The organism is Brucella pseudintermedia, from assembly GCF_008932435.1.
Taxonomy (GTDB): domain Bacteria; phylum Pseudomonadota; class Alphaproteobacteria; order Rhizobiales; family Rhizobiaceae; genus Brucella; species Brucella pseudintermedia.
In genome coordinates this window covers 1-228,507 of record NZ_WBWE01000003.1, presented here as the reverse complement: position 1 = coordinate 228,507, position 228,507 = coordinate 1, and the positions used below count along the sequence as shown (strand labels likewise).

Here is a 228,507-nt window from a genome sequence, read left to right as displayed (position 1 = left end):
CGTCCGACGGCGCTTTGGCATAATAGCGTGCCAAAACTCCGATACTGACTCGCTGTTCTCCGAACTTGAAGACTTTTGATATGCCCGCGTTAATCGGCACGGTCCACTGCTCCGAGGTCCAGTCATAGGATGATTCCGACAATAGGTTCAGCGCTGTCGTGTCGGGGAACGTGTAGGAGATAAACGGCTGGACGAAGCTCTGGCTCACGGCCTCGCGGTCGCTGTGTCCGGCATAGGACCATATGTGGTTGGCGAGTGCGCCGTAGGTCCAGCCGCCATGCTGCTTGAGGATGACGCCTGTCGGACCCGCTCCCCATTTTCCCGTGCCAAGCTCGCTATTGGTAGCAGTGGGCCAGAGAAACACGGGACCAACGCCCCAGGTTAAGCCATCTACCGATTGCGCCGGTGAGAGGAAGAAACTTTGCTCCGTGTCACTCAAACCGAAACGGCTGTCGAAACCGGCCGCTGGAGCCTCCTGATAGATGACTGGCACAATGGTGCGGACGATAAGGTTCCAGTCCTCATTCAGCGAAAACGGGATGACCGGCTGAAGGTTGAGTGAATACCGGTAGGCATCCTTGGGGCCGAAGCAGCAGTCGTAATTGTGCTGAAAAGGAACACTAATGAGGTTGGAAATTGGTTTTGCGAGCTTTTTGGCAAGTTCCTGTTCCGCATCGGCGTGAGCAATATTGACGCTGGCGATAGACGCTGCCCAAAAGGCCAATAGTTTTAAAATTGAACTGCGCATCTGAACCCCACTGCAGTCAAGAAATGTGAAAACGTAAATGGCCGTGAATAATTGTCACGCTATCATCAGGATTTTATATTTCCATTTTTTAGTTTTGCGGATCGGAAATTATAAACAATATTATATTCGTCTATTTTATTGATAACAGAAATGAATATTCCCACGTGGCGCTTGCGGGGCAAACTGGATCGGCGTAGGAGGACGGGCAGGGCCTGGTCCGCGATTGCGGACTTCGGCCTTCAAATGTTCCAACGAGATTTGCGCAGTTGTTGCGCTGTCTTCACACAGGCGCCGGCGAAAGACGGAAAGGCAGAAATCAATGGCTAAGAACGATGCCCCGGCTTTTGATCAGGATGCGCTTGCAGAAGCCTATAACCGGGCGCTCGCTCTGGAAAAGGCTGGTGATTTCGATGCTGCTGCCAAAGCATATGAAGATGTGCTGCGCATTGATCCCGAGGACCATGGCGGCGCTGCCGTGCGTCTTGCGAGCATGGGACGCGGCGCTGTGCCGCTAAAGGCACCGGACGCTTATGTTGCAACGCTTTTCGATCAACACGCCGAAATGTTCGATACGATCCTTGTCGACCAGCTCGGCTATGACGTTCCACTGCAACTGCGTGAAATGCTTCTTGAAGTGAACGAAGAGTTTTTCGCCGAACGCATGCTTGACCTCGGCTGTGGCACCGGTCTGTCCGCCGACGCGCTCGACGACATGGCCGGACATAAGACCGGTGTCGACATATCTGAAAACATGATCGAAGTCGCTTACGAGAAAGGCGACTATCAGGCGCTGTTTGTCGGCGAAGCCGTGCGCTTTCTCGAAACGACCACCGAACCCAAATGGGATTTGATCGTCGCTACCGATGTCTTGCCTTACATGGGGGAACTCGACAAATTCTTCGCGGGCGTTGCCGCGCATCTGTCGCCGGGCGGACATTTCGGTTTTTCCAGCGAGACGCTGGACGATGCGCGGCTTGCCGGCCGTGCATTCATGGTCGGAGATTATCAGCGTTTCGCACATGCACAATCCTATGTGCGGGCGATGCTCGACAACCACGAAATGGATTGTGTGCGTTGCGAAGATATTATCGTTCGCAGTGAACAAGGAGCGCCAGTGCCAGGGCATCTCTATATCGCGCGGCGCCGTTGATATTCATGTGGTGGAATATGCATCAAGCAAGTTCGGCCCTGACAACCGCAGCGTTTTCCAGGCCGACTTTATAACAACCTCCATACACGAAAGTTCCATAATCTATCTTATGCGATCAATGTATATAACAGGGGTGGGTTCTAGTTTGAAGTGCGACTTGCAAGCGATAACAATGAGTTATCCTAAGCAAGGAACCCGTCATGGAACGCACCTACGCGCATATTGATCTGGATGAACGCCGCAAGATCGCCCGCTGGCGCGCTGCAAACCTCTCCGTTGATATTATTGCCGAGAAACTTGGACGACATCGCTCAACCATTTTTCGCGAGTTGAAACGCAATCGATTTGTCGACGATCAGATCACGGACCTGACTGGCTATTACTGCACGGTTGCCGATCAGAAAGCACGTGAACGTCGCTCGAAACGACGCAAGCTCATCCGGTTTGATCATTTGCGTCAATCAGTGATCAAGCACATCAGCGATGGATGGTCGCCGCAGCAAATTGCCGGGAGAATGCAACTGGAGCGCCACCCCATCTCTGTCAGTCATGAAACGATCTATCAGTTTGTTTATTCCGACGACGGTCGAAAAGAAGGGCTTTGGAAATATCTGCCTGAACGTCGTGCCAGACGACGTCCACGTCATGCCCGGCGCCGTCATGGACGTCGATTTCCACCGGAACTGAGCATCTTACATCGCCCGGACATGGTCGCCAGGCGCAAGCAGTTTGGACATTGGGAATGCGACACGATCCAGTTTCGCAAGACGTTCGGCAAAGCCAATGTGACGTCTCTGGTCGAGCGGGTAAGCCGTTTCACAGTTTTGTTGCGCAACAATGATCGTCGGTCACGTGCGGTGATGGATGGTGTGATTAGGGTACTGCAACCCCTGCCCCAAATGGCGCGGCGCTCGATCACCTTTGATCGCGGCACTGAATTCACGGAATGGGCTTACCTGCAGGCCGGGATCGGATCACAAGCGTGGTTCTGTGATCCGCAGTCCCCCTGGCAAAAGGGAACGGTCGAAAACACCAACAGGCGAACAAGACGATGGCTCCCCAGAGACCTTGATCCACTAACGTTGAGTGACCGAGATCTCGTATTCATCTGTCATCGCCTCAACAATACGCCGCGCAAATGTTTGGGGTACAAAACGCCAGCAGAAGTCTTCCGACAAAAACTCATCGCAAACAGACATCGTTCTACGTAAACTCAAACTGTAAAAGTCGCGCTTCGGCATGAACTCACACAGCAATATACAGATGCGACGCTTGGACAAATTAGAACTGCGACATTTTTAGATCGCTGCCCTATTGCCTCCCGTTCCTTTTTAGATGCCAGGATTCTTGTGATGATCGACTGTGCACGCGGCCACGCTGTGTCGTTGATTTGGATCATTCCGTAGAAGCGCGAGCCGTGGAAAGAACGGTTTGAGTCGTAGCCATCTGTTTTGCATCTAAGACCAAAGCATGCGTGTACTGCCCCTCCATATGCGCTAATACGCGGACGGTGCCGTGACCCGCTAATGGAACGGTGGCAGTATCCGGCTCTGGACGCAGCGAGCACCATTTCCGGTTCGAGCCTGGATGGTAAGGAAGGTAGATTTACGATGTTGGAAGCACGCATTCGCAACACTTCGCTTCGGGACAAGATCATTACCGCGGAGCAGGCCGCGAGCCTGATTCAGGACGGCATGATCGTGGGTATGAGCGGTTTCACCCGCGCTGGCGACGCCAAGGCTGTGCCGGTCGCCATGGCGGCGCGTGCTGCGACAGATCCTTTCAAGATCACGCTGATTACCGGCGCATCGCTCGGCCATGACGTCGACAAGCTGCTTACAGAAGCTCATGTACTTTCCCGGCGCATGCCGTTTCAGGTCGACAAAACTCTGCGTGCCGCCATCAATCGCGGCGAGGTGATGTTCATCGACCAGCATCTTTCCGAAACCGTCGAGCAATTGCGCTCGAACCAGATCGGCGCCATTGACTATGCGGTCGTTGAAGCACTTGCCATAACCGAGAGCGGCGGGATCATTCCCACAACATCGATCGGCAATTCGGCGAGCTTTGCCATTCTGGCCGACAAGGTCATCGTGGAAGTGAACCTCAATCAGCCTATGGCGCTTGAAGGTCTGCATGACGTCTATATCCCGACGAAGCGCCCTTCCCGTGACCCTATACCGGTCATGGCGTGCGATAGCCGCGTCGGCCTGCCCTATATTCCGATCCCGCCGGAAAAGATTGCGGGAATCGTCATCACGAAAGAGAATGACAGCGCGTCGACCGTGGAACCGGCCGACAATGAAACCATTGCCATCGCCGGCCATCTCATCGAGTTTCTAATGCAGGAAGTGGCTGCCGGGCGTCTGGACCTCACACTTAATCCGCTTCAGGCCGGTATAGGCACTATTGCCAATGCTGTATTGAATGGTTTTGCCGACAGCCCGTTCCATAATCTGCGTATGTATAGCGAAGTGCTGCAGGACAGCACCTTTGATCTCTTCGACGCCGGAAAGCTGGACTTTGCATCCGGATCGTCCATCACGCTCAGCCCTGCTTGCGGAGAGCGCGTCTTCAACAATATCGATCGTTACCGCGACAAACTCATTCTGCGTCCGCAAGAAATCAGCAATCACCCGGAAGTCATCCGGCGTCTTGGCATCATCGGCATCAATACCGCGCTAGAATTCGACATATACGGCAATGTGAACTCCACACATGTCGACGGCACCCATATGATGAATGGCATCGGCGGTTCGGGCGACTTTGCCCGCAACGCCTTTATTTCGATCTTCGTGACCAAATCCGAAGCCAAGAATGGCGCCATATCATCTGTCGTACCAATGGTAACCCATGTCGATCATACCGAACATGACGTGGACATTCTCGTGACGGAACAGGGCCTTGCCGACCTGCGCGGCCTTGCTCCCCGCGAACGGGCGCGGACGATCATAGACAATTGCGCGCATCCCGACTATCGCGATCAGCTCAATGATTATTTCAGCCGGGCCTGTGCGCGTGGCGGGCATACCCCTCACCTGATCGAAGAAGCTTTCAGCTGGCATCAGCGCCGTCGCGAAACGGGCAGCATGCGCAAATGACGATCGGGAAGTTCCAGAACTGAACAGCACGCCATGTTTTAAGTTCTTGCTTATAAAGCGGAACCTTCTTTTTCTTGGAACGTTAACCGGCACATTGTTTTTGGATTGGAAACGATGTGCCGGCAGCAGGGCCCCTGCTCTTCCTGCCGACTCGAACGGGCTCAACCGGATGGCTCGAAGGAACGGTCGTCCGGTGAGCGACGCAACCCCAAGTTCCGGGAAGGATCAGGCCGCCTATGTCCATCCTTATCAGTCTCCTGATAACAATTCTCGTTATCTTTCTCATACTTTATCTCATCAACATGCTGCCGTTGGATGCTAAGGTCAAACAGATCGCTCAAGTTATCGTGATCATTATCGGCATCATTTCTCTTCTGAAATATCTGGCGGTCTTCTGATCGAAAGCCTTCAGCAGCTTCAATCCCGGAGTTTCCGGCCTCGCGGCTGCTCCGGGATTTTTCAGAATACCTTGCTGGCAATGTCTCATACTTATATTAGCTACTTGCGATTTATGTCCTGACGGGATCGTTCTTTTAAACATAGTTGTGCTTATTCACATTTCTTCGTAATATATAACCATCATGCTACCTGTGATTGTGTCATTAATGGCACTCTTAACCGGAAAATTGTAGGGCGTGCATGATGATACCTTTCCCCTATCCGGCGTTCCTTTTATAAGGCCCGCAAATATAGCCCGTTCATTTCGGGTTAAGGCGGGGTCGTTGATCATCCTCACTCAGGGTTGGGAGTGCGAGGGAATGAAGAAGACTGCTCTTGTGAAAGCAGCACTGATAACGCTGTCTGTCGTTGCGTTCTCCCTGGCGGTGACATCGATAGTGGCCTTTTCTGCCGGCGCCACTCCAGGCATCATCGCGCTCAGCCTCAGCGCGGGCATCCCCGCTGCAACGGCCTTCCCTTCCCTCGCCTATATTTTCCACCAGCACGGCAAACTCAAAGATGCCTATCTGCAGCTGGAAAAAGCTCATGTAGAACTGCAGGCACGGTCGCGGATCGACCACATGACCGGTCTTCTCAACCGTGAGGCGCTGTTCGAGGCCATGAAGATCAGCCGCTCGCGTATCGAAACCGGCACCTTGCTGGTTATTGATGCCGACCACTTCAAGGCGATCAATGATACATTCGGCCACGGCGTGGGCGACCGCGCTTTGAAGCTGATCGCCTTCGCGCTTCAGAATGTCACGCGGAAGGGTGATCTGGTTGGACGGATCGGCGGAGAGGAGTTTTGTGTGTTTTTGCCGGGGGCGAGCGGCGAAACCGGCATGCGCGTTGCGCAGCGCATACGCGCAGAAGTGGAAAACACCCCGTTTCACACGACCGAATATCAGGTTTATCCGCTGACGATCAGTATCGGCGTTGCCTCTGCGCCGAAAAACGAAACCAACTCGCAGGTGTTAAGCCGCGCGGACCGCTGCCTCTATCTTGCAAAGCAACGCGGACGTAATTGTGTGGTCTTCGATGAGGAAAGCGGGCGTTTGGCCAGCGCGTCTGTTGTTTCCATCGCGAGTGTTCGCGAAGTGGCGCGCGGGTAGCGTCTTATTCCCAAGGTTCCACGACCTCTTCGGACCACCCGACCGGAACGAATCCCATCTTCTGATAAAGTTGCAATGCGCGCGGGCTGTCGAGCGTATTGGTGTGGATCGTCACCTTTTCCGGTCCATGCGCCCAAGCGGCTGAAATAGCCTCGCTTAGAAAGAACTTGCCCAGTCCCCGCCCCTGAAAATCGTCAATGAGACCGAAATAGAGGATTTCCGCGTTGGCGGGCAACGCCGACAGGTCCAATTCGACGAAACCCGCCGGGCACCCTTCCGCGTAAAGGACGTGAATCTCGGTTGTTTCGGCGTGAATTGCAGCCGCAACCTCTGCGTCTGTCTGGATACGACGCATCATCCAGTGATGCTTTCGTCCCACCCGTTCGTAGAGATAGCGATAATAATGAACAGGCATGTTGCCCGCGCGCATGATTGCCAGCCGGATACCGGAAGGTACAGGCACCGGGACAGCCTGACGGGCAGACATTTCCAGATGAGTGATGCGGGCAACCAGTTTTTCTGACATGCTTATTCGGCTTCACCGGTCACGACAGGCGTATCCTGCCTGCCGCCCCATTCGCTCCAGGAGCCATCGTAAAGACGGTTATCCGTATGACCGAGCGACGTCAGGGCCAGCGTAATGACCGCAGCCGTCACGCCTGATCCACAACTCGTCACAACCGGCCTGGAAAGATCGATCCCGGCCTCATCGAAAATCTTGCGCAGGCTGTCGAGATCCTTCAGCGCACCGTTTTCAGATAGAGTACCGACGGGAACGTTGCGTGCGCCCGGCATATGACCTGATCGCATACCGGCGCGGGGTTCCGCATCGCGGCCCGTGAAACGCCCGGCAGCACGCGCATCGGCGATCTGTGCACGACGTTCGCTCACAATGTCGCGCATTTCGGTGAAATCGACCACGGCTGCTTCGTTGAAAGATGGTGTGAAAAGCGTCGATGCAATCTTGGTGACTTCACCGGTAACCGGATAACCAGCCTTTTTCCAGCCATCAAAGCCGCCATCGAGCACGAATACATTCTTCACGCCCATGACACGGAACATCCACCAGACCCGCGGCGCAGAAAACATGCCCGGCCCGTCGTAGACCACGACTGTCTCGTCAGCCGTGATTCCCATGGCACCGACATGCTGCGCGAAAAGCTCAGGTGACGGCAGCGTGTGCGGCAAACCGGATTCCTTGTCGGCAATCTTATCCTGATCGAAGAAAACCGCGCCCGGAATATGAGCAGCGTTGTATTCGCCCTCACCATTGCGCCCAGCCGCGGGAAGATACCAGGATGCATCGACAATCGCGATGCCCGGCTTATCGAGCCGTTCTTTCAACCAGTCGCGCGAAACGACGAAAGCGCTTTTCTCAGCCATGACAATCACTCCAGTACGGCTCAAGATTCCGGCAAAGCGCCGAAACGAATGCGGAAACGGCGGTTTTCCTTGCCCTTCTTTTCGATCTTGCCGATGTGAATTTCACCCACTTCCTGCGTTTCGGAAACGTGCGTGCCGCCGCAAGGTTGCGAATCCACCGCACCATTTTCTCCGATGAGAACAAGGCGTATACGACCGAGCCCTATCGGGGGACGCACATTCTTTGATTTCACAATATCAGGATTTGCAAGGAACTCCTCATCGCTGATCCAGCGGATGGAGACAGCATCATTTGCGTTCACCCGCTCCATGAGCTTTTCCGTTACAAATTCCTTGGTGTAGGTCGGATCGGGAAGATCGAAATCCACGCGGCTTTCATCCTCGCCGACAGCAGCGCCGGTAATCGGGAAAGGGCAGACGACGGACAAGAGGTGGCAGGCTGTATGCATGCGCATCAACTTGTAGCGGCGCGGCCAGTCAACATGCAGAACCAGTTTTTCGCCAATTGCGGGCGACGTCTGTCCTTCTGCGGGAACGTGAATGATTTCGTTCTTGTTTTCGCCGGTAACGGTCGCCGCGATCTCTATACGGGTGCCGTCAGCGCGTTCAAAGAAGCCGATATCCCCCGGCTGGCCGCCGGAGGTCGCATAGAAATTGGTCTGGTCGAGAATAATCCCGCCGCTCTCGGTAATGGCGAGCACCGTGCCCTCCGCCGTTGAAAGATAGGAATCTTCGCGGAAAAGCGCTTCGGTCTCGTATGCCATGATTATCCCTCGAACGGTATGTCTATCTCGGTTTTCTTCTCCAGCCATCCGGGCACAGGCAAGTTCTTGCCGCGCAGGAAAGCAGGATTGAACAGCTTGGACTGATAGCGATTACCATAGTCGCAAAGCACCGTCACAATTGTGTGGCCCGGCCCGAAATCTTTTGCAAGCCGGATTGCGCCCGCAATGTTGATGCCCGACGATCCACCGAGGCAAAGCCCCTCGTTTTCCACGAGGTCGAATACGATATCGAGCGCCTCCGCATCGGAAAGGCGGTAGGAGAAGTCAGGGGTAAAACCCTCAAGATTGGCAGTAATACGTCCCTGCCCGATGCCTTCGGTAATCGAGTCGCCTTCCGCTTTCAGCTCTCCCGTTGTATAGAAGGAATGGAGCGCGGCTCCATACGGATCGGCAAGCGCGATCTTGATATCGGCATTACGATCCTTCAGGCCGAATGCTGTACCAACAAGCGTTCCACCCGACCCGACCGCGGCGACAAAACCATCAACCTTGCCATTGGTATCGCGCCAGATTTCCTGCGCGGTGGTTTCGATATGGGCTTGCCGATTGATCGGATTATCGAACTGGTTGGCCCAGACAGCACCATTCGGCTCGCTTTTGGCGAGTTGTTCGGCCAGCCGTCCAGAGAGGCGCACATAATTGTTCGGATTGCGATAGGGCGCCGCCGGAACTTCGATCAGTTCAGCGCCAAGCAGACGCAAGGCATCCTTCTTTTCCTGGCTCTGCGTTTCGGGAATAACGATGACGGTGCGATAGCCAAGCGCTTTCGCAACCATGGTGAGACCAATGCCGGTATTGCCAGCCGTGCCTTCAACGATGACGCCGCCGGGCTTCAGGAGACCGCGCTTTTCCGCATCGCGAATAATATAGAGCGCCGCCCGATCCTTCACCGACTGACCGGGATTGAGAAACTCGGCCTTGCCGTAAATGGCGCAGCCGGTCAGTTCGGAAGCCTTCTTCAAATGGATCAATGGCGTATTGCCGATTGCGTCGAGCACCGATTGGAACATGGCATCCGTCCTTCCTGTTTCGCTGAGGAAACTATGAGGAACAGCCCTGCCCTTCAAGCAAGCGTGGAATATTTTTCCAGCCCAACGCGCAAAGCAAAACCTGTATCATTGATATAAATAGAAAAGCCGCCCGGAATGAGCGGCTTTATGGAAAAATGTTTGAGGACCGAAGTTAAGCCGCGCGCTGACCGCCATTGCCATTGGCATTGCGGCGCTTTCGGCGGAACGGGCGCTTCGCTTTAGGCGCGGCGTCCGCCGTTGCGTGGGCGGCTCCGCGATGATCGCCAGCTTTCGGGGCTGCGCGACGCGGCTTCTGCGGTGTCGTGCCTTTGCGATGGGTCTTCTGCGGGCGTTCGCCCGGAGTTGCCGCGCGGGGTGCCGGAGCTGGTGCAAGTTCCACAGGCGCATCCTTGATCGGAAGCTTGCTGCGCGTCACACGTTCAACCGCCCTCAGCTTGGATTCCTCCGCCGCCGGATCGTAGAGCGTGATCGATGCGCCGCTGGCGCCGTTGCGGCCAGTACGGCCGATGCGGTGCACATAGGTTTCCGGTTCATCCGGCAGATCGTAGTTCACGACGTGGCTGATACCCGGAACGTCGATGCCGCGCGCGGCAATGTCGGTTGCGATCAAAATCCGCAGCGATCCGTCGCGGAAACCATTCAGCGCACGCTGGCGCGCGTTCTGCGACTTGTTGCCGTGTATGGCGGCGACTTCGTAGCCGTCGCGCTCCAGATGCCGGACAACCGCATCGGCACCGTGCTTCGTACGGGTGAAGACGATGACCGAGCGCATGGCCTTGTCGCCGAGCAGCGCCGACAGAAGGCGACGCTTCTCCTTGGTGTGCACGGGGTGCACAACCTGCGTGATTTCAGCAGCCGTCGTTCCCTGCGGAGCAACTTCAACGCGAACCGGGTCACGCAGCAGACTTCCCGCAAGCGCAGCGATTTCCTTCGGCATGGTTGCCGAAAACAGCGCGGTCTGACGGTCAGTATGGGTTGCCTTCGCGATGCGCTTCACATCGTTGATAAACCCCATATCCAGCATGCGGTCCGCTTCGTCGAGAACCAGCCAGCGCGTCTGCGAAAGGTCCACCAGACCCTCACGCATCAGATCGGTCAGGCGACCCGGCGTGGCGATCAAAACGTCGATGCCCGGTGCGATACGCTTGATCTGCGAAAGCTTGGAAACGCCGCCAAGAACAAGCGCCGTCGAGATATGCGCGTGTTTGGAAACATTGCGGATCGTCTGCTCGATCTGCACAGCGAGCTCGCGCGTCGGTGCCAGGATCAGTGCCCGCGCGGTCTTCGGACGGCGCTTGTCGCCGAGGCCGATGATCTTCTGCAGAATAGGCAGGCTGAAAGCTGCGGTCTTGCCGGAGCCCGTCTGCGCAATGCCCAGAATATCACGGCCTTCAAGCTGTTGCGGGATCGCCTGCAACTGGATCGGCTTCGGCTCGGTCATGCCAGCGGCTTCAACGCCCTTGAGCAGAACGCCGGTAACGCCAAGAGCAGCAAAGCCGCCCGTAATTTCTTTTGTCAATTCAATCTCTCTCGGTGGCACCATGTTGTCATGGTCCACATCCAATGCCGGTCAAGCGCAACTTGCCGAACTCTAACTGTTCAATGATAACGACGGGACGCCGGAACTTTTAACTCCTGGCGACTTGCGCTGCCGTGCCCGAACATTTCTCGGGTCTCCCCGCCTTCGGACCATTCCGAAAGACAGAGGCGAGACGCAACAAGTCCAATGCCGGGAAAACTGACGAAACACGTCGGCCCATGCGCCTGATGCGGCATATGGGGTGTTTTCGCCGAAAAAGCAACCGATTTTGCTTAAACCAACAAAATCAGATGATGAAGTCAGCAAGCACCTGATTGTCCGTGATGTCCTGATAGGCCCAGCCCGCTTCTGCGAACTTCTTCTCCAGAATCTTGAAATTCGACGCATCTTTCGTTTCGATGCCGATCAGCACCGAGCCAAAATTGCGCGCCGATTTCTTCAGATATTCGAAACGCGCAATATCGTCCTCGGGCCCCAGAAGATCGAGGAAGGAACGAAGCGCACCGGGTCTCTGCGGGAAGCGGAAGATGAAATACTTCTTCAAGCCTTCAAATCGAAGTGCACGCTCGCGCACATCCGGCAGGCGTTCGAAATCGAAATTGCCGCCTGAAACGACGATGACGATCCGCTTGCCCTTGAGTTCGCTTTTCTTGAAATCCTTCAACGCATCAATGCCAAGCGCGCCAGCCGGTTCAAGCACAACGCCCTCTATGTTGAGCATTTCGATGATCGTCGCACAAAGCCGGTTTTCCGGAACTGTTATGACAGTTTTTGGATCAAACCCTTTGAGAAGCTTGAAGTTTTCCTTGCCGATTTCGGCGACAGCCGCCCCATCGACGAAATTGTCGACATGGGTAAGTTTGATACGCTTGCCTGCCTCAAGGCTTCCTTTCAGGCTGGCCGCGCCCTGCGGCTCGACAAAACGGAAACTGGTCTTCCAGCCTTGGTCGGAAACATACTGTGTAACGCCGCCGGAAAGTCCTCCGCCTCCGACAGGCAACAGGATAAAGTCGGGCTTGTTTTCGTCGGGCAATTGCCGTTCGATCTCCAGCGCGACAGTGGCCTGCCCTTCCACGATGCCGGCATGATCGAAAGGCGGCACCATCACGCCCTTATTGCTTGCTGCAAATTCTTGCGAAGCGGCATAGCAAACGTCGAAAATATCACCCACCAGCTTGATTTCGATGAATTCGCCGCCAAAAGCACGCGTCTTGTCGATCTTCTGCTGCGGTGTCGTAACCGGCATAAACACAACGCCCTTGCGGCCAAAATGGCGGCAGACAAAGGCAAAGCCCTGCGCATGATTGCCAGCGGAAGCGCATACAAACACCGCATTCTTGTCGGTAGTTTCGACAGCCTTGGAAATAAAATTGAAGGCCCCGCGAATCTTGTAGGAACGGACGGGCGTCAGGTCCTCGCGCTTGAGCCAAATCTCCGCGCCGTACTTCCGCGACAGGTAATCGTTAAGCTGCAGCGGCGTTTCAGGAAACAGCGCGCGCATGGCCTTTTCGGCCTCGGATACGGACTTGACGAAGGCGGACATTATTCGACTTTCTGTATTTCCAACGGAATTTCGCCCATCGCTACATGGCTTTGACATCGCAGACAAGGTTGAAGCCTGACGGATGCCAAATCAACGATCTGGACCAGGCATATATTCGGCAGTTCTAACTGTTGATGTTAACAGGCTTTGTGGCTTGAAATCGTGATACAAATCATGACATAGACAATGGCAATTGCTGCGGTCGTGGCGAAATTGGTATACGCAACGGACTTAAAATCCGTCGCCTTTTAGGCTTGCGGGTTCAAGTCCCGCCGACCGCACCACCCTTCCTTTTCCCCTGTTCATGAAAAAGCCGCAGGCTTGAACTGCGGCTTTTCAAATATTCCTCACAAGCTTAGCCGTGCAGCTTGGCGGTGATTTCAGCAACGCGCTTCCCCTGGAAGCGGGCTCCGTCCAGTTCCTGTTCCGAAGGCTGGCGTGAACCGTCACCATCAGCAGTCGTCGTCATCCCGTAGGGAGCACCGCCACGCACCACATCGTTGCCCATCTGCCCCTGATAGGCATAGGAAAGCGGGACGATGATCATGCCGTGATGCTGCATCTGCCACTGAGTGGAAATCAGCGCCAGTTCCGCACCGCCATGTTGCGTGGCTGTGGAAACCATCACGGACCCGACCTTATTGACGAGAGCGCCCTTCGCCCAAAGCCCACCGGTCTGATCGAGAAAATTTTTCATCTGCGCGGCCATCATGCCGTAGCGGGTGGCGGTGGCGATGATGATGGCGTCGTACTCTGCGAGTTCCGCAGGCGTAGCAATCGGCGCGTCCTGGTCGACTTTGTAGTGCGAGGCTTTCGCCACATCGGGCGGCACCAGTTCAGGCACCCGCTTGAGAGTGACCTCCGCACCACCTTCCCGCGCCCCTTCGGCAGCAGCCTTGGCCATTTTCTCCGTATGACCATAGGCCGAATAATACAACACCAGCACTTTCACCATGTCACTCTCCCTATCCCGATTTGCGAGGGCCAACCTCGACAGCTTCAATTAGGGGAGCGACCTTGTTTGGAAAGACGCAACTTCCCCAAAGGAATGAAATGCTGAAACAAAGCAGTTGCAGCCTCGCCCCGCTGACGCTTAACTGAAGTCAGAAATGGAGTCTTGGATATGACCGAAAATCCGCAGCAAGCCGTCAAAGCCGCAATGCTGGCAATTGGCGACGAGCTTCTCTCTGGCCGCACCAAGGACAAGAATATCGGACATCTTGCCGATGTGCTGACAGCGGCTGGCATCGACTTGAAGGAAGTGCGGATTGTTCCGGACGAGGAAGCTGCCATTGTAGCCGCTCTCAATGCACTGCGACCGCATTTTGATTATGTATTCACATCCGGCGGGATAGGTCCGACCCATGACGACATCACCGCGGATGCTGTTTCCACGGCTTTCGGCGTGCCTTGCATTTATGACGAGAAAGCCATGAAGTTGCTCGGCGACAATTATGCGAAACGCGGGCTGGAGTTCACCGAGTCGCGCAAACGCATGGCGCGCATGCCACAAGGGTCGGAGCATATCGAAAACCCGATTTCGGCGGCGCCCGGCTTTCATATCGGAAATGTCTATGTGATGGCTGGCGTGCCATCCGTGTTTCAGGCGATGCTCGACAATGTGCTGCCGACGCTGAAGACCGGACGGAAGCTTCTATCCAGATCGGTGTTTTGTCCCTTCGGCGAAGGGGTGATCGGCGCGCCGCTCACGGAAATCCAGAAAGAAAACCCGGATACGATCATCGGTTCCTACCCGAAATTCGAGAATGGGCGCTTCAGCACCGAGCTTGTCGTGCGGGGCAGCGATCCTGTGAAAGTTGATGTGGCGATCGGTGCGATCGAGAAAATGATCTCGTCACTCGAGAAGATGGGCGCTGCTTGAACTCTGCAACCTTTTGCCCACGCAACTCGTTGCATTATATGCTAAAATAGAAACACAGCCGGAAGGAGTTCTGTCATGTCCTACAAGACGGTGGTTGCCTATTCTCGCAGTGAATCCGAGTTGAAGCGGGTTTTGTCCGCCGTTGGACTTTTGAAGCAGAAGTTCCCCGATATTCACGTCATCGGGCTGTACTCCATCCCTTCCCCCATCGTCTATGCCGACCCAAACGGCTTTATCGACCCCGGAATGTTCGAACTGCATGACAAGCAGCACAAGGAGCTTTCCGAACGATTGAAACATGTCTTCGAAGAGGAAATGCGCCGCCAGGGAGCCAATTATGAGTATCGCATCACGCGTTCGGAGACGGGCACAGCCGCGGACGGCGTGCTGACCGCTTGCCTTGGCGCAGAATTGCTGATTGCCGGGCAGCCGGACCCGGACGATCCGGCGGCCAACGACGAGACTGCCGATACGATCGTTTTCAATTCCAGTTGCCCTGTTCTGCTGGTTCCCTACGCGCCGGTATTGCCGATGGTTTCGCTGGATCGCATCGTTGTCGCCTTCAACGGCAAGCGGGAAGCCGCCCGCGCTGCGTTCGACGCCCTGCCCTTGATGAAACATGCGGACAAAACCGAAATCGTTTGGGTCGATCCGCCGGAAATTGAGGGGGAGGATCGGGCATTGGCCAGCCACGATATTGCAGAATCAATATCGCGCCACGGTATCGAAGTAACCCCAACGGCAATCGCCTCCAACGGGCGCTACGCTCAGGATGCTTTGCGGGAGCACATCATCGCGCAACGGTCCGATCTTCTGGTGATGGGCGCCTACAGTCACTCGCGGTTGCGGGAACTGGTCTTCGGCGGCGTGACGCGTTCCATGTTGAACGAGTTGCCAATCCTCACGCTTTTCTCACGCTAGGACCCGGTTTCCCTCAACAACCGGCGCGTAATCGCACGACACGCTTGCAAGAACGACATTTTTGCGGTTATCAGCATCACCCGGCGCTGACTGTGCCGGGCGGAGAGCCTTTTCCTTCCCCGCTGCCTGCCGGAATGGGCGCGGGTGGAAAAGCCGCAGATCCTGACAGTTACAGCGCTTGGCAATCCGTCACAGCGCATTTTTGGTTTTAAAAGGTCCGGAGCATGAACTCCGGATCGTTCCATGGAGCGTTTCGATGTCCTTGCCAGATAAAGCCTTTCCCGTTTCCTGGGATCAGTTCCACCGCGATGCCCGCGCCCTCGCCTGGCGTATTGCCGGCATGAACCGCGATTGGCATGCAATTGTCGCCATCACACGCGGCGGTCTGGTTCCTGCTGCCATCGTTTGCCGCGAACTTGGCATTCGCCTTATCGAAACCGTCTGCATCGCCTCCTATCATGACTACACGTCGCAAGGGGACATGCAGATTCTCAAGGGTGTAAGCGAAACGCTTCTGGAAAATGGCGGCGAAGGCGTCATTGTCGTCGATGATCTGACCGACACCGGCAAGACCGCAGCCATCGTTCGCGAAATGATGCCGAAAGCCCATTTTGCGACCGTTTATGCCAAGCCGAAGGGCCGCCCGCTGATCGATACTTTTGTGACCGAAGTATCGCAGGACACCTGGATCTACTTCCCTTGGGATATGGGCTTCACCTATCAGGAGCCGATTGCTGGCGGAAAGCGCGGCTAGAGTATTTTTAGCAAATGTGTGAAACGCCTGCGCGGGAGATCCGTCCACAGGACTGTTTTTTGTCTCGGTTCAATACGTGGACAATGTGGCAAACATAATTGATTAGAAAGCGGTTCCGACGTTTCCGCCGAAGCAGGAACCGCTCCAAAACCCGCACGAACCGACTTTAAATCCTCTGGATCGGAACGCTACAAAACGAAAATAAACGAACGTGATTGCGGTGATATTTTCGCCGCAATCGCACCTTATGGAAAGCGCATCAAGATAACGCCGCTCAAGGCCGCAGTACCTTTCCAGACTGCTAAACCTGTCCTGCGATTTCAGTAATACCTTTAAAATAAAAGATTTTTTGGAACATTTTCGAAGGTTCGCAGTCTAACTAAACAGTTGTTATTTTGACGAATCGGACCATGCTGTAAAGAAAGAGGGGATTTTCGCGGTGAAGTCGCAGGCAAGCCAACTTATTGCAACCGAAAAGCGTATTCTTACGCCTTCGGGTCGTTTGCAACAGGTGGCCGCGCTTGTTCATCGGCGCGACATGGGTGCACTCAAGGTTCTCGTCATCACGAGCCGTGGCACGGGACGCTGGATCATTCCCAAGGGCTGGCCGCAAGTGGGTCGTACCCTTGCCGAAACCGCTCTTTGTGAAGCCTACGAAGAAGCCGGTATTCGGGGTGAAGTCTCCCCGACACCGATCGGCACCTTCTGCTACTGCAAGACGGATTTGCCGCCAGAGCGTATAAACCAGTTCATAGCGGCAGTATTCACGGTGCAATTCACACGCCAGGAAAAAGACTGGCCTGAACGGGCCCAGCGCATCTGCGAGTGGGTATCGCCGCAGGAAGCAGCATGCCGGGTCGAAGAAACTGAACTGAAGCAGATACTGAACCAGTTTGGTGATTCGGGAATCGCAGCGGCCGCCGAGTAGGCGGCACAGCGTCCTTCCTTCCCGGCAAGTTCTGCCGGGATGCGATCCATTCACAGGGATTTTCGCTGTCAATGGAGAACGTTACCGAAATTGTTCCTTTAGCTGCTCCTCAAAAGGGGCATTATTGGCTCCCAAAATCTTGAAGCCGGCTTTATTCGCATAAGTATCGCTTCTCCCCGTTATCCACATTTGCCCCAAGGGGTTACGCACAATATCTAGATGCTGGAGCATTGCGCCAAACCATTGCTTGACGCTCGTAGCCGAGTCGTTTTTTATGGGGCTATCGTTGCGTAAGTAGCGTGGTCGGGCGTTGTAAATCCGTCGATCTTTTTTCGGTCAAGTTGAGTATCGAACGAGCGTCGCGCTTTGGAAGTGCGTTTTTCGCTCGGTGCTTTCTTGCGCTCTTATTCGGGCATTCCGGGCTCTGGAGAAGCAGATGCAGCATCAGAAAGAAACAGCGTTAACACTAGATTTAGTATTTGCGCTCATGCTTCTTACAAGATAAGGTATTTCTCGTTCCGCTGATTTTTGATCGCGATAGCGTCAGCAAGGTTGCAATTATGCTCCCCTGAGGCGTTTTTTCGCGGGCTTTGATGAGACGGAAGCGGGTTTCCGGGAGTTTTCTCCCCAACAAGACGCTCCTCCCTGCAGAAGAGCTGTTTTGACAGAGACGCGATACAGACAGGCCGTGGCTGAAAACCGTCACTAAAGCTACTATATATAGAACGTTTGGATGGGACAGATGAAGATCGAACGCCGTTTCACGAAAGAGAATCAGTCGGCCTATGCGGACATCGCGTTCCGGACTGCGACCAGCGAGATCAAGAATCCCGATGGGTCAATCGTATTCCGTCTCGAGAACATCAATGTGCCCGCGCAGTTCAGCCAGGTGGCCGCTGACATTCTCGCCCAGAAATATTTTCGCAAGGCTGGCGTCCCCGCGCAACTGAAGAAGGTCGAGGAGAATGATGTTCCCTCTTGGCTGTGGCGTTCGGTTGCCGACGAGGAAGCGCTCGCCAAGCTGCCGGAAAACGAACGCTACGGCTCCGAGATGGATGCCTGCCAGGTTTTCGACCGTCTCGCAGGCACCTGGACTTATTGGGGCTGGAAGGGCGGTTATTTCGATTCGGAGGAAGACGCCCTCGCCTTCCGTGACGAGCTTGCTTATATGCTTGCAACGCAGCGCGTGGCGCCGAACAGCCCGCAATGGTTCAACACCGGCCTGCATTGGGCCTATGGCATCGATGGTCCCGGCCAGGGCCATTTCTACGTCGACTGGCAGACCGGCAAGCTGACCAAGTCCAAGTCGGCCTACGAACATCCGCAGCCGCATGCCTGCTTCATCCAGTCCGTGGGCGACGACCTCGTCAATGAAGGTGGTATCATGGACCTGTGGGTCCGTGAGGCGCGCCTGTTCAAATATGGTTCGGGCACCGGTTCCAACTTCTCCTATCTGCGCGGCGAAGGTGAAAAGCTTTCCGGCGGCGGCAAGTCGTCCGGGCTCATGAGCTTCTTGAAGATCGGCGACCGCGCTGCGGGCGCCATCAAGTCCGGCGGCACGACCCGCCGTGCCGCCAAGATGGTCGTTGTCGATATCGATCACCCGGATATCGAGGAATATATCGACTGGAAGGTCAAGGAAGAGCAGAAGGTTGCCTCGCTCGTCACCGGCTCCAAGATCGTCAAGCAGCATCTGACGGCCATCATGAAGGCGTGCGTCAACTGCGAAGCCGGCTCCGAAGCCACTCGGGACGATTGCTTCGATCCGGCGAAGAACCCTGCCCTGAAGCGCGAAATCAAGGCCGCGAAGAAGAATCAGGTCCCGGAAAACTACGTCAAGCGCGTGATCCAGTTCGCGCGTCAGGGCTATACCGACATCCAGTTCAAGACCTACGATACGGATTGGGATTCGGAAGCTTATCTCACCGTTTCCGGCCAGAATTCCAATAACTCCGTCTCGCTAAAGGACGAATTCCTGCGTGCCGTCGAAAATGATGGCGACTGGAACCTGACGGCGCGTCGCGACGGTCGTGTCATGAAGACGCTGAAGGCGCGCGATCTGTGGGAAAAGATCGGCTATGCCGCATGGGCTTCCGCCGATCCGGGCCTGCATTACAACACGACCATGAACGATTGGCACACCTGCCCGACGGCTGGTCCGATCCGCGCCTCGAATCCGTGCTCGGAATATATGTTCCTTGACGATACGGCCTGCAATCTGGCGTCGATCAACCTGCTCACCTACCGCAACAAGGATGGGTCATTCGATATCGCGGCTTACGAGCACACGGCGCGCCTGTGGACCATCGTTCTCGAAATCTCGGTGATGATGGCGCAGTTCCCGTCGAAGGAAATCGCCCGCCTCTCCTATGAATACCGCACGCTCGGCCTCGGCTATGCCAATATTGGCGGCCTGCTGATGACTTCCGGCATTCCTTATGACTCCGACGAAGGTCGCGCTATTTGCGGCGCGCTGACGGCGATCATGACCGGCGTGGCCTATGCCACCTCCGCCGAAATGGCGAAGGAACTCGGCACCTTCCCGAGCTACGAGCCGAACGCCCAGCACATGCTGCGCGTTATCCGCAACCATCGCCGCGCCGCACATGGTGAAACGCAGGGTTATGAAGGCCTTGCCGTCAACCCGGTCGCGCTGATTGCTGAGGACTGCCCGGATCAGGACCTGATCACCCATGCCCGCGCGGCTTGGGACAAGGCGCTGGAACTGGGTGAAAAGCACGGCTATCGCAATGCACAAGCAACCGTTATCGCGCCGACCGGCACGATCGGCCTTGTCATGGACTGCGACACGACCGGCATCGAACCGGACTTCGCTCTGGTAAAGTTCAAGAAGCTCGCCGGTGGCGGCTACTTCAAGATCATCAACCGCGCCGTGCCGGAAGCGCTCCGTACGCTCGGTTATTCGGAAAGCCAGATCGCCGAAATCGAGGCTTATGCTGTCGGTCACGGCAACATCAATCAGGCTCCGAGCATCAATCCGTCCTCCCTGAAGTCCAAGGGCTTCACCGATGAGAAGATCGAGGCCCTGAATGCCGCTCTCAAGAGCGCGTTCGACATCAAGTTCGCTTTCAACAAGTGGACGCTGGGCGAAGATTTCTGCAAGGATGTGCTGAAGCTCACCGACGAGCAACTCAACGATTTCTCGTTCGAGATGCTGCCTGCTCTCGGGTTCACCCGCAAGGAAATCGAAGCTGCCAACATCCATGTGTGCGGCGCGATGACCCTCGAAGGTGCTCCGTTCCTGAAAGAAGAGCATTACGCCGTGTTCGATTGCGCCAATCCTTGCGGCAAGATCGGCAAGCGCTACCTGTCGGTGGAGAGCCATATCCGCATGATGGCTGCCGCGCAGCCATTCATTTCGGGCGCGATTTCCAAGACGATCAACATGCCAAACGACGCAACCGTCGAGGACTGCAAGGACGCATACATGCTGTCCTGGAAGCTGGCGCTCAAGGCCAACGCGCTCTACCGGGACGGTTCCAAGCTTTCGCAGCCGCTCAACGCTTCGCTGATTGCAGACGACGAGGATGAAGACGACGCAATCGAGGCACTGATCGAAGCACCGGCGGCGGCCCGCGCCGTTCAGGTGACCGAGCGGATCGTCGAGAAGGTTGTCGAAAAGATCGTCCATGAACGTGAAAAGCTTCCGAACCGCCGTCAGGGTTATACCCAGAAGGCAGTCGTTGGCGGACACAAGGTCTATCTGCGCACTGGTGAATTCGGCGACGGACGCCTCGGCGAGATCTTCATCGACATGCACAAGGAAGGCGCCGCTTTCCGTGCGATGATGAATAACTTTGCCATCGCCGTGTCGCTCGGCCTGCAATATGGCGTGCCGCTTGAAGAATATGTGGAGGCTTTCACCTTCACGAAGTTCGAGCCGGCCGGCATGGTCATCGGCAACGATGCCATCAAGACCGCGACGTCGATCATCGATTATGTCTTCCGGGAATTGGCTGTGTCCTATCTGGGTCGCAACGACCTCGCCCATGTCGATACCAGCGATTTCGGCAATACGGCGCTCGGCAAGGGCATCAAGGAAGGCAAGACCAATCTGGTTTCCACCGGGTGGACGCGCGGTTACAAGCCCACTTTGGTGACGAACACCGGTAACGAAGCCAAGGGATCTACGAGTTCTACGCCGCAGGCCTCCAATGTCACGACCTTGAAGTCAACCGCTCCGACAGGCAATCGCCCGGCAACAATCGGTCTGGTGACGGATGGTGCCACGGCATTCAAGCGCGATTTCGAGGAACAGCCTGCACCGGCGCAACAGCAAGAGAGCGCATCTGCGACCGAACTGTTCTCGGACAAGGCCGCCGCAGACGCAGCCTCGGCTCGCGCGGAAAGCGCAAGTGCCGCCAAGAAGCTGGAGGCCGATCGCCGCATCAAGTCGATGATGCAGGGCTATACGGGCGATAGCTGCACCGAGTGCCAGAACTTCACCATGGTTCGCAATGGCACCTGTCTGAAATGTGACACTTGTGGTGCAACAAGCGGCTGTAGCTAAAGCCAGGCTTGGCATCGAAATAGCAAGCACGAAAGCCCGCCTTGCGCGGGCTTTCTTATCTCCAACAATGTCTAAAGGACACCTGTCTCGAGCCGTCCATGACCGCAGGGATTTGAATGAATTTTGGAACGAAGTGACTATTTCCGCGTTCGGTTCACATAACCGGAACGCATCAAGGAGATAGTTATGTTCAAAACTACACTTGTGACGACGACCTGTGCGTTGCTGATCGGTGGATCGGCTTTGGCTCAAACAGCGCCTTCTTCGTCTACTCCAGCGCAAGCGCCGGTAGAGACGCAGGACATGCCGGTTTCATCCAAGGATATGTTTGGCAAGCCCCTGACTGGAGAGGCTGGCAAGGTCGGCTTCGTGGAACCCAAGGAAGGCCAACTCCTTGTCTCCTCTTTCATCGGGCAAAGCGTTTATGAAAGCGATGCACCCGACGCCCAATCGGTCGGCAAGCTGAACGACCTGATCGCCAGCCCAGATGGGCAGATCGAAGCAGCCGTCATCGGCGTGGGCGGTTTCCTCGGCGTCGGTGAGAAAGACGTGGCGGTCAGCCCCGACCAGCTTCAGCTCGCCACGCGCAGTGACGGAAAAACATGGCTGGTCATCAAGGCCAACAAGCAGCAATTGAATGACGCACCGGCCTTTGACCGCTCGAAATTCTTTGCTGATGGAGTGGCCAACCCGTCTGCTGCAACCGAGACGAACGCTCCTGCTACGGATGCGCCTGCAAATGGCACAACGCCCGCGCCAGCATCACCACCGCCTGCACAGTAGTAAGAAGCTGCAAATTCTGCCGCAACAGGCGCAAACCAGAATCCCCCGGCACTCCAGCCGGGGTTTTCGCATGAGCAAAAACGCACCCCTGCGGTTGAATTAAACGCACAACCACGCTACGCAGCAATAAGTCTGCATCGAAAACATTTAACGGGAAAGAATATTGTCAGAATTCCTGATCGCATATCCTTGGGCAGAAACGCTCGCTGCTCTTGGTGGATTATTCCTTTCAGCATTTATTGCAAACTTTCTCATCAAAGCGATCTTGTTGAAACTTCTGGATCGCGTTGTTCAGAAAACATCTTTCGGACAGGACGAAGAGCTCAAGAGGCATGGCGTCATCAGCCGCCTTGCCAATATTGTTCCCGCCTTGATCATTTCATCCGGAATCTTGGCTGTGCCAGGATTGCCGGAAGGTGCAATCACCGTCATTCGAAATGTCGCGATAGCATTCATCATCTTGACATTGGCGCTGGCGATTAATTCGGTGTTCGGGCTTGTCGATACGCTCTATCACCGTCGCCCGGAGGCGCGATACCGCCCCATGAAAGGCTATATTCAGGTCGCCAAGTTGGCGGTCTATATAGTCGCGACGGTACTCATCATTGCGACATTGCTGGACAAATCGCCGGTTATCCTTCTTTCGGGCGTCGGCGCCATGGCGGCGGTGCTGATCCTCGTTTTTCAAGATACGTTGCTATCGCTCGTCGCCAGCATGCAGATCGCTTCCTCCAACATGGTCCGTGTCGGTGACTGGATCGAGATGAAAAACCTCGATGCAAATGGAGATGTCACGGAGATTGCGCTCTATACCGTCAAGGTGCAGAATTTCGACAAAACAATCACCACTATTCCTATCCGCAAGCTTATCACCGAACCGATGAAGAACTATCGCGGAATGCAGGAATCCGGTGGGCGGCGGATCAAGAGAGCGCTCTATATCGACCAGAACACGATCCGCTTTCTATCGAACGAGGAACAGACGAAACTCGCCTCGGTCGATTGGCTCGCCGATTACCTGCCCAAGAAGGCAAAGGAAATCGCAGAATGGAACCAGAAGCTCGGTGACCGCGCAAACAATCCGGTCAACCGGCGTCAGTTCACGAATATCGGCACGTTCCGCGCCTATGTGGACAATTATCTGCGTAACCATTCTGGCGTGCACAAGGGTATGACACTGCTCGTGCGTCAGATGGACCCTACGCCCGAAGGTTTGCCGCTCGAAATCTATTGTTTCGCCAACACAACGGTTTGGGCATCCTTCGAACAGATCCAGTCTGACATTTTCGATCACCTCTATGCCGTATTGCCCGAATTTGGCTTGAGGGCTTTCCAAAATCCCAGTGGTAATGATTTTCGCAAACTGACGGTCAGTGCCCTCTCCGGATAGCTTCGATGATTCTGGCGTTCAGCAATTGAACGTTGTAGCCCGTTCGAGATGGCGTCAAGCCGAGACGAACCACGGCAAGATGCATTGACGGAACGACCATGACGCTTTGCCCGTCATGTCCCGACATCCAAAATGTATCTTCCGGAATGCCGTCCTCACCCGCTTTCACGCCGCCGAGTTGCAGCCAGACCTGCGCAGAACCATAACGCCCTTCCGATTCTGGCGTGGGCTTACGCATGAACGAAATATAGTCGGCTGGCAGAACCTGCCTTCCGTAAAGCTTTCCGCCATCCGCCAGAAACGCACCAAGACGCGCCCAATCGCGCGCCGTCGCGTACATGTAGGACGAACCGGCAAAGACGCCTGAAGCGTCCGTCTCCAGAATGGTCCTGTTCATGCCAAGCGGGCCGAACAGCGCAAGCCGGGGATAGGCCAATGCCTCCTCACGGCTGTTGAAACTGTCCATGAACAGTTTCGACAGAATGTTAGCCGTTCCACTTGAATAGTTGAACTTCGTGCCGGGCGCTGTCTCCAGCGGCAACGATGCGGCGAATCCGGCCATGTCCGGCTCCAGAAAAAGCATACGCGTGACATCAGTCACGGTGCCGTAATCTTCATCAAAGCGCAGACCACTATTCATCGCCAGAAGGTTTGCGAGGGAAATCTTCGACCGATCGTCATTTCTCCATTCAGACAAAAGCTCCGTGCGTTCCGTCGCCATGCGTCCTTCGGCAATGCGCATGCCGATCAGAGTTGCGATGACGGATTTGGTCATCGACCAACCGAGCAAAGGCGTATCGGTGCCAAAGCCTGGAGCATAAGTCTCCGCGATCAGTTTGCCGTCACGGATAACGGCAATCGCCCGCATGCCGGGTCCAGCCAGTGCTTCATTTTCGATCACAGCCTGTATCGCCGGATCGCTCTCGATTCGGATCGGCTCGGCCGGTACCTGCGGCCCGGTCGGCAAATCGAGCCGCAAATCACTTTCATGGATATTCGCGCAACCAAGCGCGGGGCGGTAAGTGGCCGTACTTGATGCGAAAAAGCCGAAAATGCGCACCGTCACGCTGCCGCCGTTCCTGTCGACGGACGCATTGAGAAATCGGAGCAACGGATTTCCCGGTGCCTGAACATCGTCCGCGAGGACCCTGTCGGCATCACGTCCGGCAATGAAGACGTTCGAACAGATAACCTTGGCGGCATAGCCGGTGCCGACACGCAAAAGTTCGGGCGGTTTGACAGCCAGCCAGACGATGGCTCCAAGCAAGATGGCAAGCAGAACACCACCTGCAAACTTCAGAATTCGCCGCATACTGCCCCCTCGCAAATTTGGTTGCATCCGATCATATCAGGCCAGGTCGGAACCGCTGCAATGCACACCAGACGTATTGCCCGCATTGATCCAGGCATCGATCCCACTGGCTGCCGCACGGCCCATCGCGAAACAGGCTGTCAAAAGATAACCGCCGGTTGGCGCTTCCCAATCGATCATTTCCCCGGCAACGAAAACACCGGGAAGCTTCCGCAGCATGTAGTTTCCATCCACTTCATGCCACCGAATACCGCCAGCCGAAGAAATCGCTTCGTCCAGCGGGCGCGGGCGAATAAGTGGAATGGAGAGCGCCTTGATCGCGGTCGCGAGCGCTTTCGGGTTTCTGTCACGTGTAAACTCGGTCACGAGCGCGGCTTTTACACCCGTAAGTCCTGCTGCCTTGCGCAGCAGGTTTCCAAAGCTCAGCTTTGCGTCCTGCCTGGCAATATCGCTTTCCAACCGCTCGAGAGTTCGTCCCGGAACAAGATCAAGCATCAAGAACGTTTTCGCGTTTGTTTGCAGACTGTCGCGCAAGGCTGCGGCATGCGCATAAATGAGGCTTCCCTCCACACCGTCGCGTGTTATCACAAACTCGCCTTGTATCGTGCCAGCATCAGAAGTTGCCGTAACAGACTTGACCGGCGCACCGGCGAAACGCTGGACAAAGAAATCACTCCAGGCAACATCGAAACCACAATTGGCGGGACGGAACGGCGCGATGTCGATCGATTTGCACCGAAATGCATCCATCCAACGTCCATTCGAACCGAGCTTCGGCCAGCTTCCGCCGCCAAAGGCAAACAGCGCAGCGTCGGAGGTTATCACTTCAACCCCGTTCGGGTTTTCAATGCGCAGGCTGTTCCCCTCGAAACCAAGCCAGCGATGCCGGGTAAGAATCCGAACGCCCTGACCTTCCAGACGTTTTACCCAAGCGCGTAAAAGCGGCGACGCCTTCATCGCTTTTGGAAACACACGGCCCGATGAGCCGACAAATGTTTCGGCACCCAATTCATCTGCCCACTTGCGCAACTCAGCCGGCTTGAAGGCCGTCAAAGCTGGCAAAACATGGTCGCTGCTGGCACCGAAGCGTTTCGAGAAGGCGGCGAAATCTTCCGAATGCGTAATGTTCAAACCGGACTTTCCGGCAAGCAGGAACTTGCGGCCAATTGTGGGCATCTGCTCGTAAACCGTCACGCGGTGTCCGAGAGCCGACAGTCTTTCCGCAGCCATCAAACCGGATGGACCGCCTCCGAGAATGGCGATATCGCCCTTCATGTTCTGAGCCAACGGAGCATCAATCCTGCTTCTCCAGCATTTCCTTAACTGTCGTCGCCAATTGTTTGAGCGAGAACGGTTTTGGCAAGAAACCGAACTTGGCATCGGCTGGAAGATTGCGCGCAAAGGCGTCCTCTGCATAACCCGAGACGAAGATGAACTTTATGTCCGGATGCGTCTTGCGCAGTTCACGCAGCAGTGTCGGGCCATCCATTTCAGGCATGACCACATCCGATACGACAATATCGACCTCGCCGCCAAGCTCTTCCATGATTTCGAGCGCTTCGACACCGGACGCCGCTTCATGCACCGTATAGCCGCGCGACTGAAGCGCACGCACACCACCCATGCGGACTGCATCCTCGTCCTCGACCAGAAGAACCGTCGCTGATCCGGAAAGATCGGTGGCTTTCTCCACCTTCTTTTCCTTCACGACGACAGGCGCGTCGTCCGCACGTTTTTCCTCAATGTGACGCGGCAGGAAGATTTTGAACGTGGTGCCCTTTCCGACTTCGGAATCACAATAGATGAAGCCTCCGGTCTGCTTGATGATGCCATAGACCATCGACAGACCGAGGCCGGTGCCCTTACCCACTTCCTTCGTGGTAAAGAACGGTTCAAAAATCTTTTCAAGCACATCCGTCGGTATGCCTGTCCCGGTGTCTTCGACCTCGAAGACCACATAATCGGCCTCCGGCAAGTCGCGATATTGAAGCTTCGCGGCTTCCTGCATCGGCACGTTGCGGGTACGCAGCGTGATCTCGCCGCCTTCAGGCATGGCATCGCGTGCATTTACCGCCAGATTGACCGCGACCTGCTCGAACTGCCCGAGATCGGCCTTGACTGGCCATAGATCGCGACCATGATCGATTTTCAGTTCGATGTCCTTGCCGACAAGGCGGGCCAGAAGCATGCGCAAGTCCGCCAGAACGTCGGTCAGGTCTAGGACTTCGGGACGGAGTGTCTGACGGCGTGAGAACGCCAGCAATTGGCGCACAAGCGAAGCAGCCCGATTGGCGTTCTGCTTGATGTTCATGATGTCCGGGAAAGATGGATCGGACGCGCGATGATTGGTCAGCAGCAAATCCGACGACATGATGATTGCTGTCAGAACGTTATTGAAGTCGTGCGCGATACCGCCTGCAAGCTGGCCGACAGCCTGCATCTTCTGGCTTTGCGCCATCTGGTTTTCAAGGGCCTTCTGCTCGGTCGTCTCGACGGCGGAAATAATCGCGGCTTCTTCGGCGCGCTCGCCACCCAAGTCTGTGACAGGGCTCATATAGAAACGAATGTGCCGCTCCTCGTTGCCCGGAAGCACCGTGTCGACGGGAGAAATGCTCGCCTGTCCAGCGAAAGCAGCGGCAAGCGCCCTGTTGAAAGTCTCGCGGTCGCGCTCATGCACGACGATCTCAAGCTTCGCATTTCCGTCAATCGCATCGCGATCAACCACGGGAGCAAAAATATCCAGGAAACGCGCATTGGTGCGCAATATATGCCCGCCGGAATCAACCGCCGCGATAGCCATCGGAGCCGAATTGAAGAACCGCGTGAAGCGCACTTCGGCAGAGCGCAGCGCCATTGAGGAATCTTCACCCTCCGCACGATCCAGAACGATGGTGCGGCTCGTGCCGCGCGTGCCGTCACGCGCAGCCTGAACCCGGTGGTAGAACCGGACGGCAAGGCTCTGCCCGTTGCGCTTGATGAGATCCAGATCAATGACGGTGTTACGGCTTGTACCGGGTTCGGCTTTCACCGCCTTGATGAGCGCCATTCCACTGCCAGCCACAATATCATTGAGCGTCAACGATCCGGGCGTGAATTGGGTCAGGTCGACGCCGAGCCATTCGGCAAGCGTCGCATTGAGATAGATGATCCGGCCTGAAGGATCAGCCGAGAAGAAGCCGGCCGGAGCATGGTCAAGGTGGTTGATAGCCTCCTGCAGTTCCTGAAAGAAACGCTCCTGCTCGGCACGCTCATCGGAAATATCGGCAATCTGCCACGCGACGAGCGGACTTTTGAATTCCTGCCCCGCTTCGATAGGGCGCGCCTTGATACGATACCAGACTGGCGCCAGCGAACCATGCCCCTCGCGGGAAAGGCCGCCCGAGAGACGCACTTCCTCCTGCGCCGACAGGCCATCGCGCACGGCATTCGTCAGACGGTAAATAGCATCGGATGCAGCTGGTTCCGCCGTCAGCACATTATCGAGCGAGCGAACGCCTTCTGCATTCGCAACGCCGGTCATCATGGCATAAGCCTGATTGGCATAGACGATCTGACCGCGCGCATCTGAAATGACTGTCCCTTCCGGTTGCGAATCCATGAAGGAATGGGCGAGGTCCTGCTCGCCGTTCTTCTGACTGAATTGAATGAGGCCGGTCGCCGCTCCGAAAAGATAGAACACGCCGACCATCGACAGAATGCCCATGAGAACAAGGGCAAATCCATCTCCCAACTGGTCCCGAAACACAAAATAGACGATGGCTGCGACCGTCAGCAATATGCCGACAATCAGCAGGCGAAGGGCGCCGCTGCGATTGCGCTTGGGCATGACGAGCGGTTTCGGGTAGGCGTTGTCCGTCTGTCGCGACATCAAGCCAGTTGCCCTTTCATCTTGCATGGCTGAACCTCAACGGGCATCAAGGTGCCGTGCATCTTTTCGATCAGCCAAGACGTCATTTCAATCATCTGCATATCCGATTTTCTCGAATGCACTTTTCCGCGCGGTTCGGCTATTGCGTGAGATCGCGCAGCCAATGTGTCAGGGTATACCCGATTCGCAGAATGCTTTAATCGGCGAGCAGTACAAGCATTGCTGCACTGAAACGGTGCAAATTGGACTTTTTTGCACTGTTTTGCCTGAGGATCATATATTTCTCGCATTCCCGAGAAACATTCCCAAGGCTTGGAAATTCAACTACTGTATGAACAACGCGATGACGTGGAGCGTCCGGGGAAGCGTAGTCTCCAGTCATCGCAGGTTTTCGCTTATTGTATAAGAGGGTATCCGCATGAAGGAATGGCTGAGCGGCATCGTTGGAGAGAACGCGGCTAATATTGTCGGCTTCGTCCTAATATTTGCGATCATTCTTTGCGGAATTTTCGTTGTTCTCAGTATTATCCGCCGTATCAGCGGCGGTACTTACGTCTCCAACGGGCGTACACGACAACCACGTCTCTCCGTGATGGACGCGGCGGCGGTCGACAGCCGGCGCAAGCTGGTTCTCATTCGCCGCGACGATGTGGAACACCTGCTACTCATCGGCGGACCGACCGACGTGGTGGTGGAGCAGAATATCGTCATGGAAACGCGAGCTCATGCGCGCGTGCAGCCTTCACGGATAGAACCTGAGCACATCGAACGCTTCAAACAGCACGAGGTGCTGGCCAACGAAAAGGCCGAGCGCCCTGCTCTTTCGCTGCAGACACCATCGGCGGACGAAAAGGACGAAGCGATTCAGATCAGTTCCGCAATCGAAGCACCGACTTACCGCAAGCCAGAGCCGGCACGGGAAGAACCGGCCCCACAGGTCGCTACCGCTGTTCGTGTTCCGCCGCAGGCCCCGGCGGTTGCGCCGAACCCGCCGCAACCGCCTGTCGAACCTAAATCTGCTCAACCAGTACCGGCTCGACCGCAACCACGTCCAGCGCCGAATTATCCACCGCAGCCGCGTACGGTGTTGCCGCCCCGCTCCGCGCAGGCACAGCCACAATCGACACGCGCCCACCCAGCCTATCCATTGAGCCAGGTTTCACGCGGCGTGGTGAGCTCAACGTCTTCCGGCGGAGTCGCCGCTGCCGGCGTTGCTGCCACCACGTCCGTTACCTCGGCAAATCTCGGCAGTATCGTTCCCCAGCGTGAAACGACGGTTGCGGATAAATCTCCATCGCTCGACGTAACGGGACCCACGGTGTCCACAACGGCCGCACCGGCGTTCTCCACATCGTCTGAACCGAAGCGTATCGAACCTGAAATTCCGGTAACGGTTTCAAATCCGACGGCGTTAGAAACAATTTCGCCAGAAACGCCCGTGGATGATCTGGCCGACCTCGGCACAGCGTTGCAGGACGCGATCACTGCAGACATCAATTCGCAGAGCTCCCCCCGCGAGGAGAGCAAAGAAGCAGCGCCATTTGATACCGAGTTCTTCGAAAATGAGCTTTTGAGTTCGCTCGATATTTCGGCAACGCACGATACGCCTGAAGACAAGGCAAAGAACGATATCGAGGATGAAATGGAAAAGCTCCTCGGTGAATTGACCAAAGATGGCATTCACAGAAATTGATTTCTGCCGAAGTTGCCGTGATACAAAGAAAATAGGCTGCGGAAACCGCAGCCTATAATTTTCAAACCATTTCAGATCTGGAGCATGTCGAGCAGATCGAATTGGCGCGACGCTCTGTTTTCCAGATGCGCCTTAGTCGTCGCGATAAACTTTCTCTCGACGCTCATGACGCTCTTGCGCTTCGATTGAAAGCGTAGCGATCGGACGCGCATCAAGCCGCTTCAAGCTGATAGGTTCTCCCGTTTCTTCGCAGAAACCGTACGTTCCTTCATCAATACGGCTCAAGGCCGCGTCGATTTTTGAGATCAGTTTGCGCTGTCTGTCGCGAGCTCGCAACTCGATTGCCCGATCCGTTTCGGAGGATGCCCTGTCCGCCAGGTCGGGATGGTTGGCATTTTCCTGCTGCAGCGCCTCAAGCGTTTCGCGCGCTTCTCGCAGAATATCGTTCTTCCACGCGATCAGTTTCGCTCGGAAGTAAGACTTCTGCCGCTCATTCATGAACGGCTCGTCTTCAGTGGGCCTATAGTCAAGGTCAATCAATTCACTCATTCTGAATTACCCCACATCTAGGAGACGCGAGCGGTTATATAGTTCCATAGCAACAAGGACACAACATCAAACAAGCGTACTTCACTACTTTTTAGCGCATCAATTTTGTATGATTATGCATAAAAATAATGCAATACAAACCTCGCCGCGAAAAATTGCTCTTGTCACTTTCAGAATAACTTCAATCCATTGTGGAAAATATCGGTATATTTTCAGTCAAAACCCGTCTCCCCTCGGAAGGGGTTGCCGGAGCTCAAAAATTAGGCAAATGACACCTGTAAATATTGCTGACAGGCCTCAAAAAATCGGGAGAATAGGCAACCAGAGCGTTCATTCCCGCGCAAATTATGGCGAAAAATGGAGGAGAAACAGAGTTTGGAACGTTACAAATGAGTCGGCTACTTCTCCTAAGACACGCAAAAGCTGTGTGGGCCAGACCTGGAATGAAGGACTTCGATCGTCCTCTTGATCCGGAAGGCAAAGCTGAACTCGATCGTCTTTCAAGGATCATGAAGCCAATGGGGCTTTCTCCCGATCTCGTGGTGCTTTCTGGTTCGCGCAGAACGAGAGAAACTGCGCTCGGCATTATCGATCGTCTGGATATCGAGGTCGATACCATTGTCGATGACGCGATCTACAGCGGTGGGCCGGCCGACTATATGCAAGCCATACGCAAACATGGCGATACAGCGACACTGATGCTTGTGGGGCACAATCCCAGCATTGAAGACCTGGCGCTCGCTTTATGTGGCGATGGCAACAAGGATAGCCTCCTGAAACTACGTGCAGGTTTTCCAACCGCCGCAATAGCCAATATCACCTGTCCGGCCCCACTCAGCGAGCTTGAGCGTGGCTCTGCTTATCTGGAAAGCTTCATACTGCCCCGGTAGATTTTCTGCGAAGGCCCCCTCATTCCTTGCCAAGGCCGCTGGGACCACCCTATCTATACGGCTGACAGATCAGTGAAAGCGGCGAGGATTAATTGGCTAAGCTGACAAGTATTGGCGACGAAGCGAAGATCGCACTGGATACGTTAGCAGATCGTGCGACCGGGCTTTTGTCTCCCTCGTTGCGGCTCGGCGTGACCGGTCTGTCGCGAGCCGGAAAGACGGTCTTCATTACGGCTTTCGTCCACAACATGCTGCATGGCGGCAGGCTCCCGATGTTCCAGGCCTATAAGTCGGGCCGTATTTCACGAGCGCTGCTCGAACCGCAGCCGGACGATGCTGTTCCCCGCTTTCAATATGAAGAACATCTGTCGGCATTGATCGATGAGCGTATCTGGCCTGACTCCACCCGCGCTATCTCGCAATTGCGCCTGACTATCGAATATGAATCCGCATCTGCCTGGGGTCGCTGGCTCTCTCCGGGCAAGCTCTCGGTCGACATTGTCGATTATCCGGGCGAATGGCTGCTCGATTTGCCTCTGCTTGGTAAATCCTATGCGCAATTTAGCGCGGACTCCTTTGCTCTGGCTCATGAGCCCACGCACAAGGATCTGGCTCAGGAGTGGATCGCGGAAGCTTCCCTCGCGAAAGCTTCTGAAAAGGCAGATGAACTGACCGCGCAGCGCCTCGCCAGAAGTTTCACCGCCTATTTGCGTGCAGGCAAAGCCGATGAGCGCGCATTATCCACCCTCCCGCCCGGGCGTTTCCTGATGCCAGGGGACCTTGAGGGGTCGCCAGCGCTGACATTCGCGCCGCTTCCCAAACTCAAACCGGACGATCTGAAGACAGGTTCTCTGGGCGCCATGATGGAACGGCGCTATGAAGCTTATAAAACCTACGTAATCAAGCCCTTCTTTCGCGAACATATTGCGCGGCTCGACCGGCAGATCGTGCTTATCGACGCCATGCAGGCGATGAACGCAGGCGGTGCCGTCGTTGCCGATCTGGAACGTGCGCTTACCGACATTCTGTCCTGCTTCCGTCCGGGACGGACAAACCTGCTGACCGGCCTGATCCAGCGCCGTATCGGGCGTATCCTTGTTGCAGCAACCAAGGCCGATCATCTGCACCATGAAAGTCATGACCGTCTGCAAGCCATTGTGCGGCGTCTTGTGGAGCGGGCCATGGAGCGGGCTGATTTTTCCGGCGCGGATATTGATGTTCTCGCAATGGCCGCGGTTCGCGCAACACGGGAGGCGACGGTAGCCCAGGGCAAGGAAACACTTCCAGTCATCGTCGGTACGCCTCTAAAGGGCGAGAAGATCGACGGGGAAGTGTTCGACGGGAAAACAGAAACCGCTATATTTCCCGGAGACTTGCCGAAGAATCCCAATGCGATCTTTGACGAAACTTTTGTGCAGGATGACCCCGCTATCCGGTTCGTCCGTTTTCGTCCGCCTCGACTTGAGCGCACCGCCGAGGGCCTGACGCTTTCTCTGCCTCACATACGGCTGGATCGCGCCTTGCAGTTTTTGATTGGGGATCGTCTCACATGATCGAGAAGACACCGCGTAAACCGGCTTCATTCACTGTGGGCCAACCTGCAAGTCACTCCGAAACAGTCGATGAGGCGCCTCGTCGTCCGCGCGCGGTCCGTAATCTCGAAACAGTTGTCGCACAGCCCGACATTTTCGCTTTGAGCGATGAAGAAGCAGCCGAGCTTGAAATCCTCGACCCGTTATTTGAAGCTCCCGAACGCAAGGGCTGGTCGCTCAGCAAAATATTGTTCGGTGCGCTCGGCATACTTGTTTCATTCGCCGTCGGCATCTGGACCGAAGACCTCATTCGGGCACTCTTTTCACGCGCTGACTGGCTGGGCTGGACCGCCTTGGGCGTCGCAACAATCGCCCTCGCCGCCTTCATTGCCATCGTCGTTCGTGAACTGATTGCATTGCGTCGTCTCGCATCCGTGCAGCATCTCCGCAAGGACGCGGCTGATGCGGCGGAACGTGACGATATGGCGGCAGCCAGAAAAGCTGTCGACGCGCTGCGCTCGATTGCGGCGAGCCTGCCGGAAACTGCGCGGGGACGACAGCTTCTGGACGGTCTGACTGACGATATTATAGACGGGCGGAACCTGATCCAGCTTACTGAAACGGAAATTCTCCGCCCTCTCGACCGCGAGGCGCGCGCACTCATTTTGAATGCGTCCAAACGCGTTTCGATTGTCACAGCCATCAGCCCGCGCGCGCTGGTCGATATTGGATATGTCATTTTTGAATCCGCCCGCCTGATACGCCGGCTTTCACAACTCTACGGCGGTCGTCCCGGGACATTGGGCTTCCTGAAACTCGCCCGGAGGGTCATCGCCCATCTTGCAGTAACAGGAACGCTGGCCATGGGGGACAGCGTGATCCAGCAACTTGTCGGTCATGGCTTAGCCTCCCGCCTGTCGGCCAAGCTCGGCGAAGGAGTGGTCAACGGGCTCATGACGGCGCGCATTGGAATTGCAGCTATGGATGTGGTGCGTCCCTTCCCGTTCAATGCGGAAAAACGGCCCGGTATCGGCGATTTTATTGGCGATCTTGCGAGGATCAGCGGCGATCGGACCAATAAGAAGCAATCTGAAAAATAGCAGTTTATTTCCGAAGCATTAACCATTCGCGGTGATTATGACGGAAAGAAATCTGCGCCAGAATCGAGCGATCCGGTGTATCGGCACACTCCCCTTCAAACTGTGCCCATTCCATCAATCGGCTTTTGGCGGACCTCGGAATATCCGAAGGTTTGCGGGTGCGACCAGTTTGGTCGTGACATGCTGGAAAACAACGATTAGGAATGACGTCCAATCAAGGCCGTGAATCCGGGACAGAGCTGAATATGAAGAATTGCATCGCCGCCTGCCTGACGCTGCTGCCCGTGTCATTTTCTGCCGCGCCGGTTCTGGCCGCTGACAAAGACAAGCAGTTCTTTCAATCAATCGAAGGCCAATGGTCAGGCCCGGGCGAAATCGTCGCTGGAAAATACAAAGGCACGAAATTTGTCTGTAACCTCGCTGGTTCCACACCGGACGAAAACGTTGGAATGACGCTGGACGGCACATGCCGCGTCGGCGTCTTCTCGCAGCCGATGAAGGCTACCGTCACACGTGTTGGCTCAGCTTATTCCGGCAAGTTCAATGACGGCGCCGAAGGCAAGGGACTCGACGTTACATCGGGTTCGGTCAGCGGGAATAAAGTCGTCTTCGGACTGAACCGCAAACAGCTCAATGGCGCAATGCTGGCGCGCATCTCCGATCCGAACACGATGAACGTCACGGTTTCTGTTCGCGTTGACAAGGAGCTGGTTCCGGTCATCGGCATGAATCTGAAGCGCGTCGATAATATCGCTGTCGGCAGCATCGCCAAGAACTGAGCTGAACCTATTCGCGCCACCAGCCCGCATCCGTGCGGGCTTTTTCAATTCCGGATTGTTCGATCCCGGCATTCCAGTCCGCAACCGTCTTGCCTGCGATTTCAAGGGACGGCGCGATATCGTTCAGCGGCACGAGAACGAAAGCCCGCTCGTGCATACGTGGATGCGGCAGCTCCAAAGCAGCATCCGACATAATGACAGCGCGTCCCGCCTCATCCTGCATGGTCAATATATCGATATCGATAATGCGCGGTCCCCACCTCTCCAGCCTGACGCGTTTTAACGAGCGTTCAACATCGAGACAGACTGCGATCAACTCCAAAGGCTGCAATGAAGTTTCAACTTCAGCGCAGGCATTGTGAAACCATGCCTGGTCCGTCTTGCCCCATGGCGGCGTGCGATAAACCGCAGAAACGGCGATGACATGCGTGTCGGCCCGTTCGTCCAGTGTGCGCAAAGCTTTGCCCATCGAAGCGACTGGATCGTCGATATTTCCACCAAGCCCCAGCCAGGCGCGATAAGATTCGTCCGTGTTCACTCCGGGTAAACCACAGTCACTTCAACATGGTCCAGCACGCCCGGTACAGGCGCGTTCGGCTTGCGTACCGTGATTTCCGCACGCTTGACCTGGGGAAACCTGGCGGCCAGTGCTTTTGCAACGTCGAGAGCAAGTGTTTCGATCAGATAACGCTGCCGTCCCGTGATAATGTCCTGAATGACGGCGAATGCGATGCCGTAATGCACCGTGCCGTCGATATCGTCGTTCTCCAGCGCCGTGCCCGGATCGACATCAAGAATGGCATCGACATAAAATCGCTGGCCGAGCTTGTGCTCTTCATCGAAAACGCCGTGGTGCGCGAAAAACGCGCAATTCATCATTCGGATCGTATACACGGCTTCACTTTCTATTTTCGCTGCGTCTCGATTGCAGGATATCATCTGCAACGGCAAGTGCGTCTCTATTAAAAGCGACATTGTGAACACGGAAGATGTCGGCACCTGCCAAACGCAGTGCAACCGACGTTGCCGCAGTTCCTATATCCCGGTCAAGCGGATTATCCCTTCCCGTCATACCGCCAATAAAACGTTTGCGCGATGTGCCGACCAGCAACGGAAACCCAAGTTTCTGCAGTTCATCCGCTCTGGCCAACAGCGCGATATCCTCATCCTTGTTCTTGCCGAAGCCAAACCCTGGATCGAGCACGATGCGGGATTCTTCAATGCCTGCGTCTTTCGCTATACCCAGAGAGACATTTAGAAACGAGAACTGATCTTCGATGACATCGGGAAGAACGGATCGATCCCTGCTGGTGTGCATGATGACCAAACCTGCGCCGCTCTTTTTGGCGACATGAGCAATTTCCGGTTCGCGCTGGAGTCCCCATACGTCATTGACGATATGTGCTCCGGTATCGACTGCGGCCTGCGCCGTCGCCGCACGGTACGTATCGACGGAGATGATGCAATCGTATTTCTTCACCAGCGCCTCGATCACAGGAACCACGCGTGCAATTTCCGTTTCGGCATCGACGGCAGCGGCTCCGGGACGGGTTGATTCTCCTCCTACATCGATGATGGTCGCTCCATCAGCGAGCATCTGACCTGCCACCTCGACGGCCCTTTCCAACGCGTCGTGTCGGCCGCCATCGGAAAAAGAGTCAGGCGTAACATTCAGTATGCCCATGATAACGGCCTCCTTCCCCACACGGACGCTTCTTCCATGAGCAAGGTGCCATTCTTTCGTCATAGCGAAATGTTCCTGTACCATTCTCCATGCCACTTTTCATTGCAGCGAGGTTGCAACCAACCTCGCCTGAAGTCATTTTGTGAGGGGCGTTATAGTTCTCTTGACGATTGCGTGCCATGCTTGTGGCAGCAAAAAGCGAATTTCTTACTGGTTTTAGAAAGAGGTGCCAGGACATGAATTTGAGAAAGAAGGTTCTGGCTCTCAGCGCAGTTCTTGCCATGGTCGCCCCTCAGGCTGAAGCCGCGTCGATCTTTCGCGAATTCAGCTATTATACCGTAAGCGGCAAAACGGCAGCGGATCTCGATAAGGCTCTTTCTCGCAGTGGCCCTTTCCTCAAGAAAACGGGTCGGCATCACCCGGGCGCCGCTGAAATCCGTTTCGATGCCAAAGTGCGCTACGGACGTGCGCCCGGAAAGGACTGCAAGGTGCAGGATGTCTATGTGAATGTTCACGCGAAAGTCTCCCTGCCCCGCTGGAAGCAACGCCGCAAGGCTACGCCGGAACTCGCGCTAATCTGGGATACGCTGGTGCAGGATATTCGCCGCCATGAAGAAAGCCACATTGTGATCGCCCGAAGCTTTGCCAGCCGCATGGAGCGGGAGATACGCGGCCTGCGCAGCCGTGCTGATTGTGTTGTGCTTCGCGCGGACATAGACAAGGTAACAGCACGTCTCATGGAAGCACATGACAAGGAGCAGCAGCGGTTCGACCGGGTTGAAACCATCAATTTCGAGGATCGTTTCGCGCGCTTGCTGACCTACCGCATGGAGCGCGCCCAGCAGGCTTCCAAATAGCGAACCGAAACTAGCCCAATTCGCGCCGTATGGCTTGCGTCATCAAGGCGGCTTCATGAAATCCTGACAGGATCAGTTTCAGTTTGCCCGGATAATGACAGGCATCCCCGATAGCGTAGACCTTCGGACTTGAAGTTCTGAACGTCTCGGGACTTACAACCAGCATGTTGCCTGTTCTCGATAGCGAGAGCTTTGCAAGCGGGTCAGGACGGATAACTTGCCCATCGCCGGTAAACGCGCCGAGACCCGACGCAATCACCGTGGCACGACCATTGTACTTGTTACCATCACCGGTGGCGACAACCACGCCATTGTCGCCGACCGAGATGCTCTTCGCAGTCTTCTTGAAGTGAAAAACCGGACTGAATGGCTCAATCTGCCTGAGAAGCCGTTCGACAAGCTCCGCGCCCATGATTTCGGGAAAGCCCGGTACATCGTAAATCGGCTTGTCCGCATAAAGCGCCGCGCACTGACCGCCGGGCCGATCACAGGCTTCTATGAGATGGCACTTGAAACCGAAAAGCCCAAGCTGAAAGACGGAAAAGAGTGCGACGGGTCCGCTGCCGATAATGACAATATCATTTTGCGGCTCGCCTCCCATCGCATCCCCATTTCTTTAAAAGCCTAGTTCTGGCGTTCGGGCACCTGCACGACTAGCCCCTCAAGGTCGTCCGACACACGGATCTGACAGGAGAGGCGGGAGGTCGGGCGAACTTCATAGGCGAAGTCCAGCATATCTTCCTCCATCGCGTCCGGCCCGCCAACGGTATCCGCCCAGTCCTCATCAACATAGACATGACAGGTCGCGCAGGCGCAAGCGCCGCCACATTCCGCATCGATGCCGGGAATGCCATTGCGAATGGCAGCCTCCATCACGCTGGACCCGTTGTCCGCCTCGACTTCTGTACGGGTCGCGCCGTCAGCAGATACGAATACGATCTTCGTCATTTTAATTCCTTGAAACGCGTAAATTCGACGCGATCTTTGTCTTTGGCGTTCCCCGCCATTCCGGCATAAAACGCAAATAACCCGAAATCGCAGATACGGCGTTCTGCAAACAGTTTCAACCTTGGTCGCACACTTGTCCGCAACTGCGCCAATATGCCGTGCGCCGATCGAAGATTCTTGCCTGACAAACCTGACAGTCGAGTTCACGAGCGCAAAACTCTCCTTGCCGTCAGCTCAAAGTGCATCATATGATAAAATGCAATAGTGGAGAGGAACAACGGATAGAATCCCGCGTGGACACCACTCAATCACAAGGCGCACTGCGAAAAACCCTACTCGCAAAGCGGGTAATTTTGTTAATAATTTTGCAGTGCTTCTTCGGACAGTCCCAACGGCCCGGATCGATTTCCACAACTTGCTGGTAAATGCCAGAAGCCCGGAAATGTCGAATTTTCACGAATTGAGCCGGTTTCCGTTAACCTTGTATTTAAAGTTTTAGGGATCGGCAAAAGACGCCTATTTCCTTAACAGGCACGAGCCGATACGATGCAAAATGGCGGAGAAAGTTTTGTAACGGCTCTTTCGTGGTCCGGCCGTCACAGTAATGAGTACGAGGTAGGCAAACAATGGCTTCCAAATCCAAGGCACAGAAGCTCGACCTTGAGGTTGAAAAGGCACTGGAACAGGCACTCGATATCGATTTCGGTGACGACCTTGATATCGACATGGAGTTGAGTGCATTCGATGAAGGCTTCTCGGTCGATGATCTGGAGGAGCAGATCTCGCGCGCTGCTGAAGAACTGGTTGCCGAACAGAAGACCAAAACGGCTGAACCGGCGGCTGTGTCCCCGGTGGAAACGGCTGCGAAAGCCGCCACCATCACGACAGCCTCAGTGATCGCAACGCCTGCCGCGCCGCCGGTTCCACCGGTCGTAAAAGCTGCAGGACCAGTTGCGCAAACTGTGGCCAATGCCCAGCCCAAGCCCGCCAACACCTCGAAGACGGCAGAGCCGACGCCCGAACCGGTCAGCAAGCCAGTTTCCGCTGCGACTGTCGCGACCGCCGCCAACGTCGCCTCCTCTACCTTCACGCCGGCAAACGACGATTCCCGCACTGAAAAAGCAATAATCGCAGCTCCGCGCCGCGCGACCGAAAACTCGTCAAAGCTGTTCTGGACCACCACGGCGATCAGTGTGCTTTGGGCTGCTGGCGGCGTCGCGCTGAGCAAGGCCATCAATCCTGATGTCTTCTCGAATATGCAGGCCACCAAGGACTTCTTCACCTCGCCCGCCGGTCTCGGCGTCGTTGCGGGTGTCGCCTTGCCGGTAGCCATGTTCTGGGGATTTGCGCAGCTCGTGAAGCGTGCGCAGGAAATGCATCTGGCTGCACGCAGCATGTCGGAAGCTGCCATGCGGTTGCTCCAGCCGGAAGCGGTTTCCGGCGACCGCGTTTCGACCCTTGGACAGGCTGTGCGTCGCGAAGTCGCCGCCATGAATGAAGGCATCGAGCGCACCCTGGCGCGGGCCGTCGAACTGGAAACGCTTGTTCAGTCGGAAGTCAACCAGCTGGAACGCGCCTATAGCGACAATGAAGTTCGCATTCGTTCGTTGGTGAGCGATCTTGGCAATGAGCGTGAAGCTGTTGTCAGTCATGCCGAGCGCGTGCGTTCTTCGATCTCCGGTGCGCACGAACAGCTCAAGGAAGAACTATCGAGCGCTTCCAACATCATCCGCGACAACGTTCTTTCCGCCTCGCAACAGCTAAGCACCCTGCTCACCGAATCCGGCGAACGCCTGATCGGCAGCATCAATGAAAGCGGCGGCGCCATTGCCGAAGCCATTGAAACCCGGACGGGTGACATTGGCACACGCATCACGACTTCCGGTGAAGCTTTTGCCAACCTGCTCGACACGCGTATCGCGACGCTTGATGAGCAATCCCGCACAGTATCGGACCGTCTGGCCGAAGCGCTGGACGAACGGACGACCGGTATCGCCAATCTGCTCGGCGGCGCAACGCAGTCCATGGTCAGCGAATTCGACACTCGCCTTGCCAACCTCGAAAGCACGCTTTCCGAGCGCGGCCGGTCGCTTCTGTCCGAATTTGAAGCCCGCGCGCACGCCCTTGACAGCAGCACTGAAAAACTCAATGCGGCGCTTGAAACCCGTTCTCGCCAGATTAACGAAAATCTCATCGCACGCACCCGCGAAATCGCAGAGACCTTCTCCAGCGGTCGCGCTTCGCTGAGCACGATGATCGACGAAACCAAGACCAAGATCGGCGAAGATCTGACATCTATCGGCGATAGCGTCGGCAACATTCTTAGCGAAAAGGCTGACGCCTTTGCGGGCAAGCTTGCTGAAAGCCGCGATGTTCTCGCTGCGTCGCTGGAAGGTGAAACTGAACGCGTTTCAGCCGTTATCCGCGGTCACGCGGACACGCTTGCGGCACGTACGAGTGACATCGAAAACGCCGTCAACGCCAGTGCCTCGGCGCTCAATTCTGTTGCCGACAATCACGCCGCAATTCTGGATGAGAGAACCCGCGCGCTACGCCAGTCGATGGAAAGTCACTCTGCGCTGCTCGATGCGAGCTTTGCAGATCACAGCCGCTCGCTCGAAGAACGCGCCACCGCGCTCCATGGCATTATCGCGGGCAACCAGGCAATGCTTGCTCAATTGATGGACGAGCGCGCAGCCGCAATGCGGGATAACTTCAATGAAAATCGCGAAGTTCTCGCCCGTACCTTCGACGAACGCGTAAACTCGCTTCAGGCACTTATCGCAGACAATCAGGACACGCTCGCGCGTATGCTTGATGAGCGTGCCAGCAGCATGAACGCGTCCATTGGCGCCAGCCGCGACACGTTCGTCGCTGCATTGGGCGAGCATATCCGCCTGGTCGAAGAACGCACCAGCGGCCTGCATACCGTCCTGAATGATCACAACAATGCCCTGTCCGGCATTCTTGACGGTCATGAGCGCACGATTGAAACCCGTGCCGCCGAAATCCGCTCGACGCTGAGCGAAAGCACCGCCTCCCTAAGCCAGACCCTTCAGGATCACAGCGATATTCTGGAACAGCGCACGGCCAATCTGCACAATGCAATTGCCGACAGCAGCTCCGCTATCAGCCGCGCTTTTGAAGGCCAGACCGGCATTATCGAAGAACGTACCCAGACGATGGAAAAGGCGCTCACGATCGGCGTCGACAATGTCCGTCGGGCACTGGAACAAAGCGCGGGCATCGTTGCAGGCACACTGCGTGAGAAGATCGGTGAAGCGGCAAGCACGCTTTCGGCGGAAGCCGCCAAGGCCGGTGAAGCTCTGGATGGCTTCGGCGAAGCATTCAGCGCTCGCCTGATCGACAACCTGTCCGGCACGGAAGCCCGTCTCGGTGACCGCGCCGACGCGATTGCCGGTCGTCTTGGAGAGATCGAAAGCCGTCTGACCGGTGAGCTTGGCTCTATCGAGGCCCGCATTGCCAACACGGCCAGCAGAACAAGCGAAACGCTTGCCGGCCATAGCGAAGCCTTTGCCGCCAGCGTCGCCGACAATCTGGCCGGGACGGAGAGCCGTCTGAACGAACGCGCTAATGCTATCGCGAGCGGTCTTGAAGCGATCGAAAACCGCCTCACCAGCGAGCTCGGCGCGATTGAGGCCCGTATCGCAGACACGGCGTCCAAAACAAGCGAAACGCTCGCAGGTCACAGCGAATCCTTCTCGGCCAGCGTCGCCGATAATCTCGCCGGCACCGAAACCCGTCTTGCGGAACGCGCCGATGCAATCGCTACCCGTCTGGGTGACATCGGCTCGCGTATCACGATGGAACTCGGCTCCGTCGAGGCACGAATCGCACAGGTGACCGATACAACTGCGGTTACGCTGGAGGAACGCACACGCGAGCTCAATGCCGTTCTTGCTGCCCGTTCGCAGGAAATCACTAAAATCCTCAACGATACAGCAGAGCCGCTTGTACAGCGACTGGCCGATAGCGGTCGCGGGCTGGCGCAACAGCTTGAAGAAGCTACCCATGCCGCAACCGACAGACTTCGTTCGGAAAATGCCGCTCTGGTCAATGCACTTGCAAGCCGGACTGCGGAAACGATTGCGGCTGTCCAGCAAGCCAAAACCGGGCTTTCCGATAATGTCAGCGAGCTGATCGACCGTCTTGCCGCATCGAACGGCGAATTGGGCAAACTGATCGACGCGGCAACGCGCAATCTTACCGACATCGATGGTCGCCTTGTCGACACAACATCGAGCTTTGTTGAGAACACCAACCGCGCCGCGCAGATGTTCCAGGCTTCCACGGGCCTGATCGACGGCAATATCGGTACTTTGCGGGCAATATCCGACAGTACATTGTCGCAGATTGCAGACATCGCCGACCGCTTCGAAGAGCATGGAAAAGTTCTCTCCTCAGCTTCCGAAATGATCAGTTCGGCTCAGAACGGTCTCGTCAGCACGCTTGAAGATCGCCATCAGGCACTCGACAAGCTGGCATCCGGCCTGGTCGAGAAGTCAGAAGGCGTGGAAAAGCTCATGCACTCCTTTGAAGAGCTGGTGACCTCTGCATTCCAGCGCGCCGAGGGCCAGACCCGCTCTTCTGCCGAAAAGATGCGCGAAAGCGTTTCGGAAATTGTCGAACAGGCTGCACAGAAATTCTCCGCAGCAACCGACGATATCCGTCGCACCGCAAGCGAAATCCGCAGCGAGCTCAACATGACCCGTGGCGAACTGAAGCGTGGTGTTCTGGACATGCCTGCTGAGGCAAAGGAAACAACGACAGCAATGCGCAAGGCCGTGAGCGAGCAGATCAATGCGCTCAAGGAACTGGCCGAAATCGTCAACAAGTCCGGTCGCCTGGTAGATGTCGGTGAAAGCCGCGCGGACCGTCCGGTCGTGCGCCCTGCTCCGTCCGCAACTCGTCCGGCTCCCGTTCAGGCGCCGGTGGCTCAGGCTGACATTGCTGTCCGCCAACGCGTCGCCGACGCGCCAAAGGCACAGCCCGCATCACCGGTAGCTGCGCAACCAGAAAAGCCGCGTGGCTGGGTATCCGATCTTCTTGCTCGCGCATCCCGTGAGGAAGAAGAAGCCGCGCAGCCCAAGGCACAGCCCACCGCAACGCCTCGTTCGCCAAGTCATGTCGTTGAATCACTGAACTCGCTGTCGGTGGACATTGCCCGCGCTATCGACCATGAAGCTTCTGTGGAACTGTGGGACCGCTACCGCCGCGGCGAACGGAACGTCTTCACCCGTCGCCTTTATACGCTGAAAGGTCAGCAGACCTTTGACGATATCAAGCGCAAATACCAGACGGACGGCGAATTCCGTCGCGCTGTGGATCGCTATATGGACGACTTCCAGCGTCTTCTCGAAGATGTCGCCCGCAACGACCGTGACAATATGGTAACGCGGACCTATCTCACATCGGATACCGGCAAGGTCTACACCATGCTTGCCCATGCTAGCGGACGCCTCCGCTAAAACAGCAATCAGGAAAACGCGGCTTTCGGGCCGCGTTTTTGTTTGTGTGCCATAAACCGATAAGCAGGCTACGCCAATTAATAGAAGAGAGCCGGCGCTTGCCGCCGGCCCTCCTATGAAACAAATTTCTTGGCTTCAGAGCGTCGTTACCGTCCAGGTCACGATTTCGCTGGCGATCCGTTCGAAGGCCGCATCAAGCGCCTTCACATAGGCCGCATTCGTCGCCCCGCCGACGGGAATGACCGTACGGAAAACACGGGTTGCACGAACTTCACCGTTCTTATCGTTCATCAGCCTCACGGCCAGCTCGACAACTGCTAGCTTCGGCGAGGCATAGGCCTGAATGCCGAACATTCGAAGGTCAGTCAGTATCTGATAGTTGATCGCCAGCCCGTCTCCTGGACGGCCAATTCCGCCGAACGCGCCCGTATTCTCATAGGCTTGCACCAGCCGGGACTGCACGATGTTTGTCAGCCTGTCTCCCCATTGTGCTCCCTTCAGATACTCTATGGAACCCGGTGCAGAACTGACAACGATATTCTCGCTATCAAGTGCCTTGAGCGCTGTTGGGGTCGGAACCAGCAATTGGATGTTCTTGCGGCTCGGCGAAGTCACATTGGGTTGGGGTGCCGACAGATTGAACGTGTCGAGCGGCGTTGTCGTTCCGCAGCCGGAAAGCAGCAAACCGAAAAGGATAGACACTGAAGCTGTACGACGAAGAGCACGACGTGATTTCATATCAATAAGACCGGCTTTGGAAATCAATGACGCGTCCTCCCGTCATACCGAGGTACATTTCCCTGACCGCCAAAGATAAGACGCTGAGGATTGCGCTCAAGATCGGTGATGGCTTGTTCTATGCGCTGAATGGAACGGCGGCTGTCCACGACGACCGATTGCACGTCACGCAGTCCCTGTCCGGAAAAACGTTGAAGGTTGTCCGCGATAGGTCCCAGCCGTTTGTCCAGATTGTCCGAGGTCTGTCGGATGGATTCCAGCGTTGCCTTCGCTTGTGCGACGACACCATCCTTGTCGTCGCTCGACAAAAGCTTGTCAGTCTTGGCCAGAATGGCGTCGACGCGCACAGACGCAGCGTTCAAGCGAGCCATCATGTCCTTGGCGTCTGTAACGATCTGACTGATATTTCCCGTATTCTCACCAAGCTCCTGAATGATATCCGCATTCTTCGCCAGAGCGTCGGTGAATGTCTTCGTGTTGTTGATCGTATCCGTAAGCGGCCCGCGGGCATCCTTCACAAAACCTTCCAACTGTCCCAACACGGAATTCGCTCTTGCCGCGATGTCCTGTGCCGTGGCGAGAAGATTATTGATCGAGGATGGATCGGCGTCGATACGGGCAACCGTCTCGCCCTTCTCGGCTTCTGTCAGCAGATTGGGTTCATCGAGACGACCGCCCTTCAACTCGATATAAGCCAGTCCCGTCAGCCCCTGGAACCCAAGGGTAGCCGTAGTCGAGCGGGTAATCGGCGTTGTCGCGTTGACCCGCGTTTTAACAATCACCATTTCGGGATTGGTGGGATCGAGATGCAGTGCCCGAACATCACCAACCTTGATACCGTTGAACAGGACCTGACTTCCAATTGAAAGGCCGGTAACGGAGCCCGGAATACGAACATCGAGTTCCAGAGAATCGCGTGCTTCTCCGAAACGGGCAATCCAGAACACGAAAGCGAAAGCCAATAGGCTGACCATAAGCGTGAACACACCCACCAGTACGTAATTGGCTTTAGTTTCCATATTTTATCCAGTCTGCAAGCGGCTGCCAGGCCGCCGTCTCGTTGGCGCCGACGGATCGATCTGGCGCGCGCGCTTGCCCCGAAAATAGGATTTAACCCACGGATCGTCCACCGTCAGCATGTCTTCAATGGTGCCACTGACGAGCACTTTCTTGCCCCCAAGAACAGCAATCCGGTCGCAAATCGCAAAAAGGCTGTCGAGATCATGGGTGACCATATAAACGGTCAGCCCCATCGTATCCCGCAGATTGGCAATCAGGTCATCGAAATCGGCCGCTCCAATGGGATCGAGTCCGGAGGTCGGTTCATCAAGAAAGAGAATGTCGGGGTCCAAGGCCAGCGCACGTGCCAGCGCAGCGCGTTTGATCATGCCGCCGGAAAGTTCGGACGGAAACTTTTCTGCCGTGTCCGGCTTCAGGCCAACCAAGTCGATCTTCAATCGCGCCAGCTCGTCCATCAGCTTCGGAGAAAGATCGAGATATTCGCGCATCGGAACCTGAATATTTTCAAGAACATTCAATGCGGAAAACAACGCCCCATGCTGAAATAGAACGCCCATACGCATATCAATGGACATCTTTTCCAGCTCGTTCAACTGATCGATATTGCGACCCAATATCTCGATCTCGCCGGATTGCTTTTTATTGAGACCAAGAATGGTTCGCATCAGAACGGACTTACCCGAACCGGAAGGACCGATAAAACCGAGAACCTCCCCCCTGTAAATCTCAAGGGATAATTTATCGAGCACCGTTTGACGTCCGAACGAAACCGTCACGTCGCGCACCGAGATCATCGGCACGGTCGTCTGGCGAATATCTTCATCCTGCGGTTGCGACCCGTGGTCGATGCCGTTCTCCATAATCATCCTTTAGCTGAGCTTGGCTTCAGACAGAACCTTTGAACACGATCGAGGGGTCAATTTTCTGTGCAACTGTGTCCCAAAGAGCCCATTAAAAACAAAGAACAATAAGCTGCATCTAAAAATTAATGGCTGCATAAAACATCGCGAACAAACCATCCACGACAATAACCACGAAAATTGCCTTCACGACCGACGCCGTAACACGACGACCAAGCGATTCCGCACTGCCTCCGACCTTCATTCCTTCTACCGAAGCGAGAATCCCGATAATCATGGCCATGAACGGCGCCTTGATAAGGCCTGCAAAATAAGTGTTCAGCGCGACCGCATCGTGCAACCGGCTGATAAAAGCATCAGGTGAAATATTGGAATAGAACCAGGCGACGCCGCCAGCGCCGATCAGCGCAGCGAGATCGGAAATAATGGTAAGCAATGGCAGGACCAGGACCAACGCCACCAACCGTGGAAAGACCAGAACACCCACCGGATTGAGACCGATAACCGTCAGGGCGTCGGTCTCTTCACGCATCTTCATGGAGCCGATTTCGGCTGTGATGGCGCTTCCTGAGCGCCCCGCAATCATAATCGCCGTCAGAAGCACGCCAAGTTCACGCAATACCAGAATACCGACCAGATCGACGACAAAAATCTCTGCGCCGAAGTACCGCAACTGAAACGCACCCTGCTGGGCAATGATTGCACCAACAATCGTCGACATCAGGATGATGATGGGAATCGCACCGACGCCCATGCGGTCCATCTGCGTGACAATTGCTGCGAAGGGAATGCCGCTGCCGCGCCCATATTTCAACTGGGCTCCCCGGATGGTGGCCCCAAGAATGTGCATCGCCATCTTAAAGTCACTGCCAACGGAAACCACGCCGCCGCCAAGCGCGGCCAGAAATGAAACGAGGAAGAACGGTTTTTTCTGACGAGGAATGTCCAGGGTGCGCTCGACGGCCTGACCTACTTCCTCCATCAAGGGAAGCCAGGATTGTCGCACGCCTTCCAGTTGCACATCCACTTTCTGTGCGACTAGGCGCTGCCGCAGGCGTTCTATCAGCCAAGCACCTGCCGTATCGAGACTGGAAACGGCAGAAATATCAATAATCGTTGTTTCTTTCTGATCCGCCTTCTCAAGGCCACGCATCTTGTCATCGACAAGATTGACGCTTTGCGAAACCCAGCGACCATTCATCTGGATATGGCGCACGCCGTCGCGCTCCACCAGATCAATCTTCGGCGCAGAGTTGTCGGCAGCTCTTGCTTTGTCGGCAGTGTCGGTCAACATGGCCTACCTCATATACGAGTCGCTGAACGACCGAAATACTGCGTCCCAGAGGGCATCTCTATGCACAATACCTTGAATATCACTGTAGAACGCTATCCCATCGCCGGAAAATTCACAATCTCCCGAGGCTCAAAGACGGAGGCCGCGGTTGTTGTGTGTGCGATCAGCAACGGTTCTCATCAAGGACGTGGCGAATGCGTACCTTATGCACGCTACGGCGAAAGCATCGAAAGCGTGAGCGCACAAATCGAGGCCGCCCGCTCCGCAATCGAGAACGGCGCAACGCGCCAGGATATTCAAATACTGATTCCCGCAGGCGCTGCCCGCAATGCAGTCGATTGCGCCCTATGGGATCTCGAAGCAAAGCAATCGGGCAAAAGCGTTGCCGATATGCTCGGCATACCGCCTCGCCCGCTTGAAACGGCAATCACCGTTTCGCTCGGCACGCCTTCCGAAATGGCGGAATCGGCTGCGAAGGTCGCACATTATCCTCTTATCAAAGTGAAAATGGGCGGCGAAAACGATATCGAAAAAATCCGCGCCGTCACAAATGCAGCGCCCAACAGCCGCATTATCATCGACGCGAACGAGGGATGGACAGCAGATAACATTGTCGAGAACATGCGCGCCGCAGCTGACGCGGGCGTCGTTCTCATTGAGCAACCCCTGCCAGCCGATAATGATCACATCCTCAGTCAAATCGATCGCCCCGTCATTATCTGCGCCGATGAGAGCGTTCACACCTCGGTTGGTCTTGAGGAACTGGCCAAGCGCTATGACGCCGTGAATATCAAGCTCGATAAAGCGGGCGGATTGACCGAAGGCCTCATCATGCGGGACAAGGCGATTAACCTCGGGCTTCAGGTCATGGTCGGCTGCATGGTCGGCACGTCGCTCGGCATGGCGCCCGCTGTCCTGCTTGCCCAAAAAGCCAATGTGGTTGATCTCGACGGACCATTGCTTCTGGCCCAGGATCGCAATCCCGGCTTGCGCTATGAAGGCGCTCTGGTCTATCCGCCGGACGCTGCCGTCTGGGGCTGACCTGCGCGTTGATAGCTCTCGCTCCCTGTTCCATTGACCGGAGCGAGCGCACCTTCAAAGATATCGGCGCAGGCATCCCAGGTGAATTGTTTGAGCACTTGTGCAGGTTCAAACGGCTTCATTTCCAGGGCAGCCAGACATGCCTTTCCGAGGTCTTCGGAAAGAACGCCTGCGCCGGTGACGCCGACAACATCTCGTGATCCGGGAACCGGATAGGCTGCGACTGGCAGGCCGGAAGCAATCGCCTCCAGCAAAACGAGGCCGAATGTATCTGTTCGGCTAGGAAAGACAAACACGTCGGCTGCGGCATAAGTCTTGGCCAGCGCTTCACCTTCTCGTTTCCCCACGAACACCGCTTCCGGAAACTGCGCCTTTAGATCATCAAGGGACGGGCCATCTCCGACAATCAGCTTTGTGCCGGGCAGGTCGAGCTCCAGAAACGCAGGCAGGTTCTTTTCGGTGGCGACCCGTCCCACACAGATAAACACCGGCCGCGGCAACTCCTTCGGCACTTCGGATCGAGGGTAGAACAATGTTCGATCGACGCCGCGCGTCCAGAGTTCCAGCTTCGTAAAACCACGGGCCTTGAGGTCATCAAGTATGGATTGGGTGGGCACCAGCGTATTCGCTGCCGCGTTGTGGAAACGCCGAAGAAATGCGTAGGTCCAGCGCGGAGGGACAGGAAAGCGCTCCTGCAGATATTCAGGAAATCGTGTGTGAAAACTGGTCGTGAAGGACCATCCCATCTTCATACAGGCACGCCGCGCCATAAATCCAAGTGGGCCTTCCGTTGCAATATGCACGAAATCTGGCCGCATGGCTTTTAGGCGCTTTTTGAGCGCGCCCGGCGTCGTCATGGCCAGCCGGATTTCGGGGTATGTCGGACAGGGCACGGACCTGTAGTCCAGCGGGGAAATAACTGCAACGTTATATCCCCGCTCGCTCATCAGATCGCGGCACTTGGTCAACGTGCGCACGACGCCGTTGACTTGAGGGTGCCAGGCGTCGGTGACGATGACGATTTTCTTCATCGGCGGAGGTTCGCCAATCCGCGAGCGGGGCGCGGCAGTGGAATGACCCTGCCCTCATCACGCTCTTCGCTGTCGAAATGGACGCGTCCTGTTGTCGGACGGCGGTCACGGCGTTCGGTCCATTCGATGAGTTCCATCCGACCGTCGAAATGTTCGATCACGGCCGTGCAGCTTTCCACCCAGTCGCCGGTATTGATGTATTCGACGCCATTCATGCTTTCGATTGTCGCATGATGAATATGACCGCAGATCACCCCGTCAACACCAATTCGCTGCGCTTCTTCAGAAACCACATTCTCGAACTGGCCGATAAAGTTAACCGCCTTTTTGACCCGGAATTTCGCCCAGGCCGAAAATGACCAGTAGCGTAAGCCGAAAAGCGAGCGGATACGGCTCATGACCGTGTTTATCCAGATCGCGGTGTCGTATGCCCAATCGCCCAAATAAGCGATGAAGCGAGCATTGCGAACAACAACATCGAACTGGTCACCATGGATAACCAGAAACTTGCGACCATCCGCCGTCTCGTGAATGGCGCGGTTCATCACTTCGATGCCGCCGAAATGCGTTCCTTGGAAATTTCGTAGAAATTCGTCGTGATTGCCTGCGATATAGATGATATTCGCACCCTTGCGGCTCTTGCGGAGCAGCTTCTGGACCACATCATTATGTTCCTGCGGCCAATGCCAATTGCGCCGCAGACGCCAACCATCGACGATATCGCCCACAAGGTAGATCGTCTCTGCTTCGTGGTAACGGAGGAAATCCAGAAGCAGTTCGGCCTGTGCGGCTTTTGAACCGAGATGCACATCCGAAATGAAAAGCGTTCGGAGTTTTCTGGGCTGCGGAACATCAGCGCTCATTTGGTTGTCCCCTTCAATGGCAACCTGATCTGAGCGCAGAAAACTCGATTCCTGTCACAGCGATATGACAGTGATGTTTATAGTGCGAAGGACAACTCTTCACACATATTCGAATGCCTGGAGCGCCGATCGATGAAGCATATCCGCGCGCTCCAGACGTTTCATTTTGATCCTTCTGGATTGGTGTTAAGCCACCAGTTCTACCTTCGGACCTATGTACCGCGATTGCGGGCGAATGAGCTTGCTTGTCGCGAGCTGTTCCCGGCAATGAGCGATCCACCCCATGGTTCTGCCCATTGCAAAGACACAAGTGAAAGCCTCACGCGGGAAACCCAGTTGCTCAAGCAAAAGAGCAGTATAGAACTCGACATTGGTTTCGAGAGGCCGATCCGGCTTGTGGCGCTTGAGAACCGCTATGGCTGCCTTCTCTACTGCCTCGGCCAATTCCACCCGATGCTTTCCGCGTGAATGCCCCAGGGCTTCGATGCTCTTTAACGCGGATTTCAGAGCGTCTGCACGCGGATCGCGCACGCGATAAACCCGATGGCCGAACCCCATCAACCTATCTCCATCGGCAATTGCCGATTCAAGCCACCATTCTGCGTTCTCGGGCTTGCCAATAGCATCGAGCATATCGAGTACCGGACCGGGAGCACCACCGTGCAAGGGCCCTTTCAACGCGCTGATTGCAGCGAGCAAAGAAGAGGTCAAACCAGCTCGTGTCGAGGCCACGACGCGTGCGGCGAATGTCGAGGCATTCAATCCATGGTCGCAGACCGTCATGAGATAAGTATCCAGTCCGGCAACTTCCACTTCATCAGGCATTGCCGCATTCATCATGCGAAGTATATCCGCACTATGCGGAAGTGTGGGATCAGGACGGACGGGACTCCGCCCCTTGCGCTCCCGTAAAATGGCAGTCGTGAAAACCGCCGGCGCGGCCATCAGATGCAGCGCGGCGGTGAGATCGTCCAGGTCCGGGATGCGCGCCATCAATGCGCGCAGTGCTTCCAGCGGCGGCAACTCCATCAATGCATCATCAAGAGCATCTGTATGATGAAATACCTGCAAGCGGGCTTCGCCGAGAGCCTTCTGAAGCTCTTTTCCTTTGGGAAGATCTTCGAAAAACCCGTCCCAAAGAAGCTCTATTCCGTCTTCGACGCTGCTATGCGGAACCAGATCGTCCAGCGATCGACCGCGAATAATCAGTCTGCCTGCAAGCCCATCAACGTCAGACAATACCGTTTCGGCAGCAACCACATCCTCAAGACCGCTATTCATGACAATTCTCCTTGTTTGCCTTTCGACTTTCTATCCAAGTATAATTGACGTCAATCTTGACGAAATCGATCAATGTTGGGACCAATAATGAACTGGCTAACAGCGGAAGAAGCACTCGCCATTCTTCAAACGAAGCCGCAAACTCTTTACGCCAATGTCAGCCGTGGCCGCATCCGTTCCAAGCCGCTGCCCGACGACCCAAGACGCAGCCTCTATAGATCCGAGGACGTTCAACGACTGGCAGAACGGCGTCCCGGGCGTAAAAGGGATAGCGTTGTTGCCGCCGACACCATTCGGTGGGGGCTTCCTATTATGCGTTCGGGCATCTCGACCATCGTCGATGGACGCCTGCTCTATCGCGGTTGCGATGCGGCTGAGCTGTCGGAAACTGCAACGTTGGAAGAAGTAGCCGCCCTGCTTTGGCAGATGAATTTCGACTATAGCGGCAGCACCCTTGCAGAGACGCGGCCAGCCAGACCTCAGCCATGTCCCGCACCGTTGGAACGGTTGTTTACTACCTTTGCCATTCGAGCGGCGAACGATCTGCCCAGTTCCGGACGTTCCACAGCAATTCTGCGGCAAGAGGCTTTCGGTCTCCTGCAATTGTTCCACAACACCGTTCTTGACGTTTCTTCATCCAATGTACCGATGCATCAACGCATTGCGTCGGCTTGGCAAAAACCGCAGGCAAGCGATGTGATCCGACGTGTATTGGTGCTTCTGGCCGATCATGAACTCAACGCGTCGGCATTCGGCACTCGCGTTGCCGCATCGACCGGGGCGCCGCTTTCCGCGGCAATTCTCGCCGGGTTATCAACCTTGATCGGCCCGCGGCATGGACGCGCCGCAACTGTCGCAACTGCAATCATCGCGCAAGCGCGGCAGATAGGCGCGGAGGCGACGATCAAGGACCTGCTCATGCAAGGCACGCAGTTTCATTTGTTCGGCCATCCGCTATACCGCGAAACGGGTGACGTCCGCGCTTCCGCCCTCCTGAAACATCTGGACCTGCCCGCGCCTTATCGCGATCTGGAACAAAGCGCTGCAGACATTCTCGGTGAGAAACCGAATGTCGATTTCGCACTCGCCGCAGTGACGGAAATCTATGGCCTGCCGCCAGATGCGCCGCTGTTTCTGTTTGCGCTCGGGCGTATCGCGGGCTGGCTCGCTCATGCGCTCGAACAGGTGGAGAGTGGATCTCTCATACGGCCAAGAGCAGAGTTTACACCTCCGCTGGAATAGCGAAACTCACCAAGTTTTGTTCTCTAGAAATGCAATTTCTCCCCTAAAAGGTGGACACATGATCCGATGAACCAGAATCCGGTTGATCAGACTGCTTGCTTGGTGGCATGACTTGAAAACTGAATGAAATGCGAGGGTGAAGCCGTGGACTTGGGCCTGAAAGGTCGAAAAGCAATTGTGTGCGCTTCTAGCAAGGGGCTCGGACGAGCCTGTGCAGAAGCACTCGCCGAAGCCGGGTGTGATCTGGTTATCAACGGGCGGAATGAACAAATCCTCGCAGAAACCGCGAAAGCAATCCGGCAAGCGTTTGACGTGAGAGTTGATGCCGTTGCCGCCGATGTATCCACCGCTGAAGGGCAGGCTGAACTGCTTTCCGCCTGCCCTGCGCCAGATATTCTCGTAAACAATAATGGCGGACCGGCCTTCAAGGATTTCCGCCTTCTCGACCGCGATGCGATCCTTCAAGGCGTTACCCAGAATATGGTCACCCCTCTGGAGCTGATCAAAGCCGTGATCGACGGAATGGTCGAGCGCCGGTTCGGCCGCATCGTCAACATAACATCGACATCTGTATACGCGCCTATCCCTGGCCTCGATCTCTCATCGGGAGCTCGCGCCGGGCTGACCGCGTTTCTTGCTGGCGTCGCCCGGACGGTCGCGGCCTCCAACGTCACGATCAACAATATTCTCCCGGGCGCATTCGACACGGATCGGCTTCGCAGCGGCTTCGCGTTTTCCGCCCAGAAGAATGGCACGACACCCGATGCGGAAGCCGCGAAACGAGCGTCGGCGATTCCTGCCGGGCGAATTGGCCAGCCGAAGGAATTTGGACAGGCATGCGCGTTCCTTTGCTCGGAACATTCCGGATTCATTTCCGGGCAGAATCTCGTTATCGACGGCGGCGCTTATCAGAGTGCGTTTTAACAGCACCAAACGATAGAGCTGCAAATTTGGAAAAACTCATTCTCGAAAACGGGCCTACTGAGATTTGAGCCGATAGACTAAGAACAATAATGGCCCAGTGTGCGGAAGTTATGAGCGAAAGCTGCGTGCAGAAGCGGGATGTCACCGTTTCCTGCACGTGCGAACAGGCTTTTGCCCTGCACAAAAGATTTTGGAAAGCGATGCGACCATGACCAAGAAAACCCCTTCCACTTCCCGTTCGGATTTCGATGAAGCAGCTTTGTTCTTTCACCGTTATCCGAAGCCCGGAAAGCTGGAAATTCAGGCGACAAAGCCCCTTGGCAACCAGCGAGATCTGGCGCTCGCCTATTCGCCAGGTGTAGCTGCTCCTTGCCTCGCGATCCATGAAGACCCCGCGACAGCTGCCGAATACACCGCCCGGGGAAATCTCGTCGCGGTCGTATCGAACGGTACTGCAGTTCTCGGCCTCGGCAATATCGGCGCGCTTGCTTCCAAACCGGTCATGGAAGGCAAGGCCGTCCTTTTCAAAAAGTTTGCCGATATCGACGTGTTCGATATCGAAATTGATGCGCATGAAATCGATCGCATTGTCGATGTGGTCGCTGCCTTGGAACCAACTTTTGGCGGTATCAATCTTGAGGATATCAAGGCGCCTGAGTGCTTCGAAGTTGAAGAACAGCTTCGTGAAAAAATGAACATACCCGTCTTCCATGACGACCAGCACGGCACGGCAATTATCGTTGCCTCCGCAGTGCTGAACGGCTTGGAACTGGCCGGCAAGAAAATCAGCGACGCCAAGATCGTTACATCCGGCGCAGGCGCTGCGGCGCTTGCCTGCCTCAATCTTCTGGTCAATCTGGGCGCGAAACGCGAAAACATCTGGGTTTGCGATCTCGAAGGCGTTGTCTACGAAGGCCGCAACACGCTAATGGATCGCTGGAAGGAAGTTTACGCCCAAAAGACCGACGCGCGTATTCTGGCCGATGTTATTGGCGGAGCAGACGTTTTCCTCGGCCTTTCGGCCGCTGGCGTGCTGAAGCCCGAACTGCTGCAGCAGATGGCTGAAAAGCCGCTCATCATGGCACTCGCCAACCCGAAGCCGGAAATCATGCCGGAAGAGGCCCGCGCGGCCCGCGCCGATGCCATGATCTGCACCGGACGTTCGGATTACCCCAACCAGGTCAACAACGTTCTCTGCTTCCCCTATATCTTCCGAGGCGCGCTTGATGTCGGCGCCACTGCAATCAATGAAGAAATGAAGCTTGCTGCGGTTCGCGCAATTGCCGCGCTCGCCCGCGAAGAACCTTCTGATGTCGCTGCGCGCGCCTATTCTGGCGATACGCCCACTTTCGGGCCTGACTATATCATTCCGTCGCCATTCGATCAGCGCCTGATTCTCCGCATCGCTCCCGCGGTGGCCAAGGCCGCGATGGAAACGGGCGTGGCGACGCGCCCAATTGAAGACATGGAGGCCTATCTCGACCGTCTCAATCGCTTCGTCTTCCGGTCTGGCCTCATCATGAAGCCGGTCTTTGCCGCGGCCCGCGCACAGGAAAAACCGAAGCGCGTTATTTATGCCGACGGTGAAGATGAACGCGTGTTGCGCGCAGCTCAGGTCGTAATTGAGGAGCGTATTGCCGCCCCGATTCTGGTCGGACGCCCGCAGGTTATCGAAACGCGTCTGCGTCGCTATGGTTTGAAAATCCGGCCGGGAACGGATTTCGAACTCATCAACCCCGAAGACGACCCGCGCTATCGCGACTATGTCGACCTTTACTTATCCTATACCGGCAGACAGGGCGTGACGCCCGAAGCCGCGCGTACCATCGTGCGCACCAACTCAACCGCGATTGCCGCCCTGGCCGTTATGCGTGACGAAGCGGACGCCATGATCTGTGGTCTTGAAGGTCGCTTCGAACGCCATCTTCGTGTGGTGCGCCAGATTATTGGCAAGGTTCCCGGCATCCGTGACTACTCGGCTTTGAGCCTGCTGATCTCGCAGCGTGGCGCCCTCTTCCTCACGGACACTTATGTCAACGTGGAACCGAGCGCAAATGAAGTCGCCGAAATGGCAATTCTTGCAGCAAAGGAAATCAGCCGCTTCGGTATCGAACCGAAAGCGGCGCTGGTGTCGCATTCGAATTTCGGGTCGAAAGAATCAGCCAGTGCGGAGAAAATGCGAGAAGCAGCGGCAATTCTCGCCGAAAAAGCGCCGGAACTGGAATCCGACGGTGAAATGCATGGTGATTCCGCGCTCTCCCAGGCGCTTCGCGACCGTGTGTTCCCGAATTCTCGCCTGAAAGGTGAAGCCAATCTTCTTGTCTTCCCTAACCTCGACGCCGCGAACATTACGCTGAATGTAGTCAAGATGGTTACAGACGCACTGCATGTGGGGCCAATTCTACTCGGAGCGGCGCGACCAGCCCACATTTTGACGCCTTCCGTCACCTCGCGTGGTGTCGTCAACATGACTGCGCTGGCAGTGGTTGAATCATTGCAGAAATCGGGCGAAACTCTCCGCAAAAAGAAGATAGGTAACAGAAACTAAATTAGTGATTTTTAATATAACAACAATATACGGCGAGTATATCTTCATATACTCGCCGTTAATTTTTATTTTACTGCGTTCTTGATACATGATTACATCGCTGACATATACGAGAAAATCATGTCTATTATTTCAACATACTCTAATAGAATTTTGTTTTACTCACTATTTTCGATAGTTTCAGGATCATTGGCTGGCTGTACGACCGTGCCGCCCGCAGAATTGTGTTCCCCCGCCGAACAGAAGCAGCTTAGAAAGCACCTTCTTGCTACCGAGTCTCTTCTTGATCGAAAAGAAGCTGACCTTGCTGTTTTACGAAAGAAAGCGATTCAGGATCGTTGTTCCGGAGGTTTGTTTACCCCCGTTGCCAAATCAGCCCAGTGTACCAAACTGCAGACCAAGACGGATCGACTGACAGCGGAAACACAAACCTTACGGGAGCGCGTTCACGAACTGAACATGACCCTCGCCGGGCGTCCATCAGCGTCTAAACATATCAAATCATGCAAGGCATCATGGGTTGTCATTCCCAAGAAAATCCAGTCGAAACCTATCCGCATTCCGGCGAAAAAGACCGAAACCACAGCCGGACCGAGCACCGAAATGGTCGCCACGGGTGCGTTACCTGTCTATACGACACCCGCTCCTGTCGCCGCCGATGAGGTGAACGATAAGCCCACTTCGACAGTGCTGACTCCAAATGGCTCGACTTATGTTGCACCCGTCACAACCACGCCGCCTGCGGAGCGCACCTATACTCCAAACACAAAAGTCAGGGTCGTCGGCTCAGAGTTCTTTCCAGACCAATCAGGACTAACAAGTCAGCCAACTCCGGCCCATGCGCCTGCCCCGTAAGCGCCAGACGCATGGGCATGAAAAGATTCTTGCCCTTGCGTCCTGTTGCTGCCTTCACGGCCTCTGTCCAGATTTTCCATGTTTGATGATCCCAAGGGGCCGGCGGCAGAAGGCTGAAAGCCTCCCTCAGGAAAGCGCGATCCTCATCGGAAAAAGCTGGCGTTTCGGGCAATTCGCCATCGACGATAGACCACCAGTGAGCAGAATCCTTGAAGCGGTCGAGATTTCCTCGTACCGCTAGCCAGAAGGGTTCCGCCTTGTCGCCGGAAATACCCAGCGCCGCCAAGCGTGGCTCAGCTTCTGGAAATGGCATCTCATGCAACAGGACGCGATTGAGCGTATCCAGTTCCGCGGGATCAAATTTCGCCGATGACTTCGATATCGAAGCCAGATCGAACCGCTCCGCCAGACTTTCCATATTGGGGGCAGCCGAGACACTTTCCGATGTACCGATCAGAACGGCCAGCGACGCTACTGCCATGGGCTCGAAGCCGCCTTCACGCAACGATCCGACAGAGAGAGCGCCAGTTCTCTTTGAAAGCCCCTCACCTGAAATTGTGGTCAGCAGATTGTGGTGGCCAAAAACCGGCGCTTTGGCACCCAGAGCTTCAAAAATCGCGATTTGCACACCCGTATTGGTCACGTGATCGTCCCCACGAATAATGTGCGTGATGCCGAGATCAATATCATCGACCACAGACGGCAGAGTGTAGAGATAGGTGCCATCCTCGCGTACCAGCACCGGATCGGACATTGAGGCCAGATCCACCGTCTGCGGGCCACGGACCAGATCGTCCCAATGTACATCGGTACGTCTGGTATTAAATGGATCAGTATCGAAATTTGGCAGCAGGAAACGCCAATGCGGCTTGCGCCCCTCGGCTTCGAAAGCTGCTTTATCTTCGTCGGTAAGTTTCAGTCCTTCACGGCCATATACGGGCGGCAAGCGACGGGCGAGGCGCAGCTTGCGGCGACGCTCCAGCTCATCCGCCGTTTCATAGCAGGCATAAAGCAGCCCAGCCTGCTTGAGCTTTTCGACTGCCTTGCCGTAAACATCGAAACGTTTTGACTGATATTCCACACGATCGGGTGTGATCCCCAGCCAATCGAGATCGACCGCAATTGCCTGCGCATACTCCTCTTTGGAACGTTCGACATCGGTGTCGTCGTAGCGCAGAATGAACTTGCCGCCATTCTTCTGTGCGAACAGCCAGTTTGAAAGCGCGGTGCGCGTGTTGCCAATATGAATATAGCCCGTCGGTGACGGAGCAAAACGAACGGTCACAGTCATCTTATTGTCTTTCAGCGGTCGCGGAAGCGGTTCGTTATAGGGTAGCGGCGATCGCGTCCGAAATTCTTCTTGGTAATTTTAACACCCGGCGCCGATTGGCGGCGCTTATATTCAGCCAGATAGAGCAAATGTTCGATCCGTTGGACGGTTTCAAGCGGATGCCCCCGTGCAGCAATCTCCGCGTTGCTCATTTCGTTTTCGACAAGACACTCAAGGATATCGTCCAGAACCGGATAAGGCGGCAAACTGTCCTGATCGGTCTGGTTTTCGCGCAGTTCGGCAGAGGGGGCCTTGGAAATGATATTCTGCGGAATCACTTCTCCTGACGGCCCAAGCGCGCCATGCGGCACATGGCTGTTACGCCATTCCGACATCGCATAGACCTGCATCTTGTACACGTCCTTGATCGGGTTGAACCCGCCGTTCATGTCGCCATAAAGTGTGGCATAGCCCACCGACATCTCAGACTTATTGCCTGTGGTGACGACCATTGAACCGAACTTGTTCGAAACCGCCATCAGAATGGTCCCGCGCGCGCGGCTTTGCAGGTTTTCTTCGGTGACACCGCTCTCGGTTCCTGAGAACAGCGGATGCAGCGCTTCAAGGAAGCCTTCGACCGGCGCAGCGATCGGCACGACATCGTATCGAACACCGAGCGCCTTTGCACAGTCGGCAGCGTCCTTCAGCGATTCGTCGGATGTGTAACGGTAAGGCAGCATGATGCAGCGCACGCGGTCCTTGCCCAAGGCGTCTACGCCCAGTGCCGCGCAGATTGCCGAGTCGATACCGCCCGAAAGCCCCAGCACGACGTCCTTGAAACCGTTCTTGTTCACATAATCCCGAAGACCCAGCATGCAGGCGGAATAGTCAGCCTCAAGTCCTTCTGGAAGAACCGCCTTCTCGCCCTCTTCGCAGCGCCAGCCATCATTTTCCCTGTGCCATACGGTGAGTGCGATCTGCTCCGCAAATTGCGGCATTTGCAAACAGAGCGACCGGTCGGCATTGAACGCAAACGATCCACCGTCGAAAACCAGCTCATCCTGTCCACCGACTTGATTGGCATAGACCATCGGTAGCTCTGTTTCTATCACTTGCTTCAGAACGACCTGATGACGTCGGTCCATCTTGGCTCGATGATACGGCGAGCCATTGGGAACGAGCAGAATTTCTGCACCACTCTCAGCCAGCGTTTCGGCAACACCGAGTTCGCCCCAAATATCTTCACAGATTGGTATTCCGATGCGAACACCGCGGAAATTGACCGGGCCGGGCATGGGGCCAGACTGAAATACGCGCTTCTCATCGAACTCGCCATAATTCGGCAGATCGACCTTGAACCGCTCGGCTAGGATCTCACCACCATCCAGCACAGCGATGGAATTGTGAAGGCCGCTCGCACGGCTGAGCGGCGTGCCAATAATGACGCCCGGCCCTCCGTCAGCGGTGTCATTCGCCAAATCACGGACAGCCTTTTCACACGCAGCAAGAAAGGATGGCTTCAGAACGAGATCTTCCGGCGGATATCCGGAGATAAATAATTCCGTAAACAGAATGAGATCGGCTTTCATTCTGGCCGCCTCGGCGCGAGCGGCGCGAGCCTTGGCCAGGTTTCCGGCGATATCGCCCATGACGGGATTGAGTTGCGCAACGGCAATACGAAGCATGGCGAGATTCTCGTGAGAGGCTAACATGTCCAAGCTTTAGCGCGCTTGGGCAAGCAAATGCAACGGATGCAATCAATCGGCGCGTTCTTTGTCAGGCGAGATACGTAGTGGCTAGAATATAACCCCAGACAACAACGACGAACAAAATGGAAATCAGGACAGCGAGCGACCCGCAGTCCTTTGCAATCTGAATTTCCTTATGAAAATCCCGGGAAACGGCATCACACGTCGCCTCGATGCCGGTGTTCAGCACTTCCACAAGGATAAGGAACAGGATCGAGCCGGTCATGAAAAGGAAAGCAAGCCAGGTCGGCGCAAGAAGGTACGCCACTGGCAGAGATAGAAGAAACAGCACCAGTTCCTGTTGGACGGCCTTTTCATGTCCGGCGAGATATTTCAGCGCCCGCATGGAATTAAGAAAAGCCAGAAAAATGCGCTGCATCGTTGCCCCTCAATCAAATTGGCTACAGTATCCGCCGGAGAACCGGAAACGACCATCAGAAAGCACACAAGCGCCCCGTGTGCGTTTTCGAATATACGGCGCTTGGCGGCAATCAATATGTAAGTTTTCCTGAAATGCAACAGGGCGGAGATTTGGAAATCTCCGCCCTTGCAGACTTTAGGACATACGAAACAGATCAGGCGCTCGCGACCTGCTTGTCAACGCCAGCATCGCGCTCCTTCTTGAGCAATTCAGCCAACAGGAACGCCAGTTCCAGAGCCTGATCGGCATTGAGACGCGGATCGCAATGCGTGTGGTAGCGATCGTGCAAGTCCTCAGCCGAAATCGCACGCGCGCCGCCAGTGCATTCCGTCACATTCTTGCCTGTCATTTCGACATGAATGCCGCCCGGATGCGTGCCTTCAGCACGATGGATCGCGAAGAAGGATTCCACTTCCTTAAGGATACGGTCGAACGGACGTGTCTTGTAGCCGCCGGCTGTGATCGTGTTGCCATGCATCGGATCGCAGGACCACACCACCTTGCGGCCTTCTTTCTCGACAGCACGAATAAGCTGAGGCAGATGATCGCCAACCTTATCGTAGCCGAAGCGTGCAATCAGCGTCAGACGACCAGCTTCATTATCCGGGTTCAGAAGATCAATCAGGCGAATGAGATCATCCGGCTGCAAAGACGGACCGCATTTGAGACCGAGCGGATTCTTGATGCCGCGGCAGTATTCGATATGCGCATGATCGGCCTGCCGGGTACGATCGCCGATCCAGATCATATGGCCAGACGTGCCGTACCAATCGCCAGAGGTGGAGTCTATACGGGTCAGCGCTTCTTCGTATCCAAGAAGCAGCGCTTCATGGCTGGTATAGAAATCGGTTTCGCGCAGCGAATGATTGCTGTCAGCCGTAATCCCGATTGCGCGCATGAAGTTCATGGTCTCGGAAATACGCTGGGCCAAAGCCGCATAGCGCTCCGCCTGTGGGCTTTTGCCGACAAACCCGAGCATCCACTGGTGAACGTTTTCCAGATTTGCGTAGCCGCCTTGAGCGAAAGCACGCAGCAGATTAAGCGTCGCCGCCGATTGACGATATGCCATGTCCTGACGCTGGGGATCGGGCGTGCGTGAGGCTGCATCAAATTCTATGCCGTTGATAATGTCACCACGATAGGACGGCAGCTCCACACCATTGAGCGTTTCCATGTCGGAGGAGCGCGGCTTGGCGAATTGACCGGCGATACGGCCAACTTTCACGACAGGCTTCGATGCGCCGAAAGTAAGCACGACGGCCATCTGGAGGAACACGCGGAAAAAGTCACGGATATTGTCTGCACCGTGTTCCGCAAAACTCTCGGCGCAATCGCCGCCCTGAAGCAGAAAGGCCTTACCTTCCGCGACCTCGGCCAGCTGCTGCTTAAGCTTGCGTGCTTCACCTGCAAAAACCAGCGGCGGATAGGTGCGAAGACGGGCCTCGACATCGTTCAGAGCCTTTGCGTCCGGATAAAACGGCACTTGCTTGATCGGTTTGCTTCTCCAGGAATGCGGGGTCCAGTTCTTCGTCATTTGAGCACCTGCTTGCTTCTATCCGCTCGATTTCTCTCGGATTGTATCCTCCTTACACGAAAGCCGGTATCCCTTAACGAACAGCCACATCTGATAAAGATGACAGCATGTCCCGGAAAACCGGCGCGCGTGGTCGCGCTGATATAATGCAGGCTGAGATTTTATGCCAGCAATATTCGTTAACCGAAGAAAGCGGTTGCGAAAGATTTATCCGTCGACTTTCTCACCATTCACAACACGATAGGTCGGCTTGTACATGGTGACCAGCTCCTCAGCCGCTGTCGGGTGAACCGCCATCGTGCGGTCGAAGTCGTCCTTGGTCGCTCCAGCCTTGAGCGAAATGCCCAGAAGCTGGGCCATTTCACCGGCGTCTGGCCCCATGATATGGGCGCCGATCACGCGGCGGCTTGCCGCATCCACAATGAGCTTCATCAGCATTTTCTCATTGCGACCGGACAGCGTGTTCTTCATCGGACGGAACAGTGCTCTGTAAACCTCAAGTTCCAGATACTTCTTCGCAGCTTCGTCTTCCGGCAAGCCAACAGTGCCGATTTCAGGTTGCGAGAATACGGCCGTCGCGATCAGCTCATGGTCCGGTTTCGTCGGATTATCCTTGAAGGCGGTCTCAAGGAAACACATCGCTTCATGGATTGCCACCGGCGTCAATTGGACACGGTTCGTGACGTCACCCACTGCCCAGATATTCGCGACATTGGTGCGTGAGTAATCGTCCACAAGAATGGCGCCAAGCTCATCCGTCTTCACACCGGCTCTCTCCAGACCAAGACCGGTCGTGTTGGCCTTGCGCCCGATAGCCATCATTGCCTGATCGACTTCCAGCGTGTCACCATTGTTCAGCGATATTTTCAGCTTGCCATCGGACTGTTTCTCGATTTTCTCGAAAACCGCTTCGCAAATGATCCGGATGCCCTTTGCTTCCATGGTTTCGTGCAAGAGATGGCGCAGATCGGGATCGAAACGGGAGAGAATTTCCTTGCCGCGGTAGACCAGCGTGGTCTCGACGCCAAGACCGTGGAATATGTTCGCGAACTCAACAGCGATATATCCGCCGCCTGCTATGGCGATCGCTTTCGGCAGTTCAGCAAGATGGAACGCTTCGTTGGAGCTGATGCAATATTCACGTCCCGGCATGGATTCCGGCATCGTCGGATGACCGCCCGTAGCGATCAATATTTGATCGGCTGTAATGCGGCGGCCATCGACCTTCAGTTCGATGGTGTGATCATCGATCAGTTCGGCACGGCTGGCAAAAATTTCAACGTCAGAATTCTGGAGACCCTTGGTGTAAAGTCCCTCCAGCCGTGCAATCTCCTTATCCTTTGCTGCGACCAACTTAGTCCAGTCGAAGTTCGATGCACCCACGTCCCAACCGTAGCCAGCAGCATCCTCAAAATGTTCTGGAAACTGCGAAGCATAGACGAAGAGCTTCTTCGGGACACAACCACGGATAACGCAGGTTCCACCCATGCGATATTCTTCAGCAAGAGCAACTTTCTTCCCCATCGCTCCGGCAAGACGTGCCGCCCGGACCCCGCCGGACCCGCCACCGATAACAAAAAGATCATAATCGAAGCCGGACATGGGATTCTCCAAAAAACATTAGGTTGGCCGATATGTAGGCAAAAGAAAAAGCCCGGCCAAGTGACCGGGCTTTCAAATCACACGTTACCGCTGGAAATTACTGCTGTGCTGGCTGTGCCGGAGCGGCAGCAGCCCCAGCCTGAGCAGCCAGAACTTCCGCCACACTGGTAGCCAGATCGCGGGCAATTCCGTTCTGCCAGATATTTGCAGCCTTGACGACTTCACGTGTCACGATTGGGCCTTCCGACAAGAGCTTCTTGCCTGCAGGCGACGTATAGAATGCTGCGATAGCCTTTAGTTCGTCTTCCGAAAAAGCCTTCGCGTAAGCACGGGCAGATTCGGTCTCGAGATCTGCGCGACGGGAAGCAAGAGCGAGAGCCTTGTCATCGACCGTCTTGGTGATGAGGGCTTCAAGATTCGGATCTTTCTGGATCAGTTCGCCCTTCAGGGAGCGCGCCGCATTCGGAAGAATTTCGTCGAACTGCTCGGTAGCATTAATTGCAGAAATAGCAGCGCGGGCAGCTTCCAAGTGAGCTTCAGAGATTTCCTGTGCCGATGCTGCGTGAATGCCCGACATCAGTACGAGCGCGGAAAACGGTGCAATCAGACGGCGAAAGCCAGTTGCCGGGATCATAAGTCAGTACTCCGTTCAATCAGTTCAAGACCGGTTCATGGTGCGGATGCCGTCGTTACCGGCAATCACTGCCGCACGCGCGAGTCCGATGAAAAGTCCGTGCTCGACAACGCCTGGAATTGCGAAGAGAGCGTCAGATAGCGTCTTTGGATCGGGAATGCGGCCAAAAGATGCATCCACGATATAATGCCCACCGTCTGTTACGAAGGGTGAGCCATCTTTTAAACGCAGTGCCAGCGGGCCTGCAAGACCACACTTTGCAGCTGCTTCCTCAATAGCGCGAATGGTCGCGCCAAGACCGAAACGATTGACTTCCACTGGCAGAGGAAAACGTCCAAGCGTTTCGACCACCTTGGAACTGTCAGCAATGACAATCATTGCATCAGAAGCGGCAGCAACGATCTTTTCCCGAAGAAGCGCACCGCCACCGCCCTTGATGAGCGAGAGATTGGTATCGACTTCATCTGCACCGTCAATCGTGAGATCGAGATGGGGTGTTTCTTCAAGCGTTGTAAGCGGAACTCCGAGTTCCTCGCAAAGCTTCGCGGTACGCTCGGAAGTGGGCACGCCAATGATGTTGAAACCGCTGTTTACCTTTTCAGCAAGCAATCGCACGAATTCCTCGGCAGTTGAACCGGTACCGATTCCCAGACGCATTCCGTCCCTGACGTGTGTAAGTGCTTCTGCGGCTGCTGCAATTTTCAGTTTGCGAGCTTCATCCATACCCAAGTTCCCCGAAATCCCGGTGGATTCTCATTATCATCCGGTTCGCCTCTAGCATGCGGGCGCGGCGCAACAAAGCTTCTATTCGAACTATGACGCAGAATTTCGGATTTTAGGCAAATCTGATCATGAGGTTGAGCCGGCGACGACAATCAGATAGGAGTTTTCTATTCCTCTTTTTCACACACGAGAAGCTAATGTCTGCTGCTAATCTCAAGCCCATCATCGTTTTCGATCTCGACGGAACCCTTGTCGATACAGCGCCTGATCTTCTCGATAGCCTTAATCACTGCCTGGCAATATCTGGACTGAAAACGGCAGATCGTGAATCACTGCGGAAATTTGTGGGGCAAGGCGGGCGCGTCATGATCGAACGCGCGTTCGCTGCGCAACAGAAACAGGCAGATGAGGCACAGCTCGATAATCTCGTAGAAGAGTTCCGCGAGCATTACGCGAATAATATGCCAGGGCATTCTACCTTCTTTCCAGGCGTACTAGAAGCAATGGACCGCTTCTCCGCAAGTGGTTATGAACTGGCGGTCTGCACGAACAAGTTCGAGGCCCTGTCGGTAAAACTCCTGACTTCCATGGGCGAAGCCGCACGATTTGCTGCGATCTGCGGGGCCGATACGTTTGCTTATCGCAAACCCGATCCACGTCATCTTATCGACACCATCACACGGGCCGGCGGCAATCGCGAACGGGCCATCATGGTAGGGGATAGCCGAACCGACATTGACACTGCGAAGGCGGCTGGAATTCCCGTTGTTGCGGTCGATTTCGGATATACCGATCTGCCCGTGCAGCATTATGGTCCGAGCCGCGTCATCTCGCATTTCGATGAGTTTACGCTCGAAATGGCAGACGAACTTATCGCTGCCGTAACCGATCCGGTGTAGGGAAACGGTAATGTCTGCACAGCATTGTCTCGTATTGGGCACGATTTTCCTGGCCGCAATATCACCGGCCACCGCGAATGACGGATCACCGGGCTTGCCGGGCGTACAAGCTCCAAAACCCATCGTGTCCGCTCCGCCCCCCGCCCCAGAACCGGATCAGGCGCCAACCGGCAACTGGAAGAATTTCCGTGTCGGCAACACCGATGTATCGATCTCGGGCAGCATAACCGTTGATGTCGGCACCGGGAACAGCCGCACATCCCGCCGCTAATTTCGGGAGACACGGGCCAGCGTGGATAAGACGGCGGGCAATTGGGCTTGCAAATCTTCAGCGATAAGTCCGTGACCGAAACGCCGGGCGGCATCCGCATGCATCCACACGGACGCACAGGCGGCCGCGAATGCGGGCATGCCCTGCGCAAGCAAGCCGCAAACAATTCCGGTCAGAACATCGCCTGATCCTGCCGTTGCCAGCAAAGGAGTTCCATTGGCGTTGACCACGGCCAGCCCTCCCGGTTCCGCAATCACGCTATCAGGCCCCTTATATATAATGACCGCATTGGCGCGCTTTGCAGCCTCGCGGGCCTTTTCAATCTTCGAGACCGTCGCCTTTGCAATATCCGGAAAAAGCCGTCGAAACTCGCCTTCATGCGGCGTCAGCACGAGTGCAGACCGTGCGTCCCGTCGACAATCGAAAAGCTCGTCTGGATTGTGTTCAAAAGCAGTAATCCCATCGGCATCGAGAACGAGACCGTGAAATCCCTCAAGTCCGCTATTAGCAAGAAATAGCGCATGTTCACGAGCGAATGCGGGATTTCCGTAGCCCGGACCGAGCACCGCTGCACCAACCTTGCGCTCAGCGAAAAACTGCCGAACATCCTTCAGGCAACGGGTTTCGCGAACCATGATGCTGGTCAGGTTAGCAGCATTAATCGCCATCGCATCGGGCGGAGACAGAAGCGTAACGGCCCCTGCCCCAACGCGAGCCGTGGCGAGAGCCGAAAGACGCGCGGCTCCGGTCGAATGAGCGCCGCCTGAAAACACCGCGGCATGGCCGCGACTATACTTATAGGCTTCCACTCCGAGCACAGGTAGGGCACCTTCCCAAAGCTCGGGAGCATTTTCAAACGTCTTGGGTTCGATGGCTGCAAGTATGTGGTCGGGAATACCGATATCTGCGACATGAAGAACGCCGCAATGGGCCCTTCCCGGCTGTAGCAGATGGCCGGGTTTCTTGCGAAAAAACGTGACTGTGGCGCGCGCTCGGATCGCGGTGCCCAGAACGTCCCCTCCCTCGCCGGAAATGCCGCTTGGCAGATCAACCGCCACCACCGGCACGCCCGAGCTGTTCACCGTGTCGATCGCAACGGCTTCGGCTCCATGAATATCGCGGACGAGCCCCGCACCGAATAAAGCATCAATCACGCCCCCGAAACTAACGACCGAAAACTCACTCAGATTCGAGACCGGTCCCTTGTAAAAAAGCGATGCGCGCATGGCATCCGAACCCTTTCGCGGGGGAGCTGATGCGAAACATACGACCTCCAGACCGGCTTCCAGCAAATACTGCGCCGCGACATAGCCATCGCCACCGTTATTGCCAGGTCCACACAAAACCGCGACCGGCGAATTGCCGGGGAACATACCCTGCGCGACATCCGCAACGGCACGCCCTGCCGCCAGCATCAAGGAAAAGCCATCCTTGATACCGGTCTTGATCGTCCGGCGGTCCGCTTCTGCCATTTCCTGCGGGGTCAGCAACTCGTACATCGCGTACCTTTTAAACACGGGTGGCGTGGCTGGAGTGATTAAATACGCGGCACCGGGCTTTATGCAAGTTTGCCTGTATTTAAGGCACGACGCCTAGTTTTTAACCAGAAAGCCATATTGATGGAATCCCTTTCTTGCTTGTCGCCGGAGTAGCGCTTGCACAAGCATCACGATTAGTGCCAATCTCCCTCAGGATGAGGAACGTGGAAGAAAATTTTCGCCCCGCATTCAAACTGGCACAGTTCATGCTTCTCTATTGGTGAAGCGGGCACAATGCTCATTTCCGAAGAAGAGCGGAGACCATTCTCTGATGAAAAAGATCGAAGCCATCATAAAGCCCTTCAAGCTGGATGAAGTGAAGGAAGCCCTTCAGGAAGTCGGTTTGCAGGGGATTACTGTCATCGAAGCCAAGGGCTTTGGACGACAGAAAGGTCATACCGAGCTTTACCGCGGCGCCGAATATGTCGTCGACTTTCTTCCCAAAGTGAAAGTTGAAGTCATCGTCGCAGACGAAACCGTGGACAGCGCTATTGAAGCCATCCGCAAGGCTGCCCAGACGGGACGCATCGGCGATGGCAAGATTTTCGTCTCCAACATCGAAGAAGTTATCCGTATCCGTACCGGTGAATCCGGCGTGGATGCCATCTAACAATACCTGCATACAATCCATCGTCGTGCAAACAGGGAATTAATATGACGACTGCCAACGATATTCTCAAACAAATCAAAGACAACGACATCAAGTTTGTCGACCTTCGCTTCACCGATCCGAAGGGTAAGCTGCAGCACGTCACGATGGATATCGGCCTCGTCGACGAAGACATGTTTGTCGACGGCGTGATGTTCGACGGCTCTTCCATCGCCGGCTGGAAGGCAATCAACGAATCCGACATGGTTCTGATGCCGGATCCGACGACCGCCCATATCGATCCGTTCTTCGCTCAGTCCACGCTCGTCATCCTTTGCGATATTCTGGATCCCATTTCGGGCGAAGCCTATGGCCGCGATCCGCGCACGACAGCAAAGAAGGCCGAAGCCTACATGAAATCGCTCGGTATCGGCGATACCGTCTATGTTGGCCCGGAGGCTGAATTCTTTGTCTTCGATGACGTGAAGTACAAGGCCGACCCATACAATACTGGTTTCAAGCTTGATTCGACCGAACTTCCGTCGAATGACGACACCGACTATGAAACAGGCAACCTTGGCCACCGCCCGCGCGTGAAGGGCGGTTATTTCCCGGTTCCGCCGATCGACAGCGCGCAGGACATGCGCTCGGAAATGCTCACCGTGCTCACCGAAATGGGTGTCACCGTCGAAAAGCACCACCACGAAGTGGCATCCGCCCAGCACGAACTCGGCGTCAAATTCGACACGCTGGTCCGCAACGCGGACAAGATGCAGATCTACAAGTATGTCGTGCATCAGGTAGCCAACGCTTATGGCAAGACCGCAACCTTCATGCCGAAGCCGATCTTCGGCGACAACGGCTCGGGCATGCACGTCCACTTCTCGATCTGGAAAGAAGGCAAACCGACTTTCGCTGGCAATGAATATGCCGGACTGTCGGAAAACTGCCTGTATTTCATCGGCGGCGTCATCAAGCACGCAAAGGCCGTGAATGCCTTCACCAATCCGTCGACGAACTCCTACAAGCGCCTGGTTCCTGGTTACGAAGCTCCGGTTCTGCTTGCCTATTCGGCGCGCAATCGTTCCGCTTCCTGCCGCATTCCGTTCGGTAATTCGCCGAAGTCCAAGCGTCTGGAAGTTCGCTTCCCTGACCCGGCGGCCAACCCCTATCTGTGCTTTGCTGCCCTGCTGATGGCTGGTCTTGACGGCATCAAAAACAAGATTCACCCGGGACAGGCCATGGATAAGGATCTTTACGATCTGCCTGCCAAGGAACTGAAGAAGATTCCAACCGTCTGCGGTTCGCTGCGCGAAGCCCTGCAGTCGCTCGACAAGGATCGTGAATTCCTCAAGGCCGGCGGTGTGTTCGACGACGATCAGATCGACAGCTTCATCGAACTCAAGATGGCCGAAGTGATGCGCTATGAAACGACGCCGCACCCGGTCGAGTACGACATGTATTACTCGGTTTAAAAAAGTACGCGGACGCCGTTTACGCTATCCGCGCGTTTTTTACTTTTCCACCGAGGGGAACGACGTGCAACATTTGATGATTGCACGCAAAAAGAAACCCCGGCATTGCCGGGGTTTCTTTATCAGATCAATATAATAGACCTCTTATTTAAAGTGCTGCGAGCATGCGGGCAGCCATCATCATTTCGATTTCCCGATTCCTGCGGCGCTCTACTGCTTCCGCATCGGTTCCCCAATGCTCCACGGTCCAATCCTCATCGATGTGGGCCAGCTGCCAGCCATGTTCTGCGGACACTTCGCCTTTGGCGATAGCCAGTGCAATAATCGCCGACCCCGTCAGCGTCGTCATCGTGTGCAGAGATGCCAGCGCGATCGGATCTTTAAAAGCAGATAGATGGACGCCAAAGGCCGCTATGGCTTCACGTGGCTGCTCTATATGCATCACACCTTCGGCGAGCGAAAACCGCGCCCCAAGCCCTTCCATCCAGTCGATCAACGGGTCCCATTGCTGGGTCTGACGAGAAACGAGTTCTTGCGGACTGTCGGCGCGATAGCAAAGCATATCCGTGCCTGCGAACCGTAGAATATCCTCGAAAACCGCTTGAGGGTCCTGCGTAATCCCATCGATTGCCGTGTTGACCAAACGCGTTGCAGGCATTTTGCCGGGATCGATGACCTTTTCCTGAGCGGCAAACTCGTCCGCCACGATCTGAGCAGCCGTTTTGGTCGGTAACAGCAGCAGGCTGCGCGCTGGCGTCTTTACCGGACGGCCGTCCAGATGGACAGCAAAACCGCCTTCAACTTCCGCTACTTGCGCTTTTTCATAAAAGCGTTTGGGCAGCTGTGCCAGCATCTGCTTTTGCGCACGCACGATAGGGTTCTCGTCGGAAAGCTGCTTTCCTGCTTCAAGATCGCTCAAAATATTACGCATAGATTTGTCCAGTTCTGTGTCGCTAACTCGGTGCAAGGCTCGACAACTAGACGACCTGTGCGTCCATAGTCCGCAGCAATGCATAGAGTTCGGATGGCGCTTCCAGAATGTGATGGGCGCCAGCTTCTATCAGTCCCTGCCTATTATGATAACCCCAGGAGACACCTGCCGCCATAGCGCCTGCCGAACGGGCCATCTGCATATCATAAACGGCATCGCCGATAACGATTGTTCGATTGGGTTCTATTCCCATTTCCGCGCAGGATTCAAGCACCATGGCCGGATGCGGCTTTGACGGGCAATCGTCAGCGGTACGTGTCACCACGAAATGATGGCCGATGCCATGACGTTCGAAAACAGAGCGGACACCGCGCTGGGATTTTCCCGTTACGATGCCCAGCAGGAGATCGTTCCTCGCCCCGAGTTCGGTCAGAAGAGGCAGGATTCCATCATAGAGGGGCTCTACGAAGTCCGGAGCCTGACGCAGTTTCACAAAGTTTTCCTTGTAGCGTTGCGTCAGCCAGTGGACCTGCTCGTCCGGTTCGCGGTTCAACAGCTTCGCAATAGCCAAATGCAACGACAGGCCAATGATCGAATGCGTTTCCTCAATTGCGGGAGGTTCCAGACCAGCGTCGGAAAAACTGGTCGCCATACATCTGTGAATGAAATCACCGCTATCGACCAGCGTTCCGTCGCAATCGAAGAGTACAAGTTTCATCGGGCGTTGGATACCTTTGCCGGCTTGTTGATAATCATCAGTCCGCAACCGATCAGCGCAAGAGCTGCAAAGATTTTCCAGCTCAAAGGCTCGCTCAGAATGAGGCCGCTCAATAACACGCCAAAAGCGGGCGTGAGGAAGGCAAAATTAGAAAGTTTCGACGCGGGGTATCGACGTACCATCCAGAACCAGAGCGGATAGGTAAATGCCACCACGAATACGGCCTGAAACAGGAAGGCTGATGTGGACAGGGCATCCGGGTTACGAAGCAGAGGACCGCTCAACGAAATGAATGGCAGCGGCACCAGCGTTGCGATCACCAACTGGTAAAGAAGCGTCTTTTCCGGCGCTGTGTAGGCAAGTCGGGTCCGCTTGATGACCAGCGTGGTCAAGCCCCACAACACACCCGATACCAGCGCTAGCATATCGCCGTAGACAGCGTGGGGTCCCGGACGACTGACATGATCGGAAAAGACCAGAAACACGCCCAGAAAGGCTATACACATGCCGATAAAAGCACGAACCGACATTCGTTCGCCCAAAAGAAAATGACTGCCGATAGCGACCCAGAACGGCATGACATTCATCATGAGCGTTACACGTCCCACGCTCGTCAGCTCCATCGCCAGAAAAATCAGGACGAACTCGGTACCGAACAGCAATCCGGCAGCTATCCCGGCGGCGAGCGTACCATCACGCTTGAAAAGCGGGATGCGACGCCAACGGCACCAGAGAAAGACGCACATGCCGCCCAGCGCGGAGCGCCCTGCTGCCATGAGCATGGGATTGAATCCTTGATTGCCGATCTTGATGGCAACCTGATTCAGCCCCCAACTGAACATAATGAACATGACCAGCATGATGGCCAGCCCATCGAACGAAACTCGTCCTTCGGACGATCCCCCCGCTTCGCCTGACATTTTTTAATCTTCCGCGCTTTCCTCATCGAAGCCGAGCAGATTCCATGATTGCACCATGTGTGGCGGCAATGGCGCCGTCACATCGATAATGCCGCCCGACGGGTTCGGGATGCGAATACGGCGCGCATGAAGATGCAGCCGTTTTTGTATCCCGCCCGGAAACTCCCAATTCTGGTCCGCTTCAAAATATTTGGGGTCACCGATAATTGGATGACCGATATAGGCCGCATGAACACGCAACTGATGAGTCCTGCCCGTATATGGTTCCATCTCAAGCCAGGTCAGGTTGTTGCCTGCCTTCTCGATGATGCGATAATATGAGACCGCATGGTCGGAATCCGGCTCGCCATGCTGGCAGACACGCATCTTGTCACCGTCCGGTGTCTGATCCTTGACCAGCCACGTGGAAATCTTGTCCTCACGCCTGCGTGGAACACCTTTTACCAAGGCCCAATAGGTTTTCTTGGTGTCGCGCTCGCGAAAAGCGGCGGTTAGTGCCTGTGCCGCGCCGCGTGTACGCGCCACAACGAGCACGCCCGACGTATCACGGTCGATACGGTGCACTAGGCGCGGCTTTTCGCCCTTCTTGTTGCGCCATGCCTCCAGCATACCGTCGATATGCCGCGAGACGCCGGACCCGCCCTGCACAGCGAGCCCTGCTGGCTTGTTGAAAACGAACACTTTCGGGTCTTCGTAAAGAAGCATCTGCGAAAGCACGTCACCGTCCTGCTGGCTACGGATTGTTCGCGCCGTAACCGGTCCGGTGGATTTGTCATCGACGCCCAGGGGCGGAATGCGAACAGTCTGCCCGGCTTGAACACGTGTGTCGGCCTTCGCGCGGGAACCGTCGACACGGATCTGCCCCGACCGCAGAAGTTTTTGCAGGTGGCCGAAACCAAGTCCCGGATAGTGGACCTTGAACCAGCGATCCAGCCGCATACCCGCCTCGCCTGCATCCACAATTTTCTGTTCAACGACTGCCATGGAGAAACCCGATCAACTCTTGCTGACGCAGCGCGTACGCGGTCGCCGCTCATTTAGTCATCTCAATAGACGCGAGTTTCGCGGATTGCTAGGCTGAATTCCCCAAAACCGAAATTTGGCTGCTCGCAACGAAAACAGCAGCGTTCTTTCTCCAAAGAATTCGATTTTTACCGGCTATTCTTCACACTCGGTTACATGCGTTTTTAATTTATGGTCGATCTTGACACCCAATCGCCACTTCTTGCCGCCATCTGATATTGATAGAACAAGTGGGCTATACCATTTAGCCCCGTGAATAGACGAGCGGGAGTCCGAAAGTGTCATTGCTCAAAATCTACTGGCGAGCCATGGAGTATCTTGCGGTCGAGAAGGCTGCAACGATAACCATGTGCGTAGCCAGCGTCCTGGTTGCCCTGGTCACGCTTGCTGAACCAATTCTGTTCGGTCGGGTCATACAGGCTATCTCCGACAGGGGCGACATTTTCTCGCCTCTGGCCATGTGGGCTGCACTTGGCGGCTTCAACATTGTTGCAGCGGTCTTTGTCGCCCGCGGAGCTGACCGTCTCGCGCACCGCCGCCGTCTGGGCGTGATGATCGATTCCTATGAGCGCCTCATCACGATGCCGCTTTCGTGGCACCAGAAGCGCGGCACATCGAACGCGCTTCATACGCTGATCCGCGCAACCGACTCGCTCTTCACTCTCTGGCTCGAATTCATGCGCCAGCATCTGACGACAATCGTTGCCCTGGCAACGCTCATTCCTGTCGCAATGAACATGGACATGCGCATGTCGCTGGTGCTCATCGTGCTCGGCGTCATCTATGTGATGATCGGCCAGCTTGTGATGCGCAAGACAAAGGACGGCCAGACGGCTGTCGAAAAGCACCACCACAAGCTGTTCGAGCATGTCAGCGATACGATCAGCAACGTCTCGGTCGTGCAGAGCTACAACCGTATCGCGTCGGAAACGCAGTCTCTGCGGGATTACGCCAAAAATCTGGAGAAGGCACAGTTTCCAGTTCTCAATTGGTGGGCGCTCGCCAGCGGCCTGAATCGAATGGCCTCCACCTTCTCAATGGTGGTTGTTCTGGTTCTCGGCGCCTATTTCGTCACTAAGGGCCAGATGCGCGTCGGCGATGTGATTGCCTTTATCGGTTTTGCGCAGCTGATGATCGGCCGTCTCGATCAGATTAGCGCATTCATCAATCAGACTGTCACCGCACGCGCCAAGCTGGAAGAATTCTTCCAGATGGAAGATGCTACTGCTGACCGTCAGGAACCGCAGGACGTTTCGGATCTCACCGACGTTAAAGGCGACATCGTTTTCGACAATGTCACCTTTGAGTTCCCGAACTCTGGCCAAGGCGTCTATGACGTGTCCTTCGAGATCAAGCCGGGGCAGACAGTGGCTATTGTCGGTCCGACCGGGGCGGGCAAGACCACGCTCATCAATCTGCTGCAACGGGTATTCGATCCCGCAGCTGGCCGCATCACTATCGACGGGACCGATACGCGTACCGTCAGCCGCCGCTCCTTGCGTCATGCTATCGCAACTGTCTTTCAGGATGCCGGGCTATTCAATCGCTCTGTGGAAGAGAATATTCGTGTTGGCCGCGAAGACGCCACATCTGAAGAAGTGCACGCCGCTGCTCGCGCTGCAGCCGCCCACGACTTCATTCTAGCCAAAAGCGACGGCTACGATACTGTTGTCGGCGAACGCGGCTCGCAGCTTTCCGGTGGTGAACGCCAGCGCCTTGCAATCGCGCGTGCGATTTTGAAGGATTCGCCCATCCTCGTTCTTGACGAAGCCACAAGTGCGCTCGACGTTGAAACAGAAGAGAAGGTGAAGCAGGCTGTTGACGATCTGAGCCACAACCGCACCACCTTCATCATTGCGCACCGTCTTTCGACGGTTCGCTCGGCCGATCTGGTTCTGTTCATGGATAAGGGACATCTGGTCGAAAGCGGCAGCTTCGACGAGCTTGCCGCACGCGGCGGGCGTTTTACAGACCTTCTGCGCGCCGGTGGCCTCAAACTGGAAGATAAGGCAACCAAAGCCGTAGAGGGCAGTAATGTCATGCCCTTCCCGACCAAAGGCGCGGTTGGCTAAATCATAGACCATTGTAACCGAAAAGCCCGCGGTGACTCATCGCGGGCTTTTCATTTTAAACTCGAAACTTAAAGCGGCATCTCGAAGCGGAGCCCGTCATATCCGGGTTCAACATTGTCGGGCGTTTCACGCATGACAGTCTCATAATCAAGCGGGACATGCATATGCGTGAGAATGGCGCGTTTGGGCGCCAGTTTTTCTATCCATTCAAGCGCCTCACCGAGCGAGAAATGGCTGGGATGCGGGCAATATTGCAACGCATCGATGATAAGCACATCGGCACCGCCCAAATATTTGAGACTTTGCTCAGGAAAAGCGCTCACGTCCGTGCAGTACACGACGGAACCAATGCGAAAGCCCAACGACTCAATGTCGCCATGCACCTGACTGAATGGCTCGAAACGGATTTCTCCTCCTGCTCCCGATATGGAAAACGGCGTTTCGGGAGCAATGTCGTGCATGCTGAGGATCGGCGGATAGCTCGATCCAGCTGGCGTTTCAAAACAATAGCCGAATGCCTCGAAGAGGCGGTTACGCGTTAGTCGATTGGCGTAAACATCCATCAGACGACGGTTTTCGACAACATAGGTTCGAAGATCGTCAATTCCATGAATATGGTCCGCGTGCGGATGGGTGTAGACGGCTGCATCAAGGCTGCGCGCGCCAGCGTCAATCATCTGGGCGCGGAAATCCGGTCCCGTATCAATCACAACCGATGTGCTATTACCGTCTGGGTCAAATCGCTCAACCAGAAGCGAGGCACGACGACGCCGATTCTTCGGATTCTCGGGATCGCAACTCCCCCAATCGCCATTGATGCGCGGCACGCCGGGCGACGAACCGCAGCCCAAAATCGTGAAACGCAGGCAATTTCGGGGGGATATCACGCGCTGGCACTTTCTGACGGACGCGGCATTTTGGAAAACAGCCTGAACACGTTATCGCTCGTGATACGTGCGACTTCATCATTGCTCACGCCGATCGTTTCAGCCAACATGGCCGCCGTATGCTGCACAAAAGACGGCTCGTTGCGCTTGCCGCGATGCGGAAGCGGCGCGAGAAATGGCGCATCCGTTTCCACCAACAGACGATCACGCGGAACAATGCCCGCTATTTCTCGAATTTCCGGTGAGTTCTTGAAGGTCAGAATGCCCGAAAAGGAAATATAACCACCCAGTTCAATGCCCTTTTCCGCCAATGCTCGTCCAGAAGAAAAGCAGTGGAGGATAAATGGGAATGCACCCTTCTCGGTCTCACGTTCGAGAATATCGGCCATATCGTCGTCTGCACTGCGCGCATGGATGACCAGCGGCAGTTGGGTCCGACGCGCGGCTTCGATGTGAATGAGAAAACCCTGACGCTGCGCTTCCGGCGGAGCGTAGTCGTAGTGATAATCGAGACCCGCTTCGCCTATGGCCACAACTTTCGGGTGCTCGGCCAGACGCACGAGATCGTCGGCAGTCACATCGAGTTCTTCATGCGCGTTGTTCGGATGAGTTCCAACCGAACAATAAACGCAATCATAGGCTTCAGCGAGCGCCCGGATCGTATCGAATTTTCTGACCCGCGTGGAAATCGTCACCATGCGCTTCACTCCGGCATCCAGAGCCCGCTGCACAACAGCATCGCGCTCCGGTTCGAAGTCAGAAAAATCAAGATGACAATGACTGTCGACAAGCATAATCGAACTCAATTCTGCTCTTCTGTTTCCACATAGCGCGGGAATACCGGCTGCGGGGCTGGCAAGTCGGCGCCTCCGACCAGATGGCTTGCCGTAACGTCAGAGAACTGACGCTTGTCGGCAGGAATTGCCAATATGTCGAGAAGCTTTTCCGCCGACTGCGGAATGAAAGGCTGCACCATGATACCGACACGGCGAATGACCTCAGCCGTCACATAAAGAACGGTGCCCATGCGTGCAGGATCGGTCTTGCGCAACGCCCAAGGCTCCTGACCCGCAAAATAACGGTTGGCTTCGGCAACAACAGCAAAAATCGCTCCCAGCGCAAGATGCAGCGCCTGATCGTCCATTGCCTTGCGCGCAGTATCAAGCGCCGCATCGGCCTGATCGAGAATAGCCTTGTCCGCGTCCGAAAACTCGCCCGGAACCGGGACCTTGCCTTCGCAATTCTTGGCGATCATCGACAATGAGCGCTGGGCAAGATTGCCGAGATCGTTCGCCAGATCGGCGTTGGTGCGGTTGACGATAGCGTCATGGCTATAGCTGCCATCCTGACCGAATGGCACTTCGCGCATCAGGAAGTAGCGCAACTGATCGAGTCCATAGCGCTCAACGAGACCGAACGGATCAATCACGTTGCCAAGCGATTTCGACATTTTCTCGCCGCGGTTGAACAGAAAGCCGTGTGCGAAAACCCGCTTCGGCAGCGGAATACCAGCCGACATCAGAAATGCGGGCCAGTAGACAGCGTGGAAGCGCGAGATATCCTTGCCGATGATATGCGCATCGGCGGGCCAATAGCTCCATTTCTCATCCGAAGTGTCGGGATAGCCGAGAGCGGTAATGTAGTTGGTCAGGGCGTCGACCCAGACATACATGACATGCTTTTCGTCACCGGGCACCGGAATGCCCCAGTCGAAGGTCGTGCGCGAAATCGACAGGTCCTTCAGACCGGACTTGACGAAGCTCACGATCTCGTTGCGGCGTTCCGCGGGCATGATGAAGCCCGGATTTTTCTCGTAAAGATCGAGCAGCTTGTCCTGATAGGCCGAGAGACGGAAGAAATAGCTTTCCTCCTCGACCCATTCGACAGGCGTACCCTGCGGGCCGTAGCGGACGCCGTCCTCGCGGACTTCCGTTTCCTCTTCACCGTAATAGGCTTCGTCGCGCACGGAGTACCAACCAGCATATCCACCCTTGTAGATATCGCCGTTGTCAGCCATCGCTTTCCAGATAGCCTGGCTCGCCTTGTAGTGGCGCTCTTCCGAGGTGCGAATATAGTCGTCGTTGGAGCTGTTCAGCACATCGGCCATCTGCCGGAACGCGGCCGTATTGCGGTCCGCAAGCTCGCGCGGCGTAATGCCTTCCTTGCGCGCGCTCTGCAACATCTTGATGCCGTGTTCGTCCGTACCGGTCAGAAAGAAAACATCCTTGCCGTTCAGTCGCTGAAAACGTGCCATCGCATCGGTCGCGATCAGTTCATACGCATGACCGATGTGCGGCTTTCCGTTCGGATAAGCAATCGCGGTGGTGATGTAATATTTTTCGCGGCTCATTAGGGACCCGGTCTTTCGAAGTTTGAAAGCGCGCCTGAATGACTAGCAGACACACGAGGAGAAAATTATCAGCGGTGACATAACGCATGTCAGCGGCCATGTCACGCAAGCGGAGGCTGACCGGACCGAAAAGCGCGATGCGTTTTTTCCAAAAGGATTATCACAGCTTGCCGACGGTCGAGATTGTAGGTTTCGGCATCCACGGTTTCGCGTGAAAGATCGCTCCAGAAACGCGACCAGCGGTCGGCATCGTGCAGTTGGCCGGCCTCGGCTCGACGTCGAGCTTCCGTTGCAACCCGCCCCAGCAGATGATCGCGGAACAGCTCATACTGAATCTCCGACTCACGCCCGTTCAATATGCCGCCGAGCGCCTGTGCCTTCGGCAAATCGAAATTTTGTCCTTCGAGAAGGGAATCTACCGTGTCGGAAATTTCGATGCCGCCATTCGCCACCAGCAGAAGCGCCTTGCGCACACTGCCTTCCGAACGTTTGAGCAGCGCTTCCGTTATCGCATCGGTTCCCATTCCGATACGAGCGCCGACATGAGACAAGGCGTCCGTAAGTGCTCGATCGTCAAGCGGCTTGAATCCGATGCTCTGGCAGCGAGACCGAATTGTCGGGAGCAAGCGTCCCGACGAGTGGGAAATAAGGATAAATAGCGCCCGGACTGGAGGCTCTTCCAGCGTTTTCAACAATGCATTGGCAGCGTTGCGGTTCATGTCGTCGGCAGGGTCGACAATAACGATGCGCCAGGCATGATCCGATGCGGTTCGGGTCAGAAAATGCGTAACACGCCGGATTTCCTCCACGGGAATGCCCGTCTTGAACTTGCCGGTCTTCTGATCGAACGGGCGATTGATATGCAGGACAGCTGGATGCATGCCGCCCGCAATCTGTCGCCAGAGCGATTTCGCGAAATCCGGAGCGGCAATATGTTCCGGCGCTTCACCGTTGTTGCCATGCGCCAGCATATGGCCAGCTAAATGAAAGGCGAGTGTTGCCTTGCCGATTCCCTGCGCACCTTCAAAAAGCAACGCATGATGCATGCGTCCCTCGCGATAGGCTTGCGCCAGAAAATTACTGATCTCCCGGTGTCCGGCGATATAATCGCTTGCCGATGGTTCTGGCACACCTTCAATGGAATCGTGTGCCTTGGGGACGTCGAGTTCTTCAATCACAACAGCCCCCTTTTCATCAGGACACTATTGATCTCTTTTGCGATATCACTTGCAATCATGTCTTGCGGGCGGTCGGCATCGATCACCTTGCAGCGCCGGGTCTCTGTCTCGGCGATCGCGAGAAAGGCCTGACGTCGTGCCTCATGCACCGCAATATCTTCTTTCTCGAACCGGTCCGCAGTTCCGCTGCCGCGCCGTTTTCCTGCACGTGACAACCCCTTTTCTGCCGAAATATCGAGAATGATCGTCAAATCAGGCATGATACCATCGATAGCAATGCGCTCGACCGCCGACATATAGGCACTGTCGAGATTGCCGGTAACGCCCTGATAAGCCCGGCTGGAGTCGATAAAACGGTCACATAGAACCACACGCCCCTCTTCTAGCGCAGGCCGGATAAGCTGGTCTACATGGTCTGCCCTTGCAGCGGCAAACAATAGGGCTTCCATCGCCGGCCCATAGGTCTCCGCATTGCCGCTCAATATGACGTGGCGAACTGCCTCCGCGCCAGGTGAACCGCCGGGTTCTCGCGTGATCACCGGGTCGAAGCCGATTCCTCTCAGATGCTTGGCCAGCAACGCAATTTGCGTTGATTTGCCCGCTCCCTCGCCGCCTTCAAATGTGATGAACAATCCCGACAAACCAACTTCCAAATGTTTGAATCTATGTCCGAATGGACTTCTGTGAAAGTTATTATCGGTCTTTGGCTATCAGGTCGAGCCTGCATTACGCGTCGCGCAAAATCTAAAGATACTTCCTCAGCCAGCCGGTGGAAAGCTCCATCGCAGCACCCAGGGCACGCTTTGAAAGACTTCCCTCATCAACAGATTGGGCTGTGAAAACAGGGACATCGCGAAGAATACTGCCATTAAGCTCTAACTGAAGAACACCGACCTTTTGGTTGTCGACGACAGGGGCATCAAGCGGTCCATTATAGATAATGCGAGCTTTCAGCTTGTCGCGACCGTCCTTTGGCAGCAACAACTCGACACGGTCCTTGACCTTCAACGGTACATGCGTGAGCGCACCGCCGAAAACTTGCGCCTCACCCACGATTTCGTCTGCGGGATAAAGCTGCACATCGTCGAACGTCGTCATCCCCCATTGCAGAAGACGCTTTGCTTCCTCTTCGCGCTCCTTGATACTGGCAAGGCCACTCATAGCCAGATAAAGCCTGCGGCCATTCTGTTCGGCCGATCCGACCAGGGCAAAACCGGATGCCTCCGTAAATCCGGTTCCCATGCCGTCAGCTCCCACATCAAGCCGCAGCAACGGATTGCGGTTGCGTTGCATGATATTGTTCCAGGTGAAGGCTGGCTGAGCATAATACTTATAGTATTCAGGATGGGCGGTTCGGATATGTTGCGCCAGTTTCACCAGATCCTGTAAAGAAACCCTCTGTCCTTCAGCGGGTAACCCTGTGGAGTTGGCGAATCTGGAGGCCGCTAAGCCTAGCTCCCGCGCTCGGTCATTCATGCGCTCTGCAAAAGCCTGTTCGCTACCCGCCAGCCCCTCCGCCAGCACGATCGCTCCATCATTCGCGGATTGAACGATCATCCCCTGCAAGAGATCAGCGACCGTCGGCGACGATTTGATGCGCGCGAACATCGTAGACGTTCCCGATGGAGCGCCACCTGTGCGCCAGGCATTCTCGCTGACCAGATAAGCGGTATCGAGGCTGATAAGCCCCTTTTCAAGGGCTTCAAACACCACTTCGGCCGTCATCAGCTTCGCGAGAGAAGCAGGAGGAATCGGAAGATCGGCGTTCTTGGAGAGGAGCACTGTTCCGCTCCGGTCGTCCACAAGCAAAACCTGAGGAGCTTTGGTAACGAATACTGCCTCGACAGGTGCCGCCAAACAAATAACGGGCATAAAAACTGCCACCGAAATGCCGAGGGCAGCGGCGCGCACGAGTACCAGTGTTTTTGATAACAGCCCCATAGATACCCCGTTACGTGAGCGATGTCTTTTAGCTTACGCAACGAATTTGACCAAAATCAATATGGTAACTCTTATCACCGTATCGTGAGTTCAATCGAGACGAACAACAAACGCATTTACTGCACCTGCTTTCCAGGCCTCGCGCAACAAGGCATCGTTTCCTCCCTTCGTCGCCACAGCCGTCAACTCGTAGGTTGCGCCCGTTTCGGTCGGAAGCGTGGTCAGCGTAAATCGGGTCGAGCGAGGCAGCGATGCCTGAATCCGTTTTGCCTCTTCCAGTGTGCCAAACGAACCAAGCTCGACATATTCGCCATGTTCCTCGACCTGGCGGCGTTTCCACGCGCTGGAGATCGCATCCCTGGACAGGATGCTGCCATAGGCACGCTCCTCGGCATATGCCGTGGCAGCAAGCCGATCGGTAGCGTAACCGGCAAGGCCGCTCACACCGGCGGCATTCGCCACCCCGAAGCTGGCTCCAGGACGATGTGAAGGTACGGGAACATTTGCCGGCAGCAACGGGGCTGCTCCACCAGGCGATTCACCATAGGAAGGATCGACGGCAAAAGGTGAATTTTCGGGCATGGGCGCAGAAACCGGAACAGCGTCCATCACAGGCATTGGAACACGAGACTTCGGCGAGGTCGGTGTCGGTCCGTTCATCGCCATCATGACACCGGTTGCTGGCTGGCCGATCGCATCACCGCCACCCGGACGGTAAGACGCCATCAGGAATGCGTCGTCATTGCCATCGAGAGGAGCCCTTCCAATATACTCGACCTTCACATTCGCTGTGCCGTGGTGCTGGTAATCGAGCATTTCGGCAGCTTTCTGTGAAAGATCGATGACGCGGTCGAATTCATACGGCCCACGATCATTCACGCGCACGATGACCGAGCTGCCATTCGCAAGATTGGTGACGCGAGCATAACTTGGCAAAGGCATGGTCGGATGCGCAGCCGTCAGATGCGCCATGTCATAGACTTCGCCGTTGGCAGTCAAACGTCCGTGGAAGGCTTCGCCATACCAAGAGGCATGGCCTACCTTGACGTAATTCTTATCTTCCTTGGGATAATACCAGCGTCCCTTTACCTTGTAAGGCTGTCCGGTCTGATCTCGCCCGCCGCCACGCGGCAAGGGTTTCCCTTTGGAAAAAGCCACACGAGGACTAGCCTTCACGCCATACTTGGATTCAGCGAAATATTCCTTGGATCGCTTGCTCTTCGATTTCGGCTGCGGTGCGGACGCGCAACCCGCCAAGGCAACGGCAATAGCCATGAAAGACAGTACGGCGACTGAACCGCGCTTGTCTCGCAGCTTAGCCGCCTTTCCGTTGACCGAATATTTCAGCCCTCGTTTCGAATCCATACGCCACACGCCCGTTACACACCAAACACAACCGGAAACGCTGGTTGCGCCTTTTAGAATTCAGTGATGTCACCGATTCATTGACGGATCATTAAAGCTTTTGGAATTCCGCGCATTTGAGTCGCATTGGACACGTGCTGCTCTACGTTGGCCGATTGCGATCGCGCTTAACTGTGGAACAATCGTTGGCTAGAGACGTTGGATTTTCAACAGGAAGGAGAAAGCAATGTTGAGAGCAATGATCCTTTGGCTGATGGGTGTTCCGCTCATTGTCGTGTTGCTTATCTGGTATTTTTTCTTTTGACCGGGAACGTTCGGTCCTTTCAGCCGTTATTTATACGGCTCAAATGACCTCCGAGCCAGTCACCTAACGTCATGGAATTAGGCCCGCCCAGAAGGCGGGCCGTTTTTTTGCCCCCATCATGGCCTTGTCGCCGGGTCGGGCATATAGACTTTTATTGCGTTTCGTAGCAGGCGGAAATGGGCCGGCGTCCAGGTTGACAACTCGCCATCGGTATTGACGGCGCGGGGTTTCTTCGTGCGAACGATCACCTCTGTGGTCGGGAAAGCCCGCACGTCATCCCATTTCGAATGAGTGCCGCGGCGGAGACTTGGCAGCAGACGCAAAAGTTTCCACCAGTGATCAACCTCCAGACTGTAGAAATCCAGTTTCCCGTCATCTACGGTCGCATCCTTCTCGACCGCCATGCCGCCGCCGTAGAATTTCCCATTCCCCACAGAGACCTGCAACGTGCGGATTTTTTCCGTCATGCCGTCATGTTCCAGATAGGCCGTGAAAAGCTCCGAACGCATCAGAATGCGCGCCGCGACAATCGCATAGCCAAGCTTTCCCCACTTCTTCTTCGCGGCAGAACTCAGTTGCTGCGCCAGTTCGGCACTGAAACCGATGCTCGCGACATTGAAGTAAAGATGACCATTGACCTCGCCAAGATCGATGGCGCGCGCCTCATAGGAGGCAATTCGTCGTGCCGCCTCAACGGGATCGGCAGGAATGCCGACGGTTCGCGCAAAATCGTTTGCGGTTCCAAGCGGAAGAATTGCAAGCGGCAATCCCGTTTCCATCAATCCTTTGGCCGCCGCATTCAACGATCCGTCACCACCGCCGACAATGACAAGATCGCAATCCCTTTCACGAAGGATCACATCTGAGATAGTCTCGCCGTCTTGCGGATTTCGCTCAATGAGTTGAAGTCCGCCGCGCTCCAATGCAGACCGAATATCCGCGCTGTATCCCCTGCCATTCCGGGCATGTGGATTTACAATAAGCAGTGCCCGGCGCTTTGTGGTCTTGCCCATGGATTTCCTGTCATCTGCAACAGCCTGCAAATCGGCTGCATTCGTTGGAGCGTCATCTGCAGATGGCCTCTCAAACTCAGATATCAATGGAACGGATCATGAAAAATTTGTCACGATGCTTTAGCGTTTCGTGAGGCAACTAGACCAACGGAACGGTACGCGGAGCCCGTGAACAAACAGTTTGACGAGCGCGAAAAGAGAACATAGTTTGACAAAAGTGATTGGAATATTTCTAAAGCGATCTCATCTAACTTCTCGCTAACCTATTGAAATATATACATTCGCGGGTATGATGTAATGGTAGCCTGTCAGCTTCCCAAGCTGAACGAGCGGGTTCGATTCCCGCTACCCGCTCCAGCAGGCCTTCACTCAAGAACCTGATCTATCGAACATTCTGTCCGGTCTTCGGATCGACTTTAACCTCGACTTTCGCGCCAGACTTGGTGAAATACTCGATTTCATAATAGCCGCGATCATTCCAGTCGACCTCATCGATAAAAGCCGTATCCGCTTTCTGTTCGATTTTCGCGATAATGTCCGAAAGCTTCGCGCCTTCCGGTGGTGCGGCAAAAGCGGCAACGGTGGATAAACCAAGAAACAAGGTCGTAGCAACAAGACGCATGATTATCTCCTTTATCTATATTGATAGATAAGGGTCCGGCTACCGTCTTCAAGCCCAACGGACAATTACTTGATGATAGGGCTGATCGAACCCGTAAAGGTCTGATCAATCATCGCCGAGAGTTTTGGCTCTGCTCCAGACAAGACAACAACGATTGCAAGCATCAATATCAATGGCGCGGCAAGAATGCCGCTCCTTACTGCCGGTTCGAGAATGCGCCGGGTCTTGTTGTTTCGCGTTGATTGCCGATTTTTCATGCAACCAACAGTAGACGGATAGACTTAATCGCCCGTTAAATAATGTAGTTAATGCTTTTTTGTAATTGATAGCCGCTAGACGGCTCCTGTTTTAACGGGATCGTTGAAACCGCTCTGTCTATTGGCTTCTTCGCATGGAACGTAAAACCGTTTCACACTTTTGCTGGGAATGCTCTAATTTCCCTTGTTTCCGCGATATATATTGACGCCGAGTTCGCGAATTTTCTTGCGCAGCGTATTTCGGTTTAGCCCCAGAAGATCGGCAGCCTTGATCTGATTTCCACGTGTTGCCGTAAGACATGCGAGGATAAGGGGATATTCCAGTTCAGCCAGCACCCGATGGTAAAGCCCGGGCGGCGGCAAGTCGGAACCGAAAGAGGCAAAATAACGCTGCATGTTCTGCTCAACGGCCTGCGAAATGGAGATGTTTTCCATATCGCCACCGCCAGCGGGAACAATCTCCGGCTTGGTGAGCTCTGCTCGCAACTCCGTTTCGATAATTTCCGGCGAAATCTCTTCTTGCGGGTAAAGCGCCGCGAGCCTTCGCACGAGATTTTCCAGTTCGCGCACATTGCCTGGCCATGGATACCGGCGCATCATTTCCAGGCCAGCGGTGCTGATACGCTTCTCCGGCAGTCCCTCTTCGGCGGCTCGTTTGAAAAAATGGCGCACAAGATCAGCAACGTCCTCGCTGCGCTCGCGTAGCGGCGGCAGACGCAAAGGCACGACATTGAGCCGGTAATAAAGATCCTCGCGGAAGAGGCCCTGCGCTATCAGTTGCCGCAAATCCTTGTTGGTCGCTGCAACGATACGCACGTCGGTCTTGATCGGCGTGCGTCCGCCGACTGTCATATATTCGCCTTGCTGTAACACGCGCAGAAGGCGGGTTTGTGCTTCCATGGGCATATCGCCGATCTCATCGAGAAACAGCGTACCGCCATTTGCCTGCTCGAAGCGCCCGCTAGAGCGGTTTTGCGCGCCGGTAAAAGCGCCCTTTTCATGCCCGAACAGTTCAGACTCGATCAGATCGCGCGGGATTGCCGCCATATTGATCGCAACAAACGGTCCTTTTCGGCGGCGCCCATATTCGTGCAGGGCGCGCGCAACCAGTTCCTTGCCTGTACCGGATTCACCCGTAACCATGACGGTCAAATCCGTCTGCATCATACGCGCCAGCAAACGGTAGATTTCCTGCATCGCAGGCGAGCGGCCAACCAGCGGCATATTTTCTGCCTGCTCATCGGAAAGAGCCGCGATCGGTTTATTCTTGGGTTCTGACAGCGCTCGACCGACTATGTTGATCAATTCCGTCAGATCGAATGGCTTCGGCAGATATTCGTAGGCTCCAGCCTCTGACGCCCGGATTGCCGTCATGAATGTGTTCTGCGCGCTCATCACCACAATCGGAAGGTCCGGGCGCATCTTCTTGATACGCGGCAGAAGATCAAAGGCGTTCTCATCCGGCATATTGACGTCAGTAATAACGAGGTCGCCGTCGCCTGCCGCCACCCACCGCCAGAGCGAGGCAGCATTGGAAGTCACGCGCACATCATAGCCCGCCCGCGATAGGGCCTGGTTCAACACTGTCCGAATGGCTGCATCGTCATCCGCCACCAATATGGTTCCAGTCGGACGTCCTGCGATCATGCGTTATCTCCAGTATTTCCAGCCATATTTTTCCAGGCCGGCATTAGAACGCGAAAAGTCGTGCGGGAAGGATGGCTGTCGCATTCAATGATGCCGCCGTGATCGCCAATGATCTTCGCAACCAGCGCCAAACCGAGTCCGGAACCGTTGGTCTTCGTCGTCACGAAGGGATCGAACAGATGCGGGAGCATATCCTGTGGCACGCCGGGTCCGTTATCATGCACGCAGAACTCGAGAGGCAGGGCCACCCTGTCCCGCGCGCCCGGCACCTGCAGACGGATGCCCGGACGATAAGCCGTGGACAGGACAATCTCGCCGCCCTCACGATCACCTATGGCTTCCGAGGCATTCTTCAGCAGATTGAGGAAAACCTGCACAAGCTGGTCCCGATTGGCGAAAACCGGCGGGAGAGAAGGATCATAATCTTCAACGAAACGAATCTTCCGCGCAAACCCGTTCTTCGCAATCGCCTTCACATGATCCAGAACCGCATGAATATTGACCGCAGATCGCTCAATGGGGCGTTCGTCTGAAAAAACCTCCATGCGGTCAACCAGTGAAACGATCCGATCTGTTTCATCGGTAATAAGCCGTGCCAGCGCACGATCCTCGTCGCCGACAACCTGCTCGAGCAATTGCGCAGCACCGCGGATACCAGATAGAGGGTTCTTGATTTCGTGGGCCAGCATCGATGCAAGCCCTGTCACTGATCGCGCCGCGCCACGGTGCGTCATCTGCCGGTCGATCTTTTCGGCCATCGTCTTTTCCTTGAAGAGGATGACCACAGCGCCGGGCAACTCTGCGACGGGCGCCACGTAAATATCAACGATACGTTCCGCTCCCAGACGAGGCGATGAAACATCGACGCGATATTCATTTACCGGCATCTGGCTGGTGCGCACCTGATCGACCAGCGCTAGCAGCGGACTGCCGAAAGGCAGAAAGGATTCCAGCCGGTTGCGCGCCAGAATAGACGAGCCGGAACGAAAGAACTGTTCCGCGTCCAGATTGGCATAGGCGATATAGTTTTCAGCGCTGACCATGATAACCGGCTGGCTGATGGCGTCGAGCACGACAGAGGGAATGCCGTTCGTATCTGTTCTTTCGCGCATCAGGCAACCTCTTTGAGCGCGACTTCGCGAATTTCTCGCGTGAAGATGCGACCCAAAGCGTCGATAACGGCTCGCCGGTCGGTTTGGGTCATAACTTCCGCTTTCTCGGCAGGCATACATGCCTCACCCGCATGACGATCAAGATACCAGCCAAGGTGTTTACGGGAATGACGAATGCCCGTTGTGCTTCCATAGTGGTCGAGCATATCTTCGTAATGCTTTATAATATAATCGAGAATTTCACTTCGCGACTTTGGGACAAAGTCGCTTCCTGCGATTAGGCCGGCCAACCAAGGCTGGCCGTAAGAGGCACGTCCGACCATCACCGCATCAGCTCCGGAACGGCGCAGAATTTCCTCGGCATCGCCACGACACACCACATCTCCGTTGGCGACCAGAGGAATCCTGATTACGTCGCGAACCGCGCGAATTGCATCCCAGTCGGCCTTGCCTTCATAAAACTGGCACCGAGTACGTCCGTGGACAGTCACCATGGCGACACCGACGCTTTCGGCACGTCTAGCCAGTTCGGGCGCATTGATGCTTTTCTCGTCCCATCCCAGCCGCATCTTGAGCGTAACCGGAACATTGACTGCATTGACGGTAGCCTCAATGAGGGTCATTGCATGATCGAGATCGCGCATCAAAGCAGATCCTGAATAACCGCCTGTCACCTTCTTGGCTGGACAGCCCATATTGATATCGATGATATCGGCACCTTCTCCTTCGGCGATCTTGGCCGCCTCGCCCATCCAATGCGCTTCGCGTCCCGCGAGTTGCACGACATGCGTTCCAAGCCCTTCACCCGAAAGGCGCAGAAGGCTCTCCCTGTGACGATTGCAGAGTTCGGCGCTGGCGACCATTTCAGACACGACCATACCCGCGCCAGCTTCTGCTGCCCGCCTGCGAAAAGGAAGATCCGAAACGCCCGACATCGGCGCGAGAAAGACACGGTTGGCAAGCGCCACACCGCCAATGCTCAAAGGTTGATCGAGAAAACTCACCAATAATGCCTATTTGATGTGCACAGCGCGATTAGCACATACATTAATCAGCTTCCCTTTTCAACGCAAGGAAAAGCGCTCGGGTAATTACGATAAATCAATTGTCGTCTGGCATTTATCCGCGCAAGGCATTATTCGGCTTGGGAACACAACCTTTGACCGAGGCAACAACCATTTCAAAAATAGCAGCAGTCATTGTGGCAGCCGGTCGCGGTGAGCGAGCCGGGCAGAGCGTCGAAGGGCCGAAACAATATCGGCGCATCGGCGGCGAAGCCGTGCTTGCCCGTACGTTGCGCGCCTTTATTGACTGCTCGCTGATTGATAGCATCGTTGTCGTCATTCATCCTGACGATCACACGCTTTTCGAACGCGCCATTCCAGAAAACTGCTGCAATATTCTGGTTGTGAACGGCGGCCCTACCCGGCAAGAATCAACGCGTCTTGGTCTCGTTGCATTGCAAGACTTTGCGCCGCAATATGTGATGATCCATGACGGTGTGAGACCATTCATCAGTCAGGACCTACTGAAGCGCATCGTTGAAAACCTGGTGCCGGAGGAAGGTGTTCTGCCCGCTTTGGCTGTCTCAGACACGCTCAAGCAGTCCGCCGCGGATGGCACGGTTAGAACGACCGTACCCCGCGCGGGCCTTTTCGCCGCACAGACGCCGCAGGCATTTCCCTATGCACCTATCCTCAATGCGCATGAAAAGGCCTTCGCGATCAATCGCTCTGATTTCACAGACGATGCCGCCATTGCCGAATGGCAAGGCATCGCTGTACGGATTATCGAAGGATCGGCGGACAATACAAAGCTTACCTGGGCAAAGGATATTGAAATGGCAGACAGACGCCTGCGGCAAGATCATGTTTCGTTTCCCGATATTCGCACCGGCAATGGCTACGATGTCCATTCTTTTGAGCCCGGCGATCATGTCACCCTGTGCGGTGTGAAAATCCCTCATGAAGCAAAACTCAACGGCCATTCAGACGCCGACGTCGGGCTTCATGCGCTAACCGACGCCCTGCTTGCGACACGGGGAGCAGGTGATATTGGCACGCATTTCCCGCCTTCCGATCCACAGTGGAAAGGGGCGGCCTCCCGCATTTTTATCGAACGTGCGGTCAGTATCGTTCGTGAAGCAGGCGGTCGCATCGCCAATGTCGACGTTACCTTTATCAGCGAAGCGCCGAAAATCGGCCCGCATCGCACGGCCATGACAGAAGCGCTTTGCGACATGCTGGGCATCGCAGCGGACCGCGTCTCTGTCAAAGCGACGACCAATGAGAAACTCGGCTTTGTCGGTCGCCGTGAAGGTATCGCGGCAATCGCGACGGCAACCGTCATCTATCCCGGCGAAGTTCCGGAATGAGCGCGTTCATCGCAGAAGAAAAGGCCATTGCCGTACTGGCAGCCTGCCGGAAGGCCGGTGTAATGATCGCCACAGCAGAATCCTGCACGGGTGGATTGATAGCCGGAGCGCTGACTGACATTGCCGGATCGTCCGATGTCGTGGATCGCGGTTTTGTCACCTATTCCAATGAAGCAAAAAGCGAAATGATCGGCGTTCCGATGGAACTGATTGATCGCTTCGGCGCGGTCTCAAAGGAAGTAGCGCTATCCATGGCTGAAGGCGCACTTGCACGTTCCCGCACCGGAGTAACTATAGCCGTTACAGGTGTTGCCGGACCGGGCGGCGGTTCCGATGCAAAACCTGTCGGTCTTGTCCACATCGCCTCGGCGCGAAGGGATCACCCGACCCTCCATCGCGAATATCGTTTCGGTCCAAAAACCAGAGCTGAAATCCGCCACGAAACGGTTCTCGCCGCATTGGACCTCGTTCTGGAGAATCTTCGAGAGCCTTGAGGCGTACACTTTTATCTGCCGTGCCCTACCTTTTTTCTTGCATAGGAAAAGGAGAACATGGCGATGCGTTTTGATGGCAAGGTGGCAATCGTTACAGGTGGGGCAAGCGGCATCGGTGAAGCGACCGTTCGTGCTTTCATTCGCGAGGGAGCGAATGTTGTTATCGCCGATTATTCCGAGCACGGCCAGCAACTGGTCAACGAGCTTGCAGGCGGCAGCGAGCGGGCATTATTCGTCAAAACCGATGTAACCGACACCAAGGCCGTGCAGGCATTGATTGCGAAAACCGTCGAAACCTATGGCCGTCTCGACATCATGTTTGCCAATGCAGGCATCGCCGCAGACGGCCCGATAGACGAGCTGGACGAGGCTGCTTGGCAGAAAACTATCGATATCAACCTGACCGGCGTCTATCTTTGCGATAAATACGCCATCGATCAGATGCGCTCGCAGGGCGGCGGCGTGATTGTGAATTGCGGCTCAATCCACAGTCATGTCGGAAAATCAGGTGTCACCGCCTATGCCGCAGCCAAAGGTGGCGTGAAACTCCTGACGCAAACGCTTGCAATTGACTATGGAGCGCAAAACATTCGGGTGAATGCGGTCTGCCCGGGATATATCGACACGCCGCTGCTCAAGGATATACCTGAAGATCAGAAAGAAGCTCTGGTAGCCTTGCATCCCATTGGCCGGCTCGGCCGCGCCGAAGAAGTCGCCAGCGTCGTGCTTTTCCTGGCGAGCGACGAAGCTTCATTCGTCACCGGCGCGTCCATATTGGTCGATGGCGGTTATACAGCGCAATAAAAAGAGAGCCCGAAAATCGGGGACTAATTCAGGCCGTTCCGTAAATCTGATCGGCCCGTTTCTCGAAAGCTTCGGAAAATTTTTTGAAAGCAAGATCGAACATGGTTCCCATGAGAAGGCCGAGTGTCCGGCTCTTGAACTCATAATCGATGAAGAACTCGACATCGCATTCGCTCCCGTCTCCCACGGGTTTAAAGGTCCAGCGATTGTCGAGATAGCGAAACGGCCCGTCGAGATATTTCACATCGATGATATTCTCCGCGGGCTTCAGCAGCACCTGGCTGGTGAACGTCTCGCGTATAAGCTTGTAACCAACCGTCATGTCGGCAATGAGAAGAGCCTTGCCGTCACGCTCCTTGCGAGAGCGAACCGACAAAGCCTCACACATCGGCAGAAAATCCGGGTATTTCTCAACATCCGCGACAAGGCCAAACATTTGCTCTGCCCGGTGATGCACCCGCCTGACGGTGGTAAACTGCGGCATGTCTGATCTCAGGCCTTTGCCGCGATCTGCGCCTCGCGCGCTGCCCTCAGCTTGGCAAAATCATCGCCAGCATGATGCGACGAACGGGTCAGCGGGCTGGATGCGACTAGCAGGAAGCCCTTGGTCCGGCCAATCGTTTCGAACGACTTGAACTCGTCCGGCGTCACGAAGCGAATGACAGGATGGTGCTTGCGCGTCGGCTGTAGATATTGGCCGATGGTCATGAAATCCACATCCGCCGAACGCAGATCGTCCATCAACTGAAGGATTTCATTCCGCTCTTCGCCAAGACCAACCATGATGCCGGACTTGGTGAAAATGGTCGGATCCAGTTCCTTGACGCGCTGCAGCAGGCGGATGGAATGGAAGTAACGGGCGCCGGGACGAACCTTGAGATACTTCGAGGGAACGGTTTCCAGATTGTGATTGAACACATCCGGGCGTGCCCTAACGACGACTTCAAGAGCACCTTCCTTGCGCAGGAAATCCGGTGTGAGGATTTCAATCGTGGTCGCGGGGGCGGCTTCACGAATGGCCTGAATGACCTCGGCAAAATGCTGCGCACCACCATCGGCAAGATCGTCGCGATCAACCGATGTAATGACCACATGCGTCAGGCCCATCTGCTTGACAGCCTTGGCGACATTCTCGGGTTCATTTGGATCAAGCGCGGTCGGGATACCGGTCGAGACATTGCAGAACGCGCAGGCACGCGTGCATATCTCGCCCATAATCATGAAAGTCGCGTGCTTCTTTTCCCAGCACTCGCCAATGTTCGGGCAGCCCGCTTCCTCGCAAACCGTAACCAGCTTGTTGGAACGAACGATATCGCGCGTTTCACTATAGCCACGCGAGACAGGAGCCTTGACGCGAATCCAGTCGGGCTTCTTCAGGACAGCATTGTCCGGACGATGCGCCTTTTCGGGATGCCGTTCGCGCTTGCCTTGGTTCACCAGATCAAGAACTGTAACCATGCTTTTCCCTGCCTATCCGGGCCATTTTCAAGAATGGACCTGAAATGCTTTCAAAATCGGGTTTGGTCCTAATCCCTGCCCTCTACCCTGTCAACTTGAGCGATTTGCTACTCATCGCCGCGTCGCCAGGCCGAGAGCACGAAAGACCAGCGCCCATATGAGGCCAAACACCAGACCCGCAGCCCCCAGCGCCAAGGCGAGCACCCACACGCCGTACCAGCCAGCCATGGCCATCCCGTTGACCGATATGGTGTTGCCGCCGAGAACACTCAAGGTGCCGGCTGCAAACCCCAGCACCAGACCTCCCACGGTACACCATTTGATGATGGGCCAGGCGGCACGCCGCCAAGGCCCTCCGTTCTCGATCAGCGGAATGAGCGTCTCTCCGTCTTATGCGTTTAGTGCGCGGCCATACGCATCCAGAACGCTTTCCTTCATCATTTCCGAAAGGGTTGGATGCGGGAAGACCGAATGCATCAGTTCTTCCTCGGTCGTTTCGAGGTTCATGGCAACCACGAACCCCTGGATGAGTTCGGTCACTTCTGCACCGACCATATGGGCGCCAAGCAGCTGTCCCGTCTTCTTGTTGAAGATGGTCTTGACCAGTCCCTGATCTTCACCGAGCGCAATCGCCTTGCCGTTTGCGGCAAACGAATAGCGGCCGACCCGGATGTCGTAACCGTTTTCCTTAGCCTTCGCTTCAGTCAGCCCAACGGAAGCGACCTGCGGATTGCAATAGGTGCAGCCCGGAATCATGTTCTTTTCGAGCGGATGCACGTTCGGGAGACCGGCGATTTTCTCAATGCAGATAACGCCTTCGTGCTCGGCCTTGTGCGCCAGCATGGGCGGACCTGCAACGTCGCCGATAGCATAGATGCCTGCAACATTGGTCTTGCCATAACTGTCGATAACAACGCATCCCCGGTCGGTTTTCACGCCGAGAGCTTCGAGGCCGAGATTTTCGATATTACCCTGAACGCCAACCGCCGAAATCATGCGGTCAACCGTTAACGGCTGTGTCTTGCCGTCCTTGGTCTCGATATGGGCGGTCACATTGTTTGTGCCCTTCTCGACCTTCGTAACCTTGGCATCGGTGATGATTTTCAGGCCGCGCTTTTCGAGTTGCTTGCGCGCAAGCGCAGAAATTTCTGCGTCCTCAACCGGCATGATCTGCGGCATAAGTTCCACGACCGTCACGTCGACGCCCATGTCGTTGTAGAAAGAAGCGAACTCGATACCGATTGCGCCCGACCCCATGACAAGCATGGATTTCGGCAGTTCTTGCGGAACCATTGCTTCAAAATAGGTCCAGATCAGCTTGCTATCCGGCTCGATGCCCGGCAGCGAGCGCGGACGTGCGCCGGTGGCGACAATGACGTGCTTCGCCTTGTAGGTGCCCTCGCCCAGAACGCCCTTGGGAACAGGGTTTTGCGGCTGCATCGGCTGCTTTGAGGACTTGCCGACCGAAATTTCTACCGGATTAGAACCAGAAGCGGCTTTGGTGAGCTTCGCTTCCCCCCAGATCACGTCGATCTTGTTCTTCTTCATCAGGAAGCCGACGCCGCCGTTAAGACGTGCCGACACACCGCGCGAGCGCTGCACCACAGCCTTCACATCAGGCGTAATTGTGCCTTCCAGCTTGAGGCCGTAATCCTTGGCATGCTCACCGAAATGCAGGATTTCAGCCGAGCGCAACAGCGCCTTGGTTGGTATGCAACCCCAGTTGAGGCAAATGCCGCCCAGATGTTCACGCTCAACGATAGCCGTCTTGAGGCCAAGCTGCGCAGCGCGGATTGCGGTGACATAACCACCCGGGCCCGAGCCGATAACAATAACGTCGTAAATGTCGGCCATATTGTCCTGCCTTTGCTCAGTTCACTTCTCGGGTGAGCAGCACCCAGTCGTGTCTTTTGTCCTGCCCAATGCGTTCGATCGCTTCGAGCCGCTCAATTTCCTTGAAACCATGGGCGCCGTAAAGGGAGAGCGCCACATCGTTGTGGCTTTCAGTTATGAGGCTGATCGCCGGATTACCGTTTCGCCGCGCTGTCTCTATCTCCTTCGCGACGAGCGCGCGGCCAATACCCTTGCCGCGAAACTCCCGATAAACGCCAACGCTGTCTATGAAACGGTTGCCTATCACCTTGCGCTGCAGATCGATCAATTGATCGAGAACCGGATGCTGCGAGGGTGTTTCGTTCAAACTGTCATCGAGTGTGAAGCCGATGGAGAGTCCAGCAATGTCGCCAGCCCATTCGGCAATCGTCGTGCTCTGCCAGCCTTCGGAACCGTCGGCGCGCATATACTGCCGGCCACGTTCCATGGCCGTTTCGGTTCGTCCGTCAAGAACCGCACCATACCAGAGCCATGATGCAAAGCCATGCGAAGAGATATCGACCAGAATCGCTATCTCTGCGGCTTCACGGCGTTCAGCCGGGCGTAGATTCAGTTGTCCAGCCATCCAAAAACCTCAGGCGTCGCGCTTGAAAAAACGCGACGCCCCTGAAGTTGATCAATCAGACCAGCATACCCATCGGGTTTTCGATGTGGCGTTTGAAGGCCTGTGCAAGTTCAGCAGCCAATGCGCCATCGACCGCACGGTGATCGGTTGAAAGGGTCACGGACATAACGGTCGCGACCTTGATTTCACCGTTCTTGACCACTGCACGCTGTTCACCTGCACCGATTGCGAAAATGGTCGCATGCGGCGGATTGATGATCGCGGCAAAGTCCTTCACGCCGAACATGCCAAGGTTGGACACGGAGGTCGAACCGCCCTGATATTCTTCAGGCTTCAACTTGCGATCACGCGCACGCTTGGCAAGATCCTTCATCTCGTTGGAAATCGTAGACAATGTCTTCGAGTCCGACTGACGAACGATAGGCGTAATCAAACCGCCCGGAATGGAGACTGCAACCCCCACATCGGCGCGCTTGTGCTTGACCATGCCGCCTTCGGTCCACGACACGTTGGCGTCCGGAACATCGCGCAGCGCCAGAGCCGTTGCCTTGATGACCATATCGTTGACCGAAAGCTTGTAGGCCGGAACCTCTCCCTTTTCGGTCTTGATCATCGGCGATGCGGCATTGATCTGCGACCGCAGGGCGAGAAGCGCATCCAATTCGCAATCGATCGTCAGATAGAAATGCGGAACAGTCTGCTTCGATTCCACCAGACGACGAGCAATCGTCTTGCGCATGCCATCGTGTGGAACGATCTCGTAACTGCCTTCTTCAAAGAGCTTGAGAACGGCATCGTCCGACATCGGCTTCGGCGCGACGGCAGAGGCAGCTTCCGCCTTCGGCTGAGCAGCCTTCGCGCCGCCGGAAGCCAGAGCGGCTTCCACATCGCGCTGAACGACGCGACCATGCGGGCCGGTGCCCTTCACAGCAGCAATATCGACACCGGATTCCTTGGCGATGCGACGCGCGAGCGGTGAGGCGAACACGCGGTCGCCCTTCTGGGTGGCTGCACTCGCAGCAGCAGGCTGCTCTGCCTTGGCCGGTGCAGGTGCAGTGGCCGGCTTCGGCTCTTCCTTCGGAGTTTCAGCTTTTGCCTCGGCTTTCGGAGCAGACGCTGCGCCCTTGGCCGCAGCCGCCACATCCTCGCCTTCTTCGGCGAGGATAGCGATCAGCGCATTGACCTTGACGCCTTCGGAACCGGCGGGAACCACGATCTTGGCAATCGTGCCTTCATCCACAGCTTCAACTTCCATCGTGGCCTTGTCGGTCTCGATTTCAGCGATGACATCGCCAGGAGCGATCTTGTCGCCTTCCTTGACCAGCCATTTCGACAGGTTGCCTTCTTCCATCGTCGGAGAAAGCGCTGGCATGGTGATATTGATCGGCATGTCCAGACCCTTTCTGTTTAAGCGGTATAGGTAACGGCTTTCACCGCTTCGACCACTTCGGCGACAGTCGGCAGCGCCAGCTTTTCCAGATTTGCCGCATAAGGCATCGGAACATCCTTGCCAGCAATGGTCAGGATCGGCGCATCGAGATAGTCAAAAGCCTGCTGCATGACGCGGGTAGCAATTTCCGTACCCACCGACGACTGCGGGAAACCTTCTTCCACGGTCACCAGTCGACCGGTCTTCTTGACCGATTCGACGACGGTCGGAATATCCATCGGGCGGATGGTGCGCAGATCGATGATTTCAACATCGATGCCCTGCTCGGCCAGCTCTTCCGCCGCCTTGACGGCGTAGGTCATGCCGATGCCGAACGAAACGATGGTTGCATCCTTGCCCTGCTTGTGGATACGGGCCTTGCCGATCGGCAGAACGAAATCATCAAGCTTCGGCACATCGAAATGATGACCATAAAGAATTTCGTTTTCGAGGAAGATCACCGGATTCGGATCGCGGATAGCTGCCTTCAGCAAGCCCTTGGCGTCGGCTGCCGTGTACGGCATGACGACTTTCAGACCCGGAATATGACTGTACCAGGCGGCGTAGCACTGCGAATGCTGGGCAGCAACGCGCGCAGCCGCACCGGACGGACCGCGGAAGACCATAGGAGCGCCCATCTGTCCACCGGACATATAAAGCGTCTTGGCAGCAGAGTTCACGATCTGGTCAATTGCCTGCATGGCAAAATTGAAGGTCATGAATTCAACGATTGGGCGCAAGCCTGCGAAAGCAGCGCCAACGCCGACACCGGCAAAACCGTGTTCGGTAATCGGTGTGTCGACAACGCGCTTCGGGCCGAACTCGTCAAGAAGCCCCTGCGTTACCTTGTAAGCACCCTGATATTCGGCAACTTCTTCGCCCATCACGAAAACGTTCGGGTCGCGGCGCATTTCTTCGGCCATCGCATCGCGAAGCGCTTCACGAACGGCCGTGGAAACCATTTCAGTGCCAGCCGGAATGTCCGGATCAGATGCAACTTCGAGGGCTGGAGCCTTGGGGGCAGCCGGAACAGCGTCAGCCTTCTTTTCTTCCGCCTTGGGTTCTTCCTGGGCTTCGGTCTTCGGTGCTTCAGCCTTTGCAGCCGGAGCAGCGCCAATATCGGAAGCACTTTCACCGTCACCAAGAAGCACGGCAATCGGCGTATTGACCTTTACGCCTTCGGTGCCTTCGTCGACAAGAATCTTGCCGATTGTACCTTCATCGACAGCTTCGACTTCCATCGTCGCCTTGTCGGTTTCAATTTCGGCAATCACATCGCCGGACGTAACCTTGTCGCCTTCTTTCTTCAGCCATTTAGAGAGTTTACCCTCTTCCATGGTTGGGGAAAGTGCGGGCATGAGAATTTCTACGGGCATGACAACACCTTCCTGGAATTAGAGCAGAATATCCGTGTAGAGCTCGGATGCATCCGGCTCTGGATCGTTTTGAGCGAAATCAGCAGAATCAGCGACAATATCGCGGACTTCCTTGTCGATTTCCTTCAGCTCTTCCTCGGTTGCCCAACCCTTTTCGATCAAGCGCTGCTTGACCTGCTCAATCGGATCATGCTCGGAGCGCATCTTCTGCACTTCTTCCTTCGAGCGGTACTTCGCCGGGTCCGACATGGAGTGACCGCGGTAGCGATAGGTCTGCATGTCGAGAATAATCGGCCCCTTGCCGGAACGCGTCCATTCCACAGCGAGATCGCCAGCCGCCTTGACTGCACGAACGTCCATGCCGTCCACCTGGATGCCAGGAATATTGAAAGAAAGACCACGCTTCGAGAAATCCGTTTCCGCCGACGAGCGCGAAACGGACGTACCCATCGCATAACGATTGTTCTCGATGATGTAGACCACGGGCAGCTTCCACAGCGATGCCATGTTGAAGCTTTCGTAGACCTGCCCCTGATTGGAGGCGCCATCACCGAAATACGTCAGCGTTACGTTATCATTATCGCGATAGCGATTCGCGAACGCCAGACCTGTGCCGAGCGAAACCTGCGCACCGACGATACCGTGACCGCCATAAAAGTTCTTCTCTTTGGAGAACATGTGCATGGAGCCGCCCTTGCCTTTGGAAAGGCCGCTGCGACGTCCGGTCAGTTCAGCCATGACGCCGCGCGCGCTCATGCCCGCCGCAAGCATATGGCCGTGGTCACGATAGGCGGTGATGACCTGATCACCTTCCTTCAGCGCCATCTGCATGCCAACCACCACGGCCTCCTGGCCGATGTAAAGGTGGCAGAAACCGCCAATGAAGCCCATGCCATAAAGCTGGCCGGCCTTTTCTTCGAAACGCCGGATCAACAGCATTTCCCGATAAGCGTCCAGCTCCTGCTTCTTGTCGAAGTTTGCAGGCGCGGGTGCCTTGGGTGCATTTACAGAAGACGCCTGCGTTTTGCTTGCAGGCGTCTTTTTAGCCCTCGGTGCCATATCTCGCTCCCTAAATTGTCGTTCTATTGTGACGTTATACAGGCATATCACAAGATACAATATGCGCCCAGAGCATAGCTGCTATGTCGCCAAGCTCTTAAAAACATATCACAAAAAGACAATTAACCGGATTTCAGTTAATTCGATCGATCTTCCCGTGATGTGATTATCGTCACTTCATCGGGATGGGAGAGATTAAGCGCCCTGCGCGCCTGCTCGTCAAGCATATCCTTCTCGATGGAACCGTCACGTAAAAGTGTGACTCGTTTTTCCAGCGCGTTGCGATCAGCAGTCACCTGTTCGAGCTGTTTGGCCAGCAGGCTTTTCTGCTCTTCCAGTTGGATACGCGAATAGAGACCATATTCGCCGTGATAGGCGTGGAAGCCGAAATAGCTGAGAAACGCAGCCGTCAGAATGGGCAATACAAAACGCCCACGGATCGATTTACGTTTCTGCTTGGTCCACATTTCGACTCCCTTCCCGGACATCCGGAGCCGCTACGAATCCTGCGGGCGGCATCGTTCCGAATTCCACCATCAAGCATTATTTTGCTTAACAGAGATTTACCAAGATCACGTGTCGAAAGTCGTCGGGCAGCGTTTTTGCTGAAATGTTGAAGGGACGCACCCTGGAGCGAGCGATCTAAACCCAGTCAAGAATCGAGAACGGCTTGCCACTCCAGCAAGCCGCCCCCCCCTGCCACCAAAACGGTTGATCGGATCAGACATCTATAATGGTGGAGAAGCCGCCGAAGATCATGCGCTTGCCGTCAAATGGCATCTGATCGCCCATTGTCTTCATGCGCGGATCGCTCATCATCTTGCTATTTGCAGCATCTCGCGTTGCCTTGTCAGGATATTCGAACCAGGAAAACACCACCTCCTCGTCCGCCTCTGCTTTGACCGCGCGGCGAAAATCTGTGATCTTGCCTTCTGGCACATCATCTCCCCACGCTTCGACCATCCGCGTAACGCCAAACTCTTTGAATAACACCGCCGCCTCTGCAGCATGTTTGCGATAGAGTTCTTTGTTCGCCCTTGGTACGGCGACAACAAATCCTTCGATATAAGCCATTTCTCTCTCCCGATTGACATCTCCGCCCAAAGTTTCGAGCACTCCTGCTAATGCAAGTACCAAGCTCGCATGCGGTGTATTTATATTGATATCAATACAAATACGGTTCGTCAAATCCTCCGTCCAATCGAAATGCGATACTTTCAACTGCAGAGCTCGTCCCTCAACTGGACCGAGCCAGACCGACTGCATCTAAACAATGAGAGTAGTTTAAAAATTCCCCTCGAACGACAGTCACATATTAGAATAAATACAAATAAAAAATAACATAACTGTCAAAAAAAATTAAACTAAATATTCCATACTCGATCCTTAGTGCTATAATTGAATTATATTTTTAGCGAATATCAATTTTAAATTTAAAGGACAATGAAATGGATGAAATAATAATAAAGCGTTTTCCATGCATTATCATGTCATTATTTCCCGCTCTCTGGGGTATATTCAGCCTTCTTAATAATACAGCTGATTTTTCAGGAACTGCCGAAAATGCAATCCGGCCACTTTTAGCTATGTCCGACACTTATGGTATTCCTGGTCAGACATGGCGTGCGATTACCGCAAGTTGGGTCCCCTATGCAGGTCTTGCTGTGATCACAGCCATGGAAACGTTAGCGGGCGTGCTCGCCACTATCGGATTTGTAAAAATGGTCGTCAATCTTCGTGGCAGCTACGCGAAATTTTCGTCGGGCAAAAACTGGACAATTCTTGGTGCATGCTGCGCTGTTGCCGTGTGGGGCATTGGCTTCATGGTTATCGCTGGGGATTGGTTCATGGCATGGGAAACAAAAGAAAACTCCCTCAACACACAGTTGGGCGCCCTCCTTTATGCGCTTCCATCGATGATGTGCATCGTTATCATGTTCTCCCACAGAGAAAGCGACGCCTGAAGTAAATGGAACGATACGCTCCATAAACTGGAAACGGCAGCCATCAGGCTGCCGTTTCCTCATCCTCTTGCGATAGAAATTAAAGGAATTTCAGTGCGCTGCGGCCTGCATAGCGAGCCTGCTTGCCAAGTTCTTCTTCGATACGGATGAGCTGGTTGTACTTCGCCGTACGGTCAGATCGGGCCAGCGAGCCGGTCTTGATCTGGCCGCAGTTGGTAGCAACGGCGAGATCGGCAATCGTCGAATCCTCGGTTTCACCCGAACGATGCGACATGACAGCCGTGTAGCCGGCCTTGTGCGCTGTTTCGACAGCATCGAGCGTTTCCGAGAGCGATCCGATCTGGTTAACCTTGACGAGAATCGAATTGGCAACGCCCATGCGGATACCATCGCGCAAGCGGGCCGAGTTGGTAACAAACAGATCGTCGCCGACAAGCTGGCATTTGTTGCCGATAAGATCGGTCAGATATTTCCAGCCTTCCCAATCGTCTTCAGCCATGCCGTCTTCGATCGTGACGATAGGATAATCGCTGGCGAGCTTGGCAAGATACTTGGCCTGCGCCTTTGGATCGCGCGTCTTGCGTTCACCTTCATAAACGTAGTTTCCGTCCTTGAAGAACTCGGTTGCAGCGCAATCGAGGCCAAGAGCGATATCTTCACCCGGCTTGAAGCCAGCCTTCTCGATCGATTCCATGATGAAATCGAGCGCGGCCTGGGCGTTCTTCAGGTTCGGGGCAAAACCACCTTCATCACCCACATTGGTGTTATGACCGGCATCCTTCAGACGCTTCTTGAGCGTGTGGAAAACTTCCGAACCGTAACGAACAGCCTCACGAACGGATGAAGCGCCAACCGGAAGAATCATGAATTCCTGGAAGTCGATCGGATTGTCGGCATGTGCGCCACCATTGATGATGTTCATCATGGGAACCGGCAGAACATGAGCGTTTGCGCCACCGACGTAGCGGTAAAGCGGAAGGCCGGCCGCCTGAGCTGCAGCCTTGGCAACGGCAAGCGACACGCCCAGAATTGCGTTGGCGCCGAGATTGCCCTTGTTGGCTGAACCGTCGAGCTCGATCATCGTCTGGTCGATAAGCAGCTGGCTTTCTGCATCCAATCCGGCAATAGCATTGAAAATCTTGCCGTTGACGGCTTCAACAGCCTTTTCCACGCCTTTGCCAAGATAGCGGCCGCCGCCGTCGCGCAACTCCACGGCCTCATGTGCGCCAGTCGATGCGCCGGACGGAACGGCAGCGCGTCCGAAAGAGCCATCTTCAAGTACGACGTCTACTTCGACGGTCGGGTTGCCGCGGCTGTCGAGAATTTCGCGGCCGACGATGTCGATGATTGCAGTCATAGGAACCAGTCCTTCCCTATAGATTGCCCCGCCATATCCGCGAGGCGCTTAACAAATCCGATGCGGCCATTTCTTAGCGCATAATCCTGAAGCTTTGCAGAAAAGATTATGCACCGAGCCAGTTTTTAAGCCTTAGCGAAACAAAAGGCGGAGGAAAATCCCCCGCCTTTTTAAATTCTCCGAGAACTGTTTAAAGCCCCTTGGCGATACGATCGAAAGCCATGAGCTTTTCAAGAAGTGCAGGCATCTTATCTACCGGCACCATATTTGGGCCATCGGACGGGGCGTTATCCGGATCCTGATGCGTTTCGATGAAGAGCCCCGCAACACCGACAGCCACAGCTGCCCGAGCCAGCGTTTCTACAAACTCGCGCTGCCCGCCTGACGAACCGCCCTGCCCGCCCGGTTGTTGTACGGAATGGGTCGCATCAAACACAACCGGCGCGCCAAGACCAGCCATGATCGGCAGCGAGCGCATATCTGAAACGAGCGTATTATAGCCGAAAGATACGCCACGTTCGGTCGCCAGAACATTCGGATTGCCGCTTTCCGTGATTTTGGAAAGGACATTCTTCATGTCCCATGGCGCCAGAAACTGACCCTTCTTGACGTTCACAGCACGCCCGGTCTTGGCGGCAGCGATCAGCAGATCGGTCTGACGGCAGAGGAATGCGGGGATTTGCAGGACATCGACCACAGGAGCAACTTCGGCGCACTGCTCTTCCGTATGAATATCCGTCAGCACGGGAAAACCGAACTCTTTCTTGAGGTCGGCAAACACTTCCATCGCCTTTTCGAGGCCGATACCGCGCTGCGCCTTCAACGAGGTGCGATTGGCCTTGTCGAAGCTGGACTTGTAGACCAGGCCAATGCCGAGCTTGTCGGTCATTTCCTTGAGGCGACCTGCCATGTCGAAAGCGTGTTCGCGTGTTTCCATCTGGCACGGGCCCGCAATCAGGGCAAATGGCGCACTGTTTGAAAAGGTAACGTTTCCGATTTTTACGGATGAATTGGCAGCCGCCATGACATGAACCTCGATACTGAATGCCTTTCAGGCACCTTATCTGGCGTAAAGGCGGGTCGAAAACAAGACCGTATCCTGAAAGCCGAAATGAAAACGCGCCCCGAGAGGCGCGTTCAGATTTTAGACCAGACGACTCTGCTCTATCGCCGCTTCAATAAATGAAGCGAAGAGCGGATGCGGTTCGAACGGACGGGATTTCAGTTCCGGATGGTACTGAACGCCTATAAACCAGGGATGGTCAGGATATTCGACGGTTTCCGGCAAAACACCATCCGGTGACATGCCTGCAAAGTTCAGTCCGGCTGTTTCCAGACGTTCCTTGTAGTCGATATTGACTTCGTAGCGGTGACGATGGCGCTCGGAAATGTCCGTCGAACCATAGATTTCCGCGATCTTCGACCCCGGTTTCAGCGCCGCTTCATATGCGCCGAGACGCATCGTGCCGCCAAGGTCGCCTGCTGCAGCACGCTTTTCGAGCATATTGCCCTTCAGCCACTCGGTCATCAGGCCGACAACTGGCTCTTTGGTCGGACCGAACTCGGTTGAAGACGCATTCTGGATCCCGACCAGATTACGCGCTGCCTCGATGCATGCCATCTGCATGCCGAAGCAGATACCGAAATACGGAACCTTGCGTTCACGGGCGAATTTCGCGGCAAGGATCTTGCCTTCCGCACCACGCTCACCGAAACCGCCCGGCACCAGAATGCCGTGTACCTTTTCCAAATAGGGAGCCGGATCTTCGCTTTCAAAGACTTCTGCTTCAATCCAATCGAGATTGACCTTCACCTTATTGGCAAGGCCGCCGTGATAAAGCGCTTCGATCAGAGACTTATAGGCGTCCTTGAGGCCGGTATATTTGCCGACAATGGCAATGGTCACTTCGCCTTCTGGGTTGTGGAGACGGTGGGAAACTTCTTCCCAGCGATCCATTCGCGGCTTTGGAGCCGGATCAATACCGAACGCCGACAGGACTTCCGAATCGAGTCCTTCCTTATGGTAGGCAATCGGAACATCGTAGATCGTGGCCACGTCGAGCGCCTGAATGACCGCGCTTTCGCGGACGTTACAGAACAAGGAAAGCTTGCGCCGCTCCGATTCCGGAATCTCGCGGTCGGCGCGAACCAGAAGGATATCTGGAGCAATGCCGATAGAGCGCAGCTCCTTCACCGAATGCTGGGTAGGCTTCGTCTTCAATTCGCCCGCCGCCGGGATATACGGCATCAGGGTCAGATGGATGTAAACCGCCGTACCGCGCGGCAGTTCATTGCCAAGCTGTCGAATGGCTTCGAGGAACGGCATGGCTTCGATATCGCCAACCGTGCCGCCGATTTCGCAAAGCACGAAATCGTAATCTTCGTTGCCTTCCAGGACGAAATTCTTGATCTCGTCGGTCACGTGCGGAATGACCTGAACCGTCGCACCGAGATAATCGCCGCGGCGTTCCTTTTCGATGATGTTGCGGTAGATGCGACCGGTGGTAATGTTGTCCTGCTGGTTGGCGGGACGACCGGTGAACCGCTCGTAATGGCCCAAATCAAGGTCAGTTTCAGCACCATCGTCAGTGACGAACACCTCACCATGCTGGTAAGGCGACATCGTGCCGGGATCGACATTCAGATAGGGGTCGAGTTTACGGATACGCACGCGGTAACCACGTGCCTGAAGGAGTGCAGCCAGTGCTGCGGCAGCTATGCCTTTTCCAAGGGAAGAAACCACGCCGCCAGTGATGAATACATATCGCGCCATGGGCTTATCTCGTTAGACTTTCTTGATTGATTCCGCCACAAGAAAATGCATCCCGGCGGTCGTTTTCCACCGGAGCCAGGCGGTAATCGTCATTGCACAAAGAAAAACCGGAGCCAAAACCCCGGAGCGAATACTCTGTTCTCTAGCGCTCCTGTTCGCATAAAGCCATGCCGAAGCTCGAAATCCACAGCTTCCCAAAGGCTCGTGAGCGCAAAAGAAAAGGCCGGACCCGAAGCCCGGCCACATTCACTTAGTCATTTGCAGATCACAGAACAACCACTTCAGTGCCAAGACCGACGCGATCGTAAAGATCCATCACATCCTCATTGATCATGCGGAAGCAGCCGTTGGAAGCCGAGCTACCGATGGTCCAAGGCTGGACGGTACCATGAATGCGGATGTAGGTATCCTTGTTCCCCTGGAACAGATAGAGGGCGCGAGAACCAAGCGGGTTGCCCGGACCGCCATCCATACCGTTCTTGAAGCGTCCATAATGAGCGGGATCGCGCTCGATCATTTCCTTGGTCGGAATCCAGCGCGGCCACTCGCGCTTCGCATTGATTGTTCCGGTGCCCTTGAACTCCAACCCCTGCTTGCCGACAGCAATGCCATAGCGGCGAGCAGTCGACGATGTTTCTACGAGGTAGAGGAAACGCTGTTTCGGGTCGATCACGATCGTGCCAGGCTTATAGCCGCTAAACGCTACCTCCTGCGCCCGGAATTTCGGATCGATATTGTACTTGCTGGCTTTTACCGCATTGCCGCCCTTGGAAGCCTTTTTCTTCTTCGGCTTTTCCGGGTTGGCCTTGGTATCGCTTGAAAGAGCGACCTGCTGAACGGATGCGGCAGCTTCGTTGAGCTGCGCTTCGGCGCTTACCGGCGAAGCTGCAAATGCCGGAGCAGTCGCCCCAATGCAGAGACTTGCAATACCTGCCATCAGAATACGGCGTGAAAACATGTTCGGTTCCCGAAAAATCAAGCACAAGGGAGAAACGCCTGCCGCATTGATTGCGACCAGACTTTCGCCCTGCTTACTGCAAAGCGATCCGGTTCTCAATTCAGCGCCGCTGTTCTGCAATGCGATTCGGCGACGCCTATTGCCTACCTGCAACACTTTGCAGCCCGATAGTTAACAAAAAGAAAACCGGCCACAAGGACCGGTTTTCGCATTGGTTTCATACTGCGCTTTTTTACTGCGAGCTTGGAACCGGATTGGCCGGGGTTTCCGGTACAGCCGGCGCCTGTGGCTGCGCAGCATCCGGCTGCGTTGTCGGGGTGCCTGCGCCTGGAGCGGCAGGTGCTGACTGATTTGCGTCTGGACGCGAAGACTCGCCACCCAACTGGTTAAGAATACCACCGCCGTTTCCACCAGCCGGGGCTGTCTGGCTCCCGGTTGCCGCCGGGATACGGTTGAGGATGTCGGTCGGCTTTTCGCCGTAGCGCGCCATGATGCCAAGGATAAGCGATGTCGCAAAGAAGCCGATCGCAAGAATGGCCGTCGTGCGGGTCAGCGCATTCGCAGCACCGCGAGCCGTCATGAACCCCGAGCCACCGCCAATGCCAAGGCCGCCGCCTTCCGAACGCTGGATAAGCACAACGCCGACAAGCGCCAGCACGATCAACAAGTGAATGACAATGAGTACGGTCTGCATGGGTTACGGTCTTTACATCCCTAAAACTAGAGCGGCTCTTTACACGCTATTGTCCGATAATCCAAGCCCCGAGACCAAGATAGACAGACGTGAAGCGCCGGTTACAAATTACGATAGGTTTCGCATATGGCGAGAAAATCATTCGCCTTCAAGCTCGCACCGCCGACAAGCGCACCGTCCACATCCGCGACGCCAAGCAATTCCAATGCGTTAGCGGGCTTGACCGAACCGCCATAGAGCAGCCGAAGGTGCGCACCTTTCGTGCCGAAACGTTCAATCAATTGCTCACGCATGAAGGCATGTGCGGCGCGCACATCCTGCACCGTCGGCGTCAAACCCGTACCGATCGCCCAAACCGGCTCATAAGCGATGATCGTATTCTCCGCATCTACACCATCGGGCAAGGAACCGGCGATCTGCGAGCCGATAACGTCCAGCGTGCGCTCCGCCTTGCGCTCATCGGCTGTCTCGCCGACGCAAACGATTGCGATCAAACCTGCGGCCCAGGCGGCTTCGGTCTTGGCGCGAACAATCTCATTGCTTTCATGATGATCGGTGCGGCGCTCGGAATGTCCGACAATAACATGCGTCGCGCCTGCTTCCTTGAGCATCTCGGCAGAGACATCGCCTGTATGCGCGCCAGATACTTTATGGTGAGCGTCCTGCCCACCGAGACCGACGGTCTCGCCTTCCAGCGTTTCCGCCGCACGAGAAAGGAGCGTGGCAGGAACGCAGATGACTGCATCCAGCTTGCGGCCGAGATCGGAACTCAAGCCCGCAGCAATCGCACGCAGTTCGGTCAGGGATTCTCCCGTTCCATTCATCTTCCAGTTGCCAGCAACCAGCGGACGGATTCCCGGAGTCATTTCACTCTCCTCGCCTGTTCGAAACAGCAGGCGTGACCACACATTGAAAGCGGGCCAACGCCAAAATTTGCCACTGACTAAGCGTATTCGTGCCGCAATGCAAATGTTCTTAGGTTCCCACATGCAATGAGACCTTGCATAGAGGGCTGGCTTAAGGTTATCCCCTGACTGGCTCTATCTATAAAAGCCGAGCTTCGTTTTGTTCTTGAAGGGTTTCCAATGCTCGACAGCCTGCGTTCCGCCGCTCAATCCTGGGTCGCCAAACTTCTGCTTGGCCTGCTTGTACTGAGCTTTGCGATCTGGGGCATCTCCGATGTCTTTCGCGGGGGGCTGTCAGGCAATGCCGCTTTGACGGCTGGCGGGTCAGAAGTCAGCGCCTCTGATTATCGTTTCGCTTACGAACAACAGATGATGCGCCTGTCGCAGCAGTTTCGCCAGCGTTTGACGCGAGAACAGGCAAAAACGCTCGGCGTCGAAAATCAGGTACTTGCCCAGCTTGCGGCCGGCGTTGTTCTGGATGAAGGCGCGCGCAACATGCAGCTTGGTCTTTCCAAGGACGGAATTGCGCGGCTGACGGGCGAAGATCCGTCATTCCATGATGCAAGCGGTAACTTCAGCCGCGCCCAGTTCGATGCGGTCCTTCGTCAATCCGGCATTCGTGCGCAGGACTATCTCGACAATCGCGCCAAAGTCGCCCGCCGCCAGCAGATCGTGGAAGCCGCAACGGATGGCATCAAGCTTCCGGACGCAGCGTTGAAGGCATTGGCTCTCTATCAGGGTGAAACCCGCAGCGTCGACTATGTAACCATTCAGGCTGAAAAGGCCGATGTCATCCCCGCTCCATCCGAAGATGCGCTCAAGACCTATTTCGAAGCGCACAAGGACGAGTACAAGGCGCCGGAATACCGGAAGATCAGCTACGTGAAGCTGGAACCGGCTGACATTGCCGATCCGTCTGCTGTCACGCAGGACGAAATCAACGAATATTACGAAAAGAACAAGGACCGCTTCAGCACGGTCGAAAAGCGTGCCATCGAGCAGTTGAACTTTGCCGATGACGCTGCAGCTGAAGCAGCTCAACAGAAAATCGCCGCTGGAACGAGCTTCGCCGATATCGGCAAGGAACAGGGCAAAACCGAAGACGACCTGAAGCTCGGTACGTTTGAGAAGTCCGCTATACCCGACCAGGCGGTTGCAGATGCAGCTTTTGCTTTGGCGGAGAATGGTGTCAGCCCGGTCGTAAAGGGCAGCTTCGGTCCGGTCATTCTGCGCGTGACGCAGATCGAACCGGCTCATGTGAAGCCGCTCACCGAAGTTGAAGGCGAAATTCGTACCACCCTAGCGAATAATATCGCAGCAAGCAGCATCAGCGGCATTCATGATTCCTATGAACAGGAACGCTCTGACGGCGCATCCATGGCCGATGTCGCAAAGAAGCTGAGCCTGAAATCTGTTACCGTGGAAGCAGTCGATGCCGAAGGAAACGATCCTGCCGGTAATCCTGTCGAGCTACCGAACTCGGAAGCACTTCTTGCCGCTGCTTTCCAGGCCGACCAGGGTTTTGACAACGACGCCCTGACGATGGGTAATGTCGGTTATCTCTGGTATCAGGTTGACGGCATCACCCCGGCACGTGACCGCACGCTCGATGAAGTCAAGGATAAGGCTGTGGCTGCGTGGAAGGGCGAAGAGGCTGTCAAGCGCCTCAACCAGCGTGTGGACGAACTGAAGAAGCGGCTGGATGGCGGCGCGACACTCGACACAATTGCCGCGGAGCTGGGTGTCGAAAAGCAGACCAAGCGCGGCATCATCCGTACGACCAACGATGCTGATATCGGAACGGCTGCTGCGGCCCAGATTTTCCGCGGGACGAACGGTTTTACCGGCAGCGCCGCTGCCCCTTCTGATGATGCACAGATTCTGTTCAAGGTTGTTGAAGTAACCGAACCTGCCGCCGCCGGACCGGAAGCCATTCCGGAACAGCAGCAGAAATATCTGGCAACTTCGCTGTCGGACGACGTCCTTGAACAGCTCGTGGGTGAATTGCAGAAGCAGTACCCTGTTAGGATAAACCAGACCGTCATCAACAACGCTCTGGCGTTTTAAGGACGGTGGGCATCCAAATGGCTGATCTAAAACCCTATATTGCGAAAGCCGCTGCCGGAGAGCCGCTTTCGCTGGAAGATTCCAAAGCCGCTTTCGACATCATGATGTCTGGCCAGGCAACCCCATCGCAGATAGGTGGATTGCTGATGGCGTTGCGTGTACGCGGTGAAACCGTACCGGAAATCGCCGGTGCCGTTGCCTCCATGCGCTCGCGCATGCTGGAGGTTTCCGCTCCCGACAACGCAATCGATATAGTCGGAACCGGCGGCGACCAGTCCGGCTCCTACAATGTTTCAAGCTGCTCCGCATTTGTTGTAGCCGGGGCCGGCGTGCCCGTCGCCAAGCATGGCAACCGCGCGCTTTCCTCTCGCTCAGGTGCGGCGGACGCGCTTGCCGCGCTCGGCATCAATATCGAAGCTGATGCAAACACGATTGGCCGCAGCATTAAGGAAGCCGGTCTTGGCTTCATGTTCGCGCCGATGCACCATTCCGCCATGCGCCATGTCGGCCCATCTCGCGTCGAACTGGGCACACGCACCATCTTCAATCTGCTTGGTCCCCTTTCCAATCCGGCTAGCGTCAAGCGTCAGCTCGTTGGAGTATTTGCGCCCCAATGGCTGGTACCATTGGCCGAAGTGCTCAAAGAGCTGGGCTCCGAAGCGGCTTGGGTTGTCTATGGGGATGGTCTCGATGAAATGACCACCGCAGGCACAACGCAGGTTGCGGCCCTCGAAAACGGTCAAATCCGCACGTTTGAAATAGCGCCGGAAGATGTCGGGCTTCGTCGTTGCGATCCGGTGGAACTGAAAGGCGGCGAAGCTTCTGCCAACGCCAAGGCTCTGCTGGGCGTGCTCGAAGGCGACAAAAACGCCTATCGAGACATCGTGTTGCTCAATTCAGGCGCCGCACTCGTCATCGCCGGCAAGGCGAAAGACCTGAAAGAAGGCATCGAGCAAGCGTCACATTCCATCGATAGCGGAGCAGCACTTGCTGTTTTGCAGAAGGTGATTGCCGTGTCGAACGACAACACCGCCTGACGGAAGGATCAAACTATGTCCACCGATATTTTGCGCAAGATCGAGGCCTATAAGCGCGACGAAATCGCCGCTGCCAAGGCCGAGCGCAGTGTGGCCGATCTGAAAGCGCGTGCCAAGGATCAGGAAGCACCGCGCGGTTTTCTCAAGGCACTGGAGGCGAAACGCGCTGCCGGTGAATTCGCGTTGATCGCCGAAATCAAGAAGGCAAGCCCGTCGAAAGGCCTTATCCGTCCTGATTTCGATCCGCCTGTACTTGCGCAAGCTTACGAGACGGGTGGTGCGGCATGTCTCTCCGTGCTGACCGACGCGCCATCTTTTCAAGGAGCGCCAGAATTTCTGACCGCGTCCCGCAACGCATGTGGTCTCCCGGCACTTCGCAAAGACTTTTTGTTCGATACCTATCAGGTGCATGAAGCGCGCAGTTGGGGAGCCGACTGCATTCTGATCATTCTCGCAAGCGTCGACGATGATCTTGCAAAAGCGCTGGAAGAAACCGCTTTTGAACTCGGTATGGACGCTCTCATCGAAGTACACGATGAGACCGAGATGGAACGCGCATTAAAGCTTTCCTCGCGTCTGCTGGGTGTCAACAACCGCAATTTGCGTACCTTTGAGGTTGATCTCGCAGTTTCCGAACGTTTGTCGAAAATGGCTCCGCCCGACCGTTTGCTGGTAGGGGAAAGTGGCATTTTCACCCACGAAGATTGCCTGCGTCTGGAAAAGTCGGGAATTGGGACGTTCCTCATCGGAGAGAGCCTGATGCGAAAGGCAGATGTGGCAGCGGCGACCCGTGAACTCCTGACCGGCAGGGCTTGACTGATGGTCTCCAAACTCACTCATATCGACCAGAGCGGCGCTGCCAATATGGTGGATGTTGGAGCGAAGAACGAAACCGAACGTCAGGCTGTGGCCGTGGGAACGGTCACAATGAAGCCGGAAACGCTGGCGCTCATTGTGGAAGGCAACGCCGCAAAAGGTGACGTTATAGGTACAGCGCGTCTAGCCGGCATCATGGCAGCAAAAAAGACCGCCGATCTGATTCCTCTCTGCCACCCGTTGATGCTGACCAAGGTTTCGGTCGAAATCGAGCCCGATCATACTCTGCCAGGCCTGCGCGTTCGTGCCCTCGCCAAGCTCACAGGGCGCACCGGTGTGGAAATGGAAGCGCTCACCGCCGTTTCAGTAACCTGCCTCACTATCTACGATATGGCCAAAGCGGTCGATAAGCATATGGAGATCGGCGGCATTCGCGTTATCGAAAAGAGCGGCGGCAAATCAGGTGACTGGACCGCATAAACTGCTTTTGGAGATTGCTGCAGACTTTGCTTTGGATCAATTGTTCCGGCCGGTTTTTATGGTTTAGACAGTCAGCAAACCAGTTTGAGAGGAAACGCCATGTCCCTTCTCCCGGTCGATGAAGCACTGGCCCGCATTCTGAAGTCGGCGGAGCCGCGTGGCATTGAGGAAGTTGAATTGTCCAATGCGGGTGGGCGTGTCGTTGCAACGCCCGTGCTGGCGCATCTTCTACAACCACCTTTTGACGGTTCGGCGATGGATGGATATGCCCTGATCGCACCCGACAACATCTCCTATCCTGTTCAGTTTGATATCATTGGTGAATCGGCAGCGGGCAACCGCTTCGAGGGCGAATTAGGAATCGGACAGGCAGTCCGCATTTTCACAGGTGCGCCGTTGCCCAAGGGCACGGATGCAATCGTCATTCAGGAGCACACCGAGCGTTCGAGCAACCGGTTGACTGTCCACGAAGGTATAGAGCCGGGGCGGCATATACGCCGCGCGGGTCTCGATTTTTCGCCGGGCGACATTGTAATTCCAACAGGGCGCGAACTGGATGCTGCCGCCTTATCGCTGGCAGCCGCCAGCGGTAATGCGAAAATCGATGTATTCAAAAAGCCCAAAGTGGCAATTATTGCCACCGGGGATGAACTAGTGCTTCCGGGCGAAATACCCGGAAAGGATCAGATCGTTGCGTCGAACAGCGTTGGAATTGCCGAAATCGTGAGGCGAGCCGGCGGGACTCCGCAAGATAAGGGGATCATTCCCGATGATCCCGCGAAAATCGAGCAAGCAATAGAAGACAGCCTGCAAAGCGATATCGACATTCTGGTTACAATTGGCGGTGCTTCCGTCGGCGACCGGGACTTCGTGCATGGCGCGCTGCGAAAACTTGGAGTCGAGCTCGATTTCTGGAAGATCGCCATGCGGCCAGGCAAGCCGCTGATGTACGGACGCGTCGAGGTAAACGGCAAGATCGTCCATGTCATCGGACTTCCGGGCAATCCTGTTTCGAGCCTGGTGTGCAGCCTTGTGTTTCTCAGGCCGCTTGTCGCCAGACTTGCCGGAACCAACTCTGAGGCCGACATCCGTCCGGCCAAGCTGGGCATCGCCCTGCCCGCTAACGATCATCGTCGCGATTATATCCGGGCGACAGTCGAATCACGTACCGACGGAACATTGGTCGCATCGCCTTTCCCCGTGCAGGATTCGTCCATGCTGTCGGCGCTTGTCCGCTCAAGAGCGCTTCTCATCAGGGAGGAGAATGCTCCCGCAGCCGCTATCGGCGATGACTGCCGAATCCTCATGTTATAATGCGACCTTCTTCATCTGAACATGAGGAAACCATCCTAAACCGTAGTGCGGTATATATTATTCAGAACGTCGCCTGACCTGTTTGGTGGCAACAGCCTGGCGTCAGAACATGCTGTCTTTCCTCTTATTCAACGTTAACGGTTTTAAAACCATTGCAGAACAAGACTGGAACATATAGTGTTCGTTCTGGTTTTGTTTTTCTCGATTCTTGGCCGGGAGGGTGTCGCGCATGTTGACCCGTAAGCAGCACGAGCTTCTGCTGTTCATTCACGAACGTCTGAAAGAAACGGGCATCCCACCATCTTTCGATGAGATGAAAGAAGCGCTCGATCTGGCTTCAAAATCGGGTATCCATCGCCTGATCACAGCCTTGGAAGAGCGTGGTTTTATCCGTCGCCTGCCAAACAGAGCGCGCGCGCTTGAGGTGTTGCGCCTGCCTGATTCCATCGCTCCTGGGCTCAATGCGCAAAAGAAGTTTGCTCCAAGCGTTATAGAAGGCAGTCTGGGCAAAGCGCCACCCCCTCCGCCAGCCCGCCCTGCCCCCATAGCGACCAATGACGACACATCATCCGCCACTGTCTCCGTACCGGTCATGGGGCGAATAGCTGCGGGTGTACCAATCTCCGCCATCCAGAATCAGACCCATTCCCTCAGCCTTCCGCCGGAAATGATCGGCGCGGGAGAGCATTACGCGCTTGAGGTGAAAGGAGATTCGATGATCGATGCCGGAATTTTCGACGGGGACACAGTGATTATCAAACGCGGAGATTCCGCCAACCCCGGTGAAATCGTAGTGGCATTGGTCGATGACGAGGAGGCAACCCTGAAGCGCTTTCGCCGCAAAGGTGCCTCCATCGCTCTCGAAGCGGCTAATCCCGCTTATGAAACGAGGATATTTGGTCCTGATCGTGTGCGCGTGCAGGGCAAGCTTGTCGGTCTGATCCGCCGTTACTAGAGCATTTCCAGCAAAAATGCGAAGCGGCTTTGATGAAGATGAGACATGACAGGATTGAACGGTGGGATTGAAACGCGAACCTAATACCGCTCACAATCAATCGCAGCGTGTTGGGTTATCGCCCGTGTCTGACGCACAGTCCGCTACGTTTTGAATGGAAGCGGATTTGGGTTTGTACTCTCTTTCGGGCAAGCCGCGTGCTGCGCGCGAATGGATGCGGTGCAAATGCCAGGGACGGCTTGGCGCCTCAACGGCATAGGTAATTCGGTCTTCCGGCCGGAAGTCAGGCCCCGGCTGGCTTGTTTTGGGCTTTCCAGCTTCGGGTGTTTTCTCCGTCGTCGTCAGAGAGCGATTTTCATCGCGTTGTTGTCCGAGCCTGATTTCCACGGCGCCTTTGAGCGCAAGATCGCGTTTACTAATGCTGGTAATCGTTGAACGATGACATGCCGCATCCTTACCTGGAACAGCGAGAATAACCACATTTCCGATATTGCAGGCGATCTCCTGCATTGTGGTTTCTCCGGTATAGGCAAGGGTGCGACCATCACGCAAATTGATCGTGCACACTCCCTCATCACACTCGAAACCATGGGACGCGGACTGCTTTTCCTTTTTTACCGCAACCGGGGGAATTATTTCGTCGATCAAATAAGCGGTTTTCCAATTATTGATTGTGAATTGTGATGGTCGATTTCGATTAACCGCGAGCCTTCCATCCGCCAATCGTACACCCACTAGTTTGGCATCTTCGGATATGACGATATCTGGAAAAGGCTCTTTCATAAAAACACCCAATCCTAAAACGATAAATGGGAGTGCCAACAACTTTAGCCTGGTGGAAAGCACCACAGCCAGAACCAGCGCAATGGTCCAATATACGAGCGTGAGCGAGGGCATCGGTCCGGGATTCCCGTCTGGCGACCATGCCGCAACGAATGCAGCAATGTGCCTGACCGCGAAAATCCCCCAACCCATTATCTGCAAAGGCACCCAGTCCAGCTGCAAAGGCATCAGCAGAAGCCCGAAAACAGCAAAGGGCATGACAAGGAGCGCGATTACGGGTTCAGCGAGGACATTTCCCACCAGCCCCAAAGGCGCTGTATTGTTAAAATGATAAGCGGCAAAAATTCCACTCGCCAGCCCGGCAATGAGCGAGGTGCCTGCCGCTGCCGTGACCGGCTTCAATATCCGTCGGGCGACGCCATACGTGGCCTTGCCACGCTTCTCCGCACCAATATGCCTGTTCGCATTGCGTTCGCTCCACCAAGCATAACCGGCGATCAACGCGGCAGTGGCAGAAAATGACATTTGAAAACTCGGCCCCAAGATTTCATGCGGTGAAAGCGCTATCATGGCAAGCGCCGCGACGGCCAGATTGCGCATGCTGATGGCAGCGCGATCAATCAGCAGTGCCCCAAGCATAACCGCGATCATCACGTAGCTTCGTTGCGCAGCGACGTCCGCACCGGACATGGCAAGATAGAAGGTACAGCTTAACAGGGAGAGAAACGCCGCATATTTCTTCACCGGATGTCGTACGCTGAAAGCGGGGAATAGCGCGAAGGCGGATCGTAGTGTCAACATGACAACGCCAGCAGCGAGCGCCATATGCAAACCCGAAATCGACAGAATATGCGCCAGCCCTGCCTTGCGCAGATCCTCATTGGTTTGCTCGCTGATCCCCGCACGGGTGCCTGCCACAAGCGCCGAAGCGACGCTACCGTCCTCTCCTCCGATCACCTCCTCAATGCGCTCGGAAACCCGGACCCGCAGCATGGCAATCCACTGGGACATTTCCGCCGTCAATTCGTCTGGTGGAGGAACAGCCGTTTCTTTGGGCGTTCCGAGAAAGAACCCGTTGGCGCCAATGCCGTTGAAATAAGCGTGAAAAGAGAAATCGTAGTTTCCGGGCCGGACAGGGCCCGACGGAATACGCAGTCGGGCGAAACCAGACAGTCCGCTGCCAATCGCAGTTGTCGCCGGTATGTCTCTGGCATTGATGCGAACGCGCTTCGGCGGAAATCGAAGTTTCGGGCGTTCTGTCTGGAGTAGCTCAAGCGTTATCCGCCAGCTGTCATTATCCTGATATTCAAGTGCAACAACCCGGCCTGTCACACGCGTCGCCACGTCGGAGCCCAACATCGGTGTGGCCCGACGTTCCGTCTCCCATTTGCCCACAACAAGCCCCGCGACCAGAGCGACGGCCAAGGTCCCGCCTTGGGCCACCGCGAAATGCCTGCGCGTCGCAATTCGCAAGATGATGCCAATCGCCAGCATGGACAGAATTGGCGTCCATGCAGGTTCGAACGAAAGCGTGAAATAGATTATCGCGCCAATACCGGCAAAAACCGGAAGCAAAAGAAAGGTTATGCCTCGTCCGGCTTCCGTTTCGGCTGCGGCTTTGACCTGCCTGCCCGTGAGCGACGGTATAGACAGAATCCGTTCACGGAAACTCGGCGCGGGAAGCTTGACGGGCGTTGTGTTTACTTCGGGTTCACTTAGAGGCCATGCTTCCGGAAATAAGGTGCGCATCGAACCATCAGGCAAACTTCTGACAAGCGCCCGTTCGTCTATATCGCTCGCTTCCCTAATGCCTGTCATGCCCCCGCCTGACCGCAAAAGTTCGCCCACGCCGTCAAGCTAGCCCGAAAGAACGACGGCACATCAGTGCGAAAGGGGTGTGAAGCCCTTGCGCACATTGCTGCCTATGCTACATGAACCGCAGCCAAAATCGAGTGAGTTCGTTTAACGAACCGCGATTACCTGCCGGGTTGTCTCGTGCAGGCATTAGAATTCAAGTTCGCGCCTGTCTCTCCGGCATTTGCCGCTGCTTTGGAATGGCGCACGACATAGTGGAGCTATCATGTCGAAACCGGTCGTTACCCGTTTTGCCCCTTCGCCCACGGGCTATCTGCACATTGGCGGCGCGCGCACCGCTTTGTTCAACTGGCTATATGCCAAGCACAATGGCGGCAAGATGCTGCTGCGTATCGAAGACACGGACCGGGAACGTTCCACTGACGCCGCGACGGCTGCCATTCTCGATGGGCTCACATGGCTGGGTCTGGATTGGGACGGCGAAGCCATCTCGCAATTCGAGCGCGCGCCTCGCCATCGCGAAGTGGCAGAAGAACTCGTTGCTCTCGGCAAGGCGTATTACTGCTATGCAACGCCGGAAGAACTGGAAGAAATGCGCGAAAAAGCGCGGGCCGAAGGTCGTCCGCCACGCTATGACGGGCGCTGGCGTGATCGCGATCCGTCGGAAGCACCTACTGGCGTGAAGCCGGTCATCCGCATCAAGGCACCGCAGCAAGGTGAAACACTCGTGCAGGATGCGGTACAGGGTGACGTACGCTTCCCTAACAAAGATCTCGATGATTTCATCATCCTGCGTTCCGATGGAACGCCCACCTACATGCACGCAGTTGTTGTCGATGATCACGATATGGGTGTGACTCATATCATTCGTGGCGACGATCATCTGACCAATGCCGCACGGCAGACCGTCATCTACAACGCGATGGGCTGGGATGTACCGCAAATGTCGCATATCCCGCTTATTCATGGAGCAGACGGTGCAAAACTCTCCAAGCGCCATGGCGCTTTGGGTGTCGATGCCTACCGTGCGATGGGCTATCTGCCTGCGGCCCTGCGCAACTATCTCGTGCGCCTCGGTTGGAGCCACGGCGACGACGAAATCATGTCGACCGAACAGATGATCGAATGGTTCGATGTGAAGGACATCAATAAGGGTGCGGCCCGCTTCGATTTTCAGAAACTGGAAGCGATCAATGGCGTCTATATGCGAGCCAGCGATGACCGGGCGCTTTATGATGCGCTTATAGCTGTTCTTCCCGAAATCGAAGGCGGCAAGGAAATCGCGGGCGCATTGGACGAGAAGCGACGCGCACAACTGCTCGCCGCCATGCCGGGCCTGAAGGATCGCGCCAAAACTCTCGTGGAGCTGGCCGATGGATCGAAGTTTATCTTCGCTGCTCGTCCCCTTGATCTTGACGAGAAGGCAGCCTCCCTCCTGAATGAAGAGGGCCGCGCCGTACTCAAGTCTGTTCTGCCTGATCTGGAAGCTACGGCGGAATGGACTGTCGAGTCTCTCGACGCCGCTGTGCGGACTCACGCAGAAAAAACCGGGATGAAACTCGGCAAGATTGCGCAACCATTACGAGCAGCGCTCACAGGCCGCGCCACCTCTCCGGGCGTGTTCGATGTGCTTTTCGTCCTTGGTCGTGAAGAGTCGCTGGGACGCATTCGCGATCAAATCGGTTAAGGTGGGAACATTCACGCTGACGTGACAAAACCGGCGTAAATAGTTCAAATTACGCATTGCATCGCGAACTGTTTGGGATAGTTTGACGGGCAAAATCGTTAGGATAATGCGTGAATGGTTCCCGCGGGGGCGAGACCATTCCAAGACATAAAAGACAAATCATAACGACGATTTCAATTCTGCCGTCGTGCGGGCGGCAAAGTGGACATGAAAGGAAACACGATGTCAGATAGGACAGCCAGCTTTACACTAGAAGGCAAAACATTCGACCTGCCTGTGCGACAAGGCACTGTCGGACCAGACGTCGTCGATATCGGTCCACTCTACAAGAACTCCCAGATGTTCACCTACGATCCTGGCTTCACGTCCACGGCATCGTGCGAATCCAAAATCACCTACATCGATGGTGATGAAGGCACCCTGCTCTATCGCGGCTACCCGATCGATCAGCTTGCCGAACACGGTGATTTTCTGGAAACCTGCTACCTGCTTCTTTACGGTGAACTGCCCACGGCAACCCAGAAGGCTGACTTCGATTATCGTGTGACGCGCCACACGATGATCCACGAGCAGATGACAAAGTTCTTCACGGGCTTCCGCCGTGATGCCCATCCTATGGCAGTGATGGTCGGTTGCGTGGGCGCGATGTCAGCATTCTATCACGATTCCACGGATATCACTGACCCGCATCAACGTATGGTTGCCTCCATTCGCCTGATCGCCAAGGTCCCAACGCTCGCTGCCATGGCCTACAAATACCATATCGGCCAGCCGTTCATGTATCCGAAGAACGATCTCGATTTCGCATCGAACTTCCTGCACATGTGCTTCGGAGTTCCTTGCGAGGATTATAAGGTCAATCCGGTTCTGGCGCGTGCGATGGACCGCATCTTCATTCTCCACGCAGATCATGAGCAGAACGCCTCGACCTCGACCGTGCGCCTTGCCGGTTCGTCGGGCGCCAATCCCTTTGCATGTATTGCTGCCGGTGTTGCCTGCCTCTGGGGTCCTGCCCATGGCGGCGCAAATGAAGCCGCGCTTAACATGCTGGCTGAAATCGGTTCTGTCGACCGTATTCCTGAATATATCGCGCGTGCAAAAGACAAGAACGATCCGTTCCGTCTGATGGGCTTCGGCCACCGCGTTTATAAGAACTACGATCCGCGTGCCAAAATCATGCAGAAAACCTGCCATGAAGTTCTGGGCGAACTCGGCATCAAGGACGATCCGCTGCTCGACGTTGCAATGGAGCTGGAAAAGATCGCCCTGACGGATGAATACTTCATCGAGAAGAAGCTTTATCCGAACATCGACTTCTATTCCGGCATCACGCTGAAGGCCCTCGGCTTCCCGACCGAAATGTTCACGGTTCTTTTTGCACTCGCTCGCACCGTCGGCTGGGTTGCACAGTGGAAGGAAATGATCGAAGACCCGCAGCAGAAGATCGGTCGTCCGCGCCAGCTCTACACGGGTGCTGCCGAACGCGATTACGTGCCGCTCGCAAAGCGTAAATAAGCATCAGCCCGCAAAAACCCGGTTGTCTAACAACCGGGTTTTTTTTATGCCTGCTCGCAAGCAGTCAACTCTTGGGCTTAAGCATTTCCGGCAAAAGTACGGTCCTGCACTCAGTGCGTAAAACAAAGAGACCGTACACTCTCCAGCGATTCAACTGAAACTGGGAGCACTATTGCCTGCCAGTTCGAGAACGACCCGCGCCCCGATCTCACCAGACGGCTGCTCCGTCTCCATAATCGAAGCGACCTTATCGAATCCGTCTAGCTGCGCCTGCCGCGCCGATCCGGGCCGCATCAGGCGCTCAAGATTACGTGCAAGCATTCCGGGGCGAACGAACTCATTGAAATACTCAGGAACAACCGGCTCATCGGCGATGATATTGGGCAGCGCCGCGCTCCAGATCGTGATTTTAGGCATCAGAAACTTGCGAGCAAACCAGTCCGCCTTATAGGAAAGCACGCTTGGAATGCGTGACAGGGCGAGCTCCAGCGAAACCGTTCCGGAAGCGGCGAGCGCCGCGTCAGCCTTGGAAAACGCTTTCCACTTTTCTTCATCCCCGAGCACAATGAGCGGCTTGACGGCCCAATTCTTTGAAAGATCCCGCACCATTTCCTCAATGCGCGGCAATGTCGGCAAAACGACATCGAGCTTTTCGATTCTGGCAGCAAGTTCGCCCACAGCCTGGCCAAACGGTTCCATCAACAACTGGATTTCAGTACGACGAGATCCGGGGAGAACAAGCAGCGTTTTCCGGGTTTCATCAGTCCGTTGCAATTCCAGTATTTTTTGTTCAGCCCTTGCCTTCAATATTGGCTCATAGCTGGAAAGACGGTGCCCCACATAGGTGGCGCTCGGTCCGCTCAACTGCTGCATGACCTCTACCTCGAATGGGAGAATGGTCAGCACATGGTCAAAATAGGCTTTCATCGCCCGGGCACGCTGCGGCCGCCATGCCCACACACTCGGCGCTATATATTTCACAATGGGAATTGTAGGTTTCGCGGCTCTTATCTTTTGAGCGACACGGTGAGTGAACTCGGGACTGTCGATGAGAAGAACGCAATCCGGTTTTTCCGCAATTATGCGCTGCGCGGTCTGTCCAATGCGCCGCATCAACCCCGGCAAATTCTTCAGAATTGCGCCCAGCCCCATGAGGGCGATCTCGTGCGGATCGAAGAAAGACTTCATGCCCCGCGCCGCGAGGTGATCGCCTCCGACGCCGACTATATCGACAAGCCGGTCTGTCTGGCTCCGCAGCGCATCGATCAGATCGGCACCAAGAAGATCACCGGATTCTTCACCGGCCACGATTGCTATTTTCAGAGGCCGGCTTTGGGTGCTCACTTCCTGGCGTCCTTTCTCACGCGACTGACTGTCTCTATGAAGAGACCCCTGTCGTTTGCTGCAGCGATGGTTTCACCGAAACCTAGAATGAATGTCCTGCCAGCCTCAACCGCTATTCCCGATAATCCCGCTTTCGCAGAATTCTCAACTGTCGAAATCCCGATGGTCGGAAGGTCGGCTCTTTCATCCTGCTGTGGCTTTGCCATCTTGACGAGAACACCGCCCCGACGAGGTATGCGGCCAGCTGCACGCAATTCGCGCACACGTTCAATCATTTGATCTGTGCCTTCCGCCCCCTCGAGGGCCACGACACGTCCGCCGACCGCCACCGCGCCCTGCCCGACATCGAGATCACCCAAGCGAAGCGCTGACTCCATCGCAAGTTCAAGATTATGGCGTTCTTGGACGTCCGGCGCCGATCGTGTCAGAATTTGAGCCGGTGATGGGGAAAGCAGATTCGGGACAACTTCGTGCGCCCCGACAACCTTGAAACCAAAAGATTCGAGCAGACTTATGAATGCGCGCAATAGCGCATCGTCACCTTGTCCCAGTGCCCGCAGAACGTAAGGCACCGCCCGCAGCGTCGGCCAGTCAAGCTTCAGATCGCTGACATGGGGGCGGCTTGTCACGCCTCCGGCAAGGACAACGCGGTCCACGCCCGCAGCTTTCATAGAGCGCACAAGCTTTGCAAACTCTACGATCGAAATTTCTTGATGCTCATACGTATAGAGCAGCGGATCGGCTTCCCCGCGCAGCGGCACGAGGAAGGGAACGTTTCCCGCTGCCACAAGAGCCTCTGCAACATTGATCGGCAGCAGGCCGTTCCCTGCGACAATGGCAACGCGTCCCGCATGGTCTGCGAGACGCTGCGTTGTCTCAATCTTCGCCGCTGTCATGTCCGGCCCCGCCATGCACCGCATCCAGCGGAGGTGTACAGTAGGCACGCTTGGTGTCGACTTTGATGAAGTCGATCATATCAACAACAGCCGGTGAATCCGGTATCGCAATCAGTACGTCCTTTGCACGGTCCCGGATCGGTTTTGTGCGGTCGAACAACATCCGAACGGCATGACGAAGATTATGGATTTCTTTGCGTTCCATGCCGGAGCGCTTCATACCGATGATATTCAAGCCACCGAGATGCGCATGCACGCCGATTGCCATGCCATATGGAATGAGATCGCTCACGACCGCAGCCATGCCGCCCACGAAGGCATGATGGCCGATGCGCACAAACTGATGTATCGCAGCGCCACCGCCGAGAATGGCGTGATGACCAATAGTCGTATGACCGCCAATCATCACATTATTGGAGAAGGTAACATAATCGCCAATATCGCAATCGTGCGCCACGTGAGCGTACGCCAGAAACGAACAATTGTCGCCGATCGAAGTGTAACCGCGCGCGTTGTCTGACCCTTTGTGCATGGTCACGCCTTCGCGGATAATGCAGTTTACACCGATATTAAGCCTCGTAGGACCGCCCTTATGCTTATTGTTCTGCGGATCGCACCCCAGAACAGCATGTGGGTAGACCTTGCCACCCGCACCAAGTGTGGTAGCTCCGGTTACGACTACGTGGCTCATCAACTCCGAATTGTCGCCAATGACGGCGCCAGACTGAATGTGACAAAAGGGGCCGACAGACACACCCTGGCCCAGTTCCACGCCCTGCTCTACGAGAGCGGTGGGGTGAATGATTGTTTCTTTCATTGATATGCTCACTGGTTTTCTTCAGCTGTGCTGATCATGGCAGCGACTTCAGCTTCCGCAACCTTTACACCATCAACTTCCGCAACGCATTCATATTTGGAGATATTTGCACGTTGTTTGATTTTCTTAACATGAAGTAAAAGCCTGTCTCCCGGTATGACGGGACGACGAAACTTCGCATTGTCGATGGTCATGAAATAGACCACACCCGGACGCCCGGTCTTGCGCTGAAGCAAGGAAATAGCGCCCGCCGTTTGCGCCATGGCCTCGACAATCAGAACGCCCGGCATGATCGGCTTTTCAGGAAAATGACCTGTGAAATGCGGCTCGTTGATCGTCACATTCTTGATGCCGGTCGCAGAGACGTCACCATCAATATCGACGATCCGGTCAATCAGCAAAAACGGATAGCGATGCGGCAGCACTGCCAGAAGGTCCTGGATATCTGCTGCTTCCAGCTTGGTCTGATTTGCATCACTCATCAGAGGATTGCTCCTTTCTCGATTGCCCGATGCTGCGAATGTTCGCAATATCGCGGAACCACTGCTTGATAGGCCGCGCGGGAATACCACCCCAGCGCTCCCCATCGGGTATGTCATTCATAACGCCGCTTGCCGCAGCAACCTGTACGCGTGAGCCTATGATCAAATGATCGGCAAGTCCCACACGTCCGCCCAGCATTGTCTGGTCACCAATAACGCAACTGCCAGAGATGCCGCAATGCGCGGCAATGATACAAAAACGGCCGATCCGCACGTTGTGCGCAATCTGGACAAGATTATCGACCTTGGTACCTTCACCGATAACGGTGTCATTCAAAGAACCGCGATCCACCGTTGTATTGGCGCCAATCTCGACATTGTCCTGAATAATGACCCTGCCGAGTTGGGGAACTTTTTCCAGACCCGCCGGGCCTGGAACGTAGCCGAACCCATCTTGCCCAATCCGAACGCCTGGATGGAGCGCAACCTGGTTGCCGATGAAGGCACACTGCACGGTAACGCCCGGCGCGATATAGCTGTTGCGGCCGATCTGGCAACCTTCGCCGACGACAGCAGTCGAAGCGATCAAAGTGCCGCTACCGACGGTAACGCCCCTGCCGATCACGGCTCCCGCTTCGATGGTCGCCCCATCCTCAATATGTGCTGTCGGGTGAATGATCGCCGCTGCAGAGATACCTGTTTCACCAAACCAGCTGACCGGTCTGACCGATGCAGGAAACAGCATCCGGCCCACGGATGCAAAGTCTCGCTGGGGATTGCGGGTAACGAGTGCTGCTATGTGCGACGGTACGCTGTCCGCGACGGTTTCCGTACACAGAACCCCGGCCGCACTGATTGAAGAAAGTCCGTCAGCGTTCTTTTTGCCCTCAACGAAGACGAGAGAACCTTCAGTCGCATCTTTAAGGGAAGAGAGGCGCGCAACAGAACGCGGCGCAAGCTTCGGGTCGCGAAGTCTTGCACCGGTAAAATCTGCTATATCGCCAATCGTGAGTTCACGCGAAGGCGCGAAAAAAACAGGATCTGCCATCAAAACACTTTCTTTCCCGGGGTTGTTATACCCCGGGAAAAGGCAAATCTATTAGAACTTGGTCGAAACACCGAAGTTGAAGTTCTGAACCTTGTCGGTATCAGCCTTCGCGATCGGGAACGCATAGTCAAAGCGTAGCGGACCGAATGGAGAAGCCCACATCAAGCTGACACCTGCCGAAGCGCGAAGCTTCTTGTCATCGCCATAGATCGGCGAGCCGCCCTGCGAGGATTCGTTGCCATAAAGCGTCGCGGCATCAGCAAATACGGCACCACGGATACCCAAGCTCTCAGGAACCAGTGGCATCGGGAACTGAACTTCAGCCGTACCGTTGATATAGGTCGTGCCACCCATCCAGTAACGCTTGCCGTTCGCAGCATCCTGATAAGGACCGATACCATTGAACTTGAAGCCACGAATGATGTCCGAATTGTTTTTGAACAAGTCGAAGATACGGACGCCATCATTACCAAATTCATGGATGTAACCACCACCGACGCTCAGCAAACCGACGATATCGGCTTCCTGAGATAGCGTCTTGTAGTAGTCAGCCTTGGCAGTCGTCTTGATATACTTCGCATCGCCACCGAGACCCGCAAATTCCTGCGTGAATTTGGCATAAATACCGTCATGCGGATTCTTCATGTCATCGATGGAGTTATAGGTCAGCGAGTAACTGATCGACGAACGGAGCCAAGGGCTGTAGTCGGCAGCCTCAAGCAAGGCTGGAGCATAGTAACTTTCCGCATCGGGGCGGAAGAGGTCGTACTTTTCTTGAACCAGATTGTACGCGATACCTGCCGAGAAGTTATCCGTGATCGGCAGGCCGAAACGGATCGTACCACCGGTCTGCTCGACGTCGTAATCGTCATTTACGCGGTACGTACGACGGAAGACGTCAAAGCCAGCCGACAAACGGTAGCCGAGGAAATAGGGCTCGGTAAACGATAGGCCGTAATTGCGCATATCGTCCTGACCGGCACCTGCACTAATGCGGATATACTGGCCACGTCCGAGGAAGTTACGCTCGGTGATAGCGGCTTCAACCTGCGCACCCGGTGATTCACCACCAGTCGTATAACCACCACCGATCGAGAATTCGCCCGTCGACTTTTCAACGACATCGACAACCAGAATGACCTGATCCGGCTCGGAGCCAGGTGCTGTCGAGATATTGACCGTCTGGAAGAAATCAAGCGCTTCAAGGCGACGCTTCGCACGCTGCACCATGACCTGATTGAAGGCATCACCTTCATTCAGATCAAATTCGCGACGAATCACGAAATCACGGGTCTTATCATTGCCGCGAATTTCAATACGCTGAATGTAAGCACGCGGACCTTCGTCGACGCTGTAGACAACCGAGATTGTGTGGTTTTCGAAATCACGATCACCACGTGGCTCGACCTTCGCAAAAGCGTAACCGCTTCCAGCCACATTTTCGGTAACTGCGAGAACAGAATCCTCGATTTCCTTGGCGCTGTAAGGCTTACCCGAACGCGTTTTGACCAGATGATCCAGAGCATGCCCGTCAACACCAGCGACGTTGCTCTCGACGCTCACATTGCCAAACGTATAGCGCTGACCTTCATCGACCGTGATGGTGATCGTGTATTCGTTCGTCGAAGGATCGAGAACAGCATTAGACGAAATCACGCGGAAATCCGCATAGCCGCGATTATAATAGAAACGGCGGAGCGTTTCCTCGTCAGCCTGAAGACGCCCCTCGTCATAGACGTCGTTACGCGTCAACCACGATAGCGGATTCGAACGCTTGGTCGAAATCACATCACGCAGACGACGGGAACTGAAAGCCTGATTGCCAACAAAATCCACATTCGCAATCTTCGTGCGCGAGCCTTCGTTGATTTCATAGACAACGTTTACACGACCCTGGCCGAGATCAACGGTACGCGCATTCACGGTCGCATCGCTGCGCCCGATATGTGCATAGGCCCCCTTGATTGCCTCGACATCGGCCTCCATCGTCGCAGCATCGTAAGGCGAACGAGCCTTGAGCTGCACGGCGCGAGCAAGGTCAGGGTCCTTGATCTTCTTATTGCCCTGGAAAAGGACGTTATTGACCACCGAACGTTCGGTAACATTCACGACGAGCGTGCTGCCGGACTGATTGATGCGAACATCCGAGAACAACCCCATCGCGAACAGACGCTTCACCGCAGCATCAATATCGGCGCTGGTGAAGGCTTTGCCCGGACGAATATCAATATTGTCACGGATGGACTGCGCGTCGACGCGTGTATTACCGCGCACCTCGATACGGCTAACGACAGCAGCCTCGGCAACATTGACCGAAGCCAGCGAGAGTGCAGCAGTACCCGAAGCCACAAGAGCCACTGACATGGCGAGCGCAGAAGCGGCGCCAAAGAATTTAGAACTTGCCGTCATAGGCTTTCCGAACCTTCGTTTCTTTCTGTCCCCGGGGCGATTAACCCAGAAAAGCACGTACAGATACAACCGTCATACCCGGTTTTTCCATACAAGCAAGCGTCACGGTTAAATTCTGTTTACTTAAGCAACCAGCGTGACATCCGCGCCACGCGATTTAGGTGTTATGGTAAACAAATCGCTTAGCTTTTCCAGCAGTCACTCCCAATTTTCATTTCTGTTTAACACCTCCTCCGGTCCTCGCCGGAGAAGAAACGCATCGTAGCGGTTTGCTGACCGGAACCTCCAGCCTGCACCGATCCCCAAGATCACCACCTGAGCCAGCCGTAGAGTCATCTAGCAGGCAAACAGGTCGTTGAAAAGTACGAACCCCATGAATCCCATAACAAGTAGAAAACCGACACGATAGAAAATATCCTGCGCAGCGGCAGACACCGGACTGCCCTTTATGGCCTCCACCGCATAGAAAACCAGATGACCGCCATCCAGCGGAGGCAGCGGAAACAGGTTCAGAAGTCCTATGCCGACCGATAACATCGCCATCAATTGGATAAGCCAGTCAAATCCCTGGCTTGCCGCCTTACCAGCCATATTGGCAATCTTGACCGGACCACCAAGCTGGCATTTATCCTCACGACCGACCGCAAAGCGCTGAAAAAACTCTCCCGTGCGACCGATAATATAGCCCGTTTCCATGACAGCTTGTGCCACTGATTCGAGGGGGCCATATTCAATCCGCCGAAAATTACCTACAGCTTCAGTGGTTTCCACACCGATAGCACCAAGCTTGATCTTGTTTCCAAGCGGATCGGTGCGCTCGACAGTTGCCGGAACGGCTTGAAGATCAACCATCTTGCCATCACGCTCGACAGTGAAATTCAGCTTGTCCCCGGCTCGTCCGGATACGATGCGCTGTACGTCGGAAAAAGTGGTTATCTTTTCGCCGTCAACGCTGACAAAGCGATCTCCGGCCTCGAAACCAGCCTCAGCAGCCGGACTGCTCGGCTGAACACCTGCAATAAGCGGATCGGAAATCTGGCGTCCATAAAGCGCGAAGAAAACGCTGAAGATGACGACCGTCAGAATGATATTGAAAGCAGGCCCGGCAAAAACCGTTGCCGCGCGCTTCCACACCGGCTGGGTATGAAACGCCCTTCGCTGCTCATCCGCGCTCAAATCTGCATTATTAACGTCCACAGGAGAACTCGTGGCGCTCTCGTCACCGATGAATTTGACATAGCCGCCAAGCGGAATGGCCGAAATCTTCCATCTTGTTCCATGCTTATCCGTGAATCCGATCAACTCCGGCCCAAAGCCGATGGAAAAAGCCTGTGAACCGATGCCGCACCAACGCGCAACCAGATAGTGGCCCATTTCATGAACAAAGACCACAACGGTCAAAACAAAGAGAAATGGAATGATGGTCCCGACAAGCAGGCTTTCGCCACTGAGAAAAAAGGCCAACGCCTCCTGCAAATCACTGCTCCTTACAAAACACTAGCGGGCTGTCGAAAAACCAAATGAATCGAACAATTCCCTTGCGCCTTAGAAACTGAAGAAAATCGCAGACGGCACGTCTGGCTCAGCGAAAATTGCACCGAACAGGTACAAAAGTGCGGCAGCCGCTACAAGCCCGTCGACACGGTCCAGAACCCCGCCATGTCCCGGTAGCAGACGCCCCGAATCCTTTGCGCCGAACTGACGCTTCACCCATGATTCTGCAAGATCGCCGATCTGCGAAACGATAGACAGTAGCAATGCGAGCAGCGGCACCAGCCAACCGCCTGGCGCCGCCACCAAAGATGCAACCAGAATGCCGCCCGCCACCGCAGCAGCAGCACCGCCAATAGCGCCGGACCATGTTTTGTTTGGCGAAAAGCGCGGTGCGAGTTTCGGTCCGCCCAATGCCCGGCCGTTAAAGTAGGCAGCAATATCGGTGGACCATACGACTGCGAAAAGAAAAACAATGGCCGTAAAGCCGAAAGGTTCGTCACCGCGCAGGAGCGAAAGCGAAACGGCGGAGAAACCCGCATAAAATAGCCCCGCCGCGGGCCAGCCCCGCCCTGTCCGCCATTGGGTAAGAAAAAGTGTGAGAGTGCCCGCTATCAGGACGCCAATCGTCAAGAACGCGCTTTTGTCCATAACGAGCAGAATACTGGTAAGCACCAGCCATCCCCAGCCGAACATCCGCGAAAACAGCGTCTGCTTGGGTGCGGTCAAGCTGGCCCATTCGTGGAACATGGCCAATCCGATCGCGATTGAAAACAGCGTGAAACCCAAACCGCCTATCCAGGTCAGCCACAAAGCAGCTGCACCGAGAACAATAGCAGTAATAATACGGGTTTGAAGATTGGACATTGAGACCTTTCGACGGACCGGCTTGCGCCAAATTAGAGCATTTTCAGTGGTTCCGATTCTCGGGAACCACTTTAGACTGCCGCCCCCTTGGTCGAAGGGCATGCGATTTCATTTTCCAGTTCCTCGATTCCTGCGCGCACTTCAACACCGCCGAATCGACGCTCGCGTTGTTGAAACGCCTCATAAGCGGCATCAAGGTCTGATGCGCGGAAATCCGGCCAATGAATGGGCAGAAACAGAAACTCTGAATATGCCGCCTGCCAGAGCAGAAAATTCGACAACCGCATTTCCCCGCTCGTGCGGATGATAAGATCCGGGTCGGGTATCCCTGCCGTATCAAGATTTGCAGAAATCAGCTCAGCGGAAATAGACGCCGGATCAAGCAGGCCAGCCGCGACATCGCGCGCCAGGCTGCGCACGGCACGAACGATCTCGTCGCGGGAGCCGTAATTGAACGCTATGATCAGATTGAGGCCGGAATTTCGATGAGTCAGCGTTTCCGCTTCGGCCAACAGTGTTCGGATATCGGCGGCAAGCTTTTCGCGCTCACCGATAATGCTGACCCGCACATTATTGCGATGCAGCTCCGCGAGATCGCGACGGATAAAAATCTTCAGCAACCCCAGGAGATCATTCACCTCTCCGCTCGGGCGCGACCAGTTTTCTGAAGAGAATGCAAACAAGGTAAGGTAGCCGAGGCCACGATCCCCGGCTGCCCGTACAGTCTCGCGAAGAGCTTCGACACCTGCCCGATGTCCCGCGCTGCGGGGCAAGTTGCGTGCCTTCGCCCAACGGCCATTGCCATCCATGATAATGGCGATGTGGCGCGGTTCGGACATGGCGAAGCTCTCCTTCAACGGAAACCATACAGGTCCTAGACCTGCATGATCTCCCCTTCTTTCACTGCAACGATCTTATCCATCTCTGCAATGGTTTCGTCCGTCAGCTTCTGCACTTTTTCCGACAGAACACGGCCATCATCCTGACTGATGAGGCTGTCTTTCTCCATCTTTTTCAGCGTGTCCATACCATCGCGGCGGACATGGCGAGCAGCGATGCGGCCCTGCTCGGCATATTGATGTGCAATCTTGACCAGTTCCTTGCGGCGCTGTTCGTTCAACTCCGGAAGCGGAATGCGCAGCGTCGTACCGTCGGTGATGGGATTGAGACCGAGACCTGAATCGCGAATTGCGCGTTCCACGGCCCCCACCATGCTCTTGTCCCAGACGGACACCGAAAGCATGCGCGATTCGGGAACGGTAATGTTTGCGACCTGATTGATTGGCATAGTCGAGCCATAGGCCTCAATGACAATCGGTTCCAGCAAACTTGCGGAAGCACGGCCTGTACGCAGGCCTCCAAGATCGTGCTTCAAAGAATTGATAGCGCCTTCCATGCGGCGTTTCAGGTCGTTGATGTCAAAAGCATCACTCATGCATTTTCTCCTTCGATACGCAGCAAGGGTCGATCAATTATCGGAAACGATCGTGCAGCGCCCCTTGCCTTGCAGAATTTCGGCCAAGCCGCCGTTTTCATGGATGGAATAGACTATTATCGGAATGTTGTTCTCACGCGCAAGGGCAACGGCGGCTGTATCCATGACCGCAAGCCCGCGATCGAGAACTTCTTTGTGCGTCAAACGATCGAAACGCGTTGCGTTCGGATCTTTTTTCGGATCAGCGGAATAAATTCCGTCAACCTGCGTACCTTTCAAAAGTGCATCCGCCTCGATTTCGGCAGCGCGAAGAGCCGCTGCCGAATCCGTCGTAAAGAAAGGATTTCCCGTGCCACCAGCAAAGATCACCACCTTGCCCTCATCCATGTAGGCCGTAGCCTGTCTCTGCGAGAAGCTCTCACAGATTTCAGGCATGGCGATGGCCGAGAGCACAACGGAATCCACACCGATCTTGTGCAGGGACGTACGAAGCGCCAGCGAGTTGATGACAGTGGCCAGCATTCCCATGTGATCGCCGGTTACGCGGTCGCCACCTTTGGAGGCCACGGCCACGCCACGGAAAATATTACCGCCGCCAATGACGACGCCGACTTCCACGCCCAGCGATCGTGCCTGTTTGATATCGCTCGCAATACGGTCTGCTACGGAAACATCGATGCCAAAGCCCTGGCTGCCCATCAATGCCTCACCTGAGGCTTTCAAAAGGACGCGTTTGTAGGCGGGTTGACCTGGCATTGGATGCTCTCCGCAGATGGTGATCAAGTGGATGTGTTCGGGTTCCGATACACGAAGGGCACCGCGTTGTCACGCGATGCCCTTCGTAATCAAAAGCCTTTTCATGCAATCAGCGCATCCCGAAAAAGGGAAAACCTATTTTCGGAGATGATGCGCTGAAAAACAGACCGGCTTAGCCCTTGGCTGCAGCCGCTACTTCAGCAGCGAAGTCGGTTTCTTCCTTTTCGATGCCTTCACCGAGAGCGATACGGACAAAGCCGGTGATCTTGGCTGGCGCACCGATGGTCTTTTCAGCTTCCTTGAGGGCAGCTGCAACCGTCAGGTCAGGATTGATAACGAAAGCCTGCGAGAGAAGAACGACTTCTTCGTAGAACTTGCGCATGCGGCCTTCAATCATCTTTTCGATGATATTGTCCGGCTTGCCGGATTCGCGAGCCTGCTCGATGAAGATCGCCTTTTCGCGCTCGGCAGCGGCCGGATCGACGTCTTCGGCGGTCAGAGCCAGCGGATTGATTGCAGCGACGTGCATGGCAACCTGACGGCCGAATGCGTTTGCAGCTTCTGCATCGCCAGCGGTTTCGATTGCAACGAGAACGCCGAGCTTGCCGAGGCCATCAGCAACACCGTTGTGGATGTAGGTCGCGACAACGCCCTGCGGGACGGTCAGCGCAGCCGAACGACGGAAGCCGATGTTTTCACCGATGGTGGCAACAGCGTCCTTTGCCGTTTCGGTAACGGTCTTCCCGTCAACCTTGGCGTCGGCAACAGCTTCGGTCGAACCATCGGTCGACAGGGCAGCCTGGGCGATCTTGCGGACCAGATCCTGGAAAGCATCGTTGCGGGCAACGAAGTCGGTTTCGGAGTTGACTTCAACGACAACAGCCTTGTTGCCGGAAGCTGCAACGCCGACCAGACCTTCGGCAGCCGTACGGCCAGCCTTCTTGTCAGCCTTTGCAATACCCTTGGCGCGCAGCCAGTCAACGGCAGCGTCGATGTCGCCATTGGTTTCGGCAAGTGCTGCCTTGCAGTCCATCATGCCGGCGCCGGTGAGGTCGCGGAGTTCTTTGACGAGAGATGCGGAAATGCTCATGATGTCGCCTTTCATGAAAGCGAAGGCACACCGGATGGGTGTGCCAACTTTTAACCGGCGCTTGGTTTCTGGATCGCGACCTGACCTGAGCGTTGCACTTCAGGAATCACAATCTCGCACCGGGATGAAACGAGATTATCCACCCGCCCTATCACAGATATGACGGATGGATGAAATCATACGCTGATTAAGCGCCTTCAGCCGGAGCTTCGAGGGCTGGCTCTACCGGAGCTTCAGCCTGCGCACCGATGTCGATGCCCATCGCGCCCTGCTGACGCGCAATGCCGTCGAGAGCAGCGCGGGCAATCAGATCGCAATAGAGAGCGATAGCGCGCGCGGCATCATCGTTACCCGGGATCGGGTAATCGATCTGGTCCGGATCGCAATTCGAATCGATCACGGCTACGACCGGAATACCAAGACGCTTGGCTTCCTGAATAGCGATCGCTTCCTTGTTGGTGTCGATGATGAACATCAGGTCTGGAACCGAGCCCATGTCCTTGATACCGCCAAGTGCGCGGTCGAGCTTTTCACGCTCGCGCTCGAGGTTGAGGCGTTCCTTCTTGGTGAAGCCCTGAGCTTCGCCAGCCAGCAGTTCATCGAGCTTGCGCAGACGCTGGATCGAGTTGGAGATCGTCTTCCAGTTGGTCATCATGCCGCCGAGCCAGCGTGCATTGACGTAATACTGTGCCGAACGGTTGGCAGCATCGGCAATGATGTCCGAAGCCTGACGCTTCGTGCCGACGAACAGAACGCGACCGCCGCGAGCAACCGTGTCCGAAACGATCTTCAGCGCGTTGTGCAGCAGAGGAACGGTCTGGGACAGATCGAGAATGTGGATATTGTTGCGATCACCATAGATGTATGGTGCCATTTTCGGGTTCCAGCGGTGGGTCTGGTGGCCGAAGTGAACACCAGCTTCCAGAAGCTGGCGCATGCTGAAATCAGGCAATGCCATCTTTATTTTCCTTTTCCGGTTTAACCTCCACGGGCTGAGGCGATTTCTCGCCACCGGAGGTTTTTGCCGGATTTTTCCCGACAAAAGCCCAATCCCGTGTGTGGAATAGGCGCGCTGTTAACTGATCGCGCCGCAAAATGCAAGCCATCCGCACAATATAGCATCGAACATGCGAACAAACACGCCGTTCAGCGCCTATTTGCAGGTTTCGGCCTGCTTTGCCATATCATAGACATCGAGTTTCACCAGCTTCCCGCGCATGGAGAAATCTCCATAATCCATCGTCAGGTCGCGGGTAATCCCGTTGCGATAAAGCTTGAAATTGATGCGGTAGATAGGCAGGCCGTCCTGCTTTTCCTTATCGTCGAAATAGGCAATCGTTACCGGCCAGACCTGTTCCTTGGAAAACTTGCCCATGACCTTGGTCTCATCGTCCGGCAAAGCCTGCTGCTTGCCGACAACGACGGTGGTAGCGACTACGCGGTCAGCATCTTCGGAAGCATCGAAAAGCGACGTCTGGTAGAATTTCTGCCCCGCTTCCGCTTTGCCGATCAGTTCTTCCATATGGCCCGTGGGAAATTGCGTTCCCTTGAGGTCAAGCTTGTATTCCTTCGGCTTGCTCAGCTCGACGACCGTCTTGCCGCCCTCAAGCTTCGCGTCGCCGCGCACTTCCTTGACCAGCTCCTTGTCCACAAAGGTCTTGTTGACGAAGCGGAAGTTCTTTCCGTCCGCGCCTTCGAATGTCGTCGTCTGCTGGTCGGTCACGCGCTGCGGCTGCTCCTCCATATCAATTCGGGTCACAAAACGGAAATTGGTGGTGTAGCCTTCACATGCCGATCCGTTAAATTCATAGACCATGCGGCCTGTCAAACCGCTGATCCCCGATTTTTCATCGGCACGGTCAAGCGTCAGGTCGTAAACGGCGCGGTGCGGCACCAGCGTTACTGTCGAAGCCGCATGGGCCACGCTCGCAAGTCCAGCCCACACACAGGCAGCGGTTCCGCTTGCAGCTACAGCCACCTTAAAACCCGGCTTCAAAAAACGCATACATGAATCTCCCGATGAGTTGACGAGCATGATAAAAAAACTCGTGGCGGAAGCGAGGCAAAAAAAGCACCCTTCCCCAAAGCTTCACCGATTCTGCTTATAGGTAGATCGCGAAGTACCTTTGCAAGCAAGGATTAATATAATGACCGACACGATCGACAGCCGCCTTAAAAATCTGGGTATATCCATCCCGGAAGCCGCGGCACCTGCCGCAAACTACGTTCCTTTTGCCCAGAGCGGTTCTTTGCTCCTGACCTCTGGCCAGCTTCCGCTAGAAGGTGGCAAGCTGGTGCACACTGGCCAGATTGGAGACGAACTGACAGTTGCGCACGGACAAGCGGCAGCACGCGCCTGCGCTATCAACATACTTGCCCAGGCAAAGGCAGCACTTGGCGACCTCGGCCGCATCAAGCGGGTTGTGAAAATCACCACATTCGTGGCCTCCACCCCCGACTTTGTGGAACAGCATCTGGTTGCCAACGGCGCATCGGATCTCCTCGTGGCAGTTCTCGGCGACGCCGGCAAACATGCCCGCTCGGCTGTCGGCGTTGCCAGCCTGCCCCTGAACGCACCTGTCGAAATAGAAGCAATCATCGAGGTTGCCTGACATGACGTCCATCGACTGGATCAAGAAGCGCCCTGTCGCCCATCGTGGATTGCACGACCTTAACAAGGAACGCTGGGAAAACACCCTTTCAGCGTTTGAGGCAGCAGCCAAAGCGGGCTTTGCCATCGAATGCGATGTTCACCTCACCCGTGATGGCGGCGTGGTGGTCTTTCATGACGACGAGTTGAAGCGTCTCTCCGGTCGCGAAGGATACATTAGCGATTTGACACTCGCCGAAGCGACCGCCCTCAAGATCGGCGGCACTGCCGATCACGTGCCGACGCTTCGCCAGATGCTTGAACTGGTCGATGGCCGCGTTCCCCTCGTTATCGAGCTGAAGGGCATCGAGGGCAAGGATGACGGCCTGGTTGCCGCTGTCGCCAGAGAACTGTCGTCCTATAAGGGCCAAGCCGCGATCATGTCTTTCGACCATCACCTGATCCGCCGCTTCGCGGCAGATGCGCCGGGAATACCAGGAGGACTTACTGCCGAAGGCACGCGTACGGAAGATTTTGAACGACATTTCTCCATGCTCGCGCACGGCATTTCCTTTGTGTCCTATAATGTGCATCATCTGCCTAACCCGTTCATCACCTTCGTTCGGGAGAAGCTGCAAATGCCGGTGATCAGCTGGACGGTCCGGGATCGCGAAATGCAGAAACATAGCGATCTCAATGTCGATCAGATCACGTTCGAAGGCTTTGATCCGCGCGCCCTCGTGGCTTGACGAGAACGCGCCGAGCGCCGCAAAATATAAGCGGTAACGGCAAAGGAATAGCGGTGAACGACGAAGATCCGCAGAATGAGCAAAGCTTCGTTCTCCGTGTCGTTGAAAATATCAGCGAATTCACGGCAGACGAATGGAACAGTCTTGTCGGGGCCTCCCGGCAGGACCCGCATTACAATCCCTTCATCAGTCGCAACTTCCTGCTGGCCCTGGAAGAATCGGGATCGGTTGCACGGGAAGCGGGCTGGCTTCCGCGTCATTTGCGCCTTGAAGACGATCAGGGCCGTCTCATCGGAGCCGTACCGAACTATCTCAAAGGACACAGTCAGGGAGAATATGTCTTCGACCATGGTTGGGCCGACGCTTTCGAGCGCGCTGGAGGACAATATTACCCGAAATTTCAGGCTGCGGTGCCTTTCACCCCGGTCGCCGGCCCACGCCTGCTCAATCACATCGCCTATGAAAGCGAAGCGGTTCGACTGGCGCTGGCTGGCGGACTGCGTGAACTGGCAGATCAGACCGGCGTTTCGTCAGCGCATGTTACATTTACGCTGCCGGATGAGATCGCGGCATTGGAACGCGCAGGTTTTCTCCATCGCACCGATCAGCAATTTCACTTTAAAAACAATAACTTTAAAAGTTACGATCACTTCTTGAGCGAACTGGTATCCCGAAAACGCAAGGCGTTAAAAAAAGAACGGCGTGAGGCTGTGTCGGATGGCATCCAAATCGACTGGCTGACCGGCAGTGACCTTACGGAATCTGTGTGGGACGATTTCTTTGCATTTTATATGGATACGGGCAGCCGCAAATGGGGACGCCCCTATCTGAACAGGCAGTTCTTTTCGCTCATCGGCGAAAGCATGCCCGATGACATCCTGCTCGTTATGGCCAAACGCAACGGGCACTATATCGCTGGTGCGATCAATTTCATCGGCGGGGACACTCTCTTCGGCCGCCACTGGGGCTGCATCGAAGATCATCCCTACCTGCATTTCGAGGTTTGCTATCATCAGGCAATCGATTTTGCCATTGAGCGCAAGCTCAGCGTCGTCGAAGCTGGCGCACAGGGCGAGCATAAGATTGCACGCGGCTACGTTCCGGTCACAACCCATTCGGCGCATTATATTGTCCATGAAGGTTTTCGGAATGCAGTGCGCGACTATCTCGATCATGAACGCCGTGAAGTCGAACAAATTCAAAGCGCCCTGGAAGAACACACGCCGTTCAGGGATGCATAAGCCTATCCACCTTGCCTAACGCGACTTGATACGGTCTGATCCTGCCAAACATTTCGCATTGGAGAATCGCATGTCCGCCACCTATGATAACAACAATATCTTCGCCAAAATCCTGCGCGGCGAAATCCCTTCGACCCGCGTCTATGAAACGGATGATGTCGTTGCATTCATGGATGTGATGCCGCAAGGCATGGGCCACACACTGGTTGTGCCAAAGGCACCGTCCCGCAATCTGCTCGACGCCCAGCCGGAAACACTCGCCAACCTTATTCAAGCTGTGCAGAAGATCGCGCAGGCCGTAAAGAAGGCTTTCAATGCCGATGGCGTAACCGTCATGCAGTTCAACGAACCGGCCTCGGGACAGACCGTCTATCATCTGCACTTCCACGTAATCCCGCGCTTTGAGGGCGTGGCGCTCAAGCCTCATACTGGACAAATGGAAGACGCCGCGGTTCTTTCAGCAAATGCTGAAAAGATTCGTGCAGCACTCTGATATGACTCACACTTTCAAAGAGTAAACAGGCCGATCACCAGCAGGATTTCCGCAACCAGAACACCGACGAGCAATCGCTTGCCGGTCATGAGGAAAGCGGCGAATCCTGCCACGGCGGAACCAGCCCGCAACCAAAGAGGCGAATTGGCCAGTTCCCCATTGGGATAAAGAATAAGCTGCGCGATAACGCCTGCAACCAACGCGGTTGCGATACACCTCACGAGGACAAGAACCTCCGAATCTTCTTGTACGCGTCCGCCAATCAGCACTCCCATCACACGGAACAGATAAGTTGGAAGCGCCCCCGCCAGCAGGATAAACAGGAACGGCCACCACCAGTTTGAAAAACTGTCCCAGTTCATTCACCTGCTCCTGTCGCCGTGTGGCGCATCCTATGAAAAGCGAAGGCGATCAACCCGCCGAGAATGCCGGTGATCAATAGGTCGTAGCCGGGAGCCAGATGATGGAATATTGGAAACAGAACGATCCCGGAAATCATCGCAACCTGCCCTGCCCGCTCCCTGGCTGAGCGCCAGAGCGAGGTCAGGAAATACATGGGCGTCAGCATGAAAAGTGCAGCAAAAACAATGGGCGGAAAAGACGTCGATAACGAATAGACGATAGCGACGATAACCGCATTGGTTCCCACCAGAACCATCCCTATTCCCGCAAAATAACTGGTTCGCATCTCCCGGGGAATCTTGCGCAGTTCTTCCATCGCCATGACCCACGCGGTGACGGCGACGAAATGACATAGCACCGCGAGCGTGAGCTTTCGCGTTTTCGGGCCCTGCAATTCGGGAAGTAGCGCAACCACCATCGGCATCAAGCGCACCGACGACAACCCAACAGCGAGAGCTGCAGCAGGCAAAGCCACGCCCGCGCTGATTGCGCCGATCAGAACAACCTTCGCCGGAAGCGCCCATATGGTCAGTGTCATGAAAACGGCCTGAACAACGGTAATCCCGCTTTCGATTGCCAGCCCCGCAAAACCGATGAACGAACTCATCAATAGTAGAGCTGGAATGCTGCAAATGCGCATGCAACCACGCAAAAACCATCGTATGTGGCGATGATCTTCTGGACTATGTTCAGGATGATCGAAGTGAATCGGTGACATGGAGCCAAGTTAGAGCAACGTCACAGCAAGTTGCACCCGGTATCTTCCCCCTGATTGGGAAAACCTCAGTTTTCGTCCACGTTAGGCGCATATCCAGAAAAAACGGCCCTCGAGGGGCCGTTTCGATGTCCGACTATTTCTTGCGTGGCACCTTCGGCACCGAGGATTTAACCGCTGGCGACTTCGAGGACGATTTTGGAGCCGCTTCGTCCTTGCCTGCCAGCACTTTTTCTTTTTCTGTTTTCTTCGGAGCAGCCTTCTTGCGTTGCAGCTGCTTCTTTTCAGCCGGAATGTCTTTTTTCGGGCTGATCGGCTTGTCGGCGACGCTCTCCAACGACAGCTCGGTTTTCCCGTCCGGTTTGGTTACGACATCAACACGGACAGTGCCGCCGTGCTTGAGTTTTCCGAACAGGACCTCATCGGCCAACGGCTTCTTGATGTGCTCCTGGATGACCCGGCCAAGCGGACGCGCACCCATGCGCTCGTCGTAACCCTTGTCAGCCAGCCAGGCGATTGCTCCCTCGGTCAGCTCGAAAGTCACGCCGCGTTCAGCAAGCTGTGCTTCAAGCTGAAGCACGAACTTTTGCACGACCTGATGGATGACCGGAACCGGCAGCGGGCCGAACGGAATGATCGCATCCAGTCGGTTACGGAATTCCGGCGTAAACAGGCGGTTGATCGCTTCCATGTCATCGCCTTCGCGACGCGTGGAGCCGAAGCCGATAGCTGCCTTGGCCATATCCGATGCACCGGCATTGGTGGTCATGATCAGGATCACGTTGCGGAAGTCGATCTTCTTGCCGTTGTGATCGGTCAGCGAGCCATGATCCATCACCTGCAACAGGATATTGAACAGGTCCGGATGCGCCTTCTCGATTTCATCGAGCAGCAGCACGCAATGCGGATGCTGATCTACGCCATCCGTCAGAAGACCGCCTTGATCGAAGCCGACATAGCCGGGAGGTGCACCGATAAGCCGCGATACGGTGTGACGCTCCATATATTCCGACATATCGAAACGCAGGAGTTCGACACCAAGCGAACTTGCCAGTTGCTTGGCGACTTCCGTCTTGCCGACGCCCGTAGGGCCGGAGAACAGATAGGAGCCGATCGGCTTGTCCGGTTCGCGCAACCCCGCACGGGCAAGCTTGATCGAGGCCGACAGCGCTTCGATTGCCAGATCCTGGCCATAGACGACCCGCTTCAGCTCGGCATCCAGATGCGACAGAACCTGTTCGTCATCTTTCGACACAGACTTCGGCGGGATACGGGCCATCGTGGCGATTGTCGCTTCGATTTCCTTCACGCCGATGGTCTTCTTGCGCTTGTTCTCGGGCAAGAGCATCTGGCTCGCGCCTGTTTCATCAATCACATCGATTGCCTTGTCGGGCAATTTGCGATCCGAAATATAACGCGCAGACAATTCCACAGCCGTTTTGATGGCATCGACCGTGTATTTGACCTTGTGGAAATCCTCGAAGTAAGGCTTCAGCCCCTTCATGATCTCGATCGCATCCGGGATCGACGGCTCATTGACATCGATCTTCTGGAAACGACGCACCAAGGCCCGGTCTTTCTCGAAGAACTGACGATACTCCTTATAGGTTGTCGATCCGATGCAGCGGATAGCGCCCGATGAAAGCGCAGGCTTCAACAGGTTAGACGCGTCCATTGCGCCTCCCGAAGTAGCGCCAGCGCCAATGACCGTATGAATCTCATCGATGAACAGGACCGCACCCGGATATTCTTCGAGCTCCTTCACGACCTGCTTCAGGCGCTCTTCAAAGTCACCACGATAGCGGGTGCCAGCCAGAAGCGTGCCCATGTCGAGCGAGAAGATCGTCGCGTCGGCAAGCGCTTCCGGTACCTGCCCTTCCACGATCCGCTTGGCGAGACCCTCCGCGATCGCGGTTTTGCCTACACCCGGATCACCCACATAAAGCGGGTTGTTCTTCGAACGGCGGCAAAGGACCTGAATGGTGCGGCTGATTTCGCTGTCGCGCCCAATCAACGGATCGATGCGTCCAGCCTTGGCTTTTTCATTCAGATTGATGCAATAGGCCGACAGTGCGTCCTGCTTCTTCTTGGCGCTTTCTTCCTGCTCGGTGCTCGTCCGTTCTTCGCTCGGGCTCTCGGCGCCGCGCGGCGGACGGGTTTCGCTGCTCTGCGGACGCTTCGAAATGCCGTGCGAAATATAGTTCACCGCATCGTAACGGGTCATCTGCTGTTCCTGGAGGAAATAGGCAGCATGGCTTTCCCGTTCCGCAAAGATGGCAACCAGCACATTGGCGCCAGTTACTTCCTCGCGGTTCGACGACTGCACATGAATGACCGCACGCTGAATAACACGCTGAAACGCAGCGGTTGGTTTGGAATCTTCATCATAACCTGTGACGAGATTATCAAGTTCGCGATCAATATAATCGGTAACGATACGCTTGAGATGCTCAAGGTCGACGCTGCAGGCACGCATCACTGCGCCCGCATCCTGATCGTCGATCAAGGCAAGCAAAAGGTGTTCGAGCGTCGCATATTCGTGATGCCGCTCGTTTGCTATTGTGAGGGCTTGATGCAGGGCCCTTTCAAGGCTGGGGGAGAACGATGGCATATGACCTCACTTTTTCTCCATCACGCATTGCAGCGGATGCTGGTTTTGGCGGGCGAAATCCATGACCTGGCTGACCTTGGTTTCGGCGACTTCGTATGTAAATACGCCGCACTCGCCGACCCCGTGATTGTGAACATGCAGCATAATGCGCGTTGCATCATCCCGGTTCTTCTGGAAAAACCGCTGCAGGACATGAACGACGAACTCCATGGGGGTGTAGTCGTCGTTGAGGAGCAGGACACGATAAAGGCTGGGTTTCTTGGTTTTCGGTTGCGTGCGCGTGACCACAACGGTGCCGTTTTCCGGACCATTTCCGCCGTCGGTCTTGCTTTGCATAACTGTATCGAGATGCCTCATGAAACCTATTACCCGAATGCCCATCTGTCTGACCCAACTTGCCCTATTATGTAGGTCGTCATGTGGTGATTTTAAGCCCTTCAGTGGCACTTGCAACCGGGACTTATTGCAATAACGCGGCTTGACACAATTATATGGCATCTCGAATTGGAGAGCATTCGCTTCGCATTCTCAATAGAATAATGGATCAGATGCAACGTTCATAAATCAGCCACCACGCCAGCTGATCGCAAAAACTGCCGCTAAAGAAAGCGATACACAAAATATCCAGCCCCAGCCGTGGAAAAAAATACTAATTCGAAGGAACTGCCGAAACGCAAATAGTTGCCTGTTACATAAAATTAGAAAGCGGCTGCTTAAAACGCATATATTCAACCCGCCCCTTCCTGATCGATAAGGGCAACAGCCGAAATTAAATTTGTGAAGGCAAGTTTTCTGGTGCAGTCGGACCTTATCCGCAAAGACGCTCATCGTCATCCAATGACACATCTGCGTGAATGCAGAAACGGGCCTTATTGATAGCCATAACTGGCCCGATCGCTGCCCCCACATTTTTCCAAAAATTATGAATAATGCGGTTACCATAAACGGATTGGTAACGCTGATGACAGTAGGATCGCGGAATTAGACGCTGTGTGCCTTTTGTGCCGCAGTTTAAAAAATCCGGGATACAGGTAGGTCATCATCGTGCGTACCGCATTTAGTAAAGTCGCATATGCCTTGAAAAGAGCGGCACAAGCCACCCTTCTTCTTGCAGTTGTAACGGGATGTTCGACAGCTTCGACAACAATACCGGCAATAGCGGCGGGCGACCGATACGCAGCTATCGTGATTGATGCTAACACTGGCAAAACCCTGTTCGCCTCGAATGCGGATGCAAAGCGCTATCCTGCATCTCTCACCAAGATGATGACCCTCTACATGCTGTTCGAGGCCATGCAGGCAGGTCGCATGAGCAAGGATACGCGCATCCCGGTTTCCGCTTATGCGGCAGCGCGTCCGCCTACGAAAATCGGTTTCCGCCCAGGACAGACTATCCGTGCCGAAGATGCAGCACTGGCCATGATTACGAAATCAGCCAACGACGTGGCGACAGCCGTCGGCGAATATCTTGGGGGCTCGGAAGAACGCTTTGCCCAGATGATGACTGCAAAGGCACGTCGCCTTGGCATGCGCAGCACGACTTTCCGCAACGCATCGGGCCTGCCGAACATGGCGCAGCATACAACCGCACGCGACATGGCAATCCTCAGCATTGCGCTTCGCCAGCATTTCCCGAATGAATTTTCCTATTTCTCGCGCCGTAGCTTCGTTTTCCGCGGCCAAACCATTAATGGCCACAACCGTTTGCTCGGTCGCGTTGAAGGCGTGGACGGCATCAAGACCGGCTATACCAATGCATCCGGCTACAATCTCGCTTCTTCAGTGAGCCTCGATGGCCGCCGGCTCGTGGCCGTCGTGATGGGTGGCAATACCGGAGCAAGCCGCGACGCACATATGGCGCAGCTCATTCGCAAGTATCTTCCGATGGCAACACGTAGCCGTAACGCTGCGCCGCTCGTCGCCATGCGTAACGATGCTCCGCAGGTCGTCGCTTCGATTGATCTTCCAAAGGCGAAAAACGCGCCTGTTCCGGTGACCCGCGAAGCCGTCGCTGTGGAGGATGTCATCAACAATGAAAGCGGTGAAGGCGACAGCGATCAGCCGCAGGTTCTCGCGCTCGCAGCTCCGACGGCACGTCCGGCGGCGCTCGCTGCACAAGCTGCAATTCGCCCCACCCCGAAGGCAGCCGTTCGATCAGCACAGGCTCAGGATGTCGATCCGGTAACAACCGCATCTGCACCCGCTTCTGGTGGCTGGGCCATCCAGATCGGCTCGCTGCCGAGCGAAGGCCAGGCACGCGATATGTTGGCCAAGGCTTCTGCTACGGCAGGCGGCACACTGCGTGCGGCATCTCCCTATACCGAGACGTTCAACAAGGGTAGCGCAACTTTCTACCGCGCTCGCTTTGTCGGTTTTCCTTCCAAGCAGGCCGCATGGGACGCATGTGCTTCGCTCAAGAAGAAGAATTTCGGCTGCTATGCGGTCGCAAACTAATCGATTGCGAGGAGGGATGCCTCCTCGTTGCCAGCTTCAAACCCGAATTTGTAGTGCGTAGAGGGTTTCGAGATGTCAAATATGAGAGAAACTTTCGGTCAGCCTCCCTTCAAAACGGTCGACTGGGCACCGGATGAAGGCAAGACATCAGCGTTCGGCGCGCTGTTTTCTGTGCAGGGCCTTAAGCAGGCCGCATTGCGAATCGCGGATGTGAGGCGCGGCACCGGTTTTCAGACCCGCGATCTGGTCGGTCTGCTCGTCTGCCATGCAGCACGCAACAAGCGCCTGGTTCAACCGCGGGCGTCCATGCGCATGACCTTGCCGGTGAATTTCGATAGGGTCTCAGTTCGCCTGACGATAGAAAACTGAACATCACAGATAAACGAAAAGGCACTGCCGATCACTTGAGCGGGCCTTTTTCGCCAATACGTCGTTCTCTTTATTTTTACGCATTATCCTGCGCAAAACCGCTTCGTACTTTCGCTGGAAATGCTCTAAAGCAACCCCAGCGCCGCCAGCTCTTGCCGCAATTCCGCTGGCAAGGCAGCCCTGCCCGCTTTACCGGCAGCTTCATCACGCGGGACTTCATTTTCGTTAAGATAGCGCCACCCCTGAAACGCGCGACGGGGCTGCCACTCGGTCGGAATGACCTTCGGCTCCAGAACGAGATGACAACGATTGACGCCCTGTTCATCTGTAAACGGGCGCACGTCCAGCAAGCGCTGACGGCACTGGACATTACCTTTGATAACCCAGTAGAGCGAACCGCCTTCCAGTAGTTCATCGATCCGTTTCGGCACCATTCTCGTTGTATGGAACTGTTCCGGCACCAGTCCGGCAGCACGCTGTTCCGCGAGGCGGAAATCGATCCAGGCCGCGAGGTCTTCTATACTGTCGCAACCGACGCAAAGTTTGACGAGATTGAGAGCCATGCCGCTGGTTTAGCCAAGACGAATACGAGCTTCAAGCATGATGCGTAGCATTATGTGCAGAATTGTCTGTCAGCAGGCGACCACATTCACCGCGAGACCACCCTGGCTGGTCTCCTTGTAACGCTCACTCATATCGTGCCCGGTTTGGCGCATTGTCTCGATACAAGCGTCAAGCGGCACAAAATGCTTGCCGTCGCCTTTTACGGCGAGCGAAGCCGCAGTAACGGCCTTTACAGCGCCGAGCGCGTTGCGCTCAATACACGGCACCTGGACAAGCCCGGCGACCGGGTCGCAGGTCATGCCCAAATGGTGTTCCAAAGCGATTTCAGCGGCGTTTTCAATCTGCTCGGGCGACCCGCCAAGCACGGCTGCAAGCCCTGCCGCAGCCATCGCCGATGCGGAACCCACCTCGCCCTGGCAGCCGACTTCCGCGCCGGAAATCGACGCATTGTGCTTGATAACCCCGCCAATCGCGGCAGAGGTAAGGAGGAAGTCCCTTATGCCTTTCTGATCGGCATCGTCGTGAAAATGCAGGTAATAGCGCAGAACTGCGGGCACGACGCCAGCGGCACCGTTGGTCGGCGCGGTCACCACCCGACCGCCCGATGCGTTTTCCTCATTGACGGCCATGGCATAAACGGAAAGCCAGTCATTGGCCAGAAGCGGATTGCTGCGGTTATTGCGCCAGTCGTCCTGTAGCTTGTCGTGAAGTTGGCGTGCACGACGGCGAACATTCAAGCCACCTGGCATGACGCCATCGCGGCTCAATCCACGCTCGATACAGCCGCGCATGGCGCTCCAAATACGATCAAGACCGTCATCCAGATCGCCGCGCGCCATATGCTTTTCTTCGTTGGCCCGCTTCATTTCAGCAATCGACAGCCCGCTATCATGAGCCATCTCGAGCATTTCGGCGGCGCTGCGGAATGGAAATGGCACGTCGGCCTTGTCGTCCTGCTTCGCCCCGCTGCGCTGGACGCGGCTCAACTCTTCTTCCGTGACGACAAAGCCGCCGCCAATGGAAAAATATGCGCGACGCAGCAAGAGATTGTCATCGGCATCGAATGCGGAAAAGGCCATGCCGTTGGCATGCCCCGGCAACGGCGTCTTCCGATCCAGCACCAGATCGACTTTCGGATCGAAGTGGTAAGCCGGATGCCCTTCTGGGTTCACCTTTTTCTGGGCAAAGACCTTTTCGACTTCGACATCCATGACGTCAGGGTCGATCGTATCGGGCAGATGACCACACAGCCCTAGAATAACAGCGCGGTCTGTTGCATGTCCGACGCCCGTATAAGCAAGAGAGCCGTGCAGGCTTGCTTTCAGACGGTGGATTTTGGAATGCGCCGGCCTAGGCCAGTTTCCCCCGACTATCTCGTTGAGAAACATGTGCGCAGCCGTCATCGGGCCCATCGTATGCGAACTGGAAGGCCCAATGCCAATCTTGTAAAGATCGAAAACCGACAGAAACATTCCACACCTTCTGCAGCCGTCACAAGGCTGATTGATTCCTGATCGCAGCACCACCGCGATTTGCCTGATCGTCCATATTAGACAAAAACGGGCAAAAAGTCGCTAACGCGCAATCCGCGCATTCCTATCAGATAGTTGTAGGAAAGGATCAACGCAAACGGAATGCCGAAATGCGGCATCAAGTTTCCGGAATACGTAACGCCGCCTGACTTCTAGACGGAGAACAGATAGGCCATGAGAATGACAGCAGCGAGACCAATGACTGCCCAGAGCGTAACACCCCAGCAGGATTTTTGAACGGTTTCGTCCATGGAAATTTTGGCAACCTTGTTGTGCAACTTTTTAGACAGCGCCCTTCACAACGCTGTTACCGATCATATAGCTTCGTGATCAGCGGAACGCAACGGTGAAAAACGGCTGAATTGCGGCAGCGAATTTCACGAGTCAGGCTTACAATTCCACAACACTTTTATAATCAATGCGTTACCAATCCGTAACGTTAATAAAAGCTTTAAAGTCACGGCGGAAATGCGGCATCAGGGTTGAGGCAAAAGCATATCTGTCTTGCCTGCCAGCCAATAAGCGGCCAGCCCGACCCACTCACGCATGGCTACGCTGAACCGCGAAAGCGCTTCATTCGGGGATTCGAGATAAAGGGCCAAGCGCTCGCTGGCGCGCGTCTTGAAGTCTACCGGCCAGGCCACAACATCGAAACCCGCCTTGCGGAAACAGCCGATGGACCGCGGCATGTGATAGGCCGAAGTTACCAGAAGCCACACCTCGCCCGGCTTCGGCTGAGCAAGTTCCTTCGAAAAGGCCGCATTCTCAACTGTATTGCGGGAACTGTTTTCAAAAATATAGCGTTCACCGGAGAAGCCAAGATCGGCCAGCATTTGCCGGGTACTGTCCGCTTCCTTGGCAGATTCTTCAAAAAAGGCGCCCTCACCGCCAGAGATAATGATTTTGGCGTCGGGATATAGTTTTGCCAGCCGCATTGCTTCGAAAATGCGATCAGCCGCGCTATTTAACTCAAAACCCTTGCGACCCGCATTGATCTCGCCATTCATATAGCCGCCCAGCACGACGATCCCGTCAACATGCTGCGGCATCGCATCCGGTTTTACGAAACGGTCTTCCAAAGGAGCCAGCAGGACCGCGCCCAACGTCGTGTAGGCAGCAAGGAACAACGTCACCAATGACAGCGCCAGCAGCCCCATGCTGAAACCGCGCATACCTCGCCAGATGGCGAGAAAAGCAATAAGAACGAGAGCAAATATTATTGTAACGGGTTGAAAAAACAGCCAAAAAATTTTCGACAGACTATAAAACAACCAAACTCTCCAATATCCGCCATTTACCTGCGCCAATGCCAGCACGAATCCGTGTGCTCCGGCATACTATAGAGTTGCAGATGGCTGTGTTAGAGATTTACCGGGAATCAAAAACGCCGGACTTTGCTATCCAGCCAGAAGGAACCATGTCGAACATCGCCCACCAGGATACCGCGCCGTCGCCCCGCATTCGCCTTGGGCGCATCGACATTGCGCGCGGAATTGCGCTGATCGCCATGGCGATCTATCATTTTGGCTGGGACCTCGAGTTTTTCGGCTATATGGCGCCGGCCACAACCGCTCACGGCGGCTGGAAACTTTTCGCACGCTGTATCGCGTCAAGTTTCCTGTTTCTGGTCGGCTTCAGCCTTGTTCTGGCGCATGGCAACGGAATCCGCTGGAAGCCGATGGCGAAACGGCTGGCTCAGATCGTTGCCGCGGCGGCGGCTATTTCAGCCGTCACGTGGTACATCTCCCCGGACAGCTTCATTTTCTTTGGCATCCTGCACCAGATCGCGCTGGCAAGCGTGCTCGGTCTTCTGTTTCTGCGCCTGCCAGCCATTGCAACCCTGCTCGTCGCGCTATTCGTGATCAGCGCTCCGCTTTTTGCCCGGGCCGATATTTTCAATCATCCAGCGTTGGGTTGGGTGGGGCTTTCGACCGTAACACTGCGTTCCAACGATTATGTACCGCTGTTTCCATGGTTCGGCGCAGTCCTAGTTGGAATTGCTGCCGCACGAGTTTTCCAGCGCTTCGGCTGGCTACAGCTGTTGGCTGGCGGCATCGAGCCGCAATTTCTCGAAAAGCCGCTGACCTTCATAGGCAGACATAGCCTGGCCTTCTATCTCATTCATCAGCCGGTGCTGATCGCGACGGTGTATGTATTCGCACAACTGATACCCTCCACACAGCCGACACCGCGAGAAGCCTTCACGCAATCCTGCGTGGCTGCATGTCTGCAAAATGGCAGCGAACAGCTATGTCAGCAGTTTTGCGGCTGCGTTGTGACGGAACTGGACAAGGCAAAACTGTTCGATGATGTCTTCACCGGCAAGATCGATCAGGAAAACAACAGCACGGTTCAGGGCATCGCACAAATGTGTTCGCCGGTGCCCGACGTTCAGTAGAACAGTCAGGTATTGACGCCCAGTTCGGCGAGACGCTCAATGCAGGACTCTTCGATCTGGTCGAGTTCACCCAGTGTTTCCTCAATGTCTCGCCGCTTCTGCCGAAGATCGGCGCGTTTTTCCTCGACGCGCTTCATGAGCAGCTTCAACTGCCCTGTTTCGCCGGGAGGCTCACGGTACATCTGGATGATCTCGTGGATTTCCGCGATGGAAAAACCGAGCCGCTTGCCGCGCAGGATCTGCTTTACCAGATGGCGATCGGCCGGACGGAACAATCGCGTGCGACCGCGTCTTACAGGAGCGATCAAGCCTTCGTCTTCGTAGAAACGCAGAGTACGGGTTGAAATACCGAACTCGCGCGTCAGCTCCGTGATCGTATAATATTCGCGCACCAAAACATTTCTGCCTTATACCAAGCGGACCAGGCTCCAACCAAATTGGATTCACAGTTCAAGTTGTGCTCCCGCATTTACGTAAAAGTCAACATGAAACCGATGTAAACTAAAATATGGCTAGCTGTAATTTGGTCGAAAGTCGGAATAATCGCTGCGATGCATCGTCCGGGGCTTTGAGCGCGGCTTGGACCAGGATTCTCGTAGAATCCCAGAATTGCGTTGGTTCTATAGCTTTCCCGCTTGCCATCATATTGCCGCTCATGCGTTATGAACTGGCGGAAACCAGCTACTAACGGCGATTCATGCGGCGCTCTATAAAATTGACTTTGATCGGACTTGTCGTCATCGCCGTGATAGGCGCAAGCCCCTTTGCCATCGAACCGATCGTGGTCAAGATTGGTGAGGGTTCGATTCGTCAGCTCGCCAAGGATGGTAATTTCTGCAAGACCGACCAATGCGACGAGGGCATGAATTACGCACTGGGTTTTCTCGAAACCAATTATGGCCTGTCGCCTCATGACGTTAAATGGTGTATGGGCGTCGACGTCATTTCGCATTATGAGTTACCGTTCGGTAACGCACTGAAAACATCAATAACCGACCGAATGTACCAACGGTGTGGCGACCCGAAACAGGACGAGCCACCCGGCGATTACTCGGATGAATAAGGGCGCTCTTCATGAAGCGATTTTTGCGCATCGGCGCCTGGACGATACTTCTGGCGATTCTCGCGGTTACGATCAGCCCGATAAAATTTCGGCCCGTCACCGGCGAACCTGTCGATCTCGAACGGTTTGGAGCGTTCTTTCTGGTAGGCGCCTTGTTTGCGCTGGCATATCCACGCCGCTGGATGGGCGTGCTTTTGCTAACCGTCGGCTGCGCTGCGGTTTTTGAACTCATGCAACGTCTTGCGCCCGGGCGGCATGGGGAATTCGTAGATTTCGTTTTCAAGGCGGCTGGAGCCGTCTTCGGCATTGCCGTTGGCTATGGCCTCAGCCTCGTCCGCCCCTTTCGGCAGAAAGCCTGATCAGGCGGAAATAGCCTCCAGCCTGTCCCGCGCGGACTCACGCATAAATTCCAGATGGATGGAACGCAGAAGTGCCGCCAGATCGTCATTGGCGGCGGCGTATCGGTTGGCGCGTGTGGCCTCGCACATAAGGGCTGATATTTCCGCGGCCCCCATCCGCTTCCGCCCGGCGGCAACGGCTCGCCACGCCTCAATGGCGACAATCAAAGGGGCGTGCGTGGCATCGCTCAATCCGGCAGAGCGCAACAGGGCAGCAAGAGCCGCGGGACGGCCTCGGGAAATAATCGCACAAATCCGCGCGTCATCGAGATCGGAAAGCGCTACCAGCAAGCTCGCGAAAAAATCTATGCGTCCGCCTGCAACGGCACGAATGACAAAGCTGGTTGTAATCTCTCCGCGCAAACGCAGATGCTCGACCAGCGCGGGGAGTTCTTCCTGCGAACAGGTTTCCGCCAGATGCATCGATGCGCGAACGGTTGCATCTCCCACGACTTTATCTGCGCGACGTGCGCCCAACAGCATCTTCACCAACGGAAGGGATTGCAGAACCTCCCCCACCTTCACAGCTAGAAGGTGACGGCATTCCGCCGGAAGATGCGGATGAGACAGCAAAGCCTCGCGCACCAGGGCGTCATGACCACAGCGTTCGCATATGCGGCGGAATGAAACGGAAGTGATCCGAGCGCAGCTGTTAGCGAGCATTTCAGCAACCGCCTCATTACTTCCAACTTCGGCGATTGCTGCCGAAACCGCGAATGAAACATGAGGCCGCGCGGCAATCAGAACTTGCATTGTCGGCGCACCATAGGCCACACGATCAACCAGATCTGCGTCACTGAGAAGCGTCGAGCGCGCAAGAATATACCCGGCAACATCCGGCTGATCGGCGGCAAGCGCCGTTACAATATGCAGGGGCGAATGCACACTGGTGGAGAGCACGTCTGCCATCGCCACACGAACTTTCGGAGAAGGATCATCAAGCAAAAGCGTCAAAGTCGCTTCTGCCTGCGCGCGCAGGTGGTCGGGCAGGTTCTGGTCGACGCATTGTCTGGCCAAATGCGCCGCACGGACAACACGCGCGGCTACCGGTTCACAACACCCCGCAAGCGCATCTTTTTCGATATACATTCTGGCCCCGCTCCAGATCGTTCTTGTATTCGAAAAGACTAAGTTAAAATGGTTTACGAGCGGTTTACCATATTTGTTAACCGCAGGCGCCGCATGGAACCGAACCCATCTTTGCTCGTTGTACCGTCATAAACGCAACGGAGACTTCAAATGGCTGACGAAAAGATCACCAACGACATCCAGCAGGCTCTCGAAAAGCAGATCGCCGACATGCGCAGTGAACTGAAACGTCTTTCAAAATCACTGGCGTCCCAATCCGGTGACTTGAGGGAACGTGCGGAGGATGCTCTGGATGATGCATCCGGTCGTTTCCGTAACGCGGCGCAAGCGGTGCGCGAACGCGGTCAGGTGGTAGCCGAAACGGTTCGTGAGAATCCGGGTACGGCTACAACGCTCTTCGGAACCGCCGGCATTATCGGCATCCTCGTGGGGATCGCGATCGGTTGCGCCATTTCCGATAGACGGTAACCCCGAGAATTATTCGATATATGTGCCCGCGCTCTTCTGCGCGGGCTTTTGTTTGTACTCTTTACGGAACTATTCCGGTCTGATAGCTCCGTGCCATTGGCAATCTGCCACCGGTCGCAGCCTACCCGGTCAAAACAAGGACAAGCGCTGTCATGCGCTGCACGACTGCGACGTGGCTTGAAACAAAGGCACGTAAATGTCTGAAAAGACCATATATTCCGACCTCAAACAGCTCGGCTCCAATGCTTCTGTGCCGCAAAGGCCGGAAGACGCCATCCTCGAACGGGTTGCAAATCCGCAAGCAGGAACGCCTTATTGCGTCCGCTTCACCGCGCCCGAATTCACTTCGCTTTGCCCGATGACAGGTCAGCCCGATTTTGCACATCTGGTGATCGACTATGTTCCCGGACAGTGGCTGGTAGAAAGCAAATCCCTGAAACTGTTCCTGTTTTCCTTCCGCAATCACGGCGCGTTCCACGAAGATTGCACCGTGACCATCGGCAAGCGTCTTGTCGAGTTGCTGGAGCCGGAATGGCTCAGGATTGGCGGCTACTGGTATCCACGCGGCGGCATTCCAATCGACGTCTTCTTCCAGACCGGAGCAGCGCCGCAGAATGTCTGGATACCGGAACAGGGCGTACCCAACTATCGCGGCAGAGGTTGATCGGCCTGTATCGGTTGCCGCCGAGGGTCGCCGTCCCTATTATAGAAGCTGGCAACGTGGCTCCTGAAAACCTATGCAAGCCGCATGAAAGGACCTCCATGAAAAACTTCGCCATCCTGATTTCTCTGGCGGTTCTTGCCGGATGCGGGGGAGCCGGCAAGGCTGCGATGGACACCGGCAAGAGTTTTGATCGATTCGCCTGCATGTCGCGCAATTTCAAGGGCGAACCGCCCTGCCCGCAGCAGGAAGGTGCAAGCCAGCCAACACAATAAAAGCCAGAGAGGAGGCCTGTTATGGCTATCGAACCCAAGGATGTTCTCGATTTCTGGTTTTCGCCCCGGATGCGGGAAAACTGGTTTAGCAAAATTGACGAGATAGACGCCGAAATTCGTGAGAAGTTTCTAGCAGCCTATGAAGATGCGCGTGCCGACAAGCTGGAGCGGTGGAAACAGCAACCAGAAAGCGCTCTGGCGCTTACCATTCTGTTCGACCAGTTTCCGCGCAATATGTTCCGCGGCTCACCTCGCTCTTTCGAAAGCGACGGGCTGGCTCGAGACGTAGCGGCACAGGCGCTCGATCATGATTTCGACCGGAAGCTGTCGCCCGACCAGCGCCAGTTCTTCTATCTTCCGTTCATGCATAGCGAACATCTGGGCGACCAGAAGCGCTGTGTCGACCTTTATGAAAAGCTTGGCGACGAGTTTTCGCTCGGCTTTGCCCGCCAGCATCATGATATCATTGAACGCTTCGGGCGCTTCCCGCATCGCAACAAGGTGCTGGGGCGCGACACGACCCACGAAGAGGCGGAATTCCTCAAGGAACATGCTGGCTTCTGATTACAACAACCGATAAGGCAGAATTCCGCGGCGGTCGTGATCGACCGCCAATCTGCTTTTAAGCGGTGGAACGGCGCGCTGCACACATTCAGCACGTTCACAAATGCGGCATGAAACACCGATCGGATCGAAGGCAGAACGCGCCGCTATATCGAGACCATCCGCATAGACAAAATCCTGCGCATAGGCCACCTCGCAGCCGAGAGCGATGGCATAGCGGCGCTGTGGCGCGTTGAAGCCCCCTTCACTCTTGGTCAGTTCTGTCGCAATGCAAAGGTAGCGTGCGCCATCCGGCGTTTCAGCCAGTTGGCGAATGATCCGCCCCGGCGTTTCAAACGCCTGATGCACATTCCAAAGCGGGCATGCAGCACCATAGCGGGCAAACTGCAGCTTGGCTGCGCTATGCCGCTTCGTGATATTCCCGGCACGGTCTATGCGGGCAAAAAACACCGGCACGCCCCGCTGGCCGGAGCGCTGCAACGTGCTCAGACGATGCGCGACCTGTTCCAGACTGGCCCCGAACCGTGATGCCAGCAGTTCCAGGTCGTGGCGCAGTTCCTTTGCCGCTGACAGAAAGGTTTGATAGGGCAGAATGAGCGCCCCGGCGAAATAATTGCGCAAGCCGATCTTGCAAATTTCGACCGCCTCTGCGGAGCGAAAATCCGCCCGCCTTGCGATCGTGCTTACAAGCTCTTCCATTTCCAGTTCGGCGATCTGGAACGCTATCTGGAAATTGCGGGTGGAAGTCGGCGAATAGGGATTGAGATAAAGGACTCGCGCCGCAGGATCGAACCGCCGCAGAAGCGCTTCTTCCGGTCCGGCCCGCGCAATATGCACCCGATGCCGCTCCCCCATATATTGCGGCAAGGCCACACCGATGTCTCGCCCCGGAATGCTCAGTTCGCCCGCAAGCTTTTCCGCCGCAATATCAATCTCATGCACATAATTGTCGATGAAATGGAAAAAGTCGCGGACTTCTTCATAAGGTGCAGGCTCGGCAGCCGATGGAGCACGACCCAACTGGTTATCGAGGCTTGCAAGCTGTTCACTGTTGCGGCGGTAAGCCTGATGACAGGCGATCAGCGCATGTGCCAGCCCCGGGGCGTTTTGCGTGATCAACTTCAGCTCTTGCAAGTTCGGTTTATAATTGTCGAAGACCGGATCGGCCAGAGCTTCGGAAACCGCAGACAGCAAACGGTCATCATCTCCCAGCGAAATGGCGCCAATGTCGATCTGGTAATTTTCGGCTAGCGCCAACAAAACAGCTGCCGAAACAGGCCGCTGGTTATTCTCAATCTGGTTAAGATAACTTGTTGAAATACCAAGCCGCTCCGCAAAGCCCGACTGTGTCGCGCGATGCTGCTCCCGGATTTCACGTATCTTTCTTCCGATATAAAGTTTTCTCGGCGCCATTTGCAAATTCGCATTTCGCTATTTGCAAATTTATAACTTACACAATCGCACCTTTTCAAGCTTTTCCAGAACATCTTCGGATTTTAAGCAGAAAGGAGAAAAAGACTATTTTTCAGTTTCATAACCCGCCTTCCGAAGGCACCCAAAAGTGGGGACTTTATGCAGGAACTTCTTGAACAGCTCGAAGCCCGCCGGGCGGAAGCCCGCCTTGGTGGCGGCCAGCGCCGCATCGACGCGCAGCACGCCAAAGGCAAGCTCACTGCCCGTGAAAGGATCGAAGTGCTTCTCGACGAAGGGTCGTTCGAGGAGTTCGACATGTATGTCACTCATCGCTGCGTCGATTTCGGCATGGAAAAGCAGAAAGTCGCTGGCGACGGCGTGGTGACAGGCTGGGGAACGATCAACGGCCGACAGGTTTACGTGTTCAGCCAGGATTTCACCGTTCTTGGCGGTTCATTGTCTGAAACCCATGCGCAGAAAATCTGCAAGATCATGGATATGGCCATGAAGAACGGCGCGCCTGTCATCGGGCTCAACGATTCCGGTGGCGCGCGCATTCAGGAAGGCGTCGCGTCGCTCGCGGGCTATGCCGATGTCTTCAAGCGCAACGTGGACGCGTCCGGCGTGGTACCGCAGATTTCCGTCATCATGGGGCCTTGCGCGGGCGGCGCGGTTTATTCACCCGCCATGACCGACTTCATATTCATGGTGCGAGATAGTTCCTACATGTTCGTGACCGGGCCGGACGTGGTGAAAACCGTCACAAATGAAATTGTCACCGCTGAGGAACTGGGCGGCGCCTCGACCCACACCAGAAAATCATCGGTCGCAGACGGGGCTTACGAGAACGACATCGAAGCACTGGAACAGGTCCGCATTCTGTTCGACTTCCTGCCGCTCAACAATCGGGAGAAGCCGCCCGTGCGCCCGGTTTTCGATGACCCTGCGCGGCTTGAAATGCGGCTCGACACGCTGATCCCAGATAGCGCCACCAAGCCTTACGATATGAAAGAGCTTATCCACGCGCTGGCCGACGAAAACGACTTCTTTGAAATTCAGGAAGCTTTTGCGAGAAACATCATCACCGGCTTTATCCGGATGGACGGTCAGACCATCGGTGTCGTTGCAAACCAGCCCATGGTGCTCGCCGGCTGCCTCGACATCGATTCATCGCGCAAGGCTGCTCGCTTCGTTCGCTTTTGTGATGCCTTCAACATCCCGATCCTGACGCTTGTGGATGTTCCGGGCTTCCTGCCGGGAACAGCGCAGGAATATGGCGGGGTCATCAAGCACGGCGCAAAACTGCTCTTTGCCTATTCCCAGGCCACCGTTCCCATGGTCACGCTCATTACCCGCAAGGCCTATGGCGGTGCCTATGACGTGATGGCGTCGAAACATATCGGCGCTGACATCAATTACGCATGGCCGACGGCAGAAATTGCTGTGATGGGTGCCAAAGGCGCAACGGAAATCCTCTATCGTTCCGAATTGGGCGATGTGGAAAAAATCGCCGCGCGCACGAAGGAGTACGAGGAGCGTTTCGCCAATCCGTTTGTCGCTGCTGAACGCGGCTTCATAGATGAAGTCATCATGCCGCATTCCTCGCGCCGCCGCATTGCCCGCGCTTTTGCCAGCCTGCGCAACAAGAGCCAAAGCACGCCGTGGAAGAAGCACGACACCATTCCGCTTTGAGTAGATGTCCCCAGGTACAAATAAGATGATCAAGAAAATTCTCATTGCCAATCGCGGCGAAATCGCGTGCCGGGTCATCAAAACGGCGAAGAAAATGGGTATCGCGACGGTTGCCGTCTATTCTGACGCGGACCGTAATGCGCTCCATGTCAAAATGGCCGATGAAGCGATCCACATCGGACCAGCGCCATCCAATCAATCCTATATCGTCATCGACAAAATCCTCGCGGCAATCAAGGAAACCGGCGCGGATGCCGTGCATCCCGGCTACGGCTTCCTGTCGGAAAACCCGCGTTTTGCCGAAGCGCTGAAAGCAGCCAACGTCACCTTCATCGGACCGCCGGTGAACGCAATTGACGCCATGGGTGACAAGATCACCTCGAAGAAGCTCGCAGCCGAAGCCGGTGTTTCCACCGTCCCCGGTCATATGGGCTTGATCGAGGATGCTGACGAGGCGGTCAAAATCGCTGGCAGCATTGGCTATCCAGTGATGATCAAGGCGTCCGCTGGCGGCGGCGGCAAGGGCATGCGCATCGCATGGAATGACGAAGAGGCCCGCGAAGGTTTTCAGCTTTCACGCAATGAGGCCAAATCCTCCTTCGGCGACGACCGCATATTTATCGAAAAATTCGTTACCCAGCCGCGCCATATCGAAATTCAGGTTCTGGGTGACCAGCATGGTAACGTCGTCTATCTCGGCGAGCGTGAATGCTCCATCCAGCGCCGCAACCAGAAAGTCATCGAAGAGGCGCCTTCGCCATTCCTTGATGAAGCCACCCGCAAAGCAATGGGCGAACAGGCCGTGGCTCTCGCAAAGGCCGTTGGCTATTTTTCCGCAGGCACGGTGGAATTCATCGTCGATGGCAGTCGCAACTTCTATTTCCTTGAAATGAATACAAGATTGCAGGTCGAGCATCCGGTGACGGAACTCATCACCGGCATCGATCTTGTAGAAGAAATGATCCGTGTGGCATCCGGTGAAAAGCTCCGCTTCGGCCAAAGCGACGTGAAGTTGAACGGCTGGGCGATTGAAAGCCGTCTTTATGCGGAAGACCCCTATCGCAACTTCCTGCCGTCTATCGGCAGGCTGACCCGCTACCGTCCGCCGGTCGAAGGCCGTAACCCGGATGGCACAATCGTACGCAACGACACGGGCGTGTTCGAGGGCGGCGAGATTTCAATGTATTATGATCCGATGATCGCCAAGCTTTGCACCTGGGGTCCGGATCGCGCCAGCGCCGTCGCCGCAATGGGTGATGCTTTGGACGCATTCGAAGTTGAAGGCATTGGCCACAACCTGCCCTTCCTGTCTGCTGTGATGGACCATTCACGCTTCCGCGAGGGGGCACTCACCACCGCGTTCATTGCCGAGGAATATCCGGAAGGCTTCGCCGGAGTGCCCGTGTCGGAAGACGATGCGCGGGTGCTTGCCGCGGTTGCCGCGCAGATCAATCTGGCGATTGAGCGGCGCAACGCGCAGATTTCCGGACGGCTTTCCAGCGAACAGCACGCGGTTGCGACCGATTGGGTGGCGACGCTCGGGGGCTTCGCCTTGCCGGTTCGAATTGCAGAGAGTGAAGGTGGCACCACGATCAATTTCGTGGATGGCGGCTGCTTGCCGGTTGCCAGCGACTGGCATCCCGGCAGTCATCTGGGCTCATTCACCGTGGCTGGCAAGCCTATTGCGGTAAAGGTTTCGCGCGCCGGCACCGGCTGGCGTCTGCGCTGGCGCAGCATGGACGTGGTGGCCCACATTCGCAAGCCGCGTATCGCAGAACTTGCGAAACTCATGCCGGTGAAGCTGCCGCCGGACACATCGAAGATGCTGCTCTGCCCGATGCCGGGCGTCATCACCTCCATTCTCGTGAAGAATGGCGAGACGGTGGAAGCAGGCCAGCCGCTGGCCACGGTAGAGGCCATGAAGATGGAAAACGTGCTGCGTGCCGAACGCCGTGCTACCGTAAAGCGCATCACGGCGGACGCGGGCGCAAGCCTCGCTGTCGATGAACTGATCATGGAATTCGAGTGAGGTTCGATATGAGCGAGCGCCCCACCACCCGTGCAGACTGGGAAACGTTGGCCGAAAAGGAATTGAAGCGCCCAGCCGATAGCCTGATCTGGCACACGCCGGAAGGCATCGACGTAAAACCGCTTTACACGGAAGATGACCTGAAAGGGATTGATCACCTGGGCACCCTGCCCGGTTTCGAGCCGTTCGTTCGCGGTCCGCGTGCTACCATGTATGCGGGTCGTCCATGGACAATCCGCCAATATGCCGGATTCTCGACGGCAGAAGAATCGAACGCATTCTATCGCAAGGCTCTCGCCGCCGGCCAGCAAGGCGTATCGGTGGCTTTCGATCTTGCCACGCATCGCGGCTATGACAGTGATCACCCGCGCGTGGAAGGCGATGTCGGCAAGGCTGGCGTGGCGATCGATTCCGTCGAGGATATGAAGATCCTTTTCGACGGCATTCCGCTGGAAAAGATTTCTGTCTCCATGACGATGAATGGTGCCGTGATCCCGATCCTCGCCAATTTCATTGTTGCGGGCGAAGAACAGGGCGTGCCCCGCGCGCAGCTTTCCGGCACGATCCAGAACGACATCCTCAAGGAGTTCATGGTCCGCAACACCTATATCTATCCGCCAGAGCCATCCATGCGGATTATTGCGGACATTATCGCCTATACGGCAACCGAAATGCCGAAATTCAACTCCATTTCCATTTCCGGCTATCACATGCAGGAGGCAGGCGCGACGCTGATGCAGGAACTGGCCTTCACGCTTGCTGACGGGCGCGAATATGTACGCGCCGCGCTCAACAAGGGGCTGAATGTCGATGAATTTGCGGGACGTCTATCCTTCTTCTTCGCAATCGGCATGAATTTCTTCATGGAGATCGCCAAGCTGCGCGCTGCACGCCTGCTCTGGTCGCGCATCATGAAGGAATTCAATCCGAAGAAACCGGGCTCGCTGATGCTGCGCACGCATTGCCAGACTTCCGGCGTCTCCTTGCAGGAACAGGATCCTTATAACAACATCGTCCGTACGGCTTTCGAGGCCATGTCGGCGGCTCTTGGCGGCACGCAATCGCTTCACACCAATTCTTTCGACGAAGCCATTGCTTTGCCAACAGAATTCTCCGCACGCATTGCCCGCAACACGCAACTTATCCTGCAAAATGAAACCGGCGTGACCAAAGTGGTCGATCCGCTGGCGGGTTCCTATTACATCGAAAGCCTGACCAACGAATTGGCGGAAAAGGCGTGGGCGCTGATTGAGGAAGTCGAAAAGCTCGGCGGCATGACAAAGGCCGTCGAAAGCGGCCTTCCGAAACGCCTTATCGAAGAAGCTGCCACCAAGCGGCAGGCGGCAGTCGATAAAGGCGAGGAAGTTATCGTCGGCGTCAACAAGTTCCGGCTGGAACAGGAAGACGAAATCGACATTCTGGAGATCGACAATTCGGCCGTTCGCCAATCGCAAATTGCCCGTCTCAACCGTATCAGGGAAACGCGCAACAAGGCAAAGGTTGAAGCCGCGCTTGCGGAGTTGGAAAAGGTCGCGACGACGGGCGAAGGCAACCTTCTGGCCGCTGCTGTCGAAGCGTCGCGTGCCCGCGCCAGCGTCGGTGAAATTTCCGATGCCATGCGCCGCGCATTCGGTGATCACGCGGCGGTTCCCAAGGTCGTAAAAAAAGTCTACGGCGCGGCCTATAAGGACGAACCCGAATATCAGACGCTGGTGGACCGGCTTGGCGATTTCTCCAGACAGACTGGCGAAACGCCGAAGGTGATGGTAGCAAAGCTCGGTCAGGACGGACATGATCGTGGCGCCAAAATCATTGCCTCCGCATTCGGTGATATTGGCTTTGAGGTGCTAGCCGGACCACTATTTCAGACGCCGGATGAAGCCGCCGACATGGCTATCACGGCAAAGGTGCATGTGCTTGGCGTGTCATCACTCGCAGCCGGTCACAAGACACTCCTGCCTCAGCTTGTGGACACGCTGCGCAAAAAAGGCGCCGAAAACATCATCGTGGTCTGCGGCGGTGTCGTTCCGCGTCAGGATTATCAGTATCTGTTCGATCATGGAGTAGCGGCAGTGTTCGGACCAGGATCGAATGTGCTCGACTGCGCCCGCGCGGTACTTGATCTGATGGAAGGCAAACGCCGCAATCTTTGAATATTATCAGTTAGATACGTTCAGTACAGGATTCTATTTCTGAACGACTTCAGAAGCCGGACGAACAGCCCGGCTTCTTGCTAGCAGTCATCGTTCAATCTTTCGGCCCGGTAAAACCGGCGATCGTAGAACCCGTCACAGAGACTGGATCGCTGGCGGGAAACGTGTCTTCCAATCCCTCATCGAGCTGGCGCTCAAGTTCCGCCCGATCGCCGGAACGACGTGCGCTTGGACGCGTCACAAAACTGCCCGGCTCAATACCGCATTCCGTACATGCAACCCCAAGAGCCTCACCCAGTTTCATAGCAGCGCGCCGCAGGACTTCATCGCGCGCCAATTCTGCATCTGTCTCGTTCTCCACCTTCACGGTTATCTTCTCTTCGCCCTCGGTGATAAATTCCACCATGTAGAGCTTGAAGCCCCCCACCGAGCTGATGCGGGTTTCAACAATGTCCATCGACTAACCTCCGCGTTTCTATCCAGAACAAACGTCGACCAGCGCGTGAAAGTTCCCGCCTTCATGTCGGGTGCGGAACCGCGTCCCTCCATCGAGCGTTTCATGTCAGCCATTTTGGAGGTTTTTGATGTCACAGTTCTTCACAAAGCTCAGCGAGAAATCTGCCGAACTTGCAGGGCATTATCTGGCATTTGTCTTGGCGAGCTTGTTCATCATCATATGGGGCGTCACCGGGCCCTTGTTTAACTTCTCGGACACATGGCAACTTGTCGTGAATACATCGACCACCATAATCACCTTTCTGATGGTCTTCCTTATCCAGAATGCACAGAACCGCGAAGCGAGTGCGACGCAGGCCAAACTTGATGAAATTCTGACCATCGTTTCGACGACGAAGATCGAAACCATTGGCGCAGAGCACCTGCCGCTCAACGAATTGAAGCTGCTTTTGCAACGGTTTGAAGAGCAAAGCGAAGTCATCCACGCGGATGAGCCGAAATGAGGAGCCTATCTTTCCATGCGGGCGACCGCGCCTATATTCCACCGGGAATTTTATCGCCAGCAGAAAGGTTATCCAATGGCCGTCACCAGAAAGCAGGAAGCGCGTGCTCTGAATACCGACGAAAAGGAACTGGTCGAAAAATCGCACCATCCTTTTTTGCAGAACGTTCCCGATGAAGAGCTTGACCATCTGGCGAAACTGATCCGCGAACGCCGCAAGAAGGCGCGAGATCAGGCCCATCAGCGCAGACGCGAAATGCGCGGCAAGGCGGCGGCTCGCGGGGCTACGCCCTCCAAGGCGGACGAAGGTTCACATCTGAAAGTATCCGTCTTGGCCATGGCACTGCGTCGTATCAACACGGAAGTTGAACGCCGGCGCCGCATGGCGGCCAGTGCTCAGTTGATTGCCAATGCCCGCAAAGCGCTCGCGGCCAAGGAAGCAAGCGAAAAGAAAAGCAAGGATTTCAATACCCGCCATGCACTGGAGGGCATGCGCAATATTCCCAATGAAAAATATGGCAGTCTTATCCGCCCCGCAGAACGTGGACGGTTGCGGAAGGCCGCAAGCGTAGCGCAGGCCAAGAAGGATTCCCGCCAGAAGGAAACAGGTTAGAGCATTTCCAGCGCCATTTTTCGGGACGGCGGCGGGAAAACCTGATCCAGACGTTTCAACTGATCGTCGGAAAGCCGCAACTCGGCGGCTTTTCTGTTGTCCCGGACATGATGCAGGTTGGACGACTTTGGAATTGCGATGACATTGCCGTTGCGCATCGCCCAGGCAAGCGCGACCGAAGCTGGCGTTCCGCCAGTTTCATCCGCAATTTCCGCTAATACGGGACTACCCAGCAACCGTCCCTGTTCAATTGGGGAATAAGCCATCAGGGGAATTTTTCGCTCGGCACACCAAGGCAGCAGGTCGAATTCGGGCCCGCGCCGCGTCAGATTATAGAGTATCTGGTTCGTCGCAACATCCATGCCGTTCGCTACGTCGGCGAGTTCTTTCATGTCGTCCGTATCGAAATTGCTGACACCCCAGCTCGCGATCTTGCCCGCATGCTTCAGGTCTTCAAAAGCCGCAACGGTCTCTTCAAGCGGATATTGCCCACGCCAGTGCAGGAGATAGAGATCGATACGTTCGGTGCGAAGCCGCTTCAAGCTTCTCTCGCAGGCCTCGATTGTGCCGTTCCTCGACGCATTGAACGGCAGCACCTTGCTGACGAGGAACACATCGTCCCGTCGGCCTGAGACAGCTTCACCGACCACGTCCTCCGCCTCGCCGTCCGCATACATTTCCGCCGTATCGATCAGTGTCATCCCCAGATCGATACCGCTCCTCAGCGCTTCGATTTCATGGCGGCGTTGTGCGCTGTCCTCGCCCATATACCAGGTGCCCTGCCCGAGCGCCGGAACTGTCTGTCCCGATGGAAGAGTAATCCGTGGTATAGTTCCGGTCATCGCATTTCCCCTCTGAAACGATCATAGCCATGATCGCCACTTGGCCGCAAAATTCAAGACCTTGGGAGGGATCAGGCGAAATGCAAACCGAAACCCTGCATGAGCCTGCGGATGGCGTAGTCCGGATTCCGGGATGTGACGACTGCCAGATCGTTATGATGGTGCAATTCCTCATCATCGCGGCGTGGTTTCAACAGCGAAACGGTGCGGCGGGCAATCGCTTCGGCAGGGTCGAGCCAGTCAACCGGCCAGGGCGCCAGCCGACGGAAAACATTGGCGAGAAACGGATAGTGTGTGCAGGCCAGAACGACGATGTCGGTACGATTGCCATCCTGTTCGATGAAACAGGGAGCAATCTGTTCCACAACCAGCGCCTCGTCGATCTTCTCGCCACGAATATGCGCTTCCGCCACTGCCGCAAGTTGGTCAGCACCGACGAGACGAACATGGCACTGCGTAGCAAAGGATTGAATAAGGTCTCGCGTATAGGCCCGCTTGACAGTGCCGGGGGTAGCCAGCACGGAAACAAGGCCTGACGAGGTTCTTTCGGCGGCGGGCTTGATCGCCGGTACGGTTCCCACGAATGGCACCGCAGGATAGGCATTCCGTAAGTCGTCCAGCACCAGCGTGGAGGCGGTATTGCAGGCGATGACCGCAATTTCAGGATCATGGTCGGCAATGAGCTTGCCGAACAGCTCTACGATCCTCCCCCTCAATGCATCCTCTTCCCACCCGCCATAGGGAAATCCGGCATCGTCGGCAACATAGACGAAACGGCGATCCGGCATAAGCACCCGCGCTTCCCGCAAGACCGTCAGTCCGCCGATGCCGCTGTCAAAAACCAGAATGGGTCTTTCGGCGCCGGCAGGGGATTTGGCGGAGAAACTCACAGCGGGCGCGTTTTTCATTCGTCCTTGTCCTTTGTTGCCGGAGCCTCGGTGGCCGGCTTTCGCGCACGCCCGTCGGGAGCACCGGAGCCGCGCGGCTTCTTCGGCGTGAAAACATCAAGCGACGTGATGACGCCGCGCAGTAGCTTCAGCTCTGCCGATGCGAAACCCGCACGCGTCAGCACGGCGCGCAGATTATTGACCATGATTTCCTTGCGGGCTTCAGGGCGGAAATAACCGCGCACATCAAGAGCTTCTTCCAGATGGTTGAAGAGCCCCTGCAGTTCCTTCTTCGGCGCCAGTTCAAGTTCCGGGCCACGGAATACGGTCTCTGTTTCTTTTTCAAGGCCCGACTTCATCCATTCATAAGACATGAGCAGGACAGCTTGCGCGATATTCAGCGATGCGAAGGCTGGGTTGACGGGGAATGTGACCAACTCGTCCGCAAGCCCCACTTCTTCATTGCTGAGGCCGAAGCGTTCGCGGCCAAACAGGATGCCTGTCTTTTCGCCAGTTCTAAAACGACGGCGCAGCTCACCACCGGCTTCCACGGCACTGCGAACTTGCTTGAAACCATCGCGTTCGCGAGCCGTCGTCGCATAGACGAAATTGAGGTCAGCGATAGCGGAAGGCAGGTCGTCATAAACCACCGCATTGTCGATCACATGATCGGCCTTGCTTGCTGCTGCCCTCGCCTTTTCGCTTGGAAACTCCTCGCGCGGGTTGACCAGACGCAGTTCAGCCAAACCGAAATTGGCCATGGCGCGCGCCACCATGCCGATGTTCTCGGGCAATTGCGGCTCCACCAGCACGATTGCCGGTCCTTCCGCGAGTATGGGGCGCTGCTTATCTGTTCCTGCCATGATGTTTTCCGCTGTGCTATAAAATCGTGGCGCTTCCCTGACATAATTGACGCTGAATCGCAAAGATTCCCCTTACGCACTTGGATGAAAAGCCCATGTAGTAGCCCGATAACACCTGCGCACCGGTCATTCGTGCCAGACTGGTGCCCCAGATGCAGGATCAAGGGAGGAAAACCATGTCCGGTAAGAAAATTCTGATGCTTTGCGGCGACTTTGGCGAGGACTACGAAACCATGGTCCCGTTCCAGACGTTGCTGACGGTTGGCCATACGGTTCATGCGGTCTGCCCTGGCAAGAAAGCCGGCGATCATATCGCGACAGCCATTCACGACTTCGAGGGTCATCAGACCTATACGGAAAAGCCCGGCCATAACTTCACTCTCAATGCAACATTCGCCGACGTGAAGTCGGAAAGCTATGACGCACTTGTCATTCCCGGTGGCCGGGCGCCGGAATATCTGCGTCTCGACGACAATGTTATCGCCGTGGTGAAGCACTTCTTCGAGGCGAACAAGCCCGTTGCCGCCGTCTGCCACGGCGCGCAATTGCTGGCCGCTGCGCGCGTTCTGGAGGGCCGCACCTGTTCGGCTTATCCGGCGTGCCGCCCCGAAGTTGAACTTGCTGGCGGCACCTATGCCGATATTCCGGTCGATCAGGCCGTGACGGATGGCAATCTCGTGACCTCGCCTGCATGGCCAGCCCATCCCGCTTGGCTGGCACAGTTCCTCACAGTCCTCGGCACAAGGATCACCCACAGCTGATCGCAACACCCGCCTGTGACCATCAAGGTTGCAGGTGGGGCAAAACTGCGCGACAGTAAGTTTGGGAGAACGATCCGGAGGAAACCATGTGCAGGCTGTTCATCGGCGCCAATCCTGAGCTCTGGCAGAGCGTGACGCGTTCGCTGCGCATAGACGGCGTTGTAACAAGCGTGCGGCTTGAAAATTTCTTCTGGTGGGCTCTCGAAGATATTGCCGCGCGCGATGATCTCACTGTCAACCGCCTCATAGGCAAACTTTATAATGAATCCCGGAATGAAGGCCACGACCTCGACAATTTCGCCTCGTTCCTGCGGGTCTGCTGCGGACGCTATCTTTCGCTGCAGTTGAATGGTCTTGTCCCGATGGACCAGTCGACAGCCATTTCCACGCTCGACGCTGACGCCATTCTGGCGAGCGAAGAGAAAAACTATCGTCAGCGGCCATCCTCATGGGAAAAATCGCGCAACAGCGATCATGCGGCACACCGCGCCGCATGATTGGCTCTCTCCCGAATTTTTGACCATTCAGCCGGTTTATAGGCCAAAGAATAAGCCTCTTACGCTTTGCCTTATTCGCCGTGAGTGCTATACGGGCGCGACGCATTGAAAAAGAGGCTTCATCCATGGCAAAAATCAAGGTTGCGAACCCGGTCGTTGAACTCGACGGCGACGAGATGACCCGCATTATCTGGCAGTTCATCAAGGACAAGCTTATCCATCCTTACCTCGACATTGATCTGAAATATTACGATCTGTCGGTTGAGAACCGCGATGCGACCAACGACCAGGTCACCATCGATGCAGCCAATGCCATCAAGGAACATGGCGTCGGCGTGAAGTGCGCAACCATCACGCCCGACGAAGCGCGCGTTGAAGAATTCAAGCTCAAGAAAATGTGGAAGTCGCCAAACGGCACCATCCGCAACATTCTTGGCGGCGTGATCTTCCGCGAGCCGATCATCTGCAAGAACGTTCCGCGCCTCGTTCCAGGCTGGACCCAGCCGATTATCGTCGGCCGCCATGCTTTCGGCGACCAATATCGCGCGACCGATTTCAAGTTCCCCGGCAAGGGTACGCTGACGATCAAATTCGTCGGTGAAGATGGCGAGACCATCGAACACGAGGTCTATCAGGCTCCTTCGGCTGGCGTGGCTCTTGCCATGTACAACCTTGACGAATCGATCCGTGAATTCGCCCGCGCTTCCTTCAACTACGGCTTGCAGCGCGGCTATCCGGTCTATCTCTCCACCAAAAACACCATCCTGAAAGCCTATGACGGTCGCTTCAAGGATATCTTCCAGGAAGTCTTCGACGCTGAATTCAAGTCGAAGTTTGAGGAAAAGAAGATCTGGTACGAACATCGCCTCATCGACGACATGGTTGCTTCGGCGCTCAAGTGGTCGGGCGGCTATGTCTGGGCCTGCAAGAACTATGACGGCGACGTGCAGTCGGACATCGTGGCGCAGGGCTTCGGCTCGCTCGGCCTGATGACCTCGGTTCTGATGACGCCGGATGGCAAGACCGTTGAAGCTGAAGCTGCCCACGGCACCGTGACCCGTCACTATCGCCAGCATCAGAAGGGCGAGGAAACCTCGACCAACTCGATCGCTTCGATCTTCGCATGGACCCGCGGTCTCGCCCACCGTGCCAAGCTTGACGACAATGCCGAGCTGAAGCGTTTTGCCGACACGCTGGAAAAGGTCTGCGTGGACACCGTTGAAAGCGGCTTCATGACCAAGGATCTAGCGCTGCTCATCGGTCCGGATCAGCCTTGGCTTTCCACTACGGGTTTCCTCGACAAGATCGACGAAAACCTCAAGAAGGCCATGGCCGCCTGATCGGGTATTCGACCCATTCTCGATATAGAGAACCCGGCAGCAATGCTGCCGGGTTTTTTCATTTCCTTTTCAAGGGAAAAAGCGCATCCTGCCACCTCTTACAGGGAGGATGAAATGGCTGAGTTGAAGCTCTATACCAACCCGATGTCGCGCGGACGTATCGCGCGCTGGATGCTGGAAGAGATCGGCAAACCCTATGATGTGGAAATATTGGATTTCGGCCCTCCGATGAAGGGACCGGATTACTGTACGATCAACCCGATGGGAAAAGTTCCAGCGCTCCGCCACGGCGAGGCGGTGGTGACGGAGGTGGCCGCCATTTGCGCTTATCTGGCAACGACGTTTCCCGAAGCCGGTCTGGCGCCGCACCCCGATGAGCGCGCGGATTTCTTCCGCTGGCTGTTCTTTACATCCGGTCCCGTCGAGGCTGCGCTTTCCAACCATGCGCTTGGCTTTGAAATCCCCGCGGACAAGCAGGGAATGGTCGGCTACGGCAACTACGACATGGTGGTCAACACTTTGGAAAAAGCGGTGTCCCAGCATCCCTACATCACCGGCGACCGTTTCACAGCGGCTGACGTTTATGTCGGTTCTCACATTGGCTGGGGTCTGCGCTTTGGCACCTTGCCTGCTCGTGGCGCATTCGTCGCCTATTGGGATCGCCTGAAGGATCGCCCCGCGATGAAACGGGCCACGGAGTTGGACGATGGGGCCGCGGCCGCCACACAACATTGATACAGGCATTGCTGGCTGTTCAGGTCACGTAATCTGGCCAGCCAGTTCAAACGTCCGCGAGAAAGCCTGCGCCCCCTTGGGCGAGAACGCGATGACGCGCCCCTCTTCCCGGCGTGCCCAGCCTTGCGAAATAAAATGGTTCAAAAGCGCGGCACCAAGTGCACCACCCAGATGGTTGCGGCGTTCGCTCCAGTCGAGACAGTGACGGCAGACCGGGCGCTTGCCCTGCTCCAAATGGGTCACATCCACGCCAAGGCAAGTGAAAAAGGATTTGCCTTTTTCTGTCAGTACCGGCTCCTCGCCATCGGCGATCAGCCCCAGCCGATGCGAGGCATCGAGCATCTCGACACCGCGTTCGCCGGCCAGATGATCATAGCAAATCCGCGCCTTGCGTAGCGCCTGATCTTTCGGACCAGTCCGCACCCGCACAGCGCCGGTGCGTTGCGCAAGCCCCATCAGTCCTTCCAGAACCTGTGCCACATCTGTTCCTGAAAGACGGAAATAACGATGCCGACCCTGCTTCTCCGCAACCAGCAGATTGGCTGCACCGAGCTTTGCAAGATGTCCGCTTGCCGTTTGCAGCGTCACGCCTGCCGCCGACGCAAGTTCGCTGACCGTCAGCGCGCGGCCATCCATCAACGCCGTGAGCATGTTTGCGCGCGCAGGATCGCCAAGAAGTGCGGCAACGGAAGCTATGATCGGACCATCTTTCATACTTCGATGCTAACCGAACTATAGAGATGTTTCAATTGCTACATTGTCACCATCGAAGACAGGCATTTGAAGGAGACATGCATGATTACCTGTTTCATCCGCTATCAGATCGACCCGTTCAAGGCGGATGCATTTGCCGAATATGCCCGCAATTGGGGACAGGCCATTCCGCGATGTGGCGCCAATCTCATTGGCTATTTCGGACCGCATGAAGGATCGTCGACAACGGCCTATGGCGTCTACTCTATCGAAAACCTTGCTGCTTACGAGGCATACCGGGCCCGGCTCGCCGGCGATCCACTGGGACGCGAAAACTATGAATTTGCAAGGCGGGAACAGTTCATCCGGTCAGAGGATCGCATCTTCCTGAAACTTCAATCCGCACCGCATGGGGAGTTCATCAAGCCATGATTGCAGTCATATTCGAAGTCTGGCCGGCTGATGACGACAGGCGCGGCCAATATCTCGACATTGCCGCGAGCCTGCGCGGCGATCTTTCCAAAATCGAGGGCTTCCTCTCGATAGAGCGCTTTCAGAGCCTCGCCGATCCCGGCAAGCTGCTCTCGCTTTCGTTCTGGCGCGACGAAGAAGCCGTGCGCGAATGGCGCAATCTGCCCTCTCATCGGGTGGCACAGGGACAGGGTCGCAAGGGCGTATTCGAGAATTATCGTTTACGAGTGGTCAGCATCATGCGCGACTATGGCCTCGATGATCGTATTGAGGCCCCCGAAGACAGCCGTTCAGCGCACGCTGTATAATGAATAGCCGGGCACTGCCCGGCGATTTCTGTTTTCGACCTTAACCGATCAGCGCCTTGACCGCGGCGATTGCATCAGCCGCTTTTGCACCATCCGGGCCACCTGCCTGGGCCATATCCGGGCGACCGCCTCCACCAGCGCCACCAAGCGCCGCCGAAGCTGCGCGGACCAGATCGACCGCGCTGAAACGGCTCACCAGATCTTCCGTGACCGCCGCGACTGCGCTCGCCTTGTCGTCTTCGCCGACACCAATAAACAGCACGACGCCGGAACCGACCTGCTTCTTGCCTTCATCTGCAAGCGGCTTCAGGTCACGCGGAGAAACGCCTGTTACGATCTTGCCGAGGAAATTGACGCCATTCACGGCTTCAACGGCGCTGCCGCCCTCTGCCGAACCGCCGCCAAGCGCAAGCTTCTTGCGGGCCTCGGCGAGTTCACGCTCCAGCTTCTTGCGTTCATCCAGAAGCGCATTGACGCGTTCCAGCGCTTCGGACGGCGTCGTCTTCAACGCACCGGCGATAGCCTTTACACGTTCATCCTGCTCTTCGAGATAGAGGCGAGCGGCCTCACCCGTCAGCGCTTCCATACGGCGAACACCGGCGGCAACCGCCCCTTCCGAAACGATGCGGACAAGGCCGATATCGCCCGTCTGGCGCACATGCGTGCCGCCGCAAAGCTCGACCGAATAGGCTTTGCCTGCCTTCGGGCCGTGTTTCGCGGTGCCCATGGAAACAACGCGAACTTCATCGCCGTATTTCTCGCCGAACAGTGCCATGGCGCCTTCGGCAATGGCATCGTCTACGGCCATCAGGCGCGTGCTGACGGGCGCGTTTTGCAAAATGATTTCATTGGCAAGGTTTTCCACCTGCGCCAGCTCTTCTGCCGAAATCGGCTTCGGATGCGAGAAGTCGAAGCGCAAACGGTCGGGTGCTACGAGCGAACCTTTCTGGGCGACATGGCTTCCGAGCGTTTCACGCAGAGCCTCATGCAGAAGATGCGTCGCCGAATGGTTGGAACGAATGCGCGTGCGGCGCACCGAATCCACTTTCAACTCAACCGCATCGCCGGTCTTGGCCGCACCCTTGGCAACTTCGCCGATATGAACGAAGACGCCCTCGCCCTTCTTCTGCGTATCCTTGATGGTGATGACAAAACCTTCACCGGAAATCGTACCCGTATCGCCTTGCTGGCCACCGGATTCTCCGTAGAACGGCGTCTGGTTGACCACGACCGAAACAGCTTCACCCTCGGCAACGGACTGTACTTCTGCGCCATCGCGAACAAGTGCTGTGATAACACCTTCCGCGCTTTCGGTTTCATAACCAAGGAACTCAGTCGCGCCGACCTTGTCCTTTACGCCGAACCAGATGGTTTCTGTCGCAGCCTCGCCAGAACCGGCCCAATTGGCGCGCGCTTCGGCCTTCTGGCGTTCCATAGCGGCACTGAACCCTTCCGTATCAACGGCAATGCCACGCTGGCGCAACGCATCCTGCGTCAGATCGAGCGGGAAGCCATAGGTGTCGTAAAGCTTGAAAGCGGTTTCACCATCGAGACGATCACCTTCAACGAGGTTTTCCGTTGCGTCCGACAGGAGACCAAGCCCACGATCGAGCGTCTTGCGGAAACGGGTCTCCTCGAGCTTGAGCGTTTCCGAAATCAACGCGTCTGCGCGGATCAGTTCCGGATAAGCCTGTCCCATTTCGCGGATCAGGGCTGGCAGCAGGCGCCACATCAGCGGCTCTTTCGCGCCCAACAACTGTGCGTGGCGCATTGCGCGGCGCATGATGCGGCGCAGCACATAGCCGCGACCTTCGTTGGACGGCAGCACTCCGTCGGCGATCAGGAAGCTTGAAGCACGCAGATGATCGGCAATCACCCGGTGGCTGGCGCGGAACTCGCCCTCGGCCTTCACCCCCGTCGCTTCTTCCGAAGCGCGGATCAACGCCTTGAAGAGATCTATATCGTAATTGTCATGCACGCCCTGCAACACCGCTGCGACGCGCTCCAATCCCATGCCGGTGTCGATGGACGGACGCGGCAAATCAATGCGCTGTTCGGGCGTGATCTGCTCGAACTGCATGAATACGAGGTTCCAGATTTCGATGAAACGATCGCCGTCTTCGTCAGCCGATCCGGGAGGGCCGCCCCAGATATGGTCGCCGTGGTCGAAGAAGATTTCCGAGCATGGGCCGCATGGGCCGGTGTCACCCATGGCCCAGAAATTGTCGCTTGTAGCAATGCGGATAATACGGTCGTCGGAAAGACCGGCGATCTTCTTCCAGTAATTCGCTGCGTCGTCGTCCGTATGATATACGGTGACAAGCAGTTTATCCTTGGGAAGGCCGAATTCCTTGGTGATCAGGTTCCAGGCGAAACTGATGGCGTCTTCCTTGAAATAGTCGCCGAACGAGAAATTGCCCAGCATCTCAAAGAAAGTATGGTGACGTGCGGTATAGCCGACATTGTCCAGATCGTTGTGCTTGCCGCCGGCGCGAACGCATTTCTGCGAGGTGGTCGCACGATTATAAGAACGATGTTCTAGACCCGTGAAAACGTTTTTGAACTGTACCATGCCCGCATTGGTGAACATGAGCGTCGGATCGTTACGCGGAACAAGCGGGCTCGATGGAACGACCTCATGCCCGTTCTTGCGGAAATAATCGAGGAATGTGGACCTAATCTCGTTGACGTCAGCCATAAGTCACCTTTGGGCTTTACTGCCCTGCACGGACGCAGCTTTTGAAAAAGCCGCATCAATTATCCTGTTCAAACTCCCACAGCCGCCAACCGTTATCGAAGGCCGAGGCTCTCTCACACAGCCAGAACGTGAAGTGGAGTTTTCGGTTGACCGCTTTTAGCGGTGCCTTGCTTTTCTGTCCAGATAAGTACGCTGCGCCATAAAAGCAATTTCTGCTGAAAGACGATTAAGCAGGCACTTTTCACGCCGCAAGAATTCATCCCTCCAAAACGAAGCCCCGCGCTAATGCACGGGGCCTCGAAAATTTGTCTAATGCTGGCGACCTTACATTTCCGCAGCGTCGCTTGCGTCGTCTTCCGGTCCGCCATCCTCAAGGAACTGCTCGGCGATCAGCCCGGCATTCTGACGAAGGGTCGTTTCAATCTCGCGAGCCACTTCCGGGTTATCCTTAAGATACTGCTTGGCGTTCTCACGGCCCTGTCCCAGCCGCTGGGAATTATAGGAGAACCACGCACCCGACTTCTCGACAACGCCAGCCTTCACGCCAAGATCGACCAGCTCGCCGGTCTTGGAAACGCCGGCGCCATACATGATATCGAATTCGACCTGCTTGAAGGGCGGAGCAAGCTTGTTCTTGACGACCTTGACACGGGTCTGGTTGCCGACGACTTCATCACGCTCCTTGATCGAGCCGATACGGCGAATATCGAGACGAACCGAAGCATAGAACTTGAGAGCATTACCTCCAGTCGTCGTTTCCGGCGAACCGAACATCACGCCGATCTTCATACGGATCTGGTTGATGAAGATCACCATACAGTTCGAGCGCGAGATTGATGCGGTAAGCTTGCGGAGCGCCTGGCTCATGAGACGTGCCTGCAGACCAGGCAGGGAGTCGCCCATCTCACCTTCGATTTCAGCGCGCGGCGTCAGGGCAGCGACAGAGTCGACGACGAGAACGTCGATGGCACCTGAGCGCACAAGCGTATCGGTAATCTCAAGCGCCTGCTCGCCCGTATCCGGCTGCGAAATCAGCAGGTTCTCAAGATCGACACCCAGCTTGCGCGCATAGACCGGATCAAGCGCATGTTCCGCATCGACGAATGCACAGATACCGCCCTTCTTCTGTGCTTCCGCGATCGTGTGCAACGCCAGCGTCGTCTTACCGGAACTCTCCGGTCCGTAAATCTCGACAATACGTCCTTTGGGCAAGCCACCAACGCCGAGCGCGATGTCCAGCGAGAGCGACCCGGTCGATACGGTTTCGATCTCCACGACCTGATCGTTCTGGCCAAGGCGCATGATCGAGCCCTTGCCGAACGCCCTTTCAATCTGCGACAATGCCGCATCGAGAGCCTTAGTCTTGTCCACTGAATTTTCCTCAACAAGTCGCAATGAATTCTGAGACATCTTACACCATCCTCTTGTCTCGCTAGAAGCCCGGCAGGCTCGTTGCCACGATCTATTTGTATCCGTTTTGTTCTCATTTGGCAATGGAACTAACTAATTGATTATAAAAGATTTCGAAATTTTGTTCTTTAATCGTTCTCTAACATCAGAGATTACGAAAATAATAAAGCTATTCCCCATTTAACTTATTTCAAATCAATCCGTGGGGCTGGCGATTCGCGAGAGCCAACAAAAACGCAGCCCTTCTTCCGAAGGACTGCGTGATGGTAGCGGCTGAAACTGCAAACGGAATCAGCTGGCGGCGCGAAGCGGCGAAATCTGGATTTCCACGCGGCGATTCTGCGCGCGCCCGTCCGGCGTAGCATTGGTGGCAACCGGCTGGCTGGCTCCGTAGCCGATAACGGCAAAACGACGTGGGTCGATCCCCTGCGAACCGAGATAGCTGGCAACCGAAGCGGCGCGGCGCTGCGAGAGACCCTGATTATAGCTGGCGCTGCCTGTCGAATCGGTATGGCCATAGACATCCACAAGCGTCTGATTGAACTTGCGCAGCACGATCGCAACCGAATTGAGCGTCGGGTAGAACTGGCTTTTCACCTGATCCTGATCGGTATCAAACGTGATGCTCGAAGGCATATTCAGGATGATCTGGTCGCCATTACGCGTCACGGACACGCCGGTACCCTGCAGCTGTGCGCGAAGCTCGTTTTCCTGACGATCCATGTAATTGCCGATCGCACCGCCGCCAAGCGCACCGATACCCGCGCCGATCAGCACTGCATTGCGCTGGGCGCGGCTGGAACCGCCAACCATCAGGCCGCCGAGCGCACCCACAGCCGCGCCAATTGCAGCACCGCCGGCAGTATTCGACATTTTCTGTTCCCCGGTATAAGGATCGGTGGTGCAGCCCGCGAGAAATGTGGCGGCGAAAAGGGCGATACCGGTCTTTTTCAGCATGAAATGGTCATCCTCAATTAGCGAATCCGCTCGCATGATAGTAGCGATTAAGGCCGGATGGTGTTTTGGATGCGAAATTGAATCCGGCCAGTCGCTTTTTAACTGAAGCCTCCGCAATTGCGCAACTGCGCGGCATAACGATTGGCCATGGATTGGGCCCGTTTTGCCCCGTTGAGCGCCGTCGCATTCCCGCGCCAGGCGCCGCGTGCATAGCCGCCATGGCCTGAATAGTAAGCGAGATAAAGGCTGTAGGCATCGGCACGATTGATGCCGTTCTTCAGGTGGCTCTGATAGTGATACCAGCCGATAAAGTGGACCGCGTCCGCAAAATTGGTGCGCGATGCCGTCCAGCGACCCGTTTCCCGCTTGTAACGATCCCACGTGCCGTTCAACGCCTGCGAATAGCCATAGGCGCTGGACGACCGCTTCCACGGAATGATCCAGAGTATCTTGGTGCGCGGCGGGCGCGCATAGGGCCGGAAGCCCGATTCTGTATAGATCGTGGCCATCAGAACCGGAACCGGAACACCGAACTCGCGCGAAACCCGCGTGGCAGCCGTCTGCCAGTTATTGAACCAACCGTCGCGTTGATCGAAGACCGCGCACACATTGGTGACCTGCCGTGGGGCGGTCGCGCAGCCTCCAAGGATCACGAGCGCGACGAGAAACAAAACGCGCATCATGGAAAACCTCGTCTCTTTGCAAAGATTGATAAAATGTAAAGATTAAGAAGACCTTTCTAATGACAGGTCGGTCCTCTCAGACGACTACAACCTCTTGTGAAGAAGCAAATTAAAAGCCGCGGCGAATATGGCCGCGACTTGGACTGTGGACGAATGTGGATAACTATGGGGATAGCGCATATCCAGATGAAAAGAGCGGTTCTGTTGAAACAGAACCGCTCCTGCCATCATCTGCGTCCCTGACGCTCCTGCCGCAAGCGAGCCCAGTATTCCAGGCGCTTGCGAATATCCCGCTCGAAGCCCCGCTCCGGTGGGTCGTAGAATTTCTGTCTGCCCATGCTCTCGGGAAAATAATCCTGCCCTGAAAAAGCATCCGGCTGATCATGGTCGTAAGCATAGCCCTCGCCATATCCCTCGTTCTTCATGAGCTTGGTCGGCGCATTGAGAATATGCTTCGGCGGCAGCAGCGAACCGTTTTCCTTGGCCGCACGCATAGAGGCTTTATAGGCCATATAAACCGCATTCGATTTTGGCGCGGTCGCAAGATAAACGCAGGCCTGTGCCAAGGCCAGTTCGCCCTCCGGCGACCCCAGATAGTCATAGGCATCCTTGGCTGCATTGCAGATAACAAGGGCCTGTGGATCGGCAAGGCCAATGTCCTCTACCGCCATGCGCACAAGCCGCCGACCGAGATATAAGGGGTCCTCGCCCGCATCGAACATACGCGAAAGATAATAGAGCGCCGCATCCGGATCTGATCCGCGAACGGATTTATGCAACGCGGAAATCAGATTGTAATGCCCGTCCTGCCCCTTGTCATAGACGGGAGCGCGGCGCTGTACCACGTCCTGTAGTTTTTCTGCCGTGAACACCTCATCCGGGCGCGCAGCGCGCCAGACTTCCTCGGCAAGCGTCAGCGCAGCACGCCCATCCCCATCGGCCATGCGAATGAGACTGGCGCGTGCTTCCTCGTCCAGCGGCAACGGGCGCTCTTCCTGCTCCTCAGCGCGGGTCAGAAGCGTCGCGATGCTCTCGCCATCATGAGGGTGAAAAGTCAGCACCCTCGCCCGGGACAAAAGAGCGGCGTTGAGTTCGAAAGACGGATTCTCCGTGGTGGCGCCAATCAGGATGACGGTGCCGTCTTCCATGACCGGCAGAAAACTGTCCTGCTGCGCGCGATTGAAGCGATGGATTTCGTCCACGAAAAGCAAGGTCTGCCGACCGGACATGCGTCTGGCGCGCGCAGCTTCAAAAACCTTCTTGAGATCAGCAACACCCGAGAAAATCGCCGAAATCTGCTCGAACGCCAGATCGGTCTCTCCCGCAAGCAGGCGGGCGACCGTCGTCTTGCCGGTTCCGGGAGGCCCCCAGAAGATCATGGAGCCGAGAGAGCCGGATGCGATCATGCGCGTCAGTACACCTTCGGGTCCGGTCAAGTGCTCCTGACCGGTCACTTCCGACAGATGCTTTGGTCGCAGGCGGTCAGCAAGCGGCCGGTTGCGGTCCGCGTTCGGGTCTGCCGCTGCTGAAAAAAGGTCGCTCATTCAATTGCTCTATCAAAGACTATACCGCTTCAGGCATAATGCGGCCCGAAGCGGCATGCAACTTTTAGCGATCTGCCAGCATCGGCTTAGCGCACAAACTGGCGCAACAGCATTCCGTTGCGCTCCACCTCAAGCCGCCATGCGAGACCGCGCCCCGCTTCCAGAATCGCAGTCAGATCGCCCACGGTGCGAATGGAATTTCCGTTGATGCTGCGAACGATATCGCCGGGGCGCAAGCCCAGTCGGGCTGCCGGCGAACCGGAATAAATGTCAATGATAGCGACCCCCTGACTGTCGCGCTTGAGGCGCAGTTTTGCAGCCGCGGAGGGCGTGAGCTCAAGCACGGATGCTCCCGCAAAGGGATTATCGCCTTCAATAACCTGCGGTTCCGTTTCCTTGACAGCCGGCGCTTTGGACAGTTTCACCGGGATGGTCTGGTTCTTGCCATTACGCATGATTTCAACCGACACGGTGTTGCCAATGCCCGCCGTCGAAAGACGATAGCCAAGAACGTCCTGATTATCGACGCGAACTCCCTGAACGGACAAAACCACATCGCCGATTTTCAGCCCTGCGGTTTCAGCCGGTCCACCCTTTGCGATCGCGGTGATCAAGGCGCCGTACGGCTTGTCCATGCCGAGACCTTCGGCCAGATCGGCGGTCACACCCTGGAAAGTCGCGCCGATATAAGGGCGCTCGAAACTCGTGCTGCCCTTTTGAGCGGCTTCAACAACGGCGCGAACCATGTTTGAAGGAATCGCGAATCCGATCCCCACCGAGCCGCCGGAACGCGAATAGATTGCGGTGTTGATGCCGATCAGGCGCCCGCGCATGTCAATCAGCGCACCGCCCGAATTTCCGGGATTGATGGCGGCATCAGTCTGGATAAAGAAATCGAAATCGGAAATGCCAACCTGTGTGCGCGATTGGGCGGACACGATACCGCTCGTCACAGTTTGGCCAACGCCAAATGGATTTCCGATCGCCAGCACCAGATCGCCAACTTCCACATCATCGGAATTGCCGAGGCCGAGCACCGGAAACTTGTCCTTCGCTTCGATCTTCAGCACAGCGAGATCAGTGGTTTCATCGCGCAGAAGCAATTTGCTTTCAAACTCGCGACCATCTGACAAGGCGACCTTGATTTCATCGGCATCCTTGATGACGTGATTGTTCGTCACCACGATGCCCGAACTGTCAACGATCACACCGGAACCGAGCGATTGCTGGATGCGCGGCTTGCTTTCACCGAACTGTCGTCCGAAGAATTGTTCAAAAAAAGGATCGCCAGCGAAGGGCGAACGCGCCTGCACCTGACGCGCGGCATAGACATTTACAACAGCCGGAGTTGTTTCCTTCACAAGCGGAGCGAAGGACAACTGCATATCGGCACGATTGAGCGGTATCTGTTTTTGAGGCGTCGCAGGCGCGTCCTGCGCCACAGCTGGCGGCACAGCCAATCCGATGGATGTCAGTACAAGCCCCAATATACCTAGACGTCGCCAATTCATGCACATACTCCGCGCTTATCAAGCCTACTGCCGCTTCTGTGAAAGCGGACATGAAATCAATCTTGAATGTAGTCAACTGAGGACAAGGATAAAGGGCTACATTGTGACGTTGGATGAAAGCCGTGCAATTTTCCGTCAAATGCGCAAACAAAAAGGGCCGCGCAAGGCGACCCTTTTTTAGCAATCGAAAATCAGCGCAGATTACGCTGCATCTGCTTCCGCAGCCTGTTCGGCTTCGACGCGGGCGCGGTCAGCCTTGCCCTTTGCATCGACGTCGCGTTCCACGAATTCGACAACGGCCAGCGGCGCGTTGTCGCCAGCGCGGAAGCCGGCCTTCATGATGCGGATGTAGCCGCCATTGCGGGTTGCATAGCGAGCAGCCAGCGTATCGAACAGCTTGGCGACGAGCTTGACGTCGCGAATAGCCGAGATAGCCTGACGGCGGGCATGCAGATCGCCGCGCTTGCCGAGCGTGACAAGCTTTTCAACGATCGGGCGAATTTCCTTAGCTTTTGGAAGCGTCGTCACAATCTGCTCGTGTTCGATAAGCGAAGCAGCCATGTTGGCGAACATCGCCTTGCGGTGCGAGGCAGTGCGGTTCAGCTTACGGTATCCGTTACCGTGACGCATGAGCCTTCTCCTTAATTAGTTCTAGCCGGATTGCCGGTCTTAATATTGGTCTTCGTAGCGCTTTGCGAGATCTTCGATGTTTTCCGGCGGCCAGGACGGGATTTCCATACCGAGATGGAGACCCATCGATGCCAGAACTTCCTTGATCTCGTTGAGCGACTTGCGGCCGAAATTCGGAGTCCGCAGCATCTCGGCTTCCGTCTTCTGGATCAGATCGCCGATGTAGACGATGTTGTCGTTCTTCAGGCAGTTTGCCGAACGGACCGACAGTTCGAGTTCGTCCACCTTCTTGAGCAGAGCCGGGTTGAAGGCCAGTTCCGCAACTTGTTCCTGCGGAGCTTCCTTCTGAGGCTCTTCGAAGTTGACGAAGATCGCCAGCTGGTCCTGGAGAATACGAGCAGCGTAAGCCACTGCGTCTTCACCGCTAACCGAGCCGTTTGTCTCGATGTTCAGCGTCAGCTTGTCATAATCGAGAACCTGACCTTCACGGGTGTTCTCGATCTTGTACGACACCTTGCGAACCGGCGAATACAGGCTGTCGACCGGGATAAGCCCGATCGGAGCGTCTTCCGCGCGGTTGCGGTCGGCAGGCACATAGCCCTTGCCGGTGTTGACGGTGAATTCCATGCGGATTTCAGCGCCTTCGTCCAGCGTGCAGATGACGTGATCCGGATTGAGGATCTCGACATCGCCGACGGTCTGAATGTCGCCAGCCGTAACGACGCCTGGGCCTTCCTTGCGGACGACCATGCGCTTCGGGCCCTCGCCTTCCATGCGGATGGCGATTTCCTTGACGTTCAGAACGATATCCGTAACGTCTTCGCGGACGCCCGGGATCGAAGAGAATTCATGCAGAACGCCATCGATCTGAATGGCGGTCACGGCAGCGCCGCGAAGCGACGACAGAAGCACGCGACGCAGGGCATTGCCGAGCGTCAGACCGAAGCCGCGTTCCAGCGGTTCAGCAACGACGGTTGCATGCGTGCGGGAGCCGTTGGTGATGAAATCCACCTTGTTCGGCTTGATGAGTTCCTGCCAGTTCTTCTGGATCATGTGAGTATCCCTCTATCAATCGTCGCTACCATCCTATCGTAGCGATCAAGTGAAGAAACCGCAGAGGAGCCCCGAACTTGAAAAGCCCGAGGCTCGTACGGCATGTGAACGAGGATTAGACCCGGCGCTTCTTGCGCGGACGGCAACCGTTGTGCGGGATCGGCGTAACATCGCGGATCGACGTGATCACAAAGCCGGCAGCCTGAAGGGCGCGCAGCGCGGATTCACGGCCAGAGCCCGGTCCGCAAACCTCGACTTCGAGGGAACGCATGCCGTGTTCCTGCGCCTTCTTGGCGCAATCTTCGGCAGCGATCTGAGCGGCGAACGGGGTCGACTTACGCGAACCCTTGAAACCCTGAGCACCGGCAGACGACCAGGCAATCGCATTGCCCTGAGCATCCGTGATGGTGATCATGGTGTTGTTGAACGTCGAATTTACGTGGGCAACGCCCGACGAGATGTTTTTACGCTCGCGACGGCGAACGCGCGTGGCTTCCTTGGCCATGATAGTCCTTTCAATCGATCTCTACACCGCCGTAATTCCAGCGGCTACACCGGTCCTCGAGAAAGGACCAGCATCAAACCCAACCGGCGCACCGGAAAGGCTCGACGGAACATGCGTCCCGTCGAAATTACTTCTTCTTGCCTGCGATTGCCTTCGCCGGACCCTTGCGGGTGCGTGCGTTGGTGTGCGTGCGCTGGCCGCGAACCGGCAGCGAACGGCGATGACGCAGGCCGCGGTAGCAACCCAGGTCCATCAGGCGCTTGATGTTCATCGAAACTTCACGACGCAGGTCACCTTCGACCTGGTAGTCAGCATCGATTGCTTCGCGGATCTGAAGGACTTCAGCATCCGACAGCTGGTTAACGCGACGATCGTCAGCAATGCCAACCTTCGTTACGATTTCCCGCGCAAATTTCGGTCCAATCCCGTGGATGTATTGAAGCGCAATAACAACGCGCTTGTTCGTCGGGATGTTGACGCCAGCGATACGTGCCACGTCTGTTCTCCTTGAGTTATAAAGTTTCCATCTGGCAGATGCGATCAACCAGACAGCATTAAACGACCGGTATCGGCCTCTTTCGATTTCCGCCGCTACCCGCCGTTCAAAACCAGTTGAAGTGGCGCAGTCTTTGACGGAATCGTCCGAAAAAGTCAACTCTTAAACGTCGGTAAAGCCCTGAAACCGGGCTCACAGACGATTCAATCAACTTTTGGAAGCAATAAACGGGCAGAAAACGCTTCACGCATTCCCTGCCCGCATGGAACAAGGCTTCTTCAAGCCTCTTAATTCTATGCCGGAACCAGAATCCTCTCGATCTCGGCAGTAACTTCTTCAACCGGCGCCATGCCATTGATGACGCGTAACTCACCGGTACCCGCATAATAGCTGGAAAGCGGCGCAGTCTTTTCGCGGTACTCCACGAGACGCTTCCGGAAAGCTTCCGGATTGTCGTCGGAGCGAACCTGACCACCCTTGGCAATCGTGTCAGCCACACGGCTTTCCATCCGCTTGACGAGTGCATTCTCGTCAACCTTCAACTCGATCACTGCGTCGAGCTTGAGGCCCTTGCCCGCCAACATGGTTCCCAGAGCCTGCGCTTGCGGCACTGTGCGCGGGTAACCGTCAAGGATGAAACCGTTCGCGCAATCAGGAGCATCGATACGCTCCGACACGATCTGGTTCACGATCTCGTCGGAAACCAGTTGCCCGGCATCCATCACGGCCTTGGCGCGCTTCCCGATCTCACTCTGCTGGGCGACTGCCGCACGCAGCATATCGCCAGTCGAGAGCTGAGGAATTCCATGCTTCTTGGTAAGAAGTCCAGCCTGCGTCCCCTTACCTGCTCCGGGCGGCCCAAGAAGTATCAGTCTCATTTATTGCGTTTCCCACCTCTGAGTTTGGACTTCTTGATCAACCCTTCGTACTGATGGGCGATCAGATGCCCCTGAATTTGCGCAACCGTATCGAGCGTCACGCTCACAACGATCAGCAGCGAGGTGCCACCGAGATAGAACGGCACACCGGTTGCGGAAATCAGGAATTCCGGCAGGAGACAGACAAGCACGATATAGATGGCGCCGACAACAGTGATGCGTGTCAGCACATAGTCTATATATTCGGCCGTGCGCTCACCCGGACGGATGCCCGGAATAAAGCCGGAATGCTTCTTGAGCTGGTCAGCGGTGTCCTTGGGATTGAACACAATGGCCGTATAAAAGAAGCAGAAGAATGCCATCAATGCAGCGTAGAACAGCATGTAAAGCGGCTGCCCGTGACCGAGCGCATTGAGAATGGTCGTCGCCCAAGCAGGCATTTCCGTCGTATTGGCAAAGCCTGCAATCGTTGCGGGCAGAAGCAGCAGCGACGAGGCGAAAATCGGAGGAATAACGCCTGCTGTATTGAGCTTCAACGGCAGGTGCGACGTGTCGCCCTGGAACATGCGGTTGCCGACCTGACGCTTCGGATACTGGATCAGAAGGCGACGCTGTGCGCGTTCAACAAAAACGATGACCGCGATCAGCACAACGGCCAGGATGATGACACCCAGAATAAGGCCCGTCGACAGCGCACCGGTACGGCCCAGTTCCAGCGTGCCGGATATGGCGTGCGGCAGGTTGGCCACGATGCCGGAGAAGATAATCAGCGAAATGCCGTTACCGATACCGCGCGCAGTAATCTGCTCGCCGAGCCACATCAGGAACATCGTGCCGCCGACAAGGGTAATCACCGATGAAACGATGAAGAACGGCCCCGGATTGGTGACAATGCCATTGCCCGACTGCAAGCCGACCGAAATCGCGTAGGCCTGCACAAGCGCCAGAAGCACCGTGCCGTAACGCGTGTATTGATTGATGATCTTGCGACCCGCCTCGCCTTCCTTCTTCAGCGCTTCAAGCGACGGAACGACCGACGTCATGAGCTGCACGATAATGGAGGCAGAGATATAGGGCATGATGCCGAGCGCAAAAATGGCCATTCGGCCCACGGCGCCACCGGCGAACATGTTGAAGAGCCCGAGCACACCCTGGCTATGCTGCTGGAATGCCTGCGCTAGTGCGTCAGGATTGATGCCGGGAAGCGGAATATAGGTGCCGAACCGGTATACGAGCAAAGCACCCAGCGTGAACCAGATGCGCTTCTTGAGTTCTTCTGCCTTCGAGAAAGCCGAAAAATTGAGATTGGAAACTAGCTGTTCAGCAGCCGATGCCATTAAATTTCTCCGGTGAAAAGTCTCCGGTCCTCCGCCCCCGTCAGCGCAATCTACAGCGGTCGCGCCTCGAGACTAAAAAGACCCTACCCAGATATGCGCATTGGCATAAATGTGCAAGCGGCGGCACTAAGGCCGCCGCTTTTTATTTTTGTATCGAAGCCTTATTCGGCAGCGGCTTCCGGAAGCTTGATGCTACCGCCGGCCTTTTCGATCTTTTCGACTGCAGCCTTGGAAGCACCGGCTACCTCGAAGGCAACCTTTGCCTTCAACTCGCCGTCCGAAAGGATGCGAACGCCGTCCTTGGCGCGACGAATCACGCCAGCAGCCTTCAGCGAATCGAGGTTCACAACAGCCTTGGCGTCGAGCTTGCCTGCATCGATAGCGGCCTGAATACGGCCAAGCGATACAACATTGAAGCTCTTTGCGAAGATGTTGGTGAAGCCGCGCTTCGGCAGGCGGCGGTAGATTGGCATCTGGCCGCCTTCGAAGCCATTGATCGAAACGCCCGAACGGGATTTCTGACCCTTGACGCCGCGACCGCCGGTCTTGCCGGTGCCCGAACCGATACCGCGACCAACACGCTTGCGCGCCTTGACCGAACCTGGCTTATCACGCAGATCGTTGAGTTTCATATCTCTATCTCCCTGCGCTATCACGCCTCGTCCACAACGCGAACGAGGTGTGGAATCTTGGCGATCATGCCGCGGACTGCCGGAGTATCTTCCAGCGTGCTGCGGCGGTGCATTTTATTAAGACCCAGACCGATCAGCGTTGCGCGCTGCTCGGCTGGACGACGGATGGGGCTTCCGATCTGCTCGACCGTAACCGTCTTGCCCTTCTTCTCAGCCATCACTCAAATCCTTGTCTATGGCGTATCCGGTGGCCATTTACTCGCAATTCTAAGGCAAAACCGCTTTACACTTTTGCTGGAACTGCGTGGCCCCGGACTAACACAAACTATCGGCTATTCTTCCGAACCGACCACATCATGGCGGCGAGCCTGAAGGGTCGAGTACTTGATGCCGCGCTGTGCAGCGATGTCCTTCGGATGCATCTGATGCTTCAGAGCATCGAACGTCGCACGAACCATGTTGTAAGGGTTCGACGAACCGAGCGACTTGGCGACAACGTCCTGAACGCCAAGCGTTTCGAACACTGCACGCATTGGACCACCGGCGATGATACCTTTACCGGCAGGAGCCGCGCGAAGCAGAACCTTGCCAGCGCCGTGACGGCCTTCGACATCGTGATGCAACGTACGGCCCGAACGCAGCGGTACGAAGATCATGTCGCGCTTGGCGGCTTCCGTAGCCTTACGGATAGCTTCCGGCACTTCACGTGCCTTGCCATGACCGAAGCCTACGCGGCCCTTCTGATCGCCAACGACGACGAGCGCAGCAAAACCGAAGCGACGGCCGCCCTTGACGACCTTGGCAACACGGTTGATGTGAACGAGCTTATCGACGAATTCGCTGTCGCGCTCCTCACGGCCGCGATCCTCGCGGTTACGTTCTCTCTGTGCCATATCCTGATTTCCTTTTTCTTTTCCGGAAGCACAAATGCTAATTAGAAGCTGAGGCCGCCTTCGCGGGCAGCTTCGGCGAGAGCCTTCACACGGCCGTGGTAAATGAATGCACCACGGTCGAACACTACGTCCTTGACGCCAGCCTTGACGGCGCGCTCAGCAACCAGCTTGCCAACGGCAGCAGCTGCTGCGGAGTCGGCGCCGGTCTTGAGCTTGCCCTTGAGGTCGCCATCGAGAGTCGAAGCGGCCGCGAGCGTAACGCCGCGAACGTCGTCGATGATCTGGGCGTAGATGTTCTTGGAAGAACGGTGCACGCTGAGACGCGGACGGCCATTGGCCACAGCCTTGATCTGGCGGCGTACACGAGCAGCGCGACGCTGCAAAGTTTCTTTTGGCGATGCCATGACGCGCTTCCCTTACTTCTTCTTGCCTTCTTTGCGGACGATCTTCTCGCCAGCATACTTGACGCCCTTGCCCTTGTAAGGCTCGGGGCCGCGATATTCGCGGATCTCAGCCGCGACCTGACCGACCTGCTGCTTGTCGATGCCCGAAACGACGATTTCCGTCGGCTTGGGAACAGCAACCGTGATACCGGCAGGCACGTCATAGATCACTTCGTGGCTGAAGCCGAGCGAAAGCTGCAGGTTCTTGCCCTGCATGGCGGCGCGGTAACCAACGCCGCTGATTTCGAGCTTCTTCTCAAAGCCGTCCTTCACGCCAACGAAAATGTTGGAGATCATCGTGCGGGACATGCCCCACTTCGAACGAGCTTCCTTCGACTGATCGCGCGGATCGACGCTTACAGCGCCGTCTTCCATCTTGACCAGAACTTCATCGTGCACGACGAAGGAGAGTTCACCCTTCGCGCCCTTTGCCTTGACGATCTGCCCATCAACACTGGCGGTCACGCCTGCCGGGACCGGCACGGGTTTCTTACCGATACGAGACATTTTGATACCTGTCTTTTATCTGTTCGCTGTCAACCGCATCAGAAGACGCGGCAGAGCAGCTCACCACCAACGTTTTGTTCACGGGCTTCATGATCCGCCATCACGCCCTTCGGCGTGGAGAGGATCGAGATGCCGAGGCCGTTCGCGACCTGCGGGATCGACTTGACTGACACGTAAACGCGACGGCCAGGCTTCGATACGCGGCTGATCTCACGGATAACCGGAACACCTTCATAGTACTTCAGTTCGATTTCGATCTCGGCCTTGCCGTTCACGAACTCACTCTGCGTGTATCCGCGGATGTAGCCTTCGGATTGAAGGACATCGAGAACGCGAGCGCGCAGCTTGGAAGCCGGGGTCGTAACCTTGGTCTTCTTGCGGCCTACTGCGTTGCGGATACGGGTCAGCATATCGCCGATAGGATCTGACACAGACATATGCTACTCCTTACCAGCTCGACTTGACGATGCCCGGTACCTGACCGAGCGAACCCAACTGACGGAGCGCAATACGCGACATCTTCAGTTTACGGTAGTAACCACGCGGACGGCCCGAAACTTCGCAACGATTGCGAATACGAACCTTCGATGAATTGCGCGGCAGTTCGGCAAGCCGGATGGTGGCGCGGAAGCGCTCTTCCAGCGGAAGGCCCTGATCCATTACGATCGCCTTCAGACGTGCACGCTTGCCAGCGTGACGCTTAACCAACTTTTCGCGGCGCTTGTTTTTTTCGACTGCGCTAGTCTTGGCCATATTAATATACCTCGCTACGCTTGCCGTTACTGCCGGAAGGGGAAGTTGAATGCACGCAGAAGAGCGCGCGCTTCATCATCCGTCTTGGCGGTCGTGCAAACGATGATGTCCATGCCCCAGATCTGATCAACCTTATCGTAGTTGATTTCCGGAAACACGATGTGCTCCTTGATGCCCATGGCATAGTTGCCGCGGCCGTCAAAGCTCTTCGGGTTCAGGCCGCGGAAGTCGCGGACGCGAGGAAGAGCGATCGTGACAAGACGATCAAGGAATTCATACATGCGGTCCTGGCGAAGGGTAACCTTCGTGCCGATTGGCATGCCTTCACGCAACTTGAAGGTTGCGATCGAGTTACGGGCGCGGGTCACGACAGCCTTCTGGCCGGCGATCTGGCTGAGATCTTCAGCAGCAACCGCAGGCTTCTTGGAATCGCCCGTGGCTTCGCCAACGCCCATATTGAGGACAACCTTGGTGATGCGCGGAATCTGCATCTCGTTGTCGTATTTGAATTCTTCAAGCAGGGCCTTACGAATGTTTTCGTTGTAAAGCTTCTTGAAGCGGGGAAGTGCCTTAGCTTCAGCCATCGATCAGCGCTCCAGAACGTTTTGCGACACGAACCTTCTTGCCGTCCTCGACGCGGAAACCGACGCGGGTCGGCTTGCCGTCCTTGGGATCAGCAATTGCCAGGTTGGACAGGTGGATCGGCGCTTCCTTGGAGATAATGCCGGCTTCCTGAGTCTGGGTCTGACGCTGATGGCGCTTTACAATGTTGATGCCGCGAACGAGCGCCTGCTCATCCTTCGGCATAACCTTGAGAACTTCGCCCTTACGGCCCTTGTCCTTACCGGACAGCACGACAACGCTGTCGCCTTTGCGAATCTTCTGCATCGTCTTGCTTCCTTACAGAACTTCCGGAGCCAGCGAGATGATCTTCATGTGGTTCTTTGCGCGGAGTTCGCGCGGAACCGGTCCGAAGATACGCGTGCCGATTGGCTCTTTCTTGTTATCGATGAGAACAGCTGCATTGTTATCGAAACGAATAACGCTGCCGTCCGGACGACGGATGTCCTTGGCGGTGCGTACAACAACCGCCTTCATCACGTCACCCTTTTTGACGCGGCCGCGCGGAATAGCTTCCTTGATCGACACCACAATGATGTCGCCAACAGAAGCATAACGCCGCTTCGAGCCGCCCAGCACCTTGATGCACATGACACGACGTGCGCCGGAATTATCCGCCACGTCGAGGTTTGTTTGCATCTGAATCATGACTGGCCGCCTTCTTTCCTCTCAGCTGGTTAAGGGCTCCTGCCCTACCTAAGCTGCGTGTTTATAATTTAGCCTGCTGCTTCGTTCGTCAGAACGACCCAGCGTTTGTCCTTCGAGATCGGAGCCGATTCCTGGATGGAAACGAAATCGCCGACCTTGAACTGGTTGTTTTCGTCATGCGCCTTGTACTTCTTAGACTGACGCACGGTCTTCTGGAGGAGCGGATGCGAATAGCGGCGCTCAACCTTGACCACAACAGTCTTGTCATTCTTGTCGCTGACGACAACGCCCTGCAGAACGCGTTTAGGCATTATATTCTTCCTTATGCCTTGCTTGCGGCCGCCTTCTGGCGGGCAATAGTCTTGATACGCGCGATGTCGCGGCGAACCTGCTTCACGCGCGCGGTTTTTTCGAGCTGGCCGGTTGCCTTCTGAAAGCGCAGGTTGAACTGCTCTTTCTTCAGGGTGCCCAGCTCGTCATTCAGTTGATCGAGGCTCTTCGCCCGAACGTCTGCGGCTTTCATAGTTGCCTCTCTCTTATTCAGCAATGCGCTGGATAAAGCGCGTCTTGATCGGCAACTTTGCGGCGCCGAGTCTGAGGGCTTCGCGTGCCACATCTTCGGGTACGCCGTCAAGCTCAAACATCACGCGACCTGGTGCCACACGGCACGCCCAGTAGTCAACCGAACCCTTACCTTTACCCATACGGACTTCGGTTGGCTTCGAAGTTACCGGCAGGTCAGGGAAGATGCGGATCCACACGCGACCGGCACGCTTCATGTGACGGGTGATCGCGCGGCGGGCCGCTTCGATCTGACGTGCAGTGACGCGTTCCGGCTCAACCGCCTTCAAACCGAATGCACCGAAATTCAGATCCGTGCCGCCTTTCGAGTTGCCGTGGATACGGCCCTTGAACTGCTTGCGGAACTTGGTGCGCTTAGGCTGCATCATTGTTCTCTACTCCAAATTTCTCGCCCGCGGCCCGCTTTTTAAGCGTTTTCGCGGCGGCGGTTCGACGAGGAACCCTGATTGTCACCCTCGACCGCACGACGCTCGGAAGCCATCGGATCGTGTTCAAGGATCTCGCCCTTGAAGACCCAGACCTTCACGCCGCAGATACCATAAGCGGTCTTCGCTTCTGCCGTGCCGTAGTCAATATCGGCGCGAAGCGTGTGAAGCGGAACGCGACCTTCACGGTACCATTCCATGCGAGCGATTTCCGCGCCACCCAGACGACCCGAGCAGTTGATACGGATACCTTCGGCTCCAAGACGCATTGCCGACTGAACGGCACGCTTCATGGCGCGACGGAATGCCACACGGCGTTCGAGCTGCTGAGCGATCGATTGGGCGATCAGCGTAGCGTCGATTTCCGGCTTGCGAACTTCAACGATGTTGAGCGACGTGTCGGCATTGGTCATCTCGGAAAGCTTCTTGCGGAGCTTTTCGATGTCTGCACCCTTCTTGCCGATGATGATGCCCGGACGAGCCGAATGGATCGTCACGCGGCACTTCTTGTGCGGACGCTCAATCACGATCTTAGAGATCGCAGCCTGCTTGAGTTCCTCGGTGAGGAATTCGCGGATCTTGACATCTTCATGCAGCAGCTTGCCGTACTCACCGGTATTCGCGTACCAACGCGAATCCCAGGTGCGGTTGATGCCGAGACGAAGACCGATCGGATTAATCTTCTGACCCATTATGCGGCCTCCCCTTTTTCCGCGACTTCGCGGACAACAATGGTGAGATGCGAAAACGGCTTCTCGATCCGGCTTGCACGGCCACGCCCACGGACGTGGAAGCGCTTCATGACGATCGACTTGCCGACATAAGCTTCGGCGACGATCAGAGCATCGACGTCGAGGTCATGGTTGTTTTCAGCGTTCGCAATTGCGGACTGAAGCGTCTTCTTGACCGTATCGGCGATCCGCTTGCGCGAGAACGTCAGATCGGCAAGTGCCGCATTCACCTTCTTGCCGCGGATCATGCTCGCAACAAGGTTCAGCTTCTGCGGGCTGACGCGCAGCGTGCGGGCAACGGCTTGCGCTTCGTTGTCCTTGAGCTGACGGGGAGCTTTAGCCTTGCCCATCGTTACTTCCTCTTCGACTTCTTGTCCGCGCCGTGACCGTAATAGGTACGCGTAGGCGCGAATTCACCGAACTTGTGTCCGACCATTTCTTCCGAAACCGACACCGGCACATGCTTGTTGCCGTTGTAGACGCCGAAAGTCAGGCCGACAAACTGCGGCAGGATGGTGGAGCGGCGGCTCCACATCTTGATAACTTCATTACGACCGCCTTCGCGTACCTTCTCAGCCTTCTTGAGAAGATAGCCGTCGACAAACGGACCTTTCCAAACTGAACGAGCCACTTCAGACTACCTCTCTTACTTCTTGCGCTGATGGCGCGAACGCATGATGAACTTGTCGGTCGCCTTGTTCGAGCGCGTCTTCTTGCCCTTCGTAGGCTTGCCCCACGGAGTGACAGGGTGACGACCACCCGAGGTACGACCTTCACCACCACCATGCGGGTGATCGACCGGGTTCATTGCAACGCCGCGAACGTGCGGACGCTTGCCACGCCATACCGAACGACCGGCCTTGCCGTCGTTGATGTTGCCGTGGTCCGGGTTGGACACTGCACCGACCGAAGCGAAGCAGGCACCTGGAACCAGACGCTGTTCACCCGAGTTGAGGCGCAGAATAGCCATGCCCTGATCGCGGCCGACGAGCTGCGCGTAGGTGCCAGCCGAACGAGCGATCTGACCGCCCTTGCCCGGCTTCAGCTCGACGTTGTGGATGATCGTGCCAACCGGCATCGAAGCGAGCGGCATTGCGTTGCCCGGCTTCACGTCGACGGAGTTGCCTGCAACGACCTTGTCGCCGACAGCCAGACGCTGCGGAGCCAGGATGTAGGCCAGTTCACCGTCTTCATAACGGATCAGCGCGATGAACGCGGTGCGGTTCGGATCGTATTCCAGGCGTTCCACGGTGCCGACGACGTCAAGCTTGCGGCGCTTGAAGTCGATGAAACGGTACGAACGCTTGTGACCGCCGCCCTGAAAGCGGACAGTGATACGACCGGTGTTGTTGCGGCCACCCTTCTTGGACAGACCTTCGGTCAGGGACTTGACCGGCTTGCCCTTGTAGAGTTCCGAACGGTCCACGATGACCAGCTGACGCTGGCCTGGCGTGATCGGATTAAAATGCTTGAGTGCCATTGTCTCTTACTCCATGGCCTCTCAGAGACCGGTCGAAACGTCGATGCTCTGGCCTTCGGCCAAAGTAACGATCGCTTTCTTGACGTCGCTCTGGCGCCCGATAAGGCCGCGGAAACGCTTGACCTTACCCTTGCGCACTGCAGTGTTGACTGCGGTAACCTTGACGCCGAACAGCGCTTCGACTGCAGCCTTGATTTCCGGCTTCGTTGCCTTGCGGGCTACGTTGAAGACGACCTGGTTGTGTTCGGAAACCATGGTGGACTTCTCGGTGATAACCGGGCTGACGATCACGTCGTAATGGCGAAGATCAGTCATTTGAAACGCTCCTCGAGGGCTTCGACAGCCGCCTTGGAAAGAACGAGCTTGCCGCGGCGAAGGATGTCGTAAACATTGATGCCCTGCACTGGCAGAACGTCGATGTTCGGGATGTTCGAAGCCGCGCGCTGGAAGTTCACGTCGATCTCTGCACCGCCGATGAGGAGTGCATTTTCAAGACCGAGCTTGGCGAACTGCGAAACAAGCTGCTTCGTCTTGGCTTCCGTTGCAGCCAGATCATCGATGATGATCAGGTCAGATGCCTTTGCCTTTGCAGACAGGGCATGACGCAGGCCAAGAGCGCGAACCTTCTTCGGCAGATCGTGATCGTGCGAACGGACAACCGGTCCGTGAGCCTGACCACCGCCGCGGAACTGCGGTGCGCGAGCCGAATGGTGACGAGCGCGGCCCGTACCCTTCTGCTTGTACATCTTGGCGCCGGTGCGGCTTACGTCGCCACGGCCCTGAGCCTTATGGGAGCCCTGCTGGCGGCGAGCCAGCTGCCAGCGCACGACGCGCTGAAGAATGTCGTCACGCGGGTCGAGGCCGAAGATTTCTTCGTTCAGCTTGACCTTGCCGGCATCCTTGCCTTCAAGAGTGGTAATCGTGAGATCCATTATTCGGCTCCCTCAGTCGCGGCAGCTTCGGCCTTCGCGGCACCTGCACGCAGAGCGGCCGGCTTTGGCGCGTTCTCAGGCAGCGAGACCTTTACCGCGTCGCGCACGAGAATCCAGGCACCCTTGGAGCCCGGAACCGCACCGCGAACCAGGATCAGGCCGCGATCGCTGTCCGTCGAGACAACTTCAATATTCTGCGTGGTTACGCGGGTCTGGCCCATGTGACCAGCCATCTTCTTGCCCTTGAACACCTTACCCGGGTCCTGACGCTGACCGGTCGAGCCGTGAGCGCGGTGAGTAATGGAGTTACCGTGCGAAGCACGATGGCCACCGAAGTTATGACGCTTCATAACACCGGCAAAGCCCTTACCGATCGAAGTACCCGTCACGTCGACCTTCTGGCCGGCGACGAAGTGTTCGGCGGTGATTTCAGCGCCGACTTCGAGGAGGTTATCCGGCGAAACGCGGAATTCCGCGAGCTTCGCCTTCGGCTCGACCTCGGCCTTCGCGAAATGACCGCGCATAGCCTTGGACGTGTTCTTTACCTTGGCGATACCAACGCCAAGCTGAACAGCCGTGTAACCGTTCTTTTCAACTGTACGCTGAGCTACCACGTGGCAGTTCTCCATGCGGAGAACCGTCACCGGCACATGCTCGCCGGCGTCGTTATAGACGCGGGTCATGCCCAGCTTCTGTGCAATAACACCTGAACGCATCGGGTTCGTTCCTTCCGTCCTCAAGCCGATTAAAGCTTGATCTCGACATCGACACCAGCGGACAGATCGAGCTTCATCAGCGCGTCCACCGTCTGCGGGGTCGGGTCAACGATATCGAGAAGACGCTTGTGCGTGCGCATCTCGAACTGCTCGCGGCTCTTCTTGTCGATGTGCGGCGACCGGTTAACCGTGAACTTCTCGATCCGTGTTGGAAGCGGGATCGGTCCGCGCACATTTGCACCGGTACGCTTGGCAGTCGACACGATTTCCCGCGTCGAAGCGTCAAGGATCCGATGATCAAACGCCTTCAGGCGAATGCGGATGTTTTGACCGTTCATTTCATCTGTTCCTTGTTACGCGGAAACGCTCGCTCCAGAGCGAGCGTTCCTGCACAAACCTTCATTACTCGATGATCGAGGAGACGATGCCTGCACCGACGGTGCGGCCGCCTTCACGGATAGCGAAGCGGAGCTTCTCTTCCATGGCGATCGGCACGATCAGCTGCACGTCCATGGCGACGTTATCGCCAGGCATGACCATTTCCGTGCCGGCCGGCAGCGTGACAACGCCCGTCACGTCCGTCGTGCGGAAGTAGAACTGCGGACGGTAGTTCGTGAAGAACGGCGTATGACGGCCACCTTCATCCTTGGTCAGAATATAGGCTTCTGCCTTGAACTTGGTGTGCGGCTTCACCGAACCCGGCTTGCAGAGAACCTGGCCGCGCTCAACGTCTTCACGGCCAACGCCGCGGATCAGCGCGCCGATGTTGTCGCCAGCCTGCCCCTGGTCGAGCAGCTTGCGGAACATTTCAACGCCGGTAACCGTCGTCTTCGTCGTCGCCTTGATGCCGACGATTTCAACTTCTTCACCAACCTTGACGATACCGCGCTCAACGCGACCCGTCACAACCGTACCGCGGCCCGAGATCGAGAACACGTCTTCGATCGGCATCAGGAACGGCTGGTCGATCGGACGTTCCGGGGTCGGAATGTAGTCGTCAACCGCAGCCATCAGCGAGCGAACGGCGTCTTCGCCCAGTTCCTTCGAGGAATCTTCCAAAGCAGCAAGAGCCGAGCCCTTGATGATCGGGATTTCGTCGCCAGGGAATTCGTACTTCGACAGAAGTTCGCGAACTTCCAGTTCAACCAGTTCGAGCAGTTCTGCGTCGTCAACCTGGTCGCACTTGTTGAGGAACACGACGATTGCCGGAACGCCAACCTGACGGGCGAGCAGGATGTGCTCGCGGGTCTGCGGCATCGGGCCGTCAGCAGCCGAAACCACCAGGATCGCGCCGTCCATCTGGGCAGCGCCGGTGATCATGTTCTTCACATAGTCGGCGTGGCCGGGGCAGTCGACGTGGGCATAGTGACGGTTTGCGGTTTCGTACTCGACGTGCGCCGTCGAGATCGTGATGCCGCGGGCGCGCTCTTCAGGAGCCGCGTCGATCTGGTCATATGCCTTGAACTCACCAAAGAACTTGGTGATCGCTGCCGTCAGCGACGTCTTGCCATGGTCAACGTGACCAATCGTGCCGATGTTAACGTGGGGCTTCGTACGTTCAAACTTACTCTTTGCCATTTGAGCTCTCCGTAAATTTAGCCTGCTCAGGCATTCTTTTAATTGGGAGCGTGACCCTTAGATCACGCAAACTTCTTCTGGATTTCCTGTGCGACCGCCGTCGGAACCGGCTCATAATGGTCGAACTGCATCGTGTACTGTGCACGGCCCTGGGACATCGAACGCAAGCTGTTTACGTAGCCAAACATGTTGGCCAGCGGAACCATCGCATTGACGACCGTGGCGATGCCGCGGGCTTCGGTGCCGGAAATCTGACCGCGACGCGAATTCAGATCGCCGATAACGTCACCAACGTAATCTTCCGGCGTGACAACCTCGACCTTCATGATCGGTTCGAGGAGCTGAGCGCCAGCCTTCTGCGCACCTTCACGGAACGCTGCACGGGACGCGATTTCGAAGGCGAGAACAGACGAGTCAACGTCATGGTACGCGCCGTCGATCAGAGTGGCCTTCACGCCGAGCATCGGGAAGCCAGCCAGTGGGCCTGCACCCATGACGCTTTCGATACCCTTCTGGACACCCGGAATGTATTCCTTCGGAACCGAGCCGCCGACAATCTTCGATTCGAAGATGAAATCGTCGCCGTCATGCGGTTCGAAGATGATCTTCACGCGAGCGAACTGACCCGAACCACCCGACTGCTTCTTGTGGGTGTAATCGACTTCAGCCTGACGGGTGATCGATTCACGGTAAGCAACCTGCGGAGCACCGACGTTGGCTTCAACCTTGAATTCGCGCTTCATGCGATCGACGAGAATGTCGAGGTGAAGTTCGCCCATGCCGGCGATGATGGTCTGCCCGGACTCTTCATCCGACTTGACACGGAAAGAAGGATCTTCAGCAGCCAGACGATTGAGCGCGATGCCCATCTTTTCCTGGTCGGCCTTGGTCTTCGGCTCGATAGCGATTTCGATAACCGGATCCGGGAATTCCATGCGCTCGAGGATAACCGGCTTCAGCGGATCGCAAAGCGTATCGCCAGTCGTGGTTTCCTTGAGGCCAGCCAGAGCAACGATGTCGCCTGCGAAGGCTTCTTCGATGTCTTCACGGCTGTTGGAGTGCATCTGCAGCATACGGCCGATACGCTCACGCTTGCCCTTGACGGTGTTTTCGAGCGAAACGCCCTTGGTCAGCTTGCCCGAATAGATGCGGGCGAAGGTCAGCGAACCAACGAACGGATCGTTCATGATCTTGAATGCGAGCATCGAAAGCGGTGCTTCATCCGAAGATTCACGGGTGGTTTCAGCTTCCGTCTTGACATCAATGCCCTTGATGGCAGGCACGTCGGTCGGAGCAGGAAGGAATTCCACAACAGCGTCGAGAAGCGGCTGAACGCCACGGTTCTTGAACGCGGTACCGCAAAGGATCGGATGGAACTTGACGTCGATGGTACCCTTACGGATCAGAGCGCGCAGCTCGTCATTCGTGGGCATGGTACCTTCGAGGTAAGCTTCCATTGCAGCTTCATCGATTTCCACGGCCAGCTCGATGAGCTTTTCGCGGTATTCTTCAGCCTTGTCCTTCAGATGGGCAGGAACTTCACCAACCGTCGCAGCCGCGCCGATTGTGCCGTCCCAGGTCAGGGCCTTCATTTCGATCAGATCGATGACGCCTTCGAACTCGTTTTCAGCGCCGATCGGCAGCTGAACCGGGAGTGCGACTGCGCCAAGACGCGAGCCAACCATTTCCACGCAACGGTAGAAATCGGCACCGATCTTGTCCATCTTGTTGACGAAGACCATGCGCGGGACGTGGTACTTTTCAGCCTGACGCCACACGGTTTCGGTCTGAGGCTCAACGCCAGCATTGGCGTCGAGCAGCGCGATTGCGCCGTCGAGAACGCGCAGGCTACGCTCAACTTCAATCGTGAAGTCAACGTGACCGGGCGTGTCGATGATGTTGAAGCGGCGCTTCTTACCGTCACGGCCCTGCCAGAACGTAGTCGTAGCAGCGGAAGTGATCGTGATACCGCGTTCCTGCTCCTGCTCCATCCAGTCCATGGTCGACGCACCATCGTGGGTTTCGCCGATCTTGTGGTTCTTGCCGGTGTAGAACAGAATGCGCTCGGTCATCGTCGTCTTGCCGGCGTCGATGTGAGCCATGATACCGAAATTGCGGTAGTCTTCGATTTTATATTCGCGGGCCATGATAGTCGCTCTTTGAATAGGTTTCGACGATTACCAGCGGTAATGCGAGAAGGCGCGGTTGGCTTCAGCCATGCGATGCGTGTCTTCACGCTTCTTCACAGCAGAACCACGGTTGTTGGCAGCATCAAGCAGCTCACCGGAAAGACGATCGATCATCGTCGTCTCGTTGCGGCCACGAGCAGCATTGATGAGCCAACGGATGGCAAGTGCCTGGCGGCGTTCTGGACGCACATCGACCGGAACCTGATAGGTTGCACCACCAACGCGGCGCGAACGGACTTCGATGTGCGGAGCTACGTTGTCGAGCGCCTGATGGAACAGCGCGACCGGCTCGGACTTTGCCTTGGCTTCGATTGCATCGAGCGCACCGTAAACGATGCTTTCGGCAACCGACTTCTTGCCATGAAGCATGACTGCATTCATGAACTTCGTGATAACGAGATCGCCGAACTTCGGATCCGGATTGATCTCACGCTTCTCAGCCTTATGGCGTCTGGACATTTCGTCTCTTCTTTCAATTACATCGGGCTCAGCTCGCCTTCCGGCGGCCGGTATCCCCGGAAAATCTTACTTCGGACGCTTTGCACCGTACTTGGAACGGCGCTGCTTGCGGTTCTTGACGCCCTGGGTGTCGAGAACGCCGCGGATGATGTGGTAACGCACACCCGGCAAGTCCTTTACACGACCGCCGCGGATCATGACGACGGAATGCTCCTGCAGGTTATGCCCTTCACCAGGGATATAACCGATGACTTCGAAGCCGTTCGTCAGACGAACCTTGGCAACCTTACGCAGAGCCGAGTTCGGCTTCTTTGGGGTCGTCGTGTAAACGCGGGTGCAAACGCCGCGCTTCTGAGGGTTTGCCTGCAGTGCAGGAACCTTATTACGCTTTACCGGCGCAATGCGCGGCTTGCGGATAAGCTGGTTTACGGTTGGCATACAACCTTCCTCTTTAAAAAATCTCGTATCCACGCCCCAAAGGGCCGTTTCACCGGCATGCTCATGCACGAATTCGGAGTCAGCCCTCGTCAACCGGTGGCCACCCCGAACAAAAGCAGAGGAAGCTGACGCTTCATGCGAACGGCAAGTTGCATTTCGATCGTAAAACGAACCCTGTTTGAGATGAACTTCAGGACGCGTCGTCCCGAAAAAGCCTGTCTCACATCGGCTCAGATGGGCTGCTGATACGTCTTTAGCGACGTTTCGTCAAGGGCAACGGCCCAAGTTTCTTCACTGAAAGACCTGAAACCGGCGTTTTGACGCTAGCCGGACAGGTTATTGCGCCGCATTTGACGCCGGTTCGCTAATATTACGCGATCAAAACCGTCATTTTCCTATGCAAGCATGGCGCAGCCGCTCAGGTCAGGCTATTGAAGCACATCCGAGTCGAAACGCAACCGAATATTAAGGGTTTCTCAATGTCTTCCACATCCACAAATGATTCCACACCTGCGGGCGACGATTCGCCGATCGTCCATCTCGTTATCGCTGATGTCTGGAACGAAGGCGAAGAATCCCCCGTCGAAGTGCACCTGCTTTTGAAATCGGACGAGAATGAAGATCTGGTTCAGACCGTTCTCAGCATTCTCGCTGAAGAAGGCTACCATGAAGCCGAACTCCTGGAGATGGGTACACTGACCGAAGAGCCGGAAGAAGAACCACACAAGAGCGCCTGGGCAACGGCGCTGAGTGGCGAAGTCGCGCTGATCGAATTCGACGGTGATGAAGACGAAGAATAAAAGCGAACGCGGGGCCACCACCCCGCGTTTTTTCTGTCAGGCCCCGAGATTGCAGTAGCTTGTTGGCTGCCCTGCCCCAAACCGCCCGGCCGTTTTGCTGTTCGGCGCTGCTATTGGCGAAGTGTTTGTTTCCAGACCCCTTGCCCTCAAACCGCTCGAATTTGATGATACTCTTCGATAATTGCTGAACTTTCATACGTTTAATTTCATACCTCATTGTCGACAGTGGTTCCGACAACCGATATTTTTTGGAGATAATGATGAAAACCGCCTTCGGCTCCGCGCTTCTCGGTATTCTGCTTTCTTCTGTTATCCTTCCAGCTCACGCTCAAGGCGTCGGACAGGAACAAGGGGCCCTCGCCCAATGTAACGCGCAGATCGGCTCGCAGCCGCGAACCGAACTCGCACCTTGCCTGGACAAGCTCGAAAAACAGGCGAAAAGTGAATTGGCGGCGAAGCTGAAAAAGCTTCGCAAGGACATCACGGATACCGGTTCTTCGGCGAGCGAAGCCGCACTGAAATCGCTGGCGGCATCCGAACGTCAGTTCGAACTATTCAGAAAAGCCGAATGTCGTCGTGTCGCCGATGCCGCAATGGGCGGCAGCGGTGCTGGAGATTTTGAACGCGCCTGCAAAGCCGACCTCCTGCGCTGGCGCATATCCCGTCTCGATCAATAATGTAAGGAGCGGTTCGGCACAGTTCGTTAGACACCGACCGCTCCGATCCAGATCATTTCCAGATCGACGTTCAAGAAAAAGGCCGCCTTTCGGGGCGGCCTTTTTCAGTTTCACATCTGCCTATCTTTATTCGGCAGCGTTGTTGGTCATGTCCACCAGCATCGCATTGGCTTCCGCAGAACCGGAAGACTTGCGGCGCTCGTCGATGATCAGATCGTCGCGAGCGGTTGCGATGCGGCGGATCTGGTTGGTCATGCCGCCAGTACCAGCCGGGATGAGGCGGCCAACGATGACGTTTTCCTTGAGACCCTGCAGCGTGTCCATCTTGCCTGCCACCGCAGCCTCGGTGAGAACGCGGGTCGTTTCCTGGAACGACGCAGCCGAGATGAACGAAGGCGTCTGCAGCGAAGCCTTGGTGATACCGAGAAGAACAGGATTGCCAGAGCCCGGCTTCTTGCCTTCTTCGATAAGACGCTCGTTGATCTCTTCCAGCTCGATGCGGTCGACGTGGTCGCCCGGAATGTAGCCGGTATCGCCGGATTCCGTGATTTCCACCTTCTGCAGCATCTGACGGACAATCACTTCGATGTGCTTGTCGTTGATCAAAACGCCCTGCAAGCGATAGACTTCCTGGATTTCATTCACGAGGTACGAAGCCAGAGCTTCGACGCCCTTGATCGCCAGAATGTCATGCGGCGCCGGGTTGCCGTCGAGGATGTACTCACCCTTTTCGATGACGTCGCCGTCCTGAAGATGGAACGGCTTGCCCTTCGGAATGAGATACTCGACCGGCTCGATCGTGTCGTCGTTCGGCTCGATGATGATGCGGCGCTTGTTCTTGTAGTCGCGGCCGAAGCGGACGGTACCATCGATCTCGGCGATAATGGCATGGTCCTTCGGACGACGTGCTTCGAACAGTTCGGCCACGCGCGGCAGACCACCGGTAATGTCCTTGGTCTTGGCGCTTTCCATCGGCAGACGGGCAATAACGTCACCAGCCTTCACATGCGCGCCGGGCTCGACCGACAAGATCGATTCCACAGAGAGCAGGAAGCGGGCTTCGCCGCCCTTCGACAGTTTCAGGATCTTGCCGGCCTTGTCCTTGATGACCATGGCAGGCTTGAGGTCCGAACCGCGCGGCGTCGAACGCCAGTCGATGACGACGCGCTTCGTGATACCGGTCGACTCGTCAGCCGTTTCCGAAACCGACAGACCATCGACAAGATCTTCGAACTCAACGTAGCCCTCGACTTCGGTCATGATCGGACGGGTATACGGGTCCCACTCGGCAATGCGCTGACCGCGCTTGACCGTATCGCCCTCGTCCACGAACAGACGCGAACCGTAGGTCACGCGATGGACCGCACGTTCCTTGCCCGTTGCGTCGAGGATCAGGACAGCCATGTTACGGCCCATCACCACGAGGTTGCCATCAGAGTTGCGAACCACGTTGCGGTTACGCAGCTTGACGGTGCCTTCATACGAAGCTTCGAGATACGAACTGTCGACAACCTGTGCTGTCCCGCCCAAGTGGAAGGTACGCATGGTGAGCTGGGTGCCCGGCTCGCCGATCGACTGTGCAGCGATAACGCCGACCGCTTCGCCCTGGTTGACCGGAGTACCGCGTGCGAGGTCGCGACCATAGCACTTGGCGCAAACGCCATTGCGGGTTTCGCAGGTCAGGGCCGAACGGATGCGGATCGACTGGATACCAGCCTTTTCGATGATCTCGACGTCCTTCTCCTCAATCATGCGGCCAGCTTCGACGATAACTTCGCCGGTTGCCGGATGCAGGATCGGATCGAGAGCCGTACGGCCCAGAACGCGCTGGCCGATCGAGGCAACGATCTGGCCGGCATCGACGATCGGCTGCATGGTGAGACCGACTTCGGCGCCGCAATCGACTTCCGAAATGATCGCATCCTGTGCAACGTCAACGAGACGGCGGGTCAGGTAGCCCGAGTTTGCCGTCTTCAAGGCGGTGTCTGCCAGACCCTTACGGGCACCGTGGGTCGAGTTGAAGTACTCGTTAACGGTCAGGCCTTCCTTGAAGTTCGAGATGATCGGGGTTTCGATGATTTCACCCGACGGCTTGGCCATGAGGCCGCGCATGCCGCCAAGCTGACGCATCTGGTTGACCGAACCGCGGGCACCGGAATGCGACATCATGTAGACCGAGTTCATCTGCTTCTGGCGACCGGTCACCGGATCAAATTCGACGGCCTTCAGGCGCGCCATCATCTCTTCGGTGATCTTGTCGGTAGCCTTGCCCCAGGCGTCAACGACCTTGTTGTACTTTTCGCCCTGAGTGATCAGGCCGTCATTGTACTGCTGTTCGTATTCGGTCGTCAGCGCTTCGGTGTCGGCAACGATCTTCGCCTTCGTGTCCGGAATGACCATGTCATCCTTGCCGAAGGAAATACCTGCACGGCATGCATGGGCAAAGCCGAGCTGCATGATGCGATCGCAGAAGATAACCGTCTCTTTCTGACCGCAATGGCGGTAGACGTGGTCGATCATCTTGGAGATGTTCTTCTTGGTCATCTCCTGATTGCAGATGTCGAACGGCACATTGACGTTCTTCGGCAGCAGCTCGCCAATGATCATGCGGCCAGGCGTCGTGTCGTAGATCTTCGACACTGGCTTGCCTTCGGCGTCGACCGTCTTGAAGCGGCCCTTGATCTTGGTGTGCAGCGTGACGACCTTATTTTCAAGCGCATGCTGCAGCTCGCCCATATCGGCGAACACCATGCCCTCGCCCGGCTCCTTCTCCGCCACGATGGACAGATAATAGAGGCCGAGAACCATGTCCTGCGACGGAACGATGATCGGTGCGCCGTTGGCCGGATGCAGGATGTTGTTGGTCGACATCATCAGCACGCGGGCTTCAAGCTGGGCTTCAAGCGACAGCGGAACGTGAACAGCCATCTGGTCACCGTCGAAGTCGGCGTTGAACGCCGTGCAGACGAGCGGATGCAGCTGGATTGCCTTGCCTTCGATCAGGGTGGGTTCGAATGCCTGAATACCGAGACGGTGCAGCGTCGGCGCGCGGTTCAGGAGAACCGGATGCTCGCGGATCACTTCATCAAGGATATCCCAGACTTCCGGACGTTCCTTTTCAACCAGCTTCTTTGCCTGCTTGACGGTCGAGGAATAACCCTTCGCGTCAAGGCGCGCATAAATGAACGGCTTGAACAGTTCGAGCGCCATCTTCTTCGGCAGGCCGCACTGGTGCAGCTTCAGTTCCGGACCGGTCACGATAACCGAACGGCCTGAATAGTCGACGCGCTTGCCGAGCAGGTTCTGGCGGAAGCGGCCCTGCTTGCCCTTGAGCATGTCGGAGAGCGACTTCAGCGGACGCTTGTTGGCGCCGGTGATGACGCGGCCACGACGGCCGTTGTCGAACAGCGCGTCCACAGCTTCCTGCAGCATGCGCTTTTCGTTGCGAATGATGATGCCCGGTGCGCGCAGTTCGATCAGGCGCTTCAGACGGTTGTTACGGTTGATGACGCGGCGATAGAGATCGTTCAGATCCGACGTCGCGAAGCGGCCACCATCCAGCGGCACGAGCGGACGCAGGTCCGGCGGAATGACCGGAACGATCTTCATGATCATCCATTCCGGACGGTTTCCCGACTCCAGGAAATTTTCGACTATCTTCAGACGCTTCATCAGCTTCTTCTGCTTCAGGTCCGAGGTGGTCTCGGCAAGCTCGACGCGCAGATCGGCGGCGATCTTTTCGAGTTCCATCGAAGCCAGAAGCTCATAGATAGCTTCCGCGCCAATGAGGGCCGTGAACTGATCTTCGCCGAATTCATCGACGGCAATCATATATTCCTCTTCCGAAAGAAGCTGATGCTCCTTCAGCGAGGTCAGGCCCGGCTCGGTAACAATGTAGTTCTCGAAGTACAGGACGCGCTCGATATCCTTGAGCGTCATGTCCAGCAGCGTACCGATACGGCTCGGCAGCGACTTCAGGAACCAGATGTGGGCAACCGGGGCTGCGAGTTCGATGTGGCCCATGCGCTCGCGGCGAACGCGCGAGAGCGTGACTTCCACGCCGCACTTTTCGCAGATGATGCCCTTGTATTTCATGCGCTTGTACTTGCCGCACAAGCATTCATAGTCCTTGATCGGGCCAAAGATGCGCGCGCAGAAGAGACCATCGCGTTCAGGCTTGAACGTACGGTAGTTGATCGTCTCCGGCTTCTTGATCTCGCCGTATGACCAGGACAGAATCTTCTCAGGGCTGGCAATCGAGATTCTGATGGAATCGAACGTCTGTGCCGGAGCCTGAGGATTGAAAAGATTCATGACCTCTTGGTTCATGCCGTTCTCCTTGAGGGCGATCCGTCGCCCTGTGTCGTCGATGACAAGCTGAAAATCCTTGCCATCCTGAAAAGAAATCGCGGTGCTACGCAGTTATGAACTGGCTTGCCGTAGTCTCGTTTCCTCTTGCGGAAAAAACCCGCCGTCATCGAAAACGAGTTTACCGGCGCGCCACGGCAATACCATGGCGCGCCTTGAAGTTTATTCCGCCGCGTCCGGCAGGGCCGGCTGTTCAGCGTCACGCGTGTCGTCGAGTTCGACATTGAGGCCGAGCGAGCGCATTTCCTTGACGAGAACGTTGAAGCTCTCCGGAATGCCTGCCTCGAACGTGTCGTCGCCGCGCACGATGGCTTCGTAGACCTTGGTACGGCCTGCAACGTCGTCCGACTTGACGGTAAGCATTTCCTGCAGCGTGTATGCTGCACCGTATGCTTCCAGTGCCCAGACCTCCATTTCGCCGAAGCGCTGGCCGCCGAACTGGGCCTTGCCGCCCAGAGGCTGCTGCGTGACGAGCGAGTAAGGTCCGATCGAACGCGCGTGGATCTTGTCGTCGACCAGGTGGTGGAGCTTCAGCATATAGATGTAGCCCATGGTCACCTGACGGTCGAACGGCTCACCCGTACGGCCATCGTAAAGCGTCGACTGACCAGACGTTGCAAGTCCGGCATCCGTCAGCATCGCATTGATGTCGGCTTCAACCGCACCGTCGAAGACCGGCGTTGCGATCGACACGCCGCGCTTCACCTGGTTGGCCAGCATGAGGACGGAATCGTCGTCATAAGACCGGACCGGTTCGTTGCGGTCGTTGTCCGGATAGATGTGCTCCAGCGTTTCACGCAGCGGCTGAATATTGGCCGTCTTGCGATAAACGTCGATGAGCTCACCGATCTTCTTGCCCATGCCGGCACATGCCCAGCCAAGGTGGGTTTCCAGAATCTGGCCCACATTCATTCGGCTTGGAACGCCAAGCGGGTTCAACACGATGTCGGCATGCGTACCGTCTTCCAGGAACGGCATGTCTTCCACCGGCAGAATGCGCGAAACCACACCCTTGTTGCCGTGACGGCCAGCCATCTTGTCGCCTGGCTGGATCTTGCGCTTCACAGCGACAAAGACCTTGACCATCTTCATGACGCCCGGAGGCATCTCGTCGCCACGCTGGACCTTTTCGACCTTGTCCATGAAGCGTGCTTCGAGCAGCTTCTTGGAGTCGTCATACTGGCTGCGCAGAGCTTCCAGCTCGCCCTGAAGCTTTTCGTCTTCAACGGCAAACTGCCACCATTGCGACCGCGGATACTCCGTCATGAGATCGCGGCTGATCGTCGTGCCCTTCTTGAAGCCCTTCGGCCCGGCAGCGGCGACCTTACCGTCGATCATGTCGGCGAGACGGCCATAGACGTTGCGATCCAGGATCGCCTGTTCGTCGTCACGGTCCTTGGCAAGACGCTCGATTTCCTCGCGCTCGATAGCCATGGCGCGTTCGTCCTTTTCAACGCCGTGGCGATTGAAAACGCGAACTTCCACAACCGTACCGTAGGTTCCGGGCGGCATACGCATGGAGGTGTCACGAACGTCCGATGCCTTTTCACCGAAGATAGCGCGCAGAAGCTTTTCTTCCGGCGTCATCGGGCTTTCGCCCTTCGGCGTGATCTTGCCGACGAGAATGTCGCCAGGATGCACTTCCGCACCGATGTAGACGATACCGGCTTCGTCGAGGTTCTTCAGCGCTTCTTCCGAAACGTTCGGAATATCGCGGGTGATTTCCTCAGGTCCAAGCTTGGTGTCGCGGGCGGCAACTTCGAATTCCTCGATATGGATCGAGGTGAACACGTCTTCCGAAACGATCTTCTCGGAAAGCAGGATCGAGTCTTCGTAGTTGTAGCCGTTCCACGGCATGAACGCGACGAGCACGTTGCGGCCAAGAGCCAGATCGCCCAGATCCGTGGACGGACCGTCAGCAATGATGTCGCCCTTGCCGATGCGGTCGCCAACGCGAACGAGCGGACGCTGGTTGATGCAGGTCGACTGGTTCGAACGCTGGAACTTCTGCAGACGATAGATATCGACGCCCGACTTGGACGGATCGAGATCTTCCGTGGCGCGGATAACGATACGGGTCGCATCGACCTGATCGACCACACCGCCGCGGCGGGCAGCGATTGCTGCACCGGAGTCGCGAGCAACGATCGGCTCCATGCCGGTGCCGACGAACGGCGCTTCGGCGCGGACGAGCGGCACAGCCTGACGCTGCATGTTCGAGCCCATGAGCGCGCGGTTGGCGTCGTCGTTTTCCAGGAACGGGATCAGAGCCGCTGCAACCGAAACGAGCTGTTTCGGCGAGACGTCCATCAGGTCCACGTTTTCACGCGGAGCCATCATCACTTCGCCTGCATGACGGCAGATGACGAATTCGTCGACGAAACCGCCCTGCTCGTCCAGCTCAACGTTAGCCTGTGCCACCGAGTGCTTGGCTTCTTCCATGGCCGACAGATAGACGACCTCGTTCGTTACCTTGCCGTCGATCACCTTGCGGTACGGGCTTTCAATAAAGCCGTACTTGTTGACGCGGGCAAAGGTTGCGAGCGAGTTGATCAGACCGATATTCGGGCCTTCCGGCGTTTCAATCGGGCAGATACGGCCATAGTGGGTCGGATGCACGTCGCGGACTTCGAAGCCGGCGCGTTCGCGGGTCAGACCGCCCGGTCCAAGTGCCGACAGACGGCGCTTGTGGGTGATTTCCGAAAGCGGGTTGGTCTGGTCCATGAACTGCGACAGCTGCGAGGAACCGAAGAACTCGCGAACGGCTGCGGCAGCCGGCTTCGCGTTGATCAGGTCCTGCGGCATGACCGTGTCGATTTCGATCGAGGACATGCGTTCCTTGATCGCGCGCTCCATGCGGAGCAGACCGACGCGGTACTGATTTTCCATCAGTTCGCCGACCGAACGCACGCGGCGGTTGCCGAGATTGTCGATGTCGTCGATTTCGCCGCGGCCATCGCGCAGTTCCACCAGCATCTTGACCACGGCCAGGATGTCTTCCTTGCGCAGCACGCGCACGGTGTCTTCCGCGTCGAGGTCGAGACGCATGTTCATCTTGACGCGACCGACGGCCGAAAGGTCGTAACGCTCTGCATCGAAGAACAGCGAGTTGAACATCGCTTCGGCGGAATCCATCGTGGGCGGTTCGCCCGGACGCATGACGCGATAGATGTCGAACAGCGCTTCCTGACGGCTTTCGTTCTTGTCGACTGCCAGCGTATTGCGGATATAGGCGCCGATATTGACATGGTCGATATCGAGAACCTTGATTTCCGTCTCGCCGGTGTCAAGCAGCGTCTTGAGAACCTTCTCGTCGATTTCGTCACCGGCTTCGAGATAGATCTCGCCGGTTGCGTAATTGACGACGTCTTCCGCAAGATACGAACCGAACAGGTCGTCTTCCGTCGCCTTGATGGCCTTGAGGCCCTTTTCGGCAAGCTGCTTGGCCGAGCGTGCGGTCAGCTTCTTGCCAGCTTCGAGAACGACTTCACCGGTGTCCGCATCGATGAGATCGGAAATGATCTTCATGCCCTTGAAGCGGTCAGCCGAATACGGGATGCGCCAGTTGTCGCCGTCGCGCGTATAGGTGACGGTCTTGTAGAACGTCGACAGAATGTCTTCGCCGTCCATGCCAAGCGCCATCAGCAGCGTGGTGGCAGGCAGCTTGCGGCGGCGGTCGATACGCGCGTAGACGATGTCCTTGGAATCGAATTCGATATCGAGCCAGGAACCGCGATAAGGAATGACGCGAGCCGCGAACAGGAGCTTGCCCGACGAATGGGTCTTGCCCTTGTCATGATCGAAGAAGACGCCCGGCGAGCGGTGCATCTGCGAAACGATCACGCGCTCGGTGCCGTTGACGATAAAGGTGCCGTTGTCGGTCATGAGCGGCATGTCGCCCATGTAGACATCCTGCTCCTTGATGTCCTTGATCGACTTCGCGCCGGTATCTTCGTCAATATCGAACACGATGAGACGCAGCGTCACCTTGAGTGGCGCCGAATACGTCAGATCGCGCTGACGGCATTCGTCAACGTCGAATTTTGGTGCATCGAACTCGTAGCGAACGAATTCGAGCATTGAAGCGCCGGAGAAATCCTGAATTGGGAAAACAGACTTGAAAACCGCCTGCAAACCCTCGTCAGGACGCCCGCCGGATGGTTCTTCAACCATAAGGAACTGGTCGTAAGATGCCTTCTGAACCTCAATAAGGTTCGGCATCTCGGCGACCTCTGGGATCTTGCCGAAAAATTTGCGTACGCGCTTGCGACCATTGAAAGAATGGGTCTGAGCCATCGTCGCTCCTCGTTCTATAGCCTTGCGGCTTGCTCACGCCTTGCGGCCTTTATCATCGCCGCCTTTCAGCGGTCCTTCTAACGGGCTAAAACCCGTTTCCTGAAAGCCGTTCCGGCGCTCAGGAAAAGGGTTCCAGTCATCCGATCCACCGGAAGTCCGGCGGAACTGGCGGATGGATAACCATCCGCCAGAATAGTCCGAACTTACTTGAGTTCGACCTTGGCGCCAGCAGCTTCGAGCTGTGCCTTGATCTTCTCAGCTTCGTCCTTCGAAGCGCCTTCCTTGACAGCCTTCGGAGCGCCTTCGACCAGGTCCTTGGCTTCCTTGAGGCCGAGACCGGTGATTGCGCGCACTTCCTTGATCACGTTGATCTTGTTAGCGCCGCCGTCAGCGAGAACGACGTCGAATTCGGTCTTTTCTTCTGCAGCAGCAGCAGGGGCAGCGCCACCAGCAGCAGCAACAGCGACCGGAGCAGCAGCCGAAACGCCCCACTTCTCTTCGAGAAGCTTGGACAGCTCAGCGGCTTCCAGAACGGTCAGGGCCGAAAGGTCTTCAACGATCTTTGCGAGATCAGCCATTTTTGTACTTCCTATTATAAAGGTTTGAACTGTTGACAGCGAGAAACGGCCTTAAGCCGCCTCGTTCTTCCGGGCGTGCGCGCCGATAACGCGGGCGATCTGGCCCGCCGGAGCGCTGGTAAGTACTGCAAGACGCTGGGCCGGGGTCTGGATCATACCAACCAGCTTTGCGCGCAGTTCGTCGAGCGACGGGAGCGAAGCAAGCGACTTGACGCCATCGGCGTTAAGCGTCGTTGCACCCATTGCACCGCCGAGGATAACGAGCTTGTCGTTAGCCTTGGCGAATTCGACGGCTACTTTCGGAGCGGCGATCGGATCGTTTGCGTAAGCAACGACCGTCTGACCCGTAAACAGGTCAGCAATACCTTCCGATTCCGTGCCCTGAAGAGCGATTTTGGCAAGGCGGTTTTTCGCGACTTTAACGGACCCACCTGCATCACGCATCTTCGAGCGAAGATCGCTCATCTGCGCAACGGTGAGACCGGTATAGTGGGCCACGACGACCGAACCGGACTCTTTGAAAGCGCCGTTCAGCCACGCGACAAATTCGCGCTTTTCCGCTCTATCCACTGTCTCTCTCCAGTTGACAGGACAACACATGCCCTGCCGGGTTGCCTTTGCCGGACAAACTTCACAGTCAGCCCGACGTTCGAGGATCCTGTCCCCTTCAGCTCCACCTGCAAGCAGGCTTCACCCAAAGGCAACTACGGTTCAAACCTTGCATGCACATTCGTGCGAAACAGGGTTATTCCACGTCTCATGCAGGCTTTGTTTTTAAGGCAATCACTTTAACAGTGATTATCCGCCTGCAATCTCGGACAGGATAACCGGATTTTCATCCGGCTATCCGGATCTTGCGATCCGGAATTCTTGCCTTTCGCCCCTCGAGGCAGGCTGGCGGCCTTGCGCCTCCCCTTTCAGGAAAGGCTTAGGCCCCGGCGAACCGGAGCCCGAAAAACTCAAGCCACGACCTTGACGGTTGCCGGGTCGACCTTGACGCCAACGCCCATGGTCGAGGAAATCGACACGCGCTTGACATATTCACCCTTGGCAGCCGACGGCTTTGCCTTGATAACGGCGTCAGCGAAAGCCTTGATGTTTTCTTCGAGCTTCGCATTGTCGAAGGAAACCTTGCCGATACCGGCATGGATGATACCAGCCTTCTCGACGCGGAATTCGACTGCACCGCCCTTGGAAGCAGCAACAGCGGCTGCAACGTCGGTGGTGACGGTGCCGACCTTCGGGTTCGGCATCATGCCACGGGGGCCGAGAACCTTACCGAGACGACCGACGAGCGGCATCATGTCCGGGGTTGCAATGCAGCGATCGAATTCGATCTTGCCGCCATTGACGGTTTCGAACAGATCTTCCGCACCAACGATGTCAGCACCAGCCTTCTTGGCTTCTTCAGCCTTGTCGCCGCGAGCGAAAACAGCAACGCGAACCGTGCGGCCCGTGCCATTCGGCAGGTTGACGACGCCGCGGACCATCTGGTCGGCGTGACGCGGATCGACGCCGAGGTTCATCGCGATTTCGATGGTTTCATCGAACTTGGCGACAGCACGTTCCTTGACGAGACCGATAGCAGCCGACAGATCGTACAGCTTGTTGCGATCGACGCCTTCACGGATCTTGTTAATGCGCTTGGAAATCTTCGCCATCGTCTCAGCCCACCACTTCCAGGCCCATCGAACGGGCAGAACCTTCGATCATGCGCATCGCTGCTTCGATGTCAGCGGCGTTCAGATCCTTCATCTTCGCTTCAGCGATCGTGCGAACCTTGTCGCGGGTGATCGTGCCGGCGCTTGCCTTGCCCGGGGTCTTCGAACCGGACTTGAGGTTGGCGGCCTTCTTGAGGAAGTAGGTCACCGGAGGGGTCTTCATCACAAAAGTGAAAGACTTGTCCTGGTAATAGGTGATCACGACCGGAATCGGAGAACCCTTTTCCATTTCCTGCGAGGCAGCGTTGAACGCCTTGCAGAATTCCATGATGTTGATGCCGCGCTGACCCAGGGCCGGACCGATCGGGGGCGACGGATTGGCCGCACCTGCCGCTACCTGGAGCTTCAGCTGGCCTGCAATTTTCTTAGCCATTGCTTTCTGCCTTTTTTACTTTGCCGGAAATCCGGCTTTCTCGATTAATGCCGGAAAATCCGGCTCTCGACTGACGCCAGTTCGACTGGCGGGCAGTTCGGTGGTCCGGAGACCGGCGACCGGCTAAGCCGCCTTCCCTTCCACCTTTTCACTCCAGCCGGGATCCGTCCGGAGTGAATGCCCTTCACGGGCAAACGATCAGAGCTTGTCGACCTGACCGTATTCCAGATCCACAGGCGTTGCGCGCCCGAAGATGGAAACCTCGACCTTGAGACGCGCACGTTCTTCGTCGACTTCCTGAACGATACCGTTGAACGAAGCAAACGGACCATCGGAAACGCGAACGTTTTCGCCAATCTCGAAGGATACCGAAGTCTTCGGACGCTCCACGCCATCCTGAACCTGATTCAGAATCTGGTCGACTTCCTTCTGGGAAACCGGAACCGGCTTGGAATCGCCAAGGAAACCAGTGACTTTCGGGGTATTCTTGATCAGCGAGAACACGGCGTCCGTAAGGGTTGCGCGCACCAGCACGTAGCCCGGAAAGAACTTGCGCTCTGCGTCTACCTTGCGGCCGCGACGCACTTCAACGATCTTCTCGGTCGGCACGACGATCTGCTCGATAAGCTCGGACAGACCCTTCTGCTTTGCCTTGGCCTCGATGTCCTCGGCGACCTTCTTTTCGAAATTGGAATAGGCGTGAACGATGTACCAGCGCGCCGTCATCTAGAAACTCCCCAATCCTAACTTATCGACCAAGGCCGAGAATAAATTCTACGCCATAGGCCATAAGCTGGTCGGCAAGAAAAAAGAACGCAGCAGCCAGAAACGCCATGATCACCACCATAATGGTGGAGATGACCGTTTCACGCCGGGTAGGCCAGGTCACCTTCGCCGTTTCGGCGCGAACCTGCTGAAAAAAGGTGATCGGATTCGTCTTGGATGCCATCTGCCGCTCTGTCATTGATCCGGCGCTACCTCCAAACCCTCGCCCGTCGAAACGAATCAAAAGCCCGAAGTCACGCGTATACGGCACGCAAAGCTGAAAATTCAGCCCCACGCGCCGCGTGTCTGTTGACGCTACATAGAATCGATTCCCGAAAAAGACAAGCCCAAAGGTTAAAAGAATACCATACAGGCTTATCGGAGATCCGATCCTTGCGAACATCGCTCGACGCACCATCCAATCGTGCGACGACAATCCTCCCCTGCCCGGCCAACAAATCCTGCAGGGAATTATCATTTTCAACCACGTCGCCCGGACCGAAGCCAGCGCCGTCATCGAAAAGGCAAGGCGGCAGATTGCCGCCCAAACTATCATATAGAAAACGGGCGCCCATAGTCAAGCCATGAGCACCCGTTATGAAATGGCAGGGGCAGCAGGGTTCGAACCCGCGACCTACGGTTTTGGAGACCGTCGCTCTACCAACTGAGCTATACCCCTATGCGGCATTCACAATGCCAGACTGGCGGCGTGACCGCCAGTCAAATTCATTACTCGATGATCGAGGAGACGATGCCTGCACCGACGGTGCGGCCGCCTTCACGGATAGCGAAGCGGAGCTTCTCTTCCATGGCGATCGGCACGATCAGCTGCACGTCCATGGCGACGTTATCGCCAGGCATGACCATTTCCGTGCCGGCCGGCAGCGTGACAACGCCCGTCACGTCCGTCGTACGGAAGTAGAACTGCGGACGGTAGTTCGTGAAGAACGGCGTATGACGGCCACCTTCGTCCTTGGTCAGAATGTAGGCTTCTGCCTTGAACTTGGTGTGCGGCTTCACCGAACCCGGCTTGCAGAGAACCTGGCCGCGTTCAACGTCTTCACGGCCAACGCCGCGGATCAGCGCGCCGATATTGTCGCCAGCCTGGCCCTGGTCGAGCAGCTTGCGGAACATTTCAACGCCGGTAACCGTCGTCTTCGTCGTCGCCTTGATGCCGACGATTTCAACTTCTTCACCAACCTTGACGATACCGCGCTCAACGCGACCCGTCACAACCGTACCGCGACCCGAGATCGAGAACACGTCTTCGATCGGCATCAGGAACGGCTGGTCGATCGGACGTTCCGGGGTCGGAATGTAGTCGTCAACCGCAGCCATCAGCGAACGAACGGCGTCTTCGCCCAGTTCCTTCGAGGAATCTTCCAGAGCAGCAAGAGCCGAGCCCTTGATGATCGGGATTTCGTCGCCAGGGAATTCGTACTTCGACAGAAGTTCGCGAACTTCCAGTTCAACCAGTTCGAGCAGTTCTGCGTCGTCAACCTGGTCGCACTTGTTGAGGAACACGACGATTGCCGGAACGCCAACCTGACGGGCGAGCAGGATGTGCTCGCGGGTCTGCGGCATCGGGCCGTCAGCAGCCGAAACCACCAGGATCGCGCCGTCCATCTGGGCAGCGCCGGTGATCATGTTCTTCACATAGTCGGCGTGGCCGGGGCAGTCGACGTGGGCATAGTGACGGTTTGCGGTTTCGTACTCGACGTGCGCCGTCGAGATCGTGATGCCGCGGGCGCGCTCTTCAGGAGCCGCGTCGATCTGGTCATATGCCTTGAACTCACCAAAGAACTTGGTGATCGCTGCCGTCAGCGACGTCTTGCCATGGTCAACGTGACCAATCGTGCCGATGTTAACGTGGGGCTTCGTACGTTCGAATTTGCTCTTTGCCATCGCCGTTGTTCTCTTTGTTCTAGAACCGCTCAAGCGCCAGCACAAAAGCCTCTTGGCTTCCGGGCCAGCATTTATGCCAAAACGGAACGGCGAACCGCCCGTCGATGATTCCTTACACGCCAGACCGCTCGGAAAAATTTGGAGCGGGTAGCGGGAATCGAACCCGCGTATTCAGCTTGGAAGGCTGCTGCTCTACCATTGAGCTATACCCGCGCACTCATAACTCTGATCCGACAGTGGTGGAGGGAGTTGGATTTGAACCAACGTAGGCATAGCCAACGGATTTACAGTCCGTCCCCTTTAACCACTCGGGCATCCCTCCAGATATCACTATCAGCAGAGTCGAGCGACTAGGCATTTTCGCGGGGCTTCTGGCTGACTGTTGGGCCAGCCGTCGATCCGCGAGGGGCCTTATGACGATAAGCTTATCCCCTGTCAACAGGGTAAAAGCGAAAAGAATGCATGTCTGTTCACTACGTCGTGGAAACATTGCCTTTTCATGCCCGCTCATGCGGGGAGAAAGCCCGGTTTCACGGGCTTTTGCAAATTATTCTGCAATCAGAACAGCCTGATAGCATTTGCAGGGCTGGCCGCTATCTTCCGCACCGCTAAAGAGCTATAAGCACGCCATGACCGATCAAAATCCACCTCGCACACCCAAAGATTCTCATTATGCGCGCCTGCGCCGCCAGCATCGCGACCAGAAGGCCGGAGCGGAAGGCAAATCACAGCGCAAGCCGCAGCGCGCCTCTATATCGGCAAGCGCCGTCAGCGAAGGAACCGTTCGCCTTTATGGGCTGCATACGGTCCGCGCCGCCGTGGAAAACCCCGAGCGCAAGATATTGCGCATGCTGGCGACACGAAACGGATTCGCACGGCTGGAAATCGGTGACGCCGAATCTCTCCCCTTCCCGGTCGAGATCGTCGATCCCCGCGATATAGACAAGGAAACCGGTTCGGAAGCGGTCCATCAGGGCGTCATGATCGAGGCCGAGCCGCTGCGCGCCAGAAAACTGTCCGAGTTGAAGGACAGCCCCCTGCTTCTCGTTCTCGATCAGGTGACGGACCCGCACAATGTCGGCGCCATCATGCGTTCAGCCGTCGCCTTCGGTGCTGGCGCGCTGATCACGACAAGCCGCCACAGCCCGCAGGAAACCGGCGTTCTGGCCAAAGCTGCCTCCGGTGCCCTTGAAATGATCTCCCATATCGAGGTGCGCAACCTGGCCGAAGCAATCGAAGAACTCCATGGCCTCGGATTCCAGACCATCGGACTTGATTCGGAAGGGCCGCTGGAGATGGAAGCCACCTTGTCCGGCGCACGAATCGCTTTGGTGCTCGGTGCGGAAGGCAAAGGTTTGCGTCAGAAGACACGCGAAACGGTCACCGCACTTGCCCGCCTCGACATGCCGGGCGAAATCAAGTCGCTCAATGTCTCGAATGCGGCTGCGATCTCGCTTTACGCTGCGGAGCGATATCTGCGCGCGCGTTGATTCGACAGGGAGCCTCTCCCGGTTGGTTTCCCACCGGGAGATAAAAGCGCATCTATGCAGTGGCGATATAGGTGCGGATATCTTCCGCCTCGCGTTCGACATCCTCGATACGCCGCTTCACGACGTCGCCGATTGAAACGATCCCCACCAGCTTGCCGCCTTCTTCCACCGGCATATGGCGGAATCGGCTTCGCGTCATTACTTCCATGACCTGATTGATCGTATGATGTTCGCGGCAGACCTGCACCTTGGCGGTCATGACTTCGGCGACCGGCATGCTCATGGCCTTGGTCTCCTGCGCAGCAACAGCGCGCACGACATCGCGTTCGGACAGGATGCCCTTGATTCGACCGGCCTCGTCGCATACCACCAACGCGCCGATCTTGTATTTATTCAGCATGGCGACAGCGTGGGATAGGGTATCAGCAGGTGCGATAACCACCACATCCCTGCCCTTTGTCTCGAGAATCGATCTTACGGTCATGCCAAAGTCCCTCCAAGATTTAGCACTCGCTGCTTCGGGCGCTCCCGCGCCGTATGAAGCAGAACGCAGCTCCTCCCACCACGTTCCATGATGGTGCGCTTCGAATGTCAGATTGGCAAGTGGCATCAAATGGGGATACGGGAATCTATCGCTTCAGCACGGCGTCATAACTGCGCGGACGATCCATCAGAGAAATGCCGAAAAAGCCGGCGATGAAGCCGCCTATATGTGCTTCCCAGGCAATGCTGGAAAAATCGGCGCCGCCAGTCGAGTAAAGACCGGTAATGATATTGATCAGGAACCAGACACCGACAAAGGTCAGGACGGGCTTCAGCGTCAGGGTGAGCCCCACCGGAAGCACGGGGCCTGCAAATTCCGATCGGCGTCCATGGCCGATGCGCCGGAAACCATAGCGAGCCGCGGCACCCATCATGCCCGAGATCGCTCCCGAAGCACCCACCAGCGGTGAGATGCTGTCCGGATAGATCGCATAATGGGTCAAACCGGCGATTACCGAGGTGAATATCCAGAAGACAATCATCCGCCCCGTACCGATACGGCCCGCAAGCGGAGAACCGAAGGCAGCCAGCCAGATCATGTTGACGACAATGTGTGCAATGCCGCCATGCATGAAGGAATAGCTGATGAGCGTAAAAAGCGCGGTCGGGTCCGCAAAGCCGCCTGCCAGTGAGAAACGCGCTGGAATGAGCGCGAAGTTCAGCATGAACGCATAGTTCTGCTGCTCGCTGATGAGATAATTCTCATAGACATAGACCGCAACGGACAGGCCAATCAGCGCTAGAACGACGCCGGGGATGTTGAAGATCGGCTCGCTGCCGCCTGTCGGGCGGTTACTGCCGTTCATTTCCGGCTGGGGGACGCTCATGAACTGCTGCTTTCTATTGATGCGAAGCGCCGCAACTGGCCCGATCTGGCGTTTGCGCCGCGCGTAAGCATCTAGATAGGCCAGAATCTGTTAAAAATAAAGGCCGACGGAGGTTCCCGACCGGCCCTGACGCGAACAGATATCATTCGCGAAATTCAAATCTGGAGCTCAGAAAACCTCAACCAAGTCAAAGGCTTCGTCTGATGGCTTATCAAAGCGCCTCTTTCAGTGCCGCGCAACCATTACTTCTTGTTAACCTTAACGCACAAGCCCGGTGGATGAACAAAGGGTTAAACTGGCATCCTCGCCGTTAATACTATTTTAATGCGTTCACCAGCGGAGCCGGTCTCCGCGTGCAACGAACAAATCAACGGCGCAAGATGAAACACCGCAGTACGATCGCGATTTTCAGCGAATGGCAGCGACTGGCCCGCACGGAACGCGGCACCTTTTGCGCGCCGGCGCGTGAACGGATCGAGCCGCGCAAGCTCGGGCGTCATCTGTCCGATCTCTTCTTCCTGGAAGCTGAACAGCACGGCGATCTGTCGTTCCGTCTGGCTGGCACCCGGGTCTGCACCCTTTTCGGACGTGAATTGAAGAACACGCGGTTCCTCTCACTCTGGTCCGAACGCGACCGTGCGGCACTTCGCGAAACCTCGCAAAACGTCAGCGGCCTCGCGATTCCCGCCCTCGTTTCATACGCGGGAATCAGCATGTCGGGACGCAGCCTCGGGCTGGAAATGTTCCTCGCCCCGCTTGAAGCGACCGACGGGCAGATCAGCATTCTCGGCAGCATCGCTGTGCTTGATTCGGTGACGTGGGTTGGGGCCGATCCCATTGTGCTCGGCCATTTGAACGAAATCGAGCCGGTAGCGCCGGATCTGATTCTCGCGGACGCCGTGCGGCGATCGGCAGCCGTAACCGTAAACGCACCTCGAACAGGCCGGCAGTGGTCAGATATTCGCCTGACAGAGCCGCAGGCCGCGCCGAAATTGCGTGTCATCAAGGGTGGCAAGGCCTGAAGCGGCCGCAATCGCGATTTCTCTTTATAAGCCCGTGTTGTAATGTGCCCGGCAGCGAGGCGGACAAAATTCGGAACGGATCGGCTTTGATGAACAAATTTGCTGCGGCCACCACTGCGAGCAATGTGCGGCAGGAAAACTTCAACACCGTGAATGTCGATCTCAACGGTCGTTACATGCTGGAAGATCGCAGCGAATTTCCTTGCGTCATCAAGCGCATGTCGCCGGGCACAGCCCTGATGAGCGGCATAGCAACGCCGCGCAACGGCGAACGGATCATTGCCTATATAGACCATGTAGGGCGGATCGAAGGAATCGCCCACGAGGTCACGTCCGAGGGCTTCCATATTCTTCTGGCAACGTCCGAACAGAAGAAAGACAAGCTTTCTGCACAGCTGACCTGGCTTGCCAACAAGCACGAGCTCGCCCTGCCCGAAGACCGCCGTCATGAACGTGTCGTTCCGCACAAGAACCGGCAGAACGTTACCTTTGCCGATGGTACGCAAAGGCTGTGCCGCATCGCCGACCTTTCGCTTTCCGGCGCGGCAATCGAAAGCGAATTCAAGCCCCCGATCAAGAGCGGCGTCATGCTCGGGCCGATCCGGGGAATTGTCGTCCGCCATTTCCAGGGTGGTTTCGCAATCGAATTCGCCACCATCCAGACCAGCACGACACTGGACAATCTTTTCGGCTGAAAGCATCCTTCGGAAAGATGAACGCGCGTCAAGGTTACGGAATGGCAAACCGCGAAAAGACCAAAATCACAAAAAAGCCACAGAATCGGCCCGATTTGCCCTGAATTTGTCCGTTCGTTGACAAAAAGTTTCAGCGTTATTTGCACTTTTAATCGAATTTGACTCGCATTTTCGCGCGTAAATTTGCGTGCCTTCAAATTGTCTAAGTCATCTTGGTCCCCAACAGGGAGACAAAGAATGACGAAGCAGACCATTATCGCAGCCATCCTGATGCTGCTCGGAATCGCACTCGCAGAGGCCGCGAGCCCCGCTTCCAATTCCCCATGGATGACCACCGGCGAGCGCACCTCGCAGCCGATCGGCCATTATGAATTCTGCGAACGCTACAAGTCCGAGTGCAACATCACCAGCCGCAACAGCAACATGCTGAAGCTGACCCCGGAAATCTGGAAGCAGATCATCACGGTCAATGCGAGCGTCAATGAAAAGATCGCGCCGATGACCGACATGGAAGCCTGGGGCCGCGAGGAATATTGGGAATATCCGACGACGGTCGGCGATTGCGACGACTATATGCTTTTGAAGCGTCGCGAGCTGATGGCGCTCGGCATCCCGGCAAACACGCTGCTTTTCACGGTTGTCCGCCAGCCGAATGGCGAAGGCCATGCGGTTCTGACTGTCCGCACCGACCGTGGCGATTTCATTCTCGACAATCTCGACACCCGCGTCCTTGCCTGGAACAAGACGGACTATACCTATCTCAAGCGCCAGTCGACCACGAACACCGGCAGCTGGGTCTCGATCAAGAGCGACCGCGAACTTCTCGTCGGCAGCATCAAGAACTGATCAAAAAGCCAAATGGAAAGGACGGGTCGCCAGCCTCCCTCTGGCCCCCGTCCTTTTCATTTCAGGCAGGCTCCAGGCCGCGCATGAAGGACCGCGCCTTCTCGACATAATGCTCTGCCGATAGTTTGAGTTTTTCGACCGCTGCCTCATCCAGTTCCCGGAGAACTCTCGCAGGAGAACCGACCACCAACGAATTATCCGGTATTACCTTGCCCTCGGTCACAAGAGCCCCTGCCCCGATCAGGCAGTTCTTTCCGATCTTCGCGCCATTGAGAATGATCGCGCCCATGCCGATCAAGGTATTCTCGCCCACGGTGCAACCATGAAGAATGGCCCGATGCCCGATGGTGCAGCCCTTCCCCACCGTGAGCGGAAAGCCGATATCGGTATGCATTATGGTGTGTTCCTGAACATTGGTGTCGTCGCCAATGGTGATCGGCTCGTTATCGCCCCGCAAAACAACACCGAACCAGAAACCGGCATTCTCACCCACAATGATCTTGCCGATCAGGGTCGCATCGGGCGCGATCCAGTTGCTGCTGCGGTCCGTGAATTGCGGCCTGTGACCGTTATAAGCATAGATCGGCATAATTCTTCCTCCATCTGCAAACGCGATATTTAAATCGCTAAGCCGTTTCAGGCGGCCAGACAAGCGCGGTTTCACGCTCTGTTAACCATAGAAGACAGATATTCTGGCCAAATGGAAACAGCGCCCGATTACACCGCCTCGAAAATGAGCAACCGGCTCTTCGGCTGGCTGCTGCTGGTCGTTGTCGCGCTGGTTCTCCTTTCGGTCGCCGTCAATGTAGGCGGGCGCCTGCTCGGCCCGCTGATTGCCCGCGGCGGACATTCCGACAGCACGCAGGCTTATGAGATCATCATCGGCAATAACGTCCTCTCGATCCCCGCCAATATGATCCGCTTCTCGAATCAGCGGCGCGATGGGGTAACGGGTCGCCTTGATCTTTACGTTCGCTGGCCGGGGCTTACCGGTTATACGGAACGCGACCGCGCCATCTTCAACCTCCTGACCCCGAAACGGCACCTGATTTTCATGTCTATCGAGCAACGCACAATGTCCCGCGATATGAGCGGGCGTTACCTGCCGATCTACGCCGAGCTGATAGAACCAGACGGAGAAGCCGCCCCCGGAAAGCTGACGGCGCACCGGTTTCTGGAAAACAGCGGCTACAAGGGCGAGGAACTGCTCCTGTCCGACACGAGCAGCGGCAAGCCGGAATTTGTCGCACGATGCCTCGCCGACAGCGCGGCGGAAAGCTTCAATTCATGCGAACGCGACGTCCAGTTCGGACGCGACTTGCAGATACTCTATCGTTTCCCCCGCTCCATGCTGGGCGACTGGAAGTCACTGGACAAGGCGGTCGTCGATTTCGCGAACACTCATCTTCTTGACGGCAAACGCGCCGGCTGATTCCGGACGAGCATCATTGACGGAACAGCCAGCAGATAGACGGCTGGCCCCACCAGCCATACCCATCCATTCCAACTGGCGGCTGTCATTGAATAAAGGGCCGTGAAAACGACCGGCCCGACAACGGCACTGATATTGGTAAGGCTCGCGAGAGTTCCCTGAAGCGCACCTTGCCGGTCATGGCTGGTCCGATCCGACAGTACTGATTGCAAGGCAGGCATCGCTATCCCGCCAAAGGCCAGCAGGATGAGAATCGGTGCGACCATCCAGTCTTGCGTAGCGATGGCGAGGGATACCATGCCCAACCCGTCAGCGATGATCCCGATCATTATCGTGCATCCGGCTCCAATCGCCGCGACGAGACGGCCCGTGCCTAACCATTGAAACAGGGCATGCAACAGACCGAAGGCCGCAAGCGACAGGCCGACATAGGTCGTATCCCAATGGAAGCGGTCTTCGGTGAAGATCACCCACAAGGCAGCAGGAACCTGCCCCACCAGTTGCAGAATGAAAAACAGCCACAGCAACGGCCTCAGACCCTTCTGCACACCGGACGGCAGAAAGGCTTTCAGCAATCCTTCTGCCTGCGGCTCCTGTTGGGCTTCCGGGCGGAGCCGAGGCATAAGCAGGTAAACCGCCAAAGCCATGCAGCCACTGACAAAGGCTGCCGCCGCGAAGGGTGCTGTCGGCGACACCTCGCCCAATGCGCCGCCGATAACTGGCCCGAGAATCATGCCGCCGCCATAACACGCCCCCAGCCAGCCGAATGCTCTGGCGCGCGTTCCCTCCTCCATCGTGTCGGCTACGCAGGCACCGCCCACCGCCATCGTTGCCCCCATCACGCCCGACAGAATGCGGCCGACATAGAGAACCCAGAGATGAGGCGCGGCAGACATAATCGCATAATCAATCGTTGCCCCGATCAGCGACCCAAGCAAGACGGGCTTGCGGCCAAAACGGTCAGACATTCGCCCGAGTACAGGCGCGAAGAAAACCTGCATCAGCGCATAGAGCGACAACAATATTCCATAGTGCCCCGCCACATCGTCCGTATGGGTCACATCGCGCAGCAAGCTCGGGAGAACAGGCATCACCAGGCCGATGCCAGCCGCATCCAGAGCCGCAACAGCCAGAACAATCATCAATGTGCGGTTCATGCCAGCCTCATAATTTATCACTGATAAGTCGCTGGACTTAAAATTTATCGATGATAAATTGTCAAGAGGCAACAGAATGGATGAACCCCATTGGCAAAACTGCACCGCGATGCCGTGATACGCACGGCACTGGAATTACTGAATGAAGTTGGAGAAGAAGGCCTGACGACACGCCGTCTGGCGGAACGGCTGGGCGTGCAGCAGCCCGCGCTCTACTGGCATTTCAAGAATAAGCGTGTCTTGCTCGATGCTCTGGCCGAAACAATTCTGGCCGAACATCACGACCGCGCCCTGCCGCGCACCGGAGAGAACTGGCGTCAGTTCCTGATTGAAAATGCACGCAGTTTCAGGCGAGCCTTGCTGACCTACCGCGACGGAGCGCGCATTCATGCCGGAACGCGTCCGACCAACGATCAAATGGGACAGGCGGAAGCCCAGATCGGGTTTCTGGTTCAGGCGGGATTTACGCCCGCAGATGCGGCGCGCGCGCTGATCGCCATCAGCCATTACGTTGTCGGTTCGGCGCTGGAGCAACAGGCTGACATGCACGAAAGCAAGGCTTCCGATGCGGCAAACATAGCCACGACGCCAGAAATCGCCGAAGCTATCGCCGTGTTGGATGCCGACGGCCTGGAGAACCTGTTCGATTTTGGCTTGCTGGCGTTAATCGATGGATTGGAGCGGCATCGGCGGCCCTGAGTTCTCCAGCTTGCCCGACAATTCCTCAAAAGCTCTTTGTCCGTCTTCCCGGAACCTGACCTTGTTCAGCGGAACGCCGCTCACGACATGTTCCCCGGTGGCGCTCAGCACGATTTCCAGCTTCAGCATTTCCGCCGATCCGAGCAGCTTCCAGCATCCTTTTCCCGCAGCCAGCGAAAAGTCGCGCTCCGCAACATAAGCTGCGGCGGCATAGGCGCCGTCGCATTTGCCGACGCTTTGAGGTTCATCCAGAATTTCGACCACCGACCGGGAACCATCGTCCTGCCCGGTTTCGATGGTGCCGAGAACCTCTGCGCGCGCAGCAAAGGGAAGAGCCAAGGGGAACATGACCACAACGGCAGCAATGACCTTCATGAATCCTCGCAAGCATGTTGCAACAACAAAACGCCCTCTCCAGGGGAAAGGGCGTCAAGAGCATTCCCGCATGGGCATATGCGCCATCAGCGACGAATATACCGCTGCCGATCAAAGATCGACGTCGAGGATGGCCATCGAGAAGTTGTAGGAGAGTTCGCCCTCGTCCTCATCCTTGTAGATCAGGCCCAGAAATTCGTCTCCGAGATAAAGCTCGGCGGAGTCGTTCTTGCGCGGGCGTGCCTTTACCTGCAGGCCGGGATTGTTGAAGGTCCGTTTGAAATAGGCGTCCAGTTTTTTGAGTTCTTCGGGTTTCAACCGGCTTCTCCTGATATTGATTTGAGCCGGTTTATTGCACCCGGCATTTTCTTATGTAAACCCCCGACATCGACTATCCCAAGGGGCGTGGCCAGCTAATCGCCGCTTGCATCACAATATAGGCCGCTTGCTGGAGAAAACCAGCAAGCGGCCCGATTTCCTGGTATCGGTCGATCTCAAGGATGCAAAATGGCCTAGATACCGTCGCCCAGCATCTGGTCCATGACGCGGGAAGGCTCGGCGCAGCCCGTGTCGCCCATGATCCGGGCAGGCACGCCGGCAACCGTGACATTGTTGGGAACCGGTTTCAGAACCACCGAACCGGCTGCGATCTTCGAGCAGTGACCGACTTCGATATTGCCGAGAATTTTTGCGCCCGCGCCGATCAGCACGCCATGGCGGATTTTCGGATGACGGTCGCCGCCCGATTTGCCCGTTCCGCCAAGCGTAACGCCATGGAGGATCGAAACATTGTCTTCGATGACTGCCGTTTCGCCCACGACAAGGCCAGTTGCATGATCGAGGAACAGGCCGCTGCCAAGCCGAGCCGCCGGATGAATATCGGTCTGAAAGATCGATGATGAACGGCTTTGCAGGTAATAGGCGAAATCCTTGCGGCCTTCTTGGTAAAGCCAATGGGCCAGACGATGGGTCTGGATCGCATGGAACCCCTTCAGATAAAGGATCGGGTCCATGAAGCGGCTATAGGCCGGATCGCGATCGTACACCGCCTGAATATCGACGCGCACGATCTGCGACCATTCCGGATTGGCATCCAGCATCGCATCGAAGGTCTGGCGCAGAATATCGGCGCTCAGGTCGGCGTGGCCGAGGCGCTCGGAAATGCGATGCGTGACCGCGTCTTCCAGACTTGGCTGATTGAGGATCGTTGCATAAAGGAACGTGCCCAGAACGGGATCATTCTTGGCCGCTTCCTCCGCTTCGGCACGGACGGAATGCCAGATGGGATCGACCTGCCCCAGACCGGGGGATGCTTTCGCTGATGTGCGAACGGACATATGCATACTCCAGTTTTGCACCGTGCGAGGTGAAACGAAAACCGTACTTCGCTCAACCCTCACACCGCAATACGAGTTCGGCGCGCAGCATAGCTTAAAAAGACTTGCCTTGACACAGCCGAATTTGACGCGGCTGCAACGCGCAGGCTTTGCTAAAGATCAAACTTCCGTCAGAGCCGGTTTTCTTTCAAGAACTCCAACACGGCCTGCTTGTAGACCTTGTCACCGACCGCCAGCATATGGTCGCGGCCCGGAATGTCGACGGCCTGCCCGTTTGGCAGCAGATCGGCCAGTTCCTGCGCGCTGCCGGCAATATCGTCGCTCGTGCCGACGGCAACCAGAACCGGCTGCATGATGCGCGCTATCGCAGCAGCGGGAACAAGTTCCTTGGAGGTGATCACGCAGGCCGCAAGGGCGATGCGGTCGCTCTTGGTCTGGTCGGCAAATTTGCGGAACATCTGCCCGCGTGGATGCGTGATCGTCGCCGGGTCTTCGGCAAGCAGCGCCTCGCCAATCGGCTCCCAGTCGCCCGCGCCCGTGACCATGCCGATGCCAAGGCCGCCAAAAACGGCGCTATGAACGCGCTCGGCATGTTCAAGAGCCAGAAATGCCGAAATGCGCGCGCCCATGGAATAGCCCATGACATGCGCCTTTTCGATGCCGAGATGATCGAGCAGGGCCGCCGCGTCCGCCGCCATCTTGGTCGGCGTATATTCATCCGCATCATGGGGCTTCGCCGAAAGCCCATGTCCGCGATTATCGATGGCAATGACACGATATCCGGCTTCGGTCAGCGTCCGGAACCAGCCGGGCGAAACCCAGTTGACCAGACTTGACGAAGCAAAGCCGTGAATGAGCAGGATCGGGTCGCCTTCGCCGTCCTGACGATAAGCCAGACGCAAGCCGTCATGTTCGAAATATTCGATATCGAGGGCACTCACCTGATGTTTCCTTTTGATTGCATTTTCTTGCGATCAGGACTTGCACGCACCACAGATCACGCGATGGATGGCCTTGTCGCCAAGCTTTATGCCGGTTCGCTTGACCGTACCGGCCAGAAGTTCCACGACATACGCCGCCGGAACCTCGGATGAAATGATATTTTCGGAGAAAGGCACCGCATTTTCATGAATGGCCGATACGCGCCCCTTGTCGTCAAGGAAAACCATATCGAGCGGCGACGGCGTATTCTGCATCCACATCATGACGCGGCGCATCTCGCCAAACACGAAAATCATCGCCCGGTCGCTGGGAAAATCCGTGCGCCACATCAGGCCACGAACGCGAGCATCGTCCGTATCCGCGACTTCAAGCGCGAAATTCACCTTATTGCCATTGGCGGTGACGAATGTCAGCGGCTCCTTGTCTACCGGCAGTCTCATCGGCTGTGCTTCATCGGCATGAGCGGTGAACGCAAGGAAAACAAATGCAAGAGCAAGAAAAATACGGCCCATAACCTGCCTGTTCAAACAAGGAAACCAGGCCGAAACCTATCAACGGGATGGGACGACCACAAGGCCGCGCGAGAACCCGCACCGCGCTCTCACCTGCTTGTTACCGCAATATTCAACGCATCGAAGCCGAACAGGAAATCGGCTCCCTGAACTGGTTTCCCCGCCCGGGCGTTTCACACTTCTGGCTCGGAATGCTTAGTGAGAAACCGGGATCGCCGTTCCGAGATCGGGATGAATTTCAGCAGCCATCAGGCCCTTGTCGCCTTCACCGAAGCGGATGAGCACCACCTGGCCCGGACGCAGCTCCATCATGCCGAAACGACGCAGCGTTTCCATGTGGATGAAAATATCTTCCGTCCCCTCGCCGCGCGTCAGGAAGCCGAAACCCTTGGTGCGGTTGAACCACTTCACGATCACACGCTCAAGCCCGCTCGACGGCGTAACGGTGACATGGGTGCGCTGCGGCGGCATCTGCGCTGGATGAACGGCGGTCGACGTATCCATCGACAGCACGCGGAAACATTGCAGGCCGCGCTCGCCTTGCCTGACTTCACAAACGATGCGCGCCCCTTCCAGAGCGGTCTGGAAGCCATCACGACGCAGTGAGGTCACATGAAGAAGAATATCATTAAGGCCCGGCTGGTCCGGAACAATGAAGCCGTAGCCCTTGGCTACGTCGAACCATTTGATATGGCCCGAAACTTCGATGATATCGCCCAGCTCTTCCGAGGCGTGCTGGCTGCGAAACTGGTCATTTGACACAGACTTGTCCGCCATGCGTTCGCCCCTCCTCTGTTCTTCCATTGCGATTCCGACCTGATTCTTGTCCAAAGAATAACACTTCCTTAACCGGAGGCGGCAAGTCCAAACTTATGTCCGTCCCCATGAAGACCACAGACTTCACAACTTCATGGTTACTTTCCCGCGCGCGGCAGCCCTCGCAACCGGCCAACCACTTCAAATATGGCCGGTCGCCGATTTGGCAATGAGGCTGCGGGGACATTTCCGGTCACATCAGCGGCTCAAAAATCTTGAACCCTGTTCTTTGGATGATAGCTTGATGTCCGGCCTTAGACATCGGATTCGACAGCTCGCCGAACCAATCGGCATTCCATGCGTTTCCCGAGCGTCAGCCCCATGAATTACAACAGCCGAGGAAAAAACTATGCGCTATCTGCACACGATGGTCCGAATTCGCGACATCGATGAATCTCTCGATTTTTATGTAAACAAACTCGGCCTCGAAGAAATCCGCCGCACTGAAAATGAGAAGGGCCGTTTCACGCTGATCTTTCTCGCAGCACCTTCCGATACGGACCGGGCGAAGGCGGAACGCGCACCGGAACTGGAACTGACCTACAATTGGGACCCGGAAACCTACACGGGCGGGCGCAATTTCGGCCATCTGGCCTATATGGTCGACGACATCTATGCGACCTGCCAGAAGCTGCAGGACCAAGGCGTCACCATCAACCGTCCGCCGCGTGACGGCCATATGGCCTTCATCAAGTCGCCCGACGGCATTTCCATTGAGCTGATCCAGAAAGGCGAACGGCTCGCCCCGCAAGAACCATGGGCTTCCGCCGAAAATATCGGCAGCTGGTAACAAAAAGCCCGGTCGCGAGACCGGGCTCAGACTGCTGACAAACCCCTGGCCTTGTTGAGGGGTTTGTGATTCATTGGGCCATGTTGAAGAAACCCGCTCCGTCGCAGACAGCTCTCGAGATGGTAACGCTCGACAGTCTGGTTCCGAAGGATCACCTGCTTCGCAAGATCGATGCTGTGATCGACTTCTCCTTCATCCACGACCGCGTTGCCGGACTTTACTGCGCCGACAACGGCCGCCCGGCGCTCGATC

General features: G+C 56.0%; 224 protein-coding genes, 5 tRNA genes and 1 pseudogene (1 of these 230 only partly in view). 77 read left to right on the top strand and 153 right to left on the bottom strand.

Going from position 1 to position 228,507, the window contains the following annotated elements:
- Window positions 1–748: the 5' portion of a hypothetical protein gene (locus F9K78_RS05635; RefSeq protein ID WP_122066445.1), read on the bottom strand. 53 nt of this gene lie to the left of the window's left edge; the window shows 748 of its 801 coding nt (coding positions 1–748); its start codon is at window positions 746–748; the stop codon falls past the left edge of the window.
- 319 nt (window positions 749–1,067) lie between these two features.
- Here F9K78_RS05635 and F9K78_RS05630 point away from each other — a divergent pair, with 319 nt between their 5' ends.
- The 5 genes from F9K78_RS05630 (at window position 1,068) to F9K78_RS05610 (ending at window position 6,549) form a co-directional block, all read left to right on the top strand.
- Window positions 1,068–1,898: a class I SAM-dependent DNA methyltransferase gene (locus tag F9K78_RS05630; RefSeq protein WP_121983167.1), complete on the top strand. Its 831-nt coding sequence runs from the start codon at window positions 1,068–1,070 to the stop codon at window positions 1,896–1,898.
- Window positions 1,899–2,098: 200 nt separating this feature from the next.
- Complete coding sequence (locus F9K78_RS05625; protein ID WP_144897099.1) at window positions 2,099–3,109, top strand: IS30 family transposase; 1,011 nt, start codon at window positions 2,099–2,101, stop codon at window positions 3,107–3,109.
- A 399-nt stretch (window positions 3,110–3,508) separates the two neighbouring features.
- Complete coding sequence (locus F9K78_RS05620; protein WP_121986544.1) at window positions 3,509–4,999, top strand: acetyl-CoA hydrolase/transferase family protein; 1,491 nt, start codon at window positions 3,509–3,511, stop codon at window positions 4,997–4,999.
- Between the two features lie 236 nt (window positions 5,000–5,235).
- Window positions 5,236–5,397, top strand: coding sequence for a Thivi_2564 family membrane protein (locus F9K78_RS05615; protein ID WP_006470469.1), 162 nt, complete (start codon window positions 5,236–5,238; stop codon window positions 5,395–5,397).
- Between the two features lie 360 nt (window positions 5,398–5,757).
- Window positions 5,758–6,549, top strand: coding sequence for a GGDEF domain-containing protein (locus F9K78_RS05610; protein WP_121983170.1), 792 nt, complete (start codon window positions 5,758–5,760; stop codon window positions 6,547–6,549).
- Between the two features lie 4 nt (window positions 6,550–6,553).
- Here the strand turns inward: F9K78_RS05610 and F9K78_RS05605 are convergent, their stop codons facing one another.
- The 6 genes from F9K78_RS05605 to ilvA form a co-directional block, all read right to left on the bottom strand.
- Window positions 6,554–7,075 carry a GNAT family N-acetyltransferase gene (locus F9K78_RS05605; protein ID WP_121983171.1) on the bottom strand — a complete coding sequence of 174 codons (522 nt, stop codon included), beginning with the start codon at window positions 7,073–7,075 and terminating at the stop codon, window positions 6,554–6,556.
- Between the two features lie 2 nt (window positions 7,076–7,077).
- On the bottom strand, window positions 7,078–7,932 hold the full coding sequence (gene sseA / locus F9K78_RS05600; protein ID WP_121986542.1) for a 3-mercaptopyruvate sulfurtransferase: 855 nt from the start codon (window positions 7,930–7,932) through the stop codon (window positions 7,078–7,080).
- A gap of 20 nt (window positions 7,933–7,952) precedes the next feature.
- The gene (locus tag F9K78_RS05595; RefSeq protein WP_121983173.1) at window positions 7,953–8,696 is read right to left on the bottom strand and encodes an alanyl-tRNA editing protein; all 744 of its coding nucleotides are present in this window, start codon (window positions 8,694–8,696) and stop codon (window positions 7,953–7,955) included.
- 2 nt (window positions 8,697–8,698) lie between these two features.
- Window positions 8,699–9,727 carry a cysteine synthase A gene (locus tag F9K78_RS05590; protein WP_121983174.1) on the bottom strand — a complete coding sequence of 343 codons (1,029 nt, stop codon included), beginning with the start codon at window positions 9,725–9,727 and terminating at the stop codon, window positions 8,699–8,701.
- 172 nt (window positions 9,728–9,899) lie between these two features.
- On the bottom strand, window positions 9,900–11,291 hold the full coding sequence (locus F9K78_RS05585) for a DEAD/DEAH box helicase (protein ID WP_121983265.1): 1,392 nt from the start codon (window positions 11,289–11,291) through the stop codon (window positions 9,900–9,902).
- A gap of 283 nt (window positions 11,292–11,574) precedes the next feature.
- The gene (gene ilvA, locus F9K78_RS05580; RefSeq protein ID WP_121983266.1) at window positions 11,575–12,834 is read right to left on the bottom strand and encodes a threonine ammonia-lyase IlvA; all 1,260 of its coding nucleotides are present in this window, start codon (window positions 12,832–12,834) and stop codon (window positions 11,575–11,577) included.
- Window positions 12,835–13,029: 195 nt separating this feature from the next.
- Between ilvA and F9K78_RS05575 the strand changes: the two genes are divergently transcribed.
- Window positions 13,030–13,115, top strand: a tRNA-Leu gene (locus F9K78_RS05575).
- A gap of 71 nt (window positions 13,116–13,186) precedes the next feature.
- Here the strand turns inward: F9K78_RS05575 and wrbA are convergent.
- On the bottom strand, window positions 13,187–13,786 hold the full coding sequence (wrbA, locus tag F9K78_RS05570; protein WP_121983175.1) for an NAD(P)H:quinone oxidoreductase type IV: 600 nt from the start codon (window positions 13,784–13,786) through the stop codon (window positions 13,187–13,189).
- 168 nt (window positions 13,787–13,954) lie between these two features.
- Here wrbA and F9K78_RS05565 point away from each other — a divergent pair, with 168 nt between their 5' ends.
- The 7 genes from F9K78_RS05565 (at window position 13,955) to F9K78_RS05525 (ending at window position 24,020) form a co-directional block, all read left to right on the top strand.
- Window positions 13,955–14,713, top strand: a complete 759-nt coding sequence (locus tag F9K78_RS05565; protein WP_121983176.1) for a competence/damage-inducible protein A — start codon at window positions 13,955–13,957, stop codon at window positions 14,711–14,713.
- A gap of 75 nt (window positions 14,714–14,788) precedes the next feature.
- Complete coding sequence (locus tag F9K78_RS05560) at window positions 14,789–15,634, top strand: universal stress protein (protein WP_121983177.1); 846 nt, start codon at window positions 14,789–14,791, stop codon at window positions 15,632–15,634.
- A 256-nt stretch (window positions 15,635–15,890) separates the two neighbouring features.
- On the top strand, window positions 15,891–16,388 hold the full coding sequence (gene gpt / locus F9K78_RS05550) for a xanthine phosphoribosyltransferase (RefSeq protein WP_006470476.1): 498 nt from the start codon (window positions 15,891–15,893) through the stop codon (window positions 16,386–16,388).
- A gap of 439 nt (window positions 16,389–16,827) precedes the next feature.
- On the top strand, window positions 16,828–17,316 hold the full coding sequence (locus tag F9K78_RS05545) for an NUDIX hydrolase (protein ID WP_121983178.1): 489 nt from the start codon (window positions 16,828–16,830) through the stop codon (window positions 17,314–17,316).
- Window positions 17,317–18,058: 742 nt separating this feature from the next.
- A complete protein-coding gene (locus F9K78_RS05535; protein WP_121983267.1) occupies window positions 18,059–21,847 on the top strand; it encodes a vitamin B12-dependent ribonucleotide reductase in 3,789 nt (1,262 codons plus the stop codon).
- Window positions 21,848–22,033: 186 nt separating this feature from the next.
- On the top strand, window positions 22,034–22,630 hold the full coding sequence (locus F9K78_RS05530) for a PRC-barrel domain-containing protein (protein WP_121983179.1): 597 nt from the start codon (window positions 22,034–22,036) through the stop codon (window positions 22,628–22,630).
- A 163-nt stretch (window positions 22,631–22,793) separates the two neighbouring features.
- Window positions 22,794–24,020, top strand: coding sequence for a mechanosensitive ion channel family protein (locus F9K78_RS05525; RefSeq protein ID WP_121983180.1), 1,227 nt, complete (start codon window positions 22,794–22,796; stop codon window positions 24,018–24,020).
- Here F9K78_RS05525 and F9K78_RS05520 read toward each other — a convergent pair.
- Genes F9K78_RS05520 through cckA form a run of 3 tightly spaced genes read right to left on the bottom strand, consistent with a single transcriptional unit; the run spans window position 24,001 to window position 29,200 of the window.
- The gene (locus tag F9K78_RS05520) at window positions 24,001–25,332 is read right to left on the bottom strand and encodes a serine hydrolase domain-containing protein (protein WP_121983181.1); all 1,332 of its coding nucleotides are present in this window, start codon (window positions 25,330–25,332) and stop codon (window positions 24,001–24,003) included. The genes F9K78_RS05525 and F9K78_RS05520 overlap by 20 nt on opposite strands.
- Before the next feature lie 36 nt (window positions 25,333–25,368).
- Window positions 25,369–26,607, bottom strand: a complete 1,239-nt coding sequence (locus tag F9K78_RS05515) for a TIGR03862 family flavoprotein (protein ID WP_121983182.1) — start codon at window positions 26,605–26,607, stop codon at window positions 25,369–25,371.
- A gap of 19 nt (window positions 26,608–26,626) precedes the next feature.
- Complete coding sequence (cckA, locus tag F9K78_RS05510) at window positions 26,627–29,200, bottom strand: cell cycle histidine kinase CckA (protein ID WP_121983183.1); 2,574 nt, start codon at window positions 29,198–29,200, stop codon at window positions 26,627–26,629.
- A gap of 418 nt (window positions 29,201–29,618) precedes the next feature.
- On the opposite strand from cckA, the gene F9K78_RS05505 reads away from it, so the two are divergent.
- Complete coding sequence (locus F9K78_RS05505; RefSeq protein ID WP_121983184.1) at window positions 29,619–30,893, top strand: flagellar biosynthetic protein FliO; 1,275 nt, start codon at window positions 29,619–29,621, stop codon at window positions 30,891–30,893.
- Window positions 30,894–31,025: 132 nt separating this feature from the next.
- On the opposite strand, the gene dksA is transcribed toward F9K78_RS05505, so the two are convergent.
- Window positions 31,026–31,442, bottom strand: a complete 417-nt coding sequence (dksA, locus tag F9K78_RS05500; protein ID WP_006466858.1) for an RNA polymerase-binding protein DksA — start codon at window positions 31,440–31,442, stop codon at window positions 31,026–31,028.
- A 389-nt stretch (window positions 31,443–31,831) separates the two neighbouring features.
- Between dksA and F9K78_RS05495 the strand changes: the two genes are divergently transcribed.
- From F9K78_RS05495 to F9K78_RS05480, 4 genes are all read left to right on the top strand, one after another.
- A complete protein-coding gene (locus tag F9K78_RS05495; RefSeq protein ID WP_121983185.1) occupies window positions 31,832–32,332 on the top strand; it encodes a SixA phosphatase family protein in 501 nt (166 codons plus the stop codon).
- 92 nt (window positions 32,333–32,424) lie between these two features.
- Complete coding sequence (locus F9K78_RS05490) at window positions 32,425–33,885, top strand: YcjX family GTP-binding protein (protein WP_121986540.1); 1,461 nt, start codon at window positions 32,425–32,427, stop codon at window positions 33,883–33,885.
- The gene (locus F9K78_RS05485) at window positions 33,882–34,964 is read left to right on the top strand and encodes a YcjF family protein (protein ID WP_121983187.1); all 1,083 of its coding nucleotides are present in this window, start codon (window positions 33,882–33,884) and stop codon (window positions 34,962–34,964) included. Before F9K78_RS05490 ends, F9K78_RS05485 begins: the two co-directional genes overlap by 4 nt.
- 245 nt (window positions 34,965–35,209) lie before the next feature.
- A complete protein-coding gene (locus tag F9K78_RS05480) occupies window positions 35,210–35,743 on the top strand; it encodes a hypothetical protein (protein WP_121983268.1) in 534 nt (177 codons plus the stop codon).
- A 7-nt stretch (window positions 35,744–35,750) separates the two neighbouring features.
- Here F9K78_RS05480 and folK read toward each other — a convergent pair whose 3' ends face one another.
- The 3 genes from folK to folP form a co-directional block, all read right to left on the bottom strand.
- Window positions 35,751–36,212, bottom strand: coding sequence for a 2-amino-4-hydroxy-6-hydroxymethyldihydropteridine diphosphokinase (gene folK / locus F9K78_RS05475; RefSeq protein ID WP_286167944.1), 462 nt, complete (start codon window positions 36,210–36,212; stop codon window positions 35,751–35,753).
- 65 nt (window positions 36,213–36,277) lie between these two features.
- The gene (gene folB, locus F9K78_RS05470) at window positions 36,278–36,637 is read right to left on the bottom strand and encodes a dihydroneopterin aldolase (RefSeq protein ID WP_121983189.1); all 360 of its coding nucleotides are present in this window, start codon (window positions 36,635–36,637) and stop codon (window positions 36,278–36,280) included.
- Window positions 36,638–36,641: 4 nt separating this feature from the next.
- A complete protein-coding gene (folP, locus tag F9K78_RS05465) occupies window positions 36,642–37,490 on the bottom strand; it encodes a dihydropteroate synthase (RefSeq protein WP_121986545.1) in 849 nt (282 codons plus the stop codon).
- A gap of 173 nt (window positions 37,491–37,663) precedes the next feature.
- On the opposite strand from folP, the gene F9K78_RS05460 reads away from it, so the two are divergent.
- Complete coding sequence (locus tag F9K78_RS05460) at window positions 37,664–38,284, top strand: DUF922 domain-containing Zn-dependent protease (RefSeq protein WP_121983190.1); 621 nt, start codon at window positions 37,664–37,666, stop codon at window positions 38,282–38,284.
- Between the two features lie 10 nt (window positions 38,285–38,294).
- On the opposite strand, the gene F9K78_RS05455 is transcribed toward F9K78_RS05460, so the two are convergent.
- Both F9K78_RS05455 and F9K78_RS05450 read right to left on the bottom strand, forming a co-directional pair.
- Window positions 38,295–38,885, bottom strand: coding sequence for an NAD(P)/FAD-dependent oxidoreductase (locus F9K78_RS05455; RefSeq protein WP_121983191.1), 591 nt, complete (start codon window positions 38,883–38,885; stop codon window positions 38,295–38,297).
- A gap of 23 nt (window positions 38,886–38,908) precedes the next feature.
- Window positions 38,909–39,232 carry a 2Fe-2S iron-sulfur cluster-binding protein gene (locus tag F9K78_RS05450; protein WP_121983192.1) on the bottom strand — a complete coding sequence of 108 codons (324 nt, stop codon included), beginning with the start codon at window positions 39,230–39,232 and terminating at the stop codon, window positions 38,909–38,911.
- Between the two features lie 626 nt (window positions 39,233–39,858).
- Between F9K78_RS05450 and F9K78_RS05445 the strand changes: the two genes are divergently transcribed.
- The gene (locus tag F9K78_RS05445; RefSeq protein WP_121983193.1) at window positions 39,859–44,721 is read left to right on the top strand and encodes an apolipoprotein A-IV repeat region-like domain-containing protein; all 4,863 of its coding nucleotides are present in this window, start codon (window positions 39,859–39,861) and stop codon (window positions 44,719–44,721) included.
- 135 nt (window positions 44,722–44,856) lie between these two features.
- On the opposite strand, the gene F9K78_RS05440 is transcribed toward F9K78_RS05445, so the two are convergent.
- The 4 genes from F9K78_RS05440 to F9K78_RS05425 all read right to left on the bottom strand — a co-directional run bounded on the left by F9K78_RS05440 (window position 44,857) and on the right by F9K78_RS05425 (window position 48,633).
- Window positions 44,857–45,459 (bottom strand): ABC-type transport auxiliary lipoprotein family protein, encoded by a 603-nt coding sequence (locus F9K78_RS05440; RefSeq protein WP_412842089.1) that lies wholly within the window; start codon window positions 45,457–45,459, stop codon window positions 44,857–44,859.
- A 23-nt stretch (window positions 45,460–45,482) separates the two neighbouring features.
- On the bottom strand, window positions 45,483–46,478 hold the full coding sequence (locus F9K78_RS05435) for an MlaD family protein (protein WP_121983195.1): 996 nt from the start codon (window positions 46,476–46,478) through the stop codon (window positions 45,483–45,485).
- A 3-nt stretch (window positions 46,479–46,481) separates the two neighbouring features.
- Entirely contained in the window at window positions 46,482–47,345 is an 864-nt protein-coding gene (locus F9K78_RS05430; protein ID WP_174813516.1) for an ABC transporter ATP-binding protein, read from the bottom strand.
- A 112-nt stretch (window positions 47,346–47,457) separates the two neighbouring features.
- On the bottom strand, window positions 47,458–48,633 hold the full coding sequence (locus tag F9K78_RS05425) for an ABC transporter permease (RefSeq protein ID WP_121983196.1): 1,176 nt from the start codon (window positions 48,631–48,633) through the stop codon (window positions 47,458–47,460).
- Window positions 48,634–48,693: 60 nt separating this feature from the next.
- Between F9K78_RS05425 and dgcA the strand changes: the two genes are divergently transcribed.
- A complete protein-coding gene (dgcA, locus tag F9K78_RS05420) occupies window positions 48,694–49,674 on the top strand; it encodes an N-acetyl-D-Glu racemase DgcA (protein ID WP_121983197.1) in 981 nt (326 codons plus the stop codon).
- Here dgcA and F9K78_RS05415 read toward each other — a convergent pair.
- From F9K78_RS05415 to F9K78_RS05405, 3 genes are all read right to left on the bottom strand, one after another.
- The gene (locus tag F9K78_RS05415; RefSeq protein ID WP_121983198.1) at window positions 49,644–50,705 is read right to left on the bottom strand and encodes a glycosyltransferase family 4 protein; all 1,062 of its coding nucleotides are present in this window, start codon (window positions 50,703–50,705) and stop codon (window positions 49,644–49,646) included. The genes dgcA and F9K78_RS05415 overlap by 31 nt on opposite strands.
- Complete coding sequence (locus F9K78_RS05410; RefSeq protein ID WP_121983199.1) at window positions 50,702–51,568, bottom strand: UDP-2,3-diacylglucosamine diphosphatase; 867 nt, start codon at window positions 51,566–51,568, stop codon at window positions 50,702–50,704. Before F9K78_RS05410 ends, F9K78_RS05415 begins: the two co-directional genes overlap by 4 nt.
- A gap of 186 nt (window positions 51,569–51,754) precedes the next feature.
- Window positions 51,755–52,849: a citrate synthase/methylcitrate synthase gene (locus F9K78_RS05405; protein ID WP_121983200.1), complete on the bottom strand. Its 1,095-nt coding sequence runs from the start codon at window positions 52,847–52,849 to the stop codon at window positions 51,755–51,757.
- 87 nt (window positions 52,850–52,936) lie between these two features.
- On the opposite strand from F9K78_RS05405, the gene F9K78_RS05400 reads away from it, so the two are divergent.
- The 4 genes from F9K78_RS05400 (at window position 52,937) to F9K78_RS05385 (ending at window position 58,418) form a co-directional block, all read left to right on the top strand.
- The gene (locus F9K78_RS05400) at window positions 52,937–54,091 is read left to right on the top strand and encodes a citrate/2-methylcitrate synthase (RefSeq protein ID WP_121983201.1); all 1,155 of its coding nucleotides are present in this window, start codon (window positions 52,937–52,939) and stop codon (window positions 54,089–54,091) included.
- A gap of 144 nt (window positions 54,092–54,235) precedes the next feature.
- A complete protein-coding gene (locus tag F9K78_RS05395; RefSeq protein ID WP_121983271.1) occupies window positions 54,236–55,015 on the top strand; it encodes an SDR family oxidoreductase in 780 nt (259 codons plus the stop codon).
- Window positions 55,016–55,223: 208 nt separating this feature from the next.
- Window positions 55,224–57,563, top strand: a complete 2,340-nt coding sequence (locus F9K78_RS05390) for an NADP-dependent malic enzyme (protein ID WP_121983202.1) — start codon at window positions 55,224–55,226, stop codon at window positions 57,561–57,563.
- Window positions 57,564–57,683: 120 nt separating this feature from the next.
- Window positions 57,684–58,418, top strand: coding sequence for a hypothetical protein (locus tag F9K78_RS05385; protein WP_121983203.1), 735 nt, complete (start codon window positions 57,684–57,686; stop codon window positions 58,416–58,418).
- On the opposite strand, the gene gltX (F9K78_RS05380) is transcribed toward F9K78_RS05385, so the two are convergent.
- The 7 genes from gltX (F9K78_RS05380) to rpiA form a co-directional block, all read right to left on the bottom strand.
- A complete protein-coding gene (gene gltX, locus F9K78_RS05380) occupies window positions 58,336–59,709 on the bottom strand; it encodes a glutamate--tRNA ligase (protein WP_121983204.1) in 1,374 nt (457 codons plus the stop codon). The two genes, F9K78_RS05385 and gltX (F9K78_RS05380), sit on opposite strands and share 83 nt — an antisense overlap.
- 11 nt (window positions 59,710–59,720) lie before the next feature.
- Window positions 59,721–61,400: an NAD+ synthase gene (locus tag F9K78_RS05375; RefSeq protein ID WP_121983205.1), complete on the bottom strand. Its 1,680-nt coding sequence runs from the start codon at window positions 61,398–61,400 to the stop codon at window positions 59,721–59,723.
- A gap of 64 nt (window positions 61,401–61,464) precedes the next feature.
- On the bottom strand, window positions 61,465–61,815 hold the full coding sequence (locus F9K78_RS05370) for a diacylglycerol kinase (RefSeq protein ID WP_121983206.1): 351 nt from the start codon (window positions 61,813–61,815) through the stop codon (window positions 61,465–61,467).
- Window positions 61,816–62,011: 196 nt separating this feature from the next.
- Window positions 62,012–63,391 (bottom strand): class II 3-deoxy-7-phosphoheptulonate synthase, encoded by a 1,380-nt coding sequence (locus F9K78_RS05365; RefSeq protein ID WP_121983207.1) that lies wholly within the window; start codon window positions 63,389–63,391, stop codon window positions 62,012–62,014.
- Window positions 63,392–63,598: 207 nt separating this feature from the next.
- Window positions 63,599–64,993 (bottom strand): glutathione-disulfide reductase, encoded by a 1,395-nt coding sequence (gene gor, locus F9K78_RS05360; RefSeq protein ID WP_121986537.1) that lies wholly within the window; start codon window positions 64,991–64,993, stop codon window positions 63,599–63,601.
- A gap of 97 nt (window positions 64,994–65,090) precedes the next feature.
- Window positions 65,091–65,627 (bottom strand): DUF2059 domain-containing protein, encoded by a 537-nt coding sequence (locus tag F9K78_RS05355; RefSeq protein WP_121983209.1) that lies wholly within the window; start codon window positions 65,625–65,627, stop codon window positions 65,091–65,093.
- A gap of 24 nt (window positions 65,628–65,651) precedes the next feature.
- Window positions 65,652–66,350, bottom strand: coding sequence for a ribose-5-phosphate isomerase RpiA (gene rpiA, locus F9K78_RS05350; protein ID WP_121983210.1), 699 nt, complete (start codon window positions 66,348–66,350; stop codon window positions 65,652–65,654).
- A gap of 197 nt (window positions 66,351–66,547) precedes the next feature.
- On the opposite strand from rpiA, the gene F9K78_RS05345 reads away from it, so the two are divergent.
- Both F9K78_RS05345 and F9K78_RS05340 read left to right on the top strand, forming a co-directional pair.
- Window positions 66,548–67,249, top strand: coding sequence for an HAD family hydrolase (locus F9K78_RS05345; protein WP_121986536.1), 702 nt, complete (start codon window positions 66,548–66,550; stop codon window positions 67,247–67,249).
- Window positions 67,250–67,259: 10 nt separating this feature from the next.
- Entirely contained in the window at window positions 67,260–67,520 is a 261-nt protein-coding gene (locus F9K78_RS05340) for a hypothetical protein (protein WP_121983212.1), read from the top strand.
- On the opposite strand, the gene F9K78_RS05335 is transcribed toward F9K78_RS05340, so the two are convergent.
- Window positions 67,517–69,019 (bottom strand): NAD(P)H-hydrate dehydratase, encoded by a 1,503-nt coding sequence (locus tag F9K78_RS05335; RefSeq protein ID WP_121983213.1) that lies wholly within the window; start codon window positions 69,017–69,019, stop codon window positions 67,517–67,519. The two genes, F9K78_RS05340 and F9K78_RS05335, sit on opposite strands and share 4 nt — an antisense overlap.
- Window positions 69,020–69,329: 310 nt before the next feature.
- Between F9K78_RS05335 and F9K78_RS05330 the strand changes: the two genes are divergently transcribed.
- The gene (locus tag F9K78_RS05330) at window positions 69,330–69,668 is read left to right on the top strand and encodes a P-II family nitrogen regulator (RefSeq protein ID WP_002964122.1); all 339 of its coding nucleotides are present in this window, start codon (window positions 69,330–69,332) and stop codon (window positions 69,666–69,668) included.
- Between the two features lie 44 nt (window positions 69,669–69,712).
- Window positions 69,713–71,122 carry a type I glutamate--ammonia ligase gene (gene glnA / locus F9K78_RS05325; RefSeq protein WP_121983214.1) on the top strand — a complete coding sequence of 470 codons (1,410 nt, stop codon included), beginning with the start codon at window positions 69,713–69,715 and terminating at the stop codon, window positions 71,120–71,122.
- Window positions 71,123–71,270: 148 nt separating this feature from the next.
- Here the strand turns inward: glnA and F9K78_RS05320 are convergent, their stop codons facing one another.
- The 4 genes from F9K78_RS05320 to F9K78_RS05305 are packed head-to-tail and all read right to left on the bottom strand — an operon-like array spanning window position 71,271 to window position 74,675.
- Window positions 71,271–72,053 (bottom strand): ATP12 family chaperone protein, encoded by a 783-nt coding sequence (locus F9K78_RS05320; RefSeq protein WP_121983215.1) that lies wholly within the window; start codon window positions 72,051–72,053, stop codon window positions 71,271–71,273.
- 46 nt (window positions 72,054–72,099) lie between these two features.
- Window positions 72,100–72,771 carry an HAD-IA family hydrolase gene (locus F9K78_RS05315; RefSeq protein ID WP_121983216.1) on the bottom strand — a complete coding sequence of 224 codons (672 nt, stop codon included), beginning with the start codon at window positions 72,769–72,771 and terminating at the stop codon, window positions 72,100–72,102.
- Window positions 72,768–73,691: a DMT family transporter gene (locus F9K78_RS05310; RefSeq protein WP_121983217.1), complete on the bottom strand. Its 924-nt coding sequence runs from the start codon at window positions 73,689–73,691 to the stop codon at window positions 72,768–72,770. The genes F9K78_RS05315 and F9K78_RS05310 overlap by 4 nt, the downstream gene beginning before the upstream one ends.
- Window positions 73,692–73,694: 3 nt before the next feature.
- Window positions 73,695–74,675 (bottom strand): RluA family pseudouridine synthase, encoded by a 981-nt coding sequence (locus F9K78_RS05305; RefSeq protein WP_121983218.1) that lies wholly within the window; start codon window positions 74,673–74,675, stop codon window positions 73,695–73,697.
- 317 nt (window positions 74,676–74,992) lie between these two features.
- On the opposite strand from F9K78_RS05305, the gene F9K78_RS05300 reads away from it, so the two are divergent.
- Window positions 74,993–76,786 carry a glucan ABC transporter ATP-binding protein/ permease gene (locus F9K78_RS05300; protein ID WP_121983219.1) on the top strand — a complete coding sequence of 598 codons (1,794 nt, stop codon included), beginning with the start codon at window positions 74,993–74,995 and terminating at the stop codon, window positions 76,784–76,786.
- A 68-nt stretch (window positions 76,787–76,854) separates the two neighbouring features.
- Here F9K78_RS05300 and F9K78_RS05295 read toward each other — a convergent pair whose 3' ends face one another.
- From F9K78_RS05295 to F9K78_RS05260, 8 genes are all read right to left on the bottom strand, one after another.
- Entirely contained in the window at window positions 76,855–77,673 is an 819-nt protein-coding gene (locus tag F9K78_RS05295) for an MBL fold metallo-hydrolase (protein ID WP_121986535.1), read from the bottom strand.
- Entirely contained in the window at window positions 77,670–78,467 is a 798-nt protein-coding gene (locus tag F9K78_RS05290; RefSeq protein WP_121983221.1) for a TatD family hydrolase, read from the bottom strand. Before F9K78_RS05290 ends, F9K78_RS05295 begins: the two co-directional genes overlap by 4 nt.
- 8 nt (window positions 78,468–78,475) lie before the next feature.
- Window positions 78,476–80,023 (bottom strand): methionine--tRNA ligase, encoded by a 1,548-nt coding sequence (gene metG, locus F9K78_RS05285; protein ID WP_121983222.1) that lies wholly within the window; start codon window positions 80,021–80,023, stop codon window positions 78,476–78,478.
- A 101-nt stretch (window positions 80,024–80,124) separates the two neighbouring features.
- Window positions 80,125–81,201, bottom strand: coding sequence for a DNA polymerase III subunit delta' (locus F9K78_RS05280; RefSeq protein ID WP_121983223.1), 1,077 nt, complete (start codon window positions 81,199–81,201; stop codon window positions 80,125–80,127).
- Window positions 81,198–81,842, bottom strand: a complete 645-nt coding sequence (gene tmk, locus F9K78_RS05275) for a dTMP kinase (protein ID WP_121983224.1) — start codon at window positions 81,840–81,842, stop codon at window positions 81,198–81,200. The genes F9K78_RS05280 and tmk overlap by 4 nt, the downstream gene beginning before the upstream one ends.
- A 103-nt stretch (window positions 81,843–81,945) precedes the next feature.
- Entirely contained in the window at window positions 81,946–83,142 is a 1,197-nt protein-coding gene (locus tag F9K78_RS05270) for a D-alanyl-D-alanine carboxypeptidase family protein (RefSeq protein WP_121983225.1), read from the bottom strand.
- A 90-nt stretch (window positions 83,143–83,232) separates the two neighbouring features.
- Window positions 83,233–84,507 carry a septal ring lytic transglycosylase RlpA family protein gene (locus tag F9K78_RS05265; protein WP_121983226.1) on the bottom strand — a complete coding sequence of 425 codons (1,275 nt, stop codon included), beginning with the start codon at window positions 84,505–84,507 and terminating at the stop codon, window positions 83,233–83,235.
- 420 nt (window positions 84,508–84,927) lie between these two features.
- On the bottom strand, window positions 84,928–85,824 hold the full coding sequence (locus F9K78_RS05260) for a lipid kinase (RefSeq protein WP_121983227.1): 897 nt from the start codon (window positions 85,822–85,824) through the stop codon (window positions 84,928–84,930).
- A gap of 283 nt (window positions 85,825–86,107) precedes the next feature.
- Between F9K78_RS05260 and F9K78_RS05255 the strand changes: the two genes are divergently transcribed.
- Window positions 86,108–86,181 (top strand) — tRNA-Gly (locus F9K78_RS05255).
- 25 nt (window positions 86,182–86,206) lie between these two features.
- On the opposite strand, the gene F9K78_RS05250 is transcribed toward F9K78_RS05255, so the two are convergent.
- From F9K78_RS05250 to dusB, 4 genes are all read right to left on the bottom strand, one after another.
- A complete protein-coding gene (locus F9K78_RS05250) occupies window positions 86,207–86,446 on the bottom strand; it encodes a PepSY domain-containing protein (RefSeq protein ID WP_121983228.1) in 240 nt (79 codons plus the stop codon).
- A gap of 431 nt (window positions 86,447–86,877) precedes the next feature.
- Window positions 86,878–88,350 carry a nitrogen regulation protein NR(I) gene (gene ntrC, locus F9K78_RS05240; RefSeq protein WP_121985252.1) on the bottom strand — a complete coding sequence of 491 codons (1,473 nt, stop codon included), beginning with the start codon at window positions 88,348–88,350 and terminating at the stop codon, window positions 86,878–86,880.
- The gene (locus F9K78_RS05235; protein WP_121983231.1) at window positions 88,347–89,462 is read right to left on the bottom strand and encodes a two-component system sensor histidine kinase NtrB; all 1,116 of its coding nucleotides are present in this window, start codon (window positions 89,460–89,462) and stop codon (window positions 88,347–88,349) included. The genes ntrC and F9K78_RS05235 overlap by 4 nt, the downstream gene beginning before the upstream one ends.
- Window positions 89,462–90,466 carry a tRNA dihydrouridine synthase DusB gene (dusB, locus tag F9K78_RS05230; protein WP_186443287.1) on the bottom strand — a complete coding sequence of 335 codons (1,005 nt, stop codon included), beginning with the start codon at window positions 90,464–90,466 and terminating at the stop codon, window positions 89,462–89,464. Before dusB ends, F9K78_RS05235 begins: the two co-directional genes overlap by 1 nt.
- A 140-nt stretch (window positions 90,467–90,606) precedes the next feature.
- Here dusB and F9K78_RS05225 point away from each other — a divergent pair, with 140 nt between their 5' ends.
- The 3 genes from F9K78_RS05225 to F9K78_RS05215 all read left to right on the top strand — a co-directional run bounded on the left by F9K78_RS05225 (window position 90,607) and on the right by F9K78_RS05215 (window position 93,134).
- Window positions 90,607–91,836, top strand: coding sequence for a bifunctional 2-C-methyl-D-erythritol 4-phosphate cytidylyltransferase/2-C-methyl-D-erythritol 2,4-cyclodiphosphate synthase (locus F9K78_RS05225; protein WP_151682096.1), 1,230 nt, complete (start codon window positions 90,607–90,609; stop codon window positions 91,834–91,836).
- Window positions 91,833–92,330 (top strand): CinA family protein, encoded by a 498-nt coding sequence (locus F9K78_RS05220; protein ID WP_121983233.1) that lies wholly within the window; start codon window positions 91,833–91,835, stop codon window positions 92,328–92,330. The genes F9K78_RS05225 and F9K78_RS05220 overlap by 4 nt, the downstream gene beginning before the upstream one ends.
- Window positions 92,331–92,393: 63 nt before the next feature.
- On the top strand, window positions 92,394–93,134 hold the full coding sequence (locus F9K78_RS05215) for an SDR family NAD(P)-dependent oxidoreductase (RefSeq protein WP_121985257.1): 741 nt from the start codon (window positions 92,394–92,396) through the stop codon (window positions 93,132–93,134).
- A 28-nt stretch (window positions 93,135–93,162) separates the two neighbouring features.
- Here the strand turns inward: F9K78_RS05215 and F9K78_RS05210 are convergent, their stop codons facing one another.
- The 10 genes from F9K78_RS05210 to F9K78_RS05165 form a co-directional block, all read right to left on the bottom strand.
- Window positions 93,163–93,618, bottom strand: a complete 456-nt coding sequence (locus F9K78_RS05210) for a type II toxin-antitoxin system RatA family toxin (RefSeq protein WP_121983234.1) — start codon at window positions 93,616–93,618, stop codon at window positions 93,163–93,165.
- An 8-nt stretch (window positions 93,619–93,626) separates the two neighbouring features.
- On the bottom strand, window positions 93,627–94,592 hold the full coding sequence (gene lipA, locus F9K78_RS05205) for a lipoyl synthase (protein ID WP_121983235.1): 966 nt from the start codon (window positions 94,590–94,592) through the stop codon (window positions 93,627–93,629).
- A gap of 111 nt (window positions 94,593–94,703) precedes the next feature.
- Window positions 94,704–94,901 carry a hypothetical protein gene (locus F9K78_RS05200; protein WP_121983236.1) on the bottom strand — a complete coding sequence of 66 codons (198 nt, stop codon included), beginning with the start codon at window positions 94,899–94,901 and terminating at the stop codon, window positions 94,704–94,706.
- An 81-nt stretch (window positions 94,902–94,982) separates the two neighbouring features.
- Complete coding sequence (lpdA, locus tag F9K78_RS05195; RefSeq protein ID WP_121983237.1) at window positions 94,983–96,446, bottom strand: dihydrolipoyl dehydrogenase; 1,464 nt, start codon at window positions 96,444–96,446, stop codon at window positions 94,983–94,985.
- Between the two features lie 16 nt (window positions 96,447–96,462).
- Entirely contained in the window at window positions 96,463–97,050 is a 588-nt protein-coding gene (locus F9K78_RS05190; RefSeq protein ID WP_121985253.1) for a GNAT family N-acetyltransferase, read from the bottom strand.
- 55 nt (window positions 97,051–97,105) lie between these two features.
- Window positions 97,106–98,422 carry a pyruvate dehydrogenase complex dihydrolipoamide acetyltransferase gene (locus F9K78_RS05185; protein WP_412842090.1) on the bottom strand — a complete coding sequence of 439 codons (1,317 nt, stop codon included), beginning with the start codon at window positions 98,420–98,422 and terminating at the stop codon, window positions 97,106–97,108.
- 35 nt (window positions 98,423–98,457) lie between these two features.
- Window positions 98,458–99,855, bottom strand: coding sequence for a pyruvate dehydrogenase complex E1 component subunit beta (locus F9K78_RS05180; protein ID WP_121983240.1), 1,398 nt, complete (start codon window positions 99,853–99,855; stop codon window positions 98,458–98,460).
- Between the two features lie 18 nt (window positions 99,856–99,873).
- The gene (gene pdhA, locus F9K78_RS05175; RefSeq protein WP_121983241.1) at window positions 99,874–100,914 is read right to left on the bottom strand and encodes a pyruvate dehydrogenase (acetyl-transferring) E1 component subunit alpha; all 1,041 of its coding nucleotides are present in this window, start codon (window positions 100,912–100,914) and stop codon (window positions 99,874–99,876) included.
- Between the two features lie 137 nt (window positions 100,915–101,051).
- A complete protein-coding gene (locus F9K78_RS05170; RefSeq protein WP_010660005.1) occupies window positions 101,052–101,381 on the bottom strand; it encodes an FtsB family cell division protein in 330 nt (109 codons plus the stop codon).
- A gap of 253 nt (window positions 101,382–101,634) precedes the next feature.
- Window positions 101,635–101,988, bottom strand: coding sequence for a DUF1428 domain-containing protein (locus F9K78_RS05165; protein ID WP_121983242.1), 354 nt, complete (start codon window positions 101,986–101,988; stop codon window positions 101,635–101,637).
- A gap of 374 nt (window positions 101,989–102,362) precedes the next feature.
- Between F9K78_RS05165 and F9K78_RS05160 the strand changes: the two genes are divergently transcribed.
- Complete coding sequence (locus F9K78_RS05160; RefSeq protein ID WP_121983243.1) at window positions 102,363–102,878, top strand: DUF2165 family protein; 516 nt, start codon at window positions 102,363–102,365, stop codon at window positions 102,876–102,878.
- 79 nt (window positions 102,879–102,957) lie between these two features.
- Here the strand turns inward: F9K78_RS05160 and eno are convergent, their stop codons facing one another.
- The 6 genes from eno to tpiA form a co-directional block, all read right to left on the bottom strand.
- Entirely contained in the window at window positions 102,958–104,235 is a 1,278-nt protein-coding gene (eno, locus tag F9K78_RS05155) for a phosphopyruvate hydratase (protein ID WP_121983244.1), read from the bottom strand.
- 190 nt (window positions 104,236–104,425) lie between these two features.
- A complete protein-coding gene (kdsA, locus tag F9K78_RS05150) occupies window positions 104,426–105,259 on the bottom strand; it encodes a 3-deoxy-8-phosphooctulonate synthase (protein WP_121983245.1) in 834 nt (277 codons plus the stop codon).
- Between the two features lie 120 nt (window positions 105,260–105,379).
- The gene (locus tag F9K78_RS05145; protein WP_121983246.1) at window positions 105,380–107,008 is read right to left on the bottom strand and encodes a CTP synthase; all 1,629 of its coding nucleotides are present in this window, start codon (window positions 107,006–107,008) and stop codon (window positions 105,380–105,382) included.
- A 265-nt stretch (window positions 107,009–107,273) separates the two neighbouring features.
- A complete protein-coding gene (locus tag F9K78_RS05135) occupies window positions 107,274–107,966 on the bottom strand; it encodes a L,D-transpeptidase (RefSeq protein WP_121983247.1) in 693 nt (230 codons plus the stop codon).
- Between the two features lie 232 nt (window positions 107,967–108,198).
- Complete coding sequence (gene secG, locus F9K78_RS05130) at window positions 108,199–108,660, bottom strand: preprotein translocase subunit SecG (protein ID WP_121983248.1); 462 nt, start codon at window positions 108,658–108,660, stop codon at window positions 108,199–108,201.
- A 101-nt stretch (window positions 108,661–108,761) separates the two neighbouring features.
- Window positions 108,762–109,526, bottom strand: a complete 765-nt coding sequence (gene tpiA, locus F9K78_RS05125) for a triose-phosphate isomerase (protein ID WP_121983249.1) — start codon at window positions 109,524–109,526, stop codon at window positions 108,762–108,764.
- Between the two features lie 219 nt (window positions 109,527–109,745).
- Here tpiA and F9K78_RS05120 point away from each other — a divergent pair, with 219 nt between their 5' ends.
- The 6 genes from F9K78_RS05120 to lexA all read left to right on the top strand — a co-directional run bounded on the left by F9K78_RS05120 (window position 109,746) and on the right by lexA (window position 116,234).
- The gene (locus tag F9K78_RS05120; RefSeq protein WP_121983250.1) at window positions 109,746–111,632 is read left to right on the top strand and encodes a peptidyl-prolyl cis-trans isomerase; all 1,887 of its coding nucleotides are present in this window, start codon (window positions 109,746–109,748) and stop codon (window positions 111,630–111,632) included.
- Between the two features lie 17 nt (window positions 111,633–111,649).
- Entirely contained in the window at window positions 111,650–112,669 is a 1,020-nt protein-coding gene (gene trpD / locus F9K78_RS05115; RefSeq protein WP_121983251.1) for an anthranilate phosphoribosyltransferase, read from the top strand.
- Window positions 112,670–112,684: 15 nt separating this feature from the next.
- Complete coding sequence (gene trpC / locus F9K78_RS05110; protein ID WP_121983252.1) at window positions 112,685–113,485, top strand: indole-3-glycerol phosphate synthase TrpC; 801 nt, start codon at window positions 112,685–112,687, stop codon at window positions 113,483–113,485.
- Window positions 113,486–113,488: 3 nt separating this feature from the next.
- On the top strand, window positions 113,489–113,965 hold the full coding sequence (gene moaC, locus F9K78_RS05105; RefSeq protein ID WP_121983253.1) for a cyclic pyranopterin monophosphate synthase MoaC: 477 nt from the start codon (window positions 113,489–113,491) through the stop codon (window positions 113,963–113,965).
- A 99-nt stretch (window positions 113,966–114,064) separates the two neighbouring features.
- Window positions 114,065–115,279 (top strand): molybdopterin molybdotransferase MoeA, encoded by a 1,215-nt coding sequence (locus F9K78_RS05100; RefSeq protein ID WP_121985256.1) that lies wholly within the window; start codon window positions 114,065–114,067, stop codon window positions 115,277–115,279.
- 229 nt (window positions 115,280–115,508) lie between these two features.
- Window positions 115,509–116,234, top strand: coding sequence for a transcriptional repressor LexA (lexA, locus tag F9K78_RS05095; RefSeq protein WP_121983255.1), 726 nt, complete (start codon window positions 115,509–115,511; stop codon window positions 116,232–116,234).
- Window positions 116,235–116,330: 96 nt separating this feature from the next.
- On the opposite strand, the gene F9K78_RS05090 is transcribed toward lexA, so the two are convergent.
- Window positions 116,331–118,835: a ComEC/Rec2 family competence protein gene (locus tag F9K78_RS05090; protein ID WP_121983256.1), complete on the bottom strand. Its 2,505-nt coding sequence runs from the start codon at window positions 118,833–118,835 to the stop codon at window positions 116,331–116,333.
- 262 nt (window positions 118,836–119,097) lie between these two features.
- Between F9K78_RS05090 and gltX (F9K78_RS05085) the strand changes: the two genes are divergently transcribed.
- Window positions 119,098–120,519, top strand: a complete 1,422-nt coding sequence (gltX, locus tag F9K78_RS05085; RefSeq protein WP_121983257.1) for a glutamate--tRNA ligase — start codon at window positions 119,098–119,100, stop codon at window positions 120,517–120,519.
- 222 nt (window positions 120,520–120,741) lie between these two features.
- Complete coding sequence (gene gltA / locus F9K78_RS05080; protein WP_121983274.1) at window positions 120,742–122,034, top strand: citrate synthase; 1,293 nt, start codon at window positions 120,742–120,744, stop codon at window positions 122,032–122,034.
- A gap of 150 nt (window positions 122,035–122,184) precedes the next feature.
- Here the strand turns inward: gltA and lpxB are convergent, their stop codons facing one another.
- From lpxB to eipB, 14 genes are all read right to left on the bottom strand, one after another.
- A complete protein-coding gene (lpxB, locus tag F9K78_RS05075) occupies window positions 122,185–123,378 on the bottom strand; it encodes a lipid-A-disaccharide synthase (RefSeq protein ID WP_121983817.1) in 1,194 nt (397 codons plus the stop codon).
- A complete protein-coding gene (locus F9K78_RS05070; RefSeq protein WP_121983821.1) occupies window positions 123,375–124,274 on the bottom strand; it encodes an LpxI family protein in 900 nt (299 codons plus the stop codon). The genes lpxB and F9K78_RS05070 overlap by 4 nt, the downstream gene beginning before the upstream one ends.
- Entirely contained in the window at window positions 124,255–125,091 is an 837-nt protein-coding gene (gene lpxA, locus F9K78_RS05065; protein WP_121984859.1) for an acyl-ACP--UDP-N-acetylglucosamine O-acyltransferase, read from the bottom strand. The genes F9K78_RS05070 and lpxA overlap by 20 nt, the downstream gene beginning before the upstream one ends.
- An 8-nt stretch (window positions 125,092–125,099) precedes the next feature.
- Window positions 125,100–125,573: a 3-hydroxyacyl-ACP dehydratase FabZ gene (fabZ, locus tag F9K78_RS05060; RefSeq protein ID WP_112700536.1), complete on the bottom strand. Its 474-nt coding sequence runs from the start codon at window positions 125,571–125,573 to the stop codon at window positions 125,100–125,102.
- On the bottom strand, window positions 125,566–126,621 hold the full coding sequence (gene lpxD, locus F9K78_RS05055; protein ID WP_121984860.1) for a UDP-3-O-(3-hydroxymyristoyl)glucosamine N-acyltransferase: 1,056 nt from the start codon (window positions 126,619–126,621) through the stop codon (window positions 125,566–125,568). The genes fabZ and lpxD overlap by 8 nt, the downstream gene beginning before the upstream one ends.
- Before the next feature lie 51 nt (window positions 126,622–126,672).
- Entirely contained in the window at window positions 126,673–129,030 is a 2,358-nt protein-coding gene (bamA, locus tag F9K78_RS05050) for an outer membrane protein assembly factor BamA (protein ID WP_121984861.1), read from the bottom strand.
- 336 nt (window positions 129,031–129,366) lie between these two features.
- Window positions 129,367–130,506: an RIP metalloprotease RseP gene (gene rseP / locus F9K78_RS05045; protein ID WP_121983813.1), complete on the bottom strand. Its 1,140-nt coding sequence runs from the start codon at window positions 130,504–130,506 to the stop codon at window positions 129,367–129,369.
- A gap of 69 nt (window positions 130,507–130,575) precedes the next feature.
- The gene (locus tag F9K78_RS05040; protein ID WP_121983812.1) at window positions 130,576–131,388 is read right to left on the bottom strand and encodes a phosphatidate cytidylyltransferase; all 813 of its coding nucleotides are present in this window, start codon (window positions 131,386–131,388) and stop codon (window positions 130,576–130,578) included.
- 71 nt (window positions 131,389–131,459) lie between these two features.
- The gene (locus F9K78_RS05035) at window positions 131,460–132,227 is read right to left on the bottom strand and encodes an isoprenyl transferase (protein ID WP_121983811.1); all 768 of its coding nucleotides are present in this window, start codon (window positions 132,225–132,227) and stop codon (window positions 131,460–131,462) included.
- Window positions 132,228–132,262: 35 nt separating this feature from the next.
- Window positions 132,263–132,823 carry a ribosome recycling factor gene (frr, locus tag F9K78_RS05030; protein ID WP_121983810.1) on the bottom strand — a complete coding sequence of 187 codons (561 nt, stop codon included), beginning with the start codon at window positions 132,821–132,823 and terminating at the stop codon, window positions 132,263–132,265.
- A 33-nt stretch (window positions 132,824–132,856) separates the two neighbouring features.
- Window positions 132,857–133,579, bottom strand: coding sequence for a UMP kinase (gene pyrH / locus F9K78_RS05025; RefSeq protein ID WP_006471613.1), 723 nt, complete (start codon window positions 133,577–133,579; stop codon window positions 132,857–132,859).
- 172 nt (window positions 133,580–133,751) lie between these two features.
- Window positions 133,752–134,669: a translation elongation factor Ts gene (tsf, locus tag F9K78_RS05020; protein WP_121983820.1), complete on the bottom strand. Its 918-nt coding sequence runs from the start codon at window positions 134,667–134,669 to the stop codon at window positions 133,752–133,754.
- A 187-nt stretch (window positions 134,670–134,856) separates the two neighbouring features.
- On the bottom strand, window positions 134,857–135,627 hold the full coding sequence (rpsB, locus tag F9K78_RS05015) for a 30S ribosomal protein S2 (protein ID WP_006466952.1): 771 nt from the start codon (window positions 135,625–135,627) through the stop codon (window positions 134,857–134,859).
- Between the two features lie 195 nt (window positions 135,628–135,822).
- Window positions 135,823–136,674, bottom strand: a complete 852-nt coding sequence (eipB, locus tag F9K78_RS05010; protein ID WP_121983809.1) for a cell envelope integrity protein EipB — start codon at window positions 136,672–136,674, stop codon at window positions 135,823–135,825.
- Window positions 136,675–136,816: 142 nt separating this feature from the next.
- Between eipB and F9K78_RS05005 the strand changes: the two genes are divergently transcribed.
- The 4 genes from F9K78_RS05005 to F9K78_RS04990 all read left to right on the top strand — a co-directional run bounded on the left by F9K78_RS05005 (window position 136,817) and on the right by F9K78_RS04990 (window position 139,742).
- The gene (locus tag F9K78_RS05005) at window positions 136,817–137,281 is read left to right on the top strand and encodes a RidA family protein (RefSeq protein WP_121983808.1); all 465 of its coding nucleotides are present in this window, start codon (window positions 136,817–136,819) and stop codon (window positions 137,279–137,281) included.
- A gap of 1 nt (window position 137,282) precedes the next feature.
- Window positions 137,283–138,008 (top strand): glycerophosphodiester phosphodiesterase, encoded by a 726-nt coding sequence (locus tag F9K78_RS05000; RefSeq protein ID WP_121983807.1) that lies wholly within the window; start codon window positions 137,283–137,285, stop codon window positions 138,006–138,008.
- A gap of 53 nt (window positions 138,009–138,061) precedes the next feature.
- Window positions 138,062–139,249, top strand: coding sequence for a GNAT family N-acetyltransferase (locus tag F9K78_RS04995; RefSeq protein WP_121983806.1), 1,188 nt, complete (start codon window positions 138,062–138,064; stop codon window positions 139,247–139,249).
- 70 nt (window positions 139,250–139,319) lie between these two features.
- Window positions 139,320–139,742, top strand: coding sequence for an HIT family protein (locus F9K78_RS04990; protein WP_121984862.1), 423 nt, complete (start codon window positions 139,320–139,322; stop codon window positions 139,740–139,742).
- A 14-nt stretch (window positions 139,743–139,756) separates the two neighbouring features.
- Here F9K78_RS04990 and F9K78_RS04985 read toward each other — a convergent pair whose 3' ends face one another.
- From F9K78_RS04985 to clpS, 4 genes are all read right to left on the bottom strand, one after another.
- Window positions 139,757–140,104, bottom strand: a complete 348-nt coding sequence (locus F9K78_RS04985) for an AzlD domain-containing protein (RefSeq protein ID WP_121983804.1) — start codon at window positions 140,102–140,104, stop codon at window positions 139,757–139,759.
- On the bottom strand, window positions 140,101–140,751 hold the full coding sequence (locus tag F9K78_RS04980; protein WP_235925384.1) for an AzlC family ABC transporter permease: 651 nt from the start codon (window positions 140,749–140,751) through the stop codon (window positions 140,101–140,103). Before F9K78_RS04980 ends, F9K78_RS04985 begins: the two co-directional genes overlap by 4 nt.
- A gap of 244 nt (window positions 140,752–140,995) precedes the next feature.
- Window positions 140,996–143,470, bottom strand: coding sequence for an ATP-dependent Clp protease ATP-binding subunit ClpA (gene clpA / locus F9K78_RS04975; RefSeq protein ID WP_121983802.1), 2,475 nt, complete (start codon window positions 143,468–143,470; stop codon window positions 140,996–140,998).
- A gap of 6 nt (window positions 143,471–143,476) precedes the next feature.
- Window positions 143,477–143,827 (bottom strand): ATP-dependent Clp protease adapter ClpS, encoded by a 351-nt coding sequence (gene clpS, locus F9K78_RS04970; protein WP_174813513.1) that lies wholly within the window; start codon window positions 143,825–143,827, stop codon window positions 143,477–143,479.
- Window positions 143,828–144,514: 687 nt separating this feature from the next.
- Here clpS and F9K78_RS04965 point away from each other — a divergent pair.
- A complete protein-coding gene (locus tag F9K78_RS04965; protein ID WP_121984864.1) occupies window positions 144,515–145,924 on the top strand; it encodes a D-alanyl-D-alanine carboxypeptidase family protein in 1,410 nt (469 codons plus the stop codon).
- Between the two features lie 72 nt (window positions 145,925–145,996).
- Complete coding sequence (locus tag F9K78_RS04960) at window positions 145,997–146,293, top strand: hypothetical protein (protein ID WP_121983800.1); 297 nt, start codon at window positions 145,997–145,999, stop codon at window positions 146,291–146,293.
- A gap of 125 nt (window positions 146,294–146,418) precedes the next feature.
- On the opposite strand, the gene F9K78_RS04955 is transcribed toward F9K78_RS04960, so the two are convergent.
- From F9K78_RS04955 to F9K78_RS04945, 3 genes are all read right to left on the bottom strand, one after another.
- The gene (locus F9K78_RS04955) at window positions 146,419–146,856 is read right to left on the bottom strand and encodes a DUF1489 family protein (RefSeq protein ID WP_121983799.1); all 438 of its coding nucleotides are present in this window, start codon (window positions 146,854–146,856) and stop codon (window positions 146,419–146,421) included.
- Between the two features lie 69 nt (window positions 146,857–146,925).
- The gene (locus F9K78_RS04950; RefSeq protein ID WP_121983798.1) at window positions 146,926–148,329 is read right to left on the bottom strand and encodes an L-serine ammonia-lyase; all 1,404 of its coding nucleotides are present in this window, start codon (window positions 148,327–148,329) and stop codon (window positions 146,926–146,928) included.
- A 536-nt stretch (window positions 148,330–148,865) separates the two neighbouring features.
- Window positions 148,866–149,660 (bottom strand): YdcF family protein, encoded by a 795-nt coding sequence (locus F9K78_RS04945; protein ID WP_121983797.1) that lies wholly within the window; start codon window positions 149,658–149,660, stop codon window positions 148,866–148,868.
- Window positions 149,661–149,806: 146 nt separating this feature from the next.
- Here F9K78_RS04945 and F9K78_RS04940 point away from each other — a divergent pair, with 146 nt between their 5' ends.
- A complete protein-coding gene (locus F9K78_RS04940; protein WP_121983796.1) occupies window positions 149,807–150,787 on the top strand; it encodes a heparan-alpha-glucosaminide N-acetyltransferase in 981 nt (326 codons plus the stop codon).
- A gap of 5 nt (window positions 150,788–150,792) precedes the next feature.
- On the opposite strand, the gene F9K78_RS04935 is transcribed toward F9K78_RS04940, so the two are convergent.
- On the bottom strand, window positions 150,793–151,179 hold the full coding sequence (locus tag F9K78_RS04935) for a MerR family transcriptional regulator (protein ID WP_006471625.1): 387 nt from the start codon (window positions 151,177–151,179) through the stop codon (window positions 150,793–150,795).
- Between the two features lie 305 nt (window positions 151,180–151,484).
- Here F9K78_RS04935 and F9K78_RS04930 point away from each other — a divergent pair, with 305 nt between their 5' ends.
- Together F9K78_RS04930 and F9K78_RS04925 are read left to right on the top strand one after the other, a co-directional pair.
- Entirely contained in the window at window positions 151,485–151,850 is a 366-nt protein-coding gene (locus F9K78_RS04930) for a hypothetical protein (protein ID WP_121983795.1), read from the top strand.
- Window positions 151,851–151,861: 11 nt separating this feature from the next.
- On the top strand, window positions 151,862–152,209 hold the full coding sequence (locus tag F9K78_RS04925) for a VanZ family protein (protein WP_121983794.1): 348 nt from the start codon (window positions 151,862–151,864) through the stop codon (window positions 152,207–152,209).
- On the opposite strand, the gene F9K78_RS04920 is transcribed toward F9K78_RS04925, so the two are convergent.
- The gene (locus F9K78_RS04920; RefSeq protein ID WP_121983793.1) at window positions 152,210–153,337 is read right to left on the bottom strand and encodes a DUF2336 domain-containing protein; all 1,128 of its coding nucleotides are present in this window, start codon (window positions 153,335–153,337) and stop codon (window positions 152,210–152,212) included.
- Between the two features lie 150 nt (window positions 153,338–153,487).
- Here F9K78_RS04920 and F9K78_RS04915 point away from each other — a divergent pair, with 150 nt between their 5' ends.
- The 4 genes from F9K78_RS04915 (at window position 153,488) to F9K78_RS04905 (ending at window position 155,305) form a co-directional block, all read left to right on the top strand.
- A complete protein-coding gene (locus F9K78_RS04915) occupies window positions 153,488–153,805 on the top strand; it encodes an ElaB/YgaM/YqjD family protein (RefSeq protein ID WP_121983792.1) in 318 nt (105 codons plus the stop codon).
- A 196-nt stretch (window positions 153,806–154,001) separates the two neighbouring features.
- Window positions 154,002–154,469 (top strand): preQ(1) synthase, encoded by a 468-nt coding sequence (queF, locus tag F9K78_RS04910; RefSeq protein ID WP_121983791.1) that lies wholly within the window; start codon window positions 154,002–154,004, stop codon window positions 154,467–154,469.
- A gap of 98 nt (window positions 154,470–154,567) precedes the next feature.
- On the top strand, window positions 154,568–154,741 hold the full coding sequence (locus F9K78_RS21835; RefSeq protein WP_162929799.1) for a hypothetical protein: 174 nt from the start codon (window positions 154,568–154,570) through the stop codon (window positions 154,739–154,741).
- A 21-nt stretch (window positions 154,742–154,762) separates the two neighbouring features.
- On the top strand, window positions 154,763–155,305 hold the full coding sequence (locus F9K78_RS04905) for a DUF924 family protein (RefSeq protein WP_151682095.1): 543 nt from the start codon (window positions 154,763–154,765) through the stop codon (window positions 155,303–155,305).
- Here F9K78_RS04905 and F9K78_RS04900 read toward each other — a convergent pair whose 3' ends face one another.
- Window positions 155,306–156,718: a helix-turn-helix domain-containing protein gene (locus F9K78_RS04900; RefSeq protein WP_121983789.1), complete on the bottom strand. Its 1,413-nt coding sequence runs from the start codon at window positions 156,716–156,718 to the stop codon at window positions 155,306–155,308.
- A gap of 159 nt (window positions 156,719–156,877) precedes the next feature.
- Here F9K78_RS04900 and F9K78_RS04895 point away from each other — a divergent pair, with 159 nt between their 5' ends.
- Genes F9K78_RS04895 through scpA form a run of 3 tightly spaced genes read left to right on the top strand, consistent with a single transcriptional unit; the run spans window position 156,878 to window position 162,592 of the window.
- Window positions 156,878–158,410, top strand: a complete 1,533-nt coding sequence (locus F9K78_RS04895; RefSeq protein WP_121983788.1) for an acyl-CoA carboxylase subunit beta — start codon at window positions 156,878–156,880, stop codon at window positions 158,408–158,410.
- Between the two features lie 25 nt (window positions 158,411–158,435).
- The gene (locus F9K78_RS04890; protein ID WP_121983787.1) at window positions 158,436–160,439 is read left to right on the top strand and encodes an acetyl-CoA carboxylase biotin carboxylase subunit; all 2,004 of its coding nucleotides are present in this window, start codon (window positions 158,436–158,438) and stop codon (window positions 160,437–160,439) included.
- Window positions 160,440–160,447: 8 nt separating this feature from the next.
- A complete protein-coding gene (gene scpA, locus F9K78_RS04885; protein WP_121983786.1) occupies window positions 160,448–162,592 on the top strand; it encodes a methylmalonyl-CoA mutase in 2,145 nt (714 codons plus the stop codon).
- 94 nt (window positions 162,593–162,686) lie between these two features.
- On the opposite strand, the gene F9K78_RS04880 is transcribed toward scpA, so the two are convergent.
- Window positions 162,687–163,049: a hypothetical protein gene (locus tag F9K78_RS04880; RefSeq protein ID WP_121983785.1), complete on the bottom strand. Its 363-nt coding sequence runs from the start codon at window positions 163,047–163,049 to the stop codon at window positions 162,687–162,689.
- A gap of 127 nt (window positions 163,050–163,176) precedes the next feature.
- Here F9K78_RS04880 and F9K78_RS04875 point away from each other — a divergent pair, with 127 nt between their 5' ends.
- On the top strand, window positions 163,177–163,551 hold the full coding sequence (locus tag F9K78_RS04875; RefSeq protein WP_121983784.1) for a low affinity iron permease family protein: 375 nt from the start codon (window positions 163,177–163,179) through the stop codon (window positions 163,549–163,551).
- Window positions 163,552–163,626: 75 nt separating this feature from the next.
- The gene (locus tag F9K78_RS04870) at window positions 163,627–164,163 is read left to right on the top strand and encodes a hypothetical protein (protein ID WP_121983819.1); all 537 of its coding nucleotides are present in this window, start codon (window positions 163,627–163,629) and stop codon (window positions 164,161–164,163) included.
- Here F9K78_RS04870 and F9K78_RS04865 read toward each other — a convergent pair.
- The 3 genes from F9K78_RS04865 to F9K78_RS04855 form a co-directional block, all read right to left on the bottom strand.
- Window positions 164,160–165,005, bottom strand: a complete 846-nt coding sequence (locus tag F9K78_RS04865) for an aldo/keto reductase (RefSeq protein WP_121983783.1) — start codon at window positions 165,003–165,005, stop codon at window positions 164,160–164,162. The genes F9K78_RS04870 and F9K78_RS04865 overlap by 4 nt on opposite strands.
- Window positions 165,006–165,076: 71 nt before the next feature.
- A complete protein-coding gene (gene murI, locus F9K78_RS04860) occupies window positions 165,077–165,913 on the bottom strand; it encodes a glutamate racemase (RefSeq protein WP_121983782.1) in 837 nt (278 codons plus the stop codon).
- On the bottom strand, window positions 165,910–166,755 hold the full coding sequence (locus tag F9K78_RS04855) for an RNA methyltransferase (protein WP_121983781.1): 846 nt from the start codon (window positions 166,753–166,755) through the stop codon (window positions 165,910–165,912). The genes murI and F9K78_RS04855 overlap by 4 nt, the downstream gene beginning before the upstream one ends.
- A gap of 176 nt (window positions 166,756–166,931) precedes the next feature.
- Here F9K78_RS04855 and F9K78_RS04850 point away from each other — a divergent pair, with 176 nt between their 5' ends.
- From F9K78_RS04850 to F9K78_RS04835, 4 genes are all read left to right on the top strand, one after another.
- Entirely contained in the window at window positions 166,932–167,516 is a 585-nt protein-coding gene (locus tag F9K78_RS04850; RefSeq protein WP_121983780.1) for a DJ-1/PfpI family protein, read from the top strand.
- A gap of 86 nt (window positions 167,517–167,602) precedes the next feature.
- Window positions 167,603–168,013, top strand: a complete 411-nt coding sequence (locus F9K78_RS04845; RefSeq protein ID WP_121983779.1) for a ribbon-helix-helix domain-containing protein — start codon at window positions 167,603–167,605, stop codon at window positions 168,011–168,013.
- Between the two features lie 125 nt (window positions 168,014–168,138).
- Window positions 168,139–169,353, top strand: coding sequence for an NADP-dependent isocitrate dehydrogenase (locus F9K78_RS04840; RefSeq protein ID WP_006471635.1), 1,215 nt, complete (start codon window positions 168,139–168,141; stop codon window positions 169,351–169,353).
- Between the two features lie 114 nt (window positions 169,354–169,467).
- On the top strand, window positions 169,468–170,088 hold the full coding sequence (locus F9K78_RS04835) for a glutathione S-transferase family protein (protein WP_121983818.1): 621 nt from the start codon (window positions 169,468–169,470) through the stop codon (window positions 170,086–170,088).
- Window positions 170,089–170,112: 24 nt separating this feature from the next.
- Here the strand turns inward: F9K78_RS04835 and F9K78_RS04830 are convergent, their stop codons facing one another.
- Window positions 170,113–170,802, bottom strand: a complete 690-nt coding sequence (locus F9K78_RS04830) for an ArsR/SmtB family transcription factor (protein ID WP_121983778.1) — start codon at window positions 170,800–170,802, stop codon at window positions 170,113–170,115.
- Between the two features lie 81 nt (window positions 170,803–170,883).
- Between F9K78_RS04830 and F9K78_RS04825 the strand changes: the two genes are divergently transcribed.
- Together F9K78_RS04825 and F9K78_RS04820 are read left to right on the top strand one after the other, a co-directional pair.
- Entirely contained in the window at window positions 170,884–171,213 is a 330-nt protein-coding gene (locus F9K78_RS04825) for an NIPSNAP family protein (protein ID WP_121983777.1), read from the top strand.
- Window positions 171,210–171,560, top strand: a complete 351-nt coding sequence (locus F9K78_RS04820) for an antibiotic biosynthesis monooxygenase family protein (protein ID WP_121984866.1) — start codon at window positions 171,210–171,212, stop codon at window positions 171,558–171,560. The genes F9K78_RS04825 and F9K78_RS04820 overlap by 4 nt, the downstream gene beginning before the upstream one ends.
- A 40-nt stretch (window positions 171,561–171,600) precedes the next feature.
- Here the strand turns inward: F9K78_RS04820 and alaS are convergent, their stop codons facing one another.
- The 37 genes from alaS to rpsL form a co-directional block, all read right to left on the bottom strand.
- On the bottom strand, window positions 171,601–174,258 hold the full coding sequence (gene alaS / locus F9K78_RS04815; RefSeq protein ID WP_151682094.1) for an alanine--tRNA ligase: 2,658 nt from the start codon (window positions 174,256–174,258) through the stop codon (window positions 171,601–171,603).
- A gap of 324 nt (window positions 174,259–174,582) precedes the next feature.
- The gene (gene recA, locus F9K78_RS04810; protein ID WP_121983774.1) at window positions 174,583–175,668 is read right to left on the bottom strand and encodes a recombinase RecA; all 1,086 of its coding nucleotides are present in this window, start codon (window positions 175,666–175,668) and stop codon (window positions 174,583–174,585) included.
- A 291-nt stretch (window positions 175,669–175,959) separates the two neighbouring features.
- A complete protein-coding gene (locus F9K78_RS04805; RefSeq protein WP_121983773.1) occupies window positions 175,960–176,625 on the bottom strand; it encodes an OmpA family protein in 666 nt (221 codons plus the stop codon).
- A gap of 98 nt (window positions 176,626–176,723) precedes the next feature.
- The gene (locus F9K78_RS04800; protein WP_121983772.1) at window positions 176,724–177,308 is read right to left on the bottom strand and encodes a transglycosylase SLT domain-containing protein; all 585 of its coding nucleotides are present in this window, start codon (window positions 177,306–177,308) and stop codon (window positions 176,724–176,726) included.
- Window positions 177,309–177,535: 227 nt separating this feature from the next.
- The gene (locus F9K78_RS04795) at window positions 177,536–178,852 is read right to left on the bottom strand and encodes a replication-associated recombination protein A (RefSeq protein ID WP_121983771.1); all 1,317 of its coding nucleotides are present in this window, start codon (window positions 178,850–178,852) and stop codon (window positions 177,536–177,538) included.
- 86 nt (window positions 178,853–178,938) lie between these two features.
- On the bottom strand, window positions 178,939–180,363 hold the full coding sequence (locus F9K78_RS04790; RefSeq protein ID WP_121983770.1) for a DegQ family serine endoprotease: 1,425 nt from the start codon (window positions 180,361–180,363) through the stop codon (window positions 178,939–178,941).
- A gap of 201 nt (window positions 180,364–180,564) precedes the next feature.
- Window positions 180,565–180,993 carry a 50S ribosomal protein L17 gene (rplQ, locus tag F9K78_RS04785; protein ID WP_006467000.1) on the bottom strand — a complete coding sequence of 143 codons (429 nt, stop codon included), beginning with the start codon at window positions 180,991–180,993 and terminating at the stop codon, window positions 180,565–180,567.
- A 39-nt stretch (window positions 180,994–181,032) separates the two neighbouring features.
- Window positions 181,033–182,046 (bottom strand): DNA-directed RNA polymerase subunit alpha, encoded by a 1,014-nt coding sequence (locus tag F9K78_RS04780; protein ID WP_006467001.1) that lies wholly within the window; start codon window positions 182,044–182,046, stop codon window positions 181,033–181,035.
- A gap of 115 nt (window positions 182,047–182,161) precedes the next feature.
- Window positions 182,162–182,551 (bottom strand): 30S ribosomal protein S11, encoded by a 390-nt coding sequence (gene rpsK / locus F9K78_RS04775; protein ID WP_002964339.1) that lies wholly within the window; start codon window positions 182,549–182,551, stop codon window positions 182,162–182,164.
- 127 nt (window positions 182,552–182,678) lie between these two features.
- On the bottom strand, window positions 182,679–183,047 hold the full coding sequence (gene rpsM, locus F9K78_RS04770) for a 30S ribosomal protein S13 (protein ID WP_006467002.1): 369 nt from the start codon (window positions 183,045–183,047) through the stop codon (window positions 182,679–182,681).
- Window positions 183,048–183,340: 293 nt separating this feature from the next.
- Complete coding sequence (locus F9K78_RS04765; protein WP_121983769.1) at window positions 183,341–183,925, bottom strand: adenylate kinase; 585 nt, start codon at window positions 183,923–183,925, stop codon at window positions 183,341–183,343.
- Window positions 183,922–185,262 carry a preprotein translocase subunit SecY gene (gene secY / locus F9K78_RS04760; RefSeq protein ID WP_121983768.1) on the bottom strand — a complete coding sequence of 447 codons (1,341 nt, stop codon included), beginning with the start codon at window positions 185,260–185,262 and terminating at the stop codon, window positions 183,922–183,924. The genes F9K78_RS04765 and secY overlap by 4 nt, the downstream gene beginning before the upstream one ends.
- A 161-nt stretch (window positions 185,263–185,423) precedes the next feature.
- Window positions 185,424–185,894 carry a 50S ribosomal protein L15 gene (gene rplO / locus F9K78_RS04755; protein WP_002964343.1) on the bottom strand — a complete coding sequence of 157 codons (471 nt, stop codon included), beginning with the start codon at window positions 185,892–185,894 and terminating at the stop codon, window positions 185,424–185,426.
- Between the two features lie 20 nt (window positions 185,895–185,914).
- Window positions 185,915–186,112: a 50S ribosomal protein L30 gene (gene rpmD, locus F9K78_RS04750; RefSeq protein ID WP_121983767.1), complete on the bottom strand. Its 198-nt coding sequence runs from the start codon at window positions 186,110–186,112 to the stop codon at window positions 185,915–185,917.
- A gap of 114 nt (window positions 186,113–186,226) precedes the next feature.
- The gene (rpsE, locus tag F9K78_RS04745) at window positions 186,227–186,787 is read right to left on the bottom strand and encodes a 30S ribosomal protein S5 (protein WP_006467009.1); all 561 of its coding nucleotides are present in this window, start codon (window positions 186,785–186,787) and stop codon (window positions 186,227–186,229) included.
- A 41-nt stretch (window positions 186,788–186,828) separates the two neighbouring features.
- A complete protein-coding gene (gene rplR / locus F9K78_RS04740; protein WP_008505670.1) occupies window positions 186,829–187,191 on the bottom strand; it encodes a 50S ribosomal protein L18 in 363 nt (120 codons plus the stop codon).
- Between the two features lie 12 nt (window positions 187,192–187,203).
- Window positions 187,204–187,737 (bottom strand): 50S ribosomal protein L6, encoded by a 534-nt coding sequence (gene rplF / locus F9K78_RS04735; RefSeq protein WP_121983766.1) that lies wholly within the window; start codon window positions 187,735–187,737, stop codon window positions 187,204–187,206.
- Window positions 187,738–187,775: 38 nt separating this feature from the next.
- Window positions 187,776–188,174, bottom strand: coding sequence for a 30S ribosomal protein S8 (rpsH, locus tag F9K78_RS04730; RefSeq protein ID WP_121983765.1), 399 nt, complete (start codon window positions 188,172–188,174; stop codon window positions 187,776–187,778).
- Between the two features lie 10 nt (window positions 188,175–188,184).
- A complete protein-coding gene (gene rpsN, locus F9K78_RS04725) occupies window positions 188,185–188,490 on the bottom strand; it encodes a 30S ribosomal protein S14 (protein ID WP_006467018.1) in 306 nt (101 codons plus the stop codon).
- Between the two features lie 26 nt (window positions 188,491–188,516).
- Window positions 188,517–189,074, bottom strand: a complete 558-nt coding sequence (gene rplE / locus F9K78_RS04720) for a 50S ribosomal protein L5 (RefSeq protein WP_006467019.1) — start codon at window positions 189,072–189,074, stop codon at window positions 188,517–188,519.
- Window positions 189,067–189,378 (bottom strand): 50S ribosomal protein L24, encoded by a 312-nt coding sequence (rplX, locus tag F9K78_RS04715; protein WP_006467020.1) that lies wholly within the window; start codon window positions 189,376–189,378, stop codon window positions 189,067–189,069. Before rplX ends, rplE begins: the two co-directional genes overlap by 8 nt.
- 12 nt (window positions 189,379–189,390) lie before the next feature.
- Window positions 189,391–189,759 (bottom strand): 50S ribosomal protein L14, encoded by a 369-nt coding sequence (rplN, locus tag F9K78_RS04710; RefSeq protein WP_004683923.1) that lies wholly within the window; start codon window positions 189,757–189,759, stop codon window positions 189,391–189,393.
- Window positions 189,760–189,827: 68 nt separating this feature from the next.
- The gene (rpsQ, locus tag F9K78_RS04705; protein ID WP_006467021.1) at window positions 189,828–190,070 is read right to left on the bottom strand and encodes a 30S ribosomal protein S17; all 243 of its coding nucleotides are present in this window, start codon (window positions 190,068–190,070) and stop codon (window positions 189,828–189,830) included.
- A gap of 11 nt (window positions 190,071–190,081) precedes the next feature.
- On the bottom strand, window positions 190,082–190,282 hold the full coding sequence (gene rpmC / locus F9K78_RS04700) for a 50S ribosomal protein L29 (protein WP_006467022.1): 201 nt from the start codon (window positions 190,280–190,282) through the stop codon (window positions 190,082–190,084).
- A 13-nt stretch (window positions 190,283–190,295) separates the two neighbouring features.
- Window positions 190,296–190,709 (bottom strand): 50S ribosomal protein L16, encoded by a 414-nt coding sequence (gene rplP / locus F9K78_RS04695; RefSeq protein ID WP_006467023.1) that lies wholly within the window; start codon window positions 190,707–190,709, stop codon window positions 190,296–190,298.
- A gap of 38 nt (window positions 190,710–190,747) precedes the next feature.
- On the bottom strand, window positions 190,748–191,458 hold the full coding sequence (gene rpsC, locus F9K78_RS04690; protein ID WP_006467024.1) for a 30S ribosomal protein S3: 711 nt from the start codon (window positions 191,456–191,458) through the stop codon (window positions 190,748–190,750).
- A complete protein-coding gene (gene rplV / locus F9K78_RS04685) occupies window positions 191,458–191,847 on the bottom strand; it encodes a 50S ribosomal protein L22 (RefSeq protein WP_006467025.1) in 390 nt (129 codons plus the stop codon). Before rplV ends, rpsC begins: the two co-directional genes overlap by 1 nt.
- A gap of 2 nt (window positions 191,848–191,849) precedes the next feature.
- On the bottom strand, window positions 191,850–192,128 hold the full coding sequence (rpsS, locus tag F9K78_RS04680; protein WP_006467026.1) for a 30S ribosomal protein S19: 279 nt from the start codon (window positions 192,126–192,128) through the stop codon (window positions 191,850–191,852).
- 15 nt (window positions 192,129–192,143) lie between these two features.
- Window positions 192,144–192,977, bottom strand: a complete 834-nt coding sequence (rplB, locus tag F9K78_RS04675) for a 50S ribosomal protein L2 (RefSeq protein ID WP_121983764.1) — start codon at window positions 192,975–192,977, stop codon at window positions 192,144–192,146.
- Window positions 192,978–192,998: 21 nt separating this feature from the next.
- The gene (locus tag F9K78_RS04670) at window positions 192,999–193,292 is read right to left on the bottom strand and encodes a 50S ribosomal protein L23 (RefSeq protein WP_006467028.1); all 294 of its coding nucleotides are present in this window, start codon (window positions 193,290–193,292) and stop codon (window positions 192,999–193,001) included.
- Entirely contained in the window at window positions 193,289–193,909 is a 621-nt protein-coding gene (gene rplD, locus F9K78_RS04665) for a 50S ribosomal protein L4 (RefSeq protein ID WP_109987721.1), read from the bottom strand. Before rplD ends, F9K78_RS04670 begins: the two co-directional genes overlap by 4 nt.
- Complete coding sequence (gene rplC / locus F9K78_RS04660; RefSeq protein WP_121983763.1) at window positions 193,909–194,625, bottom strand: 50S ribosomal protein L3; 717 nt, start codon at window positions 194,623–194,625, stop codon at window positions 193,909–193,911. The genes rplD and rplC overlap by 1 nt, the downstream gene beginning before the upstream one ends.
- Before the next feature lie 29 nt (window positions 194,626–194,654).
- The gene (gene rpsJ / locus F9K78_RS04655) at window positions 194,655–194,963 is read right to left on the bottom strand and encodes a 30S ribosomal protein S10 (protein WP_002964363.1); all 309 of its coding nucleotides are present in this window, start codon (window positions 194,961–194,963) and stop codon (window positions 194,655–194,657) included.
- 64 nt (window positions 194,964–195,027) lie between these two features.
- Complete coding sequence (gene tuf / locus F9K78_RS04650; protein ID WP_151682093.1) at window positions 195,028–196,203, bottom strand: elongation factor Tu; 1,176 nt, start codon at window positions 196,201–196,203, stop codon at window positions 195,028–195,030.
- Between the two features lie 62 nt (window positions 196,204–196,265).
- Window positions 196,266–198,350: an elongation factor G gene (fusA, locus tag F9K78_RS04645; protein WP_121983937.1), complete on the bottom strand. Its 2,085-nt coding sequence runs from the start codon at window positions 198,348–198,350 to the stop codon at window positions 196,266–196,268.
- A gap of 30 nt (window positions 198,351–198,380) precedes the next feature.
- Window positions 198,381–198,851, bottom strand: a complete 471-nt coding sequence (gene rpsG / locus F9K78_RS04640) for a 30S ribosomal protein S7 (RefSeq protein WP_006467033.1) — start codon at window positions 198,849–198,851, stop codon at window positions 198,381–198,383.
- Between the two features lie 66 nt (window positions 198,852–198,917).
- Window positions 198,918–199,289 carry a 30S ribosomal protein S12 gene (rpsL, locus tag F9K78_RS04635; protein ID WP_006471111.1) on the bottom strand — a complete coding sequence of 124 codons (372 nt, stop codon included), beginning with the start codon at window positions 199,287–199,289 and terminating at the stop codon, window positions 198,918–198,920.
- Window positions 199,290–199,768: 479 nt separating this feature from the next.
- On the opposite strand from rpsL, the gene F9K78_RS04630 reads away from it, so the two are divergent.
- A complete protein-coding gene (locus tag F9K78_RS04630; RefSeq protein WP_121983936.1) occupies window positions 199,769–200,089 on the top strand; it encodes a hypothetical protein in 321 nt (106 codons plus the stop codon).
- Between the two features lie 260 nt (window positions 200,090–200,349).
- Window positions 200,350–200,766: a lysozyme inhibitor LprI family protein gene (gene umoC / locus F9K78_RS04625; RefSeq protein ID WP_167518108.1), complete on the top strand. Its 417-nt coding sequence runs from the start codon at window positions 200,350–200,352 to the stop codon at window positions 200,764–200,766.
- A 126-nt stretch (window positions 200,767–200,892) separates the two neighbouring features.
- On the opposite strand, the gene rpoC is transcribed toward umoC, so the two are convergent.
- From rpoC to F9K78_RS04560, 12 genes are all read right to left on the bottom strand, one after another.
- Window positions 200,893–205,095: a DNA-directed RNA polymerase subunit beta' gene (rpoC, locus tag F9K78_RS04620; RefSeq protein ID WP_121983934.1), complete on the bottom strand. Its 4,203-nt coding sequence runs from the start codon at window positions 205,093–205,095 to the stop codon at window positions 200,893–200,895.
- A gap of 201 nt (window positions 205,096–205,296) precedes the next feature.
- Complete coding sequence (gene rpoB, locus F9K78_RS04615; protein WP_121987116.1) at window positions 205,297–209,430, bottom strand: DNA-directed RNA polymerase subunit beta; 4,134 nt, start codon at window positions 209,428–209,430, stop codon at window positions 205,297–205,299.
- A gap of 203 nt (window positions 209,431–209,633) precedes the next feature.
- Entirely contained in the window at window positions 209,634–210,008 is a 375-nt protein-coding gene (gene rplL / locus F9K78_RS04610) for a 50S ribosomal protein L7/L12 (RefSeq protein WP_006467038.1), read from the bottom strand.
- 51 nt (window positions 210,009–210,059) lie between these two features.
- Entirely contained in the window at window positions 210,060–210,578 is a 519-nt protein-coding gene (rplJ, locus tag F9K78_RS04605) for a 50S ribosomal protein L10 (protein WP_119042063.1), read from the bottom strand.
- Window positions 210,579–210,967: 389 nt separating this feature from the next.
- The gene (rplA, locus tag F9K78_RS04600; RefSeq protein ID WP_121983932.1) at window positions 210,968–211,669 is read right to left on the bottom strand and encodes a 50S ribosomal protein L1; all 702 of its coding nucleotides are present in this window, start codon (window positions 211,667–211,669) and stop codon (window positions 210,968–210,970) included.
- 4 nt (window positions 211,670–211,673) lie between these two features.
- On the bottom strand, window positions 211,674–212,102 hold the full coding sequence (gene rplK, locus F9K78_RS04595; RefSeq protein WP_006467042.1) for a 50S ribosomal protein L11: 429 nt from the start codon (window positions 212,100–212,102) through the stop codon (window positions 211,674–211,676).
- A gap of 198 nt (window positions 212,103–212,300) precedes the next feature.
- The gene (nusG, locus tag F9K78_RS04590; RefSeq protein ID WP_006467043.1) at window positions 212,301–212,828 is read right to left on the bottom strand and encodes a transcription termination/antitermination protein NusG; all 528 of its coding nucleotides are present in this window, start codon (window positions 212,826–212,828) and stop codon (window positions 212,301–212,303) included.
- Between the two features lie 22 nt (window positions 212,829–212,850).
- Entirely contained in the window at window positions 212,851–213,051 is a 201-nt protein-coding gene (secE, locus tag F9K78_RS04585; protein ID WP_002964376.1) for a preprotein translocase subunit SecE, read from the bottom strand.
- Between the two features lie 419 nt (window positions 213,052–213,470).
- Window positions 213,471–213,546: transfer RNA gene (locus tag F9K78_RS04580), tRNA-Trp, on the bottom strand.
- A gap of 50 nt (window positions 213,547–213,596) precedes the next feature.
- On the bottom strand, window positions 213,597–214,772 hold the full coding sequence (gene tuf, locus F9K78_RS04575; RefSeq protein ID WP_151682093.1) for an elongation factor Tu: 1,176 nt from the start codon (window positions 214,770–214,772) through the stop codon (window positions 213,597–213,599).
- 139 nt (window positions 214,773–214,911) lie between these two features.
- A tRNA-Gly gene (locus tag F9K78_RS04565) sits at window positions 214,912–214,985 on the bottom strand.
- 24 nt (window positions 214,986–215,009) lie between these two features.
- A tRNA-Tyr gene (locus F9K78_RS04560) sits at window positions 215,010–215,094 on the bottom strand.
- Window positions 215,095–215,401: 307 nt separating this feature from the next.
- On the opposite strand from F9K78_RS04560, the gene F9K78_RS04555 reads away from it, so the two are divergent.
- Window positions 215,402–216,262 (top strand): TrmH family RNA methyltransferase, encoded by an 861-nt coding sequence (locus F9K78_RS04555; RefSeq protein ID WP_121984003.1) that lies wholly within the window; start codon window positions 215,402–215,404, stop codon window positions 216,260–216,262.
- 52 nt (window positions 216,263–216,314) lie between these two features.
- Here the strand turns inward: F9K78_RS04555 and F9K78_RS04550 are convergent, their stop codons facing one another.
- Window positions 216,315–216,746, bottom strand: coding sequence for a CBS domain-containing protein (locus F9K78_RS04550; protein WP_121983988.1), 432 nt, complete (start codon window positions 216,744–216,746; stop codon window positions 216,315–216,317).
- Window positions 216,747–216,891: 145 nt separating this feature from the next.
- Entirely contained in the window at window positions 216,892–217,632 is a 741-nt protein-coding gene (locus F9K78_RS04545) for a rhomboid family intramembrane serine protease (protein ID WP_121983989.1), read from the bottom strand.
- A gap of 380 nt (window positions 217,633–218,012) precedes the next feature.
- Between F9K78_RS04545 and F9K78_RS04540 the strand changes: the two genes are divergently transcribed.
- From F9K78_RS04540 to F9K78_RS04530, 3 genes are all read left to right on the top strand, one after another.
- Window positions 218,013–218,654, top strand: coding sequence for a PAS domain-containing protein (locus tag F9K78_RS04540; RefSeq protein WP_121983990.1), 642 nt, complete (start codon window positions 218,013–218,015; stop codon window positions 218,652–218,654).
- A gap of 89 nt (window positions 218,655–218,743) precedes the next feature.
- Complete coding sequence (locus tag F9K78_RS04535) at window positions 218,744–219,349, top strand: PilZ domain-containing protein (protein WP_121983991.1); 606 nt, start codon at window positions 218,744–218,746, stop codon at window positions 219,347–219,349.
- A gap of 237 nt (window positions 219,350–219,586) precedes the next feature.
- Window positions 219,587–220,195: a transglutaminase-like cysteine peptidase gene (locus F9K78_RS04530; RefSeq protein WP_121983992.1), complete on the top strand. Its 609-nt coding sequence runs from the start codon at window positions 219,587–219,589 to the stop codon at window positions 220,193–220,195.
- Between the two features lie 61 nt (window positions 220,196–220,256).
- Here F9K78_RS04530 and F9K78_RS04525 read toward each other — a convergent pair whose 3' ends face one another.
- Window positions 220,257–220,784 carry a gamma carbonic anhydrase family protein gene (locus F9K78_RS04525; RefSeq protein WP_121983993.1) on the bottom strand — a complete coding sequence of 176 codons (528 nt, stop codon included), beginning with the start codon at window positions 220,782–220,784 and terminating at the stop codon, window positions 220,257–220,259.
- A 111-nt stretch (window positions 220,785–220,895) separates the two neighbouring features.
- Here F9K78_RS04525 and F9K78_RS04520 point away from each other — a divergent pair, with 111 nt between their 5' ends.
- Window positions 220,896–221,627, top strand: coding sequence for a hypothetical protein (locus tag F9K78_RS04520; RefSeq protein WP_121983994.1), 732 nt, complete (start codon window positions 220,896–220,898; stop codon window positions 221,625–221,627).
- Here F9K78_RS04520 and tet read toward each other — a convergent pair.
- On the bottom strand, window positions 221,597–222,784 hold the full coding sequence (tet, locus tag F9K78_RS04515) for a Tet(A)/Tet(B)/Tet(C) family tetracycline efflux MFS transporter (RefSeq protein WP_121983995.1): 1,188 nt from the start codon (window positions 222,782–222,784) through the stop codon (window positions 221,597–221,599). The genes F9K78_RS04520 and tet overlap by 31 nt on opposite strands.
- A 90-nt stretch (window positions 222,785–222,874) precedes the next feature.
- Between tet and tetR the strand changes: the two genes are divergently transcribed.
- On the top strand, window positions 222,875–223,483 hold the full coding sequence (gene tetR, locus F9K78_RS04510; protein WP_121983996.1) for a tetracycline resistance transcriptional repressor TetR: 609 nt from the start codon (window positions 222,875–222,877) through the stop codon (window positions 223,481–223,483).
- On the opposite strand, the gene F9K78_RS04505 is transcribed toward tetR, so the two are convergent.
- The 6 genes from F9K78_RS04505 to F9K78_RS04480 form a co-directional block, all read right to left on the bottom strand.
- Window positions 223,448–223,858: a hypothetical protein gene (locus tag F9K78_RS04505; RefSeq protein WP_121983997.1), complete on the bottom strand. Its 411-nt coding sequence runs from the start codon at window positions 223,856–223,858 to the stop codon at window positions 223,448–223,450. The genes tetR and F9K78_RS04505 overlap by 36 nt on opposite strands.
- A 111-nt stretch (window positions 223,859–223,969) precedes the next feature.
- Window positions 223,970–224,176, bottom strand: coding sequence for a DUF3126 family protein (locus tag F9K78_RS04500; RefSeq protein ID WP_121983998.1), 207 nt, complete (start codon window positions 224,174–224,176; stop codon window positions 223,970–223,972).
- Window positions 224,177–224,370: 194 nt separating this feature from the next.
- Window positions 224,371–225,195 carry a serine O-acetyltransferase gene (cysE, locus tag F9K78_RS04495; protein ID WP_121983999.1) on the bottom strand — a complete coding sequence of 275 codons (825 nt, stop codon included), beginning with the start codon at window positions 225,193–225,195 and terminating at the stop codon, window positions 224,371–224,373.
- Window positions 225,196–225,365: 170 nt separating this feature from the next.
- Entirely contained in the window at window positions 225,366–226,136 is a 771-nt protein-coding gene (locus F9K78_RS04490) for an alpha/beta fold hydrolase (RefSeq protein WP_121984000.1), read from the bottom strand.
- Window positions 226,137–226,169: 33 nt separating this feature from the next.
- Window positions 226,170–226,649, bottom strand: coding sequence for a DUF192 domain-containing protein (locus F9K78_RS04485; protein ID WP_121984001.1), 480 nt, complete (start codon window positions 226,647–226,649; stop codon window positions 226,170–226,172).
- Window positions 226,650–226,844: 195 nt separating this feature from the next.
- Entirely contained in the window at window positions 226,845–227,426 is a 582-nt protein-coding gene (locus F9K78_RS04480; RefSeq protein ID WP_121984004.1) for a cold-shock protein, read from the bottom strand.
- A 388-nt stretch (window positions 227,427–227,814) separates the two neighbouring features.
- On the opposite strand from F9K78_RS04480, the gene gloA reads away from it, so the two are divergent.
- Both gloA and F9K78_RS04470 read left to right on the top strand, forming a co-directional pair.
- A complete protein-coding gene (gene gloA / locus F9K78_RS04475) occupies window positions 227,815–228,255 on the top strand; it encodes a lactoylglutathione lyase (protein WP_121984002.1) in 441 nt (146 codons plus the stop codon).
- 80 nt (window positions 228,256–228,335) lie between these two features.
- Window positions 228,336–228,507 (top strand): annotated as a pseudogene (locus tag F9K78_RS04470) (IS5/IS1182 family transposase); the annotation flags it as partial.

Excerpts from the sequence above, each read along its gene's own strand:
- F9K78_RS05630 (WP_121983167.1), top strand. The coding sequence starts at position 1,068 with ATGGCTAAGAACGATGCCCCGGCTTTTGATCAGGATGCGCTTGCAGAA.
- F9K78_RS05625 (WP_144897099.1), top strand. The coding sequence starts at position 2,099 with ATGGAACGCACCTACGCGCATATTGATCTGGATGAACGCCGCAAGATC.
- F9K78_RS05620 (WP_121986544.1), top strand. The coding sequence starts at position 3,509 with ATGTTGGAAGCACGCATTCGCAACACTTCGCTTCGGGACAAGATCATT.
- F9K78_RS05615 (WP_006470469.1), top strand. The coding sequence starts at position 5,236 with ATGTCCATCCTTATCAGTCTCCTGATAACAATTCTCGTTATCTTTCTC.
- F9K78_RS05610 (WP_121983170.1), top strand. The coding sequence starts at position 5,758 with ATGAAGAAGACTGCTCTTGTGAAAGCAGCACTGATAACGCTGTCTGTC.
- F9K78_RS05605 (WP_121983171.1), bottom strand. The coding sequence starts at position 7,075 with ATGTCAGAAAAACTGGTTGCCCGCATCACTCATCTGGAAATGTCTGCC.
- sseA (WP_121986542.1), bottom strand. The coding sequence starts at position 7,932 with ATGGCTGAGAAAAGCGCTTTCGTCGTTTCGCGCGACTGGTTGAAAGAA.
- F9K78_RS05595 (WP_121983173.1), bottom strand. The coding sequence starts at position 8,696 with ATGGCATACGAGACCGAAGCGCTTTTCCGCGAAGATTCCTATCTTTCA.
- F9K78_RS05590 (WP_121983174.1), bottom strand. The coding sequence starts at position 9,727 with ATGTTCCAATCGGTGCTCGACGCAATCGGCAATACGCCATTGATCCAT.
- F9K78_RS05585 (WP_121983265.1), bottom strand. The coding sequence starts at position 11,291 with ATGGTGCCACCGAGAGAGATTGAATTGACAAAAGAAATTACGGGCGGC.
- wrbA (WP_121983175.1), bottom strand. The coding sequence starts at position 13,786 with ATGGTGAAAGTGCTGGTGTTGTATTATTCGGCCTATGGTCATACGGAG.
- F9K78_RS05565 (WP_121983176.1), top strand. The coding sequence starts at position 13,955 with ATGACCGAAAATCCGCAGCAAGCCGTCAAAGCCGCAATGCTGGCAATT.
- F9K78_RS05560 (WP_121983177.1), top strand. The coding sequence starts at position 14,789 with ATGTCCTACAAGACGGTGGTTGCCTATTCTCGCAGTGAATCCGAGTTG.
- gpt (WP_006470476.1), top strand. The coding sequence starts at position 15,891 with ATGTCCTTGCCAGATAAAGCCTTTCCCGTTTCCTGGGATCAGTTCCAC.
- F9K78_RS05535 (WP_121983267.1), top strand. The coding sequence starts at position 18,059 with ATGAAGATCGAACGCCGTTTCACGAAAGAGAATCAGTCGGCCTATGCG.
- F9K78_RS05530 (WP_121983179.1), top strand. The coding sequence starts at position 22,034 with ATGTTCAAAACTACACTTGTGACGACGACCTGTGCGTTGCTGATCGGT.
- F9K78_RS05520 (WP_121983181.1), bottom strand. The coding sequence starts at position 25,332 with ATGCGGCGAATTCTGAAGTTTGCAGGTGGTGTTCTGCTTGCCATCTTG.
- F9K78_RS05515 (WP_121983182.1), bottom strand. The coding sequence starts at position 26,607 with ATGAAGGGCGATATCGCCATTCTCGGAGGCGGTCCATCCGGTTTGATG.
- cckA (WP_121983183.1), bottom strand. The coding sequence starts at position 29,200 with ATGTCGCGACAGACGGACAACGCCTACCCGAAACCGCTCGTCATGCCC.
- F9K78_RS05505 (WP_121983184.1), top strand. The coding sequence starts at position 29,619 with ATGAAGGAATGGCTGAGCGGCATCGTTGGAGAGAACGCGGCTAATATT.
- dksA (WP_006466858.1), bottom strand. The coding sequence starts at position 31,442 with ATGAGTGAATTGATTGACCTTGACTATAGGCCCACTGAAGACGAGCCG.
- F9K78_RS05495 (WP_121983185.1), top strand. The coding sequence starts at position 31,832 with ATGAGTCGGCTACTTCTCCTAAGACACGCAAAAGCTGTGTGGGCCAGA.
- F9K78_RS05485 (WP_121983187.1), top strand. The coding sequence starts at position 33,882 with ATGATCGAGAAGACACCGCGTAAACCGGCTTCATTCACTGTGGGCCAA.
- F9K78_RS05480 (WP_121983268.1), top strand. The coding sequence starts at position 35,210 with ATGAAGAATTGCATCGCCGCCTGCCTGACGCTGCTGCCCGTGTCATTT.
- folK (WP_286167944.1), bottom strand. The coding sequence starts at position 36,212 with ATGGGCAAAGCTTTGCGCACACTGGACGAACGGGCCGACACGCATGTC.
- folP (WP_121986545.1), bottom strand. The coding sequence starts at position 37,490 with ATGACGAAAGAATGGCACCTTGCTCATGGAAGAAGCGTCCGTGTGGGG.
- F9K78_RS05460 (WP_121983190.1), top strand. The coding sequence starts at position 37,664 with ATGAATTTGAGAAAGAAGGTTCTGGCTCTCAGCGCAGTTCTTGCCATG.
- F9K78_RS05455 (WP_121983191.1), bottom strand. The coding sequence starts at position 38,885 with ATGGGAGGCGAGCCGCAAAATGATATTGTCATTATCGGCAGCGGACCC.
- F9K78_RS05450 (WP_121983192.1), bottom strand. The coding sequence starts at position 39,232 with ATGACGAAGATCGTATTCGTATCTGCTGACGGCGCGACCCGTACAGAA.
- F9K78_RS05445 (WP_121983193.1), top strand. The coding sequence starts at position 39,859 with ATGGCTTCCAAATCCAAGGCACAGAAGCTCGACCTTGAGGTTGAAAAG.
- F9K78_RS05440 (WP_412842089.1), bottom strand. The coding sequence starts at position 45,459 with ATGAAATCACGTCGTGCTCTTCGTCGTACAGCTTCAGTGTCTATCCTT.
- F9K78_RS05435 (WP_121983195.1), bottom strand. The coding sequence starts at position 46,478 with ATGGAAACTAAAGCCAATTACGTACTGGTGGGTGTGTTCACGCTTATG.
- F9K78_RS05430 (WP_174813516.1), bottom strand. The coding sequence starts at position 47,345 with ATGATTATGGAGAACGGCATCGACCACGGGTCGCAACCGCAGGATGAA.
- F9K78_RS05425 (WP_121983196.1), bottom strand. The coding sequence starts at position 48,633 with ATGTTGACCGACACTGCCGACAAAGCAAGAGCTGCCGACAACTCTGCG.
- dgcA (WP_121983197.1), top strand. The coding sequence starts at position 48,694 with ATGCACAATACCTTGAATATCACTGTAGAACGCTATCCCATCGCCGGA.
- F9K78_RS05415 (WP_121983198.1), bottom strand. The coding sequence starts at position 50,705 with ATGAAGAAAATCGTCATCGTCACCGACGCCTGGCACCCTCAAGTCAAC.
- F9K78_RS05410 (WP_121983199.1), bottom strand. The coding sequence starts at position 51,568 with ATGAGCGCTGATGTTCCGCAGCCCAGAAAACTCCGAACGCTTTTCATT.
- F9K78_RS05405 (WP_121983200.1), bottom strand. The coding sequence starts at position 52,849 with ATGAATAGCGGTCTTGAGGATGTGGTTGCTGCCGAAACGGTATTGTCT.
- F9K78_RS05400 (WP_121983201.1), top strand. The coding sequence starts at position 52,937 with ATGAACTGGCTAACAGCGGAAGAAGCACTCGCCATTCTTCAAACGAAG.
- F9K78_RS05390 (WP_121983202.1), top strand. The coding sequence starts at position 55,224 with ATGACCAAGAAAACCCCTTCCACTTCCCGTTCGGATTTCGATGAAGCA.
- F9K78_RS05385 (WP_121983203.1), top strand. The coding sequence starts at position 57,684 with ATGTCTATTATTTCAACATACTCTAATAGAATTTTGTTTTACTCACTA.
- gltX (WP_121983204.1), bottom strand. The coding sequence starts at position 59,709 with ATGACTGTGACCGTTCGTTTTGCTCCGTCACCGACGGGCTATATTCAT.
- F9K78_RS05375 (WP_121983205.1), bottom strand. The coding sequence starts at position 61,400 with ATGTTAGCCTCTCACGAGAATCTCGCCATGCTTCGTATTGCCGTTGCG.
- F9K78_RS05370 (WP_121983206.1), bottom strand. The coding sequence starts at position 61,815 with ATGCAGCGCATTTTTCTGGCTTTTCTTAATTCCATGCGGGCGCTGAAA.
- F9K78_RS05365 (WP_121983207.1), bottom strand. The coding sequence starts at position 63,391 with ATGACGAAGAACTGGACCCCGCATTCCTGGAGAAGCAAACCGATCAAG.
- gor (WP_121986537.1), bottom strand. The coding sequence starts at position 64,993 with ATGTCCGGCTTCGATTATGATCTTTTTGTTATCGGTGGCGGGTCCGGC.
- F9K78_RS05355 (WP_121983209.1), bottom strand. The coding sequence starts at position 65,627 with ATGATCCCGGCAACTGGCTTTCGCCGTCTGATTGCACCGTTTTCCGCG.
- rpiA (WP_121983210.1), bottom strand. The coding sequence starts at position 66,350 with ATGGATGAAGCTCGCAAACTGAAAATTGCAGCAGCCGCAGAAGCACTT.
- F9K78_RS05345 (WP_121986536.1), top strand. The coding sequence starts at position 66,548 with ATGTCTGCTGCTAATCTCAAGCCCATCATCGTTTTCGATCTCGACGGA.
- F9K78_RS05340 (WP_121983212.1), top strand. The coding sequence starts at position 67,260 with ATGTCTGCACAGCATTGTCTCGTATTGGGCACGATTTTCCTGGCCGCA.
- F9K78_RS05335 (WP_121983213.1), bottom strand. The coding sequence starts at position 69,019 with ATGTACGAGTTGCTGACCCCGCAGGAAATGGCAGAAGCGGACCGCCGG.
- F9K78_RS05330 (WP_002964122.1), top strand. The coding sequence starts at position 69,330 with ATGAAAAAGATCGAAGCCATCATAAAGCCCTTCAAGCTGGATGAAGTG.
- glnA (WP_121983214.1), top strand. The coding sequence starts at position 69,713 with ATGACGACTGCCAACGATATTCTCAAACAAATCAAAGACAACGACATC.
- F9K78_RS05320 (WP_121983215.1), bottom strand. The coding sequence starts at position 72,053 with ATGCGTAATATTTTGAGCGATCTTGAAGCAGGAAAGCAGCTTTCCGAC.
- F9K78_RS05315 (WP_121983216.1), bottom strand. The coding sequence starts at position 72,771 with ATGAAACTTGTACTCTTCGATTGCGACGGAACGCTGGTCGATAGCGGT.
- F9K78_RS05310 (WP_121983217.1), bottom strand. The coding sequence starts at position 73,691 with ATGTCAGGCGAAGCGGGGGGATCGTCCGAAGGACGAGTTTCGTTCGAT.
- F9K78_RS05305 (WP_121983218.1), bottom strand. The coding sequence starts at position 74,675 with ATGGCAGTCGTTGAACAGAAAATTGTGGATGCAGGCGAGGCGGGTATG.
- F9K78_RS05290 (WP_121983221.1), bottom strand. The coding sequence starts at position 78,467 with ATGCTTGTCGACAGTCATTGTCATCTTGATTTTTCTGACTTCGAACCG.
- metG (WP_121983222.1), bottom strand. The coding sequence starts at position 80,023 with ATGAGCCGCGAAAAATATTACATCACCACCGCGATTGCTTATCCGAAC.
- F9K78_RS05270 (WP_121983225.1), bottom strand. The coding sequence starts at position 83,142 with ATGGGGCTGTTATCAAAAACACTGGTACTCGTGCGCGCCGCTGCCCTC.
- F9K78_RS05265 (WP_121983226.1), bottom strand. The coding sequence starts at position 84,507 with ATGGATTCGAAACGAGGGCTGAAATATTCGGTCAACGGAAAGGCGGCT.
- F9K78_RS05260 (WP_121983227.1), bottom strand. The coding sequence starts at position 85,824 with ATGGGCAAGACCACAAAGCGCCGGGCACTGCTTATTGTAAATCCACAT.
- F9K78_RS05250 (WP_121983228.1), bottom strand. The coding sequence starts at position 86,446 with ATGCGTCTTGTTGCTACGACCTTGTTTCTTGGTTTATCCACCGTTGCC.
- ntrC (WP_121985252.1), bottom strand. The coding sequence starts at position 88,350 with ATGATCGCAGGACGTCCGACTGGAACCATATTGGTGGCGGATGACGAT.
- F9K78_RS05235 (WP_121983231.1), bottom strand. The coding sequence starts at position 89,462 with ATGCGCGAAAGAACAGATACGAACGGCATTCCCTCTGTCGTGCTCGAC.
- F9K78_RS05220 (WP_121983233.1), top strand. The coding sequence starts at position 91,833 with ATGAGCGCGTTCATCGCAGAAGAAAAGGCCATTGCCGTACTGGCAGCC.
- F9K78_RS05215 (WP_121985257.1), top strand. The coding sequence starts at position 92,394 with ATGCGTTTTGATGGCAAGGTGGCAATCGTTACAGGTGGGGCAAGCGGC.
- F9K78_RS05210 (WP_121983234.1), bottom strand. The coding sequence starts at position 93,618 with ATGCCGCAGTTTACCACCGTCAGGCGGGTGCATCACCGGGCAGAGCAA.
- lipA (WP_121983235.1), bottom strand. The coding sequence starts at position 94,592 with ATGGTTACAGTTCTTGATCTGGTGAACCAAGGCAAGCGCGAACGGCAT.
- lpdA (WP_121983237.1), bottom strand. The coding sequence starts at position 96,446 with ATGGCCGACATTTACGACGTTATTGTTATCGGCTCGGGCCCGGGTGGT.
- F9K78_RS05190 (WP_121985253.1), bottom strand. The coding sequence starts at position 97,050 with ATGGCTGGACAACTGAATCTACGCCCGGCTGAACGCCGTGAAGCCGCA.
- F9K78_RS05185 (WP_412842090.1), bottom strand. The coding sequence starts at position 98,422 with ATGCCAGCGCTTTCTCCGACGATGGAAGAAGGCAACCTGTCGAAATGG.
- F9K78_RS05180 (WP_121983240.1), bottom strand. The coding sequence starts at position 99,855 with ATGCCCGTAGAAATTCTCATGCCCGCACTTTCCCCAACCATGGAAGAG.
- pdhA (WP_121983241.1), bottom strand. The coding sequence starts at position 100,914 with ATGGCACCGAGGGCTAAAAAGACGCCTGCAAGCAAAACGCAGGCGTCT.
- F9K78_RS05170 (WP_010660005.1), bottom strand. The coding sequence starts at position 101,381 with ATGTGGACCAAGCAGAAACGTAAATCGATCCGTGGGCGTTTTGTATTG.
- F9K78_RS05165 (WP_121983242.1), bottom strand. The coding sequence starts at position 101,988 with ATGGCTTATATCGAAGGATTTGTTGTCGCCGTACCAAGGGCGAACAAA.
- F9K78_RS05160 (WP_121983243.1), top strand. The coding sequence starts at position 102,363 with ATGGATGAAATAATAATAAAGCGTTTTCCATGCATTATCATGTCATTA.
- eno (WP_121983244.1), bottom strand. The coding sequence starts at position 104,235 with ATGACTGCAATCATCGACATCGTCGGCCGCGAAATTCTCGACAGCCGC.
- kdsA (WP_121983245.1), bottom strand. The coding sequence starts at position 105,259 with ATGGCGGCTGCCAATTCATCCGTAAAAATCGGAAACGTTACCTTTTCA.
- F9K78_RS05145 (WP_121983246.1), bottom strand. The coding sequence starts at position 107,008 with ATGGCGCGATATGTATTCATCACTGGCGGCGTGGTTTCTTCCCTTGGA.
- F9K78_RS05135 (WP_121983247.1), bottom strand. The coding sequence starts at position 107,966 with ATGTTTTCACGCCGTATTCTGATGGCAGGTATTGCAAGTCTCTGCATT.
- secG (WP_121983248.1), bottom strand. The coding sequence starts at position 108,660 with ATGCAGACCGTACTCATTGTCATTCACTTGTTGATCGTGCTGGCGCTT.
- tpiA (WP_121983249.1), bottom strand. The coding sequence starts at position 109,526 with ATGACTCCGGGAATCCGTCCGCTGGTTGCTGGCAACTGGAAGATGAAT.
- F9K78_RS05120 (WP_121983250.1), top strand. The coding sequence starts at position 109,746 with ATGCTCGACAGCCTGCGTTCCGCCGCTCAATCCTGGGTCGCCAAACTT.
- trpD (WP_121983251.1), top strand. The coding sequence starts at position 111,650 with ATGGCTGATCTAAAACCCTATATTGCGAAAGCCGCTGCCGGAGAGCCG.
- trpC (WP_121983252.1), top strand. The coding sequence starts at position 112,685 with ATGTCCACCGATATTTTGCGCAAGATCGAGGCCTATAAGCGCGACGAA.
- moaC (WP_121983253.1), top strand. The coding sequence starts at position 113,489 with ATGGTCTCCAAACTCACTCATATCGACCAGAGCGGCGCTGCCAATATG.
- F9K78_RS05100 (WP_121985256.1), top strand. The coding sequence starts at position 114,065 with ATGTCCCTTCTCCCGGTCGATGAAGCACTGGCCCGCATTCTGAAGTCG.
- lexA (WP_121983255.1), top strand. The coding sequence starts at position 115,509 with ATGTTGACCCGTAAGCAGCACGAGCTTCTGCTGTTCATTCACGAACGT.
- F9K78_RS05090 (WP_121983256.1), bottom strand. The coding sequence starts at position 118,835 with ATGACAGGCATTAGGGAAGCGAGCGATATAGACGAACGGGCGCTTGTC.
- gltX (WP_121983257.1), top strand. The coding sequence starts at position 119,098 with ATGTCGAAACCGGTCGTTACCCGTTTTGCCCCTTCGCCCACGGGCTAT.
- gltA (WP_121983274.1), top strand. The coding sequence starts at position 120,742 with ATGTCAGATAGGACAGCCAGCTTTACACTAGAAGGCAAAACATTCGAC.
- F9K78_RS05070 (WP_121983821.1), bottom strand. The coding sequence starts at position 124,274 with ATGACAGCGGCGAAGATTGAGACAACGCAGCGTCTCGCAGACCATGCG.
- lpxA (WP_121984859.1), bottom strand. The coding sequence starts at position 125,091 with ATGAAAGAAACAATCATTCACCCCACCGCTCTCGTAGAGCAGGGCGTG.
- fabZ (WP_112700536.1), bottom strand. The coding sequence starts at position 125,573 with ATGAGTGATGCAAATCAGACCAAGCTGGAAGCAGCAGATATCCAGGAC.
- lpxD (WP_121984860.1), bottom strand. The coding sequence starts at position 126,621 with ATGGCAGATCCTGTTTTTTTCGCGCCTTCGCGTGAACTCACGATTGGC.
- bamA (WP_121984861.1), bottom strand. The coding sequence starts at position 129,030 with ATGACGGCAAGTTCTAAATTCTTTGGCGCCGCTTCTGCGCTCGCCATG.
- F9K78_RS05040 (WP_121983812.1), bottom strand. The coding sequence starts at position 131,388 with ATGTCCAATCTTCAAACCCGTATTATTACTGCTATTGTTCTCGGTGCA.
- F9K78_RS05035 (WP_121983811.1), bottom strand. The coding sequence starts at position 132,227 with ATGTCCGAACCGCGCCACATCGCCATTATCATGGATGGCAATGGCCGT.
- frr (WP_121983810.1), bottom strand. The coding sequence starts at position 132,823 with ATGAGTGATGCTTTTGACATCAACGACCTGAAACGCCGCATGGAAGGC.
- pyrH (WP_006471613.1), bottom strand. The coding sequence starts at position 133,579 with ATGCCAGGTCAACCCGCCTACAAACGCGTCCTTTTGAAAGCCTCAGGT.
- tsf (WP_121983820.1), bottom strand. The coding sequence starts at position 134,669 with ATGAGCATTTCCGCATCTCTCGTCAAAGAACTCCGCGACCTCACCGGC.
- rpsB (WP_006466952.1), bottom strand. The coding sequence starts at position 135,627 with ATGGCATTGCCTGATTTCAGCATGCGCCAGCTTCTGGAAGCTGGTGTT.
- eipB (WP_121983809.1), bottom strand. The coding sequence starts at position 136,674 with ATGCGTTTTTTGAAGCCGGGTTTTAAGGTGGCTGTAGCTGCAAGCGGA.
- F9K78_RS05005 (WP_121983808.1), top strand. The coding sequence starts at position 136,817 with ATGACCGACACGATCGACAGCCGCCTTAAAAATCTGGGTATATCCATC.
- F9K78_RS05000 (WP_121983807.1), top strand. The coding sequence starts at position 137,283 with ATGACGTCCATCGACTGGATCAAGAAGCGCCCTGTCGCCCATCGTGGA.
- F9K78_RS04990 (WP_121984862.1), top strand. The coding sequence starts at position 139,320 with ATGTCCGCCACCTATGATAACAACAATATCTTCGCCAAAATCCTGCGC.
- F9K78_RS04985 (WP_121983804.1), bottom strand. The coding sequence starts at position 140,104 with ATGAACTGGGACAGTTTTTCAAACTGGTGGTGGCCGTTCCTGTTTATC.
- F9K78_RS04980 (WP_235925384.1), bottom strand. The coding sequence starts at position 140,751 with ATGAGTTCGTTCATCGGTTTTGCGGGGCTGGCAATCGAAAGCGGGATT.
- clpA (WP_121983802.1), bottom strand. The coding sequence starts at position 143,470 with ATGCCATCGTTCTCCCCCAGCCTTGAAAGGGCCCTGCATCAAGCCCTC.
- clpS (WP_174813513.1), bottom strand. The coding sequence starts at position 143,827 with ATGAGGCATCTCGATACAGTTATGCAAAGCAAGACCGACGGCGGAAAT.
- F9K78_RS04960 (WP_121983800.1), top strand. The coding sequence starts at position 145,997 with ATGTCAAATATGAGAGAAACTTTCGGTCAGCCTCCCTTCAAAACGGTC.
- F9K78_RS04955 (WP_121983799.1), bottom strand. The coding sequence starts at position 146,856 with ATGGCTCTCAATCTCGTCAAACTTTGCGTCGGTTGCGACAGTATAGAA.
- F9K78_RS04950 (WP_121983798.1), bottom strand. The coding sequence starts at position 148,329 with ATGTTTCTGTCGGTTTTCGATCTTTACAAGATTGGCATTGGGCCTTCC.
- F9K78_RS04940 (WP_121983796.1), top strand. The coding sequence starts at position 149,807 with ATGTCGAACATCGCCCACCAGGATACCGCGCCGTCGCCCCGCATTCGC.
- F9K78_RS04930 (WP_121983795.1), top strand. The coding sequence starts at position 151,485 with ATGCGGCGCTCTATAAAATTGACTTTGATCGGACTTGTCGTCATCGCC.
- F9K78_RS04925 (WP_121983794.1), top strand. The coding sequence starts at position 151,862 with ATGAAGCGATTTTTGCGCATCGGCGCCTGGACGATACTTCTGGCGATT.
- F9K78_RS04920 (WP_121983793.1), bottom strand. The coding sequence starts at position 153,337 with ATGTATATCGAAAAAGATGCGCTTGCGGGGTGTTGTGAACCGGTAGCC.
- F9K78_RS04915 (WP_121983792.1), top strand. The coding sequence starts at position 153,488 with ATGGCTGACGAAAAGATCACCAACGACATCCAGCAGGCTCTCGAAAAG.
- queF (WP_121983791.1), top strand. The coding sequence starts at position 154,002 with ATGTCTGAAAAGACCATATATTCCGACCTCAAACAGCTCGGCTCCAAT.
- F9K78_RS21835 (WP_162929799.1), top strand. The coding sequence starts at position 154,568 with ATGAAAAACTTCGCCATCCTGATTTCTCTGGCGGTTCTTGCCGGATGC.
- F9K78_RS04905 (WP_151682095.1), top strand. The coding sequence starts at position 154,763 with ATGGCTATCGAACCCAAGGATGTTCTCGATTTCTGGTTTTCGCCCCGG.
- F9K78_RS04900 (WP_121983789.1), bottom strand. The coding sequence starts at position 156,718 with ATGGCGCCGAGAAAACTTTATATCGGAAGAAAGATACGTGAAATCCGG.
- F9K78_RS04895 (WP_121983788.1), top strand. The coding sequence starts at position 156,878 with ATGCAGGAACTTCTTGAACAGCTCGAAGCCCGCCGGGCGGAAGCCCGC.
- F9K78_RS04890 (WP_121983787.1), top strand. The coding sequence starts at position 158,436 with ATGATCAAGAAAATTCTCATTGCCAATCGCGGCGAAATCGCGTGCCGG.
- scpA (WP_121983786.1), top strand. The coding sequence starts at position 160,448 with ATGAGCGAGCGCCCCACCACCCGTGCAGACTGGGAAACGTTGGCCGAA.
- F9K78_RS04880 (WP_121983785.1), bottom strand. The coding sequence starts at position 163,049 with ATGGACATTGTTGAAACCCGCATCAGCTCGGTGGGGGGCTTCAAGCTC.
- F9K78_RS04875 (WP_121983784.1), top strand. The coding sequence starts at position 163,177 with ATGTCACAGTTCTTCACAAAGCTCAGCGAGAAATCTGCCGAACTTGCA.
- F9K78_RS04870 (WP_121983819.1), top strand. The coding sequence starts at position 163,627 with ATGGCCGTCACCAGAAAGCAGGAAGCGCGTGCTCTGAATACCGACGAA.
- F9K78_RS04865 (WP_121983783.1), bottom strand. The coding sequence starts at position 165,005 with ATGACCGGAACTATACCACGGATTACTCTTCCATCGGGACAGACAGTT.
- murI (WP_121983782.1), bottom strand. The coding sequence starts at position 165,913 with ATGAAAAACGCGCCCGCTGTGAGTTTCTCCGCCAAATCCCCTGCCGGC.
- F9K78_RS04855 (WP_121983781.1), bottom strand. The coding sequence starts at position 166,755 with ATGGCAGGAACAGATAAGCAGCGCCCCATACTCGCGGAAGGACCGGCA.
- F9K78_RS04850 (WP_121983780.1), top strand. The coding sequence starts at position 166,932 with ATGTCCGGTAAGAAAATTCTGATGCTTTGCGGCGACTTTGGCGAGGAC.
- F9K78_RS04845 (WP_121983779.1), top strand. The coding sequence starts at position 167,603 with ATGTGCAGGCTGTTCATCGGCGCCAATCCTGAGCTCTGGCAGAGCGTG.
- F9K78_RS04840 (WP_006471635.1), top strand. The coding sequence starts at position 168,139 with ATGGCAAAAATCAAGGTTGCGAACCCGGTCGTTGAACTCGACGGCGAC.
- F9K78_RS04835 (WP_121983818.1), top strand. The coding sequence starts at position 169,468 with ATGGCTGAGTTGAAGCTCTATACCAACCCGATGTCGCGCGGACGTATC.
- F9K78_RS04830 (WP_121983778.1), bottom strand. The coding sequence starts at position 170,802 with ATGAAAGATGGTCCGATCATAGCTTCCGTTGCCGCACTTCTTGGCGAT.
- F9K78_RS04825 (WP_121983777.1), top strand. The coding sequence starts at position 170,884 with ATGATTACCTGTTTCATCCGCTATCAGATCGACCCGTTCAAGGCGGAT.
- F9K78_RS04820 (WP_121984866.1), top strand. The coding sequence starts at position 171,210 with ATGATTGCAGTCATATTCGAAGTCTGGCCGGCTGATGACGACAGGCGC.
- alaS (WP_151682094.1), bottom strand. The coding sequence starts at position 174,258 with ATGGCTGACGTCAACGAGATTAGGTCCACATTCCTCGATTATTTCCGC.
- recA (WP_121983774.1), bottom strand. The coding sequence starts at position 175,668 with ATGTCTCAGAATTCATTGCGACTTGTTGAGGAAAATTCAGTGGACAAG.
- F9K78_RS04805 (WP_121983773.1), bottom strand. The coding sequence starts at position 176,625 with ATGCTGAAAAAGACCGGTATCGCCCTTTTCGCCGCCACATTTCTCGCG.
- F9K78_RS04800 (WP_121983772.1), bottom strand. The coding sequence starts at position 177,308 with ATGATGCGCGTTTTGTTTCTCGTCGCGCTCGTGATCCTTGGAGGCTGC.
- F9K78_RS04795 (WP_121983771.1), bottom strand. The coding sequence starts at position 178,852 with ATGAGCGACCTTTTTTCAGCAGCGGCAGACCCGAACGCGGACCGCAAC.
- F9K78_RS04790 (WP_121983770.1), bottom strand. The coding sequence starts at position 180,363 with ATGAATTGGCGACGTCTAGGTATATTGGGGCTTGTACTGACATCCATC.
- rplQ (WP_006467000.1), bottom strand. The coding sequence starts at position 180,993 with ATGCGTCACGGTAACGGATACCGTAAGCTGAACCGCACTGCCTCGCAC.
- F9K78_RS04780 (WP_006467001.1), bottom strand. The coding sequence starts at position 182,046 with ATGATCCAGAAGAACTGGCAGGAACTCATCAAGCCGAACAAGGTGGAT.
- rpsK (WP_002964339.1), bottom strand. The coding sequence starts at position 182,551 with ATGGCCAAGGAAGCCACGCGCGTTCGCCGTCGCGAGCGTAAAAACATC.
- F9K78_RS04765 (WP_121983769.1), bottom strand. The coding sequence starts at position 183,925 with ATGAGACTGATACTTCTTGGGCCGCCCGGAGCAGGTAAGGGGACGCAG.
- secY (WP_121983768.1), bottom strand. The coding sequence starts at position 185,262 with ATGGCATCGGCTGCTGAACAGCTAGTTTCCAATCTCAATTTTTCGGCT.
- rplO (WP_002964343.1), bottom strand. The coding sequence starts at position 185,894 with ATGAAACTCAACGATCTGCGTGATAAGCCAGGTTCGGTCAAGGCGCGC.
- rpmD (WP_121983767.1), bottom strand. The coding sequence starts at position 186,112 with ATGGCTGAGAAGAAGGGCAAGACGGTTACGGTCGAGCAGATCGGAAGC.
- rpsE (WP_006467009.1), bottom strand. The coding sequence starts at position 186,787 with ATGGCACAGAGAGAACGTAACCGCGAGGATCGCGGCCGTGAGGAGCGC.
- rplR (WP_008505670.1), bottom strand. The coding sequence starts at position 187,191 with ATGGCATCGCCAAAAGAAACTTTGCAGCGTCGCGCTGCTCGTGTACGC.
- rplF (WP_121983766.1), bottom strand. The coding sequence starts at position 187,737 with ATGTCTCGTATCGGTAAGAAACCCGTGCCGGTCCCGGCAGGCGTGACC.
- rpsH (WP_121983765.1), bottom strand. The coding sequence starts at position 188,174 with ATGTCTGTGTCAGATCCTATCGGCGATATGCTGACCCGTATCCGCAAC.
- rpsN (WP_006467018.1), bottom strand. The coding sequence starts at position 188,490 with ATGGCCAAGACTAGCGCAGTCGAAAAAAACAAGCGCCGCGAAAAGTTG.
- rplE (WP_006467019.1), bottom strand. The coding sequence starts at position 189,074 with ATGGCTGAAGCTAAGGCACTTCCCCGCTTCAAGAAGCTTTACAACGAA.
- rplX (WP_006467020.1), bottom strand. The coding sequence starts at position 189,378 with ATGCAGAAGATTCGCAAAGGCGACAGCGTTGTCGTGCTGTCCGGTAAG.
- rplN (WP_004683923.1), bottom strand. The coding sequence starts at position 189,759 with ATGATTCAGATGCAAACAAACCTCGACGTGGCGGATAATTCCGGCGCA.
- rpsQ (WP_006467021.1), bottom strand. The coding sequence starts at position 190,070 with ATGCCTAAACGCGTTCTGCAGGGCGTTGTCGTCAGCGACAAGAATGAC.
- rpmC (WP_006467022.1), bottom strand. The coding sequence starts at position 190,282 with ATGAAAGCCGCAGACGTTCGGGCGAAGAGCCTCGATCAACTGAATGAC.
- rplP (WP_006467023.1), bottom strand. The coding sequence starts at position 190,709 with ATGATGCAGCCTAAGCGCACCAAGTTCCGCAAGCAGTTCAAGGGCCGT.
- rpsC (WP_006467024.1), bottom strand. The coding sequence starts at position 191,458 with ATGGGTCAGAAGATTAATCCGATCGGTCTTCGTCTCGGCATCAACCGC.
- rplV (WP_006467025.1), bottom strand. The coding sequence starts at position 191,847 with ATGGGCAAGGCTAAAGCTCCCCGTCAGCTCAAGGACAACGAAGCGCAA.
- rplB (WP_121983764.1), bottom strand. The coding sequence starts at position 192,977 with ATGGCACTCAAGCATTTTAATCCGATCACGCCAGGCCAGCGTCAGCTG.
- F9K78_RS04670 (WP_006467028.1), bottom strand. The coding sequence starts at position 193,292 with ATGACTGATCTTCGCCATTACGACGTGATCGTCAGCCCGGTTATCACC.
- rplD (WP_109987721.1), bottom strand. The coding sequence starts at position 193,909 with ATGGATCTCACGATTACCACTCTTGAAGGCAAGGATGCCGGCAAGGTC.
- rplC (WP_121983763.1), bottom strand. The coding sequence starts at position 194,625 with ATGCGTTCAGGTGTTATTGCACAGAAGCTGGGCATGACCCGCGTCTAT.
- rpsJ (WP_002964363.1), bottom strand. The coding sequence starts at position 194,963 with ATGAACGGTCAAAACATCCGCATTCGCCTGAAGGCGTTTGATCATCGG.
- tuf (WP_151682093.1), bottom strand. The coding sequence starts at position 196,203 with ATGGCAAAGAGTAAGTTTGAACGTACGAAGCCCCACGTTAACATCGGC.
- fusA (WP_121983937.1), bottom strand. The coding sequence starts at position 198,350 with ATGGCCCGCGAATATAAAATCGAAGACTACCGCAATTTCGGTATCATG.
- rpsG (WP_006467033.1), bottom strand. The coding sequence starts at position 198,851 with ATGTCCAGACGCCATAAGGCTGAGAAGCGTGAGATCAATCCGGATCCG.
- rpsL (WP_006471111.1), bottom strand. The coding sequence starts at position 199,289 with ATGCCAACCGTAAACCAGCTTATCCGCAAGCCGCGCATTGCGCCGGTA.
- F9K78_RS04630 (WP_121983936.1), top strand. The coding sequence starts at position 199,769 with ATGTCTTCCACATCCACAAATGATTCCACACCTGCGGGCGACGATTCG.
- umoC (WP_167518108.1), top strand. The coding sequence starts at position 200,350 with ATGAAAACCGCCTTCGGCTCCGCGCTTCTCGGTATTCTGCTTTCTTCT.
- rpoC (WP_121983934.1), bottom strand. The coding sequence starts at position 205,095 with ATGAACCAAGAGGTCATGAATCTTTTCAATCCTCAGGCTCCGGCACAG.
- rpoB (WP_121987116.1), bottom strand. The coding sequence starts at position 209,430 with ATGGCTCAGACCCATTCTTTCAATGGTCGCAAGCGCGTACGCAAATTT.
- rplL (WP_006467038.1), bottom strand. The coding sequence starts at position 210,008 with ATGGCTGATCTCGCAAAGATCGTTGAAGACCTTTCGGCCCTGACCGTT.
- rplA (WP_121983932.1), bottom strand. The coding sequence starts at position 211,669 with ATGGCGAAGATTTCCAAGCGCATTAACAAGATCCGTGAAGGCGTCGAT.
- rplK (WP_006467042.1), bottom strand. The coding sequence starts at position 212,102 with ATGGCTAAGAAAATTGCAGGCCAGCTGAAGCTCCAGGTAGCGGCAGGT.
- nusG (WP_006467043.1), bottom strand. The coding sequence starts at position 212,828 with ATGACGGCGCGCTGGTACATCGTTCACGCCTATTCCAATTTCGAAAAG.
- secE (WP_002964376.1), bottom strand. The coding sequence starts at position 213,051 with ATGGCATCCAAGACGAATCCGATCACCTTTTTTCAGCAGGTTCGCGCC.
- tuf (WP_151682093.1), bottom strand. The coding sequence starts at position 214,772 with ATGGCAAAGAGCAAATTCGAACGTACGAAGCCCCACGTTAACATCGGC.
- F9K78_RS04555 (WP_121984003.1), top strand. The coding sequence starts at position 215,402 with ATGACCGATCAAAATCCACCTCGCACACCCAAAGATTCTCATTATGCG.
- F9K78_RS04550 (WP_121983988.1), bottom strand. The coding sequence starts at position 216,746 with ATGACCGTAAGATCGATTCTCGAGACAAAGGGCAGGGATGTGGTGGTT.
- F9K78_RS04545 (WP_121983989.1), bottom strand. The coding sequence starts at position 217,632 with ATGAGCGTCCCCCAGCCGGAAATGAACGGCAGTAACCGCCCGACAGGC.
- F9K78_RS04540 (WP_121983990.1), top strand. The coding sequence starts at position 218,013 with ATGAAACACCGCAGTACGATCGCGATTTTCAGCGAATGGCAGCGACTG.
- F9K78_RS04535 (WP_121983991.1), top strand. The coding sequence starts at position 218,744 with ATGAACAAATTTGCTGCGGCCACCACTGCGAGCAATGTGCGGCAGGAA.
- F9K78_RS04530 (WP_121983992.1), top strand. The coding sequence starts at position 219,587 with ATGACGAAGCAGACCATTATCGCAGCCATCCTGATGCTGCTCGGAATC.
- F9K78_RS04525 (WP_121983993.1), bottom strand. The coding sequence starts at position 220,784 with ATGCCGATCTATGCTTATAACGGTCACAGGCCGCAATTCACGGACCGC.
- F9K78_RS04520 (WP_121983994.1), top strand. The coding sequence starts at position 220,896 with ATGGAAACAGCGCCCGATTACACCGCCTCGAAAATGAGCAACCGGCTC.
- tet (WP_121983995.1), bottom strand. The coding sequence starts at position 222,784 with ATGAACCGCACATTGATGATTGTTCTGGCTGTTGCGGCTCTGGATGCG.
- F9K78_RS04505 (WP_121983997.1), bottom strand. The coding sequence starts at position 223,858 with ATGAAGGTCATTGCTGCCGTTGTGGTCATGTTCCCCTTGGCTCTTCCC.
- cysE (WP_121983999.1), bottom strand. The coding sequence starts at position 225,195 with ATGTCCGTTCGCACATCAGCGAAAGCATCCCCCGGTCTGGGGCAGGTC.
- F9K78_RS04485 (WP_121984001.1), bottom strand. The coding sequence starts at position 226,649 with ATGGGCCGTATTTTTCTTGCTCTTGCATTTGTTTTCCTTGCGTTCACC.
- F9K78_RS04480 (WP_121984004.1), bottom strand. The coding sequence starts at position 227,426 with ATGGCGGACAAGTCTGTGTCAAATGACCAGTTTCGCAGCCAGCACGCC.
- gloA (WP_121984002.1), top strand. The coding sequence starts at position 227,815 with ATGCGCTATCTGCACACGATGGTCCGAATTCGCGACATCGATGAATCT.